At 62.6% G+C, this 169832-nt stretch carries 176 protein-coding genes, 1 tRNA gene and 3 pseudogenes; 100 read left to right on the forward strand and 80 right to left on the reverse strand.

The window, feature by feature from the left end:
• Positions 1–112 precede the first annotated feature (112 nt).
• The 7 genes from ACH196_RS10265 to ACH196_RS10295 form a co-directional block, all read right to left on the reverse strand.
• The gene (locus tag ACH196_RS10265; RefSeq protein WP_396646793.1) at positions 113–889 is read right to left on the reverse strand and encodes an IS630 family transposase; all 777 of its coding nucleotides are present in this window, start codon (positions 887–889) and stop codon (positions 113–115) included.
• A 251-nt stretch (positions 890–1140) separates the two neighbouring features.
• A complete protein-coding gene (fabI, locus tag ACH196_RS10270) occupies positions 1141–1926 on the reverse strand; it encodes an enoyl-ACP reductase FabI (RefSeq protein ID WP_396646794.1) in 786 nt (261 codons plus the stop codon).
• 11 nt (positions 1927–1937) lie between these two features.
• Positions 1938–3104, reverse strand: coding sequence for an acetate/propionate family kinase (locus ACH196_RS10275; protein WP_396646795.1), 1167 nt, complete (start codon positions 3102–3104; stop codon positions 1938–1940).
• A gap of 1 nt (position 3105) precedes the next feature.
• Complete coding sequence (locus ACH196_RS10280; protein ID WP_396646796.1) at positions 3106–4071, reverse strand: phosphate acetyltransferase; 966 nt, start codon at positions 4069–4071, stop codon at positions 3106–3108.
• Positions 4072–4091: 20 nt separating this feature from the next.
• The gene (locus ACH196_RS10285; protein ID WP_396646797.1) at positions 4092–6269 is read right to left on the reverse strand and encodes a DUF3141 domain-containing protein; all 2178 of its coding nucleotides are present in this window, start codon (positions 6267–6269) and stop codon (positions 4092–4094) included.
• A 172-nt stretch (positions 6270–6441) separates the two neighbouring features.
• Positions 6442–8898 carry a phosphoketolase gene (locus tag ACH196_RS10290; protein WP_396646798.1) on the reverse strand — a complete coding sequence of 819 codons (2457 nt, stop codon included), beginning with the start codon at positions 8896–8898 and terminating at the stop codon, positions 6442–6444.
• Between the two features lie 29 nt (positions 8899–8927).
• A complete protein-coding gene (locus tag ACH196_RS10295; protein ID WP_396646799.1) occupies positions 8928–9980 on the reverse strand; it encodes a hypothetical protein in 1053 nt (350 codons plus the stop codon).
• Positions 9981–10168: 188 nt separating this feature from the next.
• Here ACH196_RS10295 and ACH196_RS10300 point away from each other — a divergent pair, with 188 nt between their 5' ends.
• On the forward strand, positions 10169–11509 hold the full coding sequence (locus tag ACH196_RS10300; protein WP_396646800.1) for a glucoamylase family protein: 1341 nt from the start codon (positions 10169–10171) through the stop codon (positions 11507–11509).
• A gap of 249 nt (positions 11510–11758) precedes the next feature.
• On the opposite strand, the gene ACH196_RS10305 is transcribed toward ACH196_RS10300, so the two are convergent.
• Positions 11759–13333, reverse strand: coding sequence for a winged helix-turn-helix domain-containing tetratricopeptide repeat protein (locus tag ACH196_RS10305; RefSeq protein WP_396646801.1), 1575 nt, complete (start codon positions 13331–13333; stop codon positions 11759–11761).
• 119 nt (positions 13334–13452) lie between these two features.
• Here ACH196_RS10305 and ACH196_RS10310 point away from each other — a divergent pair, with 119 nt between their 5' ends.
• The 3 genes and pseudogenes from ACH196_RS10310 to ACH196_RS10320 all read left to right on the forward strand — a co-directional run bounded on the left by ACH196_RS10310 (position 13453) and on the right by ACH196_RS10320 (position 15423).
• Entirely contained in the window at positions 13453–13887 is a 435-nt protein-coding gene (locus tag ACH196_RS10310; RefSeq protein ID WP_396646802.1) for a cupin domain-containing protein, read from the forward strand.
• 19 nt (positions 13888–13906) lie between these two features.
• Positions 13907–14389 (forward strand): annotated as a pseudogene (locus tag ACH196_RS10315) (RidA family protein).
• A 581-nt stretch (positions 14390–14970) separates the two neighbouring features.
• Positions 14971–15423: a GNAT family N-acetyltransferase gene (locus ACH196_RS10320; RefSeq protein ID WP_396646803.1), complete on the forward strand. Its 453-nt coding sequence runs from the start codon at positions 14971–14973 to the stop codon at positions 15421–15423.
• A gap of 69 nt (positions 15424–15492) precedes the next feature.
• Here ACH196_RS10320 and ACH196_RS10325 read toward each other — a convergent pair whose 3' ends face one another.
• From ACH196_RS10325 to ACH196_RS10340, 4 genes are all read right to left on the reverse strand, one after another.
• Positions 15493–15966, reverse strand: a complete 474-nt coding sequence (locus ACH196_RS10325) for a DUF302 domain-containing protein (RefSeq protein WP_396646804.1) — start codon at positions 15964–15966, stop codon at positions 15493–15495.
• A 96-nt stretch (positions 15967–16062) separates the two neighbouring features.
• Complete coding sequence (locus ACH196_RS10330; RefSeq protein WP_396646805.1) at positions 16063–17283, reverse strand: MFS transporter; 1221 nt, start codon at positions 17281–17283, stop codon at positions 16063–16065.
• Positions 17284–17367: 84 nt separating this feature from the next.
• Positions 17368–17868, reverse strand: a complete 501-nt coding sequence (locus ACH196_RS10335) for a cupin domain-containing protein (protein WP_396646806.1) — start codon at positions 17866–17868, stop codon at positions 17368–17370.
• Between the two features lie 280 nt (positions 17869–18148).
• Positions 18149–19063, reverse strand: a complete 915-nt coding sequence (locus tag ACH196_RS10340; RefSeq protein ID WP_396646807.1) for a LysR family transcriptional regulator — start codon at positions 19061–19063, stop codon at positions 18149–18151.
• A gap of 176 nt (positions 19064–19239) precedes the next feature.
• On the opposite strand from ACH196_RS10340, the gene ACH196_RS10345 reads away from it, so the two are divergent.
• The 9 genes from ACH196_RS10345 to ACH196_RS10385 all read left to right on the forward strand — a co-directional run bounded on the left by ACH196_RS10345 (position 19240) and on the right by ACH196_RS10385 (position 28318).
• Entirely contained in the window at positions 19240–20070 is an 831-nt protein-coding gene (locus tag ACH196_RS10345; protein ID WP_396646808.1) for a 3-hydroxybutyrate dehydrogenase, read from the forward strand.
• Positions 20071–20106: 36 nt separating this feature from the next.
• A complete protein-coding gene (locus ACH196_RS10350) occupies positions 20107–21189 on the forward strand; it encodes a patatin-like phospholipase family protein (protein ID WP_396646809.1) in 1083 nt (360 codons plus the stop codon).
• Between the two features lie 281 nt (positions 21190–21470).
• Positions 21471–21740: a DUF2282 domain-containing protein gene (locus ACH196_RS10355; protein ID WP_396646810.1), complete on the forward strand. Its 270-nt coding sequence runs from the start codon at positions 21471–21473 to the stop codon at positions 21738–21740.
• Between the two features lie 36 nt (positions 21741–21776).
• A complete protein-coding gene (locus ACH196_RS10360) occupies positions 21777–22799 on the forward strand; it encodes a DUF692 family multinuclear iron-containing protein (protein ID WP_396646811.1) in 1023 nt (340 codons plus the stop codon).
• Positions 22786–23568 (forward strand): putative DNA-binding domain-containing protein, encoded by a 783-nt coding sequence (locus ACH196_RS10365; RefSeq protein WP_396646812.1) that lies wholly within the window; start codon positions 22786–22788, stop codon positions 23566–23568. The genes ACH196_RS10360 and ACH196_RS10365 overlap by 14 nt, the downstream gene beginning before the upstream one ends.
• Before the next feature lie 29 nt (positions 23569–23597).
• A complete protein-coding gene (locus ACH196_RS10370; protein WP_396646961.1) occupies positions 23598–24053 on the forward strand; it encodes a DoxX family protein in 456 nt (151 codons plus the stop codon).
• 33 nt (positions 24054–24086) lie between these two features.
• Positions 24087–25385, forward strand: coding sequence for an NAD(P)/FAD-dependent oxidoreductase (locus tag ACH196_RS10375; protein WP_396646813.1), 1299 nt, complete (start codon positions 24087–24089; stop codon positions 25383–25385).
• Positions 25375–27249, forward strand: a complete 1875-nt coding sequence (locus ACH196_RS10380; RefSeq protein ID WP_396646814.1) for an adenylate/guanylate cyclase domain-containing protein — start codon at positions 25375–25377, stop codon at positions 27247–27249. Before ACH196_RS10375 ends, ACH196_RS10380 begins: the two co-directional genes overlap by 11 nt.
• 172 nt (positions 27250–27421) lie before the next feature.
• A complete protein-coding gene (locus ACH196_RS10385) occupies positions 27422–28318 on the forward strand; it encodes a LysR family transcriptional regulator (protein WP_396646815.1) in 897 nt (298 codons plus the stop codon).
• On the opposite strand, the gene ACH196_RS10390 is transcribed toward ACH196_RS10385, so the two are convergent.
• On the reverse strand, positions 28302–29045 hold the full coding sequence (locus ACH196_RS10390; RefSeq protein ID WP_396646816.1) for a peroxiredoxin-like family protein: 744 nt from the start codon (positions 29043–29045) through the stop codon (positions 28302–28304). The genes ACH196_RS10385 and ACH196_RS10390 overlap by 17 nt on opposite strands.
• 411 nt (positions 29046–29456) lie before the next feature.
• Here ACH196_RS10390 and ACH196_RS10395 point away from each other — a divergent pair, with 411 nt between their 5' ends.
• Complete coding sequence (locus ACH196_RS10395; RefSeq protein WP_396646817.1) at positions 29457–29969, forward strand: LysR family transcriptional regulator; 513 nt, start codon at positions 29457–29459, stop codon at positions 29967–29969.
• An 806-nt stretch (positions 29970–30775) separates the two neighbouring features.
• Here ACH196_RS10395 and ACH196_RS10400 read toward each other — a convergent pair.
• The 3 genes from ACH196_RS10400 to ACH196_RS10410 all read right to left on the reverse strand — a co-directional run bounded on the left by ACH196_RS10400 (position 30776) and on the right by ACH196_RS10410 (position 32622).
• Positions 30776–30865: transfer RNA gene (locus ACH196_RS10400), tRNA-Ser, on the reverse strand.
• 69 nt (positions 30866–30934) lie between these two features.
• Positions 30935–32101, reverse strand: coding sequence for a tyrosine-type recombinase/integrase (locus tag ACH196_RS10405; protein WP_396646818.1), 1167 nt, complete (start codon positions 32099–32101; stop codon positions 30935–30937).
• A complete protein-coding gene (locus tag ACH196_RS10410; RefSeq protein WP_396646819.1) occupies positions 32098–32622 on the reverse strand; it encodes a hypothetical protein in 525 nt (174 codons plus the stop codon). The genes ACH196_RS10405 and ACH196_RS10410 overlap by 4 nt, the downstream gene beginning before the upstream one ends.
• 112 nt (positions 32623–32734) lie before the next feature.
• On the opposite strand from ACH196_RS10410, the gene ACH196_RS10415 reads away from it, so the two are divergent.
• The 9 genes from ACH196_RS10415 to ACH196_RS10455 are packed head-to-tail and all read left to right on the forward strand — an operon-like array spanning position 32735 to position 38216.
• Positions 32735–32944 (forward strand): DNA-binding protein, encoded by a 210-nt coding sequence (locus ACH196_RS10415; RefSeq protein ID WP_396646820.1) that lies wholly within the window; start codon positions 32735–32737, stop codon positions 32942–32944.
• The gene (locus ACH196_RS10420) at positions 32941–33159 is read left to right on the forward strand and encodes a hypothetical protein (protein ID WP_396646821.1); all 219 of its coding nucleotides are present in this window, start codon (positions 32941–32943) and stop codon (positions 33157–33159) included. Before ACH196_RS10415 ends, ACH196_RS10420 begins: the two co-directional genes overlap by 4 nt.
• A 29-nt stretch (positions 33160–33188) precedes the next feature.
• Positions 33189–33722 (forward strand): hypothetical protein, encoded by a 534-nt coding sequence (locus ACH196_RS10425; RefSeq protein WP_396646822.1) that lies wholly within the window; start codon positions 33189–33191, stop codon positions 33720–33722.
• Positions 33719–33934, forward strand: coding sequence for a hypothetical protein (locus tag ACH196_RS10430; protein ID WP_396646823.1), 216 nt, complete (start codon positions 33719–33721; stop codon positions 33932–33934). The genes ACH196_RS10425 and ACH196_RS10430 overlap by 4 nt, the downstream gene beginning before the upstream one ends.
• Positions 33931–34803 (forward strand): DUF1376 domain-containing protein, encoded by an 873-nt coding sequence (locus tag ACH196_RS10435; protein WP_396646824.1) that lies wholly within the window; start codon positions 33931–33933, stop codon positions 34801–34803. Before ACH196_RS10430 ends, ACH196_RS10435 begins: the two co-directional genes overlap by 4 nt.
• A 3-nt stretch (positions 34804–34806) precedes the next feature.
• A complete protein-coding gene (locus ACH196_RS10440) occupies positions 34807–36462 on the forward strand; it encodes an AAA family ATPase (RefSeq protein WP_396646825.1) in 1656 nt (551 codons plus the stop codon).
• Positions 36463–36484: 22 nt separating this feature from the next.
• Entirely contained in the window at positions 36485–36658 is a 174-nt protein-coding gene (locus ACH196_RS10445; RefSeq protein ID WP_396646826.1) for a hypothetical protein, read from the forward strand.
• Positions 36655–37131 carry a hypothetical protein gene (locus ACH196_RS10450; protein ID WP_396646827.1) on the forward strand — a complete coding sequence of 159 codons (477 nt, stop codon included), beginning with the start codon at positions 36655–36657 and terminating at the stop codon, positions 37129–37131. The genes ACH196_RS10445 and ACH196_RS10450 overlap by 4 nt, the downstream gene beginning before the upstream one ends.
• Positions 37132–37169: 38 nt before the next feature.
• Positions 37170–38216, forward strand: coding sequence for a hypothetical protein (locus ACH196_RS10455; RefSeq protein ID WP_396646828.1), 1047 nt, complete (start codon positions 37170–37172; stop codon positions 38214–38216).
• A gap of 17 nt (positions 38217–38233) precedes the next feature.
• On the opposite strand, the gene ACH196_RS10460 is transcribed toward ACH196_RS10455, so the two are convergent.
• Entirely contained in the window at positions 38234–38614 is a 381-nt protein-coding gene (locus tag ACH196_RS10460) for a DUF982 domain-containing protein (protein ID WP_396646829.1), read from the reverse strand.
• Positions 38615–38628: 14 nt separating this feature from the next.
• Here ACH196_RS10460 and ACH196_RS10465 point away from each other — a divergent pair, with 14 nt between their 5' ends.
• Both ACH196_RS10465 and ACH196_RS10470 read left to right on the forward strand, forming a co-directional pair.
• A complete protein-coding gene (locus ACH196_RS10465) occupies positions 38629–39264 on the forward strand; it encodes a transcription termination/antitermination protein NusG (RefSeq protein ID WP_396646830.1) in 636 nt (211 codons plus the stop codon).
• A 176-nt stretch (positions 39265–39440) separates the two neighbouring features.
• Entirely contained in the window at positions 39441–39620 is a 180-nt protein-coding gene (locus tag ACH196_RS10470; protein WP_396646831.1) for a hypothetical protein, read from the forward strand.
• Here the strand turns inward: ACH196_RS10470 and ACH196_RS10475 are convergent.
• From ACH196_RS10475 to ACH196_RS10485, 3 genes are all read right to left on the reverse strand, one after another.
• Positions 39604–39852: a helix-turn-helix domain-containing protein gene (locus tag ACH196_RS10475; protein ID WP_396646832.1), complete on the reverse strand. Its 249-nt coding sequence runs from the start codon at positions 39850–39852 to the stop codon at positions 39604–39606. The two genes, ACH196_RS10470 and ACH196_RS10475, sit on opposite strands and share 17 nt — an antisense overlap.
• Positions 39853–39892: 40 nt before the next feature.
• The gene (locus ACH196_RS10480; protein ID WP_396646833.1) at positions 39893–40126 is read right to left on the reverse strand and encodes a hypothetical protein; all 234 of its coding nucleotides are present in this window, start codon (positions 40124–40126) and stop codon (positions 39893–39895) included.
• Positions 40127–40614: 488 nt separating this feature from the next.
• A complete protein-coding gene (locus ACH196_RS10485) occupies positions 40615–40884 on the reverse strand; it encodes a hypothetical protein (RefSeq protein WP_396646834.1) in 270 nt (89 codons plus the stop codon).
• A gap of 998 nt (positions 40885–41882) precedes the next feature.
• Here ACH196_RS10485 and ACH196_RS10490 point away from each other — a divergent pair.
• From ACH196_RS10490 to ACH196_RS10570, 17 genes are all read left to right on the forward strand, one after another.
• Positions 41883–42554, forward strand: a complete 672-nt coding sequence (locus tag ACH196_RS10490; RefSeq protein WP_396646835.1) for a hypothetical protein — start codon at positions 41883–41885, stop codon at positions 42552–42554.
• On the forward strand, positions 42551–42817 hold the full coding sequence (locus ACH196_RS10495; RefSeq protein ID WP_396646836.1) for a P27 family phage terminase small subunit: 267 nt from the start codon (positions 42551–42553) through the stop codon (positions 42815–42817). The genes ACH196_RS10490 and ACH196_RS10495 overlap by 4 nt, the downstream gene beginning before the upstream one ends.
• Positions 42818–42819: 2 nt before the next feature.
• On the forward strand, positions 42820–43245 hold the full coding sequence (locus ACH196_RS10500) for a P27 family phage terminase small subunit (RefSeq protein WP_396646962.1): 426 nt from the start codon (positions 42820–42822) through the stop codon (positions 43243–43245).
• Positions 43190–45064 (forward strand): terminase large subunit, encoded by a 1875-nt coding sequence (locus tag ACH196_RS10505; RefSeq protein WP_396646837.1) that lies wholly within the window; start codon positions 43190–43192, stop codon positions 45062–45064. Before ACH196_RS10500 ends, ACH196_RS10505 begins: the two co-directional genes overlap by 56 nt.
• Positions 45064–46398 (forward strand): phage portal protein, encoded by a 1335-nt coding sequence (locus tag ACH196_RS10510; RefSeq protein ID WP_396646838.1) that lies wholly within the window; start codon positions 45064–45066, stop codon positions 46396–46398. Before ACH196_RS10505 ends, ACH196_RS10510 begins: the two co-directional genes overlap by 1 nt.
• A complete protein-coding gene (locus ACH196_RS10515) occupies positions 46388–46978 on the forward strand; it encodes an HK97 family phage prohead protease (RefSeq protein ID WP_396646839.1) in 591 nt (196 codons plus the stop codon). Before ACH196_RS10510 ends, ACH196_RS10515 begins: the two co-directional genes overlap by 11 nt.
• Before the next feature lie 46 nt (positions 46979–47024).
• Positions 47025–48299 (forward strand): phage major capsid protein, encoded by a 1275-nt coding sequence (locus tag ACH196_RS10520; RefSeq protein WP_396646840.1) that lies wholly within the window; start codon positions 47025–47027, stop codon positions 48297–48299.
• Between the two features lie 64 nt (positions 48300–48363).
• Positions 48364–48552: a hypothetical protein gene (locus ACH196_RS10525; protein ID WP_396646841.1), complete on the forward strand. Its 189-nt coding sequence runs from the start codon at positions 48364–48366 to the stop codon at positions 48550–48552.
• A 4-nt stretch (positions 48553–48556) separates the two neighbouring features.
• Positions 48557–49168 (forward strand): hypothetical protein, encoded by a 612-nt coding sequence (locus ACH196_RS10530; RefSeq protein ID WP_396646842.1) that lies wholly within the window; start codon positions 48557–48559, stop codon positions 49166–49168.
• A 21-nt stretch (positions 49169–49189) separates the two neighbouring features.
• Positions 49190–49600, forward strand: a complete 411-nt coding sequence (locus ACH196_RS10535) for a hypothetical protein (RefSeq protein WP_396646843.1) — start codon at positions 49190–49192, stop codon at positions 49598–49600.
• The gene (locus ACH196_RS10540; protein ID WP_396646844.1) at positions 49600–49806 is read left to right on the forward strand and encodes a hypothetical protein; all 207 of its coding nucleotides are present in this window, start codon (positions 49600–49602) and stop codon (positions 49804–49806) included. The genes ACH196_RS10535 and ACH196_RS10540 overlap by 1 nt, the downstream gene beginning before the upstream one ends.
• On the forward strand, positions 49781–50122 hold the full coding sequence (locus ACH196_RS10545; RefSeq protein WP_396646845.1) for a head-tail adaptor protein: 342 nt from the start codon (positions 49781–49783) through the stop codon (positions 50120–50122). Before ACH196_RS10540 ends, ACH196_RS10545 begins: the two co-directional genes overlap by 26 nt.
• A gap of 79 nt (positions 50123–50201) precedes the next feature.
• Positions 50202–50705, forward strand: a complete 504-nt coding sequence (locus ACH196_RS10550; protein WP_396646846.1) for an HK97 gp10 family phage protein — start codon at positions 50202–50204, stop codon at positions 50703–50705.
• Positions 50702–51130 (forward strand): DUF3168 domain-containing protein, encoded by a 429-nt coding sequence (locus tag ACH196_RS10555; RefSeq protein ID WP_396646847.1) that lies wholly within the window; start codon positions 50702–50704, stop codon positions 51128–51130. The genes ACH196_RS10550 and ACH196_RS10555 overlap by 4 nt, the downstream gene beginning before the upstream one ends.
• Positions 51131–51204: 74 nt before the next feature.
• Positions 51205–51645 carry a phage tail tube protein gene (locus ACH196_RS10560; RefSeq protein ID WP_396646848.1) on the forward strand — a complete coding sequence of 147 codons (441 nt, stop codon included), beginning with the start codon at positions 51205–51207 and terminating at the stop codon, positions 51643–51645.
• Complete coding sequence (locus ACH196_RS10565) at positions 51645–52121, forward strand: GTA-gp10 family protein (RefSeq protein ID WP_396646849.1); 477 nt, start codon at positions 51645–51647, stop codon at positions 52119–52121. The genes ACH196_RS10560 and ACH196_RS10565 overlap by 1 nt, the downstream gene beginning before the upstream one ends.
• A 20-nt stretch (positions 52122–52141) precedes the next feature.
• Positions 52142–52297: a hypothetical protein gene (locus tag ACH196_RS10570; RefSeq protein WP_396646850.1), complete on the forward strand. Its 156-nt coding sequence runs from the start codon at positions 52142–52144 to the stop codon at positions 52295–52297.
• Here ACH196_RS10570 and ACH196_RS10575 read toward each other — a convergent pair.
• Positions 52294–52587, reverse strand: coding sequence for a hypothetical protein (locus ACH196_RS10575; RefSeq protein WP_396646851.1), 294 nt, complete (start codon positions 52585–52587; stop codon positions 52294–52296). The genes ACH196_RS10570 and ACH196_RS10575 overlap by 4 nt on opposite strands.
• On the opposite strand from ACH196_RS10575, the gene ACH196_RS10580 reads away from it, so the two are divergent.
• From ACH196_RS10580 to ACH196_RS10625, 10 genes are read left to right on the forward strand one after another with little or no spacing between them, the layout of a single operon-like run.
• Positions 52588–55938 carry a tape measure protein gene (locus ACH196_RS10580; RefSeq protein ID WP_396646852.1) on the forward strand — a complete coding sequence of 1117 codons (3351 nt, stop codon included), beginning with the start codon at positions 52588–52590 and terminating at the stop codon, positions 55936–55938.
• 12 nt (positions 55939–55950) lie between these two features.
• Positions 55951–56661, forward strand: a complete 711-nt coding sequence (locus ACH196_RS10585; protein WP_396646853.1) for a hypothetical protein — start codon at positions 55951–55953, stop codon at positions 56659–56661.
• A complete protein-coding gene (locus ACH196_RS10590) occupies positions 56662–57231 on the forward strand; it encodes a hypothetical protein (protein WP_396646854.1) in 570 nt (189 codons plus the stop codon).
• Complete coding sequence (locus ACH196_RS10595) at positions 57213–57614, forward strand: DUF6950 family protein (protein ID WP_396646855.1); 402 nt, start codon at positions 57213–57215, stop codon at positions 57612–57614. The genes ACH196_RS10590 and ACH196_RS10595 overlap by 19 nt, the downstream gene beginning before the upstream one ends.
• Positions 57614–60421, forward strand: coding sequence for a hypothetical protein (locus tag ACH196_RS10600; RefSeq protein ID WP_396646856.1), 2808 nt, complete (start codon positions 57614–57616; stop codon positions 60419–60421). The genes ACH196_RS10595 and ACH196_RS10600 overlap by 1 nt, the downstream gene beginning before the upstream one ends.
• A gap of 27 nt (positions 60422–60448) precedes the next feature.
• A complete protein-coding gene (locus ACH196_RS10605; RefSeq protein WP_396646857.1) occupies positions 60449–63943 on the forward strand; it encodes a hypothetical protein in 3495 nt (1164 codons plus the stop codon).
• A gap of 13 nt (positions 63944–63956) precedes the next feature.
• A complete protein-coding gene (locus ACH196_RS10610; protein WP_396646858.1) occupies positions 63957–64760 on the forward strand; it encodes a hypothetical protein in 804 nt (267 codons plus the stop codon).
• A 36-nt stretch (positions 64761–64796) separates the two neighbouring features.
• Positions 64797–65513, forward strand: coding sequence for a hypothetical protein (locus ACH196_RS10615; protein ID WP_396646859.1), 717 nt, complete (start codon positions 64797–64799; stop codon positions 65511–65513).
• Between the two features lie 30 nt (positions 65514–65543).
• Positions 65544–65801: a hypothetical protein gene (locus ACH196_RS10620; RefSeq protein ID WP_396646860.1), complete on the forward strand. Its 258-nt coding sequence runs from the start codon at positions 65544–65546 to the stop codon at positions 65799–65801.
• 16 nt (positions 65802–65817) lie between these two features.
• Positions 65818–66144 (forward strand): hypothetical protein, encoded by a 327-nt coding sequence (locus ACH196_RS10625; RefSeq protein ID WP_396646861.1) that lies wholly within the window; start codon positions 65818–65820, stop codon positions 66142–66144.
• Between the two features lie 1178 nt (positions 66145–67322).
• Here the strand turns inward: ACH196_RS10625 and ACH196_RS10630 are convergent.
• From ACH196_RS10630 to ACH196_RS10690, 13 genes and pseudogenes are all read right to left on the reverse strand, one after another.
• Entirely contained in the window at positions 67323–68381 is a 1059-nt protein-coding gene (locus ACH196_RS10630) for a PAS domain S-box protein (RefSeq protein WP_396646862.1), read from the reverse strand.
• A gap of 130 nt (positions 68382–68511) precedes the next feature.
• Positions 68512–68742, reverse strand: a complete 231-nt coding sequence (locus tag ACH196_RS10635; RefSeq protein ID WP_396646863.1) for a hypothetical protein — start codon at positions 68740–68742, stop codon at positions 68512–68514.
• Positions 68743–68751: 9 nt separating this feature from the next.
• Positions 68752–68922: a hypothetical protein gene (locus ACH196_RS10640; protein ID WP_396646864.1), complete on the reverse strand. Its 171-nt coding sequence runs from the start codon at positions 68920–68922 to the stop codon at positions 68752–68754.
• A 396-nt stretch (positions 68923–69318) separates the two neighbouring features.
• Positions 69319–69594: a DUF6894 family protein gene (locus ACH196_RS10645; protein WP_396646865.1), complete on the reverse strand. Its 276-nt coding sequence runs from the start codon at positions 69592–69594 to the stop codon at positions 69319–69321.
• A 392-nt stretch (positions 69595–69986) separates the two neighbouring features.
• A complete protein-coding gene (locus tag ACH196_RS10650; RefSeq protein ID WP_396646866.1) occupies positions 69987–70250 on the reverse strand; it encodes a DUF6894 family protein in 264 nt (87 codons plus the stop codon).
• Positions 70251–70357: 107 nt separating this feature from the next.
• Positions 70358–71017, reverse strand: a complete 660-nt coding sequence (locus ACH196_RS10655; protein WP_396646867.1) for an ion transporter — start codon at positions 71015–71017, stop codon at positions 70358–70360.
• A gap of 496 nt (positions 71018–71513) precedes the next feature.
• Positions 71514–71843, reverse strand: coding sequence for a hypothetical protein (locus ACH196_RS10660; protein ID WP_396646868.1), 330 nt, complete (start codon positions 71841–71843; stop codon positions 71514–71516).
• 249 nt (positions 71844–72092) lie between these two features.
• Positions 72093–72590 carry a response regulator gene (locus ACH196_RS10665; protein ID WP_396646869.1) on the reverse strand — a complete coding sequence of 166 codons (498 nt, stop codon included), beginning with the start codon at positions 72588–72590 and terminating at the stop codon, positions 72093–72095.
• Entirely contained in the window at positions 72565–75264 is a 2700-nt protein-coding gene (locus ACH196_RS10670; RefSeq protein ID WP_396646870.1) for a PAS domain S-box protein, read from the reverse strand. Before ACH196_RS10670 ends, ACH196_RS10665 begins: the two co-directional genes overlap by 26 nt.
• 438 nt (positions 75265–75702) lie before the next feature.
• Positions 75703–76050: a hypothetical protein gene (locus tag ACH196_RS10675; RefSeq protein ID WP_396646871.1), complete on the reverse strand. Its 348-nt coding sequence runs from the start codon at positions 76048–76050 to the stop codon at positions 75703–75705.
• Between the two features lie 189 nt (positions 76051–76239).
• Positions 76240–76580 (reverse strand): annotated as a pseudogene (locus ACH196_RS10680) (transposase); the annotation flags it as partial.
• 237 nt (positions 76581–76817) lie between these two features.
• Positions 76818–77057: a hypothetical protein gene (locus ACH196_RS10685; RefSeq protein ID WP_396646872.1), complete on the reverse strand. Its 240-nt coding sequence runs from the start codon at positions 77055–77057 to the stop codon at positions 76818–76820.
• Positions 77058–77086: 29 nt separating this feature from the next.
• Positions 77087–77443, reverse strand: coding sequence for a hypothetical protein (locus tag ACH196_RS10690; protein ID WP_396646873.1), 357 nt, complete (start codon positions 77441–77443; stop codon positions 77087–77089).
• A 62-nt stretch (positions 77444–77505) separates the two neighbouring features.
• Here ACH196_RS10690 and ACH196_RS10695 point away from each other — a divergent pair, with 62 nt between their 5' ends.
• Positions 77506–77658, forward strand: a complete 153-nt coding sequence (locus ACH196_RS10695) for a hypothetical protein (RefSeq protein WP_396646874.1) — start codon at positions 77506–77508, stop codon at positions 77656–77658.
• Between the two features lie 150 nt (positions 77659–77808).
• Here the strand turns inward: ACH196_RS10695 and ACH196_RS10700 are convergent, their stop codons facing one another.
• Entirely contained in the window at positions 77809–79401 is a 1593-nt protein-coding gene (locus tag ACH196_RS10700) for a DUF1254 domain-containing protein (protein WP_396646963.1), read from the reverse strand.
• Between the two features lie 1138 nt (positions 79402–80539).
• Positions 80540–80692 carry a hypothetical protein gene (locus ACH196_RS10705; RefSeq protein ID WP_396646875.1) on the reverse strand — a complete coding sequence of 51 codons (153 nt, stop codon included), beginning with the start codon at positions 80690–80692 and terminating at the stop codon, positions 80540–80542.
• A gap of 268 nt (positions 80693–80960) precedes the next feature.
• Here ACH196_RS10705 and ACH196_RS10710 point away from each other — a divergent pair, with 268 nt between their 5' ends.
• Complete coding sequence (locus tag ACH196_RS10710) at positions 80961–81263, forward strand: DUF982 domain-containing protein (protein WP_396646876.1); 303 nt, start codon at positions 80961–80963, stop codon at positions 81261–81263.
• Here ACH196_RS10710 and ACH196_RS10715 read toward each other — a convergent pair.
• Entirely contained in the window at positions 81260–81631 is a 372-nt protein-coding gene (locus ACH196_RS10715) for a hypothetical protein (protein WP_396646877.1), read from the reverse strand. The genes ACH196_RS10710 and ACH196_RS10715 overlap by 4 nt on opposite strands.
• Positions 81618–81842 carry a hypothetical protein gene (locus ACH196_RS10720; protein WP_396646878.1) on the reverse strand — a complete coding sequence of 75 codons (225 nt, stop codon included), beginning with the start codon at positions 81840–81842 and terminating at the stop codon, positions 81618–81620. Before ACH196_RS10720 ends, ACH196_RS10715 begins: the two co-directional genes overlap by 14 nt.
• A 199-nt stretch (positions 81843–82041) precedes the next feature.
• On the opposite strand from ACH196_RS10720, the gene ACH196_RS10725 reads away from it, so the two are divergent.
• Complete coding sequence (locus tag ACH196_RS10725) at positions 82042–82248, forward strand: hypothetical protein (protein WP_396646879.1); 207 nt, start codon at positions 82042–82044, stop codon at positions 82246–82248.
• On the opposite strand, the gene ACH196_RS10730 is transcribed toward ACH196_RS10725, so the two are convergent.
• The 4 genes from ACH196_RS10730 to ACH196_RS10745 form a co-directional block, all read right to left on the reverse strand.
• Positions 82245–82610, reverse strand: coding sequence for a hypothetical protein (locus tag ACH196_RS10730; protein ID WP_396646880.1), 366 nt, complete (start codon positions 82608–82610; stop codon positions 82245–82247). The two genes, ACH196_RS10725 and ACH196_RS10730, sit on opposite strands and share 4 nt — an antisense overlap.
• A gap of 119 nt (positions 82611–82729) precedes the next feature.
• Positions 82730–84148, reverse strand: coding sequence for a calcium-binding protein (locus ACH196_RS10735; RefSeq protein WP_396646881.1), 1419 nt, complete (start codon positions 84146–84148; stop codon positions 82730–82732).
• 436 nt (positions 84149–84584) lie between these two features.
• Positions 84585–84860: a DUF6894 family protein gene (locus tag ACH196_RS10740; protein ID WP_396646882.1), complete on the reverse strand. Its 276-nt coding sequence runs from the start codon at positions 84858–84860 to the stop codon at positions 84585–84587.
• A 337-nt stretch (positions 84861–85197) separates the two neighbouring features.
• Positions 85198–85959 carry a KilA-N domain-containing protein gene (locus tag ACH196_RS10745; RefSeq protein ID WP_396646883.1) on the reverse strand — a complete coding sequence of 254 codons (762 nt, stop codon included), beginning with the start codon at positions 85957–85959 and terminating at the stop codon, positions 85198–85200.
• A gap of 418 nt (positions 85960–86377) precedes the next feature.
• On the opposite strand from ACH196_RS10745, the gene ACH196_RS10750 reads away from it, so the two are divergent.
• Entirely contained in the window at positions 86378–87301 is a 924-nt protein-coding gene (locus ACH196_RS10750; RefSeq protein ID WP_396646884.1) for an ATP-dependent DNA ligase, read from the forward strand.
• 232 nt (positions 87302–87533) lie between these two features.
• Here the strand turns inward: ACH196_RS10750 and ACH196_RS10755 are convergent, their stop codons facing one another.
• Positions 87534–87740, reverse strand: coding sequence for a DUF3606 domain-containing protein (locus tag ACH196_RS10755; protein ID WP_396646885.1), 207 nt, complete (start codon positions 87738–87740; stop codon positions 87534–87536).
• Between the two features lie 119 nt (positions 87741–87859).
• Positions 87860–88321, reverse strand: coding sequence for a hypothetical protein (locus ACH196_RS10760; protein WP_396646886.1), 462 nt, complete (start codon positions 88319–88321; stop codon positions 87860–87862).
• A gap of 924 nt (positions 88322–89245) precedes the next feature.
• Between ACH196_RS10760 and ACH196_RS10765 the strand changes: the two genes are divergently transcribed.
• The 3 genes from ACH196_RS10765 to ACH196_RS10775 are packed head-to-tail and all read left to right on the forward strand — an operon-like array spanning position 89246 to position 90356.
• Positions 89246–89833, forward strand: a complete 588-nt coding sequence (locus tag ACH196_RS10765) for a hypothetical protein (RefSeq protein WP_396646887.1) — start codon at positions 89246–89248, stop codon at positions 89831–89833.
• Positions 89830–90168 (forward strand): hypothetical protein, encoded by a 339-nt coding sequence (locus ACH196_RS10770; RefSeq protein ID WP_396646888.1) that lies wholly within the window; start codon positions 89830–89832, stop codon positions 90166–90168. Before ACH196_RS10765 ends, ACH196_RS10770 begins: the two co-directional genes overlap by 4 nt.
• Positions 90165–90356, forward strand: a complete 192-nt coding sequence (locus tag ACH196_RS10775; protein ID WP_396646889.1) for a hypothetical protein — start codon at positions 90165–90167, stop codon at positions 90354–90356. The genes ACH196_RS10770 and ACH196_RS10775 overlap by 4 nt, the downstream gene beginning before the upstream one ends.
• Positions 90357–90380: 24 nt before the next feature.
• Here the strand turns inward: ACH196_RS10775 and ACH196_RS10780 are convergent, their stop codons facing one another.
• Together ACH196_RS10780 and ACH196_RS10785 are read right to left on the reverse strand one after the other, a co-directional pair.
• Positions 90381–90557 (reverse strand): Rmf/CrpP family protein, encoded by a 177-nt coding sequence (locus ACH196_RS10780; RefSeq protein ID WP_396646890.1) that lies wholly within the window; start codon positions 90555–90557, stop codon positions 90381–90383.
• A gap of 132 nt (positions 90558–90689) precedes the next feature.
• On the reverse strand, positions 90690–91259 hold the full coding sequence (locus ACH196_RS10785; RefSeq protein ID WP_396646891.1) for a cytochrome P460 family protein: 570 nt from the start codon (positions 91257–91259) through the stop codon (positions 90690–90692).
• A 342-nt stretch (positions 91260–91601) separates the two neighbouring features.
• Here ACH196_RS10785 and ACH196_RS10790 point away from each other — a divergent pair, with 342 nt between their 5' ends.
• The 8 genes from ACH196_RS10790 (at position 91602) to ACH196_RS10825 (ending at position 97229) form a co-directional block, all read left to right on the forward strand.
• Positions 91602–91871: a hypothetical protein gene (locus ACH196_RS10790; RefSeq protein ID WP_396646892.1), complete on the forward strand. Its 270-nt coding sequence runs from the start codon at positions 91602–91604 to the stop codon at positions 91869–91871.
• A complete protein-coding gene (locus ACH196_RS10795) occupies positions 91871–92131 on the forward strand; it encodes a DUF982 domain-containing protein (RefSeq protein WP_396646893.1) in 261 nt (86 codons plus the stop codon). Before ACH196_RS10790 ends, ACH196_RS10795 begins: the two co-directional genes overlap by 1 nt.
• Positions 92132–92805: 674 nt before the next feature.
• Complete coding sequence (gene rplU / locus ACH196_RS10800) at positions 92806–93390, forward strand: 50S ribosomal protein L21 (RefSeq protein ID WP_396646894.1); 585 nt, start codon at positions 92806–92808, stop codon at positions 93388–93390.
• A gap of 80 nt (positions 93391–93470) precedes the next feature.
• Positions 93471–93740: a 50S ribosomal protein L27 gene (rpmA, locus tag ACH196_RS10805; protein ID WP_396646895.1), complete on the forward strand. Its 270-nt coding sequence runs from the start codon at positions 93471–93473 to the stop codon at positions 93738–93740.
• Positions 93741–93858: 118 nt separating this feature from the next.
• Entirely contained in the window at positions 93859–94446 is a 588-nt protein-coding gene (locus tag ACH196_RS10810; protein WP_396646896.1) for a GNAT family N-acetyltransferase, read from the forward strand.
• A gap of 180 nt (positions 94447–94626) precedes the next feature.
• Positions 94627–95661 (forward strand): GTPase ObgE, encoded by a 1035-nt coding sequence (obgE, locus tag ACH196_RS10815; RefSeq protein WP_396646897.1) that lies wholly within the window; start codon positions 94627–94629, stop codon positions 95659–95661.
• A gap of 46 nt (positions 95662–95707) precedes the next feature.
• Positions 95708–96844: a glutamate 5-kinase gene (gene proB, locus ACH196_RS10820; protein ID WP_396646898.1), complete on the forward strand. Its 1137-nt coding sequence runs from the start codon at positions 95708–95710 to the stop codon at positions 96842–96844.
• Positions 96845–96866: 22 nt separating this feature from the next.
• Positions 96867–97229 carry a hypothetical protein gene (locus ACH196_RS10825; RefSeq protein WP_396646899.1) on the forward strand — a complete coding sequence of 121 codons (363 nt, stop codon included), beginning with the start codon at positions 96867–96869 and terminating at the stop codon, positions 97227–97229.
• Between the two features lie 37 nt (positions 97230–97266).
• On the opposite strand, the gene ACH196_RS10830 is transcribed toward ACH196_RS10825, so the two are convergent.
• Positions 97267–97713, reverse strand: coding sequence for a hypothetical protein (locus ACH196_RS10830; RefSeq protein WP_396646900.1), 447 nt, complete (start codon positions 97711–97713; stop codon positions 97267–97269).
• 89 nt (positions 97714–97802) lie between these two features.
• Here ACH196_RS10830 and ACH196_RS10835 point away from each other — a divergent pair, with 89 nt between their 5' ends.
• The gene (locus ACH196_RS10835; RefSeq protein WP_396646901.1) at positions 97803–99086 is read left to right on the forward strand and encodes a glutamate-5-semialdehyde dehydrogenase; all 1284 of its coding nucleotides are present in this window, start codon (positions 97803–97805) and stop codon (positions 99084–99086) included.
• Positions 99087–99186: 100 nt separating this feature from the next.
• Positions 99187–99783, forward strand: a complete 597-nt coding sequence (locus tag ACH196_RS10840; RefSeq protein WP_396646964.1) for a nicotinate-nucleotide adenylyltransferase — start codon at positions 99187–99189, stop codon at positions 99781–99783.
• A gap of 288 nt (positions 99784–100071) precedes the next feature.
• Here the strand turns inward: ACH196_RS10840 and ACH196_RS10845 are convergent, their stop codons facing one another.
• The 3 genes from ACH196_RS10845 to ACH196_RS10855 form a co-directional block, all read right to left on the reverse strand.
• A complete protein-coding gene (locus ACH196_RS10845) occupies positions 100072–102969 on the reverse strand; it encodes a S8 family serine peptidase (RefSeq protein WP_396646902.1) in 2898 nt (965 codons plus the stop codon).
• A gap of 148 nt (positions 102970–103117) precedes the next feature.
• Entirely contained in the window at positions 103118–105286 is a 2169-nt protein-coding gene (locus ACH196_RS10850; RefSeq protein WP_396646903.1) for a hypothetical protein, read from the reverse strand.
• 393 nt (positions 105287–105679) lie between these two features.
• Complete coding sequence (locus ACH196_RS10855) at positions 105680–106576, reverse strand: mechanosensitive ion channel family protein (RefSeq protein ID WP_396646904.1); 897 nt, start codon at positions 106574–106576, stop codon at positions 105680–105682.
• A gap of 248 nt (positions 106577–106824) precedes the next feature.
• On the opposite strand from ACH196_RS10855, the gene rsfS reads away from it, so the two are divergent.
• Together rsfS and rlmH are read left to right on the forward strand one after the other, a co-directional pair.
• Complete coding sequence (rsfS, locus tag ACH196_RS10860; RefSeq protein ID WP_396646905.1) at positions 106825–107202, forward strand: ribosome silencing factor; 378 nt, start codon at positions 106825–106827, stop codon at positions 107200–107202.
• Between the two features lie 75 nt (positions 107203–107277).
• Positions 107278–107760 carry a 23S rRNA (pseudouridine(1915)-N(3))-methyltransferase RlmH gene (rlmH, locus tag ACH196_RS10865; protein WP_396646906.1) on the forward strand — a complete coding sequence of 161 codons (483 nt, stop codon included), beginning with the start codon at positions 107278–107280 and terminating at the stop codon, positions 107758–107760.
• Between the two features lie 32 nt (positions 107761–107792).
• On the opposite strand, the gene ACH196_RS10870 is transcribed toward rlmH, so the two are convergent.
• The 8 genes from ACH196_RS10870 to ACH196_RS10905 form a co-directional block, all read right to left on the reverse strand.
• Positions 107793–108290 carry an RES family NAD+ phosphorylase gene (locus ACH196_RS10870; RefSeq protein ID WP_396646965.1) on the reverse strand — a complete coding sequence of 166 codons (498 nt, stop codon included), beginning with the start codon at positions 108288–108290 and terminating at the stop codon, positions 107793–107795.
• Between the two features lie 8 nt (positions 108291–108298).
• Positions 108299–108649: an MbcA/ParS/Xre antitoxin family protein gene (locus tag ACH196_RS10875; RefSeq protein WP_396646907.1), complete on the reverse strand. Its 351-nt coding sequence runs from the start codon at positions 108647–108649 to the stop codon at positions 108299–108301.
• A 232-nt stretch (positions 108650–108881) separates the two neighbouring features.
• Positions 108882–110018: an alanine racemase gene (gene alr, locus ACH196_RS10880; protein ID WP_396646908.1), complete on the reverse strand. Its 1137-nt coding sequence runs from the start codon at positions 110016–110018 to the stop codon at positions 108882–108884.
• Between the two features lie 69 nt (positions 110019–110087).
• Positions 110088–111038, reverse strand: coding sequence for an alpha/beta hydrolase (locus ACH196_RS10885; RefSeq protein ID WP_396646909.1), 951 nt, complete (start codon positions 111036–111038; stop codon positions 110088–110090).
• Complete coding sequence (locus ACH196_RS10890; protein ID WP_396646910.1) at positions 111035–111559, reverse strand: RNA pyrophosphohydrolase; 525 nt, start codon at positions 111557–111559, stop codon at positions 111035–111037. The genes ACH196_RS10885 and ACH196_RS10890 overlap by 4 nt, the downstream gene beginning before the upstream one ends.
• 100 nt (positions 111560–111659) lie before the next feature.
• A complete protein-coding gene (locus ACH196_RS10895) occupies positions 111660–112808 on the reverse strand; it encodes a divergent polysaccharide deacetylase family protein (protein WP_396646911.1) in 1149 nt (382 codons plus the stop codon).
• Between the two features lie 182 nt (positions 112809–112990).
• The gene (locus tag ACH196_RS10900; protein ID WP_396646912.1) at positions 112991–114316 is read right to left on the reverse strand and encodes a S41 family peptidase; all 1326 of its coding nucleotides are present in this window, start codon (positions 114314–114316) and stop codon (positions 112991–112993) included.
• Complete coding sequence (locus ACH196_RS10905) at positions 114306–115631, reverse strand: murein hydrolase activator EnvC family protein (protein WP_396646913.1); 1326 nt, start codon at positions 115629–115631, stop codon at positions 114306–114308. The genes ACH196_RS10900 and ACH196_RS10905 overlap by 11 nt, the downstream gene beginning before the upstream one ends.
• Before the next feature lie 287 nt (positions 115632–115918).
• Here ACH196_RS10905 and ACH196_RS10910 point away from each other — a divergent pair, with 287 nt between their 5' ends.
• The 5 genes from ACH196_RS10910 to ACH196_RS10930 all read left to right on the forward strand — a co-directional run bounded on the left by ACH196_RS10910 (position 115919) and on the right by ACH196_RS10930 (position 120397).
• Positions 115919–117172 (forward strand): D-amino acid dehydrogenase, encoded by a 1254-nt coding sequence (locus tag ACH196_RS10910; RefSeq protein WP_396646914.1) that lies wholly within the window; start codon positions 115919–115921, stop codon positions 117170–117172.
• A 228-nt stretch (positions 117173–117400) separates the two neighbouring features.
• The gene (locus ACH196_RS10915) at positions 117401–117610 is read left to right on the forward strand and encodes a cold-shock protein (RefSeq protein WP_396646915.1); all 210 of its coding nucleotides are present in this window, start codon (positions 117401–117403) and stop codon (positions 117608–117610) included.
• A 122-nt stretch (positions 117611–117732) separates the two neighbouring features.
• Positions 117733–117927: a hypothetical protein gene (locus ACH196_RS10920; RefSeq protein ID WP_396646916.1), complete on the forward strand. Its 195-nt coding sequence runs from the start codon at positions 117733–117735 to the stop codon at positions 117925–117927.
• Between the two features lie 272 nt (positions 117928–118199).
• Positions 118200–119333, forward strand: coding sequence for a cache domain-containing protein (locus ACH196_RS10925; RefSeq protein ID WP_396646917.1), 1134 nt, complete (start codon positions 118200–118202; stop codon positions 119331–119333).
• A complete protein-coding gene (locus ACH196_RS10930) occupies positions 119330–120397 on the forward strand; it encodes a hypothetical protein (RefSeq protein WP_396646918.1) in 1068 nt (355 codons plus the stop codon). Before ACH196_RS10925 ends, ACH196_RS10930 begins: the two co-directional genes overlap by 4 nt.
• Positions 120398–120445: 48 nt before the next feature.
• Here ACH196_RS10930 and ACH196_RS10935 read toward each other — a convergent pair whose 3' ends face one another.
• Entirely contained in the window at positions 120446–121327 is an 882-nt protein-coding gene (locus ACH196_RS10935; protein WP_396646919.1) for a LysR family transcriptional regulator, read from the reverse strand.
• Between the two features lie 137 nt (positions 121328–121464).
• On the opposite strand from ACH196_RS10935, the gene ACH196_RS10940 reads away from it, so the two are divergent.
• The 3 genes from ACH196_RS10940 (at position 121465) to ACH196_RS10950 (ending at position 124121) form a co-directional block, all read left to right on the forward strand.
• Complete coding sequence (locus ACH196_RS10940) at positions 121465–122961, forward strand: CoA-acylating methylmalonate-semialdehyde dehydrogenase (RefSeq protein ID WP_396646920.1); 1497 nt, start codon at positions 121465–121467, stop codon at positions 122959–122961.
• 296 nt (positions 122962–123257) lie between these two features.
• Positions 123258–123572: a hypothetical protein gene (locus ACH196_RS10945; RefSeq protein ID WP_396646921.1), complete on the forward strand. Its 315-nt coding sequence runs from the start codon at positions 123258–123260 to the stop codon at positions 123570–123572.
• Positions 123573–123791: 219 nt separating this feature from the next.
• Positions 123792–124121, forward strand: coding sequence for a hypothetical protein (locus ACH196_RS10950; protein ID WP_396646922.1), 330 nt, complete (start codon positions 123792–123794; stop codon positions 124119–124121).
• A 73-nt stretch (positions 124122–124194) separates the two neighbouring features.
• Here the strand turns inward: ACH196_RS10950 and ACH196_RS10955 are convergent, their stop codons facing one another.
• Complete coding sequence (locus tag ACH196_RS10955; protein ID WP_396646923.1) at positions 124195–124815, reverse strand: thermonuclease family protein; 621 nt, start codon at positions 124813–124815, stop codon at positions 124195–124197.
• 268 nt (positions 124816–125083) lie between these two features.
• On the opposite strand from ACH196_RS10955, the gene ACH196_RS10960 reads away from it, so the two are divergent.
• The 10 genes from ACH196_RS10960 (at position 125084) to lepB (ending at position 137251) form a co-directional block, all read left to right on the forward strand.
• Complete coding sequence (locus ACH196_RS10960; protein WP_396646924.1) at positions 125084–125980, forward strand: NAD(P)-dependent oxidoreductase; 897 nt, start codon at positions 125084–125086, stop codon at positions 125978–125980.
• 122 nt (positions 125981–126102) lie between these two features.
• Positions 126103–127878 (forward strand): SLC13 family permease, encoded by a 1776-nt coding sequence (locus tag ACH196_RS10965; RefSeq protein ID WP_396646966.1) that lies wholly within the window; start codon positions 126103–126105, stop codon positions 127876–127878.
• A 52-nt stretch (positions 127879–127930) separates the two neighbouring features.
• Positions 127931–130111: a primosomal protein N' gene (locus tag ACH196_RS10970; protein ID WP_396646925.1), complete on the forward strand. Its 2181-nt coding sequence runs from the start codon at positions 127931–127933 to the stop codon at positions 130109–130111.
• 136 nt (positions 130112–130247) lie between these two features.
• Positions 130248–130646 carry a DUF4345 family protein gene (locus ACH196_RS10975; protein ID WP_396646926.1) on the forward strand — a complete coding sequence of 133 codons (399 nt, stop codon included), beginning with the start codon at positions 130248–130250 and terminating at the stop codon, positions 130644–130646.
• A 236-nt stretch (positions 130647–130882) separates the two neighbouring features.
• Complete coding sequence (locus ACH196_RS10980) at positions 130883–131443, forward strand: F0F1 ATP synthase subunit delta (RefSeq protein WP_396646927.1); 561 nt, start codon at positions 130883–130885, stop codon at positions 131441–131443.
• A complete protein-coding gene (atpA, locus tag ACH196_RS10985; protein ID WP_396646928.1) occupies positions 131443–132972 on the forward strand; it encodes a F0F1 ATP synthase subunit alpha in 1530 nt (509 codons plus the stop codon). Before ACH196_RS10980 ends, atpA begins: the two co-directional genes overlap by 1 nt.
• A gap of 24 nt (positions 132973–132996) precedes the next feature.
• Positions 132997–133878 carry a F0F1 ATP synthase subunit gamma gene (locus tag ACH196_RS10990; protein ID WP_396646929.1) on the forward strand — a complete coding sequence of 294 codons (882 nt, stop codon included), beginning with the start codon at positions 132997–132999 and terminating at the stop codon, positions 133876–133878.
• A gap of 62 nt (positions 133879–133940) precedes the next feature.
• Complete coding sequence (gene atpD, locus ACH196_RS10995) at positions 133941–135476, forward strand: F0F1 ATP synthase subunit beta (RefSeq protein WP_396646930.1); 1536 nt, start codon at positions 133941–133943, stop codon at positions 135474–135476.
• A gap of 313 nt (positions 135477–135789) precedes the next feature.
• On the forward strand, positions 135790–136197 hold the full coding sequence (locus ACH196_RS11000) for a F0F1 ATP synthase subunit epsilon (protein WP_396646931.1): 408 nt from the start codon (positions 135790–135792) through the stop codon (positions 136195–136197).
• A 106-nt stretch (positions 136198–136303) separates the two neighbouring features.
• Entirely contained in the window at positions 136304–137251 is a 948-nt protein-coding gene (gene lepB, locus ACH196_RS11005) for a signal peptidase I (RefSeq protein WP_396646932.1), read from the forward strand.
• 18 nt (positions 137252–137269) lie between these two features.
• Here the strand turns inward: lepB and ACH196_RS11010 are convergent, their stop codons facing one another.
• Complete coding sequence (locus ACH196_RS11010; RefSeq protein ID WP_396646933.1) at positions 137270–139030, reverse strand: adenylate/guanylate cyclase domain-containing protein; 1761 nt, start codon at positions 139028–139030, stop codon at positions 137270–137272.
• A 276-nt stretch (positions 139031–139306) separates the two neighbouring features.
• On the opposite strand from ACH196_RS11010, the gene ACH196_RS11015 reads away from it, so the two are divergent.
• Genes ACH196_RS11015 through lpdA form a run of 4 tightly spaced genes read left to right on the forward strand, consistent with a single transcriptional unit; the run spans position 139307 to position 144354 of the window.
• Entirely contained in the window at positions 139307–140554 is a 1248-nt protein-coding gene (locus tag ACH196_RS11015) for a 3-methyl-2-oxobutanoate dehydrogenase (2-methylpropanoyl-transferring) subunit alpha (protein WP_396646934.1), read from the forward strand.
• 3 nt (positions 140555–140557) lie between these two features.
• Positions 140558–141571 (forward strand): alpha-ketoacid dehydrogenase subunit beta, encoded by a 1014-nt coding sequence (locus ACH196_RS11020; protein WP_396646935.1) that lies wholly within the window; start codon positions 140558–140560, stop codon positions 141569–141571.
• 2 nt (positions 141572–141573) lie between these two features.
• The gene (locus tag ACH196_RS11025; RefSeq protein WP_396646936.1) at positions 141574–142953 is read left to right on the forward strand and encodes a dihydrolipoamide acetyltransferase family protein; all 1380 of its coding nucleotides are present in this window, start codon (positions 141574–141576) and stop codon (positions 142951–142953) included.
• A 3-nt stretch (positions 142954–142956) separates the two neighbouring features.
• A complete protein-coding gene (gene lpdA / locus ACH196_RS11030; protein ID WP_396646937.1) occupies positions 142957–144354 on the forward strand; it encodes a dihydrolipoyl dehydrogenase in 1398 nt (465 codons plus the stop codon).
• Positions 144355–144408: 54 nt separating this feature from the next.
• Here lpdA and lptE read toward each other — a convergent pair whose 3' ends face one another.
• Both lptE and leuS read right to left on the reverse strand, forming a co-directional pair.
• Positions 144409–144978, reverse strand: coding sequence for an LPS assembly lipoprotein LptE (lptE, locus tag ACH196_RS11035; RefSeq protein WP_396646938.1), 570 nt, complete (start codon positions 144976–144978; stop codon positions 144409–144411).
• The gene (gene leuS, locus ACH196_RS11040) at positions 144965–147598 is read right to left on the reverse strand and encodes a leucine--tRNA ligase (RefSeq protein WP_396646939.1); all 2634 of its coding nucleotides are present in this window, start codon (positions 147596–147598) and stop codon (positions 144965–144967) included. Before leuS ends, lptE begins: the two co-directional genes overlap by 14 nt.
• 127 nt (positions 147599–147725) lie before the next feature.
• Between leuS and ACH196_RS11045 the strand changes: the two genes are divergently transcribed.
• The 3 genes from ACH196_RS11045 (at position 147726) to ACH196_RS11055 (ending at position 149132) form a co-directional block, all read left to right on the forward strand.
• Entirely contained in the window at positions 147726–148388 is a 663-nt protein-coding gene (locus tag ACH196_RS11045; RefSeq protein WP_396646940.1) for a YggS family pyridoxal phosphate-dependent enzyme, read from the forward strand.
• A gap of 66 nt (positions 148389–148454) precedes the next feature.
• The gene (locus ACH196_RS11050; protein ID WP_396646941.1) at positions 148455–148712 is read left to right on the forward strand and encodes a type II toxin-antitoxin system Phd/YefM family antitoxin; all 258 of its coding nucleotides are present in this window, start codon (positions 148455–148457) and stop codon (positions 148710–148712) included.
• 3 nt (positions 148713–148715) lie between these two features.
• Positions 148716–149132, forward strand: a complete 417-nt coding sequence (locus ACH196_RS11055) for a type II toxin-antitoxin system VapC family toxin (protein WP_396646942.1) — start codon at positions 148716–148718, stop codon at positions 149130–149132.
• Positions 149133–149154: 22 nt separating this feature from the next.
• Here the strand turns inward: ACH196_RS11055 and ACH196_RS11060 are convergent, their stop codons facing one another.
• From ACH196_RS11060 to ACH196_RS11085, 6 genes are all read right to left on the reverse strand, one after another.
• Positions 149155–150003, reverse strand: coding sequence for a DMT family transporter (locus tag ACH196_RS11060; RefSeq protein WP_396646967.1), 849 nt, complete (start codon positions 150001–150003; stop codon positions 149155–149157).
• Between the two features lie 90 nt (positions 150004–150093).
• A complete protein-coding gene (locus ACH196_RS11065; RefSeq protein ID WP_396646943.1) occupies positions 150094–151143 on the reverse strand; it encodes an L-idonate 5-dehydrogenase in 1050 nt (349 codons plus the stop codon).
• On the reverse strand, positions 151140–152546 hold the full coding sequence (locus ACH196_RS11070) for a TRAP transporter large permease (RefSeq protein ID WP_396646944.1): 1407 nt from the start codon (positions 152544–152546) through the stop codon (positions 151140–151142). Before ACH196_RS11070 ends, ACH196_RS11065 begins: the two co-directional genes overlap by 4 nt.
• Positions 152547–152549: 3 nt before the next feature.
• Positions 152550–153122 (reverse strand): TRAP transporter small permease, encoded by a 573-nt coding sequence (locus tag ACH196_RS11075; RefSeq protein ID WP_396646945.1) that lies wholly within the window; start codon positions 153120–153122, stop codon positions 152550–152552.
• 82 nt (positions 153123–153204) lie between these two features.
• Positions 153205–154179, reverse strand: a complete 975-nt coding sequence (locus ACH196_RS11080; protein WP_396646946.1) for a sialic acid TRAP transporter substrate-binding protein SiaP — start codon at positions 154177–154179, stop codon at positions 153205–153207.
• 40 nt (positions 154180–154219) lie between these two features.
• Complete coding sequence (locus ACH196_RS11085; protein WP_396646947.1) at positions 154220–154960, reverse strand: FadR/GntR family transcriptional regulator; 741 nt, start codon at positions 154958–154960, stop codon at positions 154220–154222.
• Positions 154961–155246: 286 nt separating this feature from the next.
• On the opposite strand from ACH196_RS11085, the gene ACH196_RS11090 reads away from it, so the two are divergent.
• Together ACH196_RS11090 and ACH196_RS11095 are read left to right on the forward strand one after the other, a co-directional pair.
• Positions 155247–155528 (forward strand): type II toxin-antitoxin system ParD family antitoxin, encoded by a 282-nt coding sequence (locus tag ACH196_RS11090; RefSeq protein ID WP_396646948.1) that lies wholly within the window; start codon positions 155247–155249, stop codon positions 155526–155528.
• Complete coding sequence (locus ACH196_RS11095; RefSeq protein WP_396646949.1) at positions 155525–155842, forward strand: type II toxin-antitoxin system RelE/ParE family toxin; 318 nt, start codon at positions 155525–155527, stop codon at positions 155840–155842. The genes ACH196_RS11090 and ACH196_RS11095 overlap by 4 nt, the downstream gene beginning before the upstream one ends.
• A gap of 32 nt (positions 155843–155874) precedes the next feature.
• On the opposite strand, the gene ACH196_RS11100 is transcribed toward ACH196_RS11095, so the two are convergent.
• From ACH196_RS11100 to ACH196_RS11150, 11 genes are all read right to left on the reverse strand, one after another.
• The gene (locus tag ACH196_RS11100; RefSeq protein ID WP_396646950.1) at positions 155875–157098 is read right to left on the reverse strand and encodes an adenylate/guanylate cyclase domain-containing protein; all 1224 of its coding nucleotides are present in this window, start codon (positions 157096–157098) and stop codon (positions 155875–155877) included.
• A 69-nt stretch (positions 157099–157167) separates the two neighbouring features.
• Complete coding sequence (locus ACH196_RS11105; protein ID WP_396646951.1) at positions 157168–158238, reverse strand: ABC transporter ATP-binding protein; 1071 nt, start codon at positions 158236–158238, stop codon at positions 157168–157170.
• Between the two features lie 17 nt (positions 158239–158255).
• On the reverse strand, positions 158256–159047 hold the full coding sequence (locus ACH196_RS11110) for an ABC transporter permease (RefSeq protein ID WP_396646952.1): 792 nt from the start codon (positions 159045–159047) through the stop codon (positions 158256–158258).
• Complete coding sequence (locus ACH196_RS11115) at positions 159044–159910, reverse strand: ABC transporter permease (protein ID WP_396646953.1); 867 nt, start codon at positions 159908–159910, stop codon at positions 159044–159046. The genes ACH196_RS11110 and ACH196_RS11115 overlap by 4 nt, the downstream gene beginning before the upstream one ends.
• A gap of 108 nt (positions 159911–160018) precedes the next feature.
• Positions 160019–161125: an ABC transporter substrate-binding protein gene (locus ACH196_RS11120; RefSeq protein ID WP_396646954.1), complete on the reverse strand. Its 1107-nt coding sequence runs from the start codon at positions 161123–161125 to the stop codon at positions 160019–160021.
• Positions 161126–161424: 299 nt separating this feature from the next.
• Positions 161425–162597: an iron-containing alcohol dehydrogenase gene (locus ACH196_RS11125; RefSeq protein ID WP_396646955.1), complete on the reverse strand. Its 1173-nt coding sequence runs from the start codon at positions 162595–162597 to the stop codon at positions 161425–161427.
• A gap of 26 nt (positions 162598–162623) precedes the next feature.
• On the reverse strand, positions 162624–163112 hold the full coding sequence (locus tag ACH196_RS11130; protein WP_396646956.1) for a DUF2569 domain-containing protein: 489 nt from the start codon (positions 163110–163112) through the stop codon (positions 162624–162626).
• Positions 163113–163142: 30 nt separating this feature from the next.
• A complete protein-coding gene (locus tag ACH196_RS11135) occupies positions 163143–164531 on the reverse strand; it encodes an aldehyde dehydrogenase family protein (RefSeq protein ID WP_396646968.1) in 1389 nt (462 codons plus the stop codon).
• A 69-nt stretch (positions 164532–164600) separates the two neighbouring features.
• Positions 164601–165971, reverse strand: a complete 1371-nt coding sequence (locus tag ACH196_RS11140; protein WP_396646957.1) for a glutamine synthetase family protein — start codon at positions 165969–165971, stop codon at positions 164601–164603.
• 107 nt (positions 165972–166078) lie between these two features.
• Entirely contained in the window at positions 166079–167635 is a 1557-nt protein-coding gene (locus ACH196_RS11145) for an amino acid permease (RefSeq protein ID WP_396646958.1), read from the reverse strand.
• A gap of 25 nt (positions 167636–167660) precedes the next feature.
• A complete protein-coding gene (locus ACH196_RS11150; RefSeq protein ID WP_396646959.1) occupies positions 167661–168458 on the reverse strand; it encodes an N-formylglutamate amidohydrolase in 798 nt (265 codons plus the stop codon).
• A gap of 157 nt (positions 168459–168615) precedes the next feature.
• Between ACH196_RS11150 and ACH196_RS11155 the strand changes: the two genes are divergently transcribed.
• Positions 168616–169443 carry a MurR/RpiR family transcriptional regulator gene (locus ACH196_RS11155; protein ID WP_396646960.1) on the forward strand — a complete coding sequence of 276 codons (828 nt, stop codon included), beginning with the start codon at positions 168616–168618 and terminating at the stop codon, positions 169441–169443.
• A gap of 154 nt (positions 169444–169597) precedes the next feature.
• A pseudogene (locus tag ACH196_RS11160) lies at positions 169598–169832 on the forward strand (hypothetical protein); the annotation flags it as partial.

The following is a 169832-nucleotide window of genomic DNA, read 5'->3' on the forward strand; positions in this document are numbered from 1 at the left end:
ATGTGTATTCGCTTCTGGCTCATCCCGATTCGCCATCCATTGGGCCAACAGAATCAGCGCTTTGTGGCCAATGCGTGGTATCAACGGAACCTCACCTTCAGAGGTTTCCCGGCTATGCGTTCTCGATGGGGTTGAGGTCGGGCGAGTATTTGGGCAGGAACAGGAACCATGCACCGCACGCGGCGAGGGTCTTTGCGGCGCGCGGGCTCTTGTGGACGTTGAGGTTGTCGAGAAGCACCACCTCGCCGGGTCTCAGGCAGGGCGCCAGTTGGGTCTCGACATAGGCATCGAAAGCAGCGCCATCCATCGCCCCTTCGATGACCCAGGGGGCGATGAGTTCATCGCATCGCAAGCCCGCTATGAAGGTCTGGGTTTGCCATTTGCCGAACGGAGCATCGGCCGGTAGTCGTTCGCCACAAAGGCTGCGCCCTCGCAATGGCGTCATGTTGGTCTTCACACTGGTTTCATCGATGAAGACAAGCCGCGCCGGCTGGGCGCGCATCAAGGGCTGGCGGCGGTCCAGCCATTCGCGGCGTGCCGCCTTCACGTCACTGCGTTCTTGCTCCGAGGCCAGCAACTGTTTTTTATATGTGAAGCCCTGCCGGCACAGGAACTTGGACAGGTTCGACGGATCGACGCTCACCCCGTGCTCCGCCTCCAGCCAGATGGCGAGGTCCGGCATGGTGATGTCGGGCTTGCCCTTCACCTTGTCGACAATGGCCTCGCGGTAAGGACCAAGTTTGCCAGAGCCTTCGGGACGGCCCTGCGTGGCCGGCGCGACCGATCCGGTCGCCATGTAGCGCGCCTGGATGCGCACCGCCGTCGACGGCGCAACCTCGAACCGGACCGCCATCGCACGGCGTGATTGGCCAGCTTCCACCCCGCGCACGATACGCTCCCGCAAATCCGACGAAATCGGCTTTCCCATGGCAACTACCTCCTGCCGCCATGGAATCAGACTTTTAATACCTGCGAAACCCGCGATTCTCTCTTCTCGCCCGTCGCTCTAAGTGATCAGCTTCGCCACACCCCGAAAGCAGACATTGTCAGCACTACGCGGAGGACGCTGCGCGACGCCGTTCCTATTTCGAAGGGTACCGACCTTTTCCCGTGTTTTGCGAATAGCCCATCAATCCGCGGCTAGTCGACGGCATGATATCCGCCATCGATGTACAGGATCTGCCCGGTGATCAGCCGGGCTGCATCATGAGCAAGAAACGCTGTTGCGACACCAACATCATCGATGCTCACAAGCTCACGAGCAGGAGACTTTCTCTCCGCTTTCGCCAGAAGCTCGTCGAATTCGGGAATGCCTGACGCAGCGCGGGTTGCCAGTGGCCCCGGCGAGATGGCGTGAACGCGAATTCCCTTCGGCCCCAGTTCGGCTGCCATATAGCGAACGGCGCTTTCGAGCGCGGCCTTCGCGACGCCCATGATGTTGTAGTTCTCGACCACCTTTTGCGACCCGTAATAGGTCATGGTGAAGAGCGATCCGCCGTTCTTCATCAACGGCTCGGCCAGATGGGCCATGCGCATGAAGGACCAGCAGGAGATATCCATTGTGGTCAGAAAGCCGTCGCGGGGCACGTCAGTAACACGCCCGGCCAAGGTATCTCGCGGCGAGAAGGCGATGGAGTGGATGAGGAAATCCAGCGAACCCCACTCTGCCTCGATGCGTTCAAATACGGCCTCGAACTGACCGGGCAGAGAGACGTCCAACGGCATGAATATGCTGGCTTCCACCTGTTGCGCGAGCGGCTCAACGAACTTTTTGGCCTTGTCGTTGAGGTAAGTGATCGCGAGTTCGGCTCCGAATGCACGGAACGCGCGGGCACAGCCCCAAGCGATGGACTGATCATTGGCGACACCGACGATCAAGCCTCGGCGGCCTTCGAGAAGTTTTGCCTTCACGGAAGGAAGGGACATTAGGTTCTCCATCACGGATTTCCGACTATCGCCAGCGTGTGGCGCGCTATCATCAGTTCTTCGTTGGTCGGGATGATTAAAAGCTTGATCCGGCTCGTCGCCGTGGAGACCACCGTTGCGCCCGCCTCGTTGGCGGCGTGGTCCAGTTCCGCGCCCAGCCACGCAAGCTTTTCGGCCAGGAGAGCGCGGATGGCCGACGAATTCTCGCCAATTCCCGCAGTGAAGACGAACCCATCGATCCCGCCGAGTGCGGCCGCGAGAAGGCCGGCATTCAACCCGCAACGATGGATAAAATGATCAATCGCGAACTTGGCCCCCGGATCAGTGCTTGCCAGCAGATCACGCACGTCGTTCGAGATTCCGGACAGGCCCTTCAGCCCGGATTCGCGATACAGGAGGTCCGAGATCGCCTGCTGGCTCATTCCCTTCTGGAGGAGATAAAGAACGACGCCCGGGTCGAGTTGGCCTGGCCGGGTCCCCATCGGCACACCGTCGAGTGCTGTGAAGCCCATGGTGCTCTCAACGCTGCGTCCGTCACCGAGCGCGCACATTGACGCCCCGCTGCCGAGATGGGCAACGATCACTTTGTCCTTCGTCGGTGCAATCTCGGCCAGTCGCTCGGCAATGTATTCGTACGATAGTCCATGAAAGCCGTAACGGCGTACGCCCTGCTGGTACAGCGATCGCGGGAGCGCGTAGCAATCGGCCGTTTCCGGCCGGCCGCGATGGAACGCAGTGTCGAAGCACGCGACCTGCGGGATGCTCGGGTCGATATCCATGACCAGGCGGATGGGCGCGAGATTGTTCGGCTGATGCAGTGGCGCCAGGTTCTGGTATTCGACAAGGCGATCAAGCACCATTGCGTCGATGAGGATCGGCCGGTCGTAGTCCGGGCCGCCATGCACCACGCGATGGCCGATTGCCCGCAATGCGATACCGTCGAGGCTGGCTAGCCATTCACGCGCCTTGCCCACGGCGGTCGGGAGGTCCGCGACCTCCGCCGGCTGATAGGTCCGCTCGACCAGCACTCGTCCATCGGATGTTGCACGCAGGCGCGGCCGCACGCCGATTCCATCGAGTTGACCGCGAATACGACCTTCGGGCTTTCCATCGATGATCTCGAATATCTGAAACTTCAGGCTCGACGAACCAGCGTTGACGACGAGGATTGCGTCCATCTCAGGCAGCAACCTGCGTGGCCCGACGCCGTGCGGCAGCATAAAGAGCCGCGACGGCGCATGACGCCAAACGGGTCCGCACCGAATCTGCGCGGGAGGTGAGGATGATGGGTACGCGCGCGCCAAGAACGATCCCGGCAGCATCCGCATGCGACAGGAATGTGAGGTTCTTCGCCAGCATGTTGCCGGCTTCGAGATCGGGAACGACAAGGATCTGGGCTCGCCCGGCGACTGGTGAGTTGATCCCCTTGATCCGCGCCGCCTCGACGTCGATGGCATTGTCAAAGGCCAACGGACCCTCGAGCAGGCCGCCGGTTATCTGCCCGCGCTCGGCCATCTTGCAGAGCGCGGCGGCCTCGATGGTTGTCGGGATCTTTGTTGTCACGGTCTCGACCGCCGACAGAATGGCCACTCTCGGCTCGCCCAGACCAATGCCGGCGAAAAGATCGATGGCATTTTGAACGATATCCCGCTTGGCATCGAGGTCGGGGGAGATGTTGATGGCGGCGTCCGTTATGAACAGTGTTTCCTCGTGGCCGGGCACATCCATGACGAACACATGACTGATGCGTCGCTCGGTGCGGAGCCCGGTGGCCGATGAGGCGACCTCGCGCATCAACTCGTCGGTGTGCAGACTGCCTTTCATCAACAACTCGCCCCGGCCCTCGCGGACCAATGCGACGGCGCGCGCGGCGGAGGCGTGACTATGAGGCGTGTCCACGATCTCGTAGCTGCCGATGTCCATGTGATGCTCCGCAGCTACAGCGCGGATCCTGGCCTGTGGCCCGACCAGAACGGGAACGATCAGCCGCGCTTTGGCCGCTTCGACTGCGCCCGTAAGTGAGGTCTCGTTGCAGGGGTGCGCGACGATTGTGATGGCGGGCGTTTCGCGCTGCGCCGCTGCGATCAGCCGCTCGTATTTGGACAACTCAACGGTTCCTGCGCTCTTCAACACTTTGAGGACCATCCTCTGGCTTTCGGTTGCTGCTACGATGCCTTACGCCCGATTGGGACGATCGGGCCGGTTCGTTGGGGAACACCTTCGAAGCCCAGCAGAGTGCTCAATCGCGTCAGCCTTTCCGACTCTTGCGGCGTCAGTTGACCACGCGATTCCAACACGTCGAGCAGCTTGCCGAAGGCAGCGCTTCTCTCCTGTGGATTCTCGGGCAGCAACTGTGGGATCGCGGCAAGCGCAGTTTCTTCGTCGACGAGAAGCAGGAAGTATTGTTCGCGTATCAGCGCCTTGAATTCCGAGAGCGTCATCGCGCGCGCGGCCGGTTCGGCGGAACGAATCCTGCGGATCGCCTCCAAACCGCGCTCGTCGGCAGTACCGCTCGCGGCGCGAACATAAAGCAGCGCGCGGGCAAGACCTTCCGCCATGCCGCCACGGGTCATGCCGGCTCTCAATTCGGCAATACGCGCCTTGACCAGAGCCTCGTGCAGTAAGCTTTTGGCGGCCTTGCGGGGGCGTTTGTCATCATCGGCGCTCAAGCCCATCGCCGCCTGGAGGGCCGGCATGCTGTAAATGGCATGAAAAGTCTCTTCCGCGTATTTCTCGGCCGTCTTTCGGCAGGCTTCGAGCCCTTCGACGATCTGCTTCGACATCTGCTCCTGCAGCTTGAGAAACATGTTGTCGGGCGAAACCTGCCGACGCTCGGCGCGAACACGCTCGGCGGCGGGCGTGATCCAAGACATCCAAGGATTTTCCGGCCCGAAAATCTCATACTGAAGGCGCAGCGGATGCAGGCGCTGCATCGCCTCGGCAACCGGCGGCGATACCAGAGCCCTCACCCATGGCTGAGCCTGCGCCCGATAGATCGAAAGATTTATCTCGGAGAGACGCGCAGCGGTTGCAAAGCGGCGTTCGTCCTCAAGCGAATTGCCGCCCAGCGCCCGGATATCGTCCAAAGTGCGGGCCTCGCAGCGCATCAGCCATTCGCCGATCACCAGGTCCGGGTTCTCGATTGCCGCGCCTTTCGGTTCCAGCACCGCCTCGTAGAGTCCCGGCGGCAGGAGATCGATGAAATCGATGTTGGAAGCAAATTCGTCATGTTCCTTGCGCGCGACGCCGGCCGAAACGAAGATTCCGAGGTGGCCGACCTTCTCGTGAATGCAATAGACGATGGTCTGGCCATGCGCGCGGATTTCCGCAACGTCGTCGTAGAGATCGAGGACCCAGTCCAGCGCCTGTTGCGGCGGCGTGATGTTGTCACCCTTTGAGCAAAAAACGAGGATGGGAGAACGGATGTTGCGCAGATCGACGGCCGTTCCGTTCGAGGTCCTGATCTCGCCTGCGGCCAGCTTGTTGCCCACGAACAGTTCATCGACGATGAACTGCATCTCCTCAGCGTTGAGTGTCACATGCCCGCCCCACCAGCGCTCGAAGGCGAGGTATCGTTCCGCTTCGGTGTCGATCTTGGAGTAGAGGTTGTACTGCTTGGTCCACAGCGTGTTTGCAGGGTTCTGGTTCTCGAAGTTCTGCACCAGCCAGGCGCCGTCGAACTTGCCCGCTCCGAGATCGCCGGCAAGCGCGGTCAGCCAACTGCCGCCGAGCAGACCGCCGGTGTAGCGCATCGGGAATTGGCCCCTGACGCCGGCCCAGTAGGACAGCGGGGTGCCCGCGATGATGATCGGCCCGAACAGTTCCGGACGCAGCGACGCCAGGATCATCACCGCCCATCCCGCCTGACAGTTGCCGATGACGCAAGGTTTGCCGTCCGCATCGGGATGCCGCGCAATGACTTTCTCGAGAAACACGGCTTCGGCGGTCGCAATATCCTCGATCGTCTGTCCGGGCTGTGGGTCCGGCAGGAAGCCGATGAAATAGCAGGCGTGCCCCGCTTTCATGGCTACACCGATCTCGCTGTCCGCCTTGAAGCCGCCAATGCCGGGACCGTGGCCTGCCCTCGGATCAACGACGACGAAAGGACGCTTCCGCGGATCGATCGAGATGCCGATGGGCGGTACGATACGAACAAGGGCATAGTTCACGGACCGGAGTAACGTCCGTCCGTCAGAGATCAGTTCAGCGTCGTAATCCAGCACGTGGGGCGCGGTTTTCGCGGCATGTTCGCCATACTGAACGGCGCGCTTCTGCATCGTGTCGAGGAAAAGGATACAGCGCTGCCAGGCGTCAACGGCATAGGAAAAGGCGTCGGAATCCATTGGACCCTCCACAACAGCTTCGGCGCCGTCAACCTTCGGCGGCATTGCAGCGAACTGCGGCGACCGAGTGCATTGCTGGCCAGCTTGGACGGCAATAGGTGACAGCTTCGTGTCAGTCTACCGCAGTGCACAAAACAAGGCGTAAATTACAGTATGACCTATTGCCAGCTTGCTAGATGTTGTCCCCTTCGGTGGATGTCTTGCGTGAGCGGCCGGCCTTCTTGCTCAGGGCCCACTGCCAGCCGCTGATCTCCGGCATGTCGTCGCCATGCTTTTCGATGTAATTGCGGTGATCGATCAGCTTCTCGTGGATCGCCTGTTTGAGATAGGCGGCGCGCGGCCCCAGTTGCGGCAGTCGGTCGATGACGTCCTCCACCAGATGAAAGCGGTCGAGGTCGTTGAGCACCACCATGTCGAACGGCGTCGTCGTCGTTCCGATCTCCTTGTAGCCGCGCACGTGCAGATTGCCGTGATTGGTACGGCGATAGGTCAGCCGATGGATGAGCCAGGGATAGCCGTGGAACGCAAAGATGATGGGTTTGTCCCTGGTGAAGAGCGCATCGAAATCGCGATCCGAGAGCCCATGCGGATGTTCGCTCTGCGGCTGCAGTTTCATCAGATTGACGACGTTGATCACGCGCACCTTCAGTTCCGGAAGATGCTTGCGGATCAGTTCCACGGCGGCGAGGGTCTCCAGGGTGGGAACGTCGCCGCAACACGCCATGACAACGTCCGGTTCGGCGCCCTTGTCGTTGCTCGCCCATTCCCAGATGCCGAGGCCCGCCGCGCAGTGCTTGACCGCCTGGTCCATGGTCAGCCACTGCGGTGCGGGTTGCTTGCCGGCCACCACGACGTTCACATAATTGCGGCTGCGCAGGCAGTGATCAGTCACCGACAACAGCGTGTTGGCGTCCGGCGGCAGGTAGATGCGGATAACCTCAGCCCGTTTGTTGGCGACGTGGTCGATGAAGCCCGGATCCTGGTGGCTGAAGCCGTTGTGGTCCTGGCGCCAGACATGGGAACTGAGGAAGTAGTTCAGCGACGCGATCGGCCGCCGCCACGGAATGTGATTGCACACCTTCAGCCATTTGGCGTGCTGGTTGAACATCGAATCGATGATGTGGATGAAGGCTTCGTAGCACGAGAAGAAGCCGTGCCGGCCGGTCAGCAGGTATCCTTCCAGCCAGCCCTGGCATTGATGTTCGCTCAGCACCTCCATAATCCGGCCGTCGGGAGAGAGGTGGTCGTCCTCCGGGTAGATCTCGGCCATGTAACAGCGATTGGTGACCTCGAGCACGTCCTGCCAGCGATTGGAATTGTTCTCGTCGGGACTGAACAGCCGGAAGTTCCGGGCCCCAAGATTGAGCTTCATGACGTCGCGCAAATAGGTACCCATGACCCGCGCCGCTTCGACGGAAACGGAGCCGGGGCTTGGCACGTCCGCGGCATAGTCGCGAAAGTCGGGCAGACGTAGGTCGCGCAGCAGCAGGCCGCCATTGGCATGCGGGTTGTCGCTCATGCGACGGTGGCCCTTCGGCGCAAGGGCGGCGAGTTCCGGATCGAACCGGCCGGTCTCGTCGAACAGCTCTTCCGGCCGGTAACTCTTCATCCAGCCTTCGAGCACCCGGATATGCTCAGGCCTGTCCATGTCGCCCATCGGCACCTGGTGCGAGCGCCAATAATCTTCGCATTTCTTGCCGTCGATCTCCGCCGGGCAGGTCCACCCCTTCGGGGTGCGAAAGACGATCATAGGCCAGGCAGGTCGCGTCAGATCGCCCTTTTCGCGTGCATTTGCCTGGATCCGTTTGATGTCCGCGACCGCGGCGTCAAGCACACCGGCAAGCTGCTGATGGACATCGGCCGGGTCATGGCCTTCGACGAAGTATGGCGCATAGCCCATGCCCTCGAAGAATTTCCGCAGTTCCTCCCTCGGAATGCGCGCCAGGAAGCACGGGTTGGCGATCTTGTAGCCATTGAGATGCAGGATCGGCAGCACGCACCCGTCGCGGGCCGGGTTCAGGAACTTGTTGCCGTGCCATCCCGTCGCAAGAGGCCCTGTCTCGGCCTCGCCGTCCCCGACGACACAGGCAACGATCAGGTTGGGATTGTCGAAGGCAGCGCCGTAAGCGTGGCTGAGCGCATAGCCGAGTTCGCCGCCCTCGTGGATACTGCCGGGCGTCTCCGGCGCGACGTGGCTGGGTATGCCGCCCGGAAAGCTGAACTGCTTGAACAGCCGCCCCATGCCTTCCGTATCCTGGCTGACGTTCGGATAGACCTCGCTGTAGGTGCCCTCGAGATATGCGTGGGCGACAAGCGACGGGCCTCCGTGGCCCGGTCCGATGATGTAGATCATGTCGACGTCATCGCGCTTGATGACCCGGTTGAGGTGGACGTAGAGCATGTTCAGCCCCGGAGACGTCCCCCAATGACCCAGGAGGCGCGGTTTGATGTGCTCGCGCTTCAGCGGTTTTTTCAGAAGCGGATTGTCGAGCAGATAAATCTGGCCAACCGAGAGGTAGTTGGACGCACGCCAGTAGGCATCGAGCTTTTGCAGCTCAGACTCTGACAAGGGACCGTCTGCGGTCGAAGATTGTTTCTGGTTCCGCTTCGTCGCTGCTGTCTTTGCCATGACCGCTTCCTCCGAACCTGATTGAACATTTACATCTTCTGGCGGTATGGGATACCCGAGGCGCGGACGATGTCGTCAGCGTTCTCGAAGCCATAGTCGCCAAGCAATTGCACCAAACCTCGTCGCACCGTCCGGGATTCTGCGCACGGCCCGAGGATAATGCGCTCGAGCGATAGCCTGTCGGGGGTCCAACCGGCGTCGCACGGCAGGATGATCGGCAGCTTGTAGACGATCTGCGGGATTCCGCCCCAAACGACAGCCTCACGTCGCGCATTCATCTCCGCACTGGGAAAATCCGTCACATAGACAAAGCGCCACTCCCGCTCTTCGGCAAAACCCGGATGTTTGATCGAGACCGCAAAATTGACTGCGTCGGCAAGTGCCAGTTGCTCGATGAGATCGGGTGACAGATCACGGAAGGCGCCGGCATGTCGGCAAAGCGCAGCAGCCTTGCCCCCAAGCTCCCTGCCGACGTCGTGAACATCTCCGTAGAGGCACGCCGTCAAGAAAACTCCGGCCTCCGCCATCGGCGCAACGGCGCCAGGCCTTGCGACAAGTGCGACCCGAAGGTCGCCTGTGCCGTAGGCCCGCCACATGGACAGGAGACCGTCGTCGTCCGCCGCCAAGTGCTCCGACACCGAAATGATGAAGCAATCGTCCATCACCTTGCCAGCCCACTCCGCGATCAGTTGAGGGAGGCGTTCACCAAGCCGCGGCTCAACGGATGACCAAGCCGCCTTGTATTGCGATCCCCCGTCTGTCTCGCTCACGGCGGTGAGGACCATCTGGAAGCCGTGAGAGACCTCCGAATGGTCGTTCATCAGACGCGAGTTGCGCATGTAGAACCCGCGCGAGTCCAGAACCTTCTTGACGGTGTCGGCTGAAGTGTAGTGAGCGAAAAACCGATCGTGATCCGAGAAGAACTCTTGCCTGGCCGCTTGGCGGTTGCCGGCGCGTATGGCCGCAAGAGCGCTTAGCAGCTCGGGGGCCCAGTCAGCGTGTGCGATCACCGCCTCCCAAATCAATCGAGGAGCAACGTGTGCATTCGGAGCGCGGAAGCGGCGCGCCAACCCGAAATGCACGGGAGTTCGTCGCGTCGCGCATTTAAAAATCAGCGGCGAGCGGTAATCAATCGTGCCGGGGTAAGTTACCGTAGTGTTCTTTACTGCGTCGCGCGTTCAGCCTAACAAGTTAGGTTCGTCGCATCCATGCCGTTGAATGGTTGCAAGCCTCTACTGCGGCAAGGACGGACAGTGTTCAAGAGCGATCCATGTCCGATGCCGTCTCGACGGACCTCGATCTCAATCGGTTGCCAACCGATCAGGACCTTGCTCGCCTGCAGTTCACGACGCTGCTGTACTATCTGCACGGGACCAATCCGGACAACGGACTTGTACGCGACAAGACGGCATCGGATTCACCCGCAAGCATCGCGGCAATTGGAATGGCACTCGCCACACTCCCGGTCGTAGTGGAGCGCGGCGTCATTATCCGGGAATTCGCTGCCAAGATCGCCCGCAAACGTCTGCGCTTCTTGATGGAATGTCCGCAGGGAGCGGAACCGGACGCTTCCGGCTACAAGGGGTTCTTCTACCATTTCCTCGACATCGAAACCGGACGTCGGGTCTTGGATTGTGAGTTGTCCACGATAGACACCGCCTTCCTGCTCGCAGGTGCCCTTACGGTCGCAACCTACTTTGACAAGAACACGCCCGACGAAGCCGAGATTCGGTGGCTGGCGCACGGCCTGTACGAACGCACGGATTGGACCTGGGCTTGCGATGGGGAGCCCACTCTGACGCATGGCTGGATTCCGGAAAAGGGCTTCATTCCGTATCGTTGGCGAGGCTACGACGAAGGTTTGTTGCTCTACTTCCTTGGCCTGGGATCGCCGACGCACCCGCTCGAGCCGGAAAGCTACACGGCATATACCGCCACCTACGATTGGAAGACCATCTACGGTCGCGACCTGCTCTATTCCGGGCCGCTGTTCACCCATCAGCTTTCGCATATGTGGGTGGACTTCCGGGGCATCCGGGACGCTTTCATGCGAAAGCATGACTCCGACTATTTTCAGAACAGCCGGCAAGCCACATTCGTTCAGCAGGAATACGCAATTCGCAACCCGATGAACCATATCGGCTATGGAAGATATTGCTGGGGTTTCACGGCATGTGATGGCCCCGGTTGGGCAAAGCGAGAGGTAGGCGGCACCGAGTGCGAGTTCTTCGATTACGTCGCCAGGGGCGCGCCCTATGGTCCGGACGATGGAACCGTAGCCCCATGGGTCGTTATCGCTTCGCTGCCGTTCGCCCCCGAGATCGTCATTCCAACGGTACGCAACTTTGCCCGCATGAATCTCGGCATGACCCGACTCTATGGATTTAAGCCGTCGTTCAATCAGTCGTTTGAAATTACCGAGAGTCCGATTGGATGGTGGGTATCACCCTATCATTTTGGCATCGACCAAGGGCCGGTAGTCCTTATGATCGAAAATTACCGCACTGGTCTATTGTGGAACATCATGCGCGACTGCGTCCCACTGGTAACCGGTTTGTGCAGAGCCGGCTTTTCGGGAGGCTGGCTGTCAGCCAAATCTGAGAACGTCTAGTTCCTTCCGACATCCGGGTTCAATTGTCCCCAGCCATGCGTGCTGGCGCGAGACTGACCACAAACCCTGCGGCTCGACCTCTGCGACCGTCTTGCGAAGCCAAAAGCTGCCGATCCGCTTGCGGCCCCATCGCAGAGCGTGCTGAAATCTGACGATGAGGCGGTCATCCGATGCATCGCGGATGACCGTTTTCAACGACCAAGATTCGTTGCTGTTCTACCTATCTTGAGGTGGGAAGCGGTCGTGTGCCTAGTGTTCAGGAAAGACGGCACTACGGCCGGAACCGGTCGTTTGATGTTCCGCCTCTCGCAGCAGGCCCTCGAGGCGGGTCGCCCATTCCTTGTTGCCATCTCTGAACGAACCAAGCGCATCGCCAGCAGGCTCCGGGAGATCGCCTGCAGCGGCGGAGAAGCGGCGAGCCTCCTGACTATGTCCCAAGGCCGTGTGGCAGCACGCCTGAATGCGGAGCAGCGCCGGCCAGTCAGGCCGCGCCTTCAGCGCCGCACGCCCCGTGTCGAGCGCGCCCTCGACGTCGCCCGAAAAGAACAGCGCAAGCATCAAGAGGCTGAACCAGACCGCATTCTGCGGATCGTGGGGGTTGAGTTCGAGGCCGCGAGCCAGCGGCTTTCGCGCGCCGGCCGCGTCGCCCGCGAAAAGACGGGCCATGCCGAGGACGAGATGCCCCAAGACGAAGCTCGGACCGAGTTCGATGGATCGTTCCGCTGCGAGGATCGCCTGGTCAGCCCTGCCTGTGTAGGCCGACACAATCGCCAGTGCATAGTGCGCATACGGATTTCGGGCGTCGAGATATATCGCCCGCAGGGCCGCATCGAGTCCTTCCCTCCCGTCGGCAGCGGAATTTTCCGTCCAGCCATAGGCGATGAGACCTGCGTTGACCCACGCCCGCCATATCTGCGCCTCTGGAAGCATGGGATCGAGCTCCGCGGCCTCTCGGAAGAATCGCCGTGCGAGAAGGTGGGTTGGCTGCGTTACCTTGTGAAAATTGAATGTGCCTTGCCGCACAAGGTCCCAGGCGGTCACGTTGCCGGTGTGCGGAGCAACCGGAAGTCCATGCTGCAACAGGAACTCGGGCTCGACCGCCGCTGCGATCCGCTCGGCGATGGCGTCCTGCACCGCAAATATCTTGGCCACCTGAAGCTCGTAATGTTCGGACCAGATGGCGCTGCCCTTCATTGCGTCGGCGAGGTGCACCGATATCCGCATCCGATCGCCGGTATCCCGGATGGCTCCATCCACCAAAAAATCGACGCCAAGTTCGTGCGCGAGAGACTTCGGATCCCTCGGACCGTTCCTCCTTGCGAAACTCGCCCCACGCGACGCGACGCGGAACCATCGGAACCGAGCGAGCGCCATGATCAGATCGTCGGCGATACCGTCGGCCAGATATTGTCGCTCGGCATCGCCGCCGAGATTCTCGAAAGGCATTACTGCAATCGCAGGGCTGGATTTTACCTCCGCATGCCCTTCGCTACCGGGCCTGTCGGTCCGGCTCTCCACCGGGCCTGAAAATCTGTATCCGACCCGTGGGACCGTGACGATCCAGTCGCCGCCGTCTGATGCCGGGTCGAGCAGCTTGCGAAGGACAGCAATCTGAACGGAAAGATTACTCTCCTCGACGACGAGGCCCGGCCAAACGGCATCCATCAGTGCCGACTTGGTGACGACACGCCCATCTGCCGCGAGCAGAAGGGCAAGCAGCGAAGCACCGCGAGCGCCGATGGCGACAGGCCGATTGTCACGGAGAAGGCATCCGTTCGCGGTAATGAACTCGAAGGGCCCGAATGCAAGGTGCTGGGTGTTCATGATTGGGAATGATACGCCCGATTTCGCAGTTTTTCGGAATTTTTCGGCCCTCGTTTCAGGACTTGCGCCGGCTTCGCGCGTACATTCAGCTCCATGCAGCAGTTGAGGTGGTGGGAACGATGAAGAACGAAGCAATGCAACCGAAAAATGCTGATGCACCAACCGCGAAAATCGTAAGCGGGAGTGACAGCTATGTCGCCGAGCAGGGATCTGTCTATCGTTCGGGAGTTTCGGCGGAGAGCGTCGGATCCAGCATGCTGTGGCTTGGGATGATCTCGCTACCCGCAGGGAGACGAACCAGCGCCCATCGCCATCAGGGGCACGAGACGGCCCTTCTTTTGGCCGCGGGCAAAGAGATCGAGATTTGGTCGGGAGCCGGGCTCGAACGGTGCGAAAAGGTCCTCCCCGGCAACTACCTGTTCATTCCAGCCGGCGTTCCGCATGTGGCCGTCAATCGCAGCACGGAAAACGCCGAGTTCCTCGGTGCCCGCAATGACCCCGCAGCGAACGAGAGCGTCGTGCTGATGCCGGAGCTCGACGACATCGTACCCTAGTCAAGCCGGGAGGTGCGCTATGGCCATCATCGAACAACGTCTGGCCGCTATGGGTCTGGAACTGCCCGAGCCTCTGAAAGTTCGCGAGGGGCTGCGTATGCCTTTCCTCTGGGTCCGAGTGCGCGGTACCCGCGCCCACATTTCGGGTCACGTCGCGTGCAACTAGGATGGGACATTGGCAAAACCCCTCGGCAAGGTCGGGACCGAGGTTTCGCCAGAGCAGGGTTACGCGTCTGCGCGGCTCGTTGCCCTGGCTCATCTCGCGAGCCTCAAGCGGGCTGTCGGAAACCTCGATCGGGTCACGGCTTGGCTGCGCGTCTTCGCCATGGTGAATGTTGCTCCGGGTTTCAACGAGACCCCGCTGGTCACAAACGGTTATTCCGATTTGATACTGGAGCTGTACGGCCCTGACGCTGGCGCCCACGCCCGCTCGTCCATCGGCATGGCCATCCCTTTGAATGCGCCCGTAAACTGCGAAGCGGAAGTGGAAATTGACGGGTGACTGCTTAGGGGTTGGATGCCGAACGTCAGCTATTCGTCGGATTTTTACGATAGCCGACGGTCCACTCTCGGCCCCAAGGCGCCGGACAGAATGGGCCGCATTTCGGACGTTGTGAAGCAATTTGCCGCCTGCCGGCAACAGATCGTTTGGCGACGACATCAGTGATTGCTGAGCGCATCAGACAACGCAGCCTTGAAGTCTAGCGAAGTTGACCGCACGCTTCATCAACCGTCGACTCACGCCTCGTCGCTGAGCATCCGAGCACCCCTACCCCCAAAGGTGCAGCGACGTTTTTTCGATGCTGCTATTCCGAAATCCGACGAGGTTCCCGGCTTGCATTGACTACGACCCAACTGGCATCAGCGAGATCAATTTCGCGGATCGTTCGACACAAAGGTCCTCACCGTCAGCCGAATGAGCCAGACCCGGCAGTGTTCGGAAGTGAACGTCGGCGGAATTCTCAACGGAAGGTTGACGTCAGCGACCGTTGCGGGATGGATGTTAATGGATAGCAGGTTAGCATTTGTGCAGGGTTAGACTACGCTATTTTTCCCTGATTTTACCTTTGAACGGCGAACCTCATGAGCATAACGACGCGAAGTGCGACCTCTACGGACGCGAGCCATATTGACCGTCTCCTGAGAGCGTTGGCGGAGTTCGAAGGGGTCACTGCCGACTTGACCTTCACGCTTGCGGACCTTGAGCGCGCATTGTCTGAGTCGGGGCAATTTCATGCAGTCGTGGCGGAGAGCGACGATCAAATAGCCGGTTGCGTAACATACACTTGGGATTTCGCCATATGGTCTGGTGGTCCGATACTTCGCGTTGATGATCTTGTTGTCGACGAGCGGTATCGTGGCCTTGGTGTAGGGACCGCGTTGATGCAGGCACTGGCCGAGCGGGCGCTCGAGCGCGGAGCCAACATGCGCTGGGAAGTTGAGCCGAACAACGAGAACGCCCTGAAATTCTATGCCCGCCTTGGCGTGTCGCTACGGAACAAAATCGTCGCGCGTTGGTCGCCGACGAAAGGTTGAACGGCCAATCAGCTACGGCCGTTCGTTGGTCGATATCGTAGGCGTTGGCTGCGAGCAGTTGTGTAGCCGTCATTTCACCGTCGACGTGACCGATTGAATGACCTCCGTGGCCATGCCGAATTCCTTGGCACGGTTCATGATGCCGTGGCGCTTGGCGATCCAGTCGAAATCCGTATAGGCCGCGTAAACGGCGCCGTCGGCGTCCTGATAGACCAGCACGCGCACCGGCCAGTCGAGACCGGCGGTCGGGTTGGCGGTGATAAAGGTGGTGCCCAGCGCCGGATTGCCGAACATGACGAGCCGCGACGGACGAACGTCGTTTCCAGCAGCGTTGCCGAGTTTCGCCTGGTCGATGACGCCGAAGAAGGTGATGCCTTTCTTCGCTACGTCGCGCTTTATGCGCTTGACGGTTTCCGACACGGAATATTTGCTTTTCACGGTGACGATGCCGTTGCCGGCATCGGCGTGGGCGACAGCGGCGGGAAGTGCGATTGCGGCCGCAAGCAACGACTTGGCCAGCAGCGATTTCATGGTCTTGATCATGTGGGTCTCTCCTTGTTGAAAGCCCGTCCTTGGGCCGGGCTGTCTCGACGATGCGGCGGCGGCCGTCCGATTGATAATGCCGATTCCTGCGGGTTTTCATGTGCCACGCTTATGGCCGGCGATTGGCTGCGGCGCCCGCAGTCCAACCGAAAGCAGCATCGCCACAACAAGCGCCGCGACCAGCACCGCGACTGCCGCCGTCCAGCCGACCGTGTCGTAGACCTGACCGAGGACGAAGCTGCCGACCAGCCCGCCGCAATAGTAGGAAGCGAGATAGATGCCGCTGGCCGATGCCTTATCGGCGAGGGCAACACGCCCGACATGGCCGGTAGCGATCGCCTGCGCCAAGAAAGTGCCGACGGCGACGAGCACCATGCCGGCGAGCACGGTCGCAAGGTTGGTCGACAGCAGGCACATCAATCCCGCCACGGCCACGGCAAGAGAGATGGCGACGCCGGCGCCCGGGCCGAAAATCCGCGAAACCTTGCCGGCGAACGGCGTGGTCAGCAGCGACGGCAGGAAGACGAAATAGACCAGCCCGAGACCCATCGGCGACAGGCCGAGCGGTGGCGCCGTCAACTCGAAATTCACGTAGGTGTAGGTGCCGATGAAGACGAACAGGATGAGGAAACCGATTGCGAAGGCGTGACGCAGTTGACGGTTGCCGAGATGCGCCGCCCAGCCGCGCATCGTCGGCATGCCGCCGGTCGCCATCATCGGTTGGGCCTTGCGCAACGTGAACCAGACCAGCAGCGCACCGGCAAGGTTCAGTCCGGCGAAGGTGAGGAAATTGCCTTCCAGTCCGATTGTGTCGGCGACAGCCGCCGAAAGTATGCGGCCGAAAAAATTACTGGCAACATTGCCGGTGACGTAGGCGGCCAGCGCCCCGGCAGCCTCGGCCGGCGAAAAATGCTCGGCGAGATAGGCCATGGTGAGCGTGAAGGCAGTCGCCATGCACAGGCCCTGGACAACCCGCAGCAGGGCAAAGACGGTTATGTCGTCGGTGAAGGCGAGCAGCGTCGTCGGAACGGCCAGCACGGCCAGGCTGATCCAGATGCCGTTGCGGCGGTCGAGGTTTTTGCCGAACAGCGCGACGGCGATGCCGGCCACCGCCATGCCGAAGGTGCTGGCGTTGACGGCAAATCCCATGGCGGCGCGGCTGACGTGGAATTTTTGAACCAGCGAGGGCAGGATCGCCTGGGCGGCGAACAGGTCGACGAGGGTCAGGAAGGCGATCAGCGCGATGATTGCGAAGCGAAAACTGTCGGCGGCGGCGAGACGCAGCCTTCCCGGCGCGGCGTGGTCGGCGGCGGACATGGCAGATCCTTTCATGCCAAACGACGTTCCGGGCCGGCGGGCCGGGAACGTCGTCCGGTCGATGTTGCGGTGGGGAAGCGCTGATTACATCGAGCCCGACGCGTCGGCCTCGGGCGAAAGAATGTCGGCGGAATAGAGCACGGCCGGCACGCTGCCGTTGTTCTTCCACCAGTGGGCGAGCTGGCCGAATTCGGCGGTGACGTCGCCGGCAACATGCTCGATCGGCACCTTGCAGGTGCTGCGGTATTCGGTAATGGCGCCTTCGGTGATCAGGATGTTGGCGGGACGGGCTTCATGAGAATGCCACGGTACGACGCCGCCGGGCTGGACGACGAGTTTGCGCATGCGCAACTGGCTGCCTTTCCAGGCATCGCCCTTGGACGACAGGTCGATCGCCGAGATCACATCGTCGGTGACGTCCTTGGGCGCCGTCGCGCCGGCCTCCATGGCGTTGTCGGCAACCTGGTCGGCCGGGCATTCGCCCGCGAAAGCCGATCCGGTGTAAATCATGCTAGCGCCCGCCAGCAGGCCGAGCGCCATCAGGGCGCGAAGCGGCTTGCGCGTCGCGGTCATCATCGAAGTCATTGTGCGGTTCTCCTTGTTCGCGCCCGGCGTGGAGGATTCCCGCGGGGCATGAATGGCAGAGTGGCCGGGACCACTTTCCAAGAGAAATGCCGGGTGTTTTTGATTTCGATAGCGCCGGCGCATGGCGCGACAGGCCTGCTCACGATCCGAGGGCGGCCGCCGAACGCTCCCGTGCGGAACTGGGTGGCGAGCGGGATGCAGCCGAGGCAGCGCCACGGGCTGCACAGCCGCCCTCGCGATCACGTTCAATGCGCGTCGATGTGGATGTAGCTCGCGCCCGTTATGCCGCCGGCCGCCGCAGCGTTGCCGGGCCCGGACCGTCCGCCCAGCCATAGGACTTCACCGCGCCGACAAAGGTGGCGACGGCCGGCGAGAACCGGCGTCCGGCGACGGTGACAAGGCAGACCTCACGGAAAACTTCGGGATCGGCGACGGGACGGACCTGGAGGCCGGGCACCACGGCGCTGTATTCCGGGATGAAGCAGATGCCCAGCCCGCCGGCGACAAGGTTCTGGATCCAGTCCTCGCGCTCACTCGAATAGGAGTCCAGGGTCTTGACCCCGCGCTCGTCGCAGAGCTGCGAAAGATAGTCCCAATATTCGCAGTTGACCCGCTTCAGATAGACCTCGCCGTCGATGGCCTTGATCGGGACCGCGTCATAATTGCCGAGCCGGTGGCCGGCGGGGAAGGCCAGCATGAAACGCTCGCGGAAGAGCGATGTAACGTCGAAACGCTCCGGGAAGCTTTCTGAAGTGGACATGATGGCGACGTCGATATCCCCGGCCTCCAGCAGTTGCGAAAGTTTTGCCGGCACGCCTTCGATCAGTTCCAGTTGGATGCCCCTGTGGCGCATGTTGAAGTCGGTCAGCAGCCCGGTGAAGCGGCGCGGCCCGATCGTGCACATGATGCCGACCTTGAGGTGCGCCTGATCGAGACAGAGGAAGCGCGAAGCTTCCTGGCGAACGCCCATCAGTTCGTCGAGCACCTGCTGGAAGCGGGGCCTCAGCAGCGCGCCGAGGTCGGTGATATGGGTCAGGTTGCGTTCGCGCCTGAACAGCAGGCCGCCGACCTCGTCCTCAAGTTGCTGGATGGCGCGTGAGAGTGCCGGCTGCGTGACGTTACATTTCTCGGCCGCACGCGTGAAATTGCGGGTCTCGCACACGGCGAGAAAATACCGGATGTGATGAATGTCCATTCCCGTCTCCAAGGCGGCCGGCAGCCGATAGCGTGACGTTCTCGCGCGACGGCAAGGCAAGACGCCAATGCAAACCGCATATCGAAACCATAGCGCAGCGGCATTTCAAATCGGATCCGCCGTCGAGCACAGTTCGCGACGATAACACGGAACGTTACCTCGCAACGGAGAAGATCATGCTGAAAATCGTCGAAACCGGCGCGGAAGCCATGAGCGGCCGCCGGCCGCTGGAAGGCCGCACCGCGATCGTCACCGGCTCCACCAGCGGCATCGGCCTCGGCATCGCCAAGGCGCTGATTGAGGCCGGCGCCGCGGTGATGCTCAACGGTTTTGGCGATGCGGTCGAGATCGAGTCACTGAGAGCTTCCCTTTCGGTCGCGAATGACGTCGACGTCGCTTACGACAGCGCCGACATGTCGGACCGCGCGGCGATCCACATGATGGTCGAACGCGCCGCCATGCGCTTCGGGCAGATTGACATCGTCGTCAACAATGCAGGCATCCAGCATGTCGCACCGATCGGCGAATTTCCGCCGGAGAAGTGGGACGCAATCCTGTCCATTAACCTCTCGGCTGCCTTCCATCTCATCCAGGCGACGTTCGATGGCATGCGCGGTCGCGGTTATGGCCGCATCATCAACATATCGTCGGCGCACGGCCTGATCGCCTCGCCTTTCAAGGCCGCCTATGTCGCCGCCAAGCACGGCGTAGTCGGCCTCACCAAGGTGGTTGCGCTGGAGGGCGCCGAATTCGGCGTGACGGCCAATGCCATCTGTCCAGGCTATGTGTGGACGCCGCTGGTCGAGAAGCAGATCGACGGCCAGGCGAAGTCGCACAACATCCCGCGCGACGCCGTGATCCGCGACGTTTTCCTGAAGGATCAGCCGACCAAGCGCTTCGCCACCGTTGAGGAGATGGGCGCGCTCGCGGTCTTCCTCTGCACCGATGCGGCCGCCTCGATCACCGGCACGGCGCTGCCGGTCGACGGCGGCTGGACCGCCCATTGATGCTCCTGCCGAGCCCCAAAATATGAGGGAACGACCATGAACCAGCATGCGACAATCGAATCGGCCGATAATGCGGCCCCCCCTATGGCGCCGGCCGCACTCCGCGAGCCGCGGACGCTCAATCTCGCCCTGCAGGGCGGCGGCGCGCACGGCGCCTTCACCTGGGGCGTGCTGGACCGGTTGCTCGAGGAGCCCAGTCTCTCCTTCGAAGGCGTGGTGGCGACCAGCGCCGGTGCCATGAACGCCGCCGTGCTCGCCTATGGGTTGGCCGAGGGCGGACGGCGCGGCGCACAAAAGGCGCTCGCCAATTTCTGGCGGCGTGTCAGCCATGCCGCAGCCTTCGGGCCGCTGCAGCCAAGCCTGCTCGACCGGGCCACCGGCTCGCGGGCGCTCGAATATTCGCCGGCCTTCGTTCTGTTCGACATGGTGACGCGGCTAATGTCGCCCTACCAGTTCAATCCGCTGAACTTCAATCCGCTGCGCAAGGTGCTGGAACAGTCGATCGACCTCGACGCGATCCGCATGGCGCGCTGCCCTGTCAAGGTCAACATCTGCGCTACCAATGTGCGCACCGGCAAGGTCAAAGTATTTTCCAACGATGAGCTGTCGATCGATGCGATCATGGCCTCGGCCTGCCTGCCGTTCCTGTTCCAGGCGGTCGAGATCGATGGCGAGGCCTATTGGGACGGTGGCTACATGGGCAACCCGGCGATCTTCCCGCTGATCTACTCCTGCGAAACACCGGATGTGCTGATCGTCCACATCAACCCGATCGAACGCCCCGAGCTGCCGCGCACGGCCATGGAGATCCTGAACCGCATCAACGAGATCAGCTTCAACTCCTCGCTGCTCAGGGAAATGCGGGCGATCGCCTTCGTCACCCAGCTTATCGAGTCCGAAGCGGGAAGCATGCTCGACCTCAAGCGCATGCATATCCACGGAATATCCGACGACGAGGCGATGAAGAAGCTGAGCGTGTCCTCGAAACTCAACGCCGACTGGGGCGCGCTGATCGATTTGCGCGACCGAGGCCGCGAGCGAGCCGACGAGTGGCTGGAAGCCAGTTACGACGACATCGGCAAGCGGTCGACCGTGGACATCCGCGAGAAATACCTCTGACCCGGCCGCTCGCGAGCGCCGCGTCAAAAGAATCTCTATCGGCGGGTGCTCCCCTCCACCCGCCGCCGGGCTGCGTTCCGCCCCCGTTCGCGGCCCAGAAAACCCTCCGGCGCCCACCGGAGGGTTTTCCGTCTGTGCCGCCGGTTGCCGCGTAACGAATAGCGCCGCGCTATCGAAACCATGCCGAGACAGCATTTCAGACGATCGCACGGATCGGCGAATGTCGTCTCGGACAGGCAGAGAGCCGGTCAGAACGCAACCTCACAGGAAGGGACTTTTCCATGATCAACACCCGCACCCTCATCGGCTCGGCGCTTGCCGCGGCCACGTCGCTCGCCGCTTCCGGCGCCTTCGCCGGCCCCGCCGCCCAGCCCGATTTCTCGTTCGAGAAGTGCTACGGCGTGGTCAAGGCCGGCCAGAACGACTGTCAGACGGCGACGCATTCCTGCGCCGGAACCTCGACCGCCGACAACCAGGGCGACGCCTGGATTTATGTGCCGGCCGGCACCTGCGGCAAGATTTCCGGCGGCAGCAACGAACCCAAGGCCTGACCCCTGGGCGACGAAAAACGGCGGAGGAGCCAAGCGATGTCCGACATTTTCCCTTCCCTTACCATCCCGAAGGCGGCGGGCATCGGTCTTCGCTCCCGTCATATCGCCGAGATGCTGGCCCGCCGCCCCGCGGCGGGCTGGCTGGAAGTTCATGCCGAGAACTACATGGGCGAATCGGCCCAGGTCTCGGCCCTCGAGAAACTGCGCGAAACCTACGCGCTCTCCGTTCACGGCGTCGGCCTGTCGCTCGGCAGCGCCGGCGGGCTCGATGCCGACCACCTGGGGCGGCTGCGAAAAGTCTGCCAGCGTTTTCAGCCCGACCTCGTCTCCGAGCACCTTGCCTGGAGCGTCGCCGATGGCGCCTACCTCAACGATTTGCTGCCGCTGCGATACGACGACCAGGCGCTGGCCATCGTGGCGCACAATATCGACCGGCTGCAGGAAACGCTGAAGCGGCGAGTGCTGATCGAGAACCTGTCGGCCTATATCGCCTTCGCCGGTTCTACGATGACCGAGGCCGAGTTCCTCGCGGGGCTGGTGAAGCGCACGGGCTGCGGCCTGCTGCTCGACGTCAACAACGTCTTCGTTTCGGCTCATAATCTGGGTTTCAATGCCGCGGATTTCATGGCGACGCTGCCGGCTGAAGCGGTCGGCGAGATCCATCTCGCCGGGCACGCCATCAACCATGTCGGAGAAGATACCATCCTCATCGACGACCACGGCTCGCGCGTGCCGGCCGCCGTCTGGTCGCTTTACGCCGATGCCCTGAAGACGATCGGCCCGCGCCCGACGCTGATCGAATGGGACACGGAAGTGCCCGAACTCGACGTTCTGCTCGGAGAGGCAATGTGGGCCGACATGCTGTCGGCGTCGATCGCCTTCGGCCGCCGCACCGGAGCTGCGCCGTCAAAGCCAGACAGCCGCTTCTCCAGCGTCGTCGTGCCTTTCGAGCGCAGGCCCAACCGTGGGCGCATGCCGGCGCTTGCTGCCTTCGAGGCGCTGCGTCCTGCACCTGTGACCAATCCGCAAACCGGGAGCCGTCGCCATGCTGTCGCTTGAAGCCTTGCAGAAGACGATCGCCCGCTCGGTGCTCAGCGGCAACAGTTTCGGGCTTGCACCGCTGCTGGAGGCCGGACAGTTCGATCCCTATGGCAGGCTGCGCGTCTACCAGAACAACACGCGGGCCTCGCTCAGCGCGACCCTGATGGCGGTGTTCCCGGTGACGGTCAAACTCGTCGACGAGCGCTTCTTCCGTTACGCTGCCAGCGAGTTTGTCCGCCGCAATCCGCCGCGCGAGCCGCGGCTCAGCCGTTACGGCGCGGACTTTCCGGCTTTCCTGAGGACTTTCGACGGGCTCGAAGACATGCCCTTCGTCGCCGAGACGGCGCGACTCGAATGGGCAATTGCCGAGGCGCTCGACACCGCCGCGCGACCGGCCCGAACCCTGGCGGATCTCGACAGAGCAGATGCCGAGGCGACGCCGGACCTCATCCTGCAGCCGTCGCTGCGCATGCTCGTCTCGCATTGGCCGGTTCTGTCGATCTGGTCGGCGCACCAAGATGGCGGCGAGCCCGTGCATGTCGATGCCTCGCGGCGCCGCCCCGAGCGCATCGCGCTCTGGCGCAGCGGCGAAAGAGTGCGTTTCGCCCGGTTGCCCGCCGCGCAGTTCGCCTTCCGCTGTTCGCTCAAGGGTGGGCTCGGCCTGGAAAAGGCCGTCTCCCGCGCCCTTGCCCACGATCCGACGTTCGACGTGCTCGGTGCGCTGGTCGGCCTGTTCGGCGACGGCCTCGTCGCGCATGTCCGTTTCGACACAACCCCAAAAAATTGATGGAGCCTCCCGTGACCATGACCCATTCGATGCCCCTGCCGCACCGGTGCGGCTGGACAGGCCGCGTGCGCGGCCTGATCCGGATCGCCGACGCCTTTCCGCTGTCGCTGGTGCAACTTGCCAGCCGCGTGGCGGTCGCCCACGTCTTCTGGCAGTCGGCGCAGACCAAACTCGCCTCCTGGCCGGTGACGCTGCAGCTTTTCGCATATGAATACCGGCTGCCGATCCTGCCGCCCGACATCGCCGCGCCCATGGCGACCGCGGCGGAGCTTTCCGGCGCGGTGCTGATCGCGCTCGGCCTGTTCTCGCGTCTTGCGGCGCTGATGCTGCTCGGCGTCGTCGCGACGATCCAGATTTTCGTCTATCCCGACCACTGGGCCGAACATCTGATGTGGGCGTCGCTGCTGCTGCTCATCTTCGCGCGCGGCGCTGGCGTTATCTCGCTCGATCACCTTGTCGCCCGCTTGTTCCGCGGCAGGGGCTGACCCATGTTGCGGCAAGCGATCGGAGAGATGACGATGGACGCCGTGATCGAAGACATCCGGGCCGATGGAACCGAAATCTCCGGGCGGCGGCCACACGTCGTCATCCTCGGTGCCGGCTTCGGCGGCCTCAATGCGGCAATCGGTCTGCGCAACGCGCCCGTCGACGTCACCGTCATCGACCGCCGCAATTATCACCTGTTCCAGCCGCTGCTCTACCAGGTGGCGACCGCCGGCCTGTCGCCCGCGCAGATCGCCATGCCGATCCGCCGCATCCTGTCGCGCCAGAAGAACGCAACGGTGCTGATGGAGAAAGTGGAAGGCGTCGATACGGCCTCGCGCGAAGTCGTCACCGAGAACCGCCGGATCCCCTACGATTTCCTGGTGGTCGCTACCGGCGCGCGCCATGCCTATTTCGGTCATGACGATTGGGAACCCGTCGCGCCGGGGCTGAAGACCATTCCCGACGCCACTGAGATCCGCGGCCGTATCCTTGCCGCCTTCGAGCGGGCGGAGGCTACACAAGATGCCAACTTGCGTGCCGACCTGCTGACCTTCGTGGTGGTCGGCGGCGGGCCGACCGGCGTCGAGCTGGCGGGCGCCATCGTCGAACTCGCCCGCCATGCGCTCGTGCGCGATTTCCGCCACATCGAGTCGGCCACAGCCCGGGTCATCCTTGTCGAGGCCGGCGACCGCATCCTGCCGACCTTCCCCGAAGAGCTTTCCGCGAAGGCCAAGAAGCAACTGCAAAGGCTGGGGGTAGAGGTGCGGCTTGGTGCGGCGGTTACCCGCTGTGACCGCGACGGCGTCAGCCTGGCAAACGGGCACGAAATCGCCGCCGCCTCGGTCCTGTGGGCCGCGGGTGTCATGGCTTCGCGCGCCGCCAAGTGGCTCGACGTGCCGGCAGATCGCGCCGGGAGGGTAGTCGTAGATGAGCGGCTTCACGTTCCCGGCCGCGGCGGCGTCTACGTCATTGGCGATACAGCGGCAGTTAAGGGAGCCGACGGACGGTCGGTGCCGGGTGTTGCGCCGGCGGCGAAACAGATGGGCAGATACGTCGCCCGGCTCATCAAAGCGCGGCTGGCCGGATCCGACATCGAGCCTTTCCGCTATCGCGACTACGGCAACCTCGCAACCATAGGCCGCAAGGCGGCGGTGGCTGATTTCGGATGGCTGCGGCTTTCCGGATTTCCGGCCTGGCTGCTCTGGTGCTTCGCCCACCTGTTTTACCTGGTTGGCTTCCGCAACCGCATCATCGTCTTCCTCGATTGGGCCTGGGCCTATGTCACCTTCGATCGCGGCGCGCGGCTCATCACCGACCGCAATGACCGGTAGCGCGGCGCAAGCGACATCATCGCCAGGCTGGTCGTTACCGCGCGTCCGGCTGGGCCGGGCGGTGACGGGGCTGCTGCTGCTCGCCGTGCTGTCGACAGCCGCCTTCGTGCACGTCATCTGGCAACGCACCGCCAGCGCCAATGTCGAAAAGGTCGTCGCCAGCCTCGATGCGCAGAGTGTTGGCGCGGTGCGCGGCGAACTGACCTCGACGCTGGCGCTGGTCGCTTCCACCGCCGAGATCGTGCGTTCGATCCTGTTTCAGGGGGCGATCAAGGCAGATGATGAGGTCAAACGCGAATTTCTTTTCCTTTCGCTGCTGCGCGAGCAGCCGGCGATTGCCTGGATCGGCTTCGGATTTCCCGACGGCCGGTTTTTCGGCTCGCACGCGACATCCGACGGCAAGATCGAGATGCTGGAGATCGGCGCCGGTGAGCCTGGCGCTTCACGGCCGCTGCGCCGCGACATCTACCACCCAATTCCCGGCGACATTTTCTTCGAACAGCGTCTGCTCGGCAAGACCGCCTATATCCCGCTTGGCGCGCCCTGGTTCCGGCTGGGCAAGGATGCCGTCGAGCCCGTATGGACCGTAGCCGACATTCTCCCCGCAGGGTTCGAGCCATCGATCGTCGTCTCCAAACGGGTCGAGATCTTTGGAAAATTCCAGGGCGTGGTCATGGTGGCCGTCAGCCTACGCCGGCTTTCGCAAACCCTGGAAGGCCTTGATATGGCCGAGGGAAGCAAGGCCTTCGTGCTTGGCGAGCATGGCATGGTGCTCGCCACCTCGAGCCCGGACGACGGCATCATGGCCGCGCGGCTCGCCGATTACCCACGTTCCGACGCGCTGGCCGCCGCCGTCGCCAAAGCCGATGCCGAGCAGCCGGGCGGCGAATATCGCACGCTCGCCGGGAGCGACACTCTCGGGCCGGTCTTCGTTTCCTCGACGCCCCTGCCGTTCCAGCAATGGCGGCTGGTTACGGCGATCCCACGCTCGGTCTTTGCCGGCGAGATCGACCGCAACACCCGGCGCGTGCTGTTCGTCATCGTCGGCATGGCCCTGCTGGCGGCGGCCAGCGCGGTGGTGTTCGCCAACCTCCTCTTCGCGCGGCCGCTCAAGCGGCTTGCAGGCCAACTGCGGGCGGTCGAACATTTCGAGTTGGATGCAGTTCGCCACACGCCGACCTTTCTCGTTGAACTCAACGATCTGTCGCAGGCGCTGAAGCGCATGGCAGGAGGACTCTCGGCCTTTGGCCGCTATCTGCCGCTGGATGTCGTGCGCCCGCTGGTCGAAGGCGACATCGAGCCGAAGCCGGGCGGCGAACTCACCGAGATCACCGTGCTGTTTGCAGATCTGCCCGGCTTCACCGAACTGACGGAACAGCTTGGGCCGGGCGTCGAGCCGCACCTTACCAGCTTTTTGACGCTGGCGGTGGATGCGATCCACGCCGAGGGGGGGACGGTCGACAAATTCATCGGCGACGCGGTGATGGCCATCTGGAACGCGCCCAATGAGGTCCTAGACCATGCGGCGCGAGCCTGCCGGGCGGCTGCCGCGATCCGCGCCGCCATGCATGCGCGGCCGGCGATTTCGCCTGACCGTGACAAGATCCGGGTTCGGATCGGCATCAACACGGGAACTGCCCTGGTCGGCAATGTCGGTTCGGCTGAACGGCTGAGCTACACGGCGATCGGCGATACGGTGAATCTCGCCAGCCGCCTGGTCGGCGTCGCCAAGGAACATGGCGTGGAGATCGTTGTCAGCGGCGCGACGCTGCGGGCTGCCGCCGGCGTCGCCGCGTCATGTCCGCTCGGCATCACCATGGTGCGCGGCAAGGCGGTGCCGGTGGAGATCCACGCCTTGGCCTGATCGGCGACATTGCTATCGCCATGCGAGCGGGAGCAATGTTGCTTGTCGTCCTCAAGTCCTTTTGCAAATCCTTTGCCCTTGTGCTGCAAACCTGTTCCCGAAGGGTTGCTCGCTCGTATTGCGTGCGCTGGACGTCATCGAATAGGCTCCCTTGAGAGGGAGTCGGCTGCGCATGGAGATGCAGCAGGTCCGCTGCTTTCTGGCGTTATCCAGGACTCTCAATTTCACGAGAGCGGCGGAGGAGTGTCGTGTCAGCCAGCCAGCGCTCACCCGGTCGATCAAACAGCTTGAGGATGAGTTGGGCGGCGCTTTGATCCGCCGGGAGAGAGGGCACTCCCATTTGACGGAACTTGGCCGTCGGATGCTTCCTACGCTGCAGCAATGCTACGATGCGGCTGTGTCGGCGAAGGCGATAGCGCGGGCTGTGAATGACAGCGACGTCGCATCGATCAATATCGCCGTCGCCAACTGCGTGAACATGACCGTGCTGGCGCAATCCATCGCCGAGCTTGCACGATCCTTTCCAGCCGTCGAGCTGAGGATTCGGCGGGGGGCGGCATCCACCGTACTTGAGGCTCTGAAGGACGGAGAGGTCGACATCGCGATCGCCGGGCCGCTGGACCCTCGGGAACGATTGAATATCTGGCCCCTCTTTCGCGAGCAGGTCCTGGTCGCGGTCAATGTCGATCACCGATTTGGCACGCGCATGCCGCCCGATATTGCGGTGGAAGAACTCGCGGGCGAGGTCTTCTTGCGTCGCGCCGATTGCGAAATCAGGAATGACCCGAGCGGGCCGTCAGAGCGTTTTACGCCTTCGATGGAACATCAGGTCGAGACGGATCATGATCTTGTGGCTTTGCTTGACGCCAACGCCGGCGTCGCGTTCCTGTCGGCAACGGGGCCTCAATCCGCGAAGGTACGTCTGCTCAGGCTCGTGGATGTCGAGTTCTCCCGGACGATCTCCGTCTATGCGGTCGCCGGCCGCATGAGTTCGGCCGCGGTTGGATTGCTTTTGACCCTTCTGCGCGCGGCAGACTGGTCGCCGTTGGGTGTCAGCGAGCCTGCCTGACTGCCGCGAGCATCTCCTCGATCTCCATGCGACGCCTGTGATCGGGATCCACGTAGCGGGCAACGATGATGCCGTCGCTGCCGACCACAAACGTTGCCGGGATGGGCAATAGCCATGCGGAATTGCCTTGGTAGCGCGGGAGATCGATGCCGGCTTCCGCCATGATCCTTTCCATTTCCAGTCCGATCCAGATGACCAGATCCAGGGACAGCGCGTATCCGTTGGCGGCATCGGTTAGAAAGGGAAAACGCGCCTTCGCACTCGCCTTCAAAATTCTGGAATATTTCGCATGCTCTGGAACGATTGCAACGAGCTGTGCGCCCAATCCCTCGATTTCGTCCTGCACTGCGGCGACGCTTACCGCGGTCAATCGGCAATAGGGACACCAATGCCCACGCTGGAAGGTGACGACGAGCGGTCCTCGTCGCAGCAGATCCGCGAGCCTGACCACCTTGCCGTTCTCGTCGGGCAGCACGAAGCCGGGCAGCATCTGCCCCACTTCAGGCGTGGAATGTCCGACGTCATTGTTCTTCAGGCGTGTCACAAGCCGGCCGATCGCCTCCGCCTGTTGCGGACGAAAGCGCTGGACCGCATCGGCGATCAATCCCAGACGATGCTGCAGCGGCGCATCGAGTTCGATGGCCGCCTGCACCGCTTGCGCCAACGGCGGCATCCCCTGTTCCAGTGTCAACCCCGCGATCCTTTTCGCCTGACGCAGAAGTACCATGGTACAGCCTTGCCACTTCTCGCAAGCGTGGGCACGACGGATAAGCTCGGCGCATCGCTGCCGGGCAAGCCCCGGTCGCTCCGCAGCGCATCGGGACTATCTTGGTTTGGAAGCATTCCGGTTCCCCTGGCGTCCCGGTGCGCATCCGCGCGCTGCCCTGCTTCGCCAAGCGGCCTGTCGATGCGAGTAGACGAAAAAGACGGCGTTGGCCTTCCGGTCGAAGGCAGATTGTCATCGGGCATCCCATCCTCCCTCGGCGATTGCACCGCTTTCAGCTCGCTCTGGAAGATGCTCGACACCCGTCCAGCGATAAAATGCCATCCTGCTATCGAAACCATGCGGTCTTGGTATTGGCCGGTGTGGCCTCTCGCGGAATAAAACAGCGGTGTCCAATAAGGGCTGGAGGGCGCCATGGACATTCATCACATCCGCTATTTCCTGGCCGTTTGCGAGACGCGCAACTTCACGTGGGCGGCCAAGCGATGCAATGTCACGCAGCCTGCGCTGTCCCGCGCCGTTCAACAGCTCGAGGACGAAGTCGGCGGCCTCCTCTTCCGACGCGAGCGCAATCTCAGACGTATCACCGACCTGGGCGCCTTGCTTCGTCCGCGGTTCCAGCAGATCGTCGACGAACTGACGAGCGTCCGTAACGAAGCTTCGCAATTCCTCTGCCTGGACGATGCTCACCTGAAGGTTGGCGTCATGTGCGCGATCGGCCCCCGGCGGTTCACTGGCCTTCTCACCGATTTCAACCGCCGGCACGGCGGCATCCGACTGCAGCTCATCGAAGGCGTTCCCGACAAGCTCTCGGCCATGATCGAGGCGGGGGATATTGACGTCGCCACTATGTCGACAAGCGGTTCCTTGATGCGGCAGGTTTGCCTCGTCACGGTCGCGGGGCGGCGTTTTTGCCGGCGGTCCTGACATTCGTCAACGCCGTCAAATCATATGGTTGGGCGGAGGGAAACGCTGTTCAAGTTCCACAACGCTCAGCGGCGAAAAAATCCGGGCTAGATACTGACACACACTGCTAGCCAGCACTGGCAAACCGCCGGTTCGCAGGTCGACTGGTAGGAGAATCCGCAGATCGATAGCCCATCTTGCTCAGTATTCCTCTACGGAATATTGCTGTCCCGACTACATCAGTCGTCCTGCTCTTAACCTAGAAAGAGTTCACAAGTCGCCTATTCAGATTGGAAAACGCCAGAATTCCTTAGCCCAGTCGGCTGTGCCAATGTCCGCTTGCAAACCTAAGATACCAAAAGTTGACAGTCCGCAATCCGCCCGAAACTGTGGGAAAACGCTACGCCTCATCGAGAAAACAGAATATTATTCTCGACGAGCGCTTTAAAGCACCCGAATGATAGTTCCGTTCTCGGTCTGGGCCGATCCGGGAATTGCATTCTTCATCTATGACTTAACCTCGAGTTCCCACACAGGCTGCGCCCCATTGCGGACGCAATACCTGCCCGACTTTCATACGGCCTTCACCAGTCGCATCGTCTTTGGTGCACGAAAACCATGCTGAGCCGCGACTTTTTCTCGTGTGAATCTTGCAGATGCCGGCTCGGAAATTACGCTGCCTGGTTTTCATCGATATCCCGGAACAGGCTCAGCCACACCCAATGGCCTATTGGGTAAAGCCACCGAGCAGATCGGGCGCAGCGCTGGGGCCAAGACGGCACCCATGCGAATAACACTCGTAAATTCAAATTGTTGATAGGTTACGCTGGCGGAGAGGGGGGGATTCGAACCCCCGATACCCTTGCGAGTATGCCGCATTTCGAGTGCGGTGCATTCAACCACTCTGCCACCTCTCCAAGTCCTTGAGAACGTTCACAAAATCGGAAAGGCGACTGTGGTTGAAATCGCCGGTTGCTACCGAATTGCTACCGAACGTCCTTGGACGCGCGCCTCTCTAGCGCGACCTGTAGGGCGTCGTCAACGCGCGATGCGGCATCTTCCTGCATTCCAGGCAGCACATGGCTGTAAAGATCGAGCGTGATCCCGACACGCGAATGCCCGAGCCGTTCCGACGCCACCTTCGGGTGCACGCCGTTGACAAGCATATGGGTGGCGTGGGCGTGCCGCAGATCATGGAACCGCACGCGCGGCAGTTCCATCTTGCCGACCGCCTTCATCCAGTACTGTGTCAGGCTGCGGGGCTGCAACGGCTCGCCATCCTCGCGGGCATAGACGAAGTTCGCTTCCGTCTGCCGGATGCCGATCCGCAAAAGCTCCTCCGCCTGGCGCAGACGGTGCACGCGCAGTTCCTCCAGCACGGTAGGCGAAAGGGCCACCGCGCGCCCCTTGCCCGACTTCGGCGGCTTGTACCGCACGCCCTCCTTTGTCTGCTCGGCGCTTTCAACGATCGAAAGGCTCCCTTTGTCGAAGTCGACGTTGCGCCATCGCAGCGCGACGATCTCGCCGCGTCGAAGTCCGCACAGGACGCCGAGCACGATCGGGATAAGCATCCGGGTTCCGCGAACGCTCTCGACCAATTCGGCCGTCTGGGGCATGTCGTAGGTGTTCATGGTGCCGCGCTCGACCTTTGGCGGGCTCACGGCATCGGCCGGGTTGCGGTTGAGCAGTTCCCATTTCACGGCCTGCGCCAACGCGTGCTTGATCAGCCGGTGCATATAGACCACCGTTGTCGGCGCCAGACCCCCCTCCCCTTTGCGTCGACCCGACGCCAAAGCAGTCGCGTAGGCGTCGGAAATCTTCGCTGGTTTCAGCTTGGTGAGAATGACTGAACCGATCAGCGGCACGATGTTCTTACGCACGATCTCCGAATAGCGCTCGTGCGTGCGCGGGGAGACCTGTGATTTCATATGAGTGAGCCAGCGCTCCAGATACTCCCCGAAAGCGAGCTTGCTCGGCTCGAGGTAGTTGCCGCCGCGAATTTCGGCGATCAGCCTGGCGCACTCTTCTTCGGCCTTGCGGCGGGATTTCGTTTCAAAGGTGTGCCACTTGCGTTTGCGCTTGCCGTTCTCGTCGTAGACATCGAGTACGATTGCCCATTTGCCGGGGCTGCGCTCGAAAACGTGACCTTTCATTTCTCGCCTCCCTTTTCGCGTCGCTTCGCATCCGCCGCTTGGGCAATCCTCTCCATTGCTTCTGGCGACTCTCTAAATGTTTCAAAGAGGGATCGGCCGTTCAGAAAATCGGAGACCTTTTTCGCCCAAGTCATCTGTTCTTCGAAACTTGTTTCGCCGTCTGACATAGCCCCAGATTTAAGAGTTACCTCCACGATCTTGTCATATAAATTGTAGAAATCTATGAATAACTGCCGACCAAGATGACGCAACTCTTCTATTTCATCCGGGTCTCTCGGCCTTTCAACAAGTGTTTCATCGGCCATAAGCGTGACACTGTCCAGAAGTGACTTCATCCGCTCTGTGATCTCGGGCTTCGCCTGTTCCTGAAATAATGCGAGCGCACAAAGCCGCCTGATGGCCTCGGATTTCGAGGGCACGCGATTTTGGTACCGCCAAGCGTCGATCGCTTCGAGTTCCTCCTTCGTGATGACCATCTGGAGGCGCTCACTGTCGCTTTTGCCAAGTTTCGGTCGCGGCATCCCGTTGCGTCCCTTCCTTTCCGAATGATGTGAAAATTACACACGAAACCGTTGCACGCAAGAAAATTCATGCTAGCGTGTGTAAGTTACACATTAAACGGGACTACTTGCTTTGACGGTAGATGAAGCCCTCACCCATGCGACCCTGCCAGTTCAGACGGCAGGCCACGTGTTTTTCGGATTGGCGCGAAACGCGTCCTACGAGGCCGCCAAACGTGGCGACTTCGAAACCATCAAGATAGGCGGGAAGATCGTGGTTCCGGTGGCACCGATCGCCGCCCGCCTCGGGCTTCAGATGAAAATCGGTACCCGCGCAGCATGATCCGCCGGTTCCGCCGCACCTGTACCGAAGACGGCACATGGATCGTGGTTGATCCGGCGACCGGACTTTCCACCTCGGCCCGTCATCTGCTCGACGCCATTGCCGATCTGCGCCGCCATGCGCTCGCGCGGGGCGCGCAACACGCGCGTGCACGCGAGGCGCATCCGATAAATGTTTCCATGCCGACAACGTTTGCGGGATGGAAACACTTATGAGCCGGGGACTTGGACGCATCGAACGGGCCGTGGCCGCCGTCTTTGAAGCTGAACTTGACGACGCCTTCTCCGTGGAAGATTTGGTCGACCGTGTCTTCCACGGCGTCAATCGCGTCGAGAAGAAACATCGGGTCTCTCTCATCCGCGCTGCGAAAAGGACCTGCGCGCGGCTGGATTGGACTTGGTGGAAAGCTGAAACAGCCGGCGGCACGCTGGTGTTTTTCAACCGCTACAGCGTCATGTCGTATGGCACAGCGCGGTTGAAAGCCGACGTGCATCAATACTACCGGACGAATGATCCACGCCTCCGGCACATGGCTTGGCTGATCGCGACGCCGAAGAGCATTCGTGAACGACTGGAGCCGGGCGGCAAGAGCAATCACCTCGTGGTCGAAGGTGGACCTTGGTGGCGGCATGTCCAGATCAACATTGCTGACCGCGACGGCGACCAGTCCGAACGGGCGGTGCGGCTGAGAGAGGAGCAAGCCCGCGTCCACGCGGCTTACAAAGCCGATGCCGCTCGACTCGCGACGGTGCTGGCGGGCAGGAGGCGCGCGGCATGAGGCGCGACGAAGAGATACAGGCCGCGCTCGATGCCTGGGAAGCGTGGCGACGCTGCAAGGCGAAATCCGACACCACGATGTCCTTCGCCGACTGCCACGACACGGCACAGGCGTGGGTTCGCTTTCAGAACCTCTACCTCGGCGGCAATAGCAAGCTGACGGCAGTGCCGACACCTTCGGCGACGATCCTACCGTTTGGAGGCTCGGCGTGAAGGCAAAGGCGCGGCGCGTCGACTACTACCCTGATGAGTACATAGCGGGAGTAGGCGGCGCCCTGGATGCGGTGGAACAGGGTGTCTATTGGATGATCTGCTCGCTGATAATGTCGGAAGGAGGCGCGATCGAACAGAACGATCGGAGGCTTGCCGGCCTGTGTCGCATGCGTCCCGCCGATATCCGACGGACCGTCGAACGTCTTCTGGAGCGCGGCAAAATCCACCGGGGCGACGACGGCAAACTGTTCCAGAAACGTGCGCAAAGTGAAGTCGAAAAGAGTCTAAACCGTATTCAAACTGCAATCGAAAACGGTTCAAACGGTGGGCGACCAGCGAAAAAAGGCAAACGTTTTCAACAAAAACACGAACCAAACGGTTCTTTTTCTGCGGAAGCTAACCACCAACCACCAACCACCAACCTATCAGAAGATGATTTCGCTAAAGCTCAATCATCCACGCGACGATCATCAAAAACCAAGCCAGCAACCGAATCGGCGAAGTCAATCGACGCGCCAGTCGGGAGCGGCAACGGGTCAGCGGAAGATCGGTTCTGGTCGATGGCTGCCGAAATGGAAGCCAAGGGCATCGGGCGGACGGTGCTCGGGAAGCTGGCGACCCTGTACGGCGGCGACTTCACGTCGGCGATAGGTGCTCTGGAAAGTGCGAGGCTAGCGAAGGTGCCTCGGGCCTACCTCGGGAAGGTCATCAACAATCTGGAAAAGGCGAACGGACCTGCCGGGACCGGCGGAATTCCGGCGTGGGTCTTGGAAGCTCGCGCGGCAGGGTACCCGGTCGACCGCGAAGACGGCCGCTGGCGATTTTGCGGCGGGCTCTACGATGACCAGAAGCAGCAAGTCGGGATGTGATGCGTGAGCTACGAGAACTCGGAATCAACGTCCCCGATCGGCTCGGCGAACACCGGACAACCTGCCCGGCCTGCTCTCCCCGGCGGAAGAAAAAACGGGACCGATGCCTCGCCGTCAAGGTCGAGCGCGACGGGGCAACGTTCTTCTGCCACCACTGCGGGCACAGCGGCGGGGTTCGCGCCGGGCAAGCTGACGGCGGACGCGCTGGCCTTCGCGGAAAAGGTCAGGAAGATCGACGCGGAGACTTTGGCGCTGCTCGGCGCCGCCTCCGGTACGGCATACTTCCCTCGTAGGCTCGAACGCAAAAGCTCGGCGATCTTCTTCCCCTACATGCTCGACGGGAAGGTCGTGAACTGGAAGGCGTGTGCCTATCCGGAGAAGGATTTCATCGGGCAGAAGGGCGGCAAGCTTTGCTTCCTGAACCTTGACCGGGTGCTCGCCGCGCCGCCGGGCGATGTCTACATCGTCGAAGGCGAATGGGACATGGCCGCGCTCGTCCAGGCCGGCATTTCGATCGATTATGTGATGTCTGTTCCGAACGGCGGTCGAGATCGTCACCGCGACGACGGCGAGGAAAAGCCTGAAGACGAGAAGCCGGCCGGATACGGCTATGTCGAGGAAGCGTTCAAGCTCGGTCTCGGCAAGCACAAGCGTTTCATCTGGTGCGGCGACGCGGACGAAACCGGCTATGCGCTGCGGCAGGACATGGCGAAGCTCTTCGGCCCCGCCAAGTTCTGGTTCATCGGCTGGCCGGACGGCTGCAAAGACGCCAACGACATGCTGCGCACGGACGGCGCTGACGATCTCCTGGATCGCGTCCAGTTCGGTGCGCAGCCGTGGCCGGTCGACGGGCTCTTCGCACTGTCGGAACTGCCGGAGATGACGCCGATCCGTCCTTGGACGGTTCCGAAGCTTCCGGGCTGGAATGGGAAAATCCTGCTCGCGCCGTCGACCATGAGCGTTGTCACGGGGCATCCGGGCCACGGCAAGACTGCGTTGATGGCGCAAGTCTGGGCGGACATCGCCGACATGTACGGGCTGGTCGTGGCGGTGGCGACATTCGAAACGCGGGCGAAGCCGCATTACCGGCGCATCCTGCGGACGCTGCACAGCGGTCGGCGTGAAGTCGAAATGTCGGCGGAAGAGAAATCCCGCGCCGATCATTGGATCAACGATCATTACCGCTTCATGGTCCATCCGGATCAGAAGCCGACGCTCGACTGGTTGCTCGACATGGCCGAAGTCGCCGTCGTGCGCCACGGCGCGAAGGTTATCCAGCTCGATCCGTGGAACCGGCTGGAAAGCAGCCGCGACCATCGTGAGACCGAAACCGAATACATTGGCCGCTGCCTGACCGCGATCTACAAGTTCGCGCAGGACATGGGCGTCCATTTTCAGGTGCTCGCGCATCCGGCGAAGATGGACGGGCCGCGCAAGGGTAGCGCGCCGGAACTCGACGATATCGCCGGTTCCAAGCATTGGGATAACCGGGTCGATCAGGGTTTCGTCGTGCATCGCCCGAAACTGTTCGATCAGGGCCAGCGCTGCACCGACGCGGTGATCTACCACAAGAAAACCCGGTTCGAAGAACTCGGCCACCCCTGCAAGCTGCACGTCAATCTCAACCTCCAGAGCGGGAGGTTCGAAGATGCAGTCTGACTCCCGTTTCACGCATGCCGAAATGGCCGAAGAGCTGGAAAAGCTGCTTTGGTCGAAAGCGACCTGGCTGGCCGATTTCGAGGGCGGCAAGGCCAAACGTCCGGATTGGGAAATAGAGATACGGCGGCACGAACACGCCGTCTTGAAACAGGCGGCAGCCGATTATCGGCGCGCGATTGAAAGGAGATCAGCATGATGGAACAAGACATCGTCGACTTCTGCAACGAAGCCCACAAGCTGGAAAGGATGGCAGAGGGCTACCTTGCAAAAATGTCGGCGGGAACGTTGGCGCGGCTTCGCGGCTTCATTCGCAGCGAATTCGAAACTCCCCATGCAGACATCGCACCCGGCCAAAAGTTCTTGGCCGAAATGATCGACATTGAGATCGCGGCTCGGGAACACAACCCAACATGGAACTTCGAAAATGCGATCTCGACATACCTTGTAGAGGCGGGCAAAGCGCAGGGCCAGCTAGTCGATACGCTGATAGCGATGCCGGCGGAAGATTGGGATCGCGCGGCGGAGATCATCAGCAACTGGATTGAGCGTGGTTCCTCGGAAGCAACGAGCTACGTGCGTGTCCTCGAAGAGGTGGCTTACGAGCGAGGGCGCATAGCTGCAAATTCCATGTCCATTGGCCGCACCGATGACGTGGAGCTACCGTTCTGATGACCACGCCAGCGAATCCTATCCGCCGCATAGAGCCGGTGTCGATCTCCGGCCTGAAGCCGCACAAGCCGACGACGGGCATACCGATCGTCGAATACGTCAATCCGCGCTCGCTCTATGTCGATCCGGCCTATCAGCGGTCGATCGGTGAGCGCGGCCTTCGGCAAATCAGGAACATCATCGAGGCGTTCGACTGGTCGAAATTCAAACTGCCGACGTGCGCCTATGGCTCGAACTTCGCCGGGGAGACGGTCCTGTTCGTCCTGGACGGGCAGCACACCGCGATAGCCTGCGCGTCACATCCGGATATCGACACGATCCCGGTGGCGATCGTCGAAGCGCCCATGACGGTCGAGGCGCAAGCGGATGCCTTCATCGGCATCAACCGCGATCGACTCAACGTCACGCCGCTCCAGTTGCACGTCGCGGCGGTCGCGGCCGGCAAAGATGATGCCGTCGCCATTGAGCGGACTTGCCAGCGTGCCGGCGTTGAACTGCTGCGCGGCACGCCTGGCAGCGGCCGGTTCAAGGAACGGCAGACAATCGCGATCACCGCCATAGGCCAGCTTATCGGCCGGCGTGGCGAAAACGGCGCGGTCGCCGCGCTCTCGTTGCTACGCATGACGGGTCTGGCGCCGATCGCCGCGCACCACATCAAGGCGGTCGATATGCTGCTCTACGACAAGGAGTTCTGTGAGCAGATTGCCTCTGACGATCTGGTCGACGCCATCGATGACGGCATTGAGGCGCTGATCGAGGATGAGGCGCGGCTGTCGGCGAAGACGCATCGCGTGCCGTTCTGGAAGGCCCTCGGCAGCGCGTGGTTCCGCAAGTGCCGGAAGCGTCGAGGTCGCCAACATGGGTTGCCGGAAAACCCAAGTTCTGAAACCGGGTCGCGATCGGACCCGGTAAGGGTTTCGGAAAAACCCATTGGTGCGCCGCAGGTCGCCGCCGGACCCACGGCCACGAAGCACCGAACCATCGTTCCGTTCGCGCCGGCCTCGCCGCAGCGCAACGTCACAGCCGCCGTGATGGGCGATCCTGAGCCGGGACGGTCGGCGCTCGATGAACGGAGGCCGGCTTGATGTACTTTACGAGACTCTCAGGCGTGGCTAGCACGACCGCTCAAAACAGCCGGCGGAACGAAGTCATCCTCGATCAGGATGTCCTTCTTCCGGGCAAACGCAGCGAAAACACCCCGTGCGGTTTTAGCTTCGATGTCGCCGAGAAGTGCGGCCTTACAGGCGCGGGTTGCTGCCCGCTGCTCGGGACAGTCGCCGGGATAATCGAGCAGGAATTGGTACGCGTCGACGACGCTGTTCAACTGACGGGGAAAGCCAAGTCCGACGAAAACACGGATGGGCTTTTCGAAATCGTTCGCGAGCACTTTGACCTCCTTGTCTCTTGGGCCGGTGACCCGGCACGGGCGCGCCGCTTGATTGCGGCGTGGCAAAAATTTGCGGTCAAAGTTTTCAGTTTTCAAGAGGCCAAAAACGCATGAAGATCACAATTCCCGGCTGCGCTACGATCACGGTGGCGGACCGTCGCTGGTTCGTCCTGCGCATGATGACGACGTTTGATCTGAGCTTGCGCGCCGGCACAACCGATCTGGTGTTCGCAGACCTCAAGGCGCTCGGCTATGACGCCTATGTGCCGCGCCGCCGGCTGGACAAATGGAATCGGCAGAAACGGGTCATGGCCGAATGGTCCGAACCGTTGATGCCCGGATATCTGTTCATCGTCCATCCTCGGCCTGGGAAGGCGGTCGACGACTGGTCGGAGGTTCGCGGCATCAAGGGCGTCCTCGGCCCGCTCGGCGATAGCGACAAGCCGCTGCTGATCCCGTCCAAGGTGGTCGAGGTTATGATGTCGGAGGAATTCGCGAGCACCTATGACGAGACGACGGCGGGGCGGCGCGTGCGCGGCGAAACCGATCGGCAGCGACTGGAAAAGCGCTTTGCGCCGGGCAAGCGGTTCATGATCGATGACGGGCCGTTCGCCAGCTTCGTCACGGAAATCGAAGAGATGACGCACGAGAACCGCGTCAAGGCGCTGGTGAAAATCTTCGGGCGCCTGGTGGTGGTCGATCTGGAGATCGGACAACTCGGCGAAGAGAAGCCGAACGCTGCGTGATAGCGCATTTGTGCACAGCCGCACGAAGCCGTTGCGCGATTCTTGCAAATCGCTTATATGTGCTCGCGGACGATCACGCTTGACCGATTGGGGGCCTTTAGGGCACTTCCAGCGAAGCGAACCCAGCCCGGCAAATCTGCACGGGCGCAATGGGTTTGCATGTCCAGAAAGCAGACATGACTGACATCGAAATCGCGCCGGAAGCCGCCGCGCTCGCACAGGTCAACCCGACCGTGGCGAAGATGATCCGGTCGGGTGAATTTGATGCCTGGCCGAACGTGCAGGGTGCTCTGAACGCTATTCGGCTCGCACAAGGCGACGATGCCGGACGAAAGAGGTCTAGTCCTTCGGCCTGATCTTGGCCCCGTTCCAAACCATTTCTTCATCTGCAAGGTGGTCCAGCCCGTAGAAAGCGGCGATGCAGGCGAGAGCAACAGTCTTCGGTATCTCGACAGCACGGTCATCTTCACGGCGGGAACCGCGCTCGTAGTTCTCAACGGAGCCGCGCGACACGCCGATCGTCTCAGCGGCCTTGGTCTGGCTGAAACCCATGTGCTTGCGCCATGTTCTGAAATCTTCTGATGTCATGGTTCGAATCGTCCTCCCGCGCCCAGATTAAGCGGTGCGATTAGTTGATGTGTGGTCCCCTGGGGACATGTGTTGACGCCAGGCTCTCGATCTCGCGCACCATATCGACGAGGGTGCGATTGTTACCGGTGATGCGGCTGAGTCGCTCCGCCTCAGCGAGCGCATAGTAGACGATGTTCACCAGATCGGCGGAGTAGTCGCCGGGATGCATCTTCGGTTTGATCCCGTCGACCAGTTTTCTGATGGGTTCGATGTTTGTGGCGATGGGCTTCACAGGTGGAACTTCATTGACCGGGTCGGCGCAGCGGTGGAGCGTACCAAATCGTGCAGATGCTGGTCCGGTTGTTGATGCCGCCGTAGAACGCCGACGAAATCTTCCGGGAGCCAACTCGCTTCGCCAAGCGGGCTCTCTCACCCATATAGACCGAGTCTCCGACAGCCCACATCCAATCAACTCGCGGTTTGTTTGGAACCCACTTGATCTTAACCAGATGCGTCGGAGGTCCTGGAGGCCCGTAGTCCAGGCGGCAGTTGATCGCAGCCGGCCTCATTGCATTCGCTTTCATCTGACGAGTTTCACGCTCAGCAGTACCAATAGGTACCCATGAGCCTGCATCATCGTTGGCGTAGTCAGACATACAACCTGCCAAAAGAATTCCGAAGAGTGGCAGGAAAGCGGCTCCAGCTAGCCGGCGGCGTTTGAACACGGCATCCCCCCTTGCCAATAGGCTGAGCATCGCATCGCCGCCCATGCCCCACAAGTCACGAGCCCACCGTCCGCATCCCCGTAGCCCTGAAGCCGCGGCCTACCGCGCACTCTACAAAGATCCCCGTTGGTGCGGCGAGCACGGCGTCCGTCGGCAAGCCTTCGTCCGAGACTTGTTCACCTGTCAGCGCTGCAAGTGCATCGTCATCGAGGGCAATCGGCATCATCCGCAAGCCGCTGTCGCGCACCACAAAATCAAGCATCGGGGCGACCCGAAACTGTTCTTCGACCTGGACAACGTCGAGACAGTCTGCAAGCTCGACCACGACACGCTGATCCAGCGCGAGGAAGCGCGCGGCTACGTCATAGGGTCAGACATCAATGGTCGACCGCTTGATCCCGGTCATCCTTGGAATAGATGACCGAACGGTGCCGCGCAGCTATGCGTGGTCAACGGATAGAACCGCTACCACGGACCGGTTTATTGAGCTCGATGATAGGCCCCGTAGGTTGTCTCGAAATAGTTTTCCGGGAGTTCTAGTCCGACGGTTTTCGCCATTTCGACCAGCATTTGAGAGCGGAAATTAAGAGCCTTGCAAGAGCCTCCAAAATACCACCACCATCCCGCTTGAGCGGAACCATAGGTATACCGCGTTTGCGTGAAGCCGCCGGGGGCTATAGTGCCCCAATGTGCACGGCTCTCATTCAAGCTGTCCGGATTTGAGTCGCTTGGTTCATTTCTTTTCGGCGTGAGTCGTATTGTGGCGGGTCCGCAATCCAACGGTATCTGCGACGAATTCTTAAGCGTGAACAGAACCTCATTTGGTCCAACCTCCACGCGATCTTCGACCGTTGGATGCGACCGCTCAATAAGCACCACCACTTGCTCCCGAGCGGAGAACTCCTCGGACTGCATGGTCCTTGCCCGTACCTGATCTGTCAGGGTTCGGAAGGCTAATTCCGTTTCACCCAAGCGTTGGTTTACCTTTCAATCTCGGATCGAACCGTAAGGGTAATCAATATTCCAACGAGAGGAATGACAACGACGTTGCATATCGACAGTGCAACCTCGACCTTTTTGAAGAAATCGGCGCGCGCCACGTCAGCCCCCAAGATGCCCGTAAACACGCGCGACCTTTAGCACCCAACATTTGTGGCGGGTAGACGGGAGGGGGAGGGTCGACCGCAATACGGCTTCGTTTCCCGGACCCGTGTGTCCCCTGCCTGTGCACCAAGAGCAATTTTGAAGAGGGGGGTTTCCGAAAAGAGGTGCATCGGAAACCGTTTAATGCTATGTTTTCACTAGGTTTTTCGGGGTGACGACATGGAAAAAGTGGTGCGCGGAAAGTATGGGGTTTCGCGTCCGGTGACCAAGCGGACTGTGACGCGGGCATTCGGCGGCGAGACGGCCTTGCATGCGCTTCGCGATGCGGGCTGGGGTCAAGGCCGTGAGTGCTTCGGCTTCAATAAAGGTCAATTCAGTTTCATCGACCTGATCGAGGCGGCGGGGCACTGGACCGGGCCGGCGCACGCGACAATCGCGACCTGGACGGCGGCGACCGCCGATATGTCGAGAATCGAAGCCTGGATGAAGCGGCAAGCGTTGCTGTCGGTCACATGGCTGGTCGACTATTCGTTTGAAACCCGGCAGCCGGCCTTCTGCGCGCAGCTCCGCGAAACCTTCGGCGACGACTGCATCCGAACGACGGCGTCGCACGCGAAGTTCGTGCTTATGAAGGCGGACGGGTGGCGCGTGGTCGTCCAGTCGAGCATGAACCTCAATCAGAATAAGCGACTCGAAAACTTCTGGATCGCCGACGATCCGGACCTGTTCGATGCGTATAGCGGCCTCGTCTCGGAAGTGTTCGCGGTGCAGGGACCGGGCGATGGGTTCGGCGAAAAGCCGGCGGTTCGCCGTGCTGAATTCGGCGCGCTCGGCGAGGGTCGCAAGTCGTCTTTCTTCGAAGTCACCAAGGGAACGGACCTCCTCCTATGAGCGATGACCTCGGCGAGATCGGCAAGGCAAAGCTCGCCGAAGTGAAAAAGTCATGGGGCCGCGATTGCGAAGGGTCTGAGACCGACGCGCTGATCGACTATTGCCGGCTGTTCGAACGGAAGGCGAAGGCGGACGACAAGCTCCGGGAGCATGGCGAACTGGTCGCCGGCCCCAATGGCTTCCCCGTCGAAAGCCCGTGGCTGGCGGTCTCGATGAAATGCGGGACTGAGATGCGCCGCATCGCAAAGGAACTCGGCGGATGACGATGACCGTGATCGATGGCGGCGATGGAACGCCACCGGAGCCGGATTGGAGCAAGATCTTCTCCGACGGCATGGACGTCGCCCTGGCACGCGAACATTGGATCAACGTCGTAGGCGAATTGCGGTCTGCGGGCACGCTGGCGGTGGCAAACGGGCATTCGATCAAGCGTCTGGTCGAGTTCCGGTTCCAATATGAGCGTGCATCGCAGCAAGTCGCGGAAGTCGGGCCGGTGATCCGGGCAAAGCGGACGAAAGTGCCGCAGTATAATCCGCATTGGATCGTCATGCGGCAGGCCGACCAGTCGATAACCTATCTCGAAGCTGAGCTGGGTATTTCGCCGACGCGTCGCGGCAAGGCGGTAAAGGTGCAGCGTGGCAGATCAACGACCCGGGCGTCGGCCGCGTATCTCAAATCAATACCCAAATGATCCGACCAGTCAGTACGCGGCGGGCGTCCTGGCTGGCAAGATCGTCGCCGGAGAGCATCACGTTGCCGCTGCCGAGCGCCACCTTAAAGATTTGCGGGACGGACCGTCGCGGGGTTTGCACTGGCGGCCGGAACTCGCCGACCACGCGCTGAACTTCCCGCCCTCGGTACTGACGATCACGGCCGGCGCTATGGAAGGGCAGCCGTTTCGGCTGTTGCCGTGGCATGTGTTCTGCACGGGGTCTCTATTCGGGTGGCGTCTGGCGAGCGGCCGGATGCGGTTTCGCAAGGCATGGGTCGAGACCGGAAAGGGCCAGGCGAAGTCGCCATGGATGGCCGCGATCGGCCTGTATATGGGCGGCTGGTATGGCATCGCTCGATCGGAAGTCTATTCGATTGGGCAGGACAAAAAGACCGCCAACGTCCTCTTCAAGGATGCGGTCGCCATGTGCCGGGCAACCCTTCCGGATGCAGAGGAAGGCGACACGGAATCGCTCGAAAGCCTCGGCGAGGTGATCATCCGGGGCGAATTCGACAACGCCCACAAGATTGAATTCCCTGACAGCGGGAGCAAATTTCAATCGCTGGCCAACGGGGAATCGATTTCCGGGCCTCGGCCGACGCTGGTTGCAGCGGACGAAATTCACGAGTTCAAGGCGAACGACGCAATCGAGACCTGGATGCGGGCCATCGCCAAGATGCCCGGCGATGCGCTCATGCTCTTGGGCACGAACACGCCGGCCTCGACGCAATTGGTCGGGACCGACTATTCTGAGTTCTACCAGAGGGTCTCCACCGGCGAGGTCAGGGATGATGAGGCGTTCGGCTTCATCTGCCGCGTCGACAAGGCTGACCGCGATACGGTGTTCGACAACGAAGTCTGCTGGCGGAAGGCGCTGCCGGCGCTGGGGATAACCTTCCCGGTCGAGAACATCCGGGGCGAGGTCAACACGGCCCGCGTACTGCTGTCGACTGCCTTTTCGGTCAAGCGGCTCTATTTCGGTGTCCCGTTCGGCACGGTCGGCTTCTGGATCAAGGAAGAGGCGTGGGCGAAGGTCCAGCGCAAGGTCGACCACAAGGCGCTTCGCAAGCGGCGCTGCTGGCTCTCTCTGGACCTGTCGAAGAAGAACGACCTCACCGCTATGTCGGCGGCGTGGGAGGCTGGACCGGATAAAGACCCGGCCGCCCGGCTTGCGGTCAAGACCTGGTACTGGACGACGCAGGAAGGGCTTGCGGACCGGGCGCTCGCCGACAATGCCAAGTATGTCGAGTGGGCGGCTGATCCTACGGTGGACTTCACCGCCGTTCCCGGCGCCGTGATCGACAAGACCTTCGTGGCGATGGAGCTGAAAAAGTTCTGCGCGGAAAACGAAGGGGTCGAGTTTTTGGCCTTCGATCCCGCCGGCATGGAGGACTTCATCGCCGCGTGTGAGACGATCGGCTTCCCGGTGTGGAAGTACGAGGGTCCGGATGAGCCGGAGGGCTTCGGCCTGAAGCTGGTCCGGCACGGGCAGGGCAAGCGCATCACCTTCGAAGAGCGCGCGCTGAACATGCCGCGCTCGATCGAAAAGCTGGAAGATCGCATCCTCGCCGACACGGTCGATATCGACAGTTCGCAAGTCACGTACATGTGCGCCGGCAACGCGATCCTCGATGCCGACGGCATGAGCAACCGCTGCTTCGACAAGAAAAAGTCACGCGGTCGCATCGATGGCATGGTGACGGTCGCCATGGTTGTCGGCGCGGCCGACAATGAGATGGGCGGCACGGAAGAGACATCCCCCTGGGACGATCCGGCCTTCAAATATCAGGCGGCATGATGGGCATTTTCGCACCAAGCGCGGCGGACATCGGTTCTGCCGTAGCCACCGCCGTGGCTGCGGAACTGGACAAGCGTTCGTCCATCGAAGACCCGAAGGTTCCGATCTCCGACGCCAGGATCGTCGAGTTCCTTGGCCTGCAAGGCATTTCGGCGACGGGCATTTCGGTCACCATCGAAAAGGCGCTCGGCGTCCCGGCGATCTGGGCGGCCGTCAACTTCCTCTCGGGATCGCTCGCGCACCCGCCGTTCAACCTGTTCAAAAAGGATTCGAAGGGAGGGCGGGAGAAAGTCCGCGGTGGTTTGGCAACCATCCTGCACGACGCGGTCAACGATGAAACCTCGTCGTTTGACTGGCGGAAGCTGCACTTCGATAGCGTCTTCACGGGTGGCCGGGCCTTCACCTTCATCGAAAAGAATGCAGTCCAGAAGGTGTCGAACCTCTGGCCGCTCGATCCGGACCGCACGACGGTCAAGCGGGTGGACGGGCGCAAAGTCTATGAACACCGGGATGGAAAGAAGACGCATACCTACGTCGCCTCGGAGATCATCGACCAGGCGTTCATGCTGAAAAGTGACGGGCTGCGGCATCGCTCGCCGATCATGGCGAACCGCGACGCGATCGGTCTCATGATCGCCGCGACACAGTATGCGTCGAAGTTTTTCCAGAATGGCGGTGTGCCGCCGTTCGTGCTGACCGGACCGTTCAAGTCGCCGGGCTCGCTGGAACGGTCGGCGACCGACATGGAGACGGCGGTCAAGGAAGCCGCCGAAAAGCGCAAGCTTGCGATCTCGCTGCCGAGCGGCCATGACCTGAAGCCCGTCGGTGCGAACCCGGAGGATTCTCAGCTCGTCGAGCTACAGCGGTTTTGCATCGAACAGGCCGCGCGGATTTGGGGCCTCCCGCCGATCTTCCTCCAGGACTTGACGCACGCGACGCTCAACAACTCGGAACAGCAGGACTTGCACCTGGTCAAGCATGTGTTGACGCGGTGGGCAAAGCAGTTCGAACAGGAATGTAACCTCAAACTGTTCGGCCGAATGAATACCCGGCAGTACGCAGAAATGAATCTGGACGGCATCCTACGCGGCGACTTCAAGACGCGCATGGAAGGCAACGCCCGCGCGATCTCGTCGGGCCAGATTACCCCGGACGAAGCCCGTGAGATGGAAAACCGTCCGCCCCACGGCGGACCGGCCGCCAAGCTGCACATGCAGGGCGCAATGATGCCGATCGACAAGCTCGGCACGAAGCCGGCTCCGGCCGCCGGCGATGGAAATGGCCTCCCCGCCGACGGTAACGAAGAGACAGGAAAGCAGGACGATGGACCGTGAGATTCGCGGCGGCATCCCCGCCGAAATTCGTGCCGATGCCGGCGGTGTCAAAGTGTCGGGTTATGCGGCGGTGTTCAACCAGCCCGCCGACATAGGCGGGTGGTTCCGGGAGATCATTCATCTCGGTGCCTTTCGTTCGGCGATCGGCCGCGACGATGTGCCGTTCCTGATCAATCACGATGGCTTGCCGCTGGCGCGCACGCGGTCGGGCACTCTGATCCTGGCCGAAGACGACAAGGGCCTGAAGATGGACAGCACACTTGATGCGGCTGACCCGGATGTCATGCGCATCGTTCCGAAGATGCAGCGCGGCGATCTTGACAAGATGTCCTTCGCCTTCAGGGCAACCCGGCAGGAGTGGGATGAGACGGGTGAAATTCCGGTGCGACATGTCTACGAATGTGACCTGTTCGACGTGTCGATCGTCACCGACCCGGCCTATTCCGGGACCGAAATCGGCCTTCGCAACCTCGAAAAGCATCGTGAGGCTGCCCGCAAGGCAACGAACTTTCATGCCGCACGCAATCGGCTGCGCATGAAGCTGAACCTGGCTCTGAGCGAGCGAGAGAACGGCCGGTAGCGCCTGCTGCCCGCCCATCAACCCGAAACCCACAAGGATATTCACCATGACCGTCCAGCTCAAAGAGCTGCGCGAGCAGCAGGCCCGTATTGCGACCAACGCCCGGGCGAAGCTCGAAGAAATAAAGGACGACACGCCGACCGAACGCGCCGCCGAAATCGAGCGCGAGTTCGACGCCATGATGGTCGAGTATGACAAGCTCGGCGAGAAGGCGGAGCGTTTCAGCCGCCTGGAGGATGCGGAGAAGCGCACCAACGCCCCCGATCCGCGCCGGCCCAAGGGTGACAACGGCGAACAGCGTGGTGTCGAGACCGGCGCCGATGGCGAGCCCGACTACAAAGACGTGTTCGCAAAAACCGTTCGCTTCGGAGCGACGGTGTTGAATTCCGAGGAACGCAGCGTGTTGATGGCACATCGCGATGACCTTCCTGCGGAAGTGCGCGCACAGGCGGTGGGGACTGACGCCGCTGGTGGCTATACCGTCCCGGAAGGCTTTTCCGGCGAGATCGACAAGGCGATGAAAGCCTGGGGCCCGATGTGGGACGCCAATATCGTCCGCGAACTCGTCACGTCAGGCGGCAATCCCCTACCCTGGCCGACCGTTGACGACACTTCGCAAACCGGCGCGCTCAAGGCCGAAAACGCGTCGGTCGTTGACGATGGAACCGGTGACGTGGTGTTCGGCGAGAAAAGGCTGGACGCCTACATCTATTCCACAAAGCTGGTGCGGATGCCGATCGAACTTCTGCAGGATTCGGCGTTCGATATGGAATCACTCCTCAACGACCTCTTTGGCGAGCGCCTCGGTCGTCTGTCCAACTCCATCCTGACGACAGGCACGGGATCGAACCAGCCGAACGGCATCGTGACGGCATCTTCACTCGGCAAGACGGCCGCATCAGCCACGGCAATCGCCTCTGACGAATTGATAGATCTCCTGCATTCGGTGGACCCGGCGTACCGATCCTCGCCGAAATGCCGGTGGCAGTTCAACGACAGCACGTTGGCGGCGATCCGGAAGCTGAAAGATGGCCAGGGCAATTACCTCTGGCAAATGGGGGACGTGACAAAGAGCGAACCGGATCGGCTCCTGGCGCATCCGTACTCGATCAATCAGGCGATGGCGAACATCGCCACGGGTCAGAAGTCGATCATCTTCGGCGACCACGGCAGGTACATCGTTCGCAAGGTGCGCGGCTTCACCGTGCTCACTCTGCGCGAGCGCTTTGCCGAGAATTTCCAGGTCGGCATGGTCGGCTTCAAGCGGTTCGACGGCGAGTTGCTGAACACCGCTGCGGTCAAGCACCTGGTCCAGGCGTAAGCCGGACGGTCCGGACGGGCAGCTCCGGTCGCCCGTTCCTCCTCCCACTACACGGAAGCCGATCATGAAAATCGTCTATCGCACGAGCATGTCCGGTCCAGCCGGCGCCACGAAGCCCGGCGATGTTGCCGAAGTCGACAAGGACGAAGGCCAGCGTCTTATCGATGCCGGCTTTGCCGACCTTTTCCGCGAAGAGCCGGAGAAGGAGAAGGCCGTCCGCAAGCCAGCCCCCGAAAAGGCGGTGCAGGGTTGATCCCATGTGGAGCAGGATCGAGCGCGTTGACCAGCCAACTGCTGAGGCCCTGCTGCTGGCGGAGGTCAAAGAGCAACTGCGCATCGATGCCGTTGTTATCGATGACGATGCTTTCCTGAACCGCTGCATCCGGGCGGCGCGGGAGATGGTCGAGGGGCCAGACGGGCGCGGCCTGGCGATCATGGCGGCCGACTGGCGTCTGACCCTGGATTGCTTTCCGAAAGAGGTCCGCATCCCCATGGGGCCGGTCCTCTCGATCGTCAGCATCGTCTATGTCGACGGCGCTGGCGTCGCGCAGACGCTCGATCCCGCCGATTACCAGTGGCGGCCCGGCCGCTACGAAGCCCGTATCCAGCCCGCCTACGGCAAGGCGTGGCCCGCGCCGCGTAGTCAGTTCGACGCGGTCACAATCATCTTCAAGGCCGGCTTCAAGGGCACTGAGGAAGATCCGATCGAGCTTGGCAACATCCCGGAGCCGCTGCGCGCCGCGATGCGCATGCTGATCGCGCACTGGTTCAAGCATCGCGAAACGACGGTCGTGGGTGTCGTGCCGACCGAAATCCAGCACGGCTTCGAAGACATCATGAACATGTTTGCTGTCGGGCGCGTCGCCTGACGATTTGAACGGAGAACCATCATGGCCGACGTAACCATTACCGCCGCCAATGTCCTGGCCGGCGCGGACGCTGAGATCGAACACGGTATCGCCGGGGCGACCGAAACCGCCGGACAAGCCGTCTACCGCGACGACGCCGACCGCAAGTATAAGCTCGGCGACAACAACGGCGCGGCGGCGCTGCGCAACGTGCGCGGCCTCACGCTCAACGGCGGCGCGAACGGCCAGCCGATGGCGATCCTGAAACGTGGCGACATCACGATCGGCGGCACGTTGGTCCCCGGCACGACGTACTGTTTGAGCGCGACGCCGGGCGGCATCTGCCCGCAGGCCGATGTCGCATCGGGTTCCGATGTCGTCGTCATCGGCGTGGCGGAATCGACCAGCGTCCTTCACGTCGACATTCAGCATTCGGGCGTCACGCTCGCGTAATGGCCTGGGTTCGCTTCACCGCGGACTTCGACTTCAAGCCGAAGCCGTCTGTCACCCTTGCCTTCCTTGCCGGGCAGGAACGCAGCGTGACGCGCGAGTGCGCCGCGCTGGCGGTCGAGCGCGGCAAGGCCGTCCGGCTGCGCAAGCCGTCGAAAGACGCGAAGCCTGTAGAGGTCGACGATGATCCCGGCCGGCGACAAGAATGACCGCATCGCCTTCGAATGTCGCGGAAAGGCTACGGGGCCGGACAGCGGGAACAGCGAAGGCGAGTTCGCGGAACAGTTTACCCTTTGGGCTCGTATGATCTTTCTGCGGGGCAGCGAGAGCGTCATCGCATCGCGCTTGCAAGGTCGGCAGCCCGTCATCTTCACGGTCGAAGCAAATTCGCTGACGCGGCAAATCACCAACGAATGGCAGGCGCGCGACAAGCGGACCGGCATTGCTTACGCGATCCTCGGCGTCTCGCCTTCGGAGGATCGGGCCGATTTCGACATCCTCGGCGAAAGCGGGCGCGCGTCATGACCCTTATCGAAATCTGTCTCGGCATCATGGCGTTCAACCTGACGGTGATCGCCGTGCTTATGGTGCTTCGCACCCGCCGATGACCAAAATCCTCGGGCTGGAAAAGCTCCAGCGAAAGCTTGGCCGGCTGGCGCAAGCGGCGGTCGCGCCGATCGAACAGGCGATGGAAGCGCAGGCGGACGCCATCGTCGCGATGATGAAGTCGCTCGTGCCGGAAGACAGCGGTGCGCTTCGTGACAGCATCGCTTGGACGTGGGGCGAAGTGCCGAAGTATGCGCAGACGGGCAAGCGCCGGAGCGGCAGCCAAAAGCGAGCGCGCCGGAACGCTCTGCGCACCGGCTACGCTTCGACGGACAAGATCACGATCACGATCTACGCCGGCAGCGACTTCGTCCGATATGCGCACCTGGTCGAGTGGGGCGCGGCTCCGCATATCGCGGGCGGCAAGTTTGCCGGTGCGCAGCATCCCGGCGCGACGGCTCAACCGTTCTTCTTCGTATCCTGGCGGGCAAACAAGCGGGGCGCCGGTCGGGCCGTCGTCGCCGCTGTCAAGCAATCCGTCCGGCAGGTAGCACGCTCATGAGCGACGATCCGTCACTCGAACTGCAGATTGCCATCGTCGGACTGCTGAAGGGCGATGCGCCACTTACCGGCCTGATTGACCAGCGCGTCTATGACAGCGTGCCTCGCTCCAGCGACGGCAAGCTGGTCACGGCGAAGTTCCCCTATGTCGCCTTCGGGGAAGAGCAAACCGTACCGGTGGACGTGTCCTGCATCATCGGTTCGGAAATCTACGTCACCCTGCATGCCTGGTCGCGTGCGGTCGGGTTTCCGGAGGTCAAGAAAATCTGCGGCCGCATCCGGACCGTGCTGCACGACGCTGAAATCGAGTTGCCGACGACCGGCCTCGTATCCCTCGCCTTCGATGGTCGCCGCATCTTCCGCGACCCTGACGGCGTCACCTCTCACGGTGTTCTGACCTTCCTCGCGATCGTCGAGCACGATTAACCCCGGCAACCCGCCGGACTGCAAGCGTCCCGCGCGTGAGCGGGCGCTCACCCTGCCACTATGGAGAAACCATCATGGCCGTAAAGCCAACGACTACGAAGGGCGGCAAGGTGCGCGTCCTGCTCGATCTTGCACGCAACGGCACCTATGCGGAGCCATGCGGCTTCCTCTCGAAGAGCGTGACGCTCACGAAGAACCTCGAAGACTTCAAGCTTCCGTTCTGCGACGATCCGACGAAGGTTCCGTGGCTCGGCCGCGACGCTGACAGCCTCGCCATGGGTGTCAGCGGCGACGGCGTGCTGGCGTCGGAATCGGTCGAGACCTGGCTTGATGCCGTTGAGAGCGACGAGAGCATCCCCGCGAAGGTCGAGTGGGAATTCCCCGCGAAGACGATCACCTGGACCGGCCTGATGCATGTCGGGACGTTCACGGCCGGCGCGCCTAACCTGACGGGCCGCGTCACCTCCAACGTCGAGCTGTCCAGCGACGGCGAGATGGTCCGGACCTCCGCATAATGAGCCGGAGCGCTGCAATCACGCTTCCCTGGGCGGATGGTGAATACACCTTCCGCCTGGGCTTTGCGCAGCTCATCGAACTCCAGGAAGAGATCGATGCCGGCCCGTATGTGATCCTCGATCGGCTTCGCGACCGAAAGCGCCGGCCGAAGGAAGAGGATCGTCCGGACGACGACGACCGGGAGGGCGACGACGAAGAGGATGTCCCGCTGCCGCCGCGCTGCGGTGTACGGGAGATCAGGGCCGTGATCCGTCTCGGCCTGCTCGGCGGCGGGCTCGATGCGAAGAAGGTCGGCAAGCTGATCCGGACATGCGTCGAAGCGCGTGTGCCGGAGGAAAACCGGCTGGTCGCCTGGACCGCGCTGCTGATCGCCCTGCACGGCGCTCCGGAAGAGGAAGTCGGTAAAAAAAAAGGGCCAGTGACGGAGGCGATGAACTCGACGACCTCCCCAACGGAAAGGTCCGATTCGGACTGATCTATGGGAAGGGCGCCGTCATGGGCTTCACGCCCCAACAGGTGAACGAGATGTCCATCTGGCAGTTCATGGCGGCGTGGGACGGCTACGTCGAGGCCAACGATCCCGAAGCCGGCGCGCGGATGTCTGAGGCTGAGGCCGAAGACGTGTGGCGCTGGATGCAAGGCAAAGATTAGTTGACGTGCAAGCCGGTCGCGTCGACCGTCAGCTTTGATTCCCGAAACTCGTTCACCAGCGTAGCGCACTCGGAAGCCTTGAATTGCAAGCTTGCGGGACCGGTATTCTTCGGAAGCGGCCCGCCGTCTCGTCTGAACTTTTGGTACTTCAGCAGTGTCTCGACGCACGCTTGCACGCTCGCAACCCGATCGCGGCGCTTCTGCTCCTCTCGCGCCTGGTACTCGCCCCAAAAGAAGTAAGCCACGAACGCGATGTTCGCGACGCAGGCTGCTGCAATTAGCGGTTTCATATGGCCACTGACCTCGAAAAACTGGTCGTCCAGCTATCGGCGGACATCAAGACCTATGAACGCGAGATGCGCAAGGCTCGCGGCGTGTCGGAGCGCGAGTCACGCGCGGTCATCAAGAATTGGGATTCCGCCAACAAGCGCCTGAACGTCATCGGCAAGGGTATGGCGCAAGGGCTGGTTGCGCCGTTGACCGGCATTGCCGGCGCGCTGACCGTCCGGGAGGTGCTGCGGTACGCGGACGCATGGACGCGGGCGAAGAACTCGCTGTCGATCGCCGGTGTCCAGGGTACGAACCAGAAGCGGGTTCTGGATGAGCTCTTTCGCTCGGCACAGGCCAACGCCGCGCCTATTGAGGCGTTGACCGGCCTCTATGGCAAGGCCGCACAAGCTGGCGATGTGCTCGGCGCTAGCCAAGAACAGCTTATCGAATTCTCCGATGGTGTCGCGATCGCGCTTAAGGTCGCCGGCACCGGCGCGAATGAAGCGCGCGGCGCACTCACCCAGCTCGGGCAGTTGCTTGGCTCGACGCGGGTCCAGGCCGAAGAGTTCAATTCGGTCAACGAAGGGGCGCGTCCTATCCTCCAGGCCGTCGCCAACGGTCTCGACAAAGCCGGCGGTTCGGTCTCGAAACTGAAGCAACTGGTCAACGACGGCGAGGTCTCCGGTCGAGATTTCTTCAATGCCTTCCTGCGCGGCTTGCCGCAACTTCGGCAGCAGGCGGCCGGCGCAACGCAGACGATCGAACAGGGCTATACGAAGATCGAAAACGCTCTGACCCGGTACATCGGTCAGACCGATTCCTCTCTCGGAGCATCGCAGCGTCTCGTCCAGGGCCTCAACGCTCTCGCTGACAATTTCGACGAGACGGCGGACACGGCTCTTCAACTCGCCTCGATCATCGCGGGCGCGCTGGTCGGCCGCTCGCTCGCCGGCATGATCGCCAAAATAGGACTAAGCGGCGCTGCTCTTGTCCGCTTCACGAGGCTCTTGCGGACCGCTCAAACGGTGGCGCGGACCGGCATCGCACTCAATGGACTTGCCGCTGCCGCCGGACCGATCGGCGTTGCCCTCGGCGTCGCGGCAACCGCGGCGTTTCTGTTCGCCGACAGTTCGGACGCGGCGGGCGCGTCGACCGAGAGTGCTGCCGAAAAGGCAGAACGCTATGCGGCTGCCCTGAAGCGGGTGAAGGGTGCGGCCGATGAAGCCGGCCCGGCGGTCGAGGCGAGCGCCAACAAATTCAAGGAAACGGAAGAGCGTCGGCTGAAGGATCGGCTTGGCGATGACGTGAAGGAGTATCAGGCCGCAGCCGGAGAAATACGGCAGTTGGTCCAGGACTTCCTATCCCGGCTAAAAGAGACGGAGGCTACGGACCGCGACAATCCGGAATATCAAAAGCAGGTGGCTGGATTGAAGGCCGTCCTCGCTGGACTGGACGGCACGGTCGACGGCGCTGTGCGGTCGCGGGAGGCTTTGGAGGAACTGGCGAATACCGGCGACGGTGCGATCCTCGCCATCGCTCGCGCACTGGACAAGGTCTACGACAAGCTGATCGGCGTGGCGCAGGCCACGAAAGAAGGCGCCGAAGAACTCCAGAATTACGGTCGTGCTGCCGACGGTATCACCACCTTCATGCCGCGTGAGGGTGTGCAGGAAGAGACGCGCCGTCGTGGCGCTGAACGTTTCCTGACCGAACAGCAGGCGCTCGAACTGCGCAGCCAAAAAGAGAAGGAGATCGCGACCCTCACCGAAAAGCTGCTGAAGGACGCGAAAGAAGCCGGGATTGCGATCTCGGAAGCGGAGGCAGCAGCGTCGGCACGCGCGACCATCGAAAAGCAGGAAGCGGCGGAAGGCAGCGGCTCCGCCCTGTCCGGCTATGTCGACCGGACGATCGGCGCCGAGAGCGGCGGCAATCGGTTCGCCAAAAATCCGCGGTCGTCGGCGGAAGGTCTCGGGCAATTCATAGACAGCACGTGGCTGGACCTTTTCCGTCGCTATTTCCCCGGCGAGGCTGCGCAGCTTTCGCAGGCTGCAATCCTGGCGATGAAGACGGATGCTGCCAAGTCGAAGGCGCTGATCGAAGCCTACGGCAAGGAAAACTCGGCAGCCCTGCGCGCTGCGGGTATCTCGGTCGCCGACGCTGCGGACGAATACAAACTTCACCTGGCGCACTTCCTCGGGCCGCAGGGCGCGATCAACGTCCTGAAAGCCGCGCCCGGCACGCCACTTCGCAACATCCTCGGCGCTGATCAAATCGCGGCCAATCCGGAAGTGCTCGGCGGCAACCGGACGGTGGAAGACGCCATCGCCTACGGGCAGAAGCGCGCCGGCATGTCGACGGCGGGCACGCAACGACTGGAAAGCCGGGAGACGTTCGCCCTCAGTCTCGAGGAATACAAACAGCAGATTGCTTTCCTGAAAGAGGAAACCGGTCTGCGGGCCAGCCTCAACCCGCTTATCGAGGATTATGGTCGCGGCCTGTCGACGCTCCAGGCGGCGCAAGAACTGCTCAATATGGCGCAAGAGGAAGGCACGGCGGCCGGCCGTGAGCTTTCCAGTGCGCAGCAGCTTCTCACAGGCGACCTGTCCGGCCTGACGCCGGAAGCCCGCGAACAGGCTCTCGCGATGCGGGAACTGGCGGAAGCGTCGGGCACCGCACAGGCGGCGAGCAACCAGCTCGACGAAACGCAAGGTCAACTGCGGGACAACCTCGGCGAGGTCGCGGCGGTCGGCAAAGACATTCTGAGTGGCTTTATTCAGGACTTGCGGAGCGGCAAGAGCGCGACGGAAGCGCTCGGCAACGCGCTGGGCCGGCTTGGCGATAAGCTCCTCGATGCAGGGCTCGATCTTCTATTCGACGGTGCGAAACCGGGTTCCGGTGGCGGCATCCTCGGCTCGCTTCTGGGCAGCCTCGGCGGCATCTTCGGCTTCGCGGATGGTGGGTGGCCCGGCGGTCGCGTGCGCGGTCCCGGTGGTCCGCGTGGCGACAAAATCCCGATCATGGTGTCGGATGGCGAGCACATCACCAACGCGCGGTCGGCGAAGAAGTACGGCCCGCTGCTCGATGCCATCAACAACGACACGCTGGCGCGCATGGCGGACGGCGGGTGGCCGATGCGAGCGCCGGTCATGGCCTCGATGGCCGCCCCTGCCGCTCGCGGCAGCAGTCACGACACGGTCGACATCCGATTGCAGGACGATAGCGGCCGGATGGCCGAAATCGCCGACCAGCGCATCGTCAGCCGCTCCGGAACCATCATCAACGTCGCGGTGCAGCGCGCCAACAAAGGCGTCATGCCGGCGATCGCCAAACATCAATCGGAGCGCGCTAGCTCCGACTGGCGAACTGGCTGACGGGTGGTGTCGATGTCCTTCCTGTACTGGCCGACATGCACTCTTAACCCGCGCGAGACGCCCGCGAACCTCGTGCCGTTCACGCGCGGCGGCGGCAAGGTGCTGAACGGCATGGAGCGCGCCACGCGTACCGACAAGGGTTCGTGGGTGGTCGAACTTCAGGGCATTTCGATCGGCGGTCTCGACTACGGCAAGAAACGGACCTGGAACGCGCTGCGGGTCGGTCTCGGCGGTCGCGCTGGACTGATCGTCGTGCCGGTCCGGTCGTGGGATACGGCTCCCTACGCTTCCGGCAAATTTGAGCGGAAGATCATGCTCCCGCATGACGACGGTACGCCTTTCGATGACGGTACGCTCTATTCGCAAGGCGCGATCGATATCGTCATGGAAGAGACGGCTACGATCAGCGCGAACATCGTTACGCTGCGACGGGTCCAGGCTGCCGACAATCTCGCCGGCATCCGCTTTTCCTACCAGCATGCGCTTTATGAGACTGGCCCGGCGATCGATGTCGATGGCGACCTGTGGACGCTTCCGATCTTCCCATCGATCCGCGCAACGATCCCGGCCGGCGCACCACTGGAATGTGACGAGCCGACTTGCCTCGTCCACCTCGCCGACGATCGCGGCATGGATATCGCACAGGGCAAGCGTGAACGGCAGGAAGTGTCGGTCGCCTTCGTCGAGGCGGTCGATTACTGGAACGACCTGGCGGGGGCGTGAATGGCTATCCGCTCCCTCAAGATCCTTTTCATCTTCTACTTTCCGACCGGCACCGTCCGGCTCTGGGTCGGGTCCGGGCCGTACCTCGATCTCGACGGGGAAATCTGGAAGGGCGTTACGGTCACCGACAGTCTCGACGTGATCGAAGCGGCGATGAACGGCGAGTCCAATCGCCTGACCATGGGCGTGTCAGGCGTCGCGCCGGTGCTGGCGAACACCGCATGGCGAGAGGTCAACGAAGACGACGTGATCGGCTCGAAGATGCAGATCATCGTCCAGCCCTGCAATGAGTATGACGATCCTGTCGGTGTGCGGAAAGTCCGCTTCACCGGCACGGTCGACGACGTGATCTTCGGCGATGATGTCCAGGGCGATGCAGTATCGTCGACCGTCATCCTCGAACTGGTCAATCGTTTCGATCTTCGGACGCTAGCCTCGCAAGTCGTGATCTCGAATACCGATCAGCAGGCACGTTCGGCGATCCTCAATCCCGGTGCCAATCCGGACCGCATCGCCGAACGGCTGCCGCGTCTCAACGACAAGTCGATCCCATGGCCTGTTCGCCGCTGATCCTCGGTCAGTTCATGGCCGACTATGCTTTCCGGCCCTGGCGCTGGTCGCACGTTGATTGCTGCATGGCGATTGCCGCCCTGTCGATCGCCTACGGCACGGATGATCCGGCTGCCGATCTGCATGACACCTATTCGACCGAAGACGAGTGTCACGCCGTCATGGAGGCGGCGGGCGGGCTGATCCCCTTCGGCGACCGTCTCGTGCGCGTCGGCTGGCGGGTCGCGGAAACGCCGTCCGAAGGCTGCGTCGCTGTCATCGGCAGCCTGACCTCGGCAACCCGGCAATGGGCAGCGATCCGGCACGAAGGCAAATGGAAGGTGCGCATGGACGAAGGCTGGATCGTCTTCACAGCGCGCCCCCTCATACTCTGGGAATTCTAATGCCTCAATTCATAGCGGCGCTTGTGCTGCCGCTCATCGTCAACAGCCCGGTATGGTTGCTTGGCCCGGCCGCCGTGAGCGCGACCGCGACCGGCATCGGCTATCTTGCGACCGCTGCCGGCCTCTATGGCCTGCAAATGGCGCTCACTGAAAAGCCGGATGTGCCGAAGGCTGAAGACGGCAAGTTCAACGTGCGCCAGCCTGTGCCGCCGCCGACCTACGTGCTTGGCCGGGTGAAGAAATCGGCGGATTACCTTGCGCTGGAGCAGGCTGGCAACAACGCTTTTCACGTCTTCAGCCCGGCGGGCCACCGCATCAACCGGCATGTCCGGTTCTACGCCCATGACGAGGAACTGACACTTGATCCGGTGACGGGCGTCGTCACGGCGCCTGGTCACTTCGACAACAATGTCGTGATCCGCCATCGCGTCGGTCTCAATGCCGAAACCGCGTTCGCGGAAATGGTCGCGGCGATGCCGACGATCTGGACGCCGGACCATCGTGGCGATGGCATGGCGACGGTCCTGATGTCCTGCCGATCGTCCGATATCGAAAAACAGCAGAAGCGGTTTCCGAACGGCATGCCCCTCCTCACTGAGGAGCTGGAAGGCATGCTGCTCTATGACGACCGCAAACCGGCACACGATCCTGCCGACCCCGACACCTGGGAATATTCCGAAAACCTGGCGCTGCAACGCGCCTGGCACCTCACGCATCCGGTCGGCTCAAAGATCAAAATGGAGGATATGCACTGGCCTGACTGGAACCACGCGGCCGATGTCTGCGACCAGGAGGTGACGAACAAGGCCGGCGATGATGAGCCGCGTTACCACGGCGGTTTCTGGTTCAAGGCGAATACCGATCCGGTCGAGGTCGGCCGCACGCTCGACGAAGCTGCGGAACTGGTCATCTATGAGACCGCCGAAGGCAAGGTCGGGGTCCATGCCGGCGAATTCGTCGAGCCGGATATCAGGCTGACGGAAGCCGATCTTCGAAGCGTGACATTCGATGTCAACAAGCGCCGCAACTCGACGGTGCTTGCGGTGCGCGGGCGTTTCATCGATCCGACGAAACGCTTCAACGAGGTCGACGCTGCGATCGTCGGAAATCCGTACATTCCGGGCGACAACACTGAGCGGACGCGCACGATAAACAATGCCGCTGTCCAGCGGCACAATCATATCCAGCGGATGCAAACCCTTGCCCTGATCCGGGCAAATGCTCCCCGTGTGCGCTTCATCGCCGATTATGAGCCTGCACAAGACGTTCCGGAGCGCCGATACATCCGCGTCCATTACCCCCCGAAGCTGGATGAAGCGATCATCGAAATTGTTGGCGACCGTCCAAAGCTGTCGCTCGCCAATCTGACCTATGAATTCGAGGGCATCGTCATCCCGGCGACGCTGTTCAACTTCACTGCGGCGACCGATGAAGGCAACCCGCCGCCGCCGATCGATGAACTGGAGGATAGCGGTATTCCGATCCCCGGCTCTTTCGATGTCACGATCGAAACTGAAGTCGTCGGCGGAGGCCAAAGCGCAGCGTTCGGCCTGGCAACCTGGAACACGGTGTCGGCGGACGATCTTGTCACCGAAGTTGAATGGGAGAAGGTCGGCAGCGGGCAGCCATTGTCGAGCCGGGCGCAAGCCGGGTTTGATGAGCATCGAACCGGCTATCTCGCGGACGGTGAGAACTACCGGTTCCGGGCGCGGCATTGGTCGGGCGGCACGCCTGGCGACTGGACCAGTTACATCGTGTTGATGGCCGTCGCCAATCCGACGCCTCCGGACGTGCCGACGCTGTTTTCGGCGCTGCCATCCGGTGCCGATGTCGATCTGTCGGCGAAGGCGCCGAACACGGCTATTCACAAGGCGTTGCACTTCTGGCGCGCGGACGAGGCGACCGCTTTCGGGTCCGCCTCCGATCTCGGGCCTGTGTACGGGCCTCCGAACGGTGTCCAGACGGATGAGGACACGCCGGGCGACGGCTCTTGGCAGTATTGGGCTACAGCGGAAAACCTATCCGGCGTTCATTCGTCGCCCACCGCTCCCGCTATCATCCGCCTTGGCCTCGAAACGGAGACGGAAGACTATCTGGATGCGATGGCGACGAAGCCTGGCAACGTCATCGTGCTGGCGATTGATGCGCTGGTCGAGGGCCTGAAGTCTAACAGCCTGTGGTCAAAGCACGACTGGCTCTCGCTGTTCTGCCTGCATAACTCACAGGCCGCATTGCTTAATCTCGTCAACCCGGCACAGGCGGGCGTCGCTCATGGTGGCCTGACCTTCACAGCCGGCGCCGGCTTCGGCGGCGACGGTTCCTCCGGCTACATCGGGACTGGGCTCAACGCGAACGCTCTGACGCAACTGACGACGAACAGCATCCACCTCGGCGGCTGGTTCAACGGCGGCTCCGGTACTGGCCTCGCGCAAACTTGTCTTGTCGGGACATCCAGCAGCGCGTTCTTCCTCTCGGCGCGCTCCGGCTCGACGATGTCCTCGCGCGCCAACGCCACGGTATCGCTCGCGTCGACTATCAGCCCGCAAAGCCCGGCCGGCTATAGCATCGCCAATCGCTCCGGCGCGTCGGCGCGGGAGAACTATAAGAACGGCTCTTCGGTCGGCTCCGACACGCAAGCGGCATCATCGCTGCCGGCGGTGGAAGTCTGGTTCATGCGGAACTCCAGCGGCTATGCGGCGTCCGGTCATGTGATGTCGGTCGGTCAATTCGGCGGCTCCTTCTCTGGTGCCAACGTTACGGCAGAGAACTCGCTTCTATCGACCTTCCGCACGGCTATCGGCCTCTAAACCTTTCGAAATTCAGGAGACTGAGACATGGCGCTTATTGGCGACCTGGTCGGCTTTGCGTGGCGCAAATGGGTCACGCCGAATGTGCCGTCGTCGGGTGAGAACAATCCGAGGAAGGCGGACATTCTGCCGATCGGTCCGGCGATCGACGCGGCGATCTCGACGATGATCGCGGCGCTGGTGCTCGGCAACGCTGTCGGAAAACAGACGCGCGCAAACCTCTATGCCGATCTCGCGCATGACGCCGACACCTTCGGCATCGTCGTCAATGACAGCACGCCCGAATATAACGGCCTCTATATCAAGAGCGGCGCGTCGGGCACCGGCTCGTGGGCGATCACGGCCAACGTGCTGCTGCCGGCCTCGTTCGCGTCGACGTTCGCCGCCCTTATCGCCGACAAGCAGGACGGCGCGCCGAACCTCGATGCGCTCGCCGACCTGGTGCTTGCGAACAACAAGCTCCTCTATGTCAACGGCACGGGCGACTGGACGCTGGCCGACCTGACTGCGGCCGGTCTCGCCCTGGCCGCTGCGGCGGATGCTCCTGCGCAGCGGACCGCGCTCGGCCTCGGCGCACTTGCGGTTTTGGCGTCCGTTAACACCGCGAACCTCACGGATGGCGCTGTCACCAACGCCAAGGCCGCGACCATGGCGACCGCCCGGCTGAAAGGCCGCGTGACGGCTGGCACGGGTGTGCAGGAAGACCTTACCGCCGCACAGGTGCGGGCGCTGCTCAACGTCGCCGATGGGGCGACCGCCAACTCTGCCGATGCAACCTTGCTGGCACGCGGCAATCACACCGGGACGCAAACGGCCGACACGATCACCGATGGTGTGACCAACAAAGTCTTCACCGGGACCGAGAAGACGAAGTTGGCGGGCATCGCCAGCGGCGCAACGGCGAATTCCGCCGACGCTGCACTGGTCGCGCGCGCCAACCATACCGGGACGCAAGCTATCGCGACCGTCGACGGCCTCAATGATGCACTGAACGCGAAGGCGGCCGATGCCGATCTGACGGCTGCTGTCGATCGGCTCGTCGTCCAGGAGACCACGTCGGAATCGCTGGCGAGTAGCGTACTGCGGCCCGGCGATGCACCGGACCTGTTCACTTCGGCACTGACCGGCCGATCTTCGGCTCGGGCTCCTATCGGCATCGGCAGCCGCTACCAAAGTGATGTCTACGGCTCCATGTGGCGCATCAACGGCGCCGACATCCCGGAAGACCCCGGCTATATCGACGTCTATACGCGATACGAAATCCCGCTCGGCTCGGCGGACAAGTATGCCGTGCGGTGGGCGGTCGAGCGGATCACGGCGACCGGCGACCCGCTCGGCGATGGCGTCGAACTCCGTATCCAGAACCTCAACAAGAACCTCGCCGGAGTGAGCAACATCCGCTTCGGCGGGCCGGAAGTCGACGGGCATATCGTTTCGGGTGGCGACGCCTATCCTCTGCCGGATGCGTTCGACGCGGTTGACGAGACGATAGTGATCAGCCGCACGGTGGCGGACGATGTCCACTACGTCGTGCCGGCGACCACGCGCTATGTGTCGATCGGCGTGAGGCTCTACAAATCGACCGGCGACACCGGCATCGCCGAACTTCTTCCGGCCAACATCACGCTTGCAACGACGGTAGCGGGCGATGCGGCAGCCGTGGCGAGCGATCTGGCGAATGAGGTCGCGGCGCGTGGTGCTGCGGACGCGGCGCTGGCGTCCGACATTGGCGGCAAACAGGCAACTGCAGAAAAGGGCGCGGCGGACGGCTATGCGCCGCTCGGCCCTGATCAGAAGGTGCCGGAAGCGAACCAGTCTGGTATCACGGCCCGGCAAGAGGTCGATGGCGCCGGTCGGACGATCAAGACGGGCGCCGACAACCGCATGGCTTTCGACCTCCTGCCGGCGCCGTTCAAGTCCAGGAGCGGCCTTCTGACGCCCTTGTGGGCGCTCGGCGGCAAGGGCCTTGGCCTTTTCGCGCTGTATGCCGATGGCACGATCAAGAACCCGATGCTGAACGCCATGCGCCGGGCGACGGCGCCCTTGAAAGCGCGCACCAAGCCCGGCGGGCTGATGTGGTCTGTTGGCGGCAAGGGCAAGGCGCTGCTCGGCATGCGCGATGACGGCGAGTTGGTCAACAAGACCATCAGCCGGATCGAGGCCCAGGCCAAGGCCGCACAGGTCTGCATCGATGTCTGGCCGGAGGGTGACAGCCGCTCCGATCTCGGCATCAATCCGGGCCGCACCACGGCTCAAGGTTGGCAGTGGTGGACCCAGCTCTACACCGGCGGGCGCGTGCGGTTTCAAGACCGCATGTTCGGTCAGGGCGGCGACAACTCCCAGCAAATCCTTGAAAGCGCCGGTTCCCTGTGGGGCGCCAAGCCGGGATGGGTTGTTTGCTGGATTTCGATAAACGATCCGCCCGAAGGCAACGGCCCGGCATGGACGTTGGAACGCATCCTTGCCTACCGGGACCGCGTCCTCAAGATGGGCCATCGCGTCGTCTTCATCGCGGAGACGCCGAAGGGCGACCCGAACGCCGCTGGCACCTATTTCGCCGGCTTCACTGGGGCAGAACTTCGCCATCATCTGTCCGACCGCGCCGCGCTGCTACAGCAGGCGGCGATCGCTGGCTGCTATGTGATCGATGTTTGGCCGGACTTCATCGATCCTTTGAGCGCAAATGCCAAGGCGAAGGCTGGTCTGCTACGCGAAGGTCTCCACAAGGGACCGCCAGGCGCTCGTGTCGCCGGCATGAAGATCGCGCAGTTCTTCAACCAGATGGTGCCGCCGCGCAGCTTCCTGCCTACCACGGTCGCGGACCTGTTTCATGCCACGGAATACGTCCAGGGTTCGCTCAGCCTCAACCCGCTGTTCCTGACGACTGGCGGGACCGGCATCGTCGGCGCGAACTGCATCGGAACCGTGGCGGACGGATGGGAAGCTGTCGCCGGCAGCGGCCTTACCGGTGACTGCTCGGTCGGCGCGGCTGCCAGCGGTTTCGGCAACCATCAACAGATCGTCGTCGCGGGCGCCGGCCCTACCAGTGTCGAAACCACTGACACGGCCGGCAACCTCGATCCGCGCCCGATCTCGGTCGTCTTGCAGCAAACGATCATGGACACGACGCTGGGCGTCCCGCTGAACCCCGGCTACGTGGTCGAGGGCGATTCCTTCCAGGCCATGTGTTACCTCGAAGCCGATGCCGGCATCGCCGATGTGCGCGGCTGCGGTCTCTATGCCTGGTACACCACGGCGGCCGGAACCTTCATCAGCGCTGCCGGCGAACCCGCCGTGACCCGCCCTGCCGGCCAAATCAACCTCGCCCTGCCAAACGTCGCTTTCTCTGGGCCGATGATCACCCCTGAGACGAAGCCGATCGTAGGGACGCCGACGAAGGCCGGTCTCTTCTGGGCTCTGACCGGGGTCAAGTACGCCTCCGGAGTTGCGATCCCGGCGAGCGGCACGTTCCGCATCAGCCAGTGCAAAACCCAAAAAGTCATCAACGGCAACCCGCTCTGAGGAGACCGCCCGAATGGTCGAGACCCGTGTTTATTTCGATACCGATGTCGATATCAGCGAGACGGAAGGGGCTTTCGTGCCCTTCCCCCCGTGGGAGTTCGGAGACGATCTTTTTGCGGCGCACATGATCGGCACCGGCTATGCGGCGCTATCTCCCGATGATGAAGCTGAAGCGTATGGCGCGCTCTACGACTGGTCCGGCAACGGCAATCATTTGAACGCCCTCAACGATCTTGCATCCCTTCTCGGAGAATGGGGGGTGACCGCTGCTGTTGTGGGCAATGAAGCAAATACAACCTATACCTTGGCGCAGATTTGGGCGGCTTGCGATGGCGGGTTTAGCATCATCGCGCTGGCAACTGCTGCTGCTACCGCGAAAACTGTCGCTCTGGTGCGTAGTGGAACCGATGTCACCGACCCGTCCATCGGCCTCACGCTCGGGCTTAACGGCAGCAACGACATGCGCGTGCAGGCGACAGGCGGCGGCGCGGCACAGACGGCGCAGATCGGAGACCTCACCACGGAACTCGGCAACCACGCCTACTACTGTGGCGTCTATACGACCGCTGAACGGCGAGGCTACTCAAAGCGCAAGGGCGAAGCGACAAAGGTCGCAGCGCCTAGCGCGGTTGCGGTCACGGCATTGAATGCAAACGTTCCGCTCGAGTTTGCTGACGAAGCCGGTTCGGGCACAGGCGCGACGGTGATGTCGAGTTTCTGCATCGTGCTGCGGCCGATCACTCAGGAAGAGTTCGAAGCCGCCGTCGACGGCAACATCGAATGGCATGCCGTCGCCGGCACGGGCCTCGACGCGTAGCCCGCGAAAACCTCCCCTCTCAACAGGATCTTCAACATGGACAAAACCGTTCCTCCGGGCGCGGCGAAGCTGCTCGTCTTCATCTACGAAACCGAGACCAAGCTATCGCCGCCTGACTGTTATGACGTGATTTTCGGCCATCGCGAAAGCCGGCTGCCGAAGCGCCTCACCTCCATGACGCTCGGAGAGGTGATCGACGCGCAAAAGAACTGGTCTAGCAAGGCGTGGGTGAAGACGAATTGGGGCTATGGCTCGGCTTCGTCCGCGTCCGGCGCCGCTCAATTCATGCGCGACACCCTGATCGACCTGTCCAAGAAATTTTTCCTCCAAGGTGATCAGCCCTTCGACTGTGACTTTCAGGACCGCATGGCCTTCGAACTGCTGAAGCGGCGCGGCTACAACGATTTCATCGCCGGCAAGATCAGCCGGACCGCGTTCGGCAACCGGCTGGCGATGGAATGGGCGTCCTTCCCTGTCCTGACTGCGATCCAGGGCGGACACCGCAAGGTCGGTCGTGGCGAGACGTTCTATGCCGGCGACGGGCTGAACAAGGCGCTTGTGGCCCCGGAGAAGGTCGAGGCGGTGCTTGATGCCGTCAAGGCTCTTGTGGATGCCCCAGAGCCGGCAGCGCCGCCCACTGGGCCTATCCCGCCCGACTATCCCGTCGAACCTCCCGCACCTCAACCGCCCGCCGAACAGCCGAAGCCGGCCTTCGATCTCTTCGCCTGGTTCCTCTCGTGGTTCCGGCGCTGACCTTCAACCTGCAACCCAAAGGAAATCCCAATGAATTCGAACGCGATTCACAACATCCTCAACATCATCATCTGGGGCTTTGGTCTGCTCGGCGTCATCGCCGCCTATGCCGGCTGCACAGCCTTGCCCGATGGTTCGTTCGACTGCACCACGTCGACCATCATCCCGGCGTCCTGGCTGCCGACCGTCGTGAAGATCACCACCGGCGCCGCGCTCATGAAGACGGCTATCAACTTCTTCCGCGACGGATTCGGCGGCATGTGGAAACCACAGCCGAAGATCAAGTAGAACTGGCGTGTCCGGCATGATCAACGACCTTCTCGACGCGCTCGGCATCAAGGGCTCGATCCTTGTTGCCGGGCTTGCCGGCGGCCTTCTGCGCGCGCTGTCTCGCCGACGCTTCAAGTTTCGGGAGATGGCGGCCTCGCCGATCTGCGGCACGCTGGCGGCCGGCTATCTGACCGTGCCGGCTCTTCACTACATCAAGTCGATCGGGTTGCCCTTGCCACCCGACGACATTGCGAGTGCACATGCTGCGGCTTTTCTGATCGGCGTCTGCGCCATGTGGATCGCCGATATCTTGTTCGAGATCATCGTTCGTTGGGTCAAGCCGAAAGCCGCGCCGGAGTGACCCCCGCGCGGTCCGCTGCTACGCTCTGGCCGCAACCGATGGATAACAACTCGCTCCGCTGGCTTCGGCCGGCGGGGCTTTTCCTTTTCAGAGTCCTAGCTCGACGCGAGCGCGACGACTAGCTCACTCGAAATATGGCCTTTAGTCCAATTTTCCATCGTTGATCCAAGAGGCAAGTGGCGTCGTAGGCTTGGGTGAGGATTGTGACTGTGATATGGAGCGAACCACCCCTAGCCGTTTGAAGTACGTTCACCAACTGTTGCGAGAACCGCGCGACATTGCTGCTGCGGAGCGATGCGATCTGCTCTGTCATCTCTTGGAAATGGCGTATGTCGAGTCGGGCGACCAACTTCGAGCTAGAATTGAAAAGCCTAGGCTCGTTAGTAACAAGTCCGGCGAGCAGAGTAGATAGCGGGCGATTTTCGAGCCCGCCTCACCTTCGCTTCCAGCACGAAATGGCATGCGTCGTGTTGACACCAGCGAGCACCCGCGTATGGTGCGGCGCTCCCGAAACCCTCCCGTGGAGGCTATCGCGATGGACTCCAAAACACGTATAGGCCTTGAATTGAGTAAGGCCTTCTTTGAAAATGGCGGCGACGGCCTACTAGCCGCTTTGGGCGATTGTGTCCGTAGGGGCGAAGTCACCGTCAGCGAATTTGCCGTCGTGGGGCTTCTTGAGACAGTTAAACGTCCGCACGCGAATGACAGCACCGATCCGACCCGAGGTGCGGGGGCATCCTGATTCAACGGAACGTCGTTCCGGGCAATTCATTGTTGTCCATCTCAGCGGCTTATCTGGTGCCCAGCTAGAGCTGTGATCGAAGCCCGTCATCGCTGTCACGGTGGCGGGCTTTTTATTTGACGGAATCGTTCCGCCCGAATATCGGGTTTCGCAGAGGGGTGCGGCGATGAGAGGTCGGAAAGAGGTCGAGGGTTTCAGTCCTTGGGACCTCGACAATCTCCAGGAATGCTTCGATACGATCCTCGCAGCGCGGCATCTGACCAAGGGAAGCGAGGAAGCAGAAAACATAGCCCGTGCTCTGATTGTGGCCTACCAGCGAGGCGTCCGCGATCGGGATGAACTTATTCGGCTTGCTAACCCCCGCGAGAGGCGCTGACCCTCAAACGCTCTCGGCGCGGCAGGCTTTTAGAAGCCCGGCTGCCCGCCGGATCGGAAGCTACTCAGCCGGTCCTTTCCGCGCCTCGGCCTCGTCTTCGGCAACGGTCGACACGACGACGTGCTCAAATGGTGCGACGAGCGACCAGCGCAGATGTCCAGGGGAGCGGTCGAGTATGGCACTCCCACTCAATCCTTGTGGCGCCACACGCTTTAGCACAGTCGTTCCAAACCCTGCCCGGTCGTCCGATTTGCCGTTCCCATAGGGGATCGAGGTCTCGTCCCAATTCAAAAAGAATTCGCGACGGCCAGCCACGTTGGTTTTTACCTCCCAATTTACGGCAACACGGCCGACATCGCTGGCAAGCGCGCCGTATTTGGCGGAGTTGGTGCCAAGCTCGTGCAAGGCCATGCCAATGTTCTGGACGGCATTGGGCAGAAGGGCCAGCAAAGGCCCGGATAGCAAGATTTGGTTCTCATGCCCGAAAGGCTTGAGATGTTCCTGGATCACATCGAATAGGCTGGACCCCGACCATTCCGCTGTCACCAAGAGATCGTGCGAGCGCGATAAGGCCATGATGCGCTCGCTTACGCGACCTTCGAATTCGCTCGGACTGATGGAATGTTTGATTGTCTCGCGGATGATCGCCAGGATCACCGCGAATTGATTTTTGACGCGGTGATTAACCTCCCGCATCAGAAGACGAATGCGCCGCTCGCTTTCCTTAGCGGTGGTGATGTCCCTGGCGATCTTTGAGGCGCCAACGATTTCCCCAGCAGAGTTGGTTATGGGGGAAACGGTGAGGGACACATTGACGAGCCTGCCGTCTTTGCGCCGTCGAATTGTCTCATAACTGGAAACCCGCTCGCCGCGTCGAACGCGCGTAATGATGTCCGTCTCTTCGCTGCGAAGATGCTCAGGGATCAAAATAAGGATGGATTGCCCTATCGCTTCTTCGGCGGTGTAACCGAACAGGCGTTCAGCGGCCAGGTTCCATGTCTGAATGACGCTGTTCAGATCCTTGCTGACAATCGCGTCAAATGAGGAATCGACGATTGCAGCGAGCCGGGAATTAACGTCCGCCTGTTCCCGGGAGTTCATGCTGACGATCTTAGCCATCGGTGACCTTCACAGACTGAGTTCGACGCCGCAATATCATTTGACGCGCTCGAAAGTTGAACGGCTCAACTACGGCGCATCCCGATCCGCCTGCCGCGAAGTCCCTCCACGCAGCTCGCCTTTGTCAAAATCACTTTGGGGCGCTTTGCGTATTTTGGTCGCCCTTGGGCGCGCCGTTCACCGTACCCTCTGGCGTGGCGGTCTGCTGGGTTCCACCCGTCCCGGTGTCGGGCGTAGGGTCGGCGTCGATGGTAGCCGCTGTGTCTGCGGGAGGCGCTGTTTCGACCGTTTTGGCGTCGTCCGAAGCATCACACCCCGCCATCACGAGAAGCGACAAGACCATTGCGAACGCGGTTTTCATCGATCGCTCCTACTCGCTGGGTGCTTTTTGACGGTCAGGTGTCTCACAGGTCGAACCGGGCGACGCGCAGTTCGTTGGCCAGATCGAACCCGTCGTCTGCCGATCCATCTGGCAGCCGGCTGCCGACAGGGTTGCCCCTGCAAGAATAATCATCGCTATTTTTCGCATCGTGTCGGTCATGGCTTGCTCTTGGTCGGATGCTTCCGAACCACGAAGCAGCAACATGGTTCCCGATCTGCGATCTACACAAGGGCACAGATCCAAGTCACCTTCGGCAACGGCGCACAATGGCTGCGCTCCTGGAGCGGAGTCGGCTGCAGGCTGCGGCCGTAAGGCGGGCTGAGGCGAGGGTTCACCGCATCACGGTTGACGGGCAGGAATACGACGCGCTGCCGCACGAGATTATCTTGCTTGATGCTGGTCGATCGCCAGACGATCTTGGCTTGAAGCCGGTAGGCAACTAGCCGCCGTAAGCTTGCGCGGCGTTCCTCATGAGGGAAGGGCTTTCCTACCGGAGCAGCCTCAAAGGCTCCCATAAATCGATGGCTGCCAGGGCGCCGATGGCTATGGCTGCCACTAGGCCGGCGGTGAGCAGCACAATAACCAAGGGTGATTCAACCATCCTGTTTTCAATTGCCAGCCATGGTCAAAGTGAGCTTCTCCTCGATAGATAACCGCACCGGTCTCGTCTCTCACCGCAATGGAAAGTCGCTCTGACACCTGGTCGTCTAACAGTGCCGTAAGCCTTCTGACGGCCTCGCGGACCGCTGCATCAGCGTTGACGTATTCCACACCAAGCGGGTCGATGTGGGTAACGCTATCTTCGCTGTGGTCGAAATAGAACCTGGGCACGCTAGTTTTTCCGCTATGATCTACGGACTCTCCGGTCGACGCACTCTGGCGCGCGATCGGGTAAGTCAGCTATCGCCTTGAACCACGCCTCCTACCCCTTTGTTCCCGCCGCGCAAGCTGAATTCTCGTAGCCGGTGCCGGCGCCGGCCGGCTGATGCTTGGACCGTCTGCTGTCAGGCCCCCAGAACCATTTTCCCTTCCGGGGAGTGGTACATTTCATAGATGCGGCCGACGACGGTCGCCCTTCATCCCACGATCGAATGCACTGAAACCCTCGTGGCCCTCGCCGGGCCATGTCTCACGCCATTTGAGGAGAAGCGTCGCGGTCATTTTCAGCATCATAAACGCGTGAGGTTGCGGCGCTGGTGAAAATTTGTGCGTGACGCGTGCTGCTACCCCGTCTCCCAGGCGGGGTTTTTGTTTTTGAGCCAGTCCGCCTTGAATTTTAGGTCGGCGGTGAAAATATAGTCGCCGCTCTCGGGGCGAACCTTCACCCAAAAGTCACGTTGCATGCCGTCCGGCAATTCGTCGTGGGCCACGTCCGGCAGCGCTGCGGCCGCATGTTCGGCTGCCATGTCCTCATGATCGAGATCAATGCCGACCGCGTCACGGGAGATGTCCTCTCCGTCGAACACGTCGAAAAAGTAGCGCGGCATGCAGCATCTCCGAAACTGGAATAGAACCGCGGAGACGCGAGAGGGTTCCGGCAATTGCGATGTACGCGCACCGGACCGGCGCGCTGTTCCGGTCGTATCAAGCGTTCTTATTTCTCAGCATCGTCAGTACGCTTCCTCGCGGTTGAAAGCGCTGAGGCGATCAGGCCAGTGGGAACAGCGATGATCCCAAGCGCGAACAGCAACATCACTACGGTGAAGATGCGTCCGCCTGCGGTAATGGGATAGACATCACCGTAGCCAACCGTGGTCAGCGTAATTGCGGCCCACCACATCGCATGAAACACGGACGCGAAAGCCTGCGGCTGTGCGTCATGCTCGAAATAATAGATCATGATCGCGCAGATGTAGATCAGGAAAAATGCGGCCACTCCGAACACCATCAGCTCCTCCATTACGGAGACAATGGCGGCACGTATCCGATCGGCGGCTGCAACGTAGCGCAGCATCTTGAGCAATCTCAGCAGTCGCAGCACCCAGAGCACTCTCAGCGCCCGCAGATCAACCCCTAAGCTTAGGTAGAACGGCAGGATTGCCAGAAGGTCGATCACGCCCCAGAAACTGAACAGGTATACGCGTAGGCGAGGCGAGCAGATGGCACGCAGCAGAAACTCGGTTGAAAAGACCGCGACCACGAGACCTTCTTCGATAGCGAAGAGATCGCCCGCCCAAGGGGGAAGGTCCGGCAACGTGCTGAGGCCGATGGTGATGATCGACGAAAATATCAGCGCTTGCAGAAACAACGCCACCGATCTGCCAAACACCGGATGGTTGCCGTCAAGAACCTAAATTACCTGGCGTCTCCACCCTCTTACATTCCAAACGGGAAGATCCGACTGGGCAGACATTAGTGGCCATTTGTATCGCGAGTGAGAGATTCCGCGGTGACAATCGGATGCAAGGATTAATTTTCCCGCAATGTGATGCTGAAACTTACAACCGCACAATGACGGACTGCACCAGCGAGGGGCGGGGCGACGATTGTCCATTGCCCTCGCAAACGGGGCTGGACCATCTCGGCTGCCTTGCGAAGGACCTCCTTGGGCCAATCACCTTCCGTTCCCGTTGCCATCGTCCCCGCTACGCTAGACGCGCCTCCCGTGCCAAAGCGTATCGGACAGGCCCGCGTTCATTGAGAGGGCACGGAACCCAGCAATCCGGCGAGCAGGTAAGCCGATGTTAGGAAGCCGGCTAGGGCGACGGCCGTTGCCACTATCGTCAAAATCCTACCGCTCATGTGGCCAGTTAGCGTTTTCGATGGTGAAGCATGTTATCGAACTCCCGGCAAGCAGCTAGGATTTCATCGATCCTTTCGGACGGTGCGGGAACAACGCGATAGCCGTGTGCGACGGAAATTTCCTGCCCGTCGTCCAATGCTCCGACCACGAAACTGTCCGTCCTCCGCATCACTTCGTCGCCCTCGGCAATGATAAAGCCTGTCATGGGGAACTGCATCGATAAGACCTGGAAAAGATGCGTGCACATATCCTCGCGCTGGTAGATTTCCCCGATCGGCGGCACGATGCAGAACACATGCATGTCTTGCGGCTCGTCCCGCCGCGCTGCTGCGAACATCGTCTCCTCCCTGGTCGGTGCGCCTTCGTAGCGAGCGCCTTTGCCGAGAAAGGAATTCCGCTCCCTTGAAGGCAAAACGTCAAGAGCTAAGCGATTCCTGGTCACTCCATATCGGGCACGTTGCCGTGCTGAAACAGGATCGTTGGCGGACCGTATTCCCCAAGCACCGGATTTGCCTCGCGTGACGCCCGCATGCTTTGCTGCGAGCGCCTTGGCAGTCGGATCGCCCGCTCAGGGCGAGCCTCAAGGCTAGCCCTCCTTTTTTAATTCTTGGAAGGCATTCCGAATGGCTTCTATTAGCGTGGGTATTGAATAGGGCTTCTGTACCCATCCGAGGGGTTTGGCCGGCTCAGCTCTAAGCCTCACGTCCCGATCACCGTGCGCTGTCGTAAAGATGCATCGTATGCCGAGGTCCCGGTACAACTCCAGAGCCGCATCGATTCCGTCCCGTTTTCCAAGCAAGCGGATATCCATGAGGACAAGCGCCGGCTTGATCGACAGCGCAATGCTTATAGCCTCATCAGCACTGGTGGCTGGCCCCGCCAGGGAAAAGCCAGCAGCGCTCAGGCCAGCTTCTATGTCGAGTGCAATCAGGAAATCGTCCTCTACTATCAGGATCGGATGATCACCCGCTAATGCGGACCATCCTCCGCTTGTGCCTTCACGGGAGAAAACCAGCTGCGGCTTAAATGATGGCTTAATGTCGCCTGCCAGGCTCGATTCAGGCATTAATGCTTTTTGTCGCAAAAGCAACCTCCTCGGCCGTCTGAGAAAAACTCAAGATGCACCGACACGGATCTCGGCGAACGTCGAATGACCCACCAATTTGTCGCACCAGGCCTTCGACGAGCCGAAGGCCCGAGGATGTCGGGCGGACGGAACTCAGGTCGAATCCCGGGCCTTCATCCTCGACCTCCAGTATATTCCCTTGGCCGTCCCGTCGCATGGAGACGCGGATCGTTGCGTGCGCCTTGCCCTGTGAGCCGTACTTTACGGCGTTGATCAAAAGCTCGTTGATAATGAGAGCTAACGGCATAGCGATGTCGTTTGGCAGTTGGATAAGATCCGCCTCGCAGACCAGATGTACCCCGGCGGGGAACATCTGTTTTGCAGTCTCGCAAACAGCACCGAGGAAAGGCTGGGCACCGAAGTTGCGGGCGTCGGGCGTATCGTAGAGCACGCGCTGGGCGGCAGCCATGGTCGCCACCCGTTTGCTGGCCTCGTCCAGAACAATTCGAGCCTCCGAACTCTGACTGTTCCTTGCCGCCATCGATAGCAATGATTTCAGCATCATCATGTTGTTCTTCACACGATGATTGAGCTCATCCAGCAGAATCCGTTGCTGAGTTTCCGCCTGCTTACGCTCGCTCACATCGACCAGCATGTTTATGCCGCCGATGACCTTTCCGGCTGCATTTCTCATCGGCGTCGGATAGGGGATGAATGGAATCCGGGTGCCGTCTGGTCGCTCGGCCACTGCTTCATATCCCCGGACGGGCCGCCCTTCGCGCAGTGAGATAGCCATCGGACATTGGTCATGGGGAAGCGGAGTTCCATCCGGCCAGTACAGCTTCCAGGTGACGCACCATTCGTCACTGCCGATGACAGGCGTTCGGCCCGCGAACTGTACCGCCGCTTCGTTGAAATATGTGATCTTGCCCGCCTGGTCGGTCGTGTAGATAGCGGCGGGAATGGCGGCGAGCAAATCCTGGAGGTGGCGCTCGCTATCTCGGATCTTCTCTTCGGCTACCTTCTTGTCGGTTATGTCGCGGGCAATTTTGGAAGCGCCGACCACGCGACCTGACGCATCCCGCACCGGCGATATTGTTAGAGAAATATCCACCAGTGTTCCGTCTTTGCGGCGGCGAACGGTTTCGAAATGGTCCACAATTTCGCCGTTGCGAATTCGGCCCAGTATCAGCGGCTCCTCGTTCAGCCGATCTTCTGGAATGATAGTAGTGATAGGCATCCCTACTATCTCCGCGGCCGAATAGCCAAACAGCCGCTCGGCACCCCGATTCCAGGTCGATACAATCCCGTTTAGATCCTTGCTGGCGATCGCGTCGTGTGACGATTCCACGATTGCTGCGAGATGCTGGGCCGCATTCTGCGCCCTCACGCGCTCGATCCCAAAGCCAAGCTGGCGGGCGATTGTCCGGGCGACTTCAATCTGCCCTGTCGAGTAATAATGCGGCCCATCGAAGTAGGCCATGAACTTGCCCAGCAACCGCCCACCTTGTGTTATCGGGATGAAGCAGACCGCACCGATGCCCTCTGCCCGGATTGCCTGTCTTAAAGTGTGGGGGAGTTCGGCATGGTCTACGTCGCGCAAACAAATCGGCTGCGGATCGTGGTCTGCTGCAGACCAGGGCGAATGGCCTTCGACCGCCTCGCGATAAGCCTTGGACAGGCCCCGCCAGGCGACAAACTTCATAATCCCGCCCTCCAAGAGCAGGATAGAAGCACGTTGGCATCCCAGCGCCCGCTGGATGGCGTTGAGCGCGGGCTCGTAGACGTCTTCCCGCGTGTGGGCGTGCTGCAGCATTTCAGTGAATTCATGCACCGCAGCTTGCTCCTCAGCCCTTTGGCCGAGTATCGCCTCGATCTCTTTTCGCTCGGAGATATCGTGCTGCACCCGTACAGCATAGCGGAACTGGCCGCTGCTGTCGCGAACGCTGGAAGAGGTCACGATGGCCCAGAAAAGCGAGCCGTCCTTGCGAACGAACCGCTTCTCGATCGTGTAGCTTTCGATCTTGCCAGCGACCTGTTGCTTATATTGCGCGCGATCCGCGTCCACGTCGGGAGGAAAGGTCTGATTGAAGATCGATCGACCAACCAGCTCCTCCTGCGTGTAGCCCAAAAGATTGCACAAATGCCCATTCACCCGTAGCAGCCGGCCTTCGGCATCAGCCTCGACGATTCCTACACCGGCGTTGTGATAGGTGAGGGCCAGTCTCTGGTCCTGCTCGCGCAACAACTCTTCCGCTCTAACCCTTTCAGTTACATCGATCGTGACGCAGCGCGTGTTGAGGAATCGGCCACCGACTGAACGCACATTGGATGTGATCTCCACCCAACGGATGGAGCCGTCTTTGGCGCGCAATCTGGCACGGTAATTTTGCAGATGTTCGTGCCGGGACAGACGGTCCAGAATGTCGTCGATGGCGGCGGGATCGGCGTGAAATCCCCGGATGTTGCGTCCGACGTATTCCTCCCCGGTATAGCCGAGCAAGTCCAGTTCCGCACGATTGGCCCGCAGAATGGTACCATCGTTCGCCACCAGGTGGAGAGCGACTGCCGCATTCTCGAAAAAATCTTCCAGCTCGCCAGAGTGAAGAGCCGGAAGGTATACTTCGCGGCTCCCGTCGTCAGATACGATTTCGGCGCCGGAAATGCCGGAGGACAAAGCGCGTTGTTCCATAGATGGATGAAATCCCCTTAGCGGCCTCCAACGCCTAGTTTGCCAAATTGGTTCCAAGAGTGTCTGCAATTAACAACTTGGTGTCCGACTAAGAACGAGCGTTGTATTTCAGCGCTTTCAACCTTCGGGTGAGCAGACGGACGTTGGCGATGAAGACCCACGCCTAGGCGGAGTCGATGGTTCGCTCGAAGGCCTTTGCCAACCTTCTGCATCTCACGAAGCATGTGGCCTGCTGCTGGTCTGGAGAGTGGGAATGCGGAGAAGAAAGTTCAGCGGCGAGCGCCTTGGCGTTCGGGTCTTTGCCGCCGTCTATGAACGAGCGTCTTCTTCCTCGCTAGTGGCGATGCGCATGACACGAACGGCATTGCCGATCACGTCGGCAGGCCGCTTCTGGCCTCTGCAAGCGGTTATGGACATTAAGCGGGAGGCGGCGTAATCTTATCTCGGATCGCTTCCTCCGCCTTGGTCGATGTCGATTTTACGACCCTCCGCCACCTTGTCGACGATCGAAGCCTCGCCCGACTGCCCTAGCCTTTGACGGTCGGCTTCATCTTTAACCGTCTGATAAGCTTCAGCAGCGACTTCCGTTGCGCCGTCCACGCCCTTCTCCACAAGGTCCTGCGCCGTGCCACGCACCTTGTCGGAGTAAGCTCCCATGCTTTGATCTTCAAACACGGTTCGGGGCAGCATTGCTCCAATCGCAGTGCCAATGGCCAGCCCCAAAGCGGCGACGATCAGCGGCTCGCTCTGAAAGAGGTCTGTCGCGGGACGAGCTTTCGCAGTCAAATCTCCCGCCCCAGATGTCGCATTGCCGGCAGCACCTTCAACCCATCTCTTACCGTCGGCAAACTGGCTTCGAAAGGACTGGGAAGTGTCTGTTGCGAATGATCCCGCCGAGCTAGTCCGCCACCATATCGCCTACGGCTTGTGCTGACCTACTTGCCGCTGATTCCAGACCCTCAGCAAGCCCGCTTAGCCGCCGTCGGCATAGAGCTTGAGCAGGAAAGGAAACAGCCCGAACAGGCTCGCCATCACCAGCACGCCGCCGTCACGATCCTGGATTTCGGCGGCATGGACGAGTGCGTGCATCAGGAAGCCTTGCGTATCGACGAGAATGTGCCGCTTCTTGCCCTTGATCTTCTTGCCCGCATCGTAACCATGCGGGTCGTGATGCCCCCTTTTTCGGCGCTTTTGACGCTCTGGCTGTCGATGATTGCGGCAGTGGGCGAAGCTTCACGCTCCACCTGTTCGTGGCAGGCGACGTAGAGTGTATGATGGATGCGGTCGAGCGTGCGGTCCCAAGTCCACAGATCGAATTAGTCGTAGACCGCGCCGCCGGGCCTCTCTCAATCTCTTCTCGGTGGCGGGGGCACCTTGGAGGTTGGCGCATGTGAGTCGTCGCGAGGCTCAGGCATTTCGACCCGATGACGAAGGGGAATTCTGCGGACCCAGATCGACGAAGACCGGCGGGATGCTTACGCGGGCTCAAAGAAAAAAGGCCGACTTCAGGCCGGCCAATCTGCGGTGATGCTTGGGATATCGGGATCGAGACCTCAGCCTTTTGTGACAAGCGCATGAACGCCCGCCTTCGCCGTATCTATCACCGCGTCTTTCGCCTCTGTGAGGCCGACCCTTGATGCCTGCAAAAGACCGGCACCTACAACATGAGCGGCAGCGCGCGGATGCTTTCGTATCAATACACTTGCCGAACGCAGCATGGCCGCTGAGGTCATGCGGCGGAAAAGAGTATCCGAATGAGGCTTCAGCAATGCCCGCTCCAGCGAGCGCGGCAATTTCGATCTCGCTGCCGGCAGTCCGTCAGCTAATGCGCTGCCGCTCTGCCGGCGCCTCCTTTTCCCTTCTTTTTTCCTGAGGCGAATGTGCCAGCGGTTTCCGCCACCACGCCGAGCGCGGCATTCGCCGCGGACTGAACGGCTTCTGTTGCGAGACTGAACAAGCCAGCCCCCTTGCGAATGCCCTTCTTGCCTGCTTTGCCGATCTCCTTGCGCTCCGCGACTAGGACAGCGGCTGCCGCGCCGGCGCCAGCGGTGATCGCGTTCGCCAAAATGTCCCGGCCGACTTCACTCCTCAGGAGTGCGCGAAGCATGCTCGATTTGCGGACAGCCTTTGGAACCTTCATGCCGGCGATTTTCTTGGGAAGGGCGTTCTTTTTTGCCATAGTTGGGGTCTCCTTTCCGGCTAAGAACTCACTCCCGCATGAGCGGTTCCGTGGAGAGCGACATGAAAGCTGAAAAGCTTCAAGCCATAGGCGAGACGCTGCTGAGCCTCGTCAAGCCGGGCATGGTGCTCAAGGATTTGATGAAGGCGGCCAAAAAGGCGTTTCAAAAGCGACATCGTTCGCGCTGCATTTTACGCGATTATCTCACACGCTGATAGCCAGCCGGGCAAAGCGAGAGACCTGCAGAACTTTGCTTTGACCGAGCGCGTGAGCGGCAAGGCGCCTAAGCTCTAAGCATCCGGCTTGCTGCCGTGGGGTTGCGAAAGGCGCCTATTTGAAACGAGCGCCTTCCGGTGTCTAAAGCATTAGGGCACGAGTTCGATCTCGCTCAGGCGCCATTCCTTCGTGAAGAAGGATTCGAGCGGGCTGTAGAGGCGCAGCAGCGTGAACCAGCCCTTACCGGGCATGGTCTGGATCCAGTTGCCACGCTTCACGCCCTCCGGTTGCGTCGGACCGAACCAGATCGTGGTGGTGCCGTCCGCGTCCGCCTCGGCGGCGGGCGACGGATAGCTCTGGCTGCCGGCGCGCGGGTAACCCTGCGGGGTTTGAAGCATCGAGCGCGACTGGTTGTCGTAGAGCGTGAACGACCAGAAGGCAGCCGCCGGAATGTCCTTCGGCAGCGTCACCTTGTAGGTCTTTCCGCCGTCGAGGTCGTTCTTCTCTGCGTCCAGGAAGCCCATGAGGTACTGCGAGCCGACGTTGGGAAGCCGCATGATCATGCCGGGCGAGTCCAGCGTGTAGCCGTAGTAGAACGCGGTCTTGGAATCGAGAGTCCGCGCGCCTGTCGGCGGCAACGGTTCAAAGAGCCCCTCCTTGGTGATCATCGGCGGCGGCGTTTCGAAGTTGGCGCCACCCTCCCACAGCATGTTACCCCACATCGAGTCGGGGTAGTACGACCAATCGGGATGAGCCTCGCTGTAGCGCCAGTTCAGCGCGCGCGAGGCAGCATTTCCCACCGCCGCCGCGTCAGTCAGGATCTTCTTCATCCGGTCGTCCGGCTTGAATTCCTTGCCCTTGGCGATGCCGATGGCCGCCAACTGTCCAGCAAGCTCCGGATCGTAGGAATCGGCCGGCTCGTCCTGGACATTGGCGTTGATCATCTCGAAGAACGAATAGTCGCTTGGCGGGATCGTATTGAATGCCTTGCCGCTCGCCTCAACGAATTTGGTTTCGGGAACCTTCGGGTTGGCTTCGAGCCGGACCTTGCCTTCAAGCGCTGTCGCGATGCTCGTGCCGACGCCTCCCGGCGTGTAGGGATAGATCTTCATGTTGTTCTTGATGTTCTCGACGGTCGGCTTCGGGTCGTTGTCCACTAGGTAACCGCGAGATGCATAGATGACCCGGTTCGTCTTCGACCGTGCCACGTAGAAACCGCCTTCCGGAACCGGGCCATCATAGCCCGGTGGCAGAAGCAGGTATCTTCCGCCTTCGCCGCGGTCGGGACCGGGGCCGCCGACATCGACGATCCAGCCGAACCACATGTCGTTGATTGTACCGACCCCCATCGGGGGCTGCTCGATCACCATCGGCCCCTTCGTCAAATCGACGATGCTGAAGTAGTAGACCGTGTCGGCGTTGGCCGTGAGGAACAGCGACTTCGAATCCATCAGTTCGGGATAGATTGTGACCGTATTGTCTTCCGCGCCGATGCTGAGCAGGCCCTTACGGATCGCATAGGCGGATGCGCCGCCGTAGCTGTTGACGAACGCGTCCAACCCGCGGGTGAAATCCAGCGTATCGTAGACCTTCGCGGCGGTTTCCGTGCTCGGCGCGCCGTCCTTGAACTCCAGCGTGCCGATCCGCGTCTCGACTTTATCGGGGGTGACCAGTATCGGTGGGATGTCGGCGGCGTGGCCTGCGGTGCCAAGGCAGCCTGTTGCAACGAATGTCAACGCCAACGCGGCGGACCTGCCAAATAGAGCTTTCACGCTTTTCTCCTCCTCTAATAGTTCAATGGAAGTCGTCGCAGGGTGCATCTTGAGAATTTGATGGCCGTTCCTTCCTGAGGGAACGACCTTACGTTGCGGCTTTTCTGCGCGGGGGGCAACGCAATTTGCGGCAATCTACCGACGCGAGCGTTCGGTTCTGGCAAGACGATCGGCGATTCGGCGTCCATCACAGCAGCGCCGGCTGCAACTCAGGTTCTTCGGCGCCGCGCCGCGTTTGGCTGTGATTGAGCCGATCACCACCGAATCGCAGATGATTGGCCTTTGCTCATCGCTGAAGCGTTAAGCCGTTAGGCCATCTGAGCTACGCCACGACGGCAGGAGCACGAGTGGACGTTTTGCACCTCTTGCCCGGAGATATCTATCGAACACCTTGTTTGATGTTTGGAAAGCCGGCTTGGAGGCTCACGGACCGGTGTTGCGCCGGGAACAGAGGCCCGACAAGAGTGACCTTTACAATCGTCCCTGGTGGTACTGGGCGCATTTTAAACCGAGCTGAGGTTACTGGTTCGGCGAAGTTGTGAACAGCTTGCCAAGGGCCAAAACCCATCGAAGTTCTGCGGCCATATTCGTCATCTTGAATGCCGAGTTCCGTCAGTGCCGGAGTATCAGGGACGAGCGCAATCTTGCTGATTGAATACAAGCTGTCTTGGGGGATTGATATGTCGATAAGATCAGGTGAGCGATAAGTTAGCCTGGGCGAAGGAACCAGAGACGCGCTCACCAAGTGGAGGATCGACTTGCTTCGCCAGATTACAAACCCCGAAGCGATCACAGCCACGCAGACGACGACCGTGGCCCACTCTGCGGGACTCCAAGAATCCAAATAATCGATCAAATCCAACAGGCTTATGGTTACCCATCTCTAACGCACTGACTCTTCTCCAAACTCGATTTGCAGGCACATGTTCCCCCGCAATTTCGGCGGCCGTTGCCCAAAGACTGCGGCGGTGGGTGCGCGTCGGCGGCACCTTTTTATCAATTAGCGCTTCATACCCGGCGGCAGGGAAGCGCGGCAGCTCTTCGCAATCTCACGCCTGGACCGCCGCCGTTCTCGGGGATGAACTCGACGCCGGCCAGCTCCTGGGCTTCAAGTTTCCCTACGTGTTTTGATCGCTTTGATTTCATCGAAGAAGGAGTCTGCGATCAGCCTAAGTTCTGCTGCTTCCCTCTGAAGGGCGCTGCGCTCATCCGCTGATATCTTATCGTGGCGCCGCTTAATGCCAGCACGCAGCTTTTCCATCCGGCCGGCCCAAGTCTCCAGTTGGGCTTTCGTAGGTATGCGGCGTTCGCTCATGCAAGAGCATATAACAAGCACAGGGGCGAGGCGACGGACAAAGTGGTACCCACAATAAAAATCTTGGACGTGGCCTCCCTGATCCCACGGCGCACCGCATCCGCCGGCTTTGTTTCACGTAGGTGTGACCCCAAGGAACCTCGGCTCGATGTCTGAGTTTCACGCTCGCCACTGCGAGGGGCCGTTCGCCCTTTCATTTCGAAACGAGGACAAGATGCACAACACGCTGCTGTTCGCACCCGTCGCGATCACGACCGGACTTGGCGAGAAGACCGAGATTTCCTCACTGTCCGAAATGCGCGAATTCCTGAACGAGTGGGCACCGGCAAGGCGGCGCTTGTCCTACGGTGCCGCAGTGAAAGCCTGTGAAGCCGCACGGTCCGGCCAGTGCTCGCCGAAGGCAGCACGCGAGGCGTTTGTGGCTTTCGCTGCTGGAGCCGGCATCCTGTGGCGGGAGGAGCCAAAATTTATCGTGGTGAAGCCGGTCGCCCATGGCTTCGGAGGCTTTGCGATCTAGGGTAGCCGCGAATACGGCCCCTCGGCGCGCACGATCCGCCGCCACGGCTCGCTCCGTTTCCAGGCGCCCTTGGCGAGGCCGCCTTGCCGATCCCGCTTCGGGTCGAACATGACCCCGCCGAAATGCGCTTGGAATGCCTCAGCCGGCGCGGCATCGGCGAAGCAATGCAGCCGATGGTTTTCGTGCTTGCCGTTCGGCCAGATCGCGATGACGTGCCGCGTGTGCCACTCAACGCCGAGTCCTTTGCAGAATTCGTGGATGCGCTGAAAATTGCGGTCGACGCAGACGTCGTCGAGCAGAGCGACCTGGTGCGGGAAATCCCGGTCGATCCGCGTTGGCGTTGGGCCGCTTTGATTACGCCTTACCATTGTCGGCCCAGCGGTCGTGATGCCAGCCGCGGGAGAAGCCTCGCGACACTACCGGCCGTGTCAACGCCGTCTCGTGCTCCAGGCGGCCGACCTCGCTCAGCAGCGCTTCTATGCCGGCCCTGGCGTCACCCTCGAACTCGGACAGCACGTGGTCGACGGGATCGACAGGCACGGCTTCGCCGCCCCGCTCTGGCGCTGGGCTTGCGGTCATGGTTGTGCATCTCGCTTCCGGTTTTCATAGGAAGCATGTCACTTCGCCGTTGACCGCGCAAGGGATTTGTTCCTAATTCGTTCTCATGCCGGAGCCATACCACTATAAGCGCAGAGGGTCGTACAAGCTGTCCGACTGCCACCGGAACGGCCACCTGATCCACGTTCGGTGCAATTTCTGCAAACTGTCGCGCTACTACGTGCCCGACGATCTACGGAAGATTTTCAGCGACATCGAGGTCGATGATGTCGTCTATCAGATGCTCTGCGAGCGCGGCGGCCGGGATCACCACCTCACGCTGTCGGCCGAATTGATCTCAGCGGACAAGCGCCAAGCGCTCACGATCCGGCGGCTGGACAAGATCGTCTATGACCGGCGGGTTATTTGGCGGGATGAAAGGGGTTAGTGCGGCTCGGATGATGGCGGCGGAACCTTTCCGCCCAGCAATTGTTGGTCGTGGTCGCGGCCACTTTCCCCACTGCCCACTCGGCCGCGGCGAACCCAGACCTGCCCGTCATCTTCCGATGGCGGGCTTTTTTGGGTGGCAATGGAACAAGGGACTGCGCCGCCGGCGCAGGGCAGAATCCGCTTTAAAAAATCCTGAAGTCTGAGGCGCTGACGTTGGGGTTTCCCCAAAGAGTCGCAAAGTGCACGGCGGCTATCGCACCAGTCAGCATCGTAGAAAAGCTGGCCGGTTCCCAGAAAATAAATGATACGATCGGTGCTGTCTTCCGCCAGACCGGTCTTATTCACTACAAGGGCGTTCAATCTCAGCCAACCCTCGGCGAGGGCCGTGAAGACCCATCACTTTCCAGCAGGATGTCATCTTCCGGCCCCGTAAAATCAGTGATCGTATCAGCATCGCCCGCCCCTGTTCACCTTTAGCGCTAGATGACGCTGAAGTCGGCGGCGCTGAGGCTGAGGCCGGTGGCGAGAACCGCGAACTTGACGGCAGCGAAGCCGCTGCCGGAACCATCGGCGTCGTAGAACAGCGAGCCGGTGTTTGAATTGTAGAAGATGCGGTCGTCGGCATCTCTCGGCGCAAGGAAATTGTCCTTGAACGCCGAGCCGTCGAGCGGGCCTGCCCCGAGTGCGGTGAAGATCGCGCTGTCGAGCTGGATCTGGTCGTCCGTCACACTGAAGTCGCCGATCCGGTCGACGTTGCCGGCGCCGAGCGCGGTGGAGAAGCTGAAGACGTCGGCCCCGCCCATGCCGAACAGGACGTCGTTGCCGCCGGCGCCGTCGAGCACATTGGCGCCCGCATTGCCGCGCACCAGCTGGGCAAGGCCGTTGCCGGTGAGGTCGACCGCATAGGAGGCGTTGAGCGAGGTGGTGTTCAGATATTCGACGCTGACGCCGTCGGCCAGCACATAGCTCACGCCGGCGCTGACGCGGTCGTTGCCTTCGCCGCCGATTTCGACGATCACCGCTCCGGCATTGTAGACCGAATAGGTGTCGTTGCCGCCGCCGCCGGTCAGCGTGTCGGCGCCACCGACGCCGCCGTCGTTGAGGACGTTGTCGCCGGCGTTGCCGGTCAGCACGTCGACGAAACTCGATCCCATCAGGTTCTCGATGCTGGTCAGAGTGTCGCCGCCGGCATCCCCGCCGGTGGCGGTGCCGGAAGTGAGATCGACCACGACGCCGGCGCTGGATCCGCGATAGCTCGCCCAGTCGATGCCGTCTTCGCCCTGAAGCCAGTCGGCTCCGGCGCCGCCGGTGAGCAGATCGTTACCGCCTAAGCCGACGAGGAAGTCGCTCCCCGCCCCACCGGTCAGCGTGTCTGCGAAGCCTGATCCGGTCGCGGCTTCCACGTTGCTGAAGGTGTCGCCCTGCGCGTCGCCGCCCGCACCGATGCCGGTCGCCAGGTTGACCGTCACGCCGGCAGACGAAAGGTCGTAGCGCACCGCGTCGATGCCGGCGCCCCCATTGAGTTGGTCGGCGCCGCCGGCGCCCACCAGGTTGTCGTTGCCCGCGCCACCGGTCAGCACGTCGTTTCCGCTGCCAAAGGATTGCAGCAAGACGACGCCGCTTGCGTCGAGGGCGCTCGCGTCCAATACGACAGTGTTGCCCAGCGCAAGGAAAGACATCGACCCGCCGGAACTGTTGGAGGTGTAGAAGTCCTGGCCGACGGTCATATTGACCGCGCCTCCGATGGCCTGCGGCGAAACGGTGGAGAAGCCGGTGATGCCGGCATAGCCGGTGAGGTTCAGGACGATATCCCCGACGATTGCAAAACCGAGAAGAGACGAGCCCGGCACGCCGGAAACCGTGTCGTCTGTGTCGAAAAAGGCAAGATTGCCTACCACGGCTTGCTCGCCGGGGCCAACTGTGCCGGTTTCCGGTCCGTCGACGGAGAAGAAGTAATTGGCCAGGTCAGCCTCCCTTCAGTTGCCCTTGTCGGAGGAAATCGAATGCCTCACCCAAGCGTCCATCATGACTATATCGATTGCACCTGCCAGCGTAGGGGCAATCTATGGACCGGTAAATGAATGGTTATCCGCAAGACAGCCGCTGCCGCAGAGCATCATAGATGCGCCTGACGACCTCGCCCTTCCTCCTGCGATCACGGGCACTGAAATCTTGGTGGCCCTCGCCGGGCCATGTCTCCCGCCATTTGAGGAGAAGCGTCGTCGTCATTGTCGGCATCATATACGCATGAGGATGCGGCGCTGGTGAAAATTTGTGCGTGACGCGCGCTGCTACCTACGCTAAGTTCGGCACTGGATTTCTTCCGCCTACCCATTACGCACCTCCTGACCCCGTCTCCCAGGCGGGGTTTTTGTTTTTGAGCCAGTCCGCCTTGAATTTCAGATCGGCGGTGAAAATATAGTCACCGCTCTCGGGGCGCACCTTCACCCAAAAGTCGCGCTGCGTCCCGTCCGGAAGCTCGTCATGGGCGATCTCGGGCAGGGCTGCGACTGCATGATCTGCCACCATGTCCTCGTGGTCGAGATCAATGCCGATATCGTCGTGGGAGATAGCCTCCCCGTCAAACACGTCGAAAAAGTAGCGGGGCATGCAGCACCTCCGATACCGGAGGAAAACTACGGAGCGGGCGGGGAGGTTCCGGATGGTGGCGCGTCGTTGATAGTCAGCCCCGAAGCTCCGGCCTCGGGGCTGACTTTTATGCGGCGTGATTATTTTTTACCGTACGGGCTTTGGTTCGTAGGCTTCAGCGACACGCCGGTCTCACTCGCCTTCGCATAGACCGCGTCCGGGGTTCGTTGAAGCTTCAGGGCGATAACCCGTGTCGGGGTGTTCCCCCTCGCGAGTTCCTGAAGCTTCTGCTCCTGGGCAGATGACCATGGCTTTCCGTGGTTCTTTGGGGTTTTCGCCATATCTCTCTCTCCTATGTTTAGGCTGCTGCCGGCTTCGGCAGCAATTTCGGAAGGAACTCCAGCGCTGCGTTGTCACGGCCCTGGAAGTAGGCAATTGCCCGATGGGGAAGCCACTCCTCGCGGAAATGCCTTCGCCAATCGGCAAGTAGCCTCTCGGGATATGCCTTCGCCTGGATGCGACGGCCGTCCTCGTATGTGTGCCAGTATTTGGGAAGGGTATCGGTATCCACGCCCTTGGAGCGCAGCCACTTGCAGAACATAAGGCCATGAGAGATGTCGGGCACCATGTGCTCTGGAAGGGTGTAGCCCATGATTTCAAGCGGCGCGATCAGTGCCTGGGTTAGCTCTGTCAGGATGGAGAAGTGGCCCGCCGGGACGTTCTGATGGTTCGCCACGTATCGCCTTAGATGGTATGGCATCTCCGCCCTAGCCGGCCTGCCCTTGCCGGACATCCACTCGTACACCCATTGGCTGAGCTTGACGGCGAACTCGGCCGAACACCACTGAGCAAGGTGGATAGCTACGTGGGGGTGTACCCACGTTCCTTGTAGGCGGGGGTCGCCACCCCTCACCACCTGAGCTAGGTCCGTTATGGGAATCCCCATTTCGGTACTCAGGGCCTGTAGGAAGGCTGCTGTAGTCCGCAACCTGCCGTAGTCGGCCCAGAGCTTTCCCGAGGCCTGGCACATGGCCGTGGCGTTGATGTACCCGTCTTCCGGGCGTTGGTAGATGATGGTCCCCTGTGCCTTGTGGGGTATGAGGTCAAAGTGCTGTTGCATAGTAGTGGCCCTCCTTGGGCCAATGGTCTATGCGGTAGGGGTGGCACTTAGCCCTTGACATGGGAGGTGTACTTCCCACATGTACCGAGACGTGATCACGCCCACCGCGAGGTGGTAACTACTGGCCCGGCGATGCTGCAAACATCGACCGGGCCGCTCCATTTCACCGTCCTTAACGTTCGGTAAACCTCGATCATATCGGTGGACGATCCGATTCGATCAAGTGGGACGCGCAACTTTTCTGCGCATAGCCGGCCATTTTTGGAATAAAAGACTCGGCTGCACTCGGGAGTATGGCCCTTATTGTCGACCGTAAACACTAAATATAGGCTAACCACACTTTTCCGGCCACTTTTCCCGCGCCTGAATCACCTTCCGTTCACCTAGCCTAAATTATTTTTGCTCCTAGACTCTCGGTGTGCGTAAGCGTTCCGCGTCCGGGCTCAGCTTCATTGAGCCCATGTTGCCAACTCTCGTTGATGATGCTCCGGAGGGTGACGATTGGATTCGGGAAGTCAAATTTGACGGCTACCGGTCTCAGCTCGTCAAGGAATTCGACAAGACGCGCATTTTCACTCGGAACGGGTTCGATTGGTCGGCCAAGTACGCGCCCCTGATCAAGGCTGCCGCCGGCATCGACGCGGTCGACGCTATCATCGACGGCGAGATCATCGTCTTCGATCTGCTGGGAAAGCCGAACTTCAAGGCACTGCGGAGCGCAATCACGCGGGAGCCCGGCAAACTCGTATTCATCGCTTTCGATCTCCTTCACCTGAGCGGCCACGATCTGCGCGGCATGGCCGTGGAGGACCGGCGTGCGCTGCTCGCTGACCTGATCGAAGAAAGCGACACGGGCGGGCGGTTTCAATTCAGCGCGGCGGTCGAGGGCACAGCCGAACAGGTCTATCGCGCGATCGACGGGCAAGGTTTGGAGGGCATGGTCTCCAAGCGCATGGGCTCGCCCTATGAAAGCGGCAGGGTCACGTCCTGGCTCAAGGTGAAGTGCTACGATGAAGGCGATTTCAAAATCGTCGGCGTCCAGCGAGAGCGCGGCAAGCCGGCAATGGCATTGATGGCGGATGGTGCCGGCAAGTATGTGGGCGGGGCCTTCGTCACCCTGCCCCAGGGCATTCGCAAGCGCCTATGGGATAGGGTGCAAGCCAAAGCCGGCGCGACGCCGCCGAAGGGGCTGGCGAAGGAAAAAGCCGAGTGGGTAAAGCCCGGCCTGGTGGCCCGCGTCAAGTTCCTCAAGGGCGAACAAAAGCTTCGTCACGCCACCGTCAAGAGTTTCCGCGAGGGTAAACTCCGCGGCGGCTCGGCGTCGGGTCTTCGTGAAGAGTGAGGTCTTCGAACAAATCGTTCCAGTGCTTCAGGCCGTCCAGTACGTCTTCGTCGCTCATCATTGTCTCGATAGCTGCCGATGAAACGGAGGACATCAGACTTGCCGCCGGCTCGCTCAATCACTTGGTAGAGTGTCTGCGGGGTGGTGGTGTCCATAGCCGCGATCTCGGCGTTTGTAACGCCCAACAGGCGCAGGCTCCGTTCCACTTCTCGCACGATATCGGCCTGGGCGTTCATGCCCCCGGCCTGCTCGTTTGGGCCTTGAGCTTCTCTGCCTCGCGCTCGATCACGTCACGGTCGTTGCCGAAACGCTCAATCAGGTCGCGCACCTGGTCGGTGGAAAGGCCGAACTTACTTGCGACATAGCCAACCTCCCACTCCTGATCGCCTGCCACCTGCGATCGGTCGCGGTTGTCCTGCTTACGGGGGTCATCTGACATCGTGTTCCTCCTGAGACCGGGAAGAACTGTCAGGTTCGACGGAGGTTCCGTCTGCTCCGCTCTGGCCGCCGGGTGAACAGGCGAGATGATGGCCCTTGTCGAGCCATGTTGATTCCCTCTTACAGAACGATGAAGCGCTTATAGTGGCGCTGTTGCATCCGTAAGAATCTCACAGCCGCTTCAGTCGCCCATATCTCGTCAATCCGCATGGGTTCGTGTGTCCGATAGCTAAACTCAACAAAGCCACGTTTGCGAAGTCGCTCGGTCGTGGTTGGACCAGCTCCCCTAACTTCATTTATGGAAAAGCGCTTGCCTTCGTTTGCTGCAATGAAGCTGAGGACTTGCTCCTCATATCTGCTCAACGGCTCATCCATCCCCTGAGCCTTCTTTAGTTCATGCAAACTTTCCTGATAAAGTCCGTCGTCGAATTCGGGCACGTGTTCTCGGGAAAGGGGGCCGTCGTCAGGAACCAAACGCACCACCACTTCACCAATCTTGATCTCAGCGACAAACCCGGCTTTCGCAGCGCCTTTGCAGATTGCTGTTACTTGGCGAGCAGAAATATCCAGCTTTCGGGTCATGGGATGGCATTGGTCAAGGGCTAGGTTCAGTTCCCATCCTTCATCGCGACTGGCCTGGGCCGTCCGTGCCGAAAATGATAGCTAGAGATGAAGTATTGCCGCCGGCCGACCCTCGAAAGCGCCAAATCAAGCTGTCGGTAATGATCCCCTGAGAACATCGAAACGACCGTATGCATCACGGTGTTCGGCACGACGATGACGCCTTCAAAACCACCTTTGATCCGCCATAGTTCACCAACGTGCTCCAATTGCAATTTTGGTGGAGGCACCGTCAAGCACCGTACCGTTATATCTAAAGGGGCTGTCGCTGGCTTTAGCAGCGTCGTCCCAAATAAGGAAAGCCCGTCATCTTCTGAAGCCGGTTCTGTCCCTTCAAACAGGGGCACCGAGAGATAATATTCCCACTCCCATCGCGTCAGCTCGACCTCTAACCATAAGTCTGGGTCAGGCCGTTTCCTGATCTTCGGAATTCCCCGTGTCATGATCTATTCGCCAGTCTGAGCGTTCGACGCAGCTCGGAAGCGCCTTCGCGCCCGTCCCGCTTTACCTGGTACCGATCGCACAAGCCATCTTCCCCTTAGGGGAAGGTGCTTGACGTTTTCAGCGAACAGGAACAGCATGTCCGTGGGCGTGATAACCCGGACCGAGATAGACCGCATATTCCCTGGCAGGAATTGCCCTGGCGCCTGGCAGCGTTGGGCAGCGGTTGAATGAACGTGCGACTTGGCGGTCGCGCGACCCGACCAATATGGCCGGGGGCGAACGCCATGTCCAGAGCCGCGAGGCTTAAAATCGTTCGGCCTGTCTCTCGGCAGGTTATCACCCCCCGGCTGTCGGTCCGCCACCGATGAAAGGCGCATAATTCCACACCAGAATTTTGCTCCGCCGGCCGTGATAAGCCGGTTCGAACCGAGAGAGACCAACATGACTATCGGAGGACAACTTACCCGGCGGGCCATGCTCGCCAGCACGCCCGCGCTCGCCGTGGCCGTCGCCACGCCTGCCGCTGCTTCTGCAAGCGACAACTTTTCGCTTGCAGAAACCGTCGAGGCAAATCCCTTAGACCGCGTTATCCGCATCTCGCGGGAACTGTCACAAGCGCTCGCCGACTGGAACGACGCATTAGGCGGTAGCGGGCCATGGGTGGCGCGCATCTATCCGAAGGGCAGTCGGGAATATCCCATTGGGTTCGAGGACAGCAGTGTGTGTGGGCCGTCCCTGGCGATCATGAAGCTTTTCGATGAGTGGGATGCGCTCTATCGGTACACCTACCATCTTGAATGCCCCGACGACGAAATGGACGGCTATACGGATCGGATGCTTGAGCTTGAGCGTCAGATTGTAGCGTTGCCGGCCAGCACCGCAGTCGACCTCGCCGCGAAGATCGTCGCACTCACGGGTTACGGGGTTTACGAATTCAGCCCCGACGCGCGCCCAAACATTGCGACGTGGACCGAACTGGAGCGGCTAGTCGGGCGCACCAGCCCGGAACGAGAAGGGGGCGTGTCATGAGCGACAAACCCAAGCCGCTCGAATATGCCCGGCTATATCTCGACGCGCCTCCGCCCGGCTGGCACGCCCTTGGCCCACACCTTGCCGGCGACGGCGAGCCGAAAGGGCAATGGCTGGTGTTGATGGTCGACGTTCCTTACGACGATCTGAAAACCTGCATCTGCCGAACCGCGTGGCTGTTCGTCCATCCTGATGAATACAGGCCGCAATGGGGACGGATTGCGCAAGAGGCGTGGGTGCGCGTTCCGGGGAACCATCGAAGCGAAAAATCAGCATGGGAGGCATTCAACGCGATGCTCCCCGATGACGAGCCTGCGGCTGAGGTGGCGGCGTGACCTATCTCGCAATCGCCGCCGGCATCGGCATTGCCTTTGCATTCGGCTTCCTGCTCGGCGACCGGCGGGGCGTCAAGCAGGCCAACGAGGTGCTGGACGCAAACAACCGCGTGCTGCTCCAGGCCATCGGAGACAGCGTGAGGGCGCCGGTGGACGGCGAGGAGGAGCAGCGGCCAATGCTGCACTAGCATGTCGCCAAGTTGGCGACTTGATCAGCCCGGCTTCCGAGCGGTGGCCGGGCTTTTCCTATAGTCGTCCAGGCAGATAACACTGTCCTCAAAATCAACGGTTTCGGACTCATCCCAGCCGCGTGTCCAGTCTCGACGTGCATCAGTATCGACCGCGTACGGGCACGCGGATCTTGGCAGTCCGCGACAGTAGGCGTCCACGCCTTCCTCTTTGCACTCGCTGCCCCTGCCGCCACGCCTCGCCCATCCACGCAAGATAGGACCAACGTGCTTTGCGTCAACTGTTAGCCAGCCTGCGGAGACGTGGGGGGCATTGTTGACCCTGCCTCGGACCTACCTTTTGCCATAGGCAGTGAAAATGAAATCCGTGGCCTCTGCGGCTTGATGGCAAGCTGCACCGCACTTGGCGTCGTTTTCCTGCAAAGCGGTATTGGGTGCGAACGTGTCGGAGGCGGGATCAAAATCAAACTGCGCATAGCCCCATCCGCCAGTTTCGGAGAAACGGCTGCCGTCCTTCACCATGCAACCGACACTGGCCAAAGTGTCGGGGACCTTAACATCAAACGGCGCCTGCGGATGCTGCTTCGGCTTCCACAATATTTTGACGATCTTCGAGCCGTCTGGGAAAGGCTTGCCATTGACCGGAATGCCTGCCCTGTAGGCATCGATCATCACCGTATTGGCGACGATCACATTGATTTTTTCGTTGGGGTCTGATTCATCGCCCATTGCAGAGTCAGCATGGCTGACCGCCACCGCCGGCCAATCATCATAGCCCCTGCACTCTGAAAGTGCGAGGCCGCCCGGAACTTGCACGGTATACTTGTCCTGCGCAGCAAGTGCGAGGCTACCCAAGACGACCAAAATGCCGCAACCAGCGAACAGCTTAGATGAAGTCCTCATGCTATTTCCCTCCGTTGCATTTTCAAAAATTGCGAAATCATCGCTCGACGAGCAACTCAGCGTGGGCGCAACGTAGCGCTTGCTGCCTGAATACGATCCGGACGCGAGCCGTCGAAGCTTAAACAAAATGAGTGAACGGAATATCTCATCAGATTTCAGGCTAGTCTATCAGGGAGTGGATGAATTCTTAAATGTATGCACTTTTTAGTTGTGATAAGTTGCAGCCAGTGGCAGCGGCAACGTGAGGCTCGATCAACGCTGCAACGACTCACCTGCTTGCGCATTGATTCGCTCGAAGTCGAGTGAGTGTTGCGTATGTGGGCCAAAGGGGAAGGCATTCGCGTGTCCGCACCGGCAATCCGCCGGACGTCATCGACTCGCCCTTCGATCTCCGAACACCTTCGCCAGCGTGCCGCTGTTGCCGATCTCAAAGAGCGTCAGCGTGTCCGCATAATCAGTCAGCGCTTTGCAGAGGGCGAGATGAAGTCGGCGCGGGTGCGTGTCGGCGGGAACTATTACGAAGTGCGCCCGATCGACCTCGCCCTGCTTCAGAAAGGCCGTTCACCCGAATGGCTGGGTTTGGAGCCTATCCCTGAAAATGAGGAAGTCTGATGGCAAAACATCGCGGCTGGTGGGACCAGCCCGTGACAGTGATGCTTGGAAACAGCGTGGCGGTCCTCCATGTGAACAACAACCTCCAAGCCGCCGACATCCTCTTGCACAAATGGCCTGTGAAGCGAGGCGCAAAGCAACGCGCGGCACGTGAGGCGGTTATGGAGGCCATGGAGAATGCGCATGACCGCATGGCGCTTGCCAAGGCTCAGAAGGCGTTCGCCGAGGCCGCGAAAGAGGCGGACATCCTGATTGAGTGAATGTCAGGAACCGCCTGAACATCATGAGAACACGCTGCTACCATCTTGCTACCGAACTTGGTAGCACGCAACGGGACGAGACGGTACATAAGCGTCGATAAATCGTCCAAGTCACTGAAAACACGGCACTAGGCAGGATGAGGCGGGACAGGCCGGTACGGCTCTAACCGCATTTCGAGTGCGGTGCATTCAACCACTCTGCCACCTCTCCGCGGGGCGTGGTCCGCCTTTCGGCGCGGCACTAGATAACGGCAGGCATTCAAGGTTACAAGGCCCTATCTGCGACAGGACGCGCCAGCCGGCGCAGTATTTACGGCTCCCCGGGAAAGCGCGCCGGTAGCCTGTCCGAATGGAAGCAGCAGCGAGCCTGGACGGCAGGTCGCTCGGCTGCCGTCGGCGCCGCAAGCATCGTCTTCCTCTTGAACGGGTGAATGCGCCAAAGCGCCAGCTACCCCGCAGGAGATGTGTGCGAAGGACGCTAGACCGAAAGCGGCATCACGCCAAATCTGGCCGCTTCGCCTTGACTCCGCACGATGCTTCGGTTACGGACGGCGCAATTCCGGCGCGGGGTCTTCTCCGCGCTGGTTTTCGTTTGAACCCTCAAGACTGATAAAAAGACGGCCAGACCGCCTCGCGGCGTTCGAAAGGCCGGACCGAACAGCGAAAGGCTAAAAATGTTCGCAGTCATCAAGACGGGTGGCAAGCAGTATCGCGTTGCCGCCAATGATGTCATCAAGATCGACAAGCTCGACGGCAATGCCGGCGATATCGTGGAATTCGGCCAGGTCCTGGCTTTCGGCGAAGGCGACAGCGCCACCTTCGGTGTCCCCTTCGTGGAAGGCGCGATGGTGACCGCGGAAGTGCTCAAGCAGGGCCGCGCCGCCACCGTCATCGCCTTCAAGAAGCGTCGTCGCCAGAATTCGCGCCGCAAGCGCGGCCAGCGCCAGCACGAGACGACGGTGCGCATCGCCGAGATTCTGACCGGCGGCGCAAAGCCTTCGAAGCAGGCCAAGGCAGCGCCGCAAGCGGCCACCGCCGTTCCGCTGTTCACGGCTCCGGCCGGCGAGCCGGACGATCTGGTGGTGATCAAGGGCATCGGCCCGGTCGCCGCCGGCCAGTTGAAGGAGCAGGGCATCACCACCTTCGCCCAGGTCGCCGCCTTCACCGACGAGGACATCGCCCGTATCGACGCGGCCATGCCCTTCAGCGCCGACCAGATCAAGGACTGGCGCGAGCAGGCCAAGGAACTGGCGAAATAATCGCCAAGAGAGCTTTCGGCGGCGCGCGAAGCGCCCTACAATGAGATCAAGCGCTTCGAACGGGCGCAAAGGAGTTAGAAATGGCACACAAAAAGGCTGGCGGTTCGACGCGCAACGGTCGCGATTCGGAATCCAAGCGCCTCGGCGTGAAGAAGTTCGGCAGCGAGGCCGTCATTGCCGGCAACATCATCGTGCGTCAGCGCGGCACCAAGTGGCATCCCGGCGTCAATGTCGGCATGGGCACCGATCATACGCTTTTTGCGCTGCAAGCCGGCGTGGTCGCTTTTAACAAGAAATCCAACGGACGAACCTACGTATCGGTCAACCCGATCGCCGAAGCCGCGGAATAGCCGGATCCGCACCACAACACCGGCGCCCCATCTCGGGAACCGGTGTCTGGCGCAGCCAGCAAAAGGATCAGGGGAGATGGGTCGCCATCTCCCCTTTTTCTTTGCCTGGAGGACTGACATGGTTGCCGAAAAGGAAGACCGCGAAGACGAAAGTCTGGCGATAGACCGCCCCGTCCTGGTTACCGAGCGCCTTGTGCTACGCCGGCCACGCGACAGTGATATTCCGGCGTTGGCAGCGCTTGCCGACAACCGGCACGTCGCCGAGATGCTGGCGCGCATGCCGCACCCCTATGGTGAGGCCGAGGCCCGCGCCTTCCTTGCCATGGCAGCCAACCGCCGCGCCGGTGCCGTCTATGCGCTGACGCTGGCCGGCACCGGCAGTTTCATCGGCTGTGCCGGGTTGAACGTCACCGACCGCGGGCTGGAGCTGGGCTACTGGATCGGCGAGCCGTTCTGGAGGCAGGGCTTTGCCACCGAGGCCGCGCACGCGCTGGTCGACCTCGCCTTCGACGCTACCGCCATCAACGTGCTGCATGCCTCCTGCCGGGTCATCAATCCTGCGTCGCGCCGCGTCATCCACAAATGCGGCTTCCAGTATGCCGGCCAGGGCATGATGCACTCGCAGGTCGCCGGCCAGGTGCCGATCGAGCGCTACCGGCTCGACCGGCGGACCTGGGCGAGTTTGCGGAACTGGGCGCGGAGCTGAGTTCGATATCCTGGGGCAGTTACTCAATTCCGGGTGGCTTCGCCGAATGCGGCCGCCGCAAAGCCCGGAATTGAGTAACTGCCCCAGGATTTCCGGCTCGTACAGCGCCGTTTCCACACTCGCGCCAACCAAAACTATGCGATAGAGCAGGCCGACAGAAAGTCGCCACCGAAAGACAAGATGAAATTTCTCGACCAGGCCAAAGTCTACATCCGCTCCGGCGACGGCGGCGCCGGCGCGTTGTCGTTCCGGCGTGAAAAATTCATCGAGTTCGGCGGCCCGGACGGCGGCGACGGCGGGCGCGGCGGCGACGTCTGGCTGGAAGCCGTCGACGGGCTGAACACGCTGATCGACTATCGCTACCAGCAGCATTTCCGCGCCAAGACCGGCGTGCATGGCATGGGCCGCAACATGACCGGCGCCAAGGGCGCCGACGTGACGCTGAAGGTGCCGGCCGGCACCCAGGTCTTCGAGGAGGACAACGAGACGCTGATCTGCGACCTGACCGTCGTCGGCCAAAAATTCCTGCTCGCCAAGGGCGGCAATGGCGGCTTCGGCAACCAGCATTTCAAGACATCGACCAACCAGGCGCCACGCCGCGCCAATCCCGGCCTGCCGGGCGAGGAGCGCACCATCTGGCTCAGGCTGAAGCTGATCGCCGACGCCGGCCTGGTCGGCATGCCCAATGCCGGCAAGTCGACCTTTCTCGCCGCGGTCACCGCGGCAAAACCGAAGATCGCCGACTATCCCTTCACCACCCTTCATCCGGGACTGGGCGTCGCCCGCATCGATGCGCGCGAGTTCGTCATCGCCGACATTCCCGGCCTGATCGAGGGCGCGCATGAAGGCGTCGGCATCGGCGACCGTTTTCTGGGCCATGTCGAGCGTACGCGAGTTCTGCTGCATCTGGTTTCGGCACAGGAAGAGCATCCTGGAAAAGCCTATAAGACGGTGCGCGGCGAACTGGAGGCTTACGGCAACGGGCTTGCCGAGAAGCCGGAGATCGTGGCGTTGAGCCAGGCCGACACGCTGGATGCGGATACGCGCAAGAAGAAGGTGGCCGCCTTGAAGCGCGCCGCCGGCCGCGCGCCGCTGGTCCTTTCATCCGTTACAGGCGAAGGCGTCGAGGCGGCGCTACGGGCGCTGATGGCCGAGATCGAGGGCGCTCGCGAGGCAGGCGCGCCCACTGTGTCGGATGTGCGGTGGCAGGGGTAGATTTGCAGATGGCGTCGTCGGCATTCCGCGAATCGGCGAGGGCTTCATGACCGCCCTTTCCCTCAAATCCTACCGCCGCATCACGGTAAAAATCGGCTCGGCACTGCTGGTCGACCGCGAAAGCGGGCTGAAGCGCGGCTGGCTGGATTCGCTCGCCGACGACGTCGCCGATCTTGCAAAAGGTGGAGCCGAGATCCTGGTCGTCTCGTCGGGCGCTATCGCGCTTGGCCGCACCATCCTGTCGCTGGGAAAGCGCGTGCTGAAACTGGAGGAAAGCCAGGCCGCAGCCGCAGTCGGCCAGATCGCGCTGGCCAGCGCTTGGTCGGAATCGCTCGGGCGACATGGCCTGCGCTCAGGTCAGATCCTGCTGACGCTTGGCGACACCGAGGAGCGCCGCCGCTACCTGAACGCCCGCGCCACCATCTCGAAGCTCCTGGAATTCAAGGCGATACCGGTCATCAACGAGAACGACACGGTCGCCACCACGGAAATACGCTACGGCGACAATGACCGGCTTGCGGCGCGGGTCGCCACCATGATGGGCGGCGACCTGCTGGTCCTGCTCTCCGACATTGACGGACTCTATACGGCGCCCCCTGCCCGCGATCCGAACGCGAAATTCATTCCGGTGGTCGACCGCATCACGCCGGAGATCGAGGCGATGGCGGGCGCCGCGGCCAGCGAATTGTCGCGCGGCGGCATGCGCACAAAACTCGACGCCGGCAAGATCGCGACGCTTGCCGGCACCGCGATGATCATCACGTCGGGCACGCGGCAAAACCCACTGAAAGCCATCGATCACGGCGAACGCGCCACCTTCTTCCGGCAGAGCGCCAATCCGGTGAAGGGCTACAAGACCTGGATCGCCGGACAACTCGAGCCGGCCGGCCGCCTCACCATCGATACCGGCGCGGTCGGCGCGCTGATGTCGGGAAAATCGCTGCTGCCGGCGGGCGTGAAGCTGGTGAGCGGCGCTTTTTCGCGTGGCGACACGGTAGCCATCCTCGATCCGGACGGCCGCGAGATCGCGCGCGGGCTGGTCGCCTATGATGCCTCTGACGCGGTGCGCATTGCCGGGCTGAAGACCGCCGAAATTGCCGAGCGGCTCGGCTACGAGGCGCGCTCGGCGATGGTGCATCGCGACGATCTGGTGATTTCCATGGCGCGGGCGGCTGCCGTCTAGGAAGCGCTTTTTGGGGGGACCGATGCCGCAATGGGGAAGGAACGCATCGCTGGCCGACATTCCGGCGCAGCCGCGCCGCTACGGCCGCTGGTCGATCCTTTTCGCGCTGGCCTCGCTGCTGCTGGTCGGTGCGGCCATCGGCGTCTTCTTCGCGCTTTCCGACGGCGGCTCCGAGGGAAGCGCAAACGCGGCCGCGCTGGCGTTGGGTATCGTCTACTTCCTGGTCGCGCCGATCCTGCACGTTATCGGCATCGTCTTCGGCTTCGTCGGCATCGCCCGCGATGACAGCAGGTTTTCCGCGGTCGTCGGCATCCTGCTCAACATCCTGCTTGTCTTGATCGGCGCCGGCCTCGCCTATGCCGGCACGCGGGGAGCGGCATATTGATCTATCTGAGAGATTCCTCCCAAACAAAACCGCGTTCCTATTGGTTATATCTTTTCAGGACCTCTTGACGCTCATTCAGCAGATCGGAGCATCCCCCAAGCTCTTGCTCCATCATCGCCACGACCTCCTGCTTAGTATGAGACTTTATCTCGGGAAAAACGAGTTCGAGGACTTCTTGCCGCTGCTTAGGGTTGGCAATTAGGCCCTCCTTCACTCCTGCTTCAGCCTCAAGTTTGGACCGAGGGCCGCATCCGTGCGCCAGTTCGACGACAACGAACACTTTCGCCAGCGGTTCAGGTTTCGCTCCGCAATATTCTTCGGCTAATAGATACCGCGCCATCATAGACATCATCATCATGACCTTGCCGTCCGGGCTCTCGCCAAGTTCGATTTTGTCGTCGCAATAGTCGGGGCTTCCGGCCCGCGCTTGGGTCAACGCGCAGAAAATTATCAAGGCAGCCACAAAGACCTTTGCCGTAAACATCCTGCCCTCCTGATGCCGCAGCACTGAAATTCCGTTGCTCCGCGAATGCGGCAAATGGTACAGCCAAACTTATTGTCGGAACGAAGGTTATGCTGAACAAGGCGGACAACAGCAAATCGGTGCAGGAAACGATGGCCGAGATCGGCCGCAAGGGGCGCGCCGCCGCGCGGCCATTGGCGCTCGCGCCGGCGGAGCAGAAGAACGACGCGCTGATCGCCATGGCCGACGCCATTTTGCGCGACGAGCAAAAGATCCTCGACGCCAACGCCATCGACCTGAAAAACGGCGAGGAATCAAAGCTTTCGCCGGCCATGATGGACCGTCTCAAACTGACGCCCGCCCGCATGAACGGGATGGCGGAGGGCGTGCGGGCCATTGCCAGTTTACGCGATCCCGTTGGCGACGTGATTGCCGAGTGGGACCGGCCGAACGGGCTGCATATCGAGCGTGTGCGCACCCCGCTCGGCGTCATTGGCGTGATCTACGAAAGCCGGCCCAACGTGACGGCCGATGCCGGCGCGCTTTGCCTGAAAGCCGGTAACCCCGTGATTTTGCGGGGCGGTTCGGATTCGCTGAACTCTTCCGCGGCGATCCATGCGGCCATGGTCGAGGGATTGAAATCGGCCGGCCTGCCGAAGGATGCGATCCAGCTTGTGCCGGTCACCGACCGGGCCGCTGTCGGCGAGATGCTGAAGGGGCTTGGCGGAAACCTCGACGTGATCGTGCCGCGCGGCGGCAAGAGCCTTGTGGCTCGGATGCAGTCTGAAGCCAGGGTGCCGGTCTTTGCGCATCTCGAAGGACTTTGCCATGTCTACGTCGATAAGTCGGCGAAACTCGACATGGCTATCCCGTTGGTTGTGAACGCAAAAATGCGGCGCACCGGCATCTGCGGCTCGGCGGAAACGCTGCTGATCGACCGGGCGATGGCGGACGCCTGCGTTGTGCCGATCCTGACCGCGCTCGCTGAGGCCGGATGCGAAATCCGAGCGGATTCAGAGACTTGCGCGCTTTACCCGGCAGCAAAACCGGCAACCGAGGAGGACTGGGCGACCGAATATCTCGACGCGATCATTTCGGTAAAACTGGTGGACGGCATTTCCGGGGCGATCGAGCACATCGAACAATGGTCATCGCACCACACCGAAGCGATAATTGCCGAGGATAATCAGGTGGTTGAGCGGTTCTTCAACGAGGTCGACTCGGCCATCCTGCTGCACAATGCCTCGACCCAATTCGCCGATGGCGGCGAGTTCGGCTTCGGCGGCGAGATCGGCATTTCGACGGGAAAGATGCATGCACGCGGGCCGGTGGGCGTCGAGCAGCTTACCTCGTTCAAGTACCGGGTGCGCGGTACGGGCCAGCTAAGGCCTTGACCGCAAACGCAAATTGAACATCGCTTCGCGCCCTCCCCCGCCACCCACCGGCCATCTTGCCCGCGAGGGCGCAGCGCCGGTCGCGGACTTTTACCTCCGGATGCCGCATGTCGAAAAGGGCATGCAGGTGGGCCTGTTCGGCGGGTCGTTCAATCCGCCGCATGCCGGCCACGCGCTGGTCGCCGAGATCGCGCTGCGCAGGCTTGGGCTCGACCAGTTGTGGTGGATGGTGACGCCCGGCAACCCATTGAAAAACAAGAACGAACTCCTGCCGCTCGGCGAGCGGATAAAACGTTCCGAACAGGTCGCGGGCAACCCGAAAGTCAAGGTGACGGCGTTCGAGGCAAGGCAGAATTTCCGTTATACGGCCGACACGCTGGCTTACATAAAAGCCCGCAATCCGGGCGTCGATTTCGTCTGGATCATGGGCGCCGACAATCTGCGGGACTTCCACCGCTGGCAGCGCTGGCGGCAAATTGTCCTTACTTTTCCGATAGCTGTGGTCGACCGGCCGGGCTCGACGCTGGCGTTTTTGTCATCCGTCGTAGCGAGAACCTTCGATTATGCGCGGGTCGACGAGGCCGACGCGCCGAGGCTGGCGCGGATGAAAGCACCCGCCTGGACCTTCATCCACGGGCCGCGCTCGCTCCTGTCATCGACGGCGATGCGGGCGCGAAAAAGCAAGGAAAAACAATAGGGACGGATGCTGACGCGCACCATGTCATGCTTGGAAGACCGCGTGAAATCAAGCGCTTGCGCGGAGTGGCGGGAGGAAATGCGCCAACAAGCATGACATTACCCCTCCATAAGGCGGACCAACGGCCGTTTTTTTCCGACAATAGCCTGACATCCGGTCGAAAATCACCCTTACGGACCGGACATATCCGACGATGTCGCTTTTGGCGCATCGACACGACCGCTGCCAAGCGCGAACGCGCCGCCCACTGGCGCGAGATGACCACCCTCGGCGAGGGCGTCCATCAAATCAGATCACCAGGAAATCCGCCGCCGTGATCGCCGGCTTGCTGGTGAGCAGGGCGAACTGGATGGCGGCGCCGGCGCCGTTTGCATCCGCGTCGTAGAACAGCTTTCCGGTGCCGGTCTGGTAGACGATGTGGTCGTTGGAGTCCTCAGCCGTGCCGGTGGCGTTGGCGCGGAAATAGCCGGACAGCAGCGCGCCGGTCCTGACCAGGGCGGTGAAGATCGCGTCGTCGAGCTGGATGGTGTCGTCCGCGGTCGAGAAGTCGGTAATCGTATCGATGTTGGCGGTGGCACCAAGCGCCGTGTTGAAGGTGAAATTGTCCTTGCCCGCACCGCCGGTAAGCGTGTCGTTGCCCAACAGCCCCTTCAGCGTATCGTCGCCATCCTTTCCGTCGAGGATGTTGGCGCTGGCGTTGCCGACCACCTCCTGGGCGAGTTCGTTGCCGGTGAGGTCGATACCGGCGGTGCCCGAGGTGCCGTTGGTGGCCAGCCGCTCGACATGGGCGCCGACGCCGAGCACATAGTCGACCGCCGCCATCACCAGGTCGGCGGCGCCCTGCGCGGAGGATTCGAGGATGATCGTCGCTGCACTGTAGACGAGGTAGGTATCGTCGCCGCCCAGGCCGCGCAGCAGGTCGCCGGCGCCGCCGCCGTCCTTCAGCGTGTTTTGCCCGGCATTGCCGATAATCGTCTGGGCGAATTCATTGCCGGTGAGGTCGATGGCGCGCGTGCCGGTGGAGCCGTTGGTGGTCATCATCTCGACGCCGATTCCGGCTTTCAGCACATAGTCCACGGCCGCCGTCACCCGATCCGCCGTGCCTTCCGCTGCCCCTTCGACGATCACATCGCCGGCATTGAACACCCGGTACGTGTCATTGCCGCCAAGCCCCTTCATCACATCGGCCGCGCCCTTGCCGCCGTCGTGCAGGACATTGTCGCCGGCATTGCCGATGATCGTCTGGGCCAAGGCGTTGCCGGTAAGGTTGATCGCCGCAAGGCCGGCAATCGACGTGGTGCGCAGCGCCTCCACGGCGGAACCTTGCGCGAGCGCATAACTGATATTGGCGACGACCCGGTCGCTGCCCTGTCCAGCCTTCTCGAACACACCGTCGCCCGCGCCGTTGACGTAGTAGATGTCGTTGCCGCGCCCGCCATGCAGCGCATTGTCGGCGGCGTTGGCGCGGAGGATGTCGTCGCCGTCGCCGGTCACCGCGTTCTCGACTGTCGTGCCCGCGGAGATTTCGACGAACTGCCCGCCGTCCAGCGTCGAGGATTTTCCCGGGCGCAGATCGAGCACGATATCGCCGCTGACCGCGGCCATATTCAGCCAGTCCACGCCCGAATCGCTGTCGGAGACGAGTCGGCGCGACGCATCGAGCGCGGCCATATCAGCGAATTCGTCGGTGAAATGATAAACGTCGTCTGCACCGCCGGCGTGGCCGTAGATGCCGAACGTCACGTCCGCGAGTTGCCCGGCATTGCCGGAGCTGTGCGAGACCCGGATCGACCAGTCGCCCTGCGCAGCCACGTTGCGCAGCCCCTCGACGCCGAACCGCCAGGTCACGCCGCCGTAGTTGATGGAAGGGCTGTCATAATAAAGCAGCGGATGGACCGAGCCGTCGGGTCCGATCAGCTCGGCATTCAGCGCCGGAAAGCTGGAATCGACGAAGTGCAGCGTGACGTCGACCCGCTCGACGATGAGGTCTGAGGTCAGCGCCAGTGTGTAGGTGGACGGCTGGTTGGTGATCGCCAGGTTGGCGGTGCCGGAGACTTCGGTGTAAGCCTCGTTCGCCGAGGTGCGCGGCGCGCCGAACAGTTCCCACGCCTCGGCCATACGCACGGCGTTGTAGGCGTTGACAACGCCGTAGCCGTAACTGACGTTGAAGTGCAGGCCGCCGCCGTTCCAGGTGTCGGCGCCGTTGACCACCCAGGCGCCGTTCTCGAAACCGGTGCTTCCAGCGCCGATGGCGCTGCCCGTGTGGGTCGCCGACAGCGCGAGAATGTCGCGCACGTCCCGCCAGCCCAGATTCTTGTTGGCATCCAGCATCAGCGCCGCCACGCCCGACACCACCGGCGCGGCTCCCGAAGTGCCGCCGAAGCGATTGGTGTAGTCGTTGTCGCCGCCGCCGTCCCAGTTCCATCCCTCCTCGCCTAGAATGTCGACGGTGACCATGTTGTAGCCGGCGGGCGCCGAGACCAGGACATTGGCGCCGTGGTTGGAATAGTCGGCGGCGAAACCGTCCTCCGTGACCGATCCGACCACGATGGCGTGCCGCGAGACGTTCAGCCCGATGCTCTGGGCGCTCCAGTAGTCGTTGCCGGATCCCTTGACGACGATCGTTCCGAGCCCGCCGCGGCCGTTCTCGGCTAAATCCTCCCATATTCCTGCGATGACGGAGTCGACGGTCTCAGGCCGGATTATGTTGTGGGTGTAATGAAAGGACGAGCGAAAGGTCCAGCTATTGTTGACTACGTCGAGTAGCGCGCCTTGGGCGAGCGCCGCGAAGAGGCCGGTCTGCGTGCCCATGTTGAGGTAGAGCGCGGTAGCGGGATTGAAGATGTCGAAGCCGGTCAGGCTTGCATCCGGCGCCACGCCCACGGAACCTTTTCCGTCCATCGCCGCGGCAATCACGCCCGCGACATGGGTGCCATGCTCGGTGCCGTGCGGGTTGCCATCCTTGGCGGGGCCGGTATAGGCGGCGTCGTAAACCTCCCCCTCGAAGACGAGGTGCTTGCTCGGGTCGTAGTTCGCGGCAAGCTCGGGATGAGTGTACTGGATGGCGCTGTCATAGATGCCGACCGAGACGCCGGCGCCTGTGTAGTCGTCCCACACCGTCGACATGTCGCCGATCAATGCGAGATGCCATTGCTCGTCGAAAAGCGGATCGCTCGGATAAGGCACGCTTCCCCCGCACACTTGGCCCTGCATGACGCAAACGGCCCGACGCGAGACCGGTCATCCCTCGCCAGGCTGCCAGCGAATTAGGCACATGCCGGTGGATTGTTCAACGGGAATCGCGCCATGATGGCGTTTCGTGCGGGTCGCAATCTTAGATCACCGTGAAGTCCGCCGCGGTGATCGTCGGATGTCCGTTGAGCAGCGCGAACTGGATGGCCGCGCCGGCGCCGTTGGCGTCTGCATCGTAGAACAGTTTTCCGGTGTCGGTCTCGTAGACGATGAAGTCGTTGACGTCCTGCGCGGTGCCGGTGGCGTTGGCGCGGAAGAAGCCGGATGCCAGCGCGCCGGTTGCCGTCAGCGCGGCGAAGACCGCGTTTTCCAGCCGGATCGTGTCTGCCGCGACGTTGAAGTCGGTGATCGTGTCGACATTGGTCGCGCCGTCGAGCGCCGTGGTGAAAGTGAAATAGTCCGTGCCACTGCCGCCGGACAGCGTGTCGGAGCCGCCCTTACCGTCGATGAGGTTGGTTCCGGCATTGCCGACGATCTTCTGGACGAACTCGTTGCCGGTGAGATTGATGCCGGTGGTGCCGGTGGAGCTGGTGGTCTGCATCTGCTCGACAGAGACGCCGGTGCCGAGCTTGTAGTCGACGGCGGCCAAAACCCTGTCGGCGGTGCCTTGCCCGCCGGCCTCGGCGATGGTCGTGGCCGAAGCGTAGACGAGATAGGTGTCGTTGTCGCCCAGCCCGCGCAACAGGTCGCCGGCGCCGCCGCCGTCCTTCAGCGTGTTGACACCAGCATTGCCGATGATCTCCTGGCGCAGCGCATTGCCGGTCAGGTTGATCGCTGCGGTCGCCACCGTGTCCCTGGTGGTCAAAAGCTCGACCTCCGAATTGGCGGTCAACACATAGTTGACGGTACTCAGGACCTTGTCGAAGCCGCCGCCGGCCGCCTCGGTCACCTTGTCGCCGGCGTTTTCGACGTAACAGGTGTCGCCGCCGGCGCCGCCGGCCATCGAGTCGGCGCCACCACCGCCATTGATGAGGTCGTCGCCGCCGAGGCCCGAAATGTTGTCCGCTCCACTCCCTCCGATCAAAAAGTCGGCCGCGCTGGAGGCGAACAGCGAGACGCGGAAGACATCCGTCGTGTTGTTGCTGTCGCCGGCGGTCAGGTTGGAGGCGGTGCTGTAGAACGTCACATAACGGCCGTCGGCCGAGATATCGGCGCCGTAGGAATCACCGTTGGAGAAGCCGCCAAAACCGGTAATCGAAAGCATGACGATCGAACCGGTGACCATGTCGCGAAGAAAGACATCGCTCTTTCCGTTCAAGTCGCCGCCCACCAGGTTATCGGCAACGCTGTCAAACACAACATAGCGGCCGTTGGCCGAGATGTCGGCATGACCGCTGTCGCCGTCGCCCTGTATGTCGCCGGCGGGGGCCGAGACGATTTTCGTCGTGCCCGCCACCGTGTCGCGGACGAAAATCTGGTCGTGACCGCTGCTCGGACCGGCAATGAGGTTCGATGCCTCGCTGGTAAAGACGACATAGCGGCCGTTGTCGGAAACGACGGCATCGAAGCTGTAGCCATTCGTCTGGCCGTCCGCATCGGTCAGCGACACGCGGGCCAGCGTTCCCGTTGCCATGTCGCGCAGGAAGATGTCCGATACGCCGTTGTCGTCGTTGCCGTCCAGATCGAGCAGATTGGTCGCATCGCTCCGGAAGACGACGTAACGGCCGTCATGCGAGATATCGCCGAAAACCGAGAATCCGTTGGCCGGCACCCCGGTAATCGGCAGCGACGCGTTCTCGGTCTGCTGCGTCCGAAGGTCGTAGCGGTAGACGTTTTGGTCTTGCCAATAAACGACGTAGCGCCCATCCCCGCTCATCTGGGGATCACCAAGGGTTGCGCCGCCGGGAACGATCTGGGGGATGCTGATCGTCGTGCCCGAGGCCATGTCGCGCACATAGATGGTGTCGGTCGAGCTGGGCGTTTCACCCTCAACGAAGTAGCCAGGCTCGCCGACGAAGCAGACGAAGCGGCCGTCGTCGGAAACCGACGAATTGCCACCGCCGGTGTTGGCGGGAGTCCCGTTGAAACCCATGGTGACGAGCGTCGTCGTGCCGGTCAGCGTGTCGCGCAGGTAGACATGGGTAAAGTCGCCGTTGCTGCCGCCGGTCGGGTCCAGCGTGGTCGAGGCGCTGGTGAAGGTTATGACGCGGCCGTCGCCGGAAATATCAGGAGAGATCGAAGCGATGTTGCCCGGCCTGCCGGTGGTGGAGATCGAGATGCGGCTCATGCTGGTGATGTTGTAGGCGACCATGATGTTCCTCGACGGATGCGGTCAGAGTTGAGAACGTGGAGCAAAAAGGGCGGGCGACTGTTGTTTGCCGGCGGAATTTTTTCAAAAACAGGCTAACGCAGGTTCAAATGTTCCGCAATATTAACCATCATGGGTATGAAACAACTGTTTCGAAACTTATCCGGAAGCCTCTCGGCGGATTAAATCCTCATCCTTGTTGGATAAATAGCGACACAGCGCTGCGGATTTTAAACGATGACTTCGGCCGGTAATGAGAATGCATTCGGTCCCGTAGCAACGCGCCTTGGCGAGGCGGAGTAATTGCCGGACGGATTGCTCCGAAACCAGCCGCCTTCGGTGCACGCATCGAGGATGCGGATGAAGCGTGCATACAGTACGGTCGATGCGGGTGGCCTATTGCCGGGTCTGGCGCGCCGCCGCGCGCGGCGTTTCTCGGACCTCCTCATAGTCCGGCTCGACTGCCGGCGGCGCCGGCTGCGGATCGGGAAAGCCGATGCCCTTGGCGGCAAGCCTTGTCCTGGCGAGTTTCGTCAGGTCGAGTTTTGTGCGGAAGAAATCGGTGTCCGAGGTCCAGTAGCGCAGCACCATCTGTATGGACGCGTCGTTAAGTGCGTTGACGAAGGCAAGCGGCGCCGGCTGTTTTTTCACGCGGGCATCGGCGCCTGCAAGCTCGGTCAGCATGCGCTGGGCCGTGTCGATGTCGTCGCCATATCCTATGTTGACCGTCACGTCGTTGCGGCGGACCCGGTTGCGGGTAGAATTGCGCACCGGTTCGTTCCACAGCTTCGAGTTGGGCGCGAGGATGTAGGTGCCGTCGGCGGCCCTCAGCTTGGTGGCGAACAGGCCGATCTCCTCCACGTCGCCGGCGACCGCGCCGACCTCGATCGATTCGCCGATACGGAACGGGCGGAGCACCAGCAGCATGATGCCGGCCGCGATGTTCTGCAGCGTGCCTTGCAGCGCCAGTCCGATGGCGAGGCCGATCGCGCCGATCGCCGCGATGATCGACGCCGTCTGCACGCCGAACTGGCCGAGCACCATGACCAGGACGAGCAGCAGCACCGCGTAACGCGCCGTGGTCGCGAAGAAATGGCGCAGCGTCTGGTCAAAGCCGGGCACCCTACCGAGACCCGCGGAAATGCCGCGCTCGATCAACCCGGCGATGACGTAGCCGATGATGATCAGCATGACCGCGCCCAAGACCGAGAAGGAATAGGCAATCGCCAGTGCCCACACGGCGTCAAAACCCGTGCCGATCGTCGCCAATGCGTCCTGCGTCACGCCGTCCATCATCCTGCCTCCGTTTGCCGCAATTCGACCGAAACTTGCGGGCGGCGGATGCGTTCCCCACGGAGCCATTGTTTGCGCCCCGCGCATACCCCATCCCGCATCGCAAGAAATCGGGTGGCGAAGGTGTCTTGAAACCTTCACCCTGCTGCGCCTATCTTCACAGTATCCGCTGATTTGGCGGATCACTAGTTGTTCTTGTCGCGAAAGGAAAGACACTGAGAACAGCACTACGGAAGAAGGCATATCCAATGCCTTCGCCGGCCGGGATCAGCGGATATGACTCCGTGTCCCGCGCCCTCGAAACAGTCCTTGCCAGTCTTGATGACTCCAAGGCCGAAAACATCGTCTCAATCGACATTCAGGGAAAGTCCAGCCTCGCCGACCACATGGTCGTGGCCTCGGGGCGGTCGCACCGTCACGTGGCGGCCGTCGCGGACCACCTGCTGACGGCGCTCAAGGACGCCGGCTTCGGCAATGCCCGCGTCGAGGGCTTGACCGGCGCCGACTGGGTGCTGATCGATTCGGGCGACATCATCGTGCATGTCTTCCGCCCCGAGGTCCGCGAATTCTACAATCTCGAAAAGATGTGGCAGACGCCGGACTTGGACGAAGAGACCCTGCATTGACGCAGCAGGCGGACGCGCCGTCATGAGCTGACGCAGTCTGGCGGCAGCCGGCTTTCGCCTGTAAGGCGGAACGCCATGAAAATATCGATCCATGCCGTGGGCCGCATGAAGGCCGGCCCCGAGAAGGAACTGGCCGCGCGCTATCTCGACCGCTTTGCAAAGAGCGGGCCGGGGATCGGCCTCGAATTCTTCGGCCTGACCGAGATCGCCGAGAGCCGTGCGGCGAGCGCCGCCGAGCGCGGACGCGAGGAAGCCGACCGGCTGCTTGCCTTTGTCGATGACAAGGCGGCGCTCATCCTGCTCGACGAGCGCGGCAGGAATTTTTCATCGCCGCAATTCGCGGAGAAACTGGGCGCGCTGCGCGACGAGGGCAGGCGGCAGGCGGTTTTCGCCATTGGCGGGCCGGACGGCCATGACGAGCGCCTGCGCGAGCGGGCAGCACTGGTGTGGTCACTCAGTGCGCTGACCTGGCCGCACCAGATGGTGCGCATCATGCTGGCGGAGCAGCTTTATCGGGCGACGACGATTCTTTCAGGGCACCCGTATCATCGGGTGTGAGTTGGAAGGCGATTTGTTCGCCCAACACGGTTCTATCGCGACAGCCGATTCTCGTCGTCGACCAGGACGAGCCTCGATGGAGCATGCTCGCCCCAATGCCAAAGAACAAGGTTCAGATCGTCAACGGTCGAACCGGGTGCGAAACTCCTGACGAGCAGACCGTTGTAGCCTGCTGCGATAAGTCTACGGGCGAAGGCCTGCGTTTTCGCTTCTCCGGTCGTCTTCATCTGATCGCGCCATGTCGTGTCGCCGAGCGCGGCCATGTCCATACCTGCGCCGACGATCGCCGCCTCGTCCCGGCTGTCGAAGACATCGACGATTTCGGCGTCGTATGAGACCAGTGTCGTGGGCTGAAGATTACCGACCTGGTTTACCTCCCTCAGCGCTGCCATGACCGACAGTGACAAATAGAGCGCCGGTACGCCTTTCGGATTGAACCGTCCTCCATAAAGTTCGGCCCCCCGTCCCGACAGCGGTTCGCGCGCATAGACTGGATTGAGCGCCCGGTAGAGCTTTCCTGCGAACCGGATCGCCACGGTCAGGCGTAAACGCCGGCATCGACCGCGTCGATATAGTCGAGCACCTCATCGACCCGACCGGTACGCACCAGTTGCATGGCAGTCTGTCCTGAGAAACCGGGTAGCGGCTCGGACCGATACCACGCATAGGCCATGAGAGCCGTTCCGAAGCGCGGTTCGACCTTGTTGAGAACCTCGACCATTTCGCGCAGCCGCCGCTGCGTCCTGTCCGACCGCACCCTGTCCTTACGCTGCACGGCATCCTTGCCGAGCCCGGCCGTGCGCGCAACCTCCTCACTGGTCGTGCGAAGGGCATTCGCGATCTTGCGCGGCGCGAACATGCCTTCTTCGGCGTATTGGGCGAGCCCCATCCGTTATCTCCAGTTCAAAATGCCTATCATACTGACGCAAGATAGCGTCAAAATGCGCGGCATTCAATTGGTTCACCAATCCTACCGAGCAATCCCTCGGGAGAATTACCCCTCTCGACCCTTTTGGAGTTGGGGGCGGAGCCTCTTGCGATTGCCATGATGGACACTGCAGGTCCTTTTCTTACAGCCAACTCGCTTGCTGAAGATTTGACGGCGAAATCCGCGCCCACCCTCACCCATCCATATACACGCGATGGAAGCGGTGCCTGAGACTGGTCAGCACCTCGTAGCCGATCGTGCCGGCCTGCGCCGCGACCTCGTCGACGCTCTGGTGCGGGCCGATGAGTTCGACGAGCGTGCCGGGCGCCAGCGACCCGGGTGGCAGCGCGGAAATATCCAGAATGATCGAATCCATCGACACGCGGCCGACAAAGGGAAGCCTTTTGCCGGCAAAGAAGGCGAACGAGGCGGCGCGGCGGTGCCATCCGTCGGCATAACCCAGCGAGATTGTCGCAAGCCGCATCGGGTCGACCGCCTTCGCAGCGTGGCCGTAGCCGATGCCGGCGCCGGCGGCAATTTCGCGCGTCTGGATAACCTTCGCCTCGAGCTTGACCACCGGCCGCATCGGGTTGGATTTGCCGGGCACCGGGTTGGAGCCGTAGAGCGCGCAGCCCGGCCGCGCGAGGTCGAAATGGTTTTCAACATCGAGAAAGACGCCCGGTGAATTGTCGAGCGAGCGCGCCGCCGCCGGCAGCTTTCGCGCCAGCGCCTCGAAGGCCGCCCGTTGTTCCGCATTGGACGCTTCGCGAGGCTCGTCCGCGCGGGCGAAATGGCTCATCACCAGCTTCAGATCGATACCGTCGAAGGCATGCGGGTCGGCGGCGACCCGCTCCACCTCCTCGGGCGGCATGCCGAGCCGGGCCATGCCGCTGTCGACCTGCACCGCCGCCGGCAAGGTTTTGCCGGAGCGCACGGCTTCCGTCCGCCAGGCGGCAAGCTGCGCCTCGCTGTTGATGACGGGAACGAGGCCGGCCGCCACGCAAAATTCCTCTGAGCCGGGCGGCAGGCCATTGAGGACAAAAATCTCCGGCACAGCGCCAAGGATTTTCCGCAGCGCAATGCCTTCGCCGAGATGCGCGACGAAAAAGGTGTCGCAGCCTTCCTCGGCCAGCGCTGGCGCGACCCTGTCCGCGCCGAGCCCGTAGGCATCGGCCTTGACCACAGCGGCGCAACGCGCGCCGCCAAGCTTGCCCTTGAGTAGCCGGTAGTTGGCGCGGATGGCGCCGAGGTCGATGGTGAGCACCGCGCCTGCCTCGGCGAGCGCCGCAGCGTCGCTAGCCCGATCGGCCTGTTCTTCGCGCTTCGTCATGGCTCAGTTTTCGTTGGTCGAAAAAGGATCGGGAAATGAGTAGTGCGCTGGCCAGCCCGCCGCAACCCGTCAAGGCGCGGACTTCTGCTGCACTTGCTCGACAAAGCCGGCGATGGCCGGCGCAAGCCCGTTGCTCAGCACGGCGGCACGATCGGAATAGGTGGCGAGATTGCTGGCGCGGTCCGACGGCGCGTCGGTCAGCACATGGTTCATCCGGTCGAGCCAAAGGGTTTCAGCGTCACCACGCGCTGTATGCAGCGCGTCGAAATCCGCCCGGCCGACCTGGAGGTCCGTCCCCCCGCCGATGATCAGCACCGGCTGGCGCAGGTCGGCGAGGGTTTGCGCCGGACGGCGCGAAAGCAGCGAACGCAGAAAGGGTTGAACCGAGGGCCGAAACAGCCCCGCGAGGTTTTCGGGTACGTCTTCAACCGAACTCCCCGCATCGATTTCCGCCAAAATTTCGAGCGCACGCGACCGCATTGGCTCCGGCAACGCCTGCATCTGAGCACGCAGCGTCTCGGCTGGCGGCAGGCCTGGCGTGGCGACCAGGACTAGCCCGGCAAGGCCTTGCCACCGCTTGGCGAGGTCGAGTGCAATCAGCCCGCCCTCGCTGTGACCGAGCAGGAGAACCGCACCAACACCGGGCTGTGCGGAAAGCCAGTCAAGCACCGTGCCGGCGTCATCGACATAGATATCGAGCGTGACGTCCTCCTCACACAAGACCGGCAGGCTGCCGGGAACCCCGCGCTTGTCGAAGCGCAGGCTGGCAACGCCTTGCAGCGAGAGCGCGTAGGCCAGCTTGGCGAGGTAAGCCGCCTTGACGCCAAGCGGGCTGTTGCCGTCCCGGTCGGTTGGCCCCGAACCGGCGATGAACAGCATGACGGGAGCAGTTCGCACGCCGTCCGGCCACGAAAGCGTCGCGGGAAAACCATTTGCCGAAACCTGCGTTTCCTCCGCGCCGGCCACTGCGAGCGGCATGAGGAGCACAAACAGAGCCGCGATGAAAGGCGCGATCCTCACGCTACCAGATGCCGGAAGGCGGCGACGACCTCGACATAGGTGTGACGCTTGAACGGCACGATCAGGTCGGGCAGTTCGGCCATCGGCTTCCACGCCCAATCGTCGAACTCGGCCTCGTGGCCGCCGGGCGGCGGGTTGATGGCGATCTCGCGCTCATCGCCGGTGAAGCGCAGCGCGAACCATTTTTGCGTCTGGCCGCGATATCTGCCCTTGAAGGCGACGCCGACGAGGTTTTCGGGCAGGTCGTATTTGATCCAATGCGGCGCCTCGGCCAGCAGCGACACCGAGCGCATGCCGGTCTCCTCGTAGAGTTCGCGCAACGCCGCCGGATACGGTTCCTCGTCCTTGTCGATGCCGCCCTGCGGCATCTGCCAGAGCAGCGGCGTGCCGGCGAACTCGCTATCCGGCTGGGCGATGCGGTGGCCGGTCCACACCAACCCCTCGCGGTTCAGCACCATGACGCCGACGCAGGGGCGGTAAGGCAGGGAATCGGGGTCGACGGGTTTTTTCGATTTGGGCATCGGGCAGGTCCTTGGGCGCGTTCGGCTGAGGTGGTGACCTATACCAGCAACCTCGGAATTTTATGAACGGCGTGCGTCCTTCGAGGCCGCCCGCAAGAACCTACCGCTCCGGGTCGCTCGCCAGCGCCGAGATCGGCACGATCTCAATGCCGCGTTTCTTGGCCTCGTTAGCCCAGGTGGCGACGGCGTCGACGGTGGAATCGAAGGCAAAGCCCGTGCCGATCGCAAAACCCTTGGCGCGGGCGGTGCGCTCCAACTCGTCCAGCTTCTTCAGGATGGCCCCGCGATCGCGGTCGGTGTCGAGCGTCGCGTCGCCGGCGGCGAACGGTACGCCGTTCTTCAGCGCCAGTTCCAGTGCCGTGGTGCGCGCCGACGAGCCGTCGTCGAGATAGAGCAGGCCGCGTTTTCCAAGTTCCGCCAGCATCGGCTGCATAGCCTCGCCGTCGGCCGAGAAGCGAGCGCCCATGAAATTCATCACGCCGGTGTAGTTGGTGGTGCGCGACAGCGCCCAGCGTAAATTCTTGATATTCGCGTCGGCAGAGGCGTCGACCGTCAGCGTGTTGCGGCCTGGATTGACGTTCGGATAGTCGAACGGCTCCAGCGGAACCTGCATTACAATCTCATGCCCCTTCTGCCTTGCCGCCTGCATCCAGCGGCCGATGCTGTTGCCCTGCGGCGAGAAGGCGATGGTAATCTCCGACGGCAGGCGCTCGATCGCCGCCTGCGTGCCGGTCTGCGAGATGCCGAAGCCGCCGAGCACGATGGCGACCCGCGCTCCGCGCGCGCCGGACCACGGACGCGCATAGACGTCGAAGGGCCGCCTGCCGTCGGCGGCGCGGATCGGCAGCGGCCCGGTCTCGGATTTTTCGATCAGCGCCGGATCGGGCAGATGTGCGACGCGCAGGTTCTGGCCGATTGCCGACGGATCGCGGATCACCACGACGCCGGAATTGGCCGGCCTGTCAGCCGGGTCAACTTGGATGATCTTTGCACCGCCGGGCTGTGCGCCAGAATTGGCCGGGCCGGTCTTGTCCGGAGCGGCAACCGCGACTTCCGGCGTCGTCGTCACGACCGGAGCCGGCATGCGGAACGGCCGCTCGCGAAAGGCGATCGAGCCAGCGACGGCGAGAACGGCGAGAACGGCGAGGCTGGAGGTTATCAAGGCAGGGGAGAGGCGCCGTTCAACCGGGTCGCCGAGCGTGAGCCCCTGCCCCAGCGGACGTTCGATTTCCCTCTGTGTGATCGACAAGCCGCACCCCTTTGCCGAATTTCAGGCAAATCCCGTCGGCTGCACCATGCCATCGGAAGCTTGCGGCAGCCTTTCGTATGGGCAACCGGAGCCGACGGCCAATTCGGTACCTGCGGCGGCGGATACGCTTCGCCGATGGAAAAGGCGGCGGAGAAAAAACTCCGCCGCCTTCGCTTGAACGCTCACTGGTTCAGGACGGCCTTGTCCGGATTGGGCGGGAAGGCCGGGTCGGTCTTGGTGCCGCGCAGCAATTCGAGCGCGTAGTTCAGCTGCACGTCATCCTTCGGATCCGGTGGCACATAGGCGGCCGAACCCGAACCCTGGTCGCTCTCGTCGGCGCCCTTGATGTGGCCCTTCAGATCCGACTCGCCGCGTGTCGTGTCGACGTTCTTCAGGTCTTCCGGCAGCGGCTGGTCGACCTTGATGTCAGGCGTGATGCCCTTGCCCTGGATCGATTTGCCGGACGGCGTGTAATAGAGCGCGGTGGTTAGCCGCAGCGCGCCGTTCTCGCCGAGCGGAATGATGGTCTGCACCGAGCCCTTGCCGAAAGACTGCGTGCCGACCACGGTGGCGCGGCGATGGTCCTGCAGCGCGCCGGCCACGATCTCCGAGGCACTGGCCGAGCCGCCATTGACGAGCACCACCACCGGCTTGCCGTCGATGTCGTCGCCGGCCCGCGAGTCGAAGCGGGTGACGTCCTTGGGGTCGCGGCCGCGCGTCGAGACGATCTCGCCGCGGTCGAGGAAGGCGTCGGACACGCTGACCGCCTGGTCGAGCAGGCCGCCCGGATTGAGGCGCAGGTCGAGCACGTAGCCCTTGAGCTTGTCGTCCGGCACCTGCTTCTTGATCGCGGCGATGGCGGCCTCGAGATCGTCATAGGTCTTTTCGGTGAAGGAGGTGATCTTCATGTAGCCGACGTCGTTCTCGACCCGGTACTTCACCGCCTTGACCTTGATGATGTCGCGCACGATCGTGATCTCGAGCGGCTTGTCGGCGCCCTCGCGCAAAATGGTGAGCTTGATCGGCGTGTTGACGAGGCCGCGCATCTTCTCGACCGCATCGTTCAGCGTCATGCCGCGCACCTCGTCGCCGTCGATGGCCGAGATGTAGTCGCCGGCGCGCACGCCCGCCTTGGCGGCGGGAGTGTCGTCGATCGGCGTGATCACCTTGACCAACTCGTTTTCCATGGTGACTTCGATGCCGAGGCCGCCGAATTCGCCCTTGGTCTGGACGCGCATGTCCTTGGCGGCTTCCGGATTCATGTAGGACGAATGCGGATCGAGCGAGGTCAGCATGCCATTGATGGCGCTTTCGACCAGCGCTTTCTCGTCGGGCGGCGTAACGTACTGGCCGCGCACGCGCTCGAAGATGTCGCCGAAGATGGCGAGCTGCTTGTAGGTATCCGATCCTGCCGCGTTTGCCGTCGTTCCGACGTTGCCGTAGACGAGGCTCATGGCGGACGCGCCCATCAACGCACCGGCAATCAGAAGCGACAATTTACGTACCATTTCCTGTCCTTCCAGAAAGACGTTCCGCCCACCAAGGGGACGGATCGACGGGTTTTCCATCCTTGCGGAACTCGACATAGAGTTCCGGTGCATTCACCGCATTGCTCGCCAGAGTGCTCGCCACCCTGGCTTCTCCCATCGCGCCGACCGGTTCTCCGGCCAGAACCGAACGCCCGAGCGCGACGGTGATTCTATCCATCCCTGCCAGAACGACATGATAACCGTCGCCCGCATCAAGGATCAAGAGTTGTCCGTATGAGCGGAATGGCCCCGCATAGAGCACATTTCCATCGGCAGGAGCCGTGACGATGGCTCCCGATTGTGTCGCAACCGTGTCGCCCTGCATCACGCCGCCGTTATCGTCCTTACCGCCGAAACGCCGCTTGAATTTTCCGGTGACCGGCAGCGCCAACTGGCCGTTCATTGCCTCGAACGGCAGGGAGGCAATGGTGCGGTTGTTCTCCGGCAGCGCCGCGATCTCGGCGTCGCGGGCCAGCAGCTTCTCCTTGGCGGCGCGCGCGGCTTCGGCAAGCGCCCTGTCCTTCTCTGCCTGCTTGTCGAGGGCGGCGATCAATTCCCGGAGGCTTCCCGCCTTGGCGGCAAGTTCCTCGGCGCGCTTGCGCTCGGTGATGAGCTCGGCCTCGGTCTGGCTTTGCAGATTCTGCTTGGCCTGCAGCAGCAGGGTCAGCCGCCGCTGCTCCGCCATCTGGTCGGTGACGGAAGCCGTCAGCCTTCCGCGCTCGGCCTCGATCGAGCCGGTGAGCCGCGACAGTTCGGCCATGTCGGCCATCAGGATCTCGGTCTCGTGCCTGAGTTCCGGCACCACGGCGCCGAGCAGGATGGCGCTGCGCACCGACGACAGCGCATCCTCGGGCTTCACCAGGATCGCCGGCGGCGGGTTCAGGCCCATGCGCTGCAAGGCGCCCAGCACTTCCGCCAGCACGCCGCGACGGGATGCCAGCGAGGCGCGCACGATATCGGCCTGGCCTTTCAGCCCGTCCAGCCTGCCGGTTATGTCCTCGATGTCCTGGCCGAGCTTCTTCTCGGTCTTGGCCGCCTGGATCAGCGCGGCAGTGATCGACGCATAGTCCTTCTTGACCCCGGCGATATCGGCCGCGAGTTTCTCGACGCGGTCCGCCGAAAGCTCGATCTGGCGGTTGACCGCCTCGTATTCGGCGCGGCTGGAATCCGGCGGCGTGGGCACCGCGCCGACCTGCTGAGCACGTACCGCGACAGTCGCCGAGACGAGCAGAGCCGCGGCAGCCGCGCCACGGCAAAGCCTGTCCGCAATCCGTTTCGTCGCTTGCCCCATCATTCCGGCACTGAGTTCGTCGGTGCGGGAGTCTACGCTCGCCTTTGTTAACGAACCATCAACCATAAACCCGACCCGCATGCGGCATCTTCGGATGCGATTCAGGCGAAAATCCGGGCGGCACAGAAGAGGCGGTCGTCGATACGGACAAAGCCGTTGCCATTCCCGCGTGTTCAGCATCACATTGCAGTGCAAACTGATCGTAGACTGAGCTGGCAGACTCTATGCTGCTTCGAGAGTAGAGAGCCGCCGCAAAGATCCACGAAAAGTTCAGAGTTTGAGGGGCAACTATGAAGATTCTTATCCTCGGCAGCGGCGTGATCGGCGTCACGGCGGCGCATTATCTGGCGGAAGCTGGCCACGAGGTGACCGTCGTCGACCGCCAGTCCGGGCCGGCGCAGGAGACCAGCTTCGCCAATGCAGGAGAAGTGTCACCCGGCTATTCCTCGCCTTGGGCAGGGCCGGGCATTCCGGTCAAGGCAGTCAAATGGCTCTTGATGAAGCACGGCCCGCTGGTCATCCGCCCGCTGGTCGACCCGGCCATGTGGTCATGGGTGTTCAAGATGCTCATGAACTGCAATTCGAAGAGTTATGCCGTCAACAAGGCGCGCATGGTGCCGATCGCGGAATATGCGCGCGATTGCCTGCGTGAGCTTCGGACATCGACCGGCATAAGCTATGACGAGCGCAGCCAGGGCACGCTGCAACTCTTCCGCACGCAGAAGCAGCTCGACGGGATCGGTGGCGACGTCGAGGTGCTGAAACAGTTCGGCGTGCCGTTCGAGGTGCTGGACCCGGCCGGCTGCATGGCCGCCGAACCGGCGCTGGCCAAGGTGAAAGGAAAATTCGTCGGCGGCCTGCGCTTGCCCGGCGACGAGACCGGCGACTGCCAGATGTTTACGGAACGGCTGGCCTCGCATGCGGCGAGCCGCGGCGTGACCTTCCGCTTCGGCACGACGATCGAGCGTATCGTCGCCGAGGGCGGCAAGATTTCGAGCGTCGCCACCAGCGCCGGGCTTCTCACCGCCGACGCCTATCTCGTGGCGCTGGGCAGCTATTCGCCGATCATGGTGAAGCCGCTTGGCCTGTCGCTGCCGGTCTATCCGATCAAGGGTTATTCGATCACCGTGCCGATCAAGGACGAGGCCGGCGCGCCTCAATCGACGGTGATGGACGAGACCTACAAGGTGGCGATCACCCGGCTCGGCGGCCGCATCCGCGCCGGCGGCACGGCCGAGATTTCCGGCTACGACCTTCGCCTGCATGACGGCCGCAAGGCGACGCTGCTGCATTCGGTCGGTGACCTCTTCCCGGAAGGCGGCGATCTGGAGGGAGCGAAATTCTGGTGCGGATTGCGACCGATGACGCCCGACGGCCCGCCGATCATCGGCGGCACGCGGTTCGGAAATCTCTATCTCAGCACCGGCCACGGCACGCTTGGCTGGACCATGTCCTGCGGCTCCGGGCAGGTGCTCGCGGATATCATTTCTGGCAGGAAGCCGGAGATCGAGGTGGGGAAACTTGGATTATCGCGTTATAGCTGAATACATCATGCGCCGGTGGCGCAGCTTCGGGGGATTGCGCCTAACATCGCGATCCGATTTGACATTTTGGCCCGAAAAACCTAAATAAATAAAATCGATGTTGCTAGCCGATTTTGTCTACCAAGCGCCCCAGGCGCCTTCTGGCGAATTCTTCTCCAAAATCGATCAAATGTTCGGCGTGTTTGCGCTCGTCGGACGGCATTTAACGAACGATTGAAAGGAATCGTCATGAGCACAGGTACCGTAAAGTGGTTCAACGGAACCAAGGGTTTTGGCTTCATTCAGCCTGATGAAGGTGGTGCGGACGTATTCGTCCACATCTCCGCTGTCGAGCGCGCTGGACTGCGCAGCCTCAACGAAGGCCAGAAGGTCGGCTACGAACTCGTTCGCGACCGCAAGTCCGGCAAGATGTCGGCGGACAGCCTAACGGCTGCCTAATATCCCATCTCGCACGGTGACCGCGGAAGTACCGGCACCGAAGCGATAGGGAACGGGAGGGTCGGCTCGTCCGGCCCTTTTTTATTTTCCGCGCTAGCCGCAGGAAATTCGAGGCGATGATCATGAACAACAAAGACAACATGCGCGATCGTGCCGCCCGCACCAACATCGCCGCCAAGACGATCACCGACGCGGAATCCAAGGCCCGCGACGCCAAGACCGACCGGCTGCGCAAGCTGCGCATGGCGCAGGACGCCGTGGCCGCGCCCGAGACCAAACCTGCCAAGGCGGTGGGCACGAAGCGGCGCTCTAAATAGCACAAGCGCCGGCCTTTTCGCGTTGGCCGCTGGCCGGCGTGTAGGACAGGTCTCCGATACCGGCGACGCCATGCTTCCCCGCTCTGGCCACGCTTAAAGCGTGTCGCGCCCAATACCCAAGATGTGGCACTGACAGCGCCGCCGCCCCGTGGCAGCGCGATGACCGGCGATACTCCGCATCCTCCCCGATTGAACGCTCCCGCCAAGTCTGCCAGAGATTAGCCGGGACATTTTGGGGCGTCTCCTTCGGGAGATTCGAGGGCTGAAAAGCGATGAGGTTTCGCAGAAGCGCACCCGCGGCATTGATTGCCGCGGTGATTGTTGTCGTGGCGGCGCTGACCGTGCTGTCGGTCAGACTGTTCGGCGGGCTGACCGACGCGGTCGAGAAGAGCCAGTTCGAACTCATGCAGGCGATCTTCGACACCGCGCTGCGCGATGCCGAAAACAAGGCGCTTGCCCGCGCCGAACTGCTGGCCGCGCTGCCGGTGACGCGGCAGGCTGTAGCGGCCAGGGACAGGCAGGCGCTGCTCGACAATTTCGCGGCGATGTTCGAGGGCCAGAAGGAGCGTCACAGCGTCGACCAGGTGCAGTTCCACGTGCCGCCGGCGACCTCGCTGCTGAGATTGCAGGACCCGACGCTGTTCGGCGACGACCTGTCGCGCTTCCGGCCGATGGTGGTGGCTGTCAATCGCGACCACGTCTCGGCCAAGGGCCTGGCGATCGCCCGCAGCGGCCCTGCGATCTTCGGTGTAGCGCCGGTCACCGACATGCAGGGTAATCATGCCGGCAGCGTCGAGTTCGGCCTGGATTTCGCCCCGGTGCTGGTGGCGATGAAAAGCGCCTACGGCCTGGAATTCTCGCTCTTCATCGAGGAGAAGCCGCTGCGCGACTTCGCCACCGCGCTCGATCCAGCCGTCTTCAGTGAACAGAACCGCGTCGGCCGCTTCGTACGGCTGGAAACCACCAACGGAGCGCTGATGGGTCATCTTGCCGGCGACGCCGATATCTCCGTGGTCAACGAACCGGTCACCTATGCGCGCGAGGCCCAGGGCGTGCCTTTTGGCGTGCTGCTGATCCCGTTGCGCGATGGTGCCGGCCAATCACTCGGTGTCGTGGCCACGGCGCGCGATTTTTCCGGTTCGCGTGCCGCCGCCGGTCGCTCGCTGGTCTGGCAGGCCTGCCTGGCGATGTTTGCCATCGTCATCCTTGCCGGCGCGATCATCGTCGTCATCCGCGGGTTTCTGCTCAGACCGCTGGAAGTGGTGATCGGCCGCTTCGTCGGGCTCTCGGGCGGTGGGGCACCGGTGCCGATCGAAGGATCGGAGCGGTTCGCATCCGAACTCCAGCCGCTGGTCGACTTGCACAACCGTGTCGCCGCCAAACGCGCCGGGAAGCCGGCGGCATGAAAACCTTCCTCGTCGCGCTCGCCGCGCTGGTCCTCGCTTGCTCAGCACCAGCGACGGCCGACACCAGCCTGCCCATGGGCAAGGGCCTGCCTGTTCTGGTGAAGGCGGCCATCGGTTATGTCGAGGTGTCGGCCTTCGACGAGAACGCCTCGACCTTCAGGGCGACCGTGGATATCCGGCTGCGCTGGGAGGATCTGCGCCTGCGCCGCCCCGCCGCCGAGGCCAACGACCCGCCGCGCATCCTGCGCGGCGAGGCCGCACTGGACGAGATGAAGCGCATCTGGATACCGGATGTGGTGATCTCGAACCAGGTGGGCGAGGCTGCACCGGCCGAGACCGGCCTGCGCATATTTCCCGATGGCCGCGTCGAGATGCTGAAGCGTGTCGGCGGTGAGTTTTCCACCCCCTACGACGTGCTGCATTTTCCCTTCGGCCAGCAGGAACTGCAGGTGCACCTGGCGCTGCGGGCGGAGACCACGAGCCAGACGGCGCTTGCTTTCGATCAGGACGACCTCGACTTCAGCCGGCCGGGGGCCAACGCCCGCCTCGACGGCTGGGCGCTGCGCTTCGTCAATCTGGCGATCGAGGCCCAGCCCGGCTGGTATGGCGCCTCGCACGCCATCGTGACCGCCTCGCTGGGCGCGGTGCGCGACCCGGGTCCGATCATCGCTTCGATCTTCGTGCCGCTGCTGGCGTCGCTGCTGATCCCGCTGCTGGCAGTATGGCTGAACCGCGTCGAGGACGGCGCCTTCCAGATCGAAACCTTCGAGCTGGTCAACATCATCATAGGCGGCCTGTTCGCGGTGATCGCGCTGAACTTCACCGTCAACTCGGTCTACGAGGTGCTGGAGTCAGGCGACAATCCGATCAACCGGCTGTTCGCGCTGAACTATGTGACGCTGGCGATCAGCCTGGCCGTCAACGTGCTGCTGTTCCGCTTCCGCGTCGTCGAGCGCGCCTTCGGCGTCTATGTGCAGGAACAGTTCTACCTGTTCCTGACCTGGGCGATCCCGCTTCTGGTGCTGACCACCGCGGCCGCCATCATCCTGGTCGCTCTGGCGTGATGGTCAATGGTCGACCAAGGGCGATCCTGTAGCGGGCTTCCGCCGGCCTCACACGAACAGCGTCTTCTCCCGCTCCACCGCCTTGGTGATGAAGCCGGCAACTGCCTGGATGCGGCGCAGCGGCCGCACCGATTCATGATAGACCAGCCAGTAGGCGCGCCTGATCGGCGGGATCGACGCGACGGCAACCAACTCAGGCATGGCGCGCGCGACAAAAGTGTGGAGGATGCCGATACCGGCGCCGGAACGCACCGCTTCCGCCTGTCCCAACGCCGACGAAATCATGAAGCCGGCGCTCCAGTCCGGGCTGAACTCGGCGGCGTAGTCGAGCGTCGGGTTGATGACGAGGTCGGGCACGTAGCCGACGAGGCGGTGGGCCGTGACGCCAGCCTGCGTCTCGGGCAGGCCATGCACCTCCGCATAGGCTTTCGAGGCGAACAGGCCGAGCGTGTAGTCCACCAGCTTGACCGCCACCAGCCGGCCCTCGCTCGGCCGTTCGGTGGTGATGGCGATGTCGGCCTCGCGCCGCGACAGCGAGAAGGAACGCGGCACCGGGACGAGCTGGATCTTCAGCTCCGGATGCTGCGCGGTGAGGCCGCCGAGCCGCGGCGCGAGGAAGGCAACGCCGAACCCGTCCGGCGCCCCGATGCGCACCGTGCCCGACACATCCTCGCCCTCCCCCGATATCTCCGAGCGGGCAACGAGCATCTCGGTTTCCATGCGCTCGGCGACCGCCAGGAACCGCTCCCCCGCGGGCGTCAGCTCACTGCCGGTGGTGAGGCGGCGGAACAGTTTTGCCCGCAGCGACTCCTCGAGTGCCGCAACGCGGCGCGACACGGTGGCGTGGTTGAGGTCGAGCCGCCGCGCCGCGCCGAGGATTTGGCCGGCGCGGGCGACTGCCAAAAAGATGCGGACGTCATCCCAGTTCATGGGGCAGTATCTATGCAGAATTTCGCATGTCCGACAATGTCGTTCTACATTTCCTGCACAACGGCTGCGATTTCCCTCGCGTTGCCATTTGCCCGCCGAAGCGGGACAATGCGAGCATACGACAAGGGAGAGAAACCATGATCGAGTACGGACATTTCATCGGCGGCAAGCATGTCGCCGGAGCCAGCGGCCGCAGCCAGGACGTCATGCAGCCGATGGACGGCACGGTGCGCGGCACCGTGGCGCTAGCCTCCAAGGCCGAACTGCGCGCCGCCGTCGAGAACGCCAAGGCCGCACAGCCGGCCTGGGCCGCCACCAACCCGCAGCGCCGCGTGCGCGTGCTGATGAAGTTTCTGGAACTCGCCAACCGCGAATATGACGCGCTAGCCGACATCCTCGCCCGCGAGCACGGCAAGACCATCGCCGACGCCAAGGGCGACATCCAGCGCGGGCTGGAAGTGGTGGAAGTCTGCATCGGTGCGCCGCACATGATGAAGGGCGAATTCACCGACGGCGCCGGCCCCGGCATCGACGTCTATTCGATGCGGCAGGCCCTTGGCGTGGTCGCCGGCATCACCCCGTTCAACTTCCCCGCCATGATCCCGCTGTGGAAGATCGCCCCGGCGATTGCCTGCGGCAACGCCTTCATCCTGAAGCCGTCGGAGCGCGACCCCGGCGTGCCGCTGCGCATCGCCGAACTGTTCATCGAGGCCGGCCTGCCGGCCGGCATCCTGAACGTCGTCAACGGCGACAAGGACGTGGTGGACGCCATCCTCGACGACCAGGACATCAAGGCCATCGGTTTCGTCGGCTCGACACCGATCGCGCACTACATCTATTCGCGCGGCACGGCGAGCGGCAAGCGCGTACAGTGCTTTGGCGGCGCCAAGAACCACATGATCATCATGCCCGACGCCGACATGGACCAGACGGTCGATGCGCTGATCGGTGCCGGCTACGGCTCGGCCGGCGAGCGCTGCATGGCGATCTCGGTCGCCGTGCCGGTCGGCAAGGACACCGCCGACCGCCTCATGGAACGGCTGATCCCGCGCGTCGAGAGCCTGAAGGTCGGCCCCTCGACCGACAGTTCCGCCGATTTCGGCCCGGTCGTCACCGCCCAGGCGCTGGAGCGCATCAAGGGTTACGTCGACACCGGCATCAAGGAAGGCGCCAAGCTGGTCGTCGACGGCCGCAACTTCAAGATGCAGGGTTACGAGAACGGTTATTACATGGGCGGCTGCCTGTTCGACGACGTGACCGCCGACATGCGCATCTACAAGGAAGAGATTTTTGGCCCTGTTCTCTCAGTGGTCCGCGCCAGGAACTACGAGGAAGCGCTGAAGCTGCCCAACGACCACGAGATGGGCAACGGCGTGGCGATCTTCACGCGCGACGGCGACGCCGCCCGCGACTTCGCCTCCAAGGTGCAGGTCGGCATGGTCGGCATCAACGTGCCGATCCCGGTTCCGATCGCCTATTACACCTTCGGCGGCTGGAAGGGTTCCGGCTTCGGCGACCTGAACCAGCACGGCCCGGACGCTTTCCGCTTCTATACCAAGACCAAGACCGTCACCTCGCGCTGGCCGTCCGGCGTGAAGGAAGGCGCGGAGTTCGTCATCCCGACGATGAACTGACCGGCGCTGTTGGGCGGCTCGTCAACGAGTTGCTCCCGATGCAACCCACGTTTCTGACGCCGGAGCCTTGCGGCTTCGGCGTTTCTGTCGTCTCGGACAGGCCACGGATGTTCACGCAAATGTGGCCTTGCGCGTACTTTCGCCGTACCCCACATATTGGACATAACGAGAACATGGAGTTCTCGCTATTGGGACCGGAAAGCGCAAGGGAGCGCGCTATGACGATGTCGAAACCGGCCCGAATCGCTTCGGCGGGGTGAGTTTCCTCCTTCCGCCGTGCGAGGACGGCCAAGGAGGTGCCTGATGGCACGGGTGTTGGTTGGACGAAGGCGCTGCTTGCGGCCGTCTTCATTGCGGCAAGCACATATGCGGCGGATGCACAGTACGCATTCTGCGCAGAGCGTGGCAATCTGGTCGCGCAGCTCGGCGAAAAATTCCAGGAAAAGCAGCTCGGCTTCGGGACAATCGGCCAGGTCGCGGTCATGGAGATTTTCGTCGCCGAAACCGGGACATGGACGATCGTCATCACCGACGTGACCGGCAGGAGCTGCATTGTCGCCGCGGGCGACAATTGGGAGAATTCGGCAATTTTGTCCGGCGACAACGTCTGACGGCAGACGGGTCGGCGGCGGCACTGCTGCCCCAAGCCTGGCGAGTACGGATAGGCGGACGCCTTAGCCCGCCAGCTATCCAACCATCGCTTTTGCATGGAACCCGGCAGCGATGGGGGCGTTCCCATCTATCGGCGCATGGTGACGCGCCGAGGCCCGACCTTGGCGGAGGCTTCCTCCGAACCTCGTTAAGGACATACCAAGGCCAAGGAGGTGCTCATGGCACACAACTGGACAGCAGGCGTGGCCGGCGCGGTCGCAACGGCCGGCATTGTGCTTATCGGCCCTTCATCGGCACAGACCCAAGCCCCAACGCAGTCGAATGGCGTATGTCTCCAGCGTGCCCAGCTCGAGGCCGATCTCGCCAAGGATTTTCAGGAGCGCCAGTCGGCCTATGGTCGCGTCGGTGACGCGGCGATCATGGAAATCTACGCTTCTGAGGGCGGCACCTGGACACTGGTGATGACCGACGTCGGCGGAACGAGTTGCATCATTGCCGCCGGTGACGGCTGGGAGCAGGGATTCACGACCGTCGGCAGCCGCGCCTGACGTAGAAGGCACCTGACGACGCGGGTCGTCTGATAGCGACAAGCACGCCGAACAGTCGCAGCGGAAAGGATTGTCAGTTCCCCGCCACCGTCGCCTCCGCCCACACGCCGGTCTTCTTCCGGCGCGCTTCTTCTTCCTCGGCGCGATAGCGCTCCTTGCCGGCGGACATGGTCGCATAGCCGGCGGCAGCCATCTGCCCACCCAGGTCCTTTTCGTTGCGCACGCATTCGACCAGCGTAAAACCATCCTTCTCGCCGAGCGGCGCGCATCGGATCGGCTTGGCCCGCAGCAACCGGCTGAGCGCAACCCGCGACTTCAGCCCGCAAGCCCAGCGCAGGCCGTCGGGATTCTTGCAGGTCTTGGCCGCCGGCACCGGATCGAGATCGACCAGCCGGTATTTCTTGCCCTCCTGTATGAAACTGACGCTGTCGATGACAGTGTAGGGCAGCGTGCGCTTGAGATGCAGCGGATAGCGCTCCGGCTTGGCATCGGCCTGCTGGGCGTTGGTACCGGGCAGTCGTTCGAGCTGTTGATTTCTGTTGTCGACCCGCTTCGGCGCGTCGGACCAGAGCGGATCGGATGGCTTTGTCGCGCTCTGTGCGACCGCCGGCAAGCACGCTGCGGTCAGATACGCCGCGCCAAGCAGCAGCCCAGCGAGATGGCGCATGCGCGGCATAGGTTTGCGACAATTCATGACGAACTCCCAGTCCCTCGCGCGATCGGAGCCTGTCGCTTCCATCCAGATAGGCCCCGCCAGGCGAGGCGAGGAAACAGAAAGGACTCGGGCGCCTTTCCGCATTCTAGTCCGATCCGCGGCGCAGCAAACCCTCTTTGCCGGCTTGCCGCACGACCTGATGCCGACGCGGTAAACGACCGGCAAATTGGATCGGACCACACAGTGGCGGCCTTGCGTATTCGGGCGAAAGGCTTAGGTGTCGCGCATCGGAAGAGGGAGGAACGCCATGAAGGAACGCATCGGTTTCATTGGTCTCGGCAATATGGGCGCCGGCATGGCCGCCAACATAGTGAAGAAGGGCTGGCCGCTCACCGTTCTCGCCCACCGCAGCCGCGAGGCAGTCGACAGGCTGGTCGCCGCCGGCGCGTCCGAGGCGAAGACGCCGCGCGAACTGGCCGAAAACAGCGACATCGTCGTGCTCTGCGTCACCGGCTCGCCGCAGGTCGAGCAGGCGATCAACGGCGCCGACGGCCTGGCCTCCGCCGGCAAGAAACTGATGATCGTCGATTGCTCGACCTCCGATCCCGCTTCCACCGTGCGGCTGGCGGCGGAACTGAAGGAGCGCGGCATCATGCTGATCGACGCGCCGCTCGGCCGCACGCCGAAGGAAGCCGCCGACGGCACGCTCGACGTCATGGCCGGCGGCTCGGCCGACGACCTCGCCCGCGCCCGCCCCGTGCTGGAAGCCTTCGCCGGCCGCGTCATCCACACCGGTCCGACCGGCACCGGCCATACGATGAAGCTGCTCAACAACTTCCTGTCGATGGGCTACGCCGCGATCTATGCGGAAGCGCTGATGCTCGGCGCCAAGGCCGGGCTGACCCCAAAAACGTTCGACAGCGTCATCCGCGGCGGCCGCATGGATTGCGGCTTCTACCAGACCTTTTTCGACTATGTCGTGAACCGCAATCCGAACGCCCACCGCTTCGCGATCTCGAACGCGTTGAAGGACATGACCTACCTCGCCTCCTTCGCGCAGTCGGCGACCGTCGCCAACCCCGTCGGCGCCGCCGTGCGCAACAGTTTTGCCGCCGCCGTCGCGACCGGACATGGCGGCGACTTCGTGCCGACCCTTTCGGATTTTGTCGCCGGTTCGAACGGCGTCGACCTGACGAAGGTTTGAACCGAAAAAACCTTCTGCCTGGAGCCCAGTAGCGCGGTCTGGCCTTGACGGCCGGTCCGCGCTGGCCAGCAACAAAAGCCACTGGCCGGCGTTGTCAGCTTCATGAATTGAGGGAACCGATGCTGACCGCACCGCAACTTCTGTCGGTCGCCGTCATCGTCGTGATGATGGCGGCCTTCGTCTGGGGCCGTTTCCGCTACGACCTTGTCGCGGCCCTCGCGCTGCTTCTGGCGCTCGCGGTCGGCGTGGTTCCGCTCGACAAAGCTTTCAGCGGCTTCAGCGACGACATCGTCATCATCGTCGGCAGCGCGCTGCTGGTCAGCGCCGGGGTCGCCCGCAGCGGCATCATGGAACTCGCGGTCCAGCGCTACGCGCCGAACCTGACTTCGGTACGGGCGCAACTCGCGCTCCTCGTGATCGTCGTCGCCCTGTTGTCGGCGTTCGTGAAAAACATCGGCGCGCTGGCGATCATGATCCCGATCGCCTTCCAGTTCGCCCGACGTTCCAACACTTCGCCGTCGGTGTTCCTGATGCCGATGGCCTTCGCCGCGCTGCTCGGCGGGCTGATGACGCAGATCGGCACCTCGCCCAACATCGTGGTGTCGCGGCTACGCGAGGAGATCACCGGCACAAGCTTCACCATGTTCGATTTCACCCCGGTCGGCCTGTCGCTGACGGCGGTCGGCATCGTCTTCCTGGTAGCGTTCTACTGGATCGTGCCGGTGCGCGTGCGAAAGGATGTCTCGGTGCACCATGCGCTCGACATCAAGAACTATGTCGCCGAGGCCAAGGTGACGGCCGAATCCGCGGTCGCCGGCAAGACGGTGGCCGACCTGCTGAAGATGGCTGCGGGCGAGGCGGTGATCACCTCGATCCTGCGCGACGGGACGCTGCGGATAACGCCCTTCCCGGACGCAGCACTTCGCGACGGCGACCGGCTGATCATCGAAGGCGACCCGCAGGATCTCGACCGGCTGGTGGCGCAGGCCAGTCTCAGCATCACCGGCGACCGCAAACTGACGACGGAAGGCCGTTCCTCCGAGATCATGGCGATCGAGGCGGTGATCGGAGAGCATTCCAGCCTTATCGGCTGGTCGGCGCAGGGATTGCTGCTCTACCACCGCTTCAACGTCAATCTTCTGGCGGTGAGCCGCAAGGGCGAAAGGTTGGACCGCGACCCCGGCACGATCGTATTCCGCCTGGGCGACATCGTGCTGCTGCAGGGCGACCACACGGCAATGCCGGAGTTCCTGCGCGAGTTCCACCTGCTGCCGCTGGCGGAACGCTCGCTGCTGATCGGCAGCGTCAGGCGCGGCATCGTGCCGGTGGCGATCCTGGTGGCCGCGATGGGAACGACGGCGCTCGGCCTCGTGCCGGTGCCGGTCGCGTTTTTCGCCGCGGCGGTGGCGATGGTGCTGTTCAGGGTGATCCCGCTGCGCGAGATCTACGCTTCCGTCGATGGCCCGATCCTGGTGATGCTGGCGACGCTGATTCCAGTCAGCGATTCGCTGCGCACCACTGGCGCGACCGATGTTCTGGCTGCCGTGCTGGCCGATGTCGCGACGGGACTGCCGGCCTATGGCGCGCTGGCGCTGATCCTGGTCACCGCCATGGCGGTGACGCCGTTCCTGAACAACGCCGCGACCGTGCTGGTGATGGCGCCGATCGCCGCAGGCTTCGCCTCGGCACTGGGTTACAGGCCTGAGGCCTTCCTGATGGCGGTGGCAATCGGCGCCGGCTGCGATTTCCTGACGCCTATCGGCCACCAATGCAACACGCTGGTGATGGGGCCGGGCGGCTATAAATTCGCCGACTATCCGCGCCTCGGCCTGCCGCTGTCGATCATCGTCATCTTCGCCGCCGTGCCGCTGCTGCTGGTGTTCTGGCCCGTTCGGTAGCGCACACCGGACACTTCCCCTTGCACCCCGAGTCGAGGCAAGGTCCGCCATCATGAAACGAGATTCGCGGCCCACCGCGGTGCCGGTCCTGGTGCCGATGCCGGCGGAAGCGCCCTACACCTATGCGGTGCCTGAAGGCATGACGGTCGAGCCCGGCTCGATCGTGCGGGTGCCGCTCGGGCCGCGCCTGGTCGCCGGCATCGTCTGGGACGGTGAAGGCGGCGCGGTCGATGCAAAAAAGCTCCGGCCGATCGATCACGTCTTCGACTGTCCGCCGGTGCCGGAGGGCATGCGCCGCTTCGTCGACTGGGTATCGAACTACACACTCGCCGCGCCCGGCATGGTCGCCCGTATGATCCTGCGCGCGCCGGAGGCATTTGACCCCGAACCCTGGATCGAGGGTCTGCGCAAGACCGGGAGCGAGCCCGACCGTATGACCGAGGCGCGGGCGCGCGTGCTTGAACTGGCCGATGACGGGCTGGCCTGGACACGCTCCGGCCTGGCGCATGCCGCTGGCGTATCGTCGACCGTGATAGACGGGCTGAAGGCGCAGGGCGTGCTGGCCCACGAAATGATCCCGCCGCGCCCCGTCGTGCCGGCGCCAGACCCGTCCTACGGCACGAATGAGTTGAGCGGCGAGCAGGAAGAGGCAGGGGCGGCGCTGCGCCGCACGGTCGAGGCCGGGAAATTCAGCGTGACGCTGATCGACGGCGTCACCGGATCGGGCAAGACGGAGGTCTATTTCGAGGCCGTGGCCGCGGCGGTCGAGCGCGGCAAACAGGTGCTGATCCTGCTGCCCGAAATCGCGCTCACGCAAGCGTTCCTCGAGCGTTTTCAGGACCGCTTTGGAGCAAAACCAGCGGAATGGCATTCGGACGTGCCGCCGCGCATGCGTGAAAGGGTCTGGCGGCAGGTGGCGGAGGGCCAGGTGCGCGTCGTCGCCGGCGCCCGCTCGGCGCTCTACCTCCCCTTCCCCGATCTCGGCCTGATCGTTGTCGACGAGGAACACGACCCCGCCTACAAACAGGAGGACCGCGTCTTCTACAGCGCCCGCGACATGGCCGTGGTGCGCGCCCATATCGGCGGCTTTCCCGCGATCCTCGCGTCGGCAACCCCGTCCGTCGAAAGCCGGGTGAACGCCGGCCAGGGGCGCTACGAGCGCATCGCGCTGTCGTCGCGCTACGCCGACGCGGCGCTGCCCGACATCCGCGCCATCGACCTGCGCCGTGCCCCGCCGGCGCGCGGCGGTTTCCTGTCGCCGGTGCTAATCGATCAGGTGCGCGCCACGGTCGGCCGCAATGAACAGGCGCTGCTGTTCCTCAACCGCCGCGGCTATGCGCCGCTGACGCTCTGCCGGGTCTGCGGCCACCGTTTTCAGTGCCCGTCCTGCTCGGCCTGGCTGGTCGAGCACCGGTTCCGCGGCCAGCTTGTCTGCCACCATTGCGGCCATCACGAGCACCGCCCGGAAGCCTGCCCGGAATGCGGCACCTTCGATCATCTCGCCGCCTGCGGCCCCGGCGTCGAGCGCATCGCCGAGGAGGTGGTCGGGCATTTTCCCGATGCGCGCACCATCGTGTTGTCCTCCGACATCCTGGGCGGCGTGAAGCGGCTCAGGCTGGAACTCGACGCCATCGCCAAGGGCGAGGCAGACATCGTCATCGGCACGCAACTGGTGGCCAAGGGCCACAACTTCCCCAACATGACGCTGGTCGGCGTGGTCGACGCCGATCTCGGCCTTGCCAATGGCGATCCGCGCGCCGCCGAACGGACGTTTCAGCTTCTCAGCCAGGTGACCGGCCGCGCCGGCCGCACAGGCAAGAAAAGCGCCGGCCTGTTGCAGACCTTTCAGCCCGACCACCCTGTGATGCGGGCGCTGGTTTCCGGCGACGCCGAAGCCTTCTACGAGCGCGAGATCGCCGAGCGCGAGCGTTCCGCCCTTCCGCCCTTCGGTCGACTGGCCGGCATCGTCGTCAGCGCCGAAACGAAAGCCGAGGCCGAGAGCCACGCGCGGCACCTGCGCCGCGCGGCACCCCAGTCGAAAGACATCAGCCTGCTCGGCCCCGCCGAGGCGCCGCTGGCACTGCTCGCCGGCCGCCATCGCTTCCGCCTGCTGGTCCACGGCGAGCGCAAATCCGACATGCAGGCCTTTTTGCGCGCGCTGCTTGCGGCCGGGCCGAAGCCGCGTGGCTCGGTCAGGGTGCAGGTGGATATCGATCCGCAGAGCTTTTTGTAATCGCTGGAGAGTCTTCACGAACCCTTGGCCCGATCGGCGGCATAGCTTGAGGAAAGCGCCATCTTTCCATCTGGCATCCACATCCTCCTGCGATAGGATGCCCGCCGCGAAAGACTGCGATTCTGGAGAGGGCAAAATGGAACTGGCGTTTCCGTGGCCGATGAGCAACGGCGAGTGGCTGGCCTGGTCGAGCGCGGCCGTCACCGTGCTGTTCGGCCTGCTGCTGTTCTTCGCGCCGCGCATCTCGCTGCGCATCCTGCGCCTGCAAACCACCGAGGCCCATCCGGAAGCCGTGTCGGAAGCGCGCGCCACTATGGCCGGCTTTTATCTCGGCCTCGGCCTGTGCTGCGTGCTGCTCGGCGCTCAGCCTTTCCTTTATATGGCGCTCGGCGTCTCGTGGCTGTTCACCGCCTTCGGCCGTCTCGTCTCCATGCTCTCGGACAGCGGCAACACCTTCTACAACTGGATTTCGTTGGTCGTCGAAGTGGCGCTCGCAGCGCTTCCGCTCGCCTTCGCCTTCGGCCTGATCCCGTGAATCCGTCGCAGCCGAGAGACACGTCGCCCGGCTGCGACAATCTGTTCTGAACCTTGCCAGGCAACGTGTTGCGGTGTTCGTATGCGTATGCTAGACGGCGGACGACTGTCGGACGGGGGAGCGCCTTGCGCGGGGTCGGTCGACGGTAAAAATGCAATAAGGCCAAAGATTTAGCCAGAGTCCAGTACTCGCGCCGACAATCTCGTGGCCTTTCAGACCAAGAGAAAAGACCGTCCGTGGCCAAGTCCAGCTCGCCAGTCTCCGGTGTCGCCGAACGTTACGCCGCTTCCCTGCACGATCTCGCCGCCGAGGCGAACGCCGTGCCGCAGGTTGAAGCCGATCTTGGCCGCTTCGAGGAGATGCTGTCGCGCAGCGAAGACCTCTCCCGCATGATCAAAAGCCCGGTCTTCTCGGCCGACGAGCAATTCAAGGCGATCTCGGCGATCGTCGACAAGGCTGGCATCGCCGGCCTCGTCGGCAGCTTCCTGAAGGTCGTCGCCAAGAACCGCCGCCTGTTCGCCGTGCCGGCGATGATCAAGGCGTTCCGCCGCATTGCCGCCGAGGCGCGCGGCGAGGTCGCCGCCGAGGTCACGTCGGCGCACGCACTGACATCCGCGCAGGAGACCGAGCTCAAGGCCGCGCTGAAGGGTGTCGCCGGCAAGGACGTCTCGATCGCCGTCACCGTCGATCCGACGCTGCTCGGCGGCCTGGTCGTGAAACTCGGCTCGCGCCAGATCGACACGTCGCTCAGAACAAAACTCAACTCGCTCAAGCTTGCACTGAAAGAGGTCGGCTGATGGACATCCGCGCCGCGGAAATCTCCGCAATCCTTAAAGACCAGATCAAGAATTTCGGCAAGGAAGCCGAAGTCTCCGAGGTGGGTCAGGTTCTGTCGGTGGGCGACGGCATCGCCCGCGTCTACGGCCTCGACAACGTCCAGGCCGGCGAGATGGTCGAGTTCCCCGGCGGCATCCGCGGCATGGCGCTGAACCTCGAAGCCGACAATGTCGGCGTCGTCATCTTCGGCAACGACCGCGACATCAAGGAAGGCGACACCGTCAAGCGCACCGGCGCCATCGTCGACGTTCCGGTCGGCGAAGGCCTGCTCGGCCGCGTGGTCGACGCGCTCGGCAATCCGATCGACGGCAAGGGCCCGATCAAATACACCGAGCGCAAGCGCGTCGACGTCAAGGCGCCCGGCATCATCCCGCGCAAGTCAGTGCACGAGCCGATGTCGACCGGCCTCAAGGCCATCGATGCGCTCATCCCGGTCGGCCGCGGGCAGCGCGAGCTGGTCATCGGCGACCGCCAGACCGGCAAGACCGCCATCATCCTTGACACCATCCTGAACCAGAAGGCGATCCACGTCAGCGGTCCGGAATCCGAGAAGCTCTATTGCGTCTACGTCGCCGTCGGCCAGAAGCGCTCGACCGTCGCGCAGTTCGTGAAGGTTCTCGAAGAGCGCGGCGCGCTCGAATATTCGATCATCATCGCCGCCACCGCCTCCGATCCGGCGCCGCTGCAATACATCGCGCCGTTCGCCGGTTGCACCATGGGCGAATATTTCCGCGACAACGGCAAGCACGCCCTGATCGCCTATGACGACCTGTCCAAGCAGGCCGTCGCCTATCGCCAGATGTCGCTGCTGCTGCGCCGCCCGCCGGGCCGCGAAGCCTACCCGGGCGACGTGTTCTATCTCCACAGCCGCCTGCTCGAGCGCGCCGCCAAGATGAACGACGAGCAGGGCGCCGGCTCGCTGACCGCCCTTCCCGTCATCGAGACGCAGGCCAACGACGTGTCGGCCTACATCCCGACCAACGTCATCTCGATCACCGACGGCCAGATCTTTTTGGAGACCAACCTGTTCTTCCAGGGCATCCGCCCGGCCGTGAACGTCGGCCTGTCGGTGTCGCGCGTCGGCTCGTCGGCGCAGATCAAGGCGATGAAGCAGGTCGCCGGCTCGATCAAGGGCGAACTCGCCCAGTATCGCGAGATGGCCGCCTTCGCGCAGTTCGGCTCGGACCTCGACGCCGCCACGCAGCGTCTGCTCAACCGCGGCGCCCGCCTGACCGAGCTCCTGAAGCAGCCGCAGTTCTCGCCGCTGAAGACGGAAGAGCAGGTCGCGGTGATCTTCGCCGGCGTCAACGGCTATCTCGACAAGCTTCCCGTCAACCAGGTCGGCAAGTTCGAGCAGGGGCTGCTGGCCCACATGCGCTCGGACGGCAAGGCGGTTCTGGATGGGATCCGCAACGAGAAGGCCCTGTCGGACGACCTTCGCGGAAAACTCAAGGCGCAGATCGACGCCTTCGCCAAGACCTTCGCGTAAGACGGACGGGAACGGACCGGCGACATGCCTTCGCTAAAGGACCTACGCAACCGCATCGCCTCGGTTAAGGCGACGCAGAAGATCACCAAGGCGATGCAGATGGTCGCCGCGGCGAAGCTGCGCCGCGCGCAGGAGGCGGCGGAAGCCGCGCGTCCCTATTCGCAGCGCATGGCCTCGGTGCTCGCCAACATCACCCAGGCGGTCGGCGGCGGCGGCGACGCCCCGGCGCTGATGACCGGCACCGGCAAGGACGACGTGCATTTGCTCATCGTCTGCACCGCCGAGCGCGGCCTGTGCGGCGGCTTCAACAGCCAGATCGCGCGGTTTGCGCGCGACCATATCCGCAAGCTGCTGGCCGCCGGCAAGACGGTGAAGATCATCTGCGTCGGCAAGAAGGGTTTCGACATCCTTCGCCGCGACTTCGGCAACATGATCATCGACCGCGTCGACCTGCGCGAGGTCAAGACGCTGGGCTTCGTCAACGCCGACGCCATCGCGAAAAAGGTGATACACCTTTTCCAGGAAGGCCAGTTCGACGTCGCCACGCTGTTCTATTCGCAGTTCAAGTCGGTGATCTCGCAGATCCCGACCGCGCAGCAACTGATCCCGGCGGCGTCCGACGCCTCCGCCAATGGCGGCGAGATTGGCAATGCCGTCTACGAATACGAGCCGGAGCCGGGCGAAATCCTCTCCGACCTCATCCCGCGCAACATTGCGGTCCAGATTTTCCGCGCGCTGCTTGAGAATGCGGCCGGCGAGATGGGCGCCAAGATGAGCGCCATGGACAATGCGACGCGCAATGCCGGCGACATGATCAACAAGCTGTCGATCACCTACAACCGCCAGCGCCAGGCGCAGATCACCAAGGAACTCATCGAGATCATTTCGGGCGCCGAGGCGCTCTAGCGCGTTCGCCGGCAGCGGCCGGCATGACGCGAAACCACATTCGAACGAAAAGGGTAACGAAAATGGCGAAAGCAGCGACCCCCAAGGCACCGGCCGCGGCCGCGAAAGCCGCACCGGCAAAGGCGGCGGCGCCCAAGGCTCCAGCGAAATCCGCTCCGGCGGCAGTGGCCAAGGTATCCGCCGGCGCGACCGGAAAGGTCCGTCAGGTCATCGGCGCCGTTGTCGACGTGCAGTTCGAGGACAGCCTGCCGGCGATCCTGAACGCGCTGGAGACCGAGAACGTCGGCAACCGCCTCGTGCTCGAAGTCGCCCAGCATCTAGGCGAGAACACCGTGCGCTGCATCGCGATGGACTCCACCGAAGGCCTGGTGCGTGGCCAGCCGGTCACCGACACCGGCGGCCCGATCTCCGTGCCGGTCGGCCCCGAAATGCTCGGCCGCATCATCAACGTCATCGGTGAGCCGGTCGACGAAGCCGGACCGATCGTCGCCACCGAATATCGCGGCATCCACCAGCCCGCTCCGGCCTATGTCGACCAGTCGACGGAAGCGGCCATCCTGGTCACCGGCATCAAGGTCATCGACTTGCTCGCGCCCTACGCCAAGGGCGGCAAGATCGGCCTGTTCGGCGGCGCCGGCGTCGGCAAGACCGTGCTGATCCAAGAACTGATCAACAACATCGCCAAGGCCCATGGCGGCTATTCGGTGTTCGCCGGCGTCGGCGAGCGCACCCGCGAAGGCAACGACCTCTATCACGAGTTCATTGAATCCGGCGTCAACAGGAAGGGCGGCGGCGAAGGCTCGAAGGCTGCGCTCGTCTACGGCCAGATGAACGAGCCGCCGGGCGCGCGCGCGCGCGTCGGCCTCACCGGTCTGACCGTCGCTGAATATTTCCGCGACCAGGGCCAGGACGTGCTGTTCTTCGTCGATAACATCTTCCGCTTCACCCAGGCGGGTTCGGAAGTGTCGGCGTTGCTTGGCCGTATCCCCAGCGCCGTGGGTTATCAGCCGACGCTGGCCACCGACATGGGCGCCCTGCAGGAGCGCATCACCACCACGACGACGGGTTCGATCACCTCGGTGCAGGCCATTTACGTGCCCGCCGACGACTTGACCGACCCGGCGCCGGCCACCTCCTTCGCCCACCTCGACGCGACGACGACGCTGAACCGCGCCATCGCCGAAAAGGGCATCTACCCCGCGGTCGATCCGCTGGATTCCACCTCGCGCATGCTCGATCCGCTCGTCGTCGGCGACGAGCACTACCAGGTCGCCCGGTCGGTCCAGCAGACCTTGCAGCGCTACAAGTCGCTGCAGGACATCATCGCCATCCTGGGCATGGACGAGCTTTCCGAAGAGGACAAGCTGACCGTCGCCCGCGCCCGCAAGATCGAGCGCTTCCTGTCGCAGCCGTTCTTCGTCGCCGAAGTGTTCACCGGCTCGCCCGGCAAGCTGGTCGACCTCGCCGACACCATCAAGGGCTTCAAGGGCCTCGTCGCCGGCGAATACGACCACCTCCCTGAGGCCGCCTTCTACATGGTCGGCGGCATCGAGGAAGCGGTCGCCAAGGCGCAGAAGCTGGCAGCCGAAGCGGCATAATTGCTCCGCTGGGGCGACCTTTTGCAGTTCGCTGCAATCGCGTTGCCTCTGCTGATGTTGGGCATATGGCTGTATTCGGCTTGGCCCACCAGAATTGGGCTAGCCGTTGGCTTGTGTTTCGGCTGGTTCGCGTCGTTGATACCGTTTTTCGGGCTGACAGGCTCGATCATGGTGGATGTTGCCGAAATGGGGAAGGCCGACATGGACCTTCTCAGGCGCTGGGTCGTGCATTTGTCGTCGTTTGCGATCGCGTTTTCGATTGTGAGCAACTTGGCTACCCGAGCATATCGGCAGGCAGTAAGGTGGGTTGAAAATGGCTGAAGCTTTCCAATTCGAACTGGTTTCCCCCGAGCGCCTGCTCGTCTCCGAAAAGGTCGAATCCGTCGTCATTCCGGGCACGGAAGGCGAGATGACGGTGATGGCCAACCACGCGCCGGTGATGACCACCATCAAGCCGGGCGTCGTGACGGTGAACCCGGTGTCCGGCGAGAAGGAGCGTTACGTCGTGTTCGGCGGCTTCGCTGACATCCTGCCGACGGGCTGCACGCTGCTGGCGGAGTCGGCGGTTTCGGTGAAGGATATAGACAGAGCCGATCTTGCTCGCCGTATCCAGGAAGCGCGCGAGGATTTGAACGACGCCAAGAATGACGAGGGCCGCAGCAAGGCCGAACAATTCCTCCACCAGTTGACCACGCTGGAAGGCGCGATTATTCCGGCCTGATCCACTGCCGGCATCGGCAAATTGAAGAAGCGGGGCATTTGCTCCGCTTTTTTGTTATGGAAGCCTGGGCCGTGGCACTGTCCCGTCGATGCCGGAGGGAGCATTCATGAGCGAAGCCAGATCGCGATCCTGGTGGTCGACCGCACTGGTGTCCTTTGCCACTGGCCCATTCGGCGGATTTTTGTGGATCGGCGCTGGCCGCTGGGCGTTGGCAAGCTTGGTCGTCATGGCTGGGGCGCTTCTCTATTTCTGTTATTTCGGCATTCCACTGTTGCCGGAAAATGAGCTCACGGGCGCTCTCTTCGATTTTGCCCGGATCGCCCTTGGCGTCGTCTCCATCCTGGTCGTCGTTCCTTTCACCAGGTGGTTCAGTCGGGACAAATGGTATGCGCACGGGCTGAGTGTGTTCCTCATCGCCTTCGTTCTGCCCCTGGCCGTCGCGTTCGCAATCCGCTCATTCCTGTTTCAGCCTTTCTCGATCCCGGCGAGCAGCATGGAGCCGACGCTCCAGGTCGGCGACCATCTGTGGGTGTCCAAATCAGCCTATGGCTACAGCCGCTACAGCGTACCGTTCGGGCTGTTGCCGATCGAGGGCAGGGTTTTCGGCCGCGAACCCGAGCGCGGCGATATCGTCGTGTTGAAAAGGCCGAATAATCCACAGCTCGACTATGTGGAGCGCCTCGTCGGCCTACCGGGAGAAACGATCCAGATGATCGGCGGCGTCCTCCACATAAACGGCGTTGCCGTTACGCTGGAGGACATCGGCGCTTACGCTTCCGAGGAAGCGAAGGGCACCCTCCAGCGCGAAACCTTGCCGAACGGCGTCTCCTATTCCATCGTCAGCATTACCGACAATTCCCTCAGCGACGACACGCAAGCCTTCACCGTGCCCGCCGGCCATTATTTCGTACTCGGCGACAATCGTGACAATTCCGCCGACAGCCGTTTCAGTCTCGGCTTTGTCCCTTACGAAAACCTCATCGGCAAAGCCGTCCGGCTATACTGGAACTCGAACGGCGTCGATTATTTTGACCGGCAGACCTTGAGACAGTGAAACGGCGGCCGCCTCAGCTTATGCCGATGCCGCCGCGCCCAGTAGCGCGCGCAACTCGCCGCTCTCGCGAAAACGCGCCGCCTCCACCGGCTCCTGCTTGCCGGGCAGCATGACGGCGGAAAAGTCGGGGAGCCCGTCGCCGTCGGCCACCAGCAGCACCGCTTCCTTCGAGGCCACCAGCGTGGCATCGAGACGTTTCGTCTGAGCCTCCAGCCGCGCCGCGACATTGCCGGTGTCGCCGAGGAACGGCATGTCCTCCATGGCGCCCGTCCATTTGACGCCGACCACGGCGACGCCGACATGCAGGCCGATGCCGACTTTCAGCGGCTCGGAAAGCTCCCTGTGCAGCTCGCCGTTCAGATTGTCGATGCCGTCCCAGATGCGCAGCGCCGCGCGGAACGCGTCGCGCGCCGCATCCGGCGCCGTTCCCTCGACGCCGAAGACGCTCATCACCCCGTCGCCGGCGATATTGGTGACATGCCCGCCGCACATCCGCACGGCGGCCGACACGGCCTTGATGTAGCGCTCGACGATGAACAGCGTGTCGTAAGGCAGGCGGTCGTCGGCAAGCCGCGTCGACTGTCTGAGGTCAACGAACAGCGCCGCCACCTCCGCCTCGCGCCGGCCGCCGGTGGGCAGGCCGGGCGTGTTTCCGCGCGGCTGCGCGGCGGTCGCCGAGTGGACCAGCGGCACCACCGCAAGGTCGCTTTCCGGCCGTATCTGGCACGCGAGCCGCACCGAAGGCGGCGCGCCGATGCGCGACAGCAGCCGCTGCTCTTCCGGCCCGGGCGGCGGCAAGTTGTCTCCGCCTGCCATCACATCGACGCGGCAGGTCGAGCAGCGCCCGCGGCCGCCGCAGACCGAGGCATGCGGAATGCCGCCCCAGCGGCTCGCCTCCAGCACGCTGAACCCGGCCGGCACCGTGACCACCCTCCCGCCCGGATAGGTGATCCGCACCGAACGGAAGCGCGCCGAGTGCCAGTCGCGCACCGCGCGCGCCACGAAGATGCCGGCGACCAGCGCGGCATAAGACAGCGTCATCCAGCCGACGGCGCGGTTGACCGCGGCGACCGCCATGGCCTTTTGCGACCCCGGCTCATCGAACACACCGGGCGGCAGCGCATCCGGCCCCGCGGCGGCGAGCTCGCGCATGTCCAGCCCCGCATTGACGAAACCGAGGACCGCCAGCACCGGCACCAGCGTGGCGAGAGCCGTCAGCAGCGGCACGCGGCGCTGATACCAGCTTTTTCCCCGCAGCCAGGCGCGCACGCCGATGCAGCCATGGACCCACACGACCAGCATCAGCAGCAACTGGCGCGGCAGGCCGAAGCCAGGCATCACCTCCCAGTATTGGTAGACGACACGGTCGAAGTCGATTTCGAGCCCGTAGACGATCTTGCCATAACGGATCGCCGCCGCATGGGCCATGAGCAGCAGCGGAATGGCCAGGCCGAGCCCGATCTGCAGCGCCTCGGTAGCCGGGATACGCAAGTGACGGCGGCGGTAAAGCGCCCTGAGCCCGAGGCCGGCATGGACGATCATCGCGCCGTAGAGCAGCGTCAGGCCAGGGACGGTCTCCCACGGCCTGAGCAGTACGGCCGCCGCCCATTCCATCGCCTCCACCGAGCGGATGCCGAAAGCATGGTTGATGAGATGCATGGAGGCATAGAGGAACAGCACCAGCCCGCTCCACAGGCGCAGCGTACGCAGCCGTCCGCGCGTCGACGACGAACGGTCGCCGATGCGCGCCCGTTCCGAAAGCGTGTCGGCGCCGCTCAAGCGGAGCCTCCCGTGAGATCGCGGTCCCGCACGGGGAGCCCGCCCCTCAACCATCGGGCAACATAGTCTAAGGCACGATGCCCGGCACCGACCGTAAGTTGCCCGCCCAAGGTCATCATCGAAAGGAACTTTCGGCCGGATTCGACTAACTTCCCCGTCAAATAATGGGTTGCCCGCCCTTCGCAATCGGAATTCAACGCGGTGCGTTGCAATTCGGGAGGTTTTGGGGGCAGGCTGGGGTTACGGTCTGTTCAAGGGCCGGGGGAGGATGCGGTCATGGCGCAAGACGCTTCGGTCGGAGAAACGCCGCTCAGCCTGCATGTACCGGAGCCGGAGGTGCGGCCGGGCGGCACGCCCGACTTCTCCAACGTGCCGATCCCCAAGGCCGGTTCGGTGCCGCGCCCGCCGGTCGACGTCGATGCCAAGGACATACGCGACCTCGCCTATTCGATCATCCGCGTGCTGAACCGCGACGGCGAGGCCGTCGGCCCATGGGCCGGCACGCTGACCTCGGCCGAGCTTCTGGAAGGCCTGCGCCACATGATGACGCTGCGCACCTTCGACGCGCGCATGCAGATGGCGCAGCGGCAGGGCAAAACCTCCTTCTACATGCAGCACATGGGCGAGGAGGCGGTAAGCTGCGCCTTCCGCAAGGCGCTGCTGCCCGGCGACATGAATTTCCCGACCTACCGTCAGGCCGGCCTGCTGATCGCCGGCGGCTATCCGATGGTCGACATGATGAACCAGATCTATTCCAACGAACGCGACCCGCTGAAGGGACGGCAACTGCCGATCATGTATTCAGCCAAGGATTTCGGCTTCTTCTCGATCTCCGGCAATCTTGCCACGCAGTTCATCCAGGCGGTCGGCTGGGCGATGGCCTCGGCCATCCGCAACGACACGAAGATCGCCGCCGGCTGGGTCGGCGACGGCTCCACCGCCGAGAGCGATTTCCACGCGGCCCTGGTCTTCGCCTCGACCTACCGCGCGCCGGTCATCCTCAACATCGTCAACAATCAGTGGGCGATCTCGACCTTCCAGGGCATCGCGCGCGGCGGCTCCGGCACCTTTGCCGCACGCGGCCTCGGTTTCGGCATTCCGGCGTTGCGCGTCGACGGCAACGACTATCTCGCCGTCCACGCCGTGGCCAAATGGGCGGCGGAGCGGGCGCGCAAAAATCTCGGGCCGACGCTAATCGAATACGTCACCTATCGCGTCGGCGCGCACTCGACCTCCGACGATCCCTCCGCCTATCGGCCGAAGGAGGAATCGTCCGCCTGGCCGCTGGGCGATCCGGTTCTGCGGCTGAAGGCGCATCTGATCAAGCTTGGCGCCTGGTCGGAAGAGCGCCACAAGCAGGCCGAAGCCGAGATTCTCGACACTGTGATTTCAGCCCAGAAGGAGGCCGAAAGCCACGGCACGCTGCATGCCGGCGGCAAACCCTCGGTGCGCGACATGTTCGAAGGCGTCTACGCCGAGATGCCGCCGCATCTCAGGCGCCAGCGTCAGCAGGCGGGGGTGTAAACGATGCCCCGCAAGACCATGATCGAGGCGATCCGCGACGCCATGGACGTGTCGATGGGCGGCGACGAGCGCGTCGTCGTCTTCGGCGAGGATGTCGGCTATTTCGGCGGCGTGTTCCGCTGCACCGCCGGCCTCCAGCAGAAATACGGCAAGGCCCGTTGTTTCGATGCGCCGATCAACGAACTCGGTATCGTCGGCGCGGCGATCGGCATGGCCTCCTACGGCCTGAAGCCCTGCGTCGAGATACAGTTCGCCGACTATGTCTATCCGGCATACGACCAGATCGTCTCGGAGGCGGCGCGCCTGCGCTACCGCTCCAATGGGGAATTCACCTGCCCAATCGTCATCCGCATGCCGACAGGGGGCGGCATCTTCGGCGGGCAGACCCACAGCCAGAGCCCGGAAGCGCTGTTCACCCATGTGTCCGGTCTGAAAGTCGTGGTGCCATCCAATCCGCATGACGCAAAAGGCCTGCTGATCTCGGCGATCGAAGACCCCGACCCGGTGATCTTCCTCGAACCGAAACGGCTCTACAACGGCCCCTTCGACGGCCATCACGAGCGCCCGGTGACGCCTTGGTCGAAGCATCCGCTCGGCGAGGTCGCCGAAGGCCACTACACCGTGCCGCTCGGCAAGGCCGCGATCCGCCGCGAGGGTTCCGCACTCACCGTGCTCGCCTACGGCACCATGATCTATGTGGCCGAGGCCGCGGCGGCGGAGACCGGCATCGACGCCGAGATCATCGATCTCAGGACACTGTTGCCGCTCGACCTCGACGTAATCGTCAACTCGGTAAAGAAGACCGGCCGCTGCACCGTCGTCCACGAGGCGACGCTGACCTCCGGCTTCGGCGCGGAACTGGCTGCGCTGGTGCAGCGCCATTGCTTCTACCATCTGGAAGCGCCGGTGATGCGGGTGACGGGCTGGGACACGCCCTACCCACATGCCCAGGAATGGGACTATTTCCCCGGCCCGGCGCGCGTTGGCCGGGCATTCGTCGAAACGATGGAGGCGTGATCATGGCCGAGCACGTCATAAAACTCCCGGACGTCGGCGAGGGCGTGGCCGAGGCCGAGCTTGTCGAATGGCATGTGAAGGTCGGCGACCTGGTGCGCGAGGATTCGCTGCTTGCCGCTGTCATGACCGACAAGGCGACAGTGGAAATCCCCTCCCCCGTCGAAGGTGAAGTCTCTTGGGTCGGCGCCGAGATCGGCGAGACCGTAGCGGTCGGCTCGCCCATCGTGCGCATCAAGGTGGCAGGCGGTGCGGGAGAAGCAGCTGCCATCGATTCAAGCAATGCGGGAGCCGACGCCGGCAAATCATCTGCACGCGCAACGGCGTCCGCCACCGCCAACGCGGGCACTGCGTCGGCGAAATCAGCTTCCAACGAGACCGACGGAACGAAGCCGGTCGCAACCGTCGCCGCACCGAAAACCACGCCTTCCGTTTCCAAAGCCGCCGCTTCGAGCCAAAGCTCGGCCGGCAACTCCATTGCCCGCGCCGCATCCATTGGCGCCCCCCGGCCGGCCGGCGAAAAACCGCTGGCCGCTCCCGCCGTGCGGTTGCGCGCCAAGGAAGCCGGCATCGACCTGCGCCAGGTCGCAGGCTCAGGCCCAGCCGGACGCATTTCTCACGAAGACCTCGACGCGTTCCTGTCGCGCGGGCCGCAGGTGGCGCGCCCAGCCGGTCTCGCACCGGACGACACGGTCGAGGAGATCAAGATCGTCGGCTTGCGGCGGAAAATCGCGGAAAAGATGCGACTTTCGAAATCGCGCATCCCGCACATCACCTATGTCGAGGAGATCGACGTCACCGGCCTTGAGGAGTTGCGGACAAAACTCAACGCCGAGAAGAAGGCGGACCGGCCGAAGCTGACCATCCTGCCCTTCCTGATGCGCGCCATGGTCAAGGCCATAAAGGAACAGCCGGGCGTCAACGCGCTGTTCGACGACGAGGCCGGCATCATCCACCGCCACGGCGCCGTGCATATCGGCATCGCCGCGCAGACGCCGTCTGGACTGGTGGTGCCGGTGGTGCGCCACGCCGAGGCGCGCGACCTGTTCGATTGCGCCGCCGAGGTCAACCGGCTGGCGGAGGCCGCCAAGACGGGAACCGCGACGCGCGAGGAATTGTCCGGCTCGACCATCACCATCACGTCGCTCGGCGCCATGGGCGGCGTGGCCACGACGCCGGTGATCAACCATCCGGAAGTGGCGATCGTCGGCGTCAACAAGATCATGGTCCGCCCGGTCTGGGACGGCTCGCAGTTCATCCCGCGCAAGATGATGAACCTCTCCTCCTCCTTCGACCATCGCGTGGTCGACGGCTGGGATGCGGCGGTGTTCATCCAGCGCATCAAGACGCTGCTGGAGACCCCGGCACTGATTTTCGTGGATTGAACGATGAAAGAAATCTCCTGCAAGCTCCTCGTCGTCGGCGCTGGTCCGGGCGGTTATGTCTGCGCCATCCGCGCCGGGCAACTTGGCATCGACACCGTCATCGTCGAGGCGAAGAAGCCGGGTGGCACCTGCCTGACCATCGGCTGCATCCCGTCTAAGGCGCTGATCCATGCCGCGGAGGAATTCGAAGCGGTGCGCCTGGCGGCCGAAGGCAAGAGCGCCGTCGGCATCACGCTCGCCGCACCCGCGATCGACCTTGCAAAAACCGTCGCCTGGAAGGACCGCATCGTCGGCAGGCTGACCAACGGCGTTGCCGGCCTGCTGAAGAAGGCTAATGTCAAATCCGTCCACGGTTTCGCGAAATTCCGCGACGGCAAGACGGTCGAGGTCGAGACCGAGACGGGCACGCAGGTGATCCGGGCCGAGACGATTGTCATCGCCACCGGTTCCGTGCCGGTCGAACTGCCGCTGATCCCGTTTGGTGGCCCGGTGATCTCCTCCACCGAAGCGTTGTCACTCAAATCCGTGCCGGAGAGCCTGGCGGTCGTCGGCGCCGGTTACATCGGGCTGGAACTCGGTATCGCTTTCGCCAAGCTTGGCGCCAAGGTGACAGTGGTCGAGGCGCTGGACCGCATCCTGCCGCTCTATGACGCGGAATTGACCAAGCCGGTCGGCAAGCGCCTCGCCGCGCTCGGCATCGAGGTGCTGCTCGGCGCCAAGGCGCAAGGGCTGGAGCCGAAGACCGATCAACTGATCGTCGAGACCGCCGACGTCACGACGCGGCGGATCATGGCCGAACAGATTCTCGTAGCCGTCGGGCGCAAACCGGCAGTCGACGGCTGGGGACTTGAAGAACTCGACCTCGACCGTGCCGGCCGCTTCATCAGGATCGACGACCAGTGCCGCACCTCGATGCGCGGCATCTTCGCCATCGGCGACGTCACCGGCGAGCCTATGCTGGCGCACCGCGCCATGGCGCAGGGCGAGATGGTGGCGGAGATCGTCGCCGGCCACAAGCGCAGCTGGGACAAGCGCTGCATCCCGGCCGTCTGCTTCACCGACCCGGAGATCGTCAGCGCCGGGCTAACCCCCGACGAGGCGAAGGCCGGCGGCCGCGAGGTGAAGATCGGCCTGTTCCCCTTCGCTGCCAACGGCCGGGCCATGACAAAACATGGTGAAGACGGTTTCGTCCGCGTCGTCGCGCGCGCCGACAACCATCTGGTGCTGGGCATCCAGGCGGTCGGCCAGGGCGTGTCGGAACTATCCGCCGCCTTCGGCCTCGCCATCGAGATGGGCGCCCGGCTAGAGGACGTCGCCGGCACGATCCATTCGCACCCGACCCAGGGCGAGGCTTTTCAGGAAGCCGCGCTCAAGGCGCTCGGCCAGGCTTTGCACATCTGAAGGAGGCAACCTTCGGCTGCCTGCGGGCGCAGTATCCGAAGAGGGCTGGCGGCCTTATGCCGCCGGCAGTTTCGCCAGTTTCTGGCCGATATCCAGTCGCAGCAGTTCGGCGAGTTCGCGCGCCGCGCGGTTCTCGGCGTCGCGCCGCGCCCTGAGATTGGCGAATTCCTGGTTAGGCTGGTCGTAGGAGGCCGGAATGGTCCGCGATCCCTTGGCCACGATCTTGCCGGTTGAAAGCTCGGTCAGCACATAGCTGCCCGTCATGTGCAAGGTGGCCGCCGTCGGCCGGTTGTCGTTGTCGACCCCCACCAGCGCCTCGTCGAGCACCAGCACGGTAGCGGCAAGCGTCATCTTGTATTTCGCCTGCGCCGGCTGGCCTGCGCCGCCATTCAGCAGGAAAATCAACTGATTACGCAGTTCCTGGCCATAACGCGTGTCAACCGCGTCGATGGAGATCTGCTTGAGCCCCGCCGTCGCGCCCGGCACGGCGCCGGTCTCGATGCCGGCGTCCGAATAAAGCGGCCGCACCGTGCACGCCGACGCCAGCGCCAGCGCTGCGAACAGCACGACGACGCCGGCGCGGCGGAACGGAGCGGAAGGCGAACGGCGATCAGGCAACGACATTGACGATCCTTTGCGGCACCACGATCACCTTGCGCGGCTCCCTACCCTCGAGCGCCTTGCGGACAACATCGAGCGCAAGCGCCGCCTTCTCGACGGCAGCTTGATCCGCGTCGCGCGCAATCGTCAAGTCGCCGCGTTTCTTGCCGTTGATCTGCACGGGGTAGACGATCTCGTTGTCGACCGTCAGCGCTGGCTCGAAGACCGGCCACGCCCGCTCGGCGATCAATCCCGCGCCGCCCAGTTCCGCCCAGCATTCCTCCGCCAGGTGCGGCATCATCGGCGCGATCATCGACAGCAGGAACTCGACCGCCTCGCGCAGCGCGCCTTTCAGCGCTTCGTCCGCTTCGCCAGCGGAAGCCGCCGCCAGCGGCGCCTGCAACACGTTGGAGAGCTCGTAGATGCGCGCCACCGCCTTGTTGAAGCCGAGTTTTCCGATGTCCTCGCCCACTGCCTTCAGCGCCTTGTGCGCGGCCTTGGAGACCGCGCCTGCTTCGTCATCGGCCGCATGCGCCGGCTTGACGCCGGCCAACGCGGGAGCGGCCTCCGACACCAGACGCCAGACGCGCTGCACGAAGCGGTGCGCGCCCTCGACGCCCGCTTCCGTCCAGATCACGTCGCGCTCCGGGGGCGAATCCGACAGCATGAACCAGCGCGCCGTATCGGCACCGTAGCTGGCAATGATGTCGTCGGGATCGACCACGTTCTTCCGCGACTTCGACATCTTCTCGATGGCGCCGATCTCGACCGGAGCGCCGTCCTTCAGCAGGGTCGCGCGGCGGACACCGTCGATCTCCTCGACCTTCACCTCGGCCGGCGTGATCCAGCCTTCCGGCAGGCGATAGGTCTCGTGGACAACCATGCCTTGCGTGAACAGACCCTCGAAGGGTTCCTTCACATCATTGATGTGCCCCGTCGCCTTCATCGCCCGCACGTAGAAGCGCGAATAGAGCAAATGCAGGATCGCGTGCTCGATGCCGCCAATATACTGGTTGACCGGCAGCCAGCCTTTCTTGCCGTCAACCACCGGCAAGGTGGTCGGCGCCGTCTCGTTCCACGGATCGGTGAAGCGCGCGAAATACCAGGACGAATCGACGAACGTGTCCATCGTGTCGGTGTCGCGCCGCGCCGCCTTGCCGCATTGCGGGCAGGTCGCGTGCTTCCACGTCGGATGGTGGTCGAGCGGATTGCCCGGTCTGTCGAAACTCACGTCGTCGGGCAGCACGATCGGCAGGGCGCTGTCCGGCACCGGCAGCGAGCCGCAATCGTCGCAATGGATGACCGGGATCGGGCATCCCCAGTAGCGCTGGCGCGAGATCAGCCAGTCGCGCAGCCGGAACTGCACTTTTCGCTCGCCCATCGGCCGGTTGCCGATCGACACCGCGGCCAGCCGGTCAGCGACGTCGTCGAAGGCCTGCTTCGGTTTCATGCCGTCCAGGAAGCGTGAATTGATCATCACGCCGTCGTCGACATAGGCCTCCTCGGTGATCTGGAAGCTCTTTTCGTCGGCGCCTTCCGGCATGACGACCGGCACCACCGGCAGGCCGTATTTGTTGGCGAAGTCGAGGTCGCGCTGGTCGCCCGACGGGCAGCCGAAGATCGCCCCCGTGCCGTAATCCATCAGTACGAAGTTCGCGACATAGACGGGCAGCGTCCAGCTCTGGTCGAACGGATGGACGACACGGATGCCGGTGTCGAAACCCTTCTTCTCGGCGGTCTCGAGTGCTGCCACCGACGTGCCCATGCGCCGCACCTCCTCCATGAAGGCGGCGAGCTTCGGATTGGTCTCCGCCGCCTTCTTCGCCAGCGGATGGTCGGCGGCGATCGCCATGAAGGACGCGCCGAAAATTGTGTCCGGACGTGTCGTGTACACCTCCAGCTCGCTCTCGCCGTCGGGCGCGGTGCCCTTGGCCAGCGGCCAGCGGATCAGCATGCCTTCCGAGCGGCCGATCCAGTTGGCCTGCATCAGCTTGACCTTGTCCGGCCAGCGATCCAGCGTGTCCAGGCTGTCCAGCAGGTCCTGCGACATCGAGGTGATCTTGAAGAACCACTGCGTCAGGTCGCGCTGCTCGACCGGAGCGCCGGAGCGCCAGCCCTTGCCGTCGATCACCTGCTCGTTGGCTAGCACGGTCATGTCGACCGGGTCCCAGTTGACCTTGGCCGAGCGGCGCTCGACCAGCCCGGCCTTCCAGAAATCCAGGAACAGCTTTTGCTGGTGCTTGTAGTAGGAGGGGTCGCAGGTGGCGATCTCGCGCGCCCAGTCCAGCGACAGGCCCATCGTCTTCAACTGGCCCTTCATCGTTTCGATGTTGGCGTAGGTCCAGTCGCGCGGGTTCACCTTGTTGTCGCGCGCTGCGTTCTCCGCCGGCAGGCCGAAGGCGTCCCAGCCCATCGGATGCAGCACGTTCTTGCCGTTGGCCCGCTGGAAGCGCGCCACCACGTCGCCCATCGTGTAGTTGCGCACATGCCCCATATGGATGCGCCCCGACGGATACGGGAACATCTCCAGCACGTAGTATTTCTCGCGGGGGTCGTCGTTCTTCGTCTCGAAGAGTTTCGCCGCGTCCCAGGCTTTTTGCCATTTGGGCTCGGATGCGCGCGGATTGTATCGTTCGGTTGCCATTATCGGGAATTCACTGGATAAGACGGGCGAAATGGGTTCGGCGGACCTTCACCATGGTTTGCCGGGGGCGTCAACTTAATGGTGACGCAATGCGGGCGTGCGACCCCGAATAGAGCTGTGGTGAGGCATGAGCGACGCGGTAGCACGGCTGGCTGAAGTGAAAGCAAGAATCGCGGCGGCCGAGCGCGAGGCCCGGCGCGAAGCCGGCAGCGTCACGCTGGTCGCCGTCTCGAAAACCTTCGACGCAGTCGACATCCGTCCGGTCATCGCGGCCGGCCAGCGCGTGTTCGGCGAGAACCGCGTGCAGGAAGCCCAAGGCAAATGGCCGGTGCTGAAGGGCGAATGGATCGATCTTGAACTGCACCTGATCGGCCCGCTGCAATCCAACAAGGCCAGGGAAGCCGTGGCGTTGTTCGACGTCATCGAGACGGTCGATCGTGAAAAGATCGCAGCCGAACTGGCTAAGGAGATTGCCAGGCAGGACAAGGCGCCAAAACTCTACATACAGGTCAATACCGGCTCCGAGCCGCAAAAGGCTGGCATCGAGCCGCGCGAGGCCGTCGCTTTCGTCAGACGCTGCCGCGAGGTCCACGGCCTCGCCATCGAGGGCCTGATGTGCATCCCGCCGGTCGAGGAAAACCCCGGCCCGCACTTCGCCCTGCTGGAAAAGCTGGCGCGCGAGGCCGGCGTGGAAAAACTATCGATGGGCATGTCCAGCGACTATGAACTGGCGGTCGCCTTCGGCGCCAGCAGCGTGCGCGTCGGCTCGGCGATCTTCGGGAGCCGATAGGGCCTTTTCTTGAAGTTCGAGACAGGAACTGCTATCTAGTTAGCCAAGTTGGCTAGGCATTTCAGAATGAATTGGCATCTACAGGACGCAAAGAATAATTTCTCCAAAGTGGTCCAGAAGGCGCGCACGGAAGGACCACAGACCGTGACGTTGCGCGGCAAGCCGGCCGCGGTTGTTCTGTCAGCGGAAGAGTACAAGAGGCTCACCTCTAGCAAGCCGTCGCTGGAGGAGTTTCTGTTGGCTGATGGGCCAATCTGGGACGACGAGTTCGTCGAGGACGTCAATCGGCGCAACAAGTCGCCCGGTCGAGATATCGACTTCTGACGCATGTTTCTTCTCGATACGAACGTCGTTTCCGCGCTCCGAAAGAAGGATGCTGCCGCAGTTCGGTGGCTTTCAGCACAACAACGAGGGACGTCTTGGCTCAGCGTTATGACGCTTGGCGAGATCAGGCGCGGAATTGAAATGAAGCAGCGCAAGGATGCCGAGGCTGCTCGTCACTTGGCGTCATGGTTCGCGGCAATTCGGGGAGAGTTTGGGCAGCGGGTGCTGAGCGTCAACGAAGCGGTCGCATTGGAATGGGGCCGCATTTCAGCATTGCGCACACGCGGAGAGGCCGACAGCCTGATTGCAGCGACCGCAATCGTGCATGACCTGCTTCTCGTAACGCGCAACGTCGCCGATTTCCAAGATACCGGCGTCTCCCTGGTCAATCCTTGGGACGCCTTGGGCACGACGAGATAATCTACGATTCTCCCACCAGCCGCTAAATCTCCATCACCTCCGGCACGGGCTTCTTCAGTTTCTGCTCGCGGAAGAAGATGAACAGGCCGGCGCTGACGATAATCGCCGCGCCGAGCAGCATGTTGGCGCGCGGCACGTCGGAAAACACCAGCCATCCGAGGACGATCGCCCAGAACAGTTGCGTGTACTGGAAGGGAACCACCGTTGTCGCGTCCGCCAGCTTCAGCGAACGGTTGATGCAGACATGCGCTATCATCGCCACCACCCCGAGCAGGCTGAGCAGGGAGAATTCCAGCAGGCTCGGCGTGACCCAGGAGAACGGCGTCGTCGCCGCGCCCAGAATGGCCGCCCCCACCATCTGCCAGAACACCAGGGTTGCGTCCGGCGTGCCGCGCAGGGCGCGGCCGGAAATTAGCAGGAAGGAAAAGGCAAGGCTGCCGAAGATCGAGATCAGCGCTGCCGGCGTCAGTGTCGCCGCAGACGGCTCCAGCGCGATCAGCACGCCGGCGAAACCGAATGCGATCGCCGTCCAGCGCCGCCAGCCGACCTTTTCGCCGAGCAGGAAGGGCGAAAGGGCCGCCACATAGATCGGCGCCGCCAGCCAATAAGTCATGGCGTCGGCGAGCGGCAGGTAGACGACCGCGAAGTAGAAGGCGTAGGCCTCCGCCGACGACAGGACCACGCGCAGCACCTGCATGCCGGGCCGCTCGACCTTGAACAGCGGGGTCAGCCCGCCGCGCCACAGGAAGGGGCTGAGCACGATCAGCGCCGCGCCGCTGCGGATCAGCAGGAGCTGGCCGACGGAATAGGTCGAGACCAGCCATTTGCCGAGCGTGTCGTTGAGCGTGAACAGCAGGGAGCCGGCAAGCATCAGCAGGATGCCGAGGCGCGCCGCCGCCGCTGTGCCGGTAGGAGAAAAATTCAAGGTGAGAAAGCCCGTCCCAAGCGCGGCGAGCTCTGATCAGTCCGCCGTGAGCACGACCTTTACGCTGCGGCTTCGGTCGAGCGCCAGCCGGAAAGCGTCTGGCGCATCATGTAGTGGCCGTCTGGCCGTGACCAGTTTTGCGACATCGACCGCGCCCGACACGATCAATTGGACGGCGCGCGAAAACTCCTCGCCGAATCGGAAGGTTCCCCTCAGGTCGAGTTCCTTGGCCATCACCGCATTGGCCGGCGCCGGCACGTCGCCACCGGGAAGGTTGCCGACCAGCACCACCGTGCCGCCGCGCCGCACGGTGCGGATCGCCGAACCGAGGCCCGCCGGCGTGCCGGAAATCTCGAACGCCACGTCGACCGGGTCCGCGGCCGCCACCTCTTCCAGAGGGTTTGTGCCGCCGCTGATGTCGACGACCCGGTCGGCGCCGAGCGCCTTGGCGAATGCGAGCGGCGCCGCCGCGATGTCTATCATGGTGATCTGCCCGGCGCCGGCCAGGCGCGCGGCGAGCATGACCAGCAGACCGATCGGCCCTGCTCCGAACAATGCCACGTGCCGCCCTGCGATATCGCCGGCGCGCGCGACAGCATGCAGCGCGACCGCCAGCGGCTCGGCAAGTGCCGCGGAAGAAAGCGCAAGGTCTTTCGGCACTTTCACGCATTGTGCGGGGATGGCGTCGAACAGGCTGGCGAAACCGCCCTGCATATGCGGGGTCTTCGACGCCGAGCCCATGAAATAGATGTTTTCGCAAAGATTCGGCCGGCCCTCCCGGCAGCGCTTGCAGCTCCCGCACCAGCGCGAGGGATTGACGGCAACGTGGTCGCCGACGGCAAGGCCCGGCGCATCACCGGCGATTTCGACGATCTCGCCGGCCACCTCATGACCGAGGATCAGCGGCGAGGTCACGACAAAATCGCCAGTGCGGGCATGGCGGAAATAATGCATGTCGGAGCCGCAGATGCCACCCGCCCCGAACTTTATCCGCACCATGCCCTGCGCAAGCGGTCCAAGCTCGCGCTCGATGACGCGCAGATCCTCCGGAGCGAACAGGGTCGCGGCGATTGCGGTGGCGCTCATCGGATCAGTCCCATCTGCTGCGGCAGCCACAGTGTTATAGCCGGAATGAAGGTGATGAGCAGCAGCGCGATCAGCAGCGGCGCCAGCCAGGGCAGGATCGCCATGGTGGTGCGCTCCACCGACAGTTTTGCCACCCGCGACAGCACGAACAGCACCATGCCGAGCGGCGGATGCAGCAGCCCGATCATCAGGTTGAGCGTCATGATCAGCCCGAAATGCACCGGGTCGACGCCGTAAATGGCAGCCACCGGCAGCAGGATCGGCACCAGGATGGTGATCGCCGCGATGGTGTCGAGGAAACAGCCGACGATCAGCATCAGTATGTTGACTAGGATCAGGAACACCCATTTGTTCTCTGTCAGTGCGAAGATGAAGGTCGAGAACACCTGCGCGGCCTGACTCACCGTCAGCAGCCAGGCGAAGATCGAGGCGGCGGTGACGATGAACAGCACCGAGGCAGTGGTCTCGATCGTGTCGAAACTGGCCTTCGCCAGCGCCTTCACCGTCATCGTTCGGTAGCGCACCAGGCCGAGGAACAGCGACCAGATGACGGCGGCCATGGCGGCCTCCGTCGGCGTGAACCAGCCCATCGTCATGCCGCCGATCAGGATGACCGGCGTCATCAGAGCCATGACAGCCGAAAAATCGAAATACCAGTCGACGGCGACAAGTACGACCAGCGCGATGCCAACCGCCACGTTGATCGACAGGCCAAGTTGCACCAGCACATAGACGGCGACCGGAAAGCCCGCAACCACCAGCACCTCGCCCGAGGCTTCCGCCAGGCGCTTCAGTTCGAACGGCGTGTCCGAACCCCAGCCGCGGCGATAGGCGAAGACGGCGACGGTGACCATCATCAATACGGTCATGACCACGCCGGGCAGGATGCCGGCCATGAACAGCGCACCGATCGAGACGTTGGCCATCATGCCGTAGATGACGAAGGGCAGCGAAGGTGGGAAGATCGGCCCCAGCGTCGCCGACGCAGCGGTGACACCGACGGCGGCCTCGACCGGATAGCCGTGGTCCTTCATCGCCTTGATCTCGATCGTGCCGATACCGGCGGCGTCCGCCAGCGCGGTGCCCGACATGCCGGAAAAGATCACCGAGCCGATGATGTTGACCTGCGCCAGGCCGCCCTTCATCCAGCCGACCAGCGCCAGGGCAAATGTGTAGATGCGGCCGGTGACGCCGGCGATGTTCATCAGATTGCCGGCGAGGATGAAGAACGGCACGGCGAGCAACGGAAAGCTCTCCACGCCGGCGATCATGCGCTGCGCGGCGATGATGTCCGGCGCCACGCCGTAGATGACGAGATAGAGCACCGATGCCACCGCCATCGACACGGCGACCGGCACGCCGATCAGCATCAGGATCAGAAAACCTCCAACGAGAAGCAGCATGGTTCAGGCTCCCGGCTGGTCGAAGGCGCCGGGACGTTCCAGCACCGAATAGCCGCGTTTGTAATTACTGATGGCAACCTGGATCGAGCGGATGAACATCAGCACGAAACCGGCGAGCACGAGGTAGAAGAACCAGCGGCGCGGCAGGTCGACGGTGACCATGCGCTCGCGCGCCACGATCGACACGTAGCGCCACATCAGCCAACTGGCATAGGCGAAGAAGCCGACGCGGATGACATCCACCGAAAGTGCCAGGACGCGGCCGGCGCGCTCGGGCAGGTAGTGGTAGAGCACGTCGACATGAATGTGCCGCGAGGTACGCACGCACATGGCCGCTCCCAGGAAGACCACCACCACCAGCGCATTGATGGCGATTTCTTCCGTCCAGGCGAGGCTGTTGTTCAGGGCGTAGCGGGTGAAGAACTGCAGGAACACGCAGGCCACCATGACCCAGAACATGGCGAGCGTCACCCAGTCCTCGAAACCGTGATGCGACAGGTCGACCGGCGCGGCCTCCTCCTCGAAGGCCTGGGCGATCTCCTCGGCGGTGACCTGGGTATGATGTTCCTCGGCCATCGGCTGGCGCTCCGAAAGCTGGCGGTTGACGGATTTTTTGGCGGAACGGCCCGGCGCGGAGAAGCGCCGGGCCAAGGAAAGATTACTGGATGGCGCGGATGGCTTCCCAGTCGGCCTTGTTGTAGCCGAACTCCTCGAAGGTCACCTTCTCCATGACGTTCTTCTCGAAATCGGCGCGGTCGACCTCGGTGACGGTCAGTCCGCGATCCTTGAACACCTGCACCAGTCCCTTCTCGCGCTCGACGATCTTGGCTGTGGCACGGGCCGCGGCCTCCTGCATGACCTCGGTGAAGATCGCCTTGTCCTCGTCGGAGAGCGAGGCCCAGCGCGACTGCGAGACGATGGTGTTGAGGTGGTCGACGATGTGGCCTGTCAGCACGATGTGCTTCTGCACCTCGAAGAATTTTTTCGCCTCGATGGTGGTGAGCGGATTCTCCTGCGCCTCAACCGTGCCGTTCTGCAGCGCGAGATAGACCTCGGCGAAGGCGATCGGCGCGGTGTTGGCGCCGCAGGCGCGCGGCATGGCGAGATAGGCCGGCACGTCCGGCACGCGCATCTTCAGGCCGGCCATGTCGGCGCATTTGGTGATCGGCCGGTTCGAGGTGGTGTGGCGTGTGCCGTAATAGGTGGTGGCCGCGATGTGATGGCCGGACACGTCCTCATAACCCTTGGTGAGCGTCTTGTAGGTGTCGCTCTTGGTGTATTTGAGCAGGTGGTCGGCATCGCGGAAGATGAAGGGAAAATAGGTGACGCCGATCGGCTTGTATTCGCGCGCCGCGAAGGACGAGCCGGAGATGATGATGTCGACGGTGCCGAGCGTCAGGCCCTGGTTGATGTCGGATTCCTTGCCGAGCTGCGAGGCCGGGAACACGTCGATCTTGTAGCGTCCGTCGGTGCGCTTGGCGATTTCTTCGGCCGCCCACACCGATTCCGTATGGAAGGGCTCGGACGTCTCATAGACATGCGCCCATTTCAGCGTTTCCTGCGCGAGCGCCGCCGAAGCCGAGAGCGCCAGCGCGGCCATCGCGCCAAGTGTTGCTGCAATTCGGAATTTCATTTCGTTTCTCCTCCTGAAGTTGCCAAAAAATCCGCGCCGATCAAACGGTTTGGCCGGACTTGCCTTCCCCCGATGCAGGCGCGACCGGCGCCATGTCCCGGAAACTGATCGAGAACCGCTCCTGTGATTTTCGCAGGTGGTCCTGCATCGCCTGCTTCGCGCCCCTGGGGTCGCGGGCGGCGATGCCGTCGCGTACAAGGCGGTGCTCTTGCAGCGCCGCATCCCAGGTCATTGGATCTTCGAAGTAGCTCGACAGCCGTTCGAAGAAGGGGTTCATGCGCTGGTCGAACAGATCGCCGATGACGCGCACCAGCACGGCATTGCCGAGGATCGAGGCGATGGTCGTGTGGAATTCCCGGTCGAGCCCGATCGTGGTGTGGTTGGGATGCGCCTTGCCCTCCATGCGCGCCAGAATGTCATCCAGCGCCGCGATGTCGGCCGGCGTCGCCAGCCGCGCCGCCTCCTCCGCCACCGCGCCCTCGACGAATTCGCGCGCCCTGAGCAGCTCGAACGGCCCCTCGTCGGTGGTCGGATTGGCCGGGATGCGCGACGGCTCGGTGACATAGATGCCGGAGCCGACGCGGATGCGCACGCGGCCTTCGACCTCAAGCGCGATCAGCGCCTCGCGGATGGTCGGCCGCGAGATGCCCATGCGTTCCGCCAGCTCGCGTTCCGGCGGCAGACGGTCGCCGACTGCGAACTCGCCGCTGTCGAAAAGCTGGCGCAGTTGCTCGGCGACCTGCCGGTAGAGCCGGCGCGGTACGATTGTCTCGATCGGCATGGCTGCCGTGTCCTCCGATGTCAGACCCGGCTCCTCTCCGGTAAATTGGTCTGACCGATTTACCAAAACTGTATGAAGACGCGCGACAAGTCAAGCGGAAAGATTTTGGCGTGTTTCCAGGCTTGATCCAGCAGACCAGCGCATGGGAGCAGCCCGCAGCACCGACGCCCGCCGCTGCTTGGTTGTCGTCGCACCGAAGCGCATATTCCAGACCACGGACAGTATTTCCGATGCCATTTCCGCCAAGGTATGATAATTTCATACTGAACATTTCCCAGGAGGAATCATGTCCGCCACCGAAAAACGCACCTTCAGCCTCCCCGCCGAGCAGGCCGCCTTCATCGACCGGCTCGTCGAGTCGGGCTACTACGCAACCAGCAGCGAAGTGATCCGCGCCGGTCTTCGCGCGTTGCAGGAGCGCGACGCCGCCGTGGAGCGCTGGCTGCGCGAGGAAGTCGTGCCGACCTATGACGCCTGGAAAGCGGATCCATCCAATGTCATCCCGATGGACGAGGCTTTTGACAGTATTCGCGCCCATCATGCCGCACAGACAAAGAGGGACGCGTGAAGCGACGTCGGGTTGTTCTGAGCCCGGCAGCCCGCGCGGACCTGAAGTGGATATACGATACCATCGCGCCCGCCGCGGGCCGTGCCACGGCCTTGCGTTATATCGAGCGTATCGAGGATTACTGCCGTGGGTTCGACTACGCCTCGGAACGCGGAAGCCGCCGCGATGAGTTGCGGCGGGGGCTACGCACTGTCGGTTTCGAACGTCGCGTAACAATCGCTTTTACCGTTGCAACGGACGAAGTGGTGATCTTCCGCGTCTTCTATGGTGGGGTCAATTGGGAGGAAGAGTTTGCCGGGGACAACGAAGGCTGACCCCGCCACGTCCATGAATTTCAACCGTTCGCCTACCGCCCCGCCACCAGCTCCGGATCCAGCGTGAACAGTTCCTGCGCCCGTCCGACGCCGCGCAGCGCATAACGCCCCACACAGACTAGCTTGCCTTGCTCGTCACTCGGCAATGCCTCGCGGAAAGCCGTGGAGAACAGGACGTGGCGGTCGGCGGAACGGCACATGGAGGCGATGCGGCTCACCTCGTTGACCGCCTGGCCGACAACGGTGAAGTCGAGCCGGTCCTCGCTGCCGATGTTGCCGTAGAACACGTCGCCGATGTGCAGGCCGAGATAGATGGTGCTGACCGGCTCGCCCGCCACGGCCCGACGTGCGTTGAGTTCGGCGAGCCGTTGCCTGAGATCGGCTTCGGCGCGCATCGCCGACAGGCAGGCCGCTGCCGGATCTGTATCGGTGAAGATCGCCAGCGTGCCGTCTCCCATCAGTTTCAGCACATTGCCGCCGGCGCCGTGCACGGCCGAAATGACCGCTTCGGCATAGTCGTTGAGCAGCGGGATAAGCTGGTCGGACGCGATGGTTTCGGACAGAGTCGTGTAGCCGCGCATGTCGGAAAACCACAGCACGGCGTTCATCTTCTCTGTGATGCCGCGGCTCATGCGTCCCGCCAGCACCCGTCGCCCTGCGTCACGGCCGAGATAGGCCTCGACCACGGCCACCGGCACGCGCGCCAGCGACGCCGACTTGATCGCCAGGCCGAGGATCGGCGTCAGGTGCTGCAGCGCCGAGATCTCGGCGTCGCTGAAGCCGCCCGGCTGCGCCGTCGTCCAGCGGCTGGCGAGATTGTCCATCTCGCCGATGATGGCGTCCGGAGCGAACAGATGGACCTTTGCGAAATAGTCCGTCTGCCCCTCGACGCGCAGTTCCTCGATCGCCTGGAATCCCGCCGTCTCGCCGGCATGCAGCTTGCAGCGCAGTTCGCCGCCACCCTTCGCGATCAGGTGATAGAAGGGGCTGCTCTGCCAGCTTTCCGTCGATGCTCCGTCCACGTCGCGCTTGAACTCGAGCAGCGGCGCCTCGTCGGTCTCGTCCTCGCGCCAGCGGAAGCCGCGGCCCTCATAGATCGGGTGCAGTGTGTCGATGATGACGATGGCGCGGCTTACGGCGATGCCGATGGCGCGGCAGCGCTCGCAGAAACCGTTGAGCAGCGTGAGTTCCGTCTCGCCGCGCAAGCCGCTCTCGGCAAGCCAGGCTGCAACCCGGTCGACGTCATGATTGTCCATCGCCGCACTCTGCACAGGCGCGCGAGGCCGCGCAAGCGGCGTCGGAACCTTGATTGCGAAGCGGCGAGATCAGTGCAGCACGAGCACGTCGTTGGACGAGAAACTGATCTCGGTCTTGTCGCCCACGGCCGGCGGCGGCGTGCTGGAATTGTTGAACGTATCGAGCGAGACGATGCTGCTGCCGAGCCCCACCCGCACGCGGATCACTGAACCCAGGAAATGCACCTCGGCGATCTGGCCCTGCAGATTGGCGTCGTGCCCGGCCTTCGGCCCCAGCGCTATCGCCTCCGGCCTCAGCGCCAGCGAAAGCTGGTCGCCGTTGCGCGAACCGTTGAGCTTGCCCTTCAGCGACAGGTTCTGCGAATTGACGCGCACCGAGCCGGCTCCCGCGTCGGTGACGGTGCCTTCCAGCACATTCAGCGTGCCAACGAAATTGGCGACGAACTTTGTCGCCGGCCGGTTGTAGATCTCGAACGGTGTGCCGACCTGTTCGGCCTTGCCGCCATACATCACCGCGATACGATCGGATATCGACAGCGCTTCTTCCTGGTCGTGCGTAACGAAGATGGTGGTGATGCCGAGCTTTTGCTGGATCGAGCGGATTTCCTCGCGCAGCGACACGCGCACCTTGGCGTCGAGCGCCGACAGCGGCTCGTCGAGCAGCAGCAGCTTCGGCTTCGGCGCCAGCGCGCGGGCCAGCGCCACGCGCTGCTGCTGGCCACCCGAGAGCTGGTAGGGATAGCGGTCGCCGAACTGGTCGGGCGGCAGCTTGATGATGTTGAGCATCTCGGCGACGCGCTTGTCGGCGTCGGGTTTCGGCATGCCCGCCACCTTCAGCCCGAAGGCGACGTTCTGCGCCACGGTCAGGTTCGGAAACAGCGCATAGGCCTGGAACACCATGCCGACATTGCGCTGGTTCGGCTTCAGCCGCGTCACGTCCTTGCCGCCGACGACGATCTTGCCCGCCGTCGGCTCCTCGAACCCGGCGACCATGCGCAGCACCGTCGTCTTGCCGCAGCCCGATGGGCCGAGGAAGGAGACGAACTCGCCGGGCGCGGCATCGAGGTTGAAGTCCTGCACGACGGTGGTCGGGCCGAAGGATTTTCGGACTTGCTGGATGCTGAGGAAGGGGTCGGCCATGAGCGTGGACTTTCAGGTCAGCGGGTTTGGTTCGGCGACTTCGGCGCGTAGCGCGACAGCAACTGGATAAGCGACATGCAGCCCCAGGTGATGGCGAAGGCGATGATGGCAAGTGCGGCCGGTTCGTAAGCGCGGTTGGCGCCGATGTTCTGCAGATACGGGCCGAAGGCCGGACGGTTGAGCAGGCTGGCCATGGTGAATTCGCCAATCACGATGGCGAAGGTCAGGAAGGCGCCCGACAGCACCGCGATCAGCACGTTCGGCATGATGACGCGCGCAATGATGGTGGTCCAGCCGGCGCCCAATATCTGCGCTGCCTCCGTCAGGGTTCTGACGTCGATCGTTCTTAGGCCGGTATCCACCGCCCGGTACATGTAAGGCAGTGCCAGCGTCGCATAGCCGATGACCAAAAGCACGTTGGTGCTCCATGTGCTCGCCAGGAAAGGCAGCGGCGAGTTCGAGCCGTACATGCGGATATAGCCGAAGACGATGACGATGGCCGGGATGACCAGCGGCAGCAGCGTGATGAACTCGACGATCGGCCTCAGATGCGGCAGGCGCAGCCTGATCCAATAGGCGGCGGGCACGACGATCAGGATGCCGAGCAGAATGGTGAAAATCGCCGCGACCACCGAAAAGGTGAAGGACTGCTGGAAGCGAGCATCGCCGAACACCACCGCATAGGCATCGAAGGAATAGACGCCACGCCGCATGCGCAGTGAAAATTCCAGCGTCGCGATCAGCGGTATGAAGAAATAGGCAGCGCCGACGCCGAAGGTGAGCCAGGCCCAGAATTTTCCGGTCTTCATTTCAGCCACCGTTCGCTGCGGGTCCGGAACCAGATGTAAAAGACATTCGCGAGGCCGGTGATGAAGATCATGCCGAAGGCTATGGCGTAGCCGAGATGCGCATTGTGCAGCACGTCGCCGCGGATCTGCGCATAGAGCAGGATCGGCACGATGTTGAGCGACGAGCCGGTCAGCGCGTAGGCGGTGGCGATAGCGCCGAAGGCGTTGGCGAACAGCAGGATCACAGTGCCCAGAAAGCTCGGCCACAGCACTGGGATGACGACATTGCGCCAATATTGCCATTGGGTGGCGCCCAGCGTCGCGGCCGCCTCGCCCCACTCCTTCTTGATGCCGTCGATGGCCGGCACGATGATCACCACCATCAGCGGAATCTGGAAATACAGATAGGTGATCGTCAGGCCCCAGAACGACAGGATATTGAAGCCATGGGCGTAGATGTTGATGCCGAAAACGGTGTTGAGCAGCACCGTCGCGAGGCCAAGCCGGCCGAGCGTCGCCAGGAAGGCGAAAGCCAGCGGAATGCCGGCAAAGTTCGACGCGACGCCGGAGAAAGTCAGGGTCGCCGAGCGTATCCAGTTGGGCAGCCCGCCCCGCACGATGGCGATGGCGATGGCCAGCCCGATCAGCGCACCGAGGACGGACGAGGCGAAGCTGACCTTGATCGAGATCCAGTAGGCCGCGCGGATGTTGGGCTGGAACAGCGCGACGATGTTTTCCAGCGTGAAATCGCCCGCGACGTTCTGGAACGCGCCGATCATCAGATAAAGCGTCGGCAGGATCAGGAACATGATGGCGAAGATGAAGAACGGCGCGACGCCGATCCAGTGCGTCGGAAACCGCCAGGCGCGGGTGGCGGGGGGCATGGTCCTGCCTGCCGCGGTCGGTTGGGAAAGGCTGAGATCGGTCATTCGCCGGCTACCGCAATAGAAAAAAGCCGGGCGGCCGGATAGCCGCCCGGTCGATTTCAGACCTTACTGGACGTTGGCGCCGACGACCGAGTCCCAGTTCTTGCTGATCGCTTCCTTGGAAGCCTTCTGCTCGTCGAGCGTCGGGAACGCGGCAGCTTCGTATGCGGCGGCCGGCGGCAGCTTGTCGAGGAGAGCCTGCGGGATCTTGCCGTTCTTGGCCAGATCGTTGAAGCGGATCGGGTGGCAATAGCCGGCGAGCCAGCCGAGCTGGCCCTCGTCCGAATAGAGATACTCCATCCACAGCTTGGCGGCGTTCGGATGCGGCGCGAAGGCGCTGATCGCCTGCACATAGACGCCGGCGACAACGCCAGTCTTCGGCACGATGACGTCGACCGGCGGGTTGCCGTTCAGCGTGTCGCGGCCGGCGAGCGCGTTGTAGTCCCAGGTGATCAGGATCGGCGTCTGGCCCTGAGCGAGGGTGGCGGCCTTGCCGATGACCGGCACGAAATTGCCCTTGGCGTTGAGTTCCTTGAAGAACTCCAGGCCGGCGGTGCCGGCGGCTTCGCCTGCGGCGGCTCCCTTCGACAGGCCGGCGGCATAGACGCCCTGGATGGCCTGGTTCGAGGCGCGCGGGTCACCGGCCAGCGCGACGGAATTGGCGAATTCCGGCTTCAGCAGGTCGGCCCAGTCTGCCGGCGATTCCTTGACGATGTCCTTGTTCACCTGGAACGAGAGCACGCCGTAATAGTCGCCGTACCAGTGGCCTTCGGCGTCCTTGGCGCTGTCCGGGATCGAGTCCCAGGTCGACACCTTGTAGGGCATCAGCAGGCCTTCGGCCTTGGCCGACGGGCCGAAGGAGAGGCCGACGTCGATGACGTCAGGCGCCTGCGGACCCTTGTTGTCCTTGTTCGCCTTGATCGCCTCGATCTCGTCGCCCGAACCGGCATCGGGGTTGAGCTCGTTGATGGTGATCTCCGGATACTTCTTCTTGAAGCCGTCGATGACCGCGCCGTAGCCACACCAGTCATGCGGCAGCGCGATGGTCGTCAGTTGGCCTTCCGCCTTCGCGGCGGCCTCCAGCGCGGCCAAGTCCTGCGCCGAGACGATCGCCGTCGTCACCATCAGCGACGCGGCAGTGAGGGAAAGAACCTTTCCCGTGAACCTGAACATTTGTTATCTCCGTTGAGTTGACGCCGTTCGACGCCCCTGTTGCGGTTATTCTTGTCGTATGACAGTCGGATGAAACCCGACTGTCCAACCCCCTGAGGCGTCAAAAGTTAACTACTTTTGGAATGCCGTAGCAATCGTTGCCATGTTGTTTTTCCGGCTAAGCAAGATCCTCCCTTTATTATCCTTACCGCCAGTCCGCGTGGCCGGCGGAAGTTTCGCGCGGGCGTTGCTCTGGAAATGAATCGGGCCTAGTCGGAAAGGCGCTCGCGGCCGGCTCCCGTCTGTCTCCAGGCGAGCTCTCAAACCTTGCCGGCGACGGAAGCCTCCAGAATGGCGAGCGCCGCCTCTTTGGTCAGCGGCACCGGGTTCGTCCCCGTGCTGGGATCGGCCACTGCCGACACCGCGATGAAATCCTTGCGCTCGGCGTCCATGTCGAGGCCCTTGATCAGTTCAGGCAGAGTGTGCGGCACCTTGAGGTCGGCGCGCAGCTTGAGGATCGCCTTGGCAAACCCGTCGAAACCGCCTTCGATGCCGAGATAGGCGGCGAGCCGCGCGATGCGCTCCTCCACTGCTGGCCGGTTGAAGGCCAGCACATAGGGCATGAACACGCCGTTGGTCATGCCGTGATGCGTGTCATAGAGCGCGCCGATCGGGTGCGACAGCGAATGGATGGCGCCAAGCCCCTTCTGGAACGCGGTCGCGCCCATGGCGGCGGCGGCCATCATATGCGCCCGCGCCGTCAGATCCTTGCCGTCCGCATAGGCCTTCGGCAGGTTTTCCAGAACCAGCCGGATGCCCTCCAGCGCAATGCCGTCAGCCATCGGGTGATATCCCGGCGCGCAATAGGCTTCGAGGCAATGCGCCAGCGCGTCCATGCCCGTGCCGACGGTGATGAAGGGCGGCATGCCGGTGGTCAGTTCCGGATCGGCAATCACGATCGCCGGCAAAAGTTTCGGATGGAAGATGATCTTCTTGGTGTGTGTCGTCTCGTCGGTCAGCACGCCGGCGCGCCCGACTTCCGAGCCGGTTCCCGCAGTGGTCGGCACGGCGATGATCGGCGCAATCGCCTCCGAATTCGCGCGCGTCCACCAGTCGCCGATATCCTCGAAATCCCAAACCGGCCGCGTCTGCCCCGCCTGGAAGGCGATCAACTTGCCGAGGTCCAGCGCCGAGCCACCGCCGAAGGCGATGACGCCGTCATGTCCACCCTTTTTGAAGGCCGCGATGCCGGCCGTCAGATTGGCCTCCACCGGGTTCGGCTTGATGTCCGAAAACACCCCATACGGCACTTTCGCGTCGTCCAGGATCTTCAGCGTCGACGCCACCACCGGCAGTTTCGCCAGACCCGGATCGGTGACAAAGAGCGGGTTTTTGATGCCGGTCGCAGCCAGCACCTCCGGCAATTCCTTGATGCGCCCCGCGCCGAAGCGGACTGTTGTGGGGTAGTTCCATTTTGAGACGAGGTTGGTCATCGGTTTGTTCTCTATTCGCAGATGTTTCAATTCACGAAGGTGTTTTGAACGCGCCGGGAGCGCATCATGTAAGGAATCCAGATCGCGGCCGACCAAAGCGAGCGCACGATCCCTTGCCAGGTCTTGTCGTCGAACATGCCCTCTCCACTTGCCTCGAAGACTTCCCGGAACGCCCAATATCCAACCAGCGAGTCGGCTATCAGGAAGAACGGGACCGCCGCCGCCCAGATGATGTAGAGGCCCGGAAACTCCCAGCGGCGCCGGAATGCGAGCACGAGGAGAAACGGAGGCAAAACGAAATAGAGGACGAAGTTGCAGATCAGCTCGACGACAACGAGAATCGACTGCCCCATCGACATCAGAGGCCACGCCTCGACGACCGGACCAAACTCTGAAAGCTGCAGTACGACGACAACCGGCGTCAGGACCAAGCCGAGCAGCGGAAGCACAAGCCATCCGCCGATCCCTCTCGGACCCTCGCCAATGTCCTGCGCTGAGGCCTCGGCCTGAGACATTCCGGATTTCCCGTTCCCGCCGAGTCCGGTTCAGATCACTTCCCGCAGGTGGAAACTCTTCGGCCTAGTCAGATTGTCATAACCGATGGCCGACAGCGCCGCGCCCTTGCCGGTATCCTTGACGCCGGTCCACACCAGCGCCGGGTCGAGATAGTCGCAGCGGTTCATGAACACCGTGCCGGTCTCGACGCGGTCGCCGATCGCCGCCGCATGGTCGGTGTCGCGGGTCCAGATCGAGGCGGTCAGGCCGTAGGGACTGTCGTTCATCAGCGCGATCGCCTCCTCGTCGTTGCGCACCTTCATGATGCCGACGATCGGCCCAAAGCTTTCCTCGCGCATCACCGACATCTGGTGGTCGACATTGGTCAGCACCTCCGGCGCCAGATAGGGCGAGCCGGCCACATCCTTGTCGACCTTCATGTTGATATGGGCGGTCGCCCCCTTGCGCAGCGCTTCCGCCTTCTGCTCGCGGATCAGGTCGGCGAAGCGCGCCTGCGCCATCGGCCCGAGCGTGGTCGATGCGTCGAGCGGATTGCCGACCACATAGTTCTTCGTCTCGGCGATGTAGCCCTCGACGAACTCATCGTAGACTTTCTCGTGCACGTAGACGCGCTCGATGCCGCAGCAGCACTGACCGGAATTGTAGAAGGCGCCGTCGACGAGGTTCGCCACCGCGTGGTCGAGTTTCGCGTCGGGCAGCACATAGGCCGGGTCCTTGCCGCCGAGTTCCAGCCCGAGCGTCATGAACGTGCCGGCCGCTGCCTTCTCGATTGCCCGCCCCCCGGCCACCGAACCGGTGAAATTGACATGGTCGATCTTTCCCGACCCAAGCAATCTTTCCGTCTGCGCGTGGTTCAGCACGACATTCTGGAACACATTTTTGGGCAGCCCCGCCGCCTCGAACGCTTTTGCAAAGCGCTCGCCGACCAGCAGCGTCTGCGCCGCGTGTTTCAGGATCACCGTCGAGCCGGCGATCAGCGCCGGCACGATGGTGTTGACCGCCGTCAGATACGGATAGTTCCACGGCGCGATCACCATCACCACGCCCAGCGGATCCTTCTTCACGTAGCGGCGGAAACCTTCCTTGGGATTGGAGGCCATCACCGGCGCGAGCGCCTTCTCGGCGATCTCGACCATGTAGGTGACGCGTTCCTTCACCCCGCCGAACTCCCCGCCATAGCGCGTCGGGCGCCCCATCTGCCAGGCAAGCTCGGGCACGATCTCGTCGCTCATGGCGACCAGCGCTTCCAGCATCTTCAGCATATAGTTGCAGCGCTCGGCGATCGGGACCTGCGCCCAACCGACCTGCGCCGCCCGCGCCCGCTCGACGACGGCGCTCACCTGCGCGTCGGTGGCGACCGGCCGCTCCGCATAGATCGAGCCGTCGATGGGGGATTTGAGTTTGATGGTTTCCAAGATCAGCGTCTCCGCTCTGATTGTTGCCGGCCCTCGGCCGATCTGTTCGCATCCCGGCCAGAGCCGGGAATGTCAATACCGCTCAAACCCCCGGTGCAGTTCCCAATCCGTGATCCGCCGATCATATTCGAACTGCTCCCAGCGCGCCGTATGCACATAATGCTCAATCACATCCTCGCCGAACGCTTCTTTCAGCATCTTCGATTCCGCCATGGTCTCGGTGGCGTCGCGCAGGGTCTTCGGGATCTCGGGCAACTGCGCCGCCTGGTAGGCGTCGCCGACAAACGGCTTCTGCAGCTCCAGCTTCTCGTCGATGCCGGCCAGCCCCGCCGCGATCAGCGCCGCGAAGGCGAGGTACGGGTTGAGGTCCGCGCCGCCGATGCGGCACTCCATGCGGATGCCCTTGGTGCCCTCGCCGCACAGCCGGAAGCCGGCGGTGCGGTTGTCCTCGCTCCACATGATCTTGGTCGGCGCGAAGGTGCCGGACTGGAAGCGCTTGTAGGAGTTGATGTAGGGCGCCAGGAACCAGGTGAATTCCTTGGCGTATTTCAACTGCCCGGCGGACCATTGCTGGCCGAGGGTCGAGAGCGTCCATTCAGCATTCTTGTCATAGAACAGCGGCGTCTTGCCGTCTGCGCTCCACAGCGAATTGTGGATGTGCGAGGAGTTGCCGGCCAGGCCGTAATTGTATTTGGCCATGAAGGTCACGGCCTTGCCTTCCTGGTCGGCGATCTCCTTGGCGCCGTTCTTCAGGAACACATGGCGGTCCGCCATCTCCAGCGCCTCGGCATAGCGCACATTGATCTCCTCCTGGCCCGGCCCCCATTCGCCCTTGGAGTTTTCGATCGGGATGCCCGCCGCCTGCATCTCGTTGCGCAGCCGGCGCATATAGCCTTCTTCCTTGGTGGTAATGCCCATCTGGTAGTCGCCGATATAGGGCGAAGCCGAGGTGAGGTCCTTCCAGTGCTTGGCGCGGGCCGAATCGTAGGTTTCGCTGAGCAGGTAGAACTCCAGCTCCGAGGCGAAATAGCCGATGTAGCCGCGCTCCTTCAGCCTGGCCACCTGGCGGCGCAAAATGGCGCGTGGCGAGTGCGGCAGGTCCTCGTGATGGTGGTGGTCCTGGATGTCGCAGATGACCAGCGCCGTCTTTTCCAGCCACGGCACGCGTCGGATCGTCGAAAGATCGGGCTTCAGCACGAAGTCGCCATAACCCTGGCTCCAGCTTGCCGCCTTGTAGCCCGGCACCGGCTCCATATCGATGTCCAGCGCAAGCAGGTAGTTGCAGCCATGCGTCTCGTCATAGGCCGAATCGACGAAGAACGACGCCAGGAACCGTTTGCCGAACAGCCGGCCCTGCATGTCGACGCCGCAGCAAAGCACGGTGTCGACGTCGCCCGCCGCGACGTCCTTCTTCAACTGGTCGAAGGGGATATTTCCGGCCATTCTTTGCGTACTCCGGCTGAAACTGCGATGGATTTGCTATCGGATGGATTTGCTATCGAACAAAACCGTGGCCGGCGGAACCGGCCACGGTTTTTGAGGCTTTTGGCTCAGGCGCCGGTTTCGCCGACGGCGCGTTCCGCGGCGGCGATGATGGCCTTGCGCTTGGCGATCTCGTCGCCGATGGGCGGACCCTGGAAACGGCCCTTCTCCACCGCGAACCAGAGGACGGCAGCCAGCACGACGAAGCCGATCACGATCCACAGAACCTTGTCGTTCGGCGGCTGGATGGCGATGTAGAAGATGATAACCATGCCGACGACCGACAGGAAGGTGACCAGCTTGTAGAGCCCGGCCGACATCGCCCAGGGGCCCGGATTCGGCCATTTCGGCGTGCCGTAGGCGAACATCGCCAGCACAAGCGGAATGGTGAAGGACAGGAACAGGAACACCAGCGTCGAGTTCACGACGATGGTGTAGATGTTGGTGCCACCGATCGAGATGAACTGGGCGAGAAAGACGTAGACGATCTCGAGGATCGCGGCGGTCCAGATCGCGATCACCGGCGTCCGGTACTTCGGCGAAACCGTCGCAAGAGCCTTCGAGCCGACCGGCATGCCGTCATCGCGCGAGAAGGCGAAGAGCATGCGCGACGCCGACGTCACCGTCGCGAGGCCGCAGAGCAGTTGCGTGATGAAGATCGCAAAGTAGATGATGTTTTTCAGCCCGGCGGGCAGGATCGCGTCCATCGTGCCGAAGAACATACCCCAGCCCTGCGACGCGGCCACGTTCATGTCCGGAATGGCCAGCGTGATGGCGCAGATCATGATCCAGCCGACCAGCGACGACCAGAGGACGGCCGAAACGATGCCGCGCGGCACCGAGAGCGCCGCGCCCTTGGTCTCTTCCGAGGTGTGAGCCGAAGCGTCGTATCCGGTGATCGTATAGACCGGCAGCAACAGGCAGAGCAGGAACAGGTATCCCATGCTGTCGCTCTGCGGGAACACGTTTCCGCCGATCTCGCCCGAAAAGTTGGTGAACGTCCACAGCCGCGAAATATCGATCGCCGGCGCGAAGAACAGGCAAGCGAGCACCAGCACCGCGGTGGTGGCGAAGATGATGTAGCCGGAGATGTCGGTCAGGAAGGTGGTGATCTTGATGCCGAGATGGTTGAACAACGCCTGGCCGATGGTGATCAGCGCCACGAAGGCGACGATGTGCCCCGCCGAAGTGTCCATGCCCACCCAGGCCCCGAACGTGCCCTGGAAGAAGAAGGCCGTGCCGATGTTGATCGCGCCGAGCACGGTGATCAGGCCGAGCAGGTTGAGCCACGCGGTCAGCCAGCCGGTGAACCGGTTGCCGAGGATCGAGGCCCAGTGATAGAGGCCGCCGGCCGTCGGGAAGGCCGAGGCGATTTGCGCCATCGACAGCGCGAACATGCCCGAAATGATGCAGCCGACGATCCAGCCGATGCCGGCGCCGGCGCCGCCAACCGAGGAGATCGCCTGGGCGAACGAGTTGATGCCGCCCGACAGGATGCAGATGATCGAAAACGAAATCGCGAAGTTGGAGAAGCGGCTCATCGACCGCTGGAGTTCCTGGGCATAGCCCATGCCGTGGAGGACCTTCATGTCCTCGTGTTTGTCGGTATCCGTGTAGTCTGACATTCCAGAGTCCCCTTCTTATGTTTGACTATGCATGCCTGATCCGTCGTTGCGCCAACGCTTCTTCGCCCGCCAGTGCGACATCCCGAAGGATGACGCCCAGGCGTTCCGCCCATTTCCGCTGCTGGACTTCTTCTTTGATTTCGTCGTTGCGGATTTCGATCATGGCGCAAGGCATGCCTCGCGGCCGCGCATGGCGCTCCAGCGTATAATAGACCCGGTCGGCCGGCGAATAAGGTTCGTTGACGCCGACGTTCAGCGCAGAGACCGCGCGCAGCCCGTCGATGAACGGAGCGGCCAGCCGCTCGTCCTCGTCATGGATGATGCCGATCTCCCACGGCCGCGCCACGCCCTTGTAGACCGGCGTGAACGAATGCACCGTGACCAGCCAGCTTTCCAGGCCGGCGCGGCTGCGCCGGTCGAGCAATTCGTCGATCGCCGCATGGAACGGCTGATGCGCCAGCGCGATGCGCCTCGCGCATTCGCCTGCATCGAGGCCGCGATTGCCGGGAACCACCGTTGTTTCGCTGACCTCGGGAATGAGGTCCGGCGCATCGGCCGGCCGGTTGCAGTCGATCACCAGCCGGGAAATTCTCGAAGCCACCAGAGGCGCGTCAAGCAGATCAGCCATATGCCTTGCGACCGGCAGCGCGCCCGGATCCCAGGCGATGTGCCGCTGGAATTCTGCGGCATCGAGGCCGAGTGTCCCGTATTGCGCCGGCACGAAATTGGAAGCGTGGTCGCAGGCCAGCACGATGCGCCCCCGGCCCTCGCCGTTGACCACATCCACCGCATCCCTCGACACGGTTGCGCGTGCCTGTCCCATTCGTCCTCAAATCCCCGGGAGCGATGTACCGAAAATTACTTTGTCTATTTCATTTCGCTCCTATGGATGATTTCATACGGATCGAGGGGTTTTGTCAAACGGGATTTGAGCGGCATCCGCAGTCGAGTTCCGAGGAATACGAAAGGGGAGCGAGGGCATGCGCACCAGCGTCGCCGAGCTGATTGCCGACCGCATCGGGGAGATGCCGGCCGGCGAGAGGCGCGCCGCCCAGACGCTGGTCGGCAACTATCCGGTGATCGGCCTGAAGACCGTCGCCGATTTTTCGGTGGCCGCCGGCGTCAGTTCGCCGACCATCCTGCGTTTCGTCTCCCGCCTCGGCTTCCAGAACTACCCGGAGTTCCAGGCGGCACTCCAGGACGAGCTTGCCGAACAGCTTCAATCGCCCGCCTCGCGCGCCGGCATTCCCGCACGGCGCGACGCAAGCGGCATCCCGCCGATGATCGAGGCGACACTCGACAACATCCGCGAGACTTTTCGGCACATCTCGGCGCGCCAACTCGACGACATCGTCTTGCTGCTCTCCAACCGGCGCGCCAGCCTCTATCTCGTCGGCGGCCGCTTCACCGATCCGATCGCCCGCTACATGGCGGCGCATCTGACGATCATCCGCCCCAATGTCTTCCATCTCGCCGGCCAGGAGAGCAACTGGCGCGACCGCCTGATCGACATGGGCAAGCGCGACGTGCTGCTGGTCTTCGATATCAGACGCTACCAGGACAGCCTGATACGCTTCGCCGAGAAGGCGCATCAGCGCGGCGTGCAGATCGTGCTGTTCACCGACCAGTGGCTGTCGCCCATCTCGCGCTTTGCCCGTCACGTCATCCCCGGCCGCACCGGCGTACCCTCGCCCTGGGATTCGTCCGCGGCATTGATGGTGGTGGCCGAAACCCTGATCGGCGGACTGACGAGGGCACTGGAAGCCGAAAGCGCGCGCCGCATCCGCGAAATGGAGAACCTGCGGTAAGCAGGCCGGGCCGGATTTACCAATGGATGGCGAGAGGCGAGTTCGCTGAATGCGGTCCCTGTCGATATCATCAAGGATGATTTTCCTAGGACTATTTACACCATCGCCGATCGGTGCGATAATTCGCGCCGGCCTTGTCTGGAGGTAGGCGGCGATGGACGGGAATGCGGCAATAGAGAAAAACCGGGAGGCGCTGAAGCGCATCCTGGCTATGCTCGTCGGCATGGCCGAGATGGCCGGCGGTGCGTCAACTCTCCCCCGCCACCTCTACCGCGCCATATTGCGGCTGCTGCGTCCGGCCGAATCCGCCGCGCGTCGGCTGATCATTGCGACAGCGCGCGGCATCGTGGTGACCTTGCCGCCGTTTCGCCCGCGCAAGCCGAAGCCGA

The organism is Mesorhizobium sp. IMUNJ 23232 (genome assembly GCF_044326205.1).
Taxonomy (GTDB): domain Bacteria; phylum Pseudomonadota; class Alphaproteobacteria; order Rhizobiales; family Rhizobiaceae; genus Kumtagia.

What these genes read in the sequence shown, in the direction of transcription:
- fabI (WP_396646794.1), bottom strand. Translation starts at nt 1,926, where the DNA reads ATGTCCCTTCCTTCCGTGAAGGCAAAACTTCTCGAAGGCCGCCGAGGC.
- ACH196_RS10275 (WP_396646795.1), bottom strand. Translation starts at nt 3,104, where the DNA reads ATGGACGCAATCCTCGTCGTCAACGCTGGTTCGTCGAGCCTGAAGTTT.
- ACH196_RS10280 (WP_396646796.1), bottom strand. Translation starts at nt 4,071, where the DNA reads ATGGTCCTCAAAGTGTTGAAGAGCGCAGGAACCGTTGAGTTGTCCAAA.
- ACH196_RS10285 (WP_396646797.1), bottom strand. Translation starts at nt 6,269, where the DNA reads ATGGATTCCGACGCCTTTTCCTATGCCGTTGACGCCTGGCAGCGCTGT.
- ACH196_RS10290 (WP_396646798.1), bottom strand. Translation starts at nt 8,898, where the DNA reads ATGGCAAAGACAGCAGCGACGAAGCGGAACCAGAAACAATCTTCGACC.
- ACH196_RS10300 (WP_396646800.1), top strand. Translation starts at nt 10,169, where the DNA reads ATGTCCGATGCCGTCTCGACGGACCTCGATCTCAATCGGTTGCCAACC.
- ACH196_RS10305 (WP_396646801.1), bottom strand. Translation starts at nt 13,333, where the DNA reads ATGAACACCCAGCACCTTGCATTCGGGCCCTTCGAGTTCATTACCGCG.
- ACH196_RS10310 (WP_396646802.1), top strand. Translation starts at nt 13,453, where the DNA reads ATGAAGAACGAAGCAATGCAACCGAAAAATGCTGATGCACCAACCGCG.
- ACH196_RS10320 (WP_396646803.1), top strand. Translation starts at nt 14,971, where the DNA reads ATGAGCATAACGACGCGAAGTGCGACCTCTACGGACGCGAGCCATATT.
- ACH196_RS10325 (WP_396646804.1), bottom strand. Translation starts at nt 15,966, where the DNA reads ATGATCAAGACCATGAAATCGCTGCTGGCCAAGTCGTTGCTTGCGGCC.
- ACH196_RS10330 (WP_396646805.1), bottom strand. Translation starts at nt 17,283, where the DNA reads ATGTCCGCCGCCGACCACGCCGCGCCGGGAAGGCTGCGTCTCGCCGCC.
- ACH196_RS10335 (WP_396646806.1), bottom strand. Translation starts at nt 17,868, where the DNA reads ATGACTTCGATGATGACCGCGACGCGCAAGCCGCTTCGCGCCCTGATG.
- ACH196_RS10340 (WP_396646807.1), bottom strand. Translation starts at nt 19,063, where the DNA reads ATGGACATTCATCACATCCGGTATTTTCTCGCCGTGTGCGAGACCCGC.
- ACH196_RS10345 (WP_396646808.1), top strand. Translation starts at nt 19,240, where the DNA reads ATGCTGAAAATCGTCGAAACCGGCGCGGAAGCCATGAGCGGCCGCCGG.
- ACH196_RS10350 (WP_396646809.1), top strand. Translation starts at nt 20,107, where the DNA reads ATGAACCAGCATGCGACAATCGAATCGGCCGATAATGCGGCCCCCCCT.
- ACH196_RS10355 (WP_396646810.1), top strand. Translation starts at nt 21,471, where the DNA reads ATGATCAACACCCGCACCCTCATCGGCTCGGCGCTTGCCGCGGCCACG.
- ACH196_RS10360 (WP_396646811.1), top strand. Translation starts at nt 21,777, where the DNA reads ATGTCCGACATTTTCCCTTCCCTTACCATCCCGAAGGCGGCGGGCATC.
- ACH196_RS10365 (WP_396646812.1), top strand. Translation starts at nt 22,786, where the DNA reads ATGCTGTCGCTTGAAGCCTTGCAGAAGACGATCGCCCGCTCGGTGCTC.
- ACH196_RS10370 (WP_396646961.1), top strand. Translation starts at nt 23,598, where the DNA reads ATGCCCCTGCCGCACCGGTGCGGCTGGACAGGCCGCGTGCGCGGCCTG.
- ACH196_RS10375 (WP_396646813.1), top strand. Translation starts at nt 24,087, where the DNA reads ATGGACGCCGTGATCGAAGACATCCGGGCCGATGGAACCGAAATCTCC.
- ACH196_RS10380 (WP_396646814.1), top strand. Translation starts at nt 25,375, where the DNA reads ATGACCGGTAGCGCGGCGCAAGCGACATCATCGCCAGGCTGGTCGTTA.
- ACH196_RS10385 (WP_396646815.1), top strand. Translation starts at nt 27,422, where the DNA reads ATGGAGATGCAGCAGGTCCGCTGCTTTCTGGCGTTATCCAGGACTCTC.
- ACH196_RS10390 (WP_396646816.1), bottom strand. Translation starts at nt 29,045, where the DNA reads ATGGTACTTCTGCGTCAGGCGAAAAGGATCGCGGGGTTGACACTGGAA.
- ACH196_RS10395 (WP_396646817.1), top strand. Translation starts at nt 29,457, where the DNA reads ATGGACATTCATCACATCCGCTATTTCCTGGCCGTTTGCGAGACGCGC.
- ACH196_RS10405 (WP_396646818.1), bottom strand. Translation starts at nt 32,101, where the DNA reads ATGAAAGGTCACGTTTTCGAGCGCAGCCCCGGCAAATGGGCAATCGTA.
- ACH196_RS10410 (WP_396646819.1), bottom strand. Translation starts at nt 32,622, where the DNA reads ATGCCGCGACCGAAACTTGGCAAAAGCGACAGTGAGCGCCTCCAGATG.
- ACH196_RS10420 (WP_396646821.1), top strand. Translation starts at nt 32,941, where the DNA reads ATGATCCGCCGGTTCCGCCGCACCTGTACCGAAGACGGCACATGGATC.
- ACH196_RS10430 (WP_396646823.1), top strand. Translation starts at nt 33,719, where the DNA reads ATGAGGCGCGACGAAGAGATACAGGCCGCGCTCGATGCCTGGGAAGCG.
- ACH196_RS10445 (WP_396646826.1), top strand. Translation starts at nt 36,485, where the DNA reads ATGGCCGAAGAGCTGGAAAAGCTGCTTTGGTCGAAAGCGACCTGGCTG.
- ACH196_RS10450 (WP_396646827.1), top strand. Translation starts at nt 36,655, where the DNA reads ATGATGGAACAAGACATCGTCGACTTCTGCAACGAAGCCCACAAGCTG.
- ACH196_RS10465 (WP_396646830.1), top strand. Translation starts at nt 38,629, where the DNA reads ATGAAGATCACAATTCCCGGCTGCGCTACGATCACGGTGGCGGACCGT.
- ACH196_RS10470 (WP_396646831.1), top strand. Translation starts at nt 39,441, where the DNA reads ATGACTGACATCGAAATCGCGCCGGAAGCCGCCGCGCTCGCACAGGTC.
- ACH196_RS10475 (WP_396646832.1), bottom strand. Translation starts at nt 39,852, where the DNA reads ATGACATCAGAAGATTTCAGAACATGGCGCAAGCACATGGGTTTCAGC.
- ACH196_RS10490 (WP_396646835.1), top strand. Translation starts at nt 41,883, where the DNA reads ATGGAAAAAGTGGTGCGCGGAAAGTATGGGGTTTCGCGTCCGGTGACC.
- ACH196_RS10495 (WP_396646836.1), top strand. Translation starts at nt 42,551, where the DNA reads ATGAGCGATGACCTCGGCGAGATCGGCAAGGCAAAGCTCGCCGAAGTG.
- ACH196_RS10500 (WP_396646962.1), top strand. Translation starts at nt 42,820, where the DNA reads ATGACCGTGATCGATGGCGGCGATGGAACGCCACCGGAGCCGGATTGG.
- ACH196_RS10510 (WP_396646838.1), top strand. Translation starts at nt 45,064, where the DNA reads ATGGGCATTTTCGCACCAAGCGCGGCGGACATCGGTTCTGCCGTAGCC.
- ACH196_RS10515 (WP_396646839.1), top strand. Translation starts at nt 46,388, where the DNA reads ATGGACCGTGAGATTCGCGGCGGCATCCCCGCCGAAATTCGTGCCGAT.
- ACH196_RS10520 (WP_396646840.1), top strand. Translation starts at nt 47,025, where the DNA reads ATGACCGTCCAGCTCAAAGAGCTGCGCGAGCAGCAGGCCCGTATTGCG.
- ACH196_RS10525 (WP_396646841.1), top strand. Translation starts at nt 48,364, where the DNA reads ATGAAAATCGTCTATCGCACGAGCATGTCCGGTCCAGCCGGCGCCACG.
- ACH196_RS10530 (WP_396646842.1), top strand. Translation starts at nt 48,557, where the DNA reads ATGTGGAGCAGGATCGAGCGCGTTGACCAGCCAACTGCTGAGGCCCTG.
- ACH196_RS10535 (WP_396646843.1), top strand. Translation starts at nt 49,190, where the DNA reads ATGGCCGACGTAACCATTACCGCCGCCAATGTCCTGGCCGGCGCGGAC.
- ACH196_RS10540 (WP_396646844.1), top strand. Translation starts at nt 49,600, where the DNA reads ATGGCCTGGGTTCGCTTCACCGCGGACTTCGACTTCAAGCCGAAGCCG.
- ACH196_RS10545 (WP_396646845.1), top strand. Translation starts at nt 49,781, where the DNA reads ATGATCCCGGCCGGCGACAAGAATGACCGCATCGCCTTCGAATGTCGC.
- ACH196_RS10550 (WP_396646846.1), top strand. Translation starts at nt 50,202, where the DNA reads ATGACCAAAATCCTCGGGCTGGAAAAGCTCCAGCGAAAGCTTGGCCGG.
- ACH196_RS10555 (WP_396646847.1), top strand. Translation starts at nt 50,702, where the DNA reads ATGAGCGACGATCCGTCACTCGAACTGCAGATTGCCATCGTCGGACTG.
- ACH196_RS10560 (WP_396646848.1), top strand. Translation starts at nt 51,205, where the DNA reads ATGGCCGTAAAGCCAACGACTACGAAGGGCGGCAAGGTGCGCGTCCTG.
- ACH196_RS10565 (WP_396646849.1), top strand. Translation starts at nt 51,645, where the DNA reads ATGAGCCGGAGCGCTGCAATCACGCTTCCCTGGGCGGATGGTGAATAC.
- ACH196_RS10570 (WP_396646850.1), top strand. Translation starts at nt 52,142, where the DNA reads ATGGGCTTCACGCCCCAACAGGTGAACGAGATGTCCATCTGGCAGTTC.
- ACH196_RS10575 (WP_396646851.1), bottom strand. Translation starts at nt 52,587, where the DNA reads ATGAAACCGCTAATTGCAGCAGCCTGCGTCGCGAACATCGCGTTCGTG.
- ACH196_RS10580 (WP_396646852.1), top strand. Translation starts at nt 52,588, where the DNA reads ATGGCCACTGACCTCGAAAAACTGGTCGTCCAGCTATCGGCGGACATC.
- ACH196_RS10585 (WP_396646853.1), top strand. Translation starts at nt 55,951, where the DNA reads ATGTCCTTCCTGTACTGGCCGACATGCACTCTTAACCCGCGCGAGACG.
- ACH196_RS10590 (WP_396646854.1), top strand. Translation starts at nt 56,662, where the DNA reads ATGGCTATCCGCTCCCTCAAGATCCTTTTCATCTTCTACTTTCCGACC.
- ACH196_RS10595 (WP_396646855.1), top strand. Translation starts at nt 57,213, where the DNA reads ATGGCCTGTTCGCCGCTGATCCTCGGTCAGTTCATGGCCGACTATGCT.
- ACH196_RS10600 (WP_396646856.1), top strand. Translation starts at nt 57,614, where the DNA reads ATGCCTCAATTCATAGCGGCGCTTGTGCTGCCGCTCATCGTCAACAGC.
- ACH196_RS10605 (WP_396646857.1), top strand. Translation starts at nt 60,449, where the DNA reads ATGGCGCTTATTGGCGACCTGGTCGGCTTTGCGTGGCGCAAATGGGTC.
- ACH196_RS10610 (WP_396646858.1), top strand. Translation starts at nt 63,957, where the DNA reads ATGGTCGAGACCCGTGTTTATTTCGATACCGATGTCGATATCAGCGAG.
- ACH196_RS10615 (WP_396646859.1), top strand. Translation starts at nt 64,797, where the DNA reads ATGGACAAAACCGTTCCTCCGGGCGCGGCGAAGCTGCTCGTCTTCATC.
- ACH196_RS10620 (WP_396646860.1), top strand. Translation starts at nt 65,544, where the DNA reads ATGAATTCGAACGCGATTCACAACATCCTCAACATCATCATCTGGGGC.
- ACH196_RS10625 (WP_396646861.1), top strand. Translation starts at nt 65,818, where the DNA reads ATGATCAACGACCTTCTCGACGCGCTCGGCATCAAGGGCTCGATCCTT.
- ACH196_RS10630 (WP_396646862.1), bottom strand. Translation starts at nt 68,381, where the DNA reads ATGGCTAAGATCGTCAGCATGAACTCCCGGGAACAGGCGGACGTTAAT.
- ACH196_RS10635 (WP_396646863.1), bottom strand. Translation starts at nt 68,742, where the DNA reads ATGAAAACCGCGTTCGCAATGGTCTTGTCGCTTCTCGTGATGGCGGGG.
- ACH196_RS10640 (WP_396646864.1), bottom strand. Translation starts at nt 68,922, where the DNA reads ATGACCGACACGATGCGAAAAATAGCGATGATTATTCTTGCAGGGGCA.
- ACH196_RS10650 (WP_396646866.1), bottom strand. Translation starts at nt 70,250, where the DNA reads ATGCCGCGCTACTTTTTCGACGTGTTCGACGGAGAGGACATCTCCCGT.
- ACH196_RS10660 (WP_396646868.1), bottom strand. Translation starts at nt 71,843, where the DNA reads ATGTTCGCAGCAGCGCGGCGGGACGAGCCGCAAGACATGCATGTGTTC.
- ACH196_RS10670 (WP_396646870.1), bottom strand. Translation starts at nt 75,264, where the DNA reads ATGGAACAACGCGCTTTGTCCTCCGGCATTTCCGGCGCCGAAATCGTA.
- ACH196_RS10690 (WP_396646873.1), bottom strand. Translation starts at nt 77,443, where the DNA reads ATGGCAAAAAAGAACGCCCTTCCCAAGAAAATCGCCGGCATGAAGGTT.
- ACH196_RS10695 (WP_396646874.1), top strand. Translation starts at nt 77,506, where the DNA reads ATGAAAGCTGAAAAGCTTCAAGCCATAGGCGAGACGCTGCTGAGCCTC.
- ACH196_RS10705 (WP_396646875.1), bottom strand. Translation starts at nt 80,692, where the DNA reads ATGGAAAAGCTGCGTGCTGGCATTAAGCGGCGCCACGATAAGATATCA.
- ACH196_RS10710 (WP_396646876.1), top strand. Translation starts at nt 80,961, where the DNA reads ATGCACAACACGCTGCTGTTCGCACCCGTCGCGATCACGACCGGACTT.
- ACH196_RS10715 (WP_396646877.1), bottom strand. Translation starts at nt 81,631, where the DNA reads ATGGTAAGGCGTAATCAAAGCGGCCCAACGCCAACGCGGATCGACCGG.
- ACH196_RS10720 (WP_396646878.1), bottom strand. Translation starts at nt 81,842, where the DNA reads ATGACCGCAAGCCCAGCGCCAGAGCGGGGCGGCGAAGCCGTGCCTGTC.
- ACH196_RS10740 (WP_396646882.1), bottom strand. Translation starts at nt 84,860, where the DNA reads ATGCCCCGCTACTTTTTCGACGTGTTTGACGGGGAGGCTATCTCCCAC.
- ACH196_RS10745 (WP_396646883.1), bottom strand. Translation starts at nt 85,959, where the DNA reads ATGCAACAGCACTTTGACCTCATACCCCACAAGGCACAGGGGACCATC.
- ACH196_RS10755 (WP_396646885.1), bottom strand. Translation starts at nt 87,740, where the DNA reads ATGTCAGATGACCCCCGTAAGCAGGACAACCGCGACCGATCGCAGGTG.
- ACH196_RS10760 (WP_396646886.1), bottom strand. Translation starts at nt 88,321, where the DNA reads ATGACCCGAAAGCTGGATATTTCTGCTCGCCAAGTAACAGCAATCTGC.
- ACH196_RS10765 (WP_396646887.1), top strand. Translation starts at nt 89,246, where the DNA reads ATGACTATCGGAGGACAACTTACCCGGCGGGCCATGCTCGCCAGCACG.
- ACH196_RS10770 (WP_396646888.1), top strand. Translation starts at nt 89,830, where the DNA reads ATGAGCGACAAACCCAAGCCGCTCGAATATGCCCGGCTATATCTCGAC.
- ACH196_RS10785 (WP_396646891.1), bottom strand. Translation starts at nt 91,259, where the DNA reads ATGAGGACTTCATCTAAGCTGTTCGCTGGTTGCGGCATTTTGGTCGTC.
- ACH196_RS10795 (WP_396646893.1), top strand. Translation starts at nt 91,871, where the DNA reads ATGGCAAAACATCGCGGCTGGTGGGACCAGCCCGTGACAGTGATGCTT.
- rplU (WP_396646894.1), top strand. Translation starts at nt 92,806, where the DNA reads ATGTTCGCAGTCATCAAGACGGGTGGCAAGCAGTATCGCGTTGCCGCC.
- rpmA (WP_396646895.1), top strand. Translation starts at nt 93,471, where the DNA reads ATGGCACACAAAAAGGCTGGCGGTTCGACGCGCAACGGTCGCGATTCG.
- ACH196_RS10810 (WP_396646896.1), top strand. Translation starts at nt 93,859, where the DNA reads ATGGTTGCCGAAAAGGAAGACCGCGAAGACGAAAGTCTGGCGATAGAC.
- obgE (WP_396646897.1), top strand. Translation starts at nt 94,627, where the DNA reads ATGAAATTTCTCGACCAGGCCAAAGTCTACATCCGCTCCGGCGACGGC.
- proB (WP_396646898.1), top strand. Translation starts at nt 95,708, where the DNA reads ATGACCGCCCTTTCCCTCAAATCCTACCGCCGCATCACGGTAAAAATC.
- ACH196_RS10825 (WP_396646899.1), top strand. Translation starts at nt 96,867, where the DNA reads ATGCCGCAATGGGGAAGGAACGCATCGCTGGCCGACATTCCGGCGCAG.
- ACH196_RS10830 (WP_396646900.1), bottom strand. Translation starts at nt 97,713, where the DNA reads ATGTTTACGGCAAAGGTCTTTGTGGCTGCCTTGATAATTTTCTGCGCG.
- ACH196_RS10835 (WP_396646901.1), top strand. Translation starts at nt 97,803, where the DNA reads ATGCTGAACAAGGCGGACAACAGCAAATCGGTGCAGGAAACGATGGCC.
- ACH196_RS10840 (WP_396646964.1), top strand. Translation starts at nt 99,187, where the DNA reads ATGCCGCATGTCGAAAAGGGCATGCAGGTGGGCCTGTTCGGCGGGTCG.
- ACH196_RS10850 (WP_396646903.1), bottom strand. Translation starts at nt 105,286, where the DNA reads ATGGTCGCCTACAACATCACCAGCATGAGCCGCATCTCGATCTCCACC.
- ACH196_RS10855 (WP_396646904.1), bottom strand. Translation starts at nt 106,576, where the DNA reads ATGGACGGCGTGACGCAGGACGCATTGGCGACGATCGGCACGGGTTTT.
- rsfS (WP_396646905.1), top strand. Translation starts at nt 106,825, where the DNA reads ATGCCTTCGCCGGCCGGGATCAGCGGATATGACTCCGTGTCCCGCGCC.
- rlmH (WP_396646906.1), top strand. Translation starts at nt 107,278, where the DNA reads ATGAAAATATCGATCCATGCCGTGGGCCGCATGAAGGCCGGCCCCGAG.
- ACH196_RS10875 (WP_396646907.1), bottom strand. Translation starts at nt 108,649, where the DNA reads ATGGGGCTCGCCCAATACGCCGAAGAAGGCATGTTCGCGCCGCGCAAG.
- alr (WP_396646908.1), bottom strand. Translation starts at nt 110,018, where the DNA reads ATGACGAAGCGCGAAGAACAGGCCGATCGGGCTAGCGACGCTGCGGCG.
- ACH196_RS10890 (WP_396646910.1), bottom strand. Translation starts at nt 111,559, where the DNA reads ATGCCCAAATCGAAAAAACCCGTCGACCCCGATTCCCTGCCTTACCGC.
- ACH196_RS10900 (WP_396646912.1), bottom strand. Translation starts at nt 114,316, where the DNA reads ATGGTACGTAAATTGTCGCTTCTGATTGCCGGTGCGTTGATGGGCGCG.
- ACH196_RS10905 (WP_396646913.1), bottom strand. Translation starts at nt 115,631, where the DNA reads ATGATGGGGCAAGCGACGAAACGGATTGCGGACAGGCTTTGCCGTGGC.
- ACH196_RS10910 (WP_396646914.1), top strand. Translation starts at nt 115,919, where the DNA reads ATGAAGATTCTTATCCTCGGCAGCGGCGTGATCGGCGTCACGGCGGCG.
- ACH196_RS10915 (WP_396646915.1), top strand. Translation starts at nt 117,401, where the DNA reads ATGAGCACAGGTACCGTAAAGTGGTTCAACGGAACCAAGGGTTTTGGC.
- ACH196_RS10920 (WP_396646916.1), top strand. Translation starts at nt 117,733, where the DNA reads ATGAACAACAAAGACAACATGCGCGATCGTGCCGCCCGCACCAACATC.
- ACH196_RS10925 (WP_396646917.1), top strand. Translation starts at nt 118,200, where the DNA reads ATGAGGTTTCGCAGAAGCGCACCCGCGGCATTGATTGCCGCGGTGATT.
- ACH196_RS10930 (WP_396646918.1), top strand. Translation starts at nt 119,330, where the DNA reads ATGAAAACCTTCCTCGTCGCGCTCGCCGCGCTGGTCCTCGCTTGCTCA.
- ACH196_RS10935 (WP_396646919.1), bottom strand. Translation starts at nt 121,327, where the DNA reads ATGAACTGGGATGACGTCCGCATCTTTTTGGCAGTCGCCCGCGCCGGC.
- ACH196_RS10940 (WP_396646920.1), top strand. Translation starts at nt 121,465, where the DNA reads ATGATCGAGTACGGACATTTCATCGGCGGCAAGCATGTCGCCGGAGCC.
- ACH196_RS10950 (WP_396646922.1), top strand. Translation starts at nt 123,792, where the DNA reads ATGGCACACAACTGGACAGCAGGCGTGGCCGGCGCGGTCGCAACGGCC.
- ACH196_RS10955 (WP_396646923.1), bottom strand. Translation starts at nt 124,815, where the DNA reads ATGAATTGTCGCAAACCTATGCCGCGCATGCGCCATCTCGCTGGGCTG.
- ACH196_RS10960 (WP_396646924.1), top strand. Translation starts at nt 125,084, where the DNA reads ATGAAGGAACGCATCGGTTTCATTGGTCTCGGCAATATGGGCGCCGGC.
- ACH196_RS10970 (WP_396646925.1), top strand. Translation starts at nt 127,931, where the DNA reads ATGAAACGAGATTCGCGGCCCACCGCGGTGCCGGTCCTGGTGCCGATG.
- ACH196_RS10975 (WP_396646926.1), top strand. Translation starts at nt 130,248, where the DNA reads ATGGAACTGGCGTTTCCGTGGCCGATGAGCAACGGCGAGTGGCTGGCC.
- atpA (WP_396646928.1), top strand. Translation starts at nt 131,443, where the DNA reads ATGGACATCCGCGCCGCGGAAATCTCCGCAATCCTTAAAGACCAGATC.
- ACH196_RS10990 (WP_396646929.1), top strand. Translation starts at nt 132,997, where the DNA reads ATGCCTTCGCTAAAGGACCTACGCAACCGCATCGCCTCGGTTAAGGCG.
- atpD (WP_396646930.1), top strand. Translation starts at nt 133,941, where the DNA reads ATGGCGAAAGCAGCGACCCCCAAGGCACCGGCCGCGGCCGCGAAAGCC.
- ACH196_RS11000 (WP_396646931.1), top strand. Translation starts at nt 135,790, where the DNA reads ATGGCTGAAGCTTTCCAATTCGAACTGGTTTCCCCCGAGCGCCTGCTC.
- lepB (WP_396646932.1), top strand. Translation starts at nt 136,304, where the DNA reads ATGAGCGAAGCCAGATCGCGATCCTGGTGGTCGACCGCACTGGTGTCC.
- ACH196_RS11015 (WP_396646934.1), top strand. Translation starts at nt 139,307, where the DNA reads ATGGCGCAAGACGCTTCGGTCGGAGAAACGCCGCTCAGCCTGCATGTA.
- ACH196_RS11020 (WP_396646935.1), top strand. Translation starts at nt 140,558, where the DNA reads ATGCCCCGCAAGACCATGATCGAGGCGATCCGCGACGCCATGGACGTG.
- ACH196_RS11025 (WP_396646936.1), top strand. Translation starts at nt 141,574, where the DNA reads ATGGCCGAGCACGTCATAAAACTCCCGGACGTCGGCGAGGGCGTGGCC.
- lpdA (WP_396646937.1), top strand. Translation starts at nt 142,957, where the DNA reads ATGAAAGAAATCTCCTGCAAGCTCCTCGTCGTCGGCGCTGGTCCGGGC.
- lptE (WP_396646938.1), bottom strand. Translation starts at nt 144,978, where the DNA reads ATGTCGTTGCCTGATCGCCGTTCGCCTTCCGCTCCGTTCCGCCGCGCC.
- leuS (WP_396646939.1), bottom strand. Translation starts at nt 147,598, where the DNA reads ATGGCAACCGAACGATACAATCCGCGCGCATCCGAGCCCAAATGGCAA.
- ACH196_RS11045 (WP_396646940.1), top strand. Translation starts at nt 147,726, where the DNA reads ATGAGCGACGCGGTAGCACGGCTGGCTGAAGTGAAAGCAAGAATCGCG.
- ACH196_RS11050 (WP_396646941.1), top strand. Translation starts at nt 148,455, where the DNA reads ATGAATTGGCATCTACAGGACGCAAAGAATAATTTCTCCAAAGTGGTC.
- ACH196_RS11055 (WP_396646942.1), top strand. Translation starts at nt 148,716, where the DNA reads ATGTTTCTTCTCGATACGAACGTCGTTTCCGCGCTCCGAAAGAAGGAT.
- ACH196_RS11060 (WP_396646967.1), bottom strand. Translation starts at nt 150,003, where the DNA reads ATGCTTGCCGGCTCCCTGCTGTTCACGCTCAACGACACGCTCGGCAAA.
- ACH196_RS11065 (WP_396646943.1), bottom strand. Translation starts at nt 151,143, where the DNA reads ATGAGCGCCACCGCAATCGCCGCGACCCTGTTCGCTCCGGAGGATCTG.
- ACH196_RS11070 (WP_396646944.1), bottom strand. Translation starts at nt 152,546, where the DNA reads ATGCTGCTTCTCGTTGGAGGTTTTCTGATCCTGATGCTGATCGGCGTG.
- ACH196_RS11075 (WP_396646945.1), bottom strand. Translation starts at nt 153,122, where the DNA reads ATGGCCGAGGAACATCATACCCAGGTCACCGCCGAGGAGATCGCCCAG.
- ACH196_RS11080 (WP_396646946.1), bottom strand. Translation starts at nt 154,179, where the DNA reads ATGAAATTCCGAATTGCAGCAACACTTGGCGCGATGGCCGCGCTGGCG.
- ACH196_RS11085 (WP_396646947.1), bottom strand. Translation starts at nt 154,960, where the DNA reads ATGCCGATCGAGACAATCGTACCGCGCCGGCTCTACCGGCAGGTCGCC.
- ACH196_RS11090 (WP_396646948.1), top strand. Translation starts at nt 155,247, where the DNA reads ATGTCCGCCACCGAAAAACGCACCTTCAGCCTCCCCGCCGAGCAGGCC.
- ACH196_RS11100 (WP_396646950.1), bottom strand. Translation starts at nt 157,098, where the DNA reads ATGGACAATCATGACGTCGACCGGGTTGCAGCCTGGCTTGCCGAGAGC.
- ACH196_RS11105 (WP_396646951.1), bottom strand. Translation starts at nt 158,238, where the DNA reads ATGGCCGACCCCTTCCTCAGCATCCAGCAAGTCCGAAAATCCTTCGGC.
- ACH196_RS11110 (WP_396646952.1), bottom strand. Translation starts at nt 159,047, where the DNA reads ATGAAGACCGGAAAATTCTGGGCCTGGCTCACCTTCGGCGTCGGCGCT.
- ACH196_RS11115 (WP_396646953.1), bottom strand. Translation starts at nt 159,910, where the DNA reads ATGCCCCCCGCCACCCGCGCCTGGCGGTTTCCGACGCACTGGATCGGC.
- ACH196_RS11120 (WP_396646954.1), bottom strand. Translation starts at nt 161,125, where the DNA reads ATGTTCAGGTTCACGGGAAAGGTTCTTTCCCTCACTGCCGCGTCGCTG.
- ACH196_RS11125 (WP_396646955.1), bottom strand. Translation starts at nt 162,597, where the DNA reads ATGACCAACCTCGTCTCAAAATGGAACTACCCCACAACAGTCCGCTTC.
- ACH196_RS11130 (WP_396646956.1), bottom strand. Translation starts at nt 163,112, where the DNA reads ATGTCTCAGGCCGAGGCCTCAGCGCAGGACATTGGCGAGGGTCCGAGA.
- ACH196_RS11140 (WP_396646957.1), bottom strand. Translation starts at nt 165,971, where the DNA reads ATGGCCGGAAATATCCCCTTCGACCAGTTGAAGAAGGACGTCGCGGCG.
- ACH196_RS11145 (WP_396646958.1), bottom strand. Translation starts at nt 167,635, where the DNA reads ATGTCAGACTACACGGATACCGACAAACACGAGGACATGAAGGTCCTC.
- ACH196_RS11150 (WP_396646959.1), bottom strand. Translation starts at nt 168,458, where the DNA reads ATGGGACAGGCACGCGCAACCGTGTCGAGGGATGCGGTGGATGTGGTC.
- ACH196_RS11155 (WP_396646960.1), top strand. Translation starts at nt 168,616, where the DNA reads ATGCGCACCAGCGTCGCCGAGCTGATTGCCGACCGCATCGGGGAGATG.